Raw genomic sequence first — 226,319 nt, forward strand, 5'->3', positions numbered from 1 at the left:
GTGCAGAAATAGCGGCGCGGCGTCACGTCCGAGAGCACCTGGCCATCTCGGTCCTGGAAATGGGTGATGCTGATCATCGGTGCGCCCGAGCCCTCGGTAAACTCACGCCTGTGGCAATCCATGCAGCGGTTGGTGTTGAGCGTGAGTTGGTAGCCGTCGATCGAATGCGGGATCACAGGCGGCTGCTCGGGATAGTTGCGCATCCGCCTGACGTCATCGACGATCGGGCGGCCGAGCGCGGGCACCCGTTCGAGCTCCATGGGCTGCGCGTTGCCGGTCACGCGCGGTACGATCCTGATCGGCGCTCCGTCCTGCGAGAGCGCGCCGACGGTGAGGACGACGAAGGCTGCCAGGGCAGTTCCGAGAAGGGTCCAGGAGCGCATCAGGCTCAGACCGCCAGGATCTTGACCGCGCATTTCTTGAAATCCGTCTGCTTGGAGATGGGATCGGTGGCGTCGAGAGTGGTCTTGTTGATGAGCTGGCTGGCGTCGAACCACGGAACGAAGATCACGCCTGACGGCATGCGGTTGCGGCCTCGCGTTTCGACGCGGGTGCGCATCTCGCCGCGCCGCGAGATGATCCGGATTTCCGCGCCTTGGTTGAGCCCGCGGTTGCGCGCGTCCTCGGGGTGCATGAAGCAGCGCGCACCGGGGAAGGCTTTGTAGAGCTCCGGCACGCGCATGGTCATCGAACCGGAGTGCCAGTGTTCCAAGACGCGCCCGGTGACAAGCCACAGATCGTACTCGCCATCGGGCGATTCCGCCGGGGGCTCGTAGGGCACAGCTATGATGCGGGCCTTGCCGTCCTTGTTGCCGTAGAACTCGACGCCTTTGCCAGCCTTGACGTACGGATCCAGGCCCTCGCGGTAGCGCCAGAGCGTCTCCTTTCCGTCGACAACCGGCCAGCGCAGGCCGCGCACCTCGTGGTAGAGGTCGTAAGGTCCGAGATCGTGGCCATGGCCCCTGCCGAAAGTGGCATATTCCTCGAACAGCCCCTTATGGACATAGAAGCCGTATTGCTTTGATTCCTGGTTCTCGTAACCAGCTTCAATCTCGGAAAGCGGAAATTTGTCGACGTTGCCGTTGCGGTAAAGCACGTCAAACAAGGTCTTGCCGCGATAGTTCGGATTGGCCTCGAGAATCTCGGCCGGCCAGACCTCGTCGGTCGTGAAGCGCTTCGAGAATTCCATGAGCTGCCAGAGGTCGGAGCGGGCCTGGCCGGGCGCGTCGACGAGCTGGTGCCAGACATGGGTGCGCCGCTCGGCATTGCCATAGGCGCCCTCCTTCTCGACCCACATTGCGGCGGGCAGGATCAGGTCGGCGGCCATTGCCGTCACGGTCGGGTAGGCATCCGAGACGACGATGAAGTTCTCCGGGTTGCGATAGCCCGGATAGGTCTCGTTGCTGTTGTTGGGCGCGGCCTGGAGGTTGTTGTTGACCTGGATCCAGTAGAAATTCAGCTTGCCGTCCTTGAGCATGCGGTCCTGCTCGACGGCGTGGTAGCCCGGCTTCTCCGGGATGATGCCATGCGGAATTCGCCAGATTTCCTCGGCATGCTTGCGGTGTTCGGGGTTGGTCACCACCATGTCGGCCGGGAGGCGATGGGCGAAGGTGCCGACCTCGCGCGCCGTGCCGCAGGCTGAGGGCTGGCCGGTCAGCGAGAACGGGCTGTTGCCGGGCTCAGAGATCTTACCCGTCAGCAGGTGCAGGTTATAGACCATCTGGTTCGCCCAGACGCCACGCACATGCTGGTTGAAGCCCATCGTCCAGAGCGACATAACCTTGCGCTTGGGATCGGCATAGAGTTCGGCAAGCTGCTGCAGGAAGCCCGGCTCGACCCCGGTCAGGGCGGAGACCTTCTCCAGCGTGTAGTCTTTCACAAAGGCGGCGAAGGCTTCGAAGTCGATCGGAGTCGTGGCGGTGACGTCGGCGGCCTTGCGCGCTTTCATCTCGCGCGGATCGTCCGGACGGAGGCCATAGCCGATATCCGTGGCGCCCTTCAGGAAGGTGGTATGCTTGTCGACGAAATCCTTGTTCACCCGCCCGGTCGAGATGATGTGGTTGGCGATGTAGTTCAGGACCGCCAGGTCCGTGCCCGGCTTGAAGATGATCGGGATATCGGCGAGGTCCGAGCTGCGATGGGTGAAGGTCGAGAGCACCGCGACCTTCACATGCGGATGGCCGAGCCGACGGTCGGTCAACCGGGTCCACAGGATAGGGTGCATCTCCGCCATGTTCGAGCCCCAGAGCACGAAGGCGTCGGCATGCTCGAAATCGTCATAGCAGCCCATCGGCTCGTCCATGCCGAAGGTGCGCATGAAGGCGTAGGCGGCCGAGGCCATGCAATGGCGTGCGTTCGGGTCGAGATTGTTCGAGCGGAAGCCGGCGCGCATCAGCTTGGTGGCGGCGTAGCCCTCGAAGATGGTCCACTGCCCGGAGCCGAACATGCCGAGCGCGGTCGGCCCCTTCGCCTTCAGCGTCTCCTTGGCCTTTGCGGCCATGGTATCGAAAGCCTCCTCCCAGGAAACCGGGGTGAACTCGCCGTCCTTGGCGTAGGCACCGTTCTTCTTGCGCAGCAAGGGCTGCGTCAGGCGGTCGGCGCCGTACATGATCTTGGAGAGGAAATAGCCCTTAACGCAGTTGAGGCCGCGGTTGACGTCGGCCTTCATGTCGCCATGGGTGGCGATGACGCGGCCCTCCTTGACGCCGACCATGACGCCGCAGCCCGTGCCGCAGAAACGGCAGGGCGCCTTCGACCACTGGATCTGCAGCGCGTCGACGCCGCCGATGATCGGCTGGGCGCCGACGGGGAGGCTGACATTTGCTGCCAAAGCGGCGACCCCGGCCGCCTGCGCCTTGATCAGTTCGCGGCGGGAGAGTGCCATCATCCAACTCCTGGAGGGTCGAGGGGCTCGATCTGCTCGAAGACGAGGTTGGCCGAGAAGACACGGTCGAGCAGCGCCATCTCGGTCAGCCTGCTGCCGATCTCGCCGCTGTCCTCGCTTTCGATCACCACGATGATCTTGGTGCCGTTGATGGCGTGGACCTCTGTGCCCGGCATCGCCGCGATGTGGCGGGCGACCTCGGCGCAGTCCTCGGCGCGGGCCGTGACCACGGCGCTGGCGATGTAGAGGAGCCCGCCGGGGCGGTCCCGGTCAGGCGGCGCGCCGGGCGCGATGCGCCCTCTGATGAAGTCGCGCCTATCGATCTCGCCGTCTCGCGCCGTCATGCCGGCACCTCAATGGACAGGCGGGCCGGGCGGTCCGAAGACGACCTGCCACATCCAGACGAGGAAGCCATATCCGCCGACGACGCCAACCGCGATAATCGGCCAGATCAGGACCGCCAGGACGAGAAATGCGAAAATTTCGCCGCGTTTGGTCGCTGCGGCCACGCTCGAAGGCTGGTTCTCAGATTCATTTGCGATCATGGGGAAGATCCCGCTGATACGACAAGTTGTCTGGATTCGATCTAAGGAGGCTATCGCCCCACCGCTGCAACGTCCAGTCCAATCCGGCCCGCAACGGAGGATTGCATTGCATGCCCGCCGGCAGCGGCTAGAGAACCGCTCCGCCGAGCCAATGCGCGGCTTGATCTCCCACTGGCTTGGAGCGTCCTTTCGGAAACGCGCAATTGATGCTGGCGAAGGCTCAACAGGCATCGGAGCATTTTGCCCAGGCGGAGCTCGATCCCCCGTTCAAGCGATGACAGCCTTCAATGACGATCACCGTGGGGCCTATGGGTCGAACCACCTCCGGGTAGTTGAGTGTTGTCGGCTTTTAAGGCTGGCGGCGAGGCCCGCCCCGATTGAGCGTGCGGTTTTTGCTGTCTGACGGTCACCTCTCGTCGGTGGACTTGGTCTTGTTCTCGAATGGCGTCACATCCGCGCAGGCGGCAGCAGGCGACTGGTCCCGCATGTGACGGACCTCCGCGCACGCAGCGCTCTGTTCGAACTCGCCGGCATCACAGCGCGCCGCGGCCGCAAGCGCCACGGCCTGAACGATGGTTCGCATGTCGTATTCAGCGATCGCATCCGTGAGCGCGTCAAGCTCGCGCTCTTCCTCGCCGCCGGAGACACATCCCATCAAGACCGCTGCCCGCACAATTGCAGCCTTCCGCTCGCCATCGGTACTGATCGTGACGCTGTTCGCACTCGGCATTGCGGCCGCCTCCCCTAATCAAAGTTCATCCCGATTGAGAACATTAGCGTCTTTCGACATGAGCTTTGGAGCACGTTGAGTTACACCCCCTGCCGGTCCACGCGTTGTCACTTCAACAGGGGAAACGTCATCGCACCTTCCAGTGCAATGACGATCGCGGCGCAAAAGAACGCCACGCAAATTTTCGCCAATGACCACTCCCAATCCCTCCGCCATGTGAAACGGCGGGGGTCTGCGCGCCGATCGGCACCTCAAGCCATTGAAATCTCGGTGGCGGATGGGGCCATGCTTGGACACCGATACACACCCCTCTGCAACGTCCAGTCCAAGTGCCACGCGCATTTCACATCGCGCCAGGCAAATATTAGGATGCAGGCGGCCCTAACGCCCAAAGCGCGGCTGGGTCAGAAGGCGCCAGTACGCCAGGGCGAATCCAAGAAAGGCCGCCGCCCAGGCGAGGCCGGCAACATGCAGCAGACCTAGGCTCCAGGCCGGATGGAGCGAGGCGCAGATGCGAGCCAGTGCCGAGAGGACGATCAAGGCGTAGACCGCCTGTAGCGAGCGACTCGCTTTAAGGGGTCGCCCCGTGTGCCCGAGGCTCGACCGTGACATGACTGCGAGCGTCATCGTGCCGATGGCGCCGCCTGTCCAGGCGTGGATTCCCGCGGCTGCAGGCAAGAGACCAAGCGATGCCATGCCGACCAGCAGGAAGCCGAGCGGCACGAACGCGTAACCCACATGGAGGATCAGAACCAGCCGGTCCCGACAAGTCCGGTACCCGGCCCAGCGCGCCAGCCGCACGGCCTGAAGGGCGCCCGACGCGATCAGCGCCGCGCCCGTTACAGCCCCATGGGGAACGCTGATCCACGCGAGGAGAGCGGCCCCGGCGCAGACCATCGAGGCGATGTCGAATTGGCCGAAGGCCGCAGGCAGCCGTCCGGGGTTCTCCCGGACCAGCCAATTGCGCGTAAAGCTCGGCACGATGCGGCCGCCGATCAACATCACCAGCAAGATGGTCGCCGCGATGCCGAGCCGGATGCCATAGTCGGCGGCGCCGTGCATGTAGGCTTCGAGGTGGAACATCGCGTTGCCGCCGAAGAGCAGCGCCACCGCGATCAGCACCTTCAGGTTCCGCCAGTTCTTCCCGAAGACGATCTCACGTCCGGCCGCTCCGGCAACGAGGAGCAGGAAGGACAGGTCGATCACCGCCGCCGGAAGCCAGCCAATCCAGGCGGACCCGGTCACGGCAAGGCGGCCGAGGATCCAGGCGACGACCAGGACGAGCAGCGGCTTGCCCTGCAGGGGAAGCCGGCCGGTCCAGTTGGGGATCGCCGTCAGGAGGAAACCCGTCACCACGGCCGGGAGATAGCCATAGAGCATCTCATGTATGTGCCAATCGCGGGGTGAAAAGAGCGTTGAGACTTCGAGCTCCCCGTAAAACATCGGAAGCCATGCCAGCACCGCAAGGCCGGCATAGATCGAGCCCAGGAGGAAGAACGGCCGGAACCCGTACGAGAGGATCGCCGGTCCGACATAGTCACGCAGGCGGGGAATCGGAGCCATCATCGTCCTCTTTCAATGGAAAGAAGATGTCGGCGGCGCTCACTGAGCGACCGTCTCCGTCCTCTTGGCCGTGCCACAGGACAGCGTCACCGCGACCAGGTTGCGGATGGGGTTTATATCGCGCCCGGCACACAGACACGGTCCAAACAAGCGCGCCGCCGCAACAGGATCGTCGCGGCGGCGCAAGGCGAGCTGCGAGAGCTTACTTCGATGCAACGGTCGTGGTGGCCAGTTTGTCGAAGAGCGTCGCGAAGGCCTGCTTCGCCTTGCCGGGGTGGGTCGCCGCCTTGGCTTGATCGAGGTTCGCCGCGTCACCGACGACGACCATCCCGACCATGCCCATTCCATAGTGCGGCTTGCACTTGTAGCCGTAGACGCCGGGCTTATCGAAGGTGACGACGACTTCTTCGTTGATCTTGCCGACAAACGCCTTTGCGCCTTCCGGCAGCATCGCCTCAACGGTTTCGACGTTGTGCCCCTTGTCGGAAGCCACGAATTTCACGGTGTCGCCCGGAGCGATCTTCACGAGCGCGGGCTCGAACACCATGATGCCCGCCGTTCCCTTGTTGAGCATCTTGACCTCGACTTCGGCAGCCTGTGCCACGCCGGCCATTCCAAGGGCCGCCACGAAGCCTCCAAGCATCATCATCTTGCGCATTGTAGTCTCCTGTTGCGATGCAAAATTTGCGAGCCGCATCGAAGCTCTTGGGGAGGCTGATACTCCCGGGCCCCAAGCGGCTGTTTGATTTCGCGCAAAGAGAGCCAGTTTTTTCGCGGCAGACCCGATCCGAGGCCGTTCGCGTTGCAACAAACGAGGGCGGCGTGCGCAGGCTATATTCGCGTCATCCCATGACCGACCAGACTGGCACGACAAGCGATCTCGCGGTCGAGCCTGGAATGCGAACTCTGAAAGCCAACGGATACCAGCCATCGTTGGCAGCCGTGCTGTCCTCGCTGATGGTGCGGCGGCCCTGTTAGGCAGGCCACCCATTGGATGAGTGCACGCTCACGGATCGACGCCTGGCACGATACGAGTCCGGCAGGCGTTCCGGGTCCCATCTGAGGGGCCGCCGTGGCCAGCTAAGGCCGAACTGGAAGGAGGGAAGCGACCGGCCCTCTCACGTGCCCAGCATCGTTCTTGAATCACGCTCGTCATGAATTGCGAACGGCCGAGTCGCGAGATCGCGGCTCGTTCAGCGACAATCGAGCGTCCTCTTCTTTGTCGAAGCGCAAATAGCGCCCCGTCCCGGCACGATAGAGGAGCCGTGCACTCCGTGCCCGCTGGGGACGTCACCCTGGCGATACCGGGCACGATCACTCACGAAAATAGGAAGAGCGCATGGCCGAGCGTCTGACCAAGACCGGAGCGCGTAACGTCTTCTATGGCGGCTCGATCTTCTTCTTCGCGATCTTCGTGGGGCTGACCGCCCACAGCCATTGGTTCATGCGGACGCAGTCCACCGACGAATCGACGCTGACTCCCGCCGTTGCGCGCGGCAAGCACGTCTGGGAGCGCAATTCCTGCATCAACTGCCACACGCTGCTCGGCGAAGGCGCCTATTTCGCACCCGAGCTCGGCAATGTCTGGAAGCGCTATGGCGGCGACAAGGACGCTGCCGGGGCGCGCGAGAGCCTGAAGGCCTGGATGGCGGCCCAGCCGACCGGAATCGAGGGCCGGCGCCAGATGCCCCAGTTCAACCTGACCGATCAGGAGCTGAACGATCTCGCCGATTTCCTGGAATGGACGAGCCGCATCAAGACCCAGAACTGGCCGCCCAACGATGCCGGTTGAGACAGCGCGACAGGAGAGAGCCATGAGCGGCTACAACACGACAAGATACAAGACCCAGAATGTCGCGATGCTGTATTTCTACGGCGCGCTGGCACTGTTCGTAGCGCAGGTCACATTCGGGTTGCTGGCGGGATTGATCTACGTCCTGCCCAATACGCTGTCGGAGCTTCTGCCCTTCAACATCGTGCGCATGATCCACACCAACGCGCTGGTCGTGTGGCTGCTGCTCGGTTTCATGGGCGCAACCTATTACCTGCTGCCGGAAGAGGCGCAGACCGAGCTCTACAGCACGAAGCTCGCCGTCCTGCAGTTCTGGCTGTTCTTCGTCGCAGCGGCGATCGCGGTGGTTGGCTACCTGTTCCGCATCCATGAGGGGCGCGAATTCCTGGAACAGCCCTTCGTGATCAAGGTCGGCATCGTCGTGGTCGTGCTGATCTTCCTCTTCAACATCACCATGACCTCGCTGAAGGGCCGCAAGACCACCGTCACCAACATCCTGCTGTTTGGGCTGTGGGGCCTGGCGATCTTCTTCCTGTTCGCCTTCTACAACCCCGTCAATCTGGCGCTCGACAAGATGTACTGGTGGTACGTCATCCACCTCTGGGTCGAGGGCGTATGGGAACTGATCATGGCCTCGGTCCTGGCCTTCCTGATGATCAAGCTCAATGGCGTCGATCGCGAGGTCGTGGAAAAGTGGCTTTATGTGATCGTCGGGCTGGCGCTGTTCTCGGGCATCCTCGGTACCGGCCATCACTATTACTGGATAGGCGCTCCCGCCTACTGGCAGTGGATCGGCTCGCTGTTCTCGACGCTCGAGGTCGCGCCCTTCTTCACCATGATCCTCTTCACCGTCAACATGACCTGGAAGGCGGGGCGCAACCATCCCAACCGCGCCGCGCTGCTCTGGTCAGTCGGCTGCTCGGTGATGGCCTTCATCGGCGCCGGCGTCTGGGGCTTCCTCAACACGCTGTCCTTCGTCAACTACTACACCCACGGCACCCAGCTGACCGCGGCTCACGGTCACCTCGCGTTCTTCGGCGCCTATGTGATGCTGAACCTCGCGGTGATGGCCTACGCCTTTCCCGAGCTGAAGAACCGGGCGCCCTACAACCAGTGGCTCTCGATCGCGAGCTTCTGGCTGATGGTGCCGGCGATGATGGTGATGACGTTCGCGCTGACCTTCGCCGGCGTCATCCAGGCGCATCTCCAGCGCGTGCTTGGCCAGTCCTTCATGGAGGTACAGGATCAGCTCGCCCTTTTTTATTGGATCCGCCTCGGCTCCGGCATTGTGGTGGTGATCTCGGCGCTGATGTTCGCCTGGGCGGTCCTCGTGCCCGGCCGCGAGCGCCAGCCGCAGGCCCTCGGCTTCGCGCAGCCGGCGGAATGACCCCAAGACCCGCCGACGCCCGCCAGCGGGCCGCCACCCGCATGTTTCCAGGGATTCAGCCGATGAACATGATCTCGCCCCTCCCAGTCGCCGCGCCGCCCGCCGACAGCGTCGACATCCCTGCCTACAGCGCCTCCGGCAATGAGTGCGCTCTGTTCGAGAAGGCCTGGGAGAAGCGCCTGCCCCTGCTGCTCAAGGGGCCGACGGGCTCGGGCAAGACGCGCTTCGTCGCCCATATGGCGGCGAGGCTCGGCCTGCCGCTCTTCACCGTCGCCTGCCATGACGACCTTTCGGCCGCCGATCTGACCGGCCGCCACCTGCTCAAGGGTGGCGAAACGGTCTGGGTCGACGGGCCACTGACCCGCGCCGTGCGCGAGGGTGGCCTCTGCTATCTCGACGAGATCGTCGAGGCGCGCAAGGACGTCGCCGTCGTGCTGCATCCGCTCACCGACGACCGGCGCATCCTGCCGCTGGAGCGCACCGGGGAACTGCTTTCCGCTCCGCCCAGCTTCATGCTCGCTGTCTCCTACAACCCGGGCTACCAGAACCTGCTGAAGAACCTGAAGCCCTCGACCCGCCAGCGCTTCGTCTCGATCACCTTCGACTTCCTGCCGCGCGACCAGGAGATCGTGGTGGTCGCGCAGGAAAGCGGCCTTGACGAAGGCGCTGTGGCGCCGCTGGTCGACCTCGCGCGGCGGCTGCGCAGCCTGAAGGGGCAGGACATCGAGGAAGGCGTCTCGACCCGCCTGATCGTCTACGCCGCCAGCCTGGTCGCGGCCGGCCTGCCTCGGCCGGAAGCGGTGATGGCGGCGATCATCGAGCCCCTGACCGACGAGCCGGAGGTTCGCGCCGGCCTCATCGAGATCTCCCGCGCTGCCCTCGGCTAGGAGCGCGGTCATGCTGGACTTCCTCGAGCTGGAGGAGACCGTCGGGCGCTTCTGGCACAAGCTCGTCGGCGAGACTGCGAGCCTGCCACATCATCCGCAGGCGGCGGTGACGCTGGTGGCGATGGCCCCCGCGCTGGCCGTCTGTTTCCGCGGCTTCGGCGGCGAGCCCGGCGTCAGGATCGTCCCTGCCCGCGAGCGCGCGGCGAGACACCGGCTCAACCTGCGCCAGAGCGTCGGCCTCGGCGAGGAAAGGCTGGCGCAGGCCCTGCGCACGCAGGACAGCCTGCAGCTGCCGACCAAGATCGCGCTCTTCCCGGAAGCGGCCGTGAACCGCGACCTCTATGTCTGGCTCACCGCCTGCATGGCGACGAAGCCGCCGCGGCCGGTGACGGAAAGCGATCCGCTGCAACGCGACCTCGCTCTGCTCGGAGCGGCGCAGCGAATGGTCGCTGAGGTGCTGGCAGCGCTCCCAGGGCTCGCTCCAGTCTACCGCCGTCTGGCCGAGCAGACCGTCACGGGTCGCACCCGCAAGGGCCTGCCCGCGACGGAGGAGCGGGTCGAAGCCTTGATCCGGACCCTGCTGCGCGGAGAAGCCGTCTCGATCTCGGCCGGGGACTGGCCGGAAAAGGCGCCGGCCGGCTATCTGCCGGCCCTCAGCGTCCCGCTCTGGCCGCGGTCCGCCGCGGTCAAGCCATCCCGCACGACCCGCCGTGACGACGAGCAGCCGCCCTCAGCCGCGACGCCAGTGCAAGAGCACCTGAAGACCTACGCTGCCAGCCGCGACGAGGAGGCGGAGGCCTGGCGCGAGCGCAGCCCGTTCATTCTCAACCGTTTCGAGAAGATCTTGGCGATGTCGGAGATGGTCGCAGTCGATCGTCCCTCGGACGACAGCGACGAACACGATCCGGAGGCGGCGGACGAGCTCGACGAGATGGTGCTGAGCGCGCGCAAGGGCCGCCCGGCCTCGCGCTTCCGCTTCGATCTCGACTTGCCGCCGGAAGCGATGGACGACGCGGCGCTCACCGGCACGCTGACCTATCCGGAGTGGGATTTCCGCGACGGCTGCTATCGCGAGGATTATTGCCGGGTGCTGGCTGTCGCGGCCGGGCAGGCATGCGAACCGCCGCCGCAGGACGCCGCGACGCGGGCCCTGGTGCGTCAGGTGCGCCGCCAGTTCGAGGCACTGCGCCCCTTGCGTGAACCGCAGCGCGGCCAGATCGACGGTTCCGACCTCGATCTCGACGCGGTGGTGCGCCGGCAGGCCGATCTCGCCGCCGGAGGCCCGGGCAGCGAACGCATCCACCGGGCCAGCCGGCCGCAGGCGCACGACCTAGCGGTGACGACGTTGATGGATGTCTCGCTTTCGACCGATTCATGGTTCGACGACCTGCGGGTCCTCGATGTCGAGAAACAGGCGCTCACCGTCTTCGCCCATGGGCTCGCCGCCTGCGGCGACCGGCACGAAATCCTGACCTTTACCTCACGCCGGCGCGACTGGATCCGGATCGAGACGCTCAAGCGCTTCGACGAGGCGATGGGGCCGGCGGTGGAAGCGCGCATCGCCGCGCTGACGCCCGGCTGGTACACGCGCATCGGTACCGCGATCCGCCATGCCGCCGCCGGGCTCACGGCCCAGCCCGACCGCAGGAAGCTCCTGCTCGTGCTGACCGACGGCAAGCCCAACGACATCGACCATTACGAAGGTCGCTTCGCCATGGAGGACACGCGCATGGCGGTGATCGAGGCACGCCGCGCCGGCATCTGCGTCTTCGCCGTGACGGTCGACCGCGAGGCACGCGCCTACATTCCCTATCTTTTCGGCCGCAACAGCCATGCCGTGGTCTCGAAACTCGAACGCCTGCCGCAAGCGCTGCCGGCGATCTACCGCGCGCTCGCCGCCTGAGGGAAATCGCCATGACCGACGCCCAAATGGGACTTGCCGTCGCCATGCCCGCCATCGTCGTGATGGCCGTGCTGCTCTATCGCATGGGCGTGCTGCAGAGGGGTGGCGTCGCAGCGGCGGTGCTGATGTCGCTCGCCATCGCGACCGTGCTCTTCCTCGAGCAGTAAACAGGCAGGCCGTGCGCTCTTTGAGGTTCAACAAATTGCCGCAGCCGCAGCTCCGCTAGGTTGGACTGGGTCCCGCATTTTCGCGGGCCGCAGCCGGAGCCGGAACCATGACAAGCCTGCCTCTCGAACCCCTGGACGTCCGCGCGATCCCGCCGGCCGTACGCCACGCGACGATCTTCGGCATCCTGGAGCGTCTGCCGTCCGGCGCGGCATTCAGCATCGTCAACGATCACGATCCCGCACCGCTGTGGCGCCAGATCGAGGCTCGTTATCCCGGCGCTTATTCCTGGACCTACATCGTGCAGGGGCCGGAGATCTGGCAGGTCGAGATCGGCCGCGGCGATGCGGCCGTTTGCGGAGGGCACGACGAAGGCGCTGCCTGTACCTGCGGCCACTGAGGCCGCGTTTCACACAGGGAGGCCTGCGGCCATGCCGATGGCGTCGCTTTCGCGCTGGACGATGAGCTACTTCGCGGCAGCGCTCGCCAGCCTGCTCGCCGCCGAGCTCCTCATGCTCGCGGGCTTCGGCTATCCGGCCGCCGACCTCACCGAGCCCGCGACGCTGATCGTCGTCCATGTCACGGCGATCGGCTGGCTTAGCCTTGCCGTGGCGGGGGCGCTGCTGCAGTTCGTGCCCGTCCTCGTCGCGCGCCCCCTCGCCATGCCGTGGCTTGCCCTGCCGGCGCTGCTCGCGATCGTCGCCGGGCTCGTCCTGCTCTGCGCCGGCTTCGCCGCCCTGGCCGGCTGGGCCGACTGGCCGTTCGAGTTGATGCCACTGGCGGCTCTCGGCCTTTTCTGCGGTTTCCTCCTCCTCGGCGTCATGCTCGTCGCGACGCTTCTGAGCGCGCGGCCGGTGACGCTGTTCGCGGGCTTCGTCCTCGTCGGTCTCGCCTGCCTGGCGGTGACAGTCCTGAGCGGTGCGGCATTCGCCACCATCCTCTCCGGGCGCAGCGCGTGGCTGGCCTCCGTCGCGCCCCTGCCGGACGGGCTGCGCTTTCATGCTCTGCTGGGCTTCGGCGGCTGGCTCGGCCTGATCGCATTCGGCGTCAGCTACCGGCTGCTGGTGATGTTCATGATGGCACCGGAGCTGCCGGCCAGGCAGGTCCGCCTGGTCCTGGTCTTCGGCGGTTTCGGAATGGGCCTCGCAGTCGCCGGTCTCCTCGCCCCGGCCACCGGCATCGAGATCGGCGCCGGCTTCATCACCATGCCGCTCGGCGCTCTTGCCGTCGCGAGTGCCTTCTATGGCCGGGATATCCTCACCCTTTATCGTTCACGCCGGCGCAAGGCGCTCGAAATCAACATGCTGGCCAGCATCCCGGCCTTTGCCGCGCTCGGCCTCGGGTTGCCATTGCTGCCGATCGCGACCGCCATAGGGGGCTGGGAGCCGGGAATCGCGGCCCTGACCTTCCTGCTCGCCTTCGGCTGGCTCGGCGGCCTGACGCTGGCGCAGCTCGTGAAGATCGTCTCATTCATGACCTGGCTCGAAACCTATGCGTCGCGGCTCGGACGTGGGCCGGCGCCGCGGGTCGGCGACCTCGTCGCAATGCCACGCACGGGTTGGTGGTTCGCGCTCTATTACGCTGGCGTCGCGATCGCAGTCGCGGCGCTCGCCGGCGGCCTGGCCAGCGGGTTCAGACTGGCCATGCTGCCCTGCCTGATCGGCACCGCCGGGATCGCCTGCGAGCTCGTGCGCATACGCCATTTGTCCGAAATCAAGGCCGAGCAGCGGCCATCGTTGCATGAGCGGCCGCGGCTGCTTCTCGCGCGTGCCGACGAAAGGAGAATGCCCCATGCCGACAACCGAACCGCTGAAACCTCGCGAGCTTGACGTCAGGCCGGCGTTGCGGGGCGGCGAGGAGCCGTTCCAGGCGATCATGGACGCCGTCAGCGCGCTGGAGCCCGGCCAGTCGCTGCGCCTGATCGCGCCGTTCCGGCCGGTCCCGCTGTTTTCCGTCATGGCCAATCGCGGCTTCGCAGCGAGCGACCGGGCGATCGGCAACGGCGACTGGGAAGTCACCTTCTCGCCGGTCGCCGGAGAGGTCGACGGAACCGAAGGGCTCGCACTCGGCAGCAGCCCGTCCGCCGCGTTCTGGGGCCCTCCCTTGCAGGAGCTTGATCTCTGCGCGCTTGAGCCGCCGGAGCCGATGGTGCGCATCCTGGAAACGCTCGAAGCCCTGCAGCCAGGCGACGTGCTGTTCGCATTGCTGGCGCGCGAGCCGGTCTTCCTATTCCCGGAGCTGGCGAAGCGCGAGCATGAATGGGCGGGCAATTTTGACGAATCGGGCGCGACCTATCGCCTGCTGATCCGCCATGGCGGCGGGAGGGCGCACGGATGAGCGCCTCGCTGGAGCGGCTGGTTGAGATCGCCCTACGTGACGTGCTCGATCCGGAGATGGGCAAAAGCGTCGTCGATCTCGGCTTGATCTATGCCATCGCGGCAACACCCCACGGCGCGGTCGCGATCACCATGACGACGACCACGCCGGGCTGCCCGATGGCCGGCTTCCTGAAGGCAGCTGTCGCGGCAGTGGCGGGCTCGGTCAACGGGGTCACAGCGGTGACGGTGACGCTCAGCTATGAGCCAGCCTGGCAGCCGACGATGATTGCCGCAGAGTAAGGCCGACCATCACGTCGCGTCGCAAGATCGCTGGAAATGTTGTGCTGCAACAAAGATCGAATTCGCCTTGGCTCTAAAGTCTTCATGACCGGTCGACCTCCGGTCGCTGGCAAGGAGACAAGCCATGAGCGAAGAGCTCAAACTGACCCGCCGCAGCATTCTGGCGGGAGCAGCGGCCACCGGGGCTATCGTCCAGGCCGCGACCTCTGCACCTGCGCAGGCGCAGGGCGTGATGACCAAGGCCACGGCCACCGATGTCTCGAAGCTGCCGCGCGTCAAGCCGAAGCTGGTCGACCCGCCCTTCGTCCACGCTCACGAGCAGATCGCCATCAGCGGTCCCAGGCTCGTCGAGTTCGAGATGACGATCCGCGAGAAGAAGATCGTCATCGACGACGCCGGCACCGAGACCTTCGCCTTTACCTTCAACGGCACGGTGCCCGGCCCTCTGATGGTCGTGCACGAGGGCGACTATGTCGAGCTGACCCTGATCAACGCCGATACCAACGAGTTGATGCACAACATCGACTTCCATTCGGCGACGGGCGCGCTCGGTGGCGGCGCCCTGACCGAGGTCGGCCCGGGCGAGAAGGTCGTGCTGCGCTGGAAGGCGACGCGGCCGGGCGTGTTTGTCTACCACTGCGCGCCTCCGGGCATGGTGCCCTGGCACGTCACCGCGGGCATGAACGGCGCCATCATGGTGCTGCCCCGCGACGGGCTGAAGGACCATCAGGGTAAGGCGCTGAAATACGACCGCGTCTACTATGTCGGCGAACAGGACTTCTACGTGCCGCGCGACGCGGACGGAAAGTTCAAGCGCTACGCCAGCCCCGGCGAGGCGCATGAGGACGTGATCAAGACGATGCGCACGCTGACTCCGAGCCATGTCGTCTTCAACGGCAAGGTCGGCGGGCTGACCGGCAAGAATGCCATGACCTCGAAGGTCGGCGAGACGGTCCTGATCGTCCATTCGCAGGCGAATCGCGACACCCGCCCGCATCTGATCGGCGGCCATGGCGACTATGTCTGGGCCACGGGTAAGTTCCGCAACCCGCCGGAGCGCGACCTCGAGACCTGGTTCATCCCCGGCGGCTGCGCCGGCGCTGCGCTCTACACCTTCCTGCAGCCCGGCATCTACGCCTATGTCAACCACAACCTGATCGAGGCCTTCGAGCTCGGCGCCGCCGGACATTTCAAGGTCGAGGGTGAGTGGAACAACGACCTGATGAAGCAGATCTACGCTCCGGCCGGCATCTGACCGGCGCCGCCTCCCCGCCCCGCGCGGGGAGGCGAGGAGGCTCCTTTCCCACAACAGGAGGCCACGATGGGCACGACCCTGCGCATGGCGCTGCCCGCCCTCACGACCTCGGCCGGACTGATACTGATGGCCGGCGCCGCGGCGCTGCTGCTCGCTGCCCAGTCCCGGCCCGTCGCTCCTCATCTGCCGCTGCCGCAGACGGCGACCATCCCGTCCACGACGCTGACGCATCGGCTCGACGGCGAATACAACCGCGCCGGCCGACCTGTGGACGCGCCGCTCGTCGCGATCCGCATCGGCAAGCCTCTCGTCATCATGCGCTACCAGGTCACCGCCGCCGATTATGCCCTCTGCGTCGCGGCCGGCGCCTGCAAGCGCCTCGAGAGTCGCGCGGCGCGGGGCGACCTGCCGGTGACCGGCGTCAGTCATGGCGACGCCACCGATTATGCGATCTGGCTTTCGCACGCGACCGGCATGAACTGGCGCCTGCCGACCGACCAGGAATGGGCGCATGCAGCCGGCTCGCGCTTCATCGACGATGCCAAGGGTGACGATCCCGATGAAGCCAATCCGGCCCGGCGCTGGCTCGCCAACTACGAGCGCGAAGCCGCCCGCAAAGCGGCGAGCAGCTCGGCTCCGCGCCCGGTCGGCAGCTTCGGCGCCAATGAGCACGGCGTCCACGACATGGCCGGCAATGTCTGGGAGTGGACGCAGAGTTGCCTACGCCGCGTCACGCTCGACGCCGCGGGCGATACTGTCGGCGAGACCACGAATTGCGGTGTCTATGTGGTGGAAGGCCAGCATCGCGCGATGATGACCTCCTTCATCCGCAACCCGAAGAGCGGCGGCTGCTCGGCCGGCACCCCGCCCGACAATCTCGGCTTCCGCCTGGTGAAGGAGCAAGGCTGGCGGGCGCGGTTGCTGGCGGGCCTGCGCCGGCTGCTGCCGGCATGAACGCGCCGACGCCGACTGCCAGCCTCGCTGCAAGCCGGCCAGTGGCCGAAGGTGGCATGGAGCTGCTGCTCTGGATCCTGGTCTGGAGCGAGCTTGTCGTCTTTGGCGCCCTGCTCGGCGCCTTCCTCCTTCTCGGCCTGCTCGACCCGCCCGCGCTGGCGTTGCTGCACGCACAGCTCGACCTGCCGCTCGCCGGCGTCGCCACCGCGACACTACTCGGCAGTGGCTTCTTCGCCGCGCGCGCCGTATCGGGACGGAAGCCGCGCTGGAATCTCGTCGCCGCCGGATTTGGCGGCTTTGCCTTCGTCGCCCTGAAGCTCGCTGCATACAGCCACGAAGTCCCGGCCCTCACGACGGTGGAGAGCCGCCTGGTCGAGCTCTATTTCCTGATCACCGGCTTCCATCTGGCGCATGTGCTCTTCGTCGCCGTGATCATCCTTGCCGTCGCCTGGCGGCCGACGCCGCTGCGGGTCGCAATGGTCGCCACCATCTGGCACGTGGTCGACCTGGTCTGGCTCCTGATCCTGCCGGTCATCTATCTGGGTTGAGATGCAGCCATCTCGCGATATCCCGCTGCCGCTTGTCCTCGGTGCGCTCCTCCTCGCAACCGGGCTCGGGCTGCTCGCCGCCATGCTGCTTTCGCCGGTGCCGCGCGGCTTCGTCATCGCCGCATTGACTGGGATCAAGGCGGCGCTCCTCGTCGTCGGCTTTATGCGTCTGCAGCGGGAGAGTTCCATGCTCGCCGGCGCGCTCATTGCCTACGCCATTCTGCTGTCTGCCCTGGCCGGATTGCGGATCGCGCTCGCGGGCTAACAGGCTTGAACGCCGCTGGCGGTTGCGCTCATATCCGGCGCCGCTGGTCGGGTTTAGACGTCTCCTCGCGGGCGGTGCATCCGGCCCGCCAAAAGGAAAGACGACACGTTGGGAATGGACCGCAGCGTCCTGCGCAGCATCCCGCTGTTTGCGGCAATGAGCGACGCGCAGCTCGACCGCATGACGGCGCAGGGGAGCGCACGCCGGATTGCCCAGGGTGAATCGGTGTTCGAGCAGGGCGACCCGGCCAAGGCATTCTATCTGCTGCTGCACGGCCGTCTGAAGGTCACGCAGGTAACCCGCGACGGCCAGCAGATCATCGTGCGCGTCGTCCACCCGGGTGACCTGTTCGGCTTCACCCGCGCGCTCGGCCGCCCCGATTATCCGGGCACGGCGACAGCGGCGGTCGACAGCCTCGTCGCGAGTTGGCCGACCGAATCCTGGGACGGCTTTGTCGAGAACAACCCGCAACTGGCGATGAGCGCCATCCGCACCATCGGCCAGCGCCTGGACGAGGCCCATACCCGGATCCGCGAGATGTCGACTGAGGAAGTCGAGCGGCGGGTCGCCCATGCGGTGCTGCGGCTGATCGAGCAGGCGGGCAAGCGGGTCGAGGCCGGCATGCGCGTCGACTTCCCGATTTCGCGCCGCGACATCGCCGAGATGACCGGCACGACGCTGCATACGGTCTCGCGCATCCTCAGCGCCTGGGAGACACGGGGGCTGGTCGAGGGCGGGCGCCAGAAACTGGTGGTGTGCGATGCAGCCGCCCTGAGCCGCCTCGCCGAGAACGCCGGGTAGGAGCCCTGAGGCGCTTCAACTCGCGGGCTTGCCGACGAGCCGGGGCGACCGCCCGGGCTGGATGCGAGGCGGGAGCGGGCGCTTCGGTTGGCTAGACGCTCGCCTGAATCAGTTGCCGGAAATCCGCTTCGCTTCTGCCGGAATGACGGTCCCGGTTGATCGGAACGTGTCCTAGAGCTCACGCAGTGCTGCCGCTCCCGCCTGGGCGCTGCGCCCGATCTCGGCGAACAGCAGCGCCATCTCCTCGAAGACGCTGCGGTCGCTTTCAGCCTCGGTCAGCGAGTCGAGGTCCGAGAGAAAGCCGAGGAGAGCGGTGATCCGCTCCTTATGATCGCGCGCCGTGGCGAATTGCCGGCGCGCTTCGCGCCGGCGCTCGAGCTGGTCGAACCGGTCGAGCGCGCCGTCGAGCGTCTCGCGGCAGGCGCAGTCGAGATCTTCCGGCCGCAGCACCCGGCGCAGGCGGTCGATCAGCTCGCTCGCCGGCGTGGCCCGGCTCATCGGCTCAAGGCCTGCGCGCGATGCTTCACCCTGCTCGTTCCTCATCCCCGTCTCCGATCTCGTCCGCAATCGCGCGTCAGACGCCCGCTCTGACATGAAGGTGCCCAGGGACGGTGTGCAGGAAGCCGTTCGCAAGCGGCACATCAGGATAGAGCGCGCCAAGCCGCTGCTCACCCTCTTCCGGACCCAGCCGGCCATCGGCGACATCGCGGAACAGCCGCGCAACCGCGACCATGTCGCAGACCTGTGGCGAAAGCCGCAGCGAGGTGACGCCCGCCTCGCGCAAGGCCGGAATGTCGCGCAGCAGGCTGGCGCAGCCATGCGAGAGCGTCTGGACCCCGTTCACCGAGAGGAAGCCGGCACCGTCGAGCGTCTCGACCGGCATACCGTCGGGATCCTGCTCGCAGACGAACCGGCAATTATCCTTGGTCAGCTTGTGGGCGCGGGCATGATAGCAGCGCGCCGAAATCGCCAGCGGAACCCTGCCGAAAGCGAAGACCTCGATCGCGACGGCCGGTAGTGCGGCGGCAATCGTCGCAACGGCCGGCAATGGCAATTCGGGCGGCAGGCAGATCCGGCTCGCCCCGCGCTCGGCCAGAAAGGCAGCGGCCGCCTCATTGTAGACATTGACGAAGGGGCCGACCGCAAAGGGTCTGCCGGCGAGCGAAGCCAGGCAGGTCAGGTCGTTGACCTCGACCGTCATCTCCTCGGCCTGCATCAGCTCGCGGCTCTGGCGGCGCTCGCGCGGCAGCGAGACCAGGATCAGCGAGGCCGGCAGAACCCGCTTGCCCGCGGCCTCCAGCCGCTCGATCACGCCCGGCAGATGGTCCTGCTTGAACGGCGCTCGCTTGGAGCAGACGATCTCGCCGACGATGACCGTCTCGACCGGCGCCTCGTCCGCGATGCGATAATAGAAGTCGCGCCAGCGCTCCGCAGACCAGTGATAGAGCACGGGACCGAGAGTGAGTTGCATCGGCAGTTTCCTTGATCCGCTGACGGCGGCTAGCGCCAGGCCTTACGGTAGGCGCCGACCGTGTTGGCCTGGCCCTCCGACATGGCGGCGAGCCCTGTCATCGGTGCGCTGCGGCCGCTGTCGAGGGCGGTGAGAATGTCGCGGAACGAGCGGACAACCCCGGCGATATAGGCCCGCCCGCGCTGGCGGCCCTCGATCTTGAACGCGGTCACGCCGGCATCGCGCAGGGCTGGCAGCAGCACGCCAGCATCGAGGCTGACCGGCTCCTCGAAGGTGTAGCCTGTGCCATGTGGCGTGACGAAACGCCCCTTGCACAGGGTCGGGTAGCCGGCAGGCTCGCCTCGGTCGAAGCTGTTGATGGTGAAGCCGCCGAGCGTCGAGACGACGCGGCCGTCGCGCTCCGCATAGGCAACATTCCCCGCCGGTGAGCAGACGCCGTGCATGTTCGGGGATTTGCCGGTGGCATAGGAGGAGAGCGAGCAGCGCCCCTCTTCCATCACGCAAAGACCGCCGAAGACGAAGACCTCCGTCTCGCAAGAGGTTTCGCGCACGATTGAGGCGATCTCCGTCACCCCGAGCACGCGTGGCAGCACGATGCGCTGCGCCCCGAAGCTCTCGGCATAGAAGCGGATCGCATCGGGATTGGCAGCCCCCGCCTGCACCGAGACATGCAGGCGCTGGCCGGGATGACGGCGCGCGGCATAGGCGAGAGTGGCGAGATCCGCCAGGATCAGCGCATCGGCCCCGGCGGCGACGGCATCGTCGATCGCCGCCTGCCAGAGTGAGAAGGCGCCGGCCCGAGCGAAGGTGTTGATCGCCACCAGCGCCTTGACGCCATGGCGGTGCGCGAAGGCGATGCCGCGGCGCAGCTCCTCCCGCGAGAAGTTAAGGCCGGGGAAATTGCGGGCATTGGTCTCGTCGCGGAAGCCGCAATAGACTGCGTCGGCGCCGGCCTCCACTGCAGCCTCGAGGCTCGCCGGCGTGCCGGCAGGGCAGATCAGTTCCAAGACGGGCCTCCGGATGCAACGGGTCCGGGCGGAACCCCTCCGGCTTGCCGCCGCAGGATCTCTGCCAGGCGGGTGCCGAGCGGGCCGAGACAGCCGAGCAGGAGCGTGCCGAAATCGAGCCGGGCGTCGTCAAGAGCGTTACGCAAAGCGAGCGTCGCCTCCATGTCGCCCTCGATCGACAGCGTCCGCGAGAAGAACAGCGCATCGCCATCGATCCTGCCCTCGGCCATTCCGATCAGGCCGGAAAGGGAGCCGCGAATGCGCACGTCGAGCCCAGGCGGCAGCTCGCGGACTGCGCGCGCCTGCGGTCGTTCCGGCCGCGGTTCCAGCACGAAGGCGAAGGGAAGGTCGGTCGGCGCGATGCCGAAGCTCTTCTCGGCATGCTCGCCGAGGCGACCATAGAGTTCGGGATGGAGGCGACCGATGCGCGACAGGGTCAACGCCAGCAGCGGCTGCAGCGGCCCAAGCGGCAGCGGCGTCATGGCACGGGTCAGCCAGGGCGGCAGGACCAGGGGTCCAGACGGGGCTGCGTTCGGCGTCGCGCTGTTCAGCATCGATTTCCTCCGGCGCGCAATATCGCTCAGAGACGCATCCGGTCGTTGCGCTCGCGCAAAGACGGTTGCGAATGAGGCAGGGCATGGTCCGGCAACTGGAGCCCGCCCTTGCCGATCCGAAATCTGCCCCGCTTTCGCGACCTCAGCGCCTTCCTCGCTTACCTCGATGCCGCCGGGCAGTTGCGGCGGATCGCCGAGCCGGTCAGCGTGGTGCACGAAATCACCGAGATCCATCGCCGCATCATCGCGCAGGATGGGCCGGCGCTGCTGTTCGAACGCCCGCTGCGGCCGGACGGCACGGTGTCGCCGATTCCGCTGCTGACCAACCTGTTCGGCACCGTGGAACGCGTCGCCTGGGGGCTCGGCCGCACGCCGGATAACCTGTCCGCCCTGGGCCGCCTGCTCGCCGGGCTGCGCGAACCCCGGCCGCCGCGTGGCCTGGCCGAGGCCTGGAGAGCCCTGCCGCTGGCACGCGCTGCGCTGTCGATGCGCCCGCGCAGCGGCTGCAGGGCGGCGGTGCAGGAGCAGGTCTTTCAAGGCAATGCCATCGACCTCACGGCCCTGCCCGTGCAGCTGTGCTGGCCCGCGGAGCCTGCCCCCCTGATCACCTGGCCGCTTGTCATCACCACGCCGCCCGAGCCCTCGCCCGAGGACGAGTGCAATGTCGGGGTCTATCGCATGCAGGTCCTCGGGCGGGACCGCGCGATCCTGCGTTGGCTCGCCAATCGCGGCGGCGCTCGCCATCATGCGCAATGGCAGCGGCTCGGCCGGGAGATGCCGGTGGCAGTGGTTATCGGCGCCGATCCGGCGACGATTCTGTCCGCCGTGCTGCCATTGCCGGAAACGATATCCGAAATGCGCTTCTCCGGGCTGCTGCGCGGGGAAAGACCGGCGCTGACGAACTGCGTCAGTGTTCCGCTCGCCGTGCCGGCCGCGGCCGAGATCGTCATCGAAGGGCTGGTTTCGCCGGACGAAACCGCGCCAGAAGGGCCGTTCGGCGATCATACGGGCTACTACAACGCGGTCGAGCCTTTCCCGGTGATGCGCGTGACTGCGGTGACGATGCGCCGCGCGCCGCTCTATCTCTCAACCTTCACCGGTCGGGCGCCGGACGAACCCTCGCGCATCGGCGAGGCGCTCAACGTCCTGTTCCTGCCCTTGCTGCAGTGGCAATTCCCGGAAGTTGTCGATTTCTGGCTGCCGCCGGAGGCCTGCTCGTACCGGATCGCTGTGGTCGCCATCGCCAAGCGCTATCCCGGCCAGGCGCGCCGGCTGATGCTCGGCCTGTGGTCGATGCTGCCGCAGTTCAGCTACACCAAGCTCGTCATCATCGTCGACGCCGACATCGACCCGCGCGATTGGGCTCAGGTGATGTGGGCAGTCGCGACCCGCGCCGATGCCAGCCGCGATCTCGTCACGCTGAGCGACACGCCGATCGACTATCTCGACTTCGCCTCGCCCAAGCCCGGCCTGGGCGGCAAGCTCGGCATCGACGCGACCAACAAGCTGCCGCCCGAAACCGAGCGCGAATGGGGCCGGCCTATGGCGATGGACCCGAAGGTCAGCGCGCGCATCGACGCGCTCTGGCCGGCGCTCGGGCTGGGCGCCGCCCCCGGAGCGTCCCCGTGAGTCCGCCGCTCCGCGTCATCGTCGGAATCAGCGGTGCCTCCGGCGCGGCGATCGGGTTGCGCGTGCTGGAGAGGTTGGCCGAGACCGGCCGGGTCGAGACGCATCTCGTCATCTCGGCGGCAGCAGAGCGGACGCTCGCGACCGAGATCGGCCCCGGTGCGCCGGCACAGGCGCGCAGCCTCGCCAGTCACTGCCACGACCATCGCGACATCGGCGCCAGCATCGCCAGCGGGTCGTTCCGGACCGCCGGGATGATCATCGCGCCCTGTTCGATCCGCACCCTCTGCGCCATCGCCTATGGCCAGCTCGCCGACCTGCTCGTGCGCGCCGCGGACGTCCAGATCAAGGAACGCCGCCGGCTCGTGCTGCTGGCGCGCGAGAGCCCATTGCATCTCGGCCATCTGCGGGCGATGGCGCAGGTCACCGAATACGGCGCCATCGTCGCGCCGCCGGTCCCGGCCTTCTATCTGAAGCCGCGCGACATCGCCGCAATCGTGGATCAGATCGCCCTTCGCGCCATCGGGCTGCTCGACCTGCCGCTGGAAGGCCTGCCGGTCGCCGAATGGCGCGGTGGAGGCGTATGAGCGTATCAGAGTCGCTCGCCCGTTCGCGGCAGCCTTTCCGACCCTTCTTCGCCCTGGCCGCACTCGACGCCATCGCCGGCGTCCTGCCCTGGCTCCTGCCCGATAGCTCGCCGAGCGTGAACGGGCATCGCGAGGAACTCCTCTGGGGCATGGTGCCGGCCGTCATGGCCGGTTTCCTGCTGACGGCGCTGCCGCGCTGGACGCGCGCGCCGCCTGTACCGGCCGCGCTCGTCGATGCGCTCCTGCTGCTGTGGCTTGCAGGCCGCGTCGCCCATTGGTGGTGGCCGGACCATGGCAGCCTGCTCGCCGCAGCCTTCATCCTCGGACTTGCCGCGACGCTTGGCGCGAGGGTGATCGGGGCCGGCAAGACGCGCGAGTACAAGATCGTCGCACTCCTGGTCTTGCTCGCTCTTTCGGCCCTGCTGCCGGGGGTCGCGGCGGGTCGGATTCCCGCGGGTTTCCCGCATCGGCTCGCGCTGGCCTGCGTGCTTGCGCTGGTCGCCATCATATCCGGCCGGATCATCCCGGCGCTGACCGCGACCTGGTTGTGCCTGCACGGCAGGGGTCCTGGTCGGCGCCTGCCGCTGCTCTTCGAACGCGCCTCGGCTCTCGCCCTCGCGGTTGCGCTGAGTTGCTGGTGTCTCGACCTCGGCGGCGGCACCCCGGCCAGTGCCTGCGCAGCCATCCTGCATTCAGCACGACTGCTCGCCTGGCGACCCCGGGACGCGCTCGGCCATCCCGGCCTGCTTGCGCTATACCTCGCCTATGGCTGGTTGCCGGCAGGCTTCGCACTTCTTTTCCTCCATCAGGCCGGACTCGGCTCGTTCGGCGAAAGCGCCGTGATCCACGCCTGGTCGGTCGGAGCGGTCGGCCTGATGTGCCTTGCCGTCATGGCGAGCATGATCCGCCGGCAAACGCGCCGCCCCTTCTCGAACAGCTGGACGCTGACCGCGGCACTGGCCTGCGGCGCCACAGCGGTTCCGGCGAGGCTCATGGCAGAGGTCGCGGGCCGCATCTGGCTGCTGCCGGCCGCGGCATGCTGGCTCGGCGCCTTCCTGCTCTTTCTCCTGGCTTTCCGGGCGGAGCTGCTATGGCCCTCGATTCGGTCGCGAAGCCCGGTGGATCGCACCCGGGCGGACGCTAGACCGCCCGGGTGAATTGCCGGCCGGCTTGGTCGAGATGCGCATCGAAGGCGGAAGCGACCTTGCGGACGAACAGGCGCGCATTCTCCGGGAGCAGCACGCGGCTGCCATCGAAGCTGATCAGCCCGGCGCGCGAAAGATCCTCGAGCTTGCCTAGAGACGAAGCGAGGACCCGCCGGTCGACCGGATGCTGATCGCAGACGGCATCGATGTCGACCGCGAGATCGCACATCACCCGCTCGATCAGCTCTGCACGCAGGCGGTCCTCGGCCGTCAGGCGATAGCCTTTGCCGGTAGGGAGGCCACCATCGGCGACGCGCTCGGCATAGCGCCCGATCACCACCTCGTTCTGGACATAGCCCTGCGGCAGTCGCCCGATCGCCGAGGCGCCGAGGCCGATCAGCGCCTCGCAGCGATCGGTCGTGTAGCCCTGGAAATTGCGATGAAGCCGGCCCTGCGACAACGCCTTGGCCATCGCATCCGTGGGCCTGGCGAAATGGTCGAGCCCGACGCGGACATAACCGGCCGCGACGAGTTGCTGCGCCATCGCCTCGGCCTGCTCATGCCGCGCCTGGCCGCCCGGCAGGTCGGATGTCGCGATGCGGCGCTGATGCTTCTTGAACTCCGGCACATGGGCGTAGCCGAAGATCGAGAAGCGGTCCGGGCGCATGGCAAGGCATTGCTCGATCGTTTCGCGGCAGGATTCGAGCGTCTGCTTGGGCAGCCCGTAGATCAGGTCGAAGCTGACCTCCGCGATGCCGGCGGCGCGCAGCCCCGAGACGACCGTCGCGGTCTGCTCGACGCCCTGGATGCGGTTGATCGCCTTCTGCACGACAGGGTCGAAGCTCTGCACGCCGAGGCTGGCGCGATTGACCCCGGCCTCGGCCAGCGCGGCGGTCATGCCGGGTCCGAGCCGGCGCGGATCGATCTCGACCGCGATCTCCGCCTGCGGATGCACGGCAAGATGCTGCCGCAGCAATGCGACGAGCCCGACGAAATCCGCCGGTTCGAGGATGGTCGGGGTGCCGCCGCCGAAATGGATATGGCGCACGTCGAGCGGCGCGGAAAGCTGCCCGGCCACCAATGCGATCTCGCTGCGCAGCATCGCGAGATAATCGACGATCGGGCCGTCGCGCAGCGCGACCGTAGTGTGACAGCCGCAATACCAGCACATCGAGCGGCAGAAGGGCACGTGCAGATAGAGCGATGCCGTCGTGCCGGCTGCCAGCGACCTCAGCCAGCCTGCATAGATCCCTGCGTCTATGCCGGCGTTGAAGTGCGGTGCCGTCGGATAGCTGGTGTAGCGTGGAAGCCGCTCATCCGCGTAAGGCGCGCCCTGCATCGATAGCTCCGAAAGCCGATTTTCCGGCGCACTTCATACCCTGCATCGCAGCCCCGTTCTTTGATCGAGTGCAAACCGGAGGAATCGCTATGTGCCCGCCAGCGCGAACAGGGGAGCGGGGATCGGGGGGAGCAGCGGCCGGCACGATCATCCACTTGTTTGAGCAAGGACAAAGTATGAAGCCGCAGGCTGGCGGATGCTGTGCTCCAGGGGAGGACAGCATGCATTTTTTGGAACGTGCCCAGCACTGGTGGCAGCGCCAATCCGGCCTGCGGCAACTCGATGCGGTCGGTCGGGACGCATTGCGGGGGCTGGCGCGGGACGTCGGCGTGAATGAGGCCGACCTCTACAATCTCGTCTCGCGCAACGCTTCCGATGCTGGACTGCTGCCGCGGCTGCTGGCGAGCACCGAGCTCGATGCGGATCGCCTGTCGCGCCAGCAGCCGGTGGTCATGCGCGACATGGCGATCGTCTGCGCCGGATGCACGATGACGCAGCGCTGTCGCCGGGAGCTCGACCGCGGGCAGGCCTTTGCAAATTACCGCCAGTACTGCGGCAACGCCCACACTATCGGCGCGCTACGCGGGGAACGCCCGCGCTGGGAAGCACACCGAACAATCTGAGCAGGCTGATCGCCGCTATCCTCGATCGCTGCGGTGGTCCAGCCATGCGGGATTTCGGGCAGCCACTGCTGCGCGGCCACAGGTCGGCGTTCGGCCAGAAGCTTTGCCGCTACGCGGTGCTCCCGACATCGAACCGTGTGAAGCACGCATCGCGGCAGCCCGGCATAGTTCCTCGTCCTGTTTGCGCGACAGCAAACAGGGGAGGCGCGGATGGTGGCATGGTCCGAGCACTCCGCGTGACCAGGATCAGCCATGAGCCGAGCAGCGAACCAACCCCTCGATCCGGACCTGCTTGAATGCCTGCTCGACGTGATGGATCCGGAAATCGGCCTGAGCGTAGTCGATCTCGGGCTCATCTACCGCGCGACCCGGGACGAGAGCGGGATCGATGTAGCTCTCACATTGACCACCCGGGCCTGTCCCCTCGGTGAGATGATCATCGAGGACGCACGCGAGCGGCTGGCGGGCCGATTCCGAGATGCGCCACGCATCGGGCTCGATCTGGTCTGGCAGCCGCCCTGGAACCCGGACCGGATCACCGACCGCGGCCGCGAATTGCTGGGCCGCCAACCGAAGGAAGCCGCTTGATGAGCGCCTGCAATGCTTCCGAGACCTTTATTGACGTGCGTCGAATCCTGCCGCGCATGCATCGTCACCCGCTGATCTTCGCCGCCTTCGAGGCCCTAAAGCAATCGGAGGCCCTCGTGCTGGTCAACGACCACGAACCCTGGCCGCTGCTTTACCAGTTTAATGTCCGCCATCCTGGCGCGTTCGTATGGCACTATGAAGAGGAGGGGCCTGATGTCTGGCGCTTCCGCATCACTCGCGCGGCGTGAGCCGGCGGCAGGCGTCACGCAAGGGCGTCTCGTACTTCGCGTGCCGCTGCTCGCGCTAGCGGCTATCGCTCTGCTGACGGGCCTTTGCGGAGGCTTGGTGAGGCTTGGGTGGAGCATTCCCCACGGGAACTCGTTCGCGCAGCTGCATGGCCCGCTCCTGCTTTCTGGTCTGTTCGGGACATTGATCTGCCTCGAGCGTGCCGTCGCGCTCGGCCGCGGCTGGGCATATGCGGCGCCAGCGCTGTCGGGGCTGGGAACGCTCGCGCTGCTGGCAGGCGCACCGATTCCGGTCGGCGCCAGCGCCTACGCGCTAGCGGCGGCGGTGCTCGCGTTGGGATCGCTTGTGATCACCATCAGCCAGCCCGCGGTGTTCACGGGAACGCTGCTGTTCGGCGCCCTGGCCTGGCTCGCCGGCAACGTGCTCTGGGCGCTGGGCAGCCCGATCCCAGAGGTCATCGGGTGGTGGCTCGCCTTCCTTGTTCTGACCATCGCCGCCGAGCGCCTGGAGCTCAGCCGCCTTCGGGCGCCGAAACGGGGTAGCGAGGCCCTGTTCCTGTTCGCGTTCGGCATGCTCCTGGCGGGGGCGCAGAACGGCGTTATGACGACAAACGGCGCAACTCTTTTCGGCACGGCCCTGCTCATCATGAAGGCCTGGCTTCTACGCCACGACATCGCCTGCCTGAACGTTCAAAGACGCGGTCAGCCGCGGTTCATGGCGGCCTGCATGCTCGCCGGTTACGTCTGGCTTGCCGTGGCCGGCGTCGCCCTGATCGCCTATCCACCCGGCGCAAGCACATTTGGCTACGATATCGCCCTGCACGCGGTCTTGATCGGATTCGTGGTCTCGATGGTCTTCGGGCACGCCCTCGTCATCCTGCCCGGGCTCATCCGCCTGCGTGTGCGCTATGCCGCGACCTTGTACGTTCCGTTGTTCCTGCTGCATGGGGCCGTCGCCTTGCGTGTGGGCGCCGGGGTTGCGGAATGGGGTACCGGCCGAGCGTCCAGCGGCGCTCTCGTGTTGCTGGCGCTCGCCTGCTTCGCCATTGCACTCACGGTCTCGTCACGACGCTCCCGAACTTCAGCGGCCGAGACTGCGGAGATCGCCTGAGGACAGCGTTTTTCCTGGCATTGGGAGCACGCGGGCGACGGCCTCATGGCCGCACGATCTGAACGGCCCCGCGTCACGCCTTTGACTCGGAACCCCTTTGCACGGCTGGATGGCGAAGCCTATACGAGAGCCTTCGCGATTTGAGCCGGAGATATCTTTGAAGGTCCCATCCGGAAGCCTATCGCGGCGAGGCGCTTACAAGGTGCCCGCTGACCTTCTGCTCGACGCCGTCGCGGACATCGCGCTCCTCGTGCTGGATGGCGAGGGGCAGATCATCGGTTGGAACCTCGGCGCGGAGCATATCACAGGCTGGAGCCGGAGCGAGATCCTGGGCCGCCATGTCTCCATCCTCTACCCTGCGGAGGACGTCGCGGCCGGTGGGCCCGAGCGACACCTTGCCCAAGCCCTCGATGCTGGCCGCTACGAGGAGCAGGGTACCCGCGTCAGGAAGGACGGCTCGCGCTACACGGCGAATGTCGCCCTCACGCCTTTGCGCGACGAGGATGGCAGCCTTCAGGGCTTCGCCAAGGTCGTGCGGGACGTCACCGAGCGGCTTGCCGCGGAAGAGGCGCTCCGGGCCAGCGAGGCGCATCTGCGCTCGATCCTGGAGACCGTGCCGGAGGCGATGATCGTCATCGACGAAGAGGCCCGCATCCAGTCCTTCAGCACGGCCGCGGTTCGCCAGTTCGGCTATACGCCCGAGGCAGTGATCGGGGAGAACATCAATATCCTGATGCCGGAGCCTTACCGGACGCAGCACGACGGCTACATGCAGCGCTACCTCACGACCGGAGAGCGCCGCATCATCGGCATCGGGCGCGTCGTGGTGGGACAGCGCAAGGACGGCTCGACCTTTCCGATGGAGCTCTCCGTCGGAGAGATGCGTTCCGGCGGCCAGCGCTATTTCACCGGATTCATCCGCGACCTGACTGAGCGGCAGCAGACCGAGACCCGTCTGCAGGAACTCCAGTCCGAGCTCGTCCACATGTCCCGGTTCACCGCGCTCGGAGAGATGGCCTCGACCCTGGCCCATGAGATCAACCAGCCGCTCACGGCCATCGCCAACTACCTCAAGGGCTGCCGGCGCATCCTGCAGCGGATGGAGGGGGATGAGGTCGCAGTGCTGCGGGAGGGCGTCAGCCAGGCCGCGGATCAGGCGCTTCGGGCCGGTGACGTCATCCGGCACCTGCGGGATTTCGTCGCCCGCGGCGAGAGCGAGCGCCATATCGAGAACCTGCCGAAGCTCATCGAGGAGGCGAGCGCGCTTGCCCTTGTGGGCGCAAAGGAGAAGGGCGTCAGGGTCGCCTTCCGGATGGATCCAGATGCGCGGCTCGTCCTCGCCGACCGCATCCAGGTGCAGCAGGTCCTCCTCAACCTCATCCGCAACGCCATCGAGGCCATGCAGGACGGATCACGCCGGGAGTTGGAGGTGGCGACGCAAGCGCGGCCGGAGGAGGGTCTCGTCGCCATCAGCATAACCGATACCGGCACCGGCATCGCGCCGGAGATCGCCGAGCAGCTGTTCCAGCCATTCGTGACCACGAAGAAGCATGGAATGGGCGTCGGGCTGTCGATCTGCCGCACCATCGTCGAGTCGCATGGCGGAAAGATCTCGGTTCAATCGGAAACCGGCCGGGGAACCACATTCATGTTCACCTTGCGGGCGGTGAACCAGGAGGAGTTGTCGAATGCCGAGTGAAGCGGTTGTGCATGTCGTCGATGACGATGTCGCGGTCCGGCAGTCGCTGTCGTTCCTCCTGGCTTCCGATGGGCTCCCGGTGCGGCTGCACGAGTCCGCCTCCGCTTTTCTCGACAGCGTGCCGGCCCCCCCCGCCGGCTGCATCGTCACCGATGTCCGTATGCCGGGCATCGACGGCATCGAGTTCCTGAGGCGCCTGAAGGCGCGCGGCTTCGCCGTGCCTGTGATCGTGATGACTGGGCATGCCGACGTTCCGCTGGCGGTCGAGGCCATGAAGGAGGGAGCCGTCGACTTCGTCGAGAAGCCCTTCGACGACGACCTGTTCCTCGCCGCGATCAGGTCGGCGCTGGCGAAGCAGGTGCACAGCGCCGAGCAGAATGCCCAGAGGTCGGAGATCAAGGCGCGGATCGAGGCGCTCTCGGAGCGCGAGGCGCAGGTGCTGGAGGGTCTCGTTGCCGGCAAGGCCAACAAGGTGATCGCCGACGATCTCGGGATAAGCCCGCGCACGGTCGAGATCTACCGCGCCAACGTGATGACGAAGATGCAGGCCCGCAGCCTGTCTGCGCTCGTGCGCATGGCTCTGCTCGCCGGTGCACCCAACGGCTGACGCCGGTCCCTAAGGGGAATCCCTGAATAGGTCTGGACTTGGGTTTTGAGGCACATCAAGCAGCCGAACCTTGGGGTGGAGTAGCTCTCGGTAACCCGGCAGCAGGACTCCGACATGCCCTTGAACCCAGGACAGGTCATCATTGTCGATGATGACGCCGCCGTCCGGAACGCGCTCCAGTTCGCCCTCGAGGTCGAGGGACTGGCCGTTCGCGCCTATCAGGGCGGGGCAGAGCTGCTCGCCGCGACGGATCTGCCCGCCAAGGGCTGCCTGGTGGTCGACTACTACATGCCGGCCATGAACGGGATCGACCTGATCCGCCGCCTGCGCGCGCGCCGGGTCGACCTGCCCGCGATCCTGATCACGTCCAACGCCACCGATGACATGCGCAGGAGGGCAGCTCACGCGGGAATCCACCGGATCCTGGAGAAGCCTCTCGAGGATTCCTCGCTGGTCGACAGCATCCGCGGAGCGCTGGATGCGGGCGCTTGAGATCGCGAACGACCCCCGGGACATCCCTTAGGAAAGCATCTGAATTTCGCGGCCTCCTTCGAAAAGCTAGCCTCGAACTCACGTTGAACGCCCAACCCGACGAGAGTTCCGATGCAGATTGCACTTACCACCGCTGGGAACGAGATCGCCTCGGCTGCCGCCCGGTGCGCCTATGGCCAGCCGATCCGGCGCGCGCCGGAATCGCCGGCGCTCGGTTCGACCAGAACTTTCGCCAAGGGGGCCGAGATCTACGCCGAGGGAGACCGGGCTGCGTTCATCTACAAGGTCGCCTCCGGGGCCATCCGCACGTCGAAGCTCCTGAGCGACGGCCGTCGCCAGATCGACGCCTTCCACTTGCCGGGCGACATCTTCGGCATCGAGGCAGGTGACGAGCACCGCTTCAGCGCCGAGGCCATCGGGGAGGCGACGGTGATCGCCTACCGCCGCTGCAGTCTTGAAATCCTCGCCGCGAACGATAGCGTCGTCGCGCGCCAGGTCGTGACGGCCATGATGCGCGCTCTGGAGCGGGCCCAGAACCATATGCTCCTGCTTGGCCGCAAGAGCGCCATGGAGAAGATCGCCACCTTCCTGCTCGACCTCGCCGGGCGGATTTCGGAGAACGGCCAGGTCGACCTGCCGATGTCGCGCATCGACATCGCCGACCATCTCGGACTGACCATCGAGACGGTGTCCCGCTCGCTCACTCAGCTGGAGCGCCAAGGGGCCATCGAGGTTCCCGCCCATCGCCGCTCCATCGTGCTGCGCGACACGGCCGCCCTCCGGCGCCTGGACGACTGAGACCCGGCCAAACCGGGCGCCGCTCCCTGGCGGCAACCCCGACTGCGCGCGCCGGAAGGCGCGCTCCCTGTCGGCATCACCCCTGCACCGAACCCCGAAACCAACCTACCGGAGCCTTGTCATGACCGGAATCGCATTCAGCTCGGCGCTTGCGGCCGTGCTCCTCGCCCTTGCCAGCCCCGCCATGGCCCATGCGACCCTGGAAACCCAGCAGGCCCCCGTCGGGGCGACCTATAAGGGCGTGATGCGCGTCGGCCATGGCTGCGACGGCGCAGCGACCCTGAAACTTCGCATTCGGATTCCGGAGGCGGTGATCGCAGTCAAGCCGATGCCCAAGCCGGGATGGACGCTGGACGTCGTGAAGGGTGCCTATGACACGCCCTACGACTACTACGGCACTGCCATGTCGGAAGGGGTGCGGGAAATCGTCTGGACCGGCAAACTGCCTGACGAGCACTACGACGAATTCACCTTCCGGGCCTATCTGACCGGCGGCCTTCAGCCGGAGACGACGCTGTATTTCCCCACGGTCCAGGAATGCGAAGGGGGCAAGTTCCACCGCTGGATCGAGATTCCCGCGAGCGGCAAGAGCGCCGATAGCTACGAGCAGCCGGCGCCGGGCGTGAAGCTGCTCCCGGCGAAGCTGCGGACCCATTGAGGGCGGCGGAGCGACGCGGGTGAGCGCAGCATGGCGATGCGCGGCCTTCTGGCCCTGCTCTGGCTGACGCTGGCCTCCACCATCCTAGTGGGCGGGCAGGCGCTGGCGCACGCTGCCCTCGTCGAGGCCCATCCTCCCGATGGCGCGATCGTCGAGCAGGCGCCCAAGGTCGTGCGCCTGCGCTTCAACGAGCCCGTTTCGGCCATCGTTACACGGTTGACCGACGCGCAGGGCCGCTCTCATCCTGGCCTTGCCGTAACGGCACGAAACGAGACGCTGGACATCGCCGTGCCGGACGACCTCCCGCGCGGCAGTCACCTCTTGAGCTACCGCGTCATATCCGGGGACGGCCACCCCGTCGGCGGATCGATCGTCTTTTCGATCGGCGCCGCCACCGGTCCGGTATTCGCGCCTGCCCCGGAGAAAGGTGCGGGCGTTCACGCTGCCCTGTGGCTGGCCAGAATGGCCCTGTACCTGGGCCTGTTCATGGGAGCAGGCGGCGTATTTTTCACAATCTGGATCGCGCCGAGGCAGGTGCCGCTCAGAGCGATTCGCGTTCTTGAGGGCCTTCTTGGGCTGGGCGTCGCGGCGGCAGCGCTCTCGGTCGGCTTGCAGGGCCTCGATGTCCAAGGGGCGGCGTTGGTCCGGCTGATCGATCCCTGCGCCTGGATCGTTGGCTGGCGGACGTCTTTCGGGCTCACCGCAGCGACGGGCGCGCTCGCCCTGATTCTGGCCTGGCGTGGCCTGCGCGCCCGGCGGGAGCCCTTGCGGCGAGGATGTGGCCTCGCCGCCCTGGCCTGCAGCGGGGCGGCGCTGGCTCTGAGCGGGCACGCGGGCGGCGCAAATCCGCAATGGCTGACCCGCCCGGCCGTCTTTCTGCACGGCGTCGGGGTGGCTTACTGGATCGGCGCGCTCCTGCCTCTGGCAGCGCTCGTGCAGCGGTTCCGGGTCCGGGCCCTCCCGACGGTCCGACGCTTCTCGAACGGCGCCCTCGTCGCTGTCGCGGTCCTGACGCTTGCAGGCCTCGTGCTCGGGACCGTCCAGGTCGAGGATCCGGCCAACCTCGCCGGCACGGCCTATGGCCGGGTCCTCATCGTCAAGACCGCTCTGGTCAGCGGCCTGCTCGGCTTGGCGGCGCTGAACCGTCTCTGGCTCACGCCGGCCCTGGCGAACCGACGCCGGCGCGGCAGCCCTTGGCTGGCCCGCTCCATCTTTGCGGAGATCGCGCTGGCTGTGATCATCCTCGCAATCGCAGGCCTGTGGCGATTCACTCCGCCGCCGCGGGCGCTTGCGCCAGCTGCCGCGGCCGCCACATCGGTGAGCGTCCACCTGCACTCGGCAAAGGTCATGGCTCAGGTCACGCTGTCTCGCGGACATGCCGACGGCATGCAGGCCAGGCTCTCGATTGCCACCGGGCGAGGCGAAACCATCGAGCCGAAGGAGGTCAGGCTCAGCCTCGCCAGGCCGGATGCGGGGATCGAGCCGCTCCAGCGCGAGGCCCGCAGGGCCGGGTCCGCCTGGCTCATCGAAGGTCTGGCCCTTCCGGTGCCCGGGCACTGGCAGGTGAAGGTGGACATCCTCGTCGATGACTTCGAGACGGTGAGACTGGAGGGAAGCATCCTGCTCTCGACCAGCGCCCGTTGACCCGCAATCATCGCTGACGCGAAGGCTTGTCGAGCATCATTCTACGTCGATGCTCCCGGCCGCTCGTCAGGAAGCCCTTGAGCTCGAGCCGCTGTGCGATGTCACCTGGATTGCCAGGCGCCCTCCAACTCCGGCAGATCCGACCTCAACCAGGCGAGACGGGCGACGGCGCGGCCGGCGAGCGCCTGAACGCGCGCCAGCTCCCCTTCGTCGCGCAGGCTGTCGGCGGCGTCGAGGTACCGCTCGGCCAGAAGCTCGGCCAGGCTGACGGCGCTGGCCGGGAGTGCCGGCAGAAGCGAGCTGGCAGGCGTGCTGATCGGTGAACGATCAAGCTCCAGGGCGTGCCGTCTTGCCTCCTCGGCAAATGCCTTCAGGCGCGCGCGCCCGGCGTGTGGCGCTTCAACAGCGAGCGGATCGAGGAGATCGGCTAGCAGGCGCTCGAGAGAGGCGGCGTCCTGAACGGGCCCGGCATTGGCGGCGTCGCTGCCGGCCTCGGCCCGGGTGGCATGGAACGTGCGCCGACGCTCGCGTCGGAGGGTGGCGACATGGCCGAGTTCTTCATGCGCCATCGCTTCCGCTGCATGCTGAATCTCGGGCGAGCCCGCCTGCGCCGCGACGTAGCTCCAAAAGGCGAATGCACGTTCCTCGTTGCGTACTGCCATCGCCAGGGCGCGGTAGGCGGTCAGAAGCCAGGGATCCGTCGTCGAAGCACCCTCGTCATCGAAGGTGTCCGGCGCCCGCCACCGGATCAGCGCCGGATTGGGGGCCGCTCCCCGCAGCCGTTCCGACCAGTGCGCGACATTGGCAAGATGCCCCTGCTCGTCGGTTGAAAGGCGCGTGAACACGTCCGCCAAGGCAGGGTTGCCCTGGTGGGCCATCCGCTCTGCTATTTCAGCATAGCGCACCGCCGCCTCGTGCTCCATCGCATGGGCGATCGCGAACAGCTCCTCCAGTGTCCTCACCGGAGCCGGCGGCTCGGTCTTCAAACGCGACATCGCACTCTCCTGAAGCCAGCAGATCCGGCGTCGGGAGTTTGAGATCGAATCCGCAATCGCTGATTTGCGGTAGATCAACGTACGCCCGGATCGAAGCGCTTCTTATCCCATCTCGACCCGGTGGGCGCCGTCGTGCCGACTTGCAGGATTGACTTAGCTGCAGGGGAACCGGCCCGGCTTCACAGGGTTGGCACTGCTTTTTTCCGTTCAGGAACATGCGTTCAGATAGGACGATCCCTGTTGGTTTACTCGCCGTCGCCTCGCAAGCTGCACCTCATCGCGTCCTCGCGGCTCCTGCGAGCTGCGATCCTCCTGGCCGCCACGTTCATGCTCACCCTCGCCGGGCAGGCCATGGCCGCCGGCCGCGTGCAAGAGTTCCTCTCAAAAGCCCAACCCGCCGAGTTCTTCGCTGAGGCGGACCGCTTCGGTCTCGCGCAGGGCGACCCGCCGCTGGTTCCTGCCTACAAGGGCGATCAGCTCCTCGGCTTCGTCTATCTGAATTCCGATTTCGCGAATGCGACGGGCTATTCCGGGAAGCCGATCCACATGCTCATCGGCATCGACCCGCAGGGCGTCGTTCGCGGCCTGAAGCTGGTCGATCACAAGGAGCCGATCGTCCTGATCGGCATTCCCGAGCGGCGCATCATCGAGGCGATGAACCGGCTCATCGGGAAAGACCTCGGAGCCGTCGCCGTCGGGGCAGAGCGCCCTCCGCAGGTCGACATCGTCAGCGGCGCCACCGTGACGGTGCTGGTCATGGGCGACAGCGTCGTGCGCTCTGCCGTTCGCCTGATCAAGAGCGGTCGGCTCGGCTCCGGCCGACAGCCGGGATCCGCTGCGGCGGCTCCGGCCGTGAAGACGGTCGATCTCGAGAGAAGTGAGCTGCGCGACTGGGAAACGCTTCTGGGCGACGGCTCGGTGCGTCGCCTCTCCCTCACCATCGGCGAGGTCAGCGAGGCCTTCGCGAAGGCCGGAAACCAGGCCGCTGCCGACAACCCCGAGCCGGGTGATGCGAACGATCCGTTCATCGACCTCTACCTGGCGCCCGTGAGCGTACCGACGATCGGACGCAGCCTTCTGGGGGACGCGGCCTTTGAGCAGCTGCGCGCTCGGCTGAAGCCGGGCCAGCAGGCGATCGTTGTCGCCGGGGACGGCGCCTATTCCTTCAAGGGCTCGGGGTACGTCCGCGGCGGCATCTTCGACCGCGTCGAGCTCGTCCAAGACGGGCAAAGCACCCGTTTCCGCGACCGAAATCACTCCCGTTTGGGTGCCATCTCAGCGGACGGAGCGCCGGATCTGCGCGAGATCGCCCTGTTCGTCGTGCCCGAGGAGTTCAAGCTCGACCTGGCCGAGCCGTGGCAGCTGCAGGTACTGGTCCAGCGCAGTACGGGTGCCCGCGACAAGGCCTTTCTGAACTACGAGCTCGGCTACACGCTTCCCGATCGCTATTTGCGTATCGAGGCGCCCGCGGCTCGGCAGGCGCCCCTGGCCGCGGCACCTGGTGGCGAGCGCGTTCAGGATCGGAAACCAGCCGGAGAGGCTGACGCCGGCATCCTTGGCGGCGAACTGGACGAGCCGCTTTGGCAGAGGATCTGGAAGGGTGACACGGTCTCAATCGGGATTGCGGCCTTCGCGATCTTAGTGCTGACGGGCATCTTTTTTTTCCAGGACGCATTGGTGCGACGGCCGACAATCTTCGTCTGGGTGCGTCGCGGCTACCTGACCTTCACGCTGGTGTGGCTCGGCTGGTACGCTAACGCGCAGCTCTCGGTGGTCAATGTCTTGACCTTCACCAACGCCTTGATCTCGGGTTTCAACTGGGAGTTCTTCCTCGCCGCGCCCCTGATCTTCATCCTCTGGGCTGCCATTGCCGTGGCGCTGCTGTTCTGGGGGCGCGGTCCCTTTTGCGGCTGGCTCTGCCCGTTCGGGGCGCTGCAGGAACTGATCAACAACATCGCCCAGTGGCTCAAGGTCCCCCAGATCAAAGTGCCATGGGGCCTCCATGAACGGCTCTGGCCGATCAAGTATATCATCTTCCTCGGCCTGTTTGGCCTGTCCCTTTATTCGGTTGCGCTTGCAGAGGTGCTCGCCGAGGTTGAGCCGTTCAAGACGGCCATTATCCTAAAATTCGTCCGCGACTGGCCCTTCGTGATCTATGCGCTGACGCTGCTCGCGGCTGGTTTGTTCATCGAGCGCTTCTTCTGTCGCTATCTCTGCCCGCTCGGAGCCGCTCTGGCGATCCCCGGCCGTATCCGCATGTTTGAGTGGTTGAAGCGCTGGCCCGAATGCGGATCACCCTGCCAGCGTTGCGCCAACGAGTGCCCGGTGCAGGCGATCCACCCGGAGGGGCAGATCAACGTCAACGAGTGCATCTACTGCATGCATTGCCAGGAACTGTACCACGACGATCACCGCTGTCCGCACATGATCCAGGTTCGGCTGAAGCGCGAAAAGCGCGAGGCACTTTCGTCGCCTTCTATGCGCCAGATCAAGGAAGGCAGACCGGGCACCGCTACACCGATCTTCACCCACATGGGGCAGCCGATTCGGGAAGCCGGTACGGCAGCCAACGCCCCGGCCACAGACACATGAGCAACGAGGAGAGTTCGATGTCAGAGGAAAGCACAAGGAAGGGACTGAGTCGGCGCGATATGCTCGGAACAACCGCTGCAGTTGGTGCGGTTGGAGCCGCGGGCGTCGCCGGCGGGATCACGTTGTCGCAGACTGGCGCCATCACCTCCGCAGAGGCGCAGACTCGGCCCGCCGCTCAAGCGGCACGGCCTGCGGTTGCCAACAAATACGAAGTCAAACCCGGCGAACTCGACGAATACTACACGTTCTTCTCGAGCGGGCAGTGTGGCGAGATTCGCGTCGTCGGCTGCCCCTCCATGCGTGAGCTGATGCGGATCCCGGTCTTCAATCGCTGCAGCGCGACAGGCTGGGGCCAGACCAACGAAAGCCTCAAGATCCTCACCGAAGGCCTGACGCCCGAGAACCGCGAGTTCCTGAAGGACAAGGGCGGCACCTACCTGAACGGCGACCTCCATCACCCGCATCTCTCCTTCACCGACGGCACCTATGACGGTCGCTACCTCTTCGCCAACGACAAGTTGAACACGCGCGTCTGCCGCATCCGGCTCGACGTCATGAAATGCGACAAGATCCTCCAGCTTCCCAACCAGCACACGGTCCACGGCCTGCGGGTGCAGAAGTATCCGAGGACGGGATACGTCTTCGCCAATGGCGAGGACGGTGTTCCCATGCCCAATGACGGCCTGACCATGGCGGACCCGAAGTCATATCGCTCCATCTTCACCGCGGTCGACGGTGACAGCATGAAGGTGGCCTGGCAAATCATGGTCGACGGCAATCTCGACAACGTCGATGCGGACTACCAGGGCAAATACGCCTTCGCCACCTGCTACAATTCCGAGGGCGGCGTGACGTTGGCCGAGATGATGGCCAAGGAACAGGACTGGGTCGTCATCTTCAACCTCAAGCGCATCGAAGAGGCGGTGAAGAAGGGCGAGTTCAAGGAGATTGGCGGCGTGCCGGTGCTGGATGGTCGCGCCGGGTCGCCGCTCACGCGCTACGTACCGGTCGCCAACAGTCCGCATGGCATCAATACCGCGCCGGACGGGATCCACGTCGTCGCCAACGGCAAGCTCTCTCCCACCGCGACGGTGTTCGACGTCCGCAAGTTCGATGACTTGTTCGACGACAAGATCAAGCCGAGGGACGTCGTCGTGGCGGAGCCCGAACTGGGGCTGGGCCCTCTCCACACGGCCTATGATGGCAAAGGCAACGCCTACACCACGCTGTTCCTCGACAGCCAGGTCGCCAAGTGGAACATCGATCTCGCCAAGCGCGCCTACAAGGGCGAGAAGGTCAATCCCGTCCTCCAGAAACTCGACGTCCATTATCAGCCTGGGCACAATCACACCTCGATGGGCCAGACCAAAGAGGCGGACGGCAAGTGGCTGATCTCTCTTAACAAATTCTCGAAGGACCGGTTTCTCAACGTCGGCCCGCTCAAGCCCGAGAACGATCAGCTGATCGACATTTCGGGCGACCGGATGGTGATCGTGCACGACGGCCCGAGCTTCGCCGAGCCGCATGACGCCACGGTCGTCCACCGGTCCAAGATCAATCCCGTCAATAGCTGGAAGCGTGACGATGCCTTCTTCGCCGACGCCGTGCGCCAGGCCAAGGCCGACGGCGTCGACCTGATGGCGGATTCGAAGGTGGTCCGCGACGGCACCAAGGTGAGGGTCTACATGATTTCGTCGGCGCCAGCCTTCGGCCTCGACAGTTTCGAGGTCAAGCTGGGCGACGAGGTCACGGTCTACGTCACCAATATCGACGAGGTCGAAGACCTGACGCACGGCTTCGCCATCGTGAACTACGGCATCAGCATGGAAGTCGCCCCGCAAGCAACGGCGTCGGTGACGTTCAAAGCCGATAAGCCCGGCCTCTACTGGTACTATTGCACTTGGTTCTGCCATGCGATGCACATGGAAATGAAGGGCCGGATGTTCGTCGAGCCGCAAGCGAGCTGAGCATGCAGTTCGTCCGCACCATCGTGCGCCTGGGGCTGGCGGCATTATTTGCCGCCAGCCTCACCCTGCCTTGCCGCGCAGAACGGATTGTCGTTGCGCCGGGCAGCAAGGACCTTCAATCCGTCATCGACCGGGCGTCCGATGACGACGTCATCGTGCTGCAGAGCGGCGAACATCAGGCGCCCGTCCGGCTCGGCAGGACGCTCGTCCTGGAGGGCGAGCCGGGGGCACTCCTGAAGGGTGTCGGGCGGGGAAGCGTCGTCACGGTTTCGGCTCCGCGCGCCGTGGTGCGCGGCCTCACCATTCGCGGCTCTGGCACTGACGCGGAAAAACTGGACTCGGGCGTGTTCGTGGAGAAATCCGCAACCGGTGCGCTCGTCGAAGGGAACCGGATCGAGAGCAACCTCTACGGAATATACCTGCACGGAGCGGAGAGCTCGATCGCACGGGGCAACACGATCGTCGGCTTCAAGGAAGGTCGCGTCAACGAAGCCGGCAATGGTATCTCGGTTTGGAACGCGACGGGTGCCAAAGTGCTCGACAACGACGTCTCCTTCGGCCGCGACGGCATCTTCTCGATTGCCAGCAAGAACAACGTCTTCAGCGGCAACCGCTTCCGCGACCTGCGCTTCGCGGTCCACTACATGTACACAAATGACAGTGAGATCAGCGATAACGTATCGACCGGGAACACGGTTGGGTTCGCGATCATGTACTCGCATCGGCTGAAGGTCAGCGGCAACGTCTCCGACGGCGACCGCGACCATGGCTTCCTCTTCAACTACGCAAACGGCTCGCACATCAGCGGGAACGCCGTGCTCGGCCGGCTGCAGTCGGCTGAGCGCTGGGCGACATCGGGCATGCGCACGAATGAGGCGCGCGAACACGGCCTGCCGCTGGCCGGCGAGGTCGAACCGCTTGCCGCCGCCGGTGCCCGCAGCGGCCCGGGCAAATGCGTCTTCATCTACAACGCCAATCGGAACCGCTTCCGCGACAACTGGTTCGGGGGCTGCGAAATCGGGATTCATTTCACGGCAGGGTCGGAAGGCAACGAGATCGCCGGCAATGCCTTCGTGAAGAACCAAAACCAGGTGAAATATGTCGGGACACGCTATCTCGACTGGTCGAAGGGTGGTCGCGGCAATTTCTGGAGCGACAATCCCGCCTTCGACCTCAACGGTGACGGCCTTGGCGACAGCGCCTACCGGCCGAACGACCTGATGGACAAGGTGCTCTGGACCGCGCCCCAGGCGAAGGTGCTCGCCAATTCGCCCGCCGTGCAGGTGATCCGCTGGGCCCAGGCGCAGTTCCCGGCCCTGCTGCCCGGCGGGGTGGTCGATAGCCATCCGCTGATGGCGCAGCCGGCACGCCCGAAGCTCGCCCAGGGAGCTCGGCCATGACCGGCACCGTCGAGATCCGCAACGTCTCAAAGCGCTTTGGCAAGCTCGAGGCTGTCCGCGACGTCTGCTTCGAACTGCCGGAAGGCGAGACGATCGCTCTTGTCGGCCATAACGGCGCCGGCAAGACCACGCTGCTGAAGCTCATGCTCGGCCTGATCCGCCCATCGAGTGGGAGCATCAGGGTGCTGGGGGAAGATCCGGCGGCAGGCGAATTCGCTGCGCGCCGCCACCTCGGCTACCTGCCGGAGAACGTGTCGTTCAATTCGGCGCTGACCGGCAGCGAGACCCTCGCTTTCTACGCCCGCCTCAAGCGCGAAAGCAGCGCCGCCGTCGCGCCGCTGCTGGAGCGGGTCGGCCTCAGCCACGCCGCCGGTCGCCGGGTCGGCACCTATTCCAAGGGAATGCGACAGCGCCTGGGGCTGGCGCAGGCGCTGCTGGGCGAGCCGCGCATCTTGCTCCTCGACGAGCCGACCACAGGTCTCGATCCCGCGCTGCGCCAGAGCTTCTACGAGATTATCGAGGAGTTGCGGGGGCACGGCACAATGGTTTTGCTCTCCTCGCATGCCCTGACCGAACTGGAAGAGCGCGCCGGACGTGTGGTGATCATGAACCGGGGCGTCAAGGTCGCCGACGGCAGCCTTGATGAGCTACGCCACATCGCCCGCCTGCCGACGCGCATCCGCCTGAAGGTCGCGGATTCGGGGCTGGCGGACGTTCCATGCTGGCTCGGCCCCCTCGGCGAATGGCGTCGCGTCAATGGGCGCGTGCTCGAGATCGACGCAAGTCCCGATCAGAAGATCGAGTTGCTGCGGCGCGCCACTGCCGTCGGCGCACCGGTCGAGGATGTCGATATCTCGCCGCCGACCCTCGACGAGCTTTACGCTCATTTTCTCCGTTCGCAGGAGGCTCTGCGATGAGGAACATCCTGATCGTTGCCCGCAAGGAGATCCAGGAGGGGCTCCGGAACCGCTGGGTTCTCGCCACGACCCTGCTACTAGCGGCTCTCGCCCTCACGCTCACATTCCTGGGAAGCGCGCCGACCGGAAATGTCGGCGTGCGGGCCCTCGACGTAGTGATCGTGAGCCTGTCCAGCCTCACCATCTTCCTGCTGCCCCTGATCGCCCTGCTGATCTCCCACGATGCCATCGTGGGAGAGATGGAGCGCGGCACCATGCTGCTGCTGCTGAGCTATCCGGTGGCGCGCTGGCAGGTTCTGCTCGGCAAATTCGCTGGGCATCTTGCGATCTTGGCCTTCGCGACCTTGGTCGGATACGGGGCCGCCGCGGGCGCGCTGGTCGCGACCGGAGCTGCCATCGACGCTCAGAGCTGGGCCGCCTTCGCCTTCATGATCGGCTCCTCGATACTGCTCGGGGCCGCGTTCATCGCTGTCGGGTACCTGGTCAGCGCTCTCGTCCGGGAGCGCGGTACGGCGGCCGGCATCGCCATCGGCATCTGGCTCATGTTCGTGCTGATCTACGACATGGCCCTGCTCGGCGTCCTGGTTCTGGATCAGGGACAAACGGTCTCGGGCGTGGCCCTGAACGCGCTGCTGCTGCTCAATCCCACCGATGCCTATCGGCTCTTCAATCTCACCGGATCCGGCAATGTCAGCGCCTTTTCGGGGATGGCCGGTGTTGCGCAAACATCCACTCTGAGTCCGCCGGTTCTCCTGGCTGCGCTCGTAGCTTGGGCACTTGTCCCGCTCATGCTCGCGGCGATCGCTTTCTCAAGGAGAGAACTATGAGGATACTTGCCTTTGCCGCGATCTTATTCGCGGCCTTCGCTCTGACTGGCTGCAACGATCAGAAAGCCGCCGAAGCCCAGCCGCCGCCCCACGAGCTGACGCGGCAGGCAATGGGCCACTATTGCGGGATGAATGTGCTGGAACATCCCGGGCCGAAGGGCCAGATCATCCTCGCGAGCCGGCTCCAGCCGGTCTGGTTCTCGTCGGCCCGCGACACGCTCTCCTTCACCATGCTGCCGGAGGAGGCAAAGGACATCCGGGCCATCTACGTCTCCGACATGGGCAAGGCGCCGAGCTGGGAAGAGCCGGGATCGGCCAACTGGATCGATGCCCGAAAGGCCTCGTTCGTGATCGGGAGCCGGATGAAGGGCGGCATGGGGGCTGACGAAGCCGTGCCGTTCTCGGAGAGGGGCGCGGCGGAGAAATTTGCCTCGGAAAACGGCGGCCGCGTCGTGGCGTTTCCTGAGATGCCGAAGGATTATATCCTTGGCAGCGGTGCTGGGCCAGCAGAGCCGGACGATGGCGAAGGCGGCCGGGACAACGGACAGGCCGCGCCTGCTGTGTCGAAGGCCGGACATCTCGATTAGGGGGCCGCGATGTCTATTCCTCTCTCGCGCAGGCGCTTCATCGGGATCTCCGCCGCCGCGGCCGGGCTGGACCTCCTTCCGTTCGGCGGCAAGGCAGAGGCGCAGGCCCGGTTCGTGACCTGGCAGGGCCGGGTCATGGGCGCTGCCGCGACGCTGCAGATCCACCACCATGACGAGGCCGCTGCACGCCGGCTGATCGAGCGTTCCCTGGCGGAGGTGCGCCGGCTCGAACAGGTGTTCAGCCTCTACCGGGACGATTCGGCACTGTCGGTGCTCAATCGCCAGGGCATGCTCGTCGCGCCGCCGGCCGAGCTCGTGGCGCTTCTGGCGGATTGCCGCCGTTATTTCGAACTAACTGGTGGCGGCTTCGACCCAACGGTGCAGGCGCTGTGGACGCTCTTCCGGGATCACTTCTCCCGACCCGGCGCCGATCCACAGGGCCCGCCGGCACCGGCCCTGCGCGCCGCCCTTGCCCGTGTCGGCTTCGACCGGGTCGGCTTCAACGAGGACCGGATCGTTCTTCACCGGTCCGGAATGGCCCTCACCCTGAACGGTATCGCCCAAGGCTTTGCGACCGACCGGGTCGTCACCCTTCTGCGCCGGGAAGGTATCGAGAGCAGCCTGGTGGACATGGGCGAGAGCCGAGCGCTCGGCGCGCGCCGAGACGGTACGCCTTGGCGGATCGGGGTTGCGGATCCGGACCAGCCCGACCGCTTGGGCACGACGCTGGACGTGGTCGACCAGGCGGTCGCCACATCCGGGGCCTATGGCTTCCGCTTCGACCCTGCCGGACGCTTCAATCATTTGTTTGACCCGCGGACCGGCGCCTGCGCGCACCTGCACAGATCGGTGACCGTCACGACGCCGACCGCGACGACGGCCGACGCCTTGTCCACCGCCTTCAGCCTGATGGCGCCCGAGCGCATCGAACAGGCGCTTCGCCGGCTCGGAGAGGGGCGGGCCGTCATCGTTTCAGCGTCGGGAGAGCGCCTGGAACTCCAGGCTTGAGCTGACTGCTTTCCCGCCCGCCGCAGGGCCAGCCATCTCGCCGCGGAAATCCCGTGCGTCAACCAGGCCGGAACAACCGGCCTCCGACGGATTGAGCTTCCGAACCCACCGACGATCAACAAAAGCGCAGAGCCATCCTCGCAAGGTACGGCGTGCCGTCTTCGCCATCGCCGGAGCAATCGCGATGACATGTTCAATCATTGAAATTCGACAAGGATCCCAGCTTTTCCCTCCCGCAACCCTGCTCGGCGCTGGACGTCACGATCCAGCCGCAGATTCTCGAGTTCATCAAGGATCTTCAGAAGGAAGAGGGCATGGCGATCCTCTTCGTCGCCCGCGACATGGGCGTGGTCGCCGAGACCGCCGACCGGACCGTGGTGATGTACAATGGCGAGGTAGTAGAGGCCGGTACCACTGCCGATATCTTCCGACAGCCGCAACATCCCTACACCAAGGCGCTGCTCGCGGCGGTGCCGAAGCTCGGCTCTATGAACGGCCGTGCGCGGCCCATGCGCTTCCCGATCGTGGATCGCAGTACCGGCACGTCGGACATTCCCACGGAGGTGCCGGACACCGTGAAGGACCAGGAGCGCCCCCTCCTTCAGGTCAGCAATCTGACGACGCGCTTTCCAATCCATTCCGCCATCCGCGGCCGGATCACGGGCCGGGTCCATGCGGTCGAGAACGTCTCCTTCAGCGTCCAGGCCGGCGAGACGCTGGCGCTGGTCGGCGAATCCGGCTGCGGCAAGTCGACCACCGGGCGCTCCTTGCTGCGGCTGGTCGAACCGGAGGCCGGTTCGGTCCGCCTCGACGGCGTGGATGTGCTGAAGCTGGGCGCCGACAAGCTGCGCGAGCAGCCCAGGCGCATCCAGATGATCTTCCAGGACCCGTTCGGCAGCCTCAACCCCGCGACACGGTCGGCGCAGCGATCGCCGAACCGCTGGTCATCCACGGCCTCACCGCACCGGCAGGCGAGGGACAAGGTCGCGGACCTGCTGGAGCGGGTCGGGCTGCAAGCAGCCGTGAACGGCCATGCGTCCAGCATAACGAGAGCCGCAAAGCGCACTCTCTCACCGCCGTACCTGCTCCTTCGCTGTGCACCTATTCTGCACCTAGACCAACCAAGCCGCGGTGCACTCGTCGCATTACAATCGGTATAAGTAACTCAAATCTAAAGAGAAACGGGGCGTCGCGGCATTCTGTCTCTTGGTAGACAAACCACTTTTTGAGTCGAGCGCGTCTACCAATTCCGCCACAGGGGCCCCTTGCGGGCGGGGCGGACTATAGCGATCGATCGTTCGCGGTCAATCTGCCGTGATGCAGTGAAAAACAGCATTCGACAGATGGACGCGCCAATGCCCTGCCGCTAGAGCAGCGGCATGATCAAGCGCCTTTACGAATGGACCATGTCGCTGGCCGCAAGGCCGCGAGCCGCGCTCTGGCTGGCAATCGTCGCCTTTATCGAAAGCTCGTTCTTCCTGATCCCGGCCGATGTGCTGTTCGTGCCGATGGCGCTGGCGCGCCCGGCCCGGGCCTATCGCCTGGCCCTGATCGCGACAGTGTTCTCCACGCTTGGCGGCATCGCCGGCTATGCGCTCGGATATTATGCCTTCGAGGCGCTCGCCAAGCCGGTGCTGGCCTTCTACGGCAAGCTCGGAGCTTTTGAGGCGCTGCAGGCTTGCGTCCACGGCGACAAGCAGCTGCTTTTGATGCTGCTCACCACCTCTGGGCTGGCGCATCTGCCGCCGATCAAGGTCGTGACCATCCTGGCCGGCGCCGCCCATATCGGCCTCGCCTTCTTCGTGCTCTCCTGCATCCTGGCGCGCGGCGCCCGCTTCTTCGCGCTGGCCTTCCTGCTGCGGCGCTATGGCGAGACGATCCGCCATTTCATCGAACGTCGCCTGAAAGTGATCGCCGCCGCGGCCGCCGCAGCGCTGATCCTGCTTTATTTCGGCCTCAAGCTGGTTGCAGGGTCTGGGCAGTTTCTCTCCTGCTGAGCCCGAGCCCATGACGTCCTCATCCATCGACGTAGCGCGACGCGCAGAGCGCGTCGTTTCGCCCTCCCGGTTGATTTTGCTGATCGGGTTGGCCTGCCTCGCGCTGATCGCGGGGGCGTGGTTCTTCGAGCTGGTCTGGGGCCTCAGGCCCTGCAAGCTGTGCCTCGAACAGCGCCTGCCGCATTATGCCGCGATCGGACTCGCCTTTGCCGGGCTCGTGCTGGCCCGGTCGACCCGGCTGCAATGGTTCGTCTTGCTCGGACTGGCGGGGCTGATGGCGTGGAGCACCTGGCTTGGCTTTTATCATTCTGGCGTCGAATGGGGCTGGTTCATCGGTCCCAACGATTGCGGCGGAGCCGCAGGCCCTGCTGCGCCCGGCGTTCAGGACTTCATGAAGCAGTTGCAGACGACGCGTGTCGTCGCCTGCTCCGAGGCCGCCTGGCGCTTCCTCGGACTGTCGCTTGCAGGCTGGAACGCGCTCGCGTCGCTTGGCCTGCTGGTTGCGGCGCTGTACGGGCTGGCCCGCGGGCAGCGCGCTTAGAGCGTACCGCGTTTAGGTTGATCTCGGTGGTCATCCCGGGTCTCCGCGGCTAAAGCCGCTTGTCCGGGATGACCCGCCCTCTGATTCCACCTGAGCGTATCAAGCTCTAAAATCAGGCCGCGGCGGCCTGCCAGCCCTGCCCGAGCTCTTCCTTGACGATATTGACCCAGTAGCGGACGCCGTCGGGGATGATCTCGTCGTTGAAATCGTAAAGCGGGGTGTGCAGCCCCTTGAAGCTGCCATCCGCCTCGACGCCATTGCCTATCCGCATGAAGGCGCCGGGCCTGATCTGCATCATCTCGGCGAAGTCCTCGCCGCCGGTTCCGGGCCTCAGGCTGCCATTGACCTTGGCTGCGCCGACCGCGTTCGTGGCCGCCGCAAGGGCCACCAGGACCTGGTCCGCCTGATTGAGCAAGGCACTGGGCCCACGATGATAGGATGCCTCGGCGGTGCAGCCCCAGGCCTGCGCGGTGGCCGTGGCGAGCTCGGCGATGCGGCGCTCGATCAGGGCGCGGACGTCCGGCGAGTAGCTGCGGGCCGTGCCGCCGATCACGAGTTCGGACGGCACGACATTGGACGCTTCGGTCGAGCCGGCATGGACATAGCCGACGCTGATCACCGCCGTATCGAGCGGAGCGATATTGCGGCCGACGATGCCCTGCAGGCCGAGCACGAAATGGGCCTGGGCATAGGTGATGTCGGTCGAGAGATGCGGCTGGGAGCCGCCATGTCCGCCAACGCCGCGGAATGTCACCGCCCAACTGTCGGCGGCCGCCAGCATCGGCCCGTTGCAGGTTCCGAAGCTCGAGGCGGCCATGCCCGGTGAGTTGTGCAGGCCGTAGATGGCATCGCAGGGGAAGCGCTCGAACAGCCCGTCCTGCAGCATCGCGACCGCACCGCCGCGACCTTCCTCGGCCGGCTGGAAGATCAGGTTCAGCGTGCCGCCGAAATCGGGATTGGCGGCGAGATAGCCGGCCGCGCCGAGCAGCATCGTGGTGTGCCCGTCATGGCCGCAGGCATGCATCCGTCCGGGATGGCGTGAGGCGTAGGGCAGGCCGGTCTCCTCGTTCAAGGCGAGGCAGTCCATGTCGGCACGCAGGCCCACCGCGCCCTGGCCGGGCTTCCGGCCCCGGATCACGCCGACGACACCGGTGCCGCCCACGCCCTCGGTGACCTCGACGCCCCATTCGCGCAGCTTTGCCGCGACCAGGGCGGCGGTGCGATGTTCCTCGAGGCCGAGCTCCGGATGAGCGTGAATGTCGCGTCTGATCGCGGTCAGCTCCGCATGGTGCTGATCGAGCCACTGGTCCAAGCCGGTCATCATCGTCCTCTGAGGCAGGTGTCCGCGGTCATGCGCAGGACTCTGCCGTCATGGGCAAGAATCGGCCGTCACGCGCAAAACTCTGCCGCAGATACAAGACAGTGCCTGCCCGGTCGTCAAGCCGGCTCACGGCTCCAGCTCGGAATCCCAGTAGAGATAATCGAGCCAGCTTTCGTGCAGATAGTTTGGCGGGAAGAGCTTGCCGTTGCGGTGCAGGTCGTTGACCGTCGGCGCGAAGGGCTTCTGCATCGGCAGCATGTCGACGACCATCGGCATCTTGTCGCCCTTGCGCAGATTGCAGGGCGAGCAGGCCGCCACGACATTCTCCCAGGTCGTCAGCCCGCCCTTCGAGCGGGGAATGACATGATCGAAGGTGAGGTCGTCGCGGGAGTTGCAGTACTGGCAGGAGAAACGGTCGCGCAGGAAGACGTTGAAGCGCGTGAAGGCCGGAGTGCGCGAAGGCTTGATGTAAGTCTTCAGCGAGACGACCGAGGGCAGCCGCATGTTGAAGCTGGGACTGTGCACTATAGTGTCGTATTCAGAAACTATGTTCACGCGGTCCATGAAGACCGCCTTTATCGCGTCCTGCCAACTCCATAAGGAGAGAGGATAATAGCTCAGGGGCCGAAAATCGGCATTAAGGACCAGCGCCGGGCAACCGTCCGGCGAGGCCATCGGATGCATTACATGCGCCGTCAAACCCGCCGCACCTCCGCTTCGTCAAACGGGACGAATCCCGCTCGGACATCAATGTAAGCGCGAGACGACAGGAATGTGAAGAGCGTGCGGCGTTACTATGTGCGGTTATGGCGCAAGCGATTTCATGATGGGATCAACACCCCTGTCATCCCGGGCGACCGAAGGGAGACCCGGGATCCATTCCCGAGCACCATTCGTTCGCGATCCGGCATGGATCCCGGGTCTTCGCTCCGCTTCGCCCGGGATGACGGCGTAATTTCTTGCGTTAGCGAGGCTTTGCTATCAGCGCGTCGGAACCGGCTTTTCGCCGCGATAATCGTAGAAGCCGCGCTTGGCTTTGCGGCCGAGCCAGCCGGCCTCGACATATTTCACCAGGAGCGGGCAGGGGCGGTATTTCGAATCGGCCAGGCCGTCATGGAGCACCTGCATCACGGAGAGGCAGGTATCGAGGCCGATGAAGTCGGCGAGCTGCAGCGGACCCATCGGGTGGTTGGCGCCGAGCTTCATCGCCGTATCAATCGCCTCGACGGAGCCGACGCCCTCATAGAGCGTGTAGACCGCTTCGTTGATCATCGGCAGCAGGATGCGGTTGACGATGAACGCCGGGAAATCCTCGGATACCGAGACCGTCTTGTGCAGCTTGCCGACGAACTCCTTGGCGAGCTCGAAGGTCTGGTCGTCGGTGGCGATGCCGCGAATCAGCTCGACAAGCTGCATGATCGGCACGGGGTTCATGAAGTGAATGCCGATGAAGCGCTCGGGCCGGTCGGTCGCTGCGGCGAGCCGGGTGATCGAGATCGACGAGGTGTTGGAGGCCAGCATCGTCTCCGGCTTGATGTGCTGGCAGACGGCGGTGAAAATCTTGCGCTTGGTCTCTTCGCTTTCGGTCGCGGCCTCGATGACGAGATCGCAATCGCCGAGGCCTTCGAGCTTCGGTGCGGCGACGATCTTGGCCATGGCGTTGCGGCGGATCTCGTCGCCGATCGCGCCCTTGGCGACCTGCCGGGCCATATTGCCGTCGATGGTCGCCAGCGCTGCCTTGATGCGCTCCTCGGCGACGTCATGGAGCCTGACGTCGAACCCGGCGACGGCCGCGACATGAGCGATGCCATTGCCCATTTGGCCTGCGCCGATGATGCCGATCGTCCTGATCGTCTGGTCCGACATTGTCTGATCCATCTTTAGGTGGCGCCGCTCCGGATTCGGAAGGCGGCGCGGGCCGCCTTAGCGGCAGCCCGGTTGTCATGTGTAGCGGCGCACCTGCGCGCCCAGCTTGCGAGCCTATTTGCCGAGCTTGGCGAGTTCGGCGTCGAGCTCGGGGAGGATGGTGAAGAGGTCGCCGACGAGGCCGTAATCGGCGACCTGGAAGATCGGCGCCTCCTCGTCCTTGTTGATGGCGACGATGACCTTCGAGTCCTTCATCCCGGCGAGATGCTGGATCGCGCCGGAGATGCCGACCGCGATGTAGAGATCGGGCGCCACGACCTTGCCGGTCTGGCCGACCTGCCAGTCATTGGGCGCATAGCCGGCATCGACCGCGGCGCGCGAGGCGCCCATGGCCGCGCCCAGCCGGTCGGCGACAGGCTCGATCACCTTGGTGAAGTTCTCCGAGGAGGCCAAAGCGCGCCCGCCCGAGATGATGATCCTGGCCGAAGCGAGCTCCGGACGGTCGGATTTGGCGACCTCCTCGCCCTTGAAGGTCGAGAGGCCGGCATTGCCGGCGGCTGCGACCGTCTCGACCGGGGCTGCGGCGCTGCCGTCGCCGGCGGCCGCGAAGGAGGCGCCGCGGATGGTCAGGACCTTCTTGGCATCGCTCGACTGCACGGTCTGGATGGCGTTGCCGGCATAGATCGGCCGCTCGAACGTGTCGGGAGAGATGATTTTGGTCACTTCCGAGACCTGCATCACGTCGAGCAGGGCGGCGACGCGCGGCATCACGTTCTTGCCGGTCGTGGTGCCCGGCGCGACCAGCGCGTCATAGGGGCCGGCCAGCGAGACGATGAGGTCGGCCAGCGGCTCTGCGAGACGATGCTCATAGGCCGCGTCGTCGGCGAGCAGCACCTTCTCGACGCCATCGAGCCTGGCTGCCGCATCGGCCACAGCCTTGGCATTATGCCCGGCGACCAGCACATGCACGGGCGCGCCCAGCGCAATGGCTGCGGTCAGCGCCTTGCGGGTGGCTTCGTTGAGGGTGTTGTTGTCGTGTTTGGCGAGAAGCAGCGTCGTCATGATCTCAGAGAACTCCTGCTTCGTTCTTCAGCTTGGAAACCAGCTCGGCGACGGAGCCGACCTTGACGCCGGCCGAGCGTCCCGCCGGCTCGCGCGTGTTCAGCACCTTGAGACGCGGGGCGACATCGACGCCAAGCGCCTCGGCCGTGGTCTCGTCGAGCGGCTTCTTTTTCGCCTTCATGATGTTGGGCAGCGAGGCGTAGCGCGGCTCGTTCAGGCGCAGATCGGTGGTGACGATCGCCGGGAGCTTCAGGCTGACCGTCTGCAGGCCGCCATCGACTTCGCGGGTGACGTCGACGCTGTCAGCGCCCAGCGCGACCTTCGAGGCGAAGGTGCCCTGCGACCAGCCCAGCAGCGCCGCCAGCATCTGGCCGGTCTGGTTGGCATCGTCATCGATCGCCTGTTTGCCGAGGATCACGAGCTGCGGGCTTTCCTGCGCCACCAGCTTCTGCAGCAGCTTGGCCACCGCCAGCGGCTCGACCACGCCATCGACCTTCACGAGGATGCCGCGATCGGCGCCCATCGCCAACCCGGTGCGGATCGTCTCGGCGGCCTGCGCCGGGCCGATCGAGACCACGACGACCTCGGTCGCCTTGCCGGCTTCCTTCAGGCGCAGCGCCTCTTCGACCGCGATCTCGTCGAAGGGGTTCATCGACATCTTCACATTCGCAAGCTCGACGCCAGAGCCGTCCGCCTTCACGCGGATCTTAACGTTGTAGTCGACAACCCGCTTCACGGGCACAAGGATCTTCATCGTCAAATCACCGTTCAGAAGAGATCAAATACGGGGCCGCGCCGCGTCGATCGGCGGGTGGACGGCATCGCGGCTCTCGGCTGGAATGCGGAGGGACCGTAACGACGCCCGTTTGCGCTTGTCAACGCCGCCAGGGTTACGGCGGGGATGGCAAAACCGCGCTGCTCACCCACGGGCAACACGTCCGAACAGGGTGACGCCGCGATGGATGAAGAACGGCGTCAGGGCCGCTCCCGTGGCCAGCCCTCCCAGATGCGCCCACCAGCCGACATTGCCTTGCGGATCGAAGACCGCGGCGACGATCTGGAACAGGATCCAGCCCCCGAGCGCATACATGGCCGGGACATGCAGGGGGATCCATTTGAAGGCGAGGCCCCAGATCCGGACCTGCGGGTAAAGCATCAGATAGGAGGCGATCACGCCCGAGATCGCGCCCGACGCGCCGATCAGCGGCTGCTCGGAGGCCGGGTTCATCAGCGCGTGCAGGACCGAGCCGCCGAGGCCGCAAATGAAGAAAAACAGCACGAAGCGCAGATGGCCCATCGCATCCTCGACATTGTCGCCGAAGACCCAGAGGAAGAGCATGTTGCCGACCAGATGCGCGAAGCTCGCATGCAGCAAGATGTTGGTGAACAACGTCAACAGGACCGGAGCCTGCAGCAGGCTTTCAGGCAGTTGCGCGGTGCCGAACAGGACGGACGGGATCATGCCGAAGCCCGCCATGATCGCGATGTCGCGTTCGCCATGGGAGGACAGGGCCATCACGACCTGCAGGATGATGCAGACGCAGACCAGGGCGTAGGTGATATAGGGCGTGCGCATGAAGCGAAGCGGGACGCCATCATGCAGGGGCACGAACATCGCGGGGTCCTAAAATGAGCCTGGGCAGCATCGATGCGAAAAGCCGGTTCTCACTTTTTCGTATCCGATTCTAGCGGTTCTGTCCGGGAATCCAGAGCACGTCGCCACCGGCTTTGGCATTGAGGAAGCGCGAGGCGACGAACAGGAAATCGGACAGACGGTTGATGTATTTCAGGGCTGGCGGCGCCACGATCTCGTCAGGCGTCTGCGCGAGTTCCGTCATCAGCCGTTCGGCCCGCCTGCTCACCGTGCGTGCGAGATGGAGGTGTACGGCACCCGGCGTGCCGCCGGGCAGGACGAAGGAGCGCAGCGGCGCAAGCGAAGCATTCAGCGCGTCGATCTCCGCCTCGATTCGGTCGACCTGGGCCTGCGCGATGCGCAGGGGCTCGAAAGCCAGCGACTTGCCGGTGTCGGGGGTCGAGAGATCGGCGCCGAGATCGAAGAGGTCATTGCTGATGCGGCCGAGCATGGCGTCGACATCGGCGTCTTCGCTGGATGTGTGAAGCCTGGCCATCCCGATACAGGCATTGGTCTCGTCGACCGTACCGTAGGCTGCGACCCGCAGATCGAATTTCGGCCGGCGCGGGCCGGTCGTGAGCCCGGTCGTGCCATCGTCGCCGGTGCGGGTATAGATGCGGTTGAGCTTGACCATGACCGCGTTATAGCGCGGCGCTGCGGCAACGGAAGCGGTCTTATCGACTACCCTGCGGGGCGCCGCTGTCAGAACGTGTAGCCGAGGCGTGCGCCGACATTGGCGGGGCCGCGCGGCTTGTCGGTATCGGAGCAGCCGGCGGCGCTGAAGTGCTCAAGCGTGGCGACGAGGCTCCAGCGATCGCTGAGGCGCACGCCCAGAGCGGCGGCCTCGCGCGTGCCGGCATTGCAGCCGACATTGAGCCGGTTTTCCGGAATGATCGGCCCGGTCTTGCCGTCGTTCAGGGCGGCGCCGAGGCTCGCCTCGACGAAGACGGTCTTGGTCAGGTCGACCGTCCAGGTCGCCCCGGCATAGGCATAGCGCGTGCCGTTCAAATTGATGCTGGAGCCGAGATTGAAGCGCGGCACGAAAGTCGCGGCGATCCGGTCGTTCAGGGTGAAGACGCGGGGGGTCAGAACCTCGCCGCTGAAATTGAGCAGCCCGCTTTCCCGGCCGCCGGGATTGGCGACGGCGCCGCCGACACGAGCCTCCCAGGAGGGGGGACGTGGCTCGGTTGCCGGGGCGTAGCTGGAGACTCCGGCCGGAAGAGGCTGAGACTGCGCCCAGGACGAGGAGGCAGCCAGAAGGCCGGCAAGGAGCGGCAACGCAACGCGAACCATGGGCGATGTATTCTTTTTGTCGGCGAGGTGAGCGTTAACGAAGCACATAGACTCGTGTCTGGAATATGGCGACGACGTTATCATGACGTTGCGTCAACGATTCGATCGCGCAGTTATCCACGGCAAATCAAGAGCTTGCTCGCGCGGGCCGTACGCCTTTGATTTCGCATCGGCTTCTTCCGAAAACCGCATTCCACTTTTCGGGCCGATGCGCCAAGGCCGCAGTTCAGCCGCTGCGCCACCACATCACGAAGACGATGATCAGGATCGCGACGAATTGCAGCACGACCCGCAGCCGCATCAGCTTCTGCGAGGTGTTGGCGCTGCCGCCGCGCAGCATGTTGCCGAGCCCGAGCAGAAGCACCAGGGCGACGGCGCCGAGCGCGATGGGGACGAGGGAGTTTGAGAGCGTCATGGACGAAGGCTTAGAGCATCGGCCCGAAAAGTGGAATGCGGTTTTCGGGAAAAGCCGATGCAAAAACAAAGAGCTAGATCATCGGCACGGATACGATATCCGGGTCGATGGTCTTAGAGCCAGGCGTGGCGCTTGACCAGTATGCCGGATGTCGGAGCTATAGCGGCCAAGCGCCACAGCCCTTTTGCGTTCACCGATAGCGCCGCTGCACGATGAGATGCGCCGCGACGGTCAGCAGGATGGTGGCGGTCATCAGGATGAAGGAGATCGCGCCGCCGAAGGGCCAGTTGTTCTGCTGCGCGAACTGGCCGTAGACCAAGGGTCCCATCATCTGGAATTTCGGTCCCCCGAGCAGCACCGGCGTGGCGTAGGCGTTCATCGCCAGGATGAAGGTCAGGATCGTGCCCGCGAGGATGCCGGGCAGCGCGAGCGGCCAAAGCACGCGGCGGAACATGGCCGAGGGGCCGGCGCCCAGGCTGAAGGCAGCTTCCTCGACATTGCGCGGAATGCCCTCGATCACGCTTTGCAGGGTCAGCACCATGAAGGGCAGATTGACCGCGATGATGCCGATCAGAACAGCCGTTTCGGTGAACATGATTTCGATGGGCTGGTCGATCAGGCCAAGCCCCATCAGCGAGGCGTTGAAGGCGCCGCGATTGCCGAAAACGGTCATCCAGCCGGCGGCACGCACGGCGTTGCCGACGAATAGCGGCAGCACGATCAGCATGACCAGCAGGTTCTTGAAGCGGCTCTGGGTGCGCGCGATCACATAGGCCAGCGGGAAGCCCATGATCAGGCAGGCAAGCGTGCAGATCACCGCGACGCGCACCGTGCGGACGAGCACGTTGATGTAATAGGGGTCGGTGAAAAACTTGACGTAGTTCTCGATCGTCAGCCCGTCGACCATGAACTGGCCGGGGATGAACTGATTCAGCGAATAGCGGAACAGGATCGCAATCGGGCCCAGCAGCCCGATCGCGACGAAGATGGTCGCGGGGACGACGAGCGCGCCGGCAAGTCCGGTGCGCGCGCCTGCCACGGCTTCGGGAGCGGCGGTGCTCATGGGTTCCACCCGTCATGGTCGGGCTTGTCCCGACCATCCACGTCTTCGAGGCCAACCACCCCTTGCGACTGCTTGCTGATCGAGCAAGCGCGCAGCCACAAGACCGCGCAGCCACCATCCACGTCGCAAGACATGGATGGTCGGGACAAGCCCGACCATGACGGGAGTGGGGCAACGCTCATGTAGGCGCGTCTCGATCGTTGCACGATCAGCTCTTGAAGACCTTGTCCCACCACTCCTTCATGGCGGAATCGTTCTTGGCGAGGAAGCCGTAGTCGAGGTCCTTCAGGGTCCGCTCCTCGGCTTCGGTAAAGCCGATGCGCTTTTGCAGGTCGGGGGCGACGTTGAGGCCGGTGACGGTGCCGTTATAGCCCATATCGACGGCAAAAGCTTCCTGCGGAGCCTTTTCCAGCATCGCATTCATATAGGCGTAGGCGTTCTCCTTGTTGGGCGCGTTTTTCTGGATGACGAAGCCGGAGACATAGGCCGGGATGCCTTCGACGGGCGAGACGGCCTCGCAGGGGATGCCCGCATTCTGCCACTGCACGACGCGCGCCTTCCAGATCGCGCTGATGCCGACTTCCTCGTTCTTCATCGCCTGGGCGAAGGCCTCGTTGGTCGGGTAGACGCGGGCGCCGGCCTTCTTGACCGCCATCAGCATCTCCTTGGCCTTATCCATGTCGTTCATGTCCTTGCCGCCGGTCGCGGCCATCGAGGCAGCGACCATGATGGCCTGGTACTGGATGTCGATGAAGCCGATCTTGTTGCCGTGCTTGGGATCGAGCCAGTCCTTGAAGCCGGTCGGGGCCGGGGAGATGATCTTGGGATTGTAGATCACCACATTGCCGGAATAGATGTGCCCGATGCCGTAGGGGTATTTCATCGTCGGCAGCAGGTTCTTGGCATTGGGGATCTTGGAATAGTCGAGCGTCTCGACCACGCCAGCCTCGTTCATCTCGTACATATTGGCGGCCGAGAGGCCCTGGACGTCGACCGTGCCACGCGGCAGGCGGCGTTCGGCGACCATCTTGGCGCGGCGGGGCGCGTCGCCGGCCTGATCCTGCAGCACCTCCATGCCCTTGGGCTTGAGGATGGGTTCGTCGATATTCTTGGTCAGGAGCCGGGCATAATCGCCGCCCCAGGTGCCGATCACGACCTTGCCGGCAGCCTGCGCATGAACTGCGCCGCCCAACGCCGGAAGCAGGGCCGCCGCAACGGCGCCTTTCAGGATGTCCCGCCTGTCGAATGTCGTCATGATTTTATTCTCCCCTGTTGGACGCCGACGAGGCGTCATGTCGTCTTTGCAAAAATTCAGTCTTCGCGCGGATAGACCAGCCCGGCGTCCTGCCCCCAGCCGATCGTGATGGTCTCGCCCGGCTTGGGTTCGGCCGCGCCCTGGCGGTTGGGGATCTGCAGCAGCATGCGGTCGTGCTCGGAGAGGCTGACATGGATGTCGAGCAGGGCACCGAGATAGGAGGCATGCTCGACCTTGGCCTCGAATCTGTTGGCACAGCCGGCGGCCTCGTCGGCGACGGCGATCCGCTCCGGGCGCAAGGCGAGGGTGGCTGCGCCGGTTGCTGTGGCAGCGCCGCAGGCGATATCGAGCCCGCCCTTGGTACGGAAGCGGCCGGGCGCCGCGATCTCGCCATCGAGGAAGGCGCTGCGGCCGATGAAGCCGGCGACGAAGCGGTCGGCGGGTTTTTCGTAGAGCTCGCGCTGGGTGCCGATCTGCCGGACCTGGCCCTTTTCCATCACCACCAGACGGTCCGCCATGGTCAGGGCCTCTTCCTGGTCGTGCGTCACCATGATCGTGGTCAGGCCGAGCTTGCGCTGCAGGTCGCGGATCTCGACGCGGACCTCCTGCCGGAGCTTGGCGTCGAGGTTGGAGAGCGGCTCGTCGAGCAGCAGCACGTCCGGCTCCATGGCGAGCGCGCGGGCCAATGCGACGCGCTGTTGCTGGCCGCCCGACAGCTGGCGCGGATAACGTTCGTCGAAGCCGGCGAGCTGAACCAGCCGCAGCGCTTCTGCCACGCGGGGCCCTCGATCGGCCGGCGACACCTTCCGCATTTCCAGGCCGAAGGCGACGTTTTCCGCCACGGTCATGTGAGGGAACAGAGCGTAGCTCTGGAAGACGAGCCCGCAATTGCGCTTCCAGGGCGGCAGGGTGGTGACGTCGCGCGTGCCGATCGTCAGCTTGCCGGCGCTGGGCGGCACGAAGCCTGCGACCATGCGCAGGGTCGTGGTCTTGCCGCAGCCGGAAGGGCCGAGCAGCACGAGGAATTCGCCATCGGCGATATCGATGGTGACGTCGTCGACGACGGTGAGATCGCCGTATTTCTTGTTCAGATGCTCGATCGAAAGGCGTGCCATCGTTATTGTTCTACCATCGCTTCAGACCACCCGGCTTAGTTTGACGTAGCGGTCGGTGATGATCATGGCGGCTCCGATCAGCACGATCTGGATGACCGAGGCCGCGGCGACCGTCGGATCGATCTTCCATTCGAGATATTGCAGGATGGCGATCGGCAGCGTGATCCGGCCCGGTCCGACGAGGAACAGGCTCATTTCGAGATTGCCGAAGGATGTGACGAAGCCGAACAGGCCGGCCGCGACGATGCCCGGCCTGATGCTCGGCAGCGTGATGCGCCAGAAGGTGGTCAGCGGCCCGGCACCGAGATTTTGCGCGGCTTCCTCGATGCTGCGGTCGGAGCCCTGCAGGCTCGCCGTGACCAGTCTCACCACCCAGGGCACCACCACCAGCGTGTGCGCGGCGACGAGCCCGGCGAGCGAGCCGAGCAGCGGCAGGCCGGTGGCGATCTCGGTCTCGATCTGGAAGACGTAGAGCGAGGTGCCCAGCACGATGCCGGGCATCACCAGCGGCAGCAGCAGGAGCGTGTTGACCGCAGGGCCGAGCGCGATGCGATGGCGCACCAGCGCAAGGCTGGCGGGAACGCCGAGCAGAAGCCCGATCAGCGTCGCCAGCACCCCGACCTGAAGGCTGAGTACGAAGCCTTCGACGAAATTCTTGTTGCCGGGGACCGCCGAAAACCATTTCAGCGAATAGCCTTCCGGCGGGAAGGACGGGATTTCCTGCCGGAAGAAGGCGAGCCAGGTGACGAAGATCAGCGGTAGCAGGATGAAGCCGAGCGACAGGCCGGCCGCGCCGTTCAGGGCCATGCGGCCGAAACTGGTGCGGGGCGTGCTCAAACAGTAGCTCCCAGCGATCGCGTCTGGCGGGTCATCAGGGCGTCCTCTGCGTTGGCATCGAGTTCGGTTGCGAGGCTGCGTTTCGCCTTACCAACAGTCAAGATTGCTCCTGCCTATCCTAGGCATCGATTTTTTCGATTGTCCGTGACGAAGCGCTGCTTCGACGGGCCGCTTCAGTTCAGTGCAGCGTGTTCTTGTGGAAGACGCCGCCCTTCATGATCACCGGCAATTTGGCGCCCTGGCCCTGGAAGAGGGTCAGGTCCTTGAGCGGGTCGCCATCGACCAGGATCATGTCCGCATAGGCTCCAGCACGGAGCGTGCCAAGCTTGCCGTCCATGCGCAGGAGCTGCGCGCCGACCGTGGTAGCGGAGCGGATGATCTCGATGGAGGAGAGCACCTCGCGGCGCAGCAGGAATTCCCTGGACTGCTCGACCTGGAGCTGGCCGAGCAGATCGCTGCCATAGGCGACGGGAACGCCGGCACGCTTGCAGATTTCCAGCGAGCGCAGGCCGCCATCGATGACGAGGTCGTTCTTGGCCAGCATGTCGCCGGTCATGCCGAATTCGGCGGCGCGTTCCTTCATCGCGTAATAGGCGACGAGATTGGCGGTCAGGAACATGTTGTTCTCGGCCATCAGCTTGGCCGATGCGTCGTCGATCAGATTGCCGTGCTCGATGGCGCGCACTCCGCATTGCGCGGCCCGGGTGATGGCTTCCGGCGTATAGGCGTGGGCGCAGACATAGCGGCCGAAGGCCTTGGCTTCGTCAACGGCGGCGCGGACCTCGTCGAGGCTGAATTGCAGGGAGTCGAGCGGATCGTAAGGGCTGGCGACGCCGCCCGACATCATGATCTTGATGTGGTCGGCGCCGAGCCGCATCTGCTCGCGCACCGATTTGCGCACCGAGGAGACCCCGTCCGACACGTTCATCGTATAGGCCATGGCGTTGCAGCACTGGCAGCGCGTGCCGAAATCGGTGCGCCGGCGCGGGTCGCTATGGCCCCCTGTCGGGCCGATGGCCTGGCCGGCGATGAACAGGCGCGGCGCGGCGACATGGCCCGTTTCGACAGCCTCCTTGATGCCCCAATCGGCCCCGCCGGTGTCGCGCACCGAGGTGAAGCCACGGTCGATCATGCCCTTCATCAGGCCGATGGCCCGCGCGGTCATCAGGGTCAGCGGCATGCTTTCGAGGTTGCGGATCACGACCTCGGAGAGAAAGACGTGGACATGGCTGTCGATCAGGCCGGGCATCAGCGTGCGGCCGCCGCAATCGATCGTTTCGGCTTTCGCCGACTTGATCGGGGTCTCGGAGAGTTCGCGGATCGTCTCGCCTTCGACGAGGAGTTCGTAGCCCTGGCGCAATTCGCCATGGTCGGGTTCGAGCAGGGCGAAGTTCTTGAAATGCAGCGCAGCCATCGCGGAAACCTCCTCCGGACATGCGCGACGAACGCGCATGTCATCTCCGATGGCTGATATATTTAGAAGTTTATTTCGGCTTGTCCATCGGGTCGGAAGCGATCTGCCTGCCGCGCGAGCAGCGCTCAGCTGGTTATGGCGGCATTCTGCGCGAGAAGGCGGCCACGGACGGGCATCGAGAGATTATCGGCCAGTGCACGGCTGATCGCCGGCAGTCCTTCGAGCAGGTCGGGCACGAAGGCCTGGGAGGGCGGCAGGCGCTTGGGGAGCGCGTGCAGTGCCGCGGCCATGACGAGGGGATCGCGCTCGCCGTCGCCGTTCTGGGAGGGGTCGTTCAGTACGTCGATCAGCCGGAGTTCGTCGGCCCGCTCGGCCCGGATCGCCTGTTCGAGGCGGGGCTTTACGCGCGGCACGATGATGGCCGGTTTGTCGAAGGACAGGATCTCGCAGAACGTGTTGTAGCCGCCCATGGCGACGACGCAGTGGGCGCGGTTCATCAGCAGTTCGAGGCGCGGCTCGAAACCGAGGCTCTCCAGCTTCGGGATGCGGCTGATGCGCTCGGTGAACTCCTTGCGGCGCTCTCGCGACATGAACGGCCCAAACACGATCAGGGCCGGCAACGCGATGGTCGGGTCGGCCTCATAGGCCGAAATCACCCAGTCGATCACGCCCGCGCCGTCGCCACCCCCGCCCGGCGTCACCAGAATGAACGGGCCCTTGGTGATCCGCGGGTAGCGATTCGGCGGCATCGGGCTTGGCACCGCGCGCTTGAGATAGCCGGTATAACGGATCTTGTCGGCGAAGAGGTGCTGGTTCGGCAGGCCGGCAAGCGGCTGGTAGATGCTCTCCAGCCCATAGACGAAAATGTCGTCATAGGTCTGTTCGAGGGCGTCCAGCGCGCCGCTATGGCGCCATTCATCGAGGAGCTTGGTCGGTTCGTCCAGCACGTCGCGCAGGCCGAGCACGATGCGCGCGCCGCGTCGGCGCAGGATTTCGAGCGCGGGGATAAGCTCGCCGCGCAGGCCGACCGGCTCCTTGTCGACGATGACGACGTCGGGGTCGAAGGAAAGCACGACCTGCTTGATGATGTCGGTGCGCAGGCGGATCGTATCGGACAGGTCGAGATTGAGATGATGCGGGCCGTAGCGGCCGTCGCTCTGCTTCTCGACACCGGGAATCCGGACGTAATCGACGCCGTCGCCGAACTGGAAGCTCGAAATCACCGACGAACCGGAGATGATGATGACTGATATATGAGGAAAGCTGGCGACCAGCGAATTGGCGATCGCCCGGCAGCGGCGGATATGGCCGAGGCCGAAGGTATCGTGGCTGTAGATCAGGACGCGAGGCGCATGGGGGCTGCGCGGAGCGCGCTCGGCGCCGGCAAGGTCGACGACGTTGAAAGGCATCGGAGCCTCGCCCTCTACAGAAAGATCAGACGACCTCTTGGCGAGGACGAACGCACTTGGATAGACCGCCGTTATAGCGCGCCGCGCGACCCGATCCAAGTGCACTCACAGCAGACTGTGATTGCCCGCGATCAGGTGAAGGGCGGCTGCTAGCCAGCTGTGGGAAGCGAGAACAGCTTGCGCGGATCGACCGGCTTCACAGCACGATGCGAGACGGCGCGATCGAGAAAGGCGTCGAGAAAGGACCAGGCGGCGTCATCATGATCGCGATGATGGAGCAGCAGGCCGAGCGTTGCATCGACGGGCTGGGGCGCTGTTCGCATCTCGGCGAGCAGGCTGCAGATCTCCGGCACGAGCGAGCGTGGCGTCCGTCCGATCCGCCCGCCATGCCAGTCCATGATGTCGATCTGGGTGTTCGCGAGCCCAGGGCCTCGCCCATCCGGTATCGCGTAGTTCCTGAAGCAGGACAGGCCTACCAGACCGAGTTCAGGCAGCAATGCGGCGTGGCCGGGGGCGATGCGGTTCCAGGGCGGCACGAAGACCGGCAGCAGCTGCGGGCCGAACAGCTCGCCGAGGCGGTGCCTGGCCTCCGCGATTTCGCCCCGGATGTCGGTGGCAGAACGGTTTGCGCCGAATTCCGATTTCTTCTCGCCCTCGGGGGCATGGTTGTGATGCCAGCAACCGTGCTGGCAGGGCAGGAGCCATGACGTCAGCCGCAAGCGGCTGGCGAGGGCAGGCTCGGCCAGCATGGGGATCACGGCCAGCAGGGCCGGCGCGCCGAAGCGTTGCGCCACCTGCGCCAGCTGGTCGAGCGCCGGGCTTGGCGCGACGGCATCGTCGTCGCGCAGCCAGAACCGGACCTGCCGTCCGCTATCGCGCCAGAGGTCGAGCTCGCGTTCGAGAAGGAGCCAAGGATCTCCGGTCATATCGTCGCTCATGGTGCCGCGACGCTCGTTGCGAGGGCGAGCCTTGCCCGGCGGTTTTTGCAGGCGATGGCGAGGCCCCGATTGAGGATCGCCGCTGCGCGTTCCGGCGTGCGTTCGTTGAGTGCGAAGTCGCGCGCGGCGGCGCCCATCGTTTCGCGCCGGGCGGGATCGTCGAGCAATTGCGCCAGCGCTGCCGCCATCCCGGCCTCGTCGCCTTCCGGCGCCAGGAGGGCCGTCTCGCCGCGCTTGACCGTGGCGGAGACGCCGCCGCTGTCGAAGGCGACGACCGGCAGCCCGATCGCCTGGGCTTCGAGATAGACCAGCCCATAGGCCTCGCGCATGCCGGGCCAGACGAAGACGTCATGGGCTGCGAGCTTGGCCATCGCGCTGGCATGGTCCAGCGAACCGCACCAGTGGATGCGGCCCGGAGGAAATTCGGCGAAGGCGTTTTCGATCTCGCGACGCTGCCGGCCGTCCCCGACGATGCTGAGCGTCCAGGATCTGTCCGTGAGGTGGGCGAGAATGCGGGCGAGCGTCAGATAGCTGTTCTGCTTGGTGCCGGCGCGCATCATCGCGATGGTGACGAGGCGCGGCGTGGCTGCGCTGCCCTGGCGCTGGGTGGGGGTCTTGTCGAAGGCGATGAAGGGCGGCAGCTCCAGCAGGGCGGTGTGCTCGCTGCGCCATGCCTCGAGGCCCTCGCGATCACGGTCGGTGAAATAGAGATGCAGGTCGGTGGCGTCGATTCCGCGCCGCACGATGGCCGTATGGGGCGCCCATTCGCCCTCCGCTCGCCGCAGGGCATCGCTCGCCTCGGCGACGACATAGGGGATGCCGAGCTGCGCGACGATGTCGGGCCCGAGCAGGTCGGGCGCCCGGTAATAGTTGTGATAGGTGAACCAGAGATCGGGCGCGGCATGACCCTCGCGCCATCCGGTGAGCAGGTTGTCTCGGAGCGTTGCCGCCTCGCTCTGGTGCTGCGCCAGGGATTCGAGATCGGGCGTCCTCAGATAATCCCTGCGGCCCTTGACCGGTTCGACCGTATGGCCGAGCGACTCGAGCGCCGCGACCAGCTGGCGCGCCATCCGCCGGTCCCCGGATATGCCGCCATCGCTGAAGAGGTTGAGCGGCGTGTGAAAGGCGATACGCACCGGGTGGTGTTCTTTATTGGGGCGGCGTTGCGGTCAGCGATACGGATCGGCCGCGTCGCGCAGGCCATCGCCGAGGAAGTTGAAGGCCAGGATGATCAGGATGACGGGCACGACCGGATAGAGCAACCAGGGATAGAGCGCCACCACATTGATGTTCTGCGCCTCGTTCAGCATCACGCCCCAGCTCGTGATCGGCGGCCGCAACCCCAGGCCCAGGAAGCTCAGCGCGGTCTCGCCCAGAATCGTCTTGGGGATGGTGATCGTCGCCGAGGCGATCAGGTGGCTCATGAAGCCGGGAACGAGATGCAGGCCGATGATGCGGGCGGGCTTGGCGCCCATCAACTGGGCCGCGACGACATAGTCCTCCTCGCGCAGCGAGAGCAGTTTGGAGCGCACGGCCCGCGCCAGACCCGTCCAGTCCATCAGCCCGAGGATCACTGTGATGCCGAAATAGACGACGATCGGGCTCCAGGACGGCGGCATGATCGAGGCCAGCGCGAGCCAGAGCGGAATATGCGGCAGGGACTGGACGATCTCGATCAGGCGCTGGACGAACAGATCGACGCGGCCGCCATAATAGCCGGCGATGCCGCCGATGATGACGCCGAGCACGAAGGACACGCCGACGCCGAGCAGGCCGATCGATAGCGAGATGCGGCCGCCATAGAGAATGCGCGAGAGCATGTCGCGGCCGAGCCTGTCGGAGCCGAGCAGGAAGAGCGTGCCATCTTCGGGCGGGCAGAACAACCGGACATTGCCGGGGATCAGGCCCCAGAAGAGGTAGTCGTCGCCGCGGCAGAAGAAGCGGATCTGCTGCGGGCGCGTGCGGTCGACATCATATTCGCGCTTCAGATTCTCCATGTTGAGGCGCTGGGTATAGGGATAGACGAAGGGGCCGAGGAAACGCCCCTCATGGAAGAGATGCACCTCCTGGCGCGGGGCGCGGATGAAATCGGTATTGCGCGTCGTGTAATGATAGGGCGCCAGCAGTTCGCAGAAGGCTGCCATCCCGTAGATCGTCAGGATGACGACGGCAGAGATCACAGCGAGCCGATGCTTGCGGAACTTCCACCACATCAACTGCCATTGCGAGGCGAGGTAGATGCGCTCCTGCGCCGGCGTCATCGCCTCGACGGCATAGGGCTCGAACGGCGCGGTCGAGGCCGTATGCGGGAGCGGTGCGCCGTCCGCCGGCAACTGCTGGAGTGTCGATGTCGGAGCGCTGGTCACTTGGTCGCGGTCCCCTGAAGGCGGATGCGGGGATCGAGGATGGCAAGCGCAATGTCCGAGATCAGTACTCCGATCACGGTCAGGAAAGAGAGGAACATCAGGAAGGAGCCAGCGAGATACATGTCCTGCGCCTGCAGCGCCCGGATCAGCAGCGGGCCGGTGGTCTGGAGCGAGAGCACGATGGCGACGATCTCGGCGCCCGAGACGATCGAGGGCAGGATATCGCCGATATCAGAGACGAAGAAGTTCAGGGACATGCGCAGCGGATATTTGCGCAGCGCCTTGCCCGGCGGCAGCCCCTTGGCGCGGGCGGTCACGAAATACTGCTTCTGCAGTTCGTCCAGGAGGTTGGCCCTGACCGCGCGGATCATGCCGGCAGTGCCGCCGGCGCCGATGATGATCACCGGAATCCAAAGATGTTCGAGCACCGATCTGAACTTGGCCCAGCTCATCGGCTGGTTGAGATATTGCGGATCGACAAGCCCGCCGATCGAGGTGCCGAACCAGATATTGGCGGCATACATGAAGACCAGCGCCAGCAGGAAGTGCGGCACCGCCAACCCGATCAGGCCGAGAAAGGTCAGGCCGTAATCGCCCCAGCTATATTGGTGCGTGGCCGAGTAGATGCCGATCGGGAACGCGACCACCCAGGTGAAGATGATCGTGACGAAGGACACCATCATGGTGAGCAGCAACCGGTCTCCGACGATCTCCCGCACCGGCCGCTGATACTCGAAGGAATAGCCCATATCGCCCTGGAGTAGGCCGGTGACCCAGCGGAAATATCGCTCCACCGGCGGCTTGTCGAAGCCGTATTCCTGTTTCAGGAACTCGATGCGGCTGAGGTCGGCCTTTTCCCCCTGCGCCTGCATTTCGGCGGCAAGCGTCTCGAAATAGTCGCCCTCGGGCAGGTTGATCACGGTGAAGATCAACGCGCTGGTGACCAGCAGCGTCGGGATCATCAGCAGGATGCGCTTGAAGATGTATTGCAGCAGCACGGATCAGCTCTTGGCTTTCGGCTGGTCGAACCAGAAGGTGTCGGGCAGGTAACGCCCGATGAAGGCGCCCGGTTCGAAGCTGTAGAGTCCCTTTTCGGGGACGTTGCGCAGATTGCGCGAGACGACGATCGGCTGCAGCGTGCCGTTGACGATGCCGATCGTGAAGAGCTGCTCGGCGTTGATCGTCAGCATGCGCTGCCAGATTTCCTTGCGCTGCTCGCGGGTCACGCTGGAACGCCAGTCCTGGTAGAGCTGGACCAGTTCCTTGACCTCGGGAACCTCGGGCTTCTCGCCTTCGCGACCGCCGCTTTCGATGAACTGCCCCCAGCGCGGCCAGTTGAATTGGGCGGACGAGGTCGGCGCCAGCGCGTCGGGCTCCATTTCCGGCGAGACCAGCGCGTTGTCCATGCCGGCCCAGGCCGACATGATGGTCTGGCCCGCCACGATGCGCCGGCGAAACACGTCCCGCTGGGTCGAGCGCGGATAGATCTTGATGCCGACGGTGAAGAGATCCTGCTTGATCAGGTCAAGGATATCGGTCTCTTCCGTGTTCTCGCCGGCCGTCTCGATGGTGAATTCCAGTCGCCGCCCGTCGGAGAGCAGGCGGACACCGTCCGGGTCGCGCTTGGTCAGGCCGATCTCGTCGAGCAGGTGGTCGGCCAGCCCGGTGTCGTGCTGCGTCCACAGGTTGGCAAGCCGGGCATCGTAGAGCGGGCTTTCGGGCAAAGCGGTATTGCCGCTCTCTGTGGCCAACCCGAAGAAGATGACCTTGTTGATATCCTTGCGGTTGATCGCGACCGACAAGGCGCGGCGGTAGCGGACATCGCGGTTGAGGTCGCGCCAGATCGGGTCGATCGCGTTCATGTTCGGCATCAGCGCGAAATAGGCGCCTTCCGCCCGCTTCCACAGCTTGATCTCGAAATCCATCCGCTTCGAGGCTTCCTTGAGGAAGGTGTAGTTGTCGAAGCGGAGATAGCGCGCCTGCAGGTCGGCATCGCCGGCCGCTGTCTTGGCGGGCACAAGCGAGTTCGTTCCGACAGTCAGGGTGACCTTGTCGACATAAGGCAGCTGCAAGCCGTTCTGGTCGATCCGGTGGAAATAGGCGTTGCGCTCGAAGACGAACTGCTCGGCCGGAAGCGGCGTCGTGTTGCGCCAGGGGTCGAGCGTGGGGAGTTCGGGGTTTTCGGGCCGGTACATGCGCGAGACCCGCTCGTGCAGCGAGCCCCAATCCCTGACCCGGGCCAGCTTGACCCGCGAATGCAGCGTAACAGGGTCGGCATAGTTGATGTGAAACTGCTTCAGATAGCCCGAGGGCATGCAGATATAGGTCGGCTGGGCGCCCGCGAGCGCCGGCAGGAAGACGGGATTCGGTTTGGCCCAGCTATAGCGGACCTCGGTCGGGCTCAGGACCTCGAACACCGGCGGCTCGCCGTCCGCCAGCAGGGCCTGCGGCGGCCCGCCCGGCGAGAGCCGCTTGTTGTTGGCGACATCCTTCCACCAATAGCGGAAATCCTCGGTGGTGAAGGGCGATCCGTCCGACCAGCGATGCCCGGGCCGCAGTCGCAGCGTGAAGATGCGGCCTTCCTGGACCTCGAAACTCTCCAGCACATCGGGCGCGATCTCGAGGTTCTCGTCGTAGACGATGAGCCGGGTATAGCCGTAGAGCGTCATCATGCGGATGTCGCGCTGGTCGCCCATCAGCATGCGGATGTTGCCGCCATGGCGGCCCGGCTCGCGGCCCGGCCCGGAGACCTGGACGATCCGTGGCACGGTCGGCACCCGCAGCGAGATATGCGGCAGGGTGCCGTTCGCGACCTGCTCGGCGAAGAACGGGCTGTCGACCAGTTCGAGCGGCTTCATCGTGGCCGCGCGCGCCTGGCGGGGCAGGGCGCTGGCCATCATCGCAGCCGAGCCCAGCGTCAATGCCGAGCGGCGTGTCGGGCCATGGCGACGCTGCTTCATCATGCCATCTCCCGAATGTCGGCGCCGGGGCGGGCGAGCACGAAATGGCCTTCGCCGAGCGGCAGATGCGTCAGGGCGTCGCCATCGGGGTCCTGCCTGAAAGCCGCAGCCCAATGCGTGGAATCGGAGGCCCCGCCGGGTGCCGCGAGCTTGAAGTCCAGCTTGCGGTCGAGATCGGCGAAGGGCACCGAACGCAGGAGGGCCTTGGTATAGGGGTGCCTTGGCTGTGTGAAAAGGAGATGGCGCGGCGCGATTTCGACGATGCGGCCATTGGCCATCACCGCGATACGGTCGGCCATGTAGTTCACCACGGCGAGGTTGTGCGAGATGAACAGGAAGGTCAGCCCACGCTCGGCCTGCAGGTCCTTCAGCAGGTTCAGGATCTGCGCCTGAACGGAGACGTCGAGCGCGGAGACCGGCTCGTCGCAGATGATCAGGTCGGGGTCGAGCGCGAGCGCGCGGGCGATGCCGATGCGCTGGCGCTGTCCGCCCGAGAAGGAATGCGGATAGCGATTGAGGAAGCGCGGATCGAGCCCGACATCCTCCATCAGGCTGCGCACACGCGCGGTCTGTTCGGCACCCTCGCTACGCTCGTGGATGACCAGCGGCTCGCGCAGGATGCTCATCACCGTCATGCGCGGCGAGAGCGAGGAGACCGGATCCTGGAAGATCATCTGGACTCTCGGCCGGAAGGCGCGCAGATCCTCGCCTTCCAGAGCGAGCACATCGACCGGCGCCTGGCCGTCATCGAAGCGGATCGTGCCGGTATCGGGCTTGACCGCGCGCATGATGATCTTGCTGACGGTGGTCTTGCCGCAGCCGCTCTCGCCGACGAGGCCGAGACATTCGCCGCGCCGGATATCGAAGCTGACATCGTCGACGGCTTTCACGGTCGACAAGGTGCCCTTGCCGAAGAATTTCCGAGCGCCTGTGGTGTAGCTCTTGCGCAAGCCCCTCACGCTCAGCAGCGGCGGGGCGGCGTCACGTTGCGCCGCTGTCATGACCGGCCTGACCACCGGCGCGCGGGGGCGCGCCTCGCGCAACGCCACCAGCCGCTCGCCATCGGCCATGTCGAAATGCGGGGAAGCCTTGAGCAGCGCCTTCAGATAGGGGTGTCGCGGCTGGCGAAAGATGCTCTCGACGGGGCCGCTCTCGAGGATTTCGCCGTGGTAAATCACCACGACCTCGTCGGCCATATTGGCGACGACGCCGAGATCATGGGTGATCAGCAGGATCGCCATGCCCATTTCGGCTTGGAGATCACGCATCAGATCGAGCACCTGGGCCTGGATGGTGACGTCCAGCGCGGTCGTCGGCTCGTCGGCGATCAGCAGCGCCGGCTGGCAGATCAGCGCCATGGCGAGCATGGCGCGCTGGCGCAGGCCGCCTGAAAGCTCGAAGGAATAGAGGCCGTAGGCCCGGTGCGGGTCCTTGAAGCCGACGCGCTTGAGCATCGCCTCGATCAAGCCGCGCGCTTCGCGCTTGGGCATCGGCCGATGCAGCAGCAGAGCTTCCTCGATCTGGTTGCCGATGGTGTGGACCGGCGAAAGCGAGGACATCGGCTCCTGGAAGATCATGCCGATGCGGCCGCCGCGCAACTCCCTGATCTCGGTGCCCTCGGCGGGCAGGCCGGCGATATCGACCGAGGAGCCCGGCTGGTCAGGGTCGCGGAACAGGATTTCGCCGCCGGTCACAGCGCCGGCGCGGGGCAGGAGGCCCATGATCGCCTGAGAGATCACCGATTTTCCGGAGCCGGACTCGCCGACGAGCGCGACAGTCTTGCCGGCAGGGACGCGAAGGCTGACGCCCTTCACCACATCACGGGCGAGGCCGTGCACGGTGAAGCCGATACGCAAATCGCTGATACGCAGGATGTCCATGACTAGCTGACGCCGAAACCCCTGATGCCGTGCGGTATCCACCCAACGGCACTAGACGTCTAAAGTTGCGTCTTGCCAATGGCTTTTGACCCGGCGGTTCATTCGGGCGGACATTGCCCGGCGCCGATGACATCCGCGCAACGGGAGCCGCGCCGAAGCCGCCCTCTGCAAGAGGGCGCCATCGCAGGCGGGATCGGCCAAAGCGAGACGGGGAGAACCGAGCGGGCCCGCCACTATCAGGCTTGCAATCATCACGCTCGCGACCATGACGAGCCGGGCGGCCCGCGCGAGCCGGTGCGGCCAGTCCAGGACGTCGCGGATCATCGGGCTCCTCCAGCGATCGTGATCGAAACATGGGGGCCGTCGAGGCGCATGTCCGTCACGGATCGGCGTGCCTCATTGCGCTGGACCACAAGCTGGCACACATATGGCGCGGCAGGTCTCGCTGGAGACTTTCCAAGCAGGGATGCGCGAGGCTGCGGGGATGCGAGCGCGCCGGACAGGATTGCCATTTGGAGACCCATCTCTTCCGGTATGTCTGGCAGAAGAGCCGCGGCGAGCAGATCGTCGTCCTGCTGATCATCCTTGCCTCGATCCCGTTCTACTGGATCTCGTTCGACGTGCCCAAGCGGATCGTCAACGATGCCATTCAGGGCGGTGCGTTCAAGGGCGGCAAGACCACCGCCACGCTGCTGGATTTCACCCTCCATATGCCGGAGTTCTTGGGCGGGGCGAGCTACAAGCTGTTCGACGGCTTCCAGGTCGGCCAGCTCGGCCTGCTTCTGGGCCTGAGCGCCTATTTCCTGGTGCTCGTGCTGATCAACGGCGCGTTCAAATACGTCATCAACCTGCGCAAGGGCATTCTCGGCGAGCGCATGCTGCGGCGCATGCGCTACGATCTGTTCAGCCAACTCATGCGCTTCCCGCCCGAGGATATCCGGGCGGTCAAGCCGGCCGAAGTCGCCAGCATGATCAAGGACGAGGTCGAGCCGATCGGCGCCTTCGTCGGGGACGCTTTCATCCAGCCGGTCTTCCTGCTGAGCCAGGCCCTGACGGCGCTGGTCTTCATCATGGCGCAAAGCGTCTGGCTGGGGTCGATCGCACTGCTCATCGTGCTGGTTCAGGCGGTCATCATCCCGATCCTACGCAGGGAACAATTGCGGCTCGGGCGCGAGCGGCAGATCGTGTCGCGCCAGCTGGCGGGGCGTATCGGCGAGATCGTCGACGCAGGCCCCACCATCCAGGGACATGGCGCAACGGCCTATGTGCAATCCGACATCGCCGGACGCCTCGGACGGCTCTTCAACATCCGCTACGCGCTCTACAAGCGCAAATTCGCGGTCAAGTTCCTGAACAATCTCCTGGCCCAGATCACGCCGTTCTTCTTCTATGCCGTCGGCGGTTTCTTCGCGCTGCAGGGCCGGCTCGACATCGGCCAGCTGGTGGCCGTCATCGCCGCCTATCGCGACCTGCCGCCGCCGATCAAGGAGCTGATCGACTGGGACCAGCAGCGCAACGACGTGACGATCAAATACGAGCAGGTGATCGACCAGTTCCAGACCGACGACGCGATGGTGCTCGATGAGGAGGAGGGGGTGACCCGCCTGCCGGATAAGGGCGAGATCAGGCTCGACAGCCTGCAGATGCTGGACAATCGCGGTCAGCCGCTGCTGCTGCCGCTGACCCTGCGGGTACCGCGGCCCGGCACGGTGGCGGTCATTGGCCCCCAGGGCGGCGGCCGCGACGTGCTCGGCCGCATCCTCGGGCGGCAGGCGATGAGCTATTCCGGCCGTGTCGCCATCGACGGGATGACGCTGTCGCGCATGTCGGTCGAACGTGCGAGCCATCTCATCGGCTATGCGGGCAGCGAGGCCGAGATCATCGCCGGAACCATGCGGGACAATATCCTGCTGCCGTTGAAGCGGCGCCGGCCGAGCCTGAAATCGCAGGAGAAGGTCTCGCAGGAGGAGCATCAGCGCTTTCTCGAGGCGATCCGTTCCGGCAATACGCCCTTGCCGTTCGAGGCCGACTGGACCGACTATGAAGGTGCAGGCCTGACCGATGCCGCGGCCCTGGCCGTTCAGGTGAGGGCTGTCCTGGATGTGCTCGGCTGTGCCGAAGACGTTTACGAGTTGGGCCTCGACGGCAAGGTCGTCGCGCCGCTCAGCTCCGGCGCGATCGGCCGTATCGTTGCCGCGCGGCGCGCGGTTGCGGCGGAACTCAGCCGCATCAAGCTGGAAGGTCTGATCGAGACTTTCGATCTCGACCGCTACAACGCCAATGCGACGGTGGCGGAGAACCTGATCTTCGGCACCCGCACGAGCCCGCGCTTCGCCAACGAAACGCTGCTGTTCGAGCCCTATGCGCATGCCATTCTGAAGGCGGAGTCGCTGATCGAGCCGCTTGCCGAGGTCGGCGCGCGCATCGTCGCGACGGTCGTCGAAATCTTTGCCGGACTGCCGCAGGGTCACGCCTTGTTCGAGCGCTATTCCTTCGGCGCGAATTTCGAGTTCGACAGGCTCAATGACCTCGCCGCGCAGCTGGCCAAGCAGGACATGCGGGCGCCGCTCGACCAGGAGACCGAGCGCGATCTGGTGGCGCTGGCGCTGGGCTATATCGAGCCGAAGCACAGGCTCAATCTGCTCGATGGCCCGCTGCAGCGGCGCATCCTGCGGGCGCGGGCGAGCTTCAAGATGCATCTGCCCGCCGATGCGGCTGCCGACGTCGCCTTCTACGATCCCGACCAAGTGATGATGGGCGCCAGCGTGCGCGACAATCTGATGTTCGGCCGCATCGGCTACGGGGTCGCCGATGCTCGCCGCAAGGTCGCCGGGATCATGCGCAAGGCGCTTTCGCGCTCGGGCCTTGATGGCGCGCTTTACCGGCTCGGGCTCGATACTGATTGCGGAATTCGCGGGCGCTTCCTGCCTGCCCGGCTTAAACTTGCGGTGCCGCTCGCCCAGGCGCTGATCAAGTCGCCGCAGATCGCCGTTCTGGATCTCACCGCGCTGCTGGCGACATCGAGCGAACCCGATGCGATCGTCGAGCGTTTACGCAAACATTGCGCCGGCATGACGCTGTTTCTTCTCCTGGGGGATGCTAGTCTGGCGCGGGACATCTCGCCACGGATCGTGTTCAACGGACCGTCCGGCGCGATCGAGCTTAATGGTCGTTCCGGTGCTGACGAAGGCGCGAATGGGGATGTGCCGCCACGACGCAATGACGTCGCACAATTGGAGGCGCGATCATGACTCTGGAAACCGATATCGCCCATCTCAGGCGACTCCCGCTGTTTCAGAGCCTGCCTGCGCCGCGCCTCAAGCTTGTCGCCCTGATGGGCGAGAAGCTGCATTTCGCTGCGGGGACGCTGATCATCGCCGAGGGCGAGCAGGCGGATGGCGTCTATGTCGTGCTGGAGGGCGAGCTCGAACTCTCGCATGAGCGCACCGATGGTCGCAGCAGGCGCTTTCTGCTGGATACGGGCAGCATCATCGGGGATGTGCCGATCCTCTGCGGTCAGGCCTATGTCGGCGAAGTGACCGCCAAAAGCGATGTCAGCACGCTGCGGCTGCCGAAGGACCTGTTCTTCGAGTTGCTCGAGACGATCCCGGATTTCAGCCTTGCCTTGTCGCGCGATCTCGCCTCCCGCCTCTACAGGCTCGCCGATTTCGTGCTCCACGACGAGAAGGTTCATTGATGACGCAGGTACCCGCATGAGCTTGACGCAGACGGCGGGGGGAAAGCGATCCAGCCTGGGCAGCATGGATCAGGTGTCTTCGTGGAGCCGGGATATCCGCTTCGCGTCGGGCCTCGTGCTGCTGTTTTTCGCGACGACGCACTTCCTCAACCACGCTGTCGGCATTGCCGGCCTGGCGGCGATGGAGGAGGTGCAGGAGTGGCGCTACTGGCTCTGGCATTCCTGGGCGGGCACGATCGCGCTTTATGGAGCGCTGGTGGTTCACCCGTTCTTCGCGCTGCTGCGCGTGGCCCAGCGGCGCACGTTCCGCATGCCGGTGCGGGAAATGCTGCAGATCGCGCTCGGCCTGGCGATCCCGTTGCTGCTCGTCGATCATATCGTCGGTACGCGGGTCATGGGTGCCTATTTCAACCAGAACGAGACCTATCACGCGGTCCTGCGCCGGCTCTGGCCTGGTCTGGCGGTCTCGCAGACGCTCCTGCTGCTGCTTGTCTGGTTGCATGGAATCATCGGCCTGCATTTCACGTTGCGGACCCGCGACAGCTATCGGCACTGGCGCGACCCTTTCCTGCTGGCGGCAATCCTGATCCCCGTGCTGGCGCTGATCGGCTTCGCCGTCGCCGCGCGCGAGGCGCACCAGATGGTCCTGCCCGCAGAAAATTATTCCGACGCGCAGATCACCATGTTCAACCAGAATGTGACCTGGGCGAAGCGGACTTTCTACGGTCTCGTCGGCTGCTTCATCGGCTTCGTCGGCTTTCGCGAGATCAGGGTGCGGACCACGCGCCAGATCACGGTGCGTTTCGTCGGCCATGGCGTGCGCAAGCTCACGCCGGGACTGACGGTGCTGGAGATGTTCCGGCGCTTCGGCATCCCGCATGCGGCTTTGTGCGGCGGCAGGGCGCGCTGCGCGACCTGTCGCGTTCTCGTGCTCGACGGAGGCGACAAGTTGCCGCCGCCGGGAGCCAACGAAGCCAAGCTGCTGCGCCGGATTGCAGCGCCCGAACGCGTCCGGCTCGCCTGCCAGATCAGGCCGCGTGACGATGTGCAGGTCCAGATCCTGCTCGCCTCGCGGCTCGGCGCGACGACCGCGCGCAATCTCGAAGCCGACAGCCAGGTCGGCAAGCGCGGCCTCACCGTCATGGTGGCGGATCTGCGGGCGTTCTCTGCCCTGTCCGAGCGGCAGCTGCCGCAGGAGCTGATCGGCCTGCTGAACCGCTTCTTCGATGAGATGTCGCAGGCTATCGCCGCCCATGGCGGCCGTATCGACGCTTTTTATGGCGACGGCTTCATGGCCGTGTTCGGGCTGGAGGGGCCTCCGGCGCGGGCGGCGCAGGCGGCGATCAGCGCCTCGGCCGACATCGTGCGCGCTGTCGAGGCGCTGAACCGCGAATTCGGAGCGGCGCTGCCATTGCCGCTGCGCATCGGCATCGGCATCCATAGCGGACAGGCGATCACCGGCGCAGTCGAGAACGAAAGCCTCGGCCGGCGCGAGATCACTGTCGGTGAGACGGTGATGGTCGCCAGCCAGCTGGAATCGGCGACACGCCGCGTTCTGGCGGATGTCGTGGTGTCCGAGGATACGATTCGGGTTTCGGGCCGCAGCTATGGCGGAACCACGACGCTGAAGATCTCGATCAAGGGCCGCGAGAAGCCACTGACCGCCTATGGCTTCGCCAGCGCGCCGGAGCTGGCAAGGCCCGAGGAGGAGACATCGCAGGACACGCCGGAATCCCAGGACGGAAGGCAATCGCCAGAGCCAGCCGCCGCCACTGCGGCTGACGATCGCGCGATTGCCGCACAACAGGAGGCCGCCGCAGGCGACGTCGTCCAGATGGGCGACCTGCCCACGGAGGAGATCACCGTGCCCGACGAGTCTGCGCCGAAAAAGCGCGCGGCCAGCAAGCCAAGAGCCCGACGCGCCGCGAAAAAACCGGAGGCGTGAGCCGCTCGCCGGTGGCGCTGGCCTTTGCGTTGGGGCATGCCTATGGTCCCGCCGCTTTCTCCAGCCTTCGCCCGATCGAGCATGACACAAGATCCGCCCTCAGAGGCCTTTCACGACCTGTTGCGTGGCGTCGCGGCGCTGACTGATAACGCGATTGCGAACGATATCGCGCGGCTCTACGGCAAGGGTGCCCCGGCGGATCTGTCGATCGCCTGCAATCACAAGCAGGTCGCCTCGAAGCAATGGCTGGTCGCGGCGCTGGCTGAGACGCTGCCTCGGCCGAATGGACCGGTCTGGGTGCTGGGCGCCTGGTATGGCGTGCTCGGCGCGCTCCTGCTCGACGATCCCGGCTTGACGATCGGCGAGGTGGTCAGCCTCGATATCGAGCCGGCTTGCGCGGCTGTGGCGGAGACGCTGAACCATCGCCATGTCGCGGCAGGGCGCTTTCGTGCTGTCACTGCGGATATGATGTCGCTCGATTTCGGTGCGCAGCAGCCGGCTCCCGGGCTGGTGATCAATACGAGCTGTGAGCATCTTGCCGATGTGCCGGGTTGGCTTGCGACGCTGCCGGCCGGCCTGCCGCTCGTCCTGCAGTCCAACGACTATGTCCGCGAGCCCGACCATCGCAGCTGCGTGCCCTCGCTCGCTGCCTTTCGCGCGCAGGCGGCCCTGTCCGAGGTCCTGTTCGCCGGCGAGCGACCGACCAAGAACTACACCCGCTTCATGCTGATCGGCCGGCGATGACCCGGACGGCCGAGCCGCAGGTCGCCATCGCGATGAAGGGGTATCCGCGCCTGTCGGAGACCTTCATCGCCCAGGAACTGCTTGGGCTGCAACAGCGCGGCTTGCCTTTCGCGATCTGGTCCTTGCGTCGCCCGACGGATGCGGCGCGGCATCTGATGCATAATCAGATCATCGCGCCGGTGCGCTATCTGCCGGAATATCTGCATGATGAGCCCGGCCGCGTGCTGCGCGGGGTGCTGCGTGCCCTGGTCAGGCCGAGCTTCTCGCGTCTGCTGGTGCTTTTCCTCCGCGACCTCTGGCGCGACCGGACCCGCAACCGCTGGCGGCGCTTCGGGCAGGCCTGCGTGATGGCGCGCGAACTGCCGGCGAGCATCCGCCACCTGCATGTGCATTATCTGCACACGCCGGCCTCGGTGATCCGCTATGCGGCGCTGCTGCGGGGGCTGAGCTGGTCGTTCTCGGCTCATGCCAAGGATATCTGGACCACGCCCGACTGGGAAAAGCGCGAGAAGATCGCCGATGCGGCCTGGGGCGTGACCTGCACGCGCGACGGCCATTGCGAGCTGGCAAGGCTGTCGGACCGACCAGACAAGGTCGCATTGCTCTATCATGGGCTCGATCTCGCCCGCTTTCCGGCACCCGAAAACCACTCGCCGCGTGACGGCAGCGATGCGGCCGATCCGGTGCGCTTCGTGACCATCGGCCGCGCGGTCGAGAAGAAGGGTTTTGACGATCTCATCGAGGCGCTGGCCGGGCTTCCCTGCACGCTGCACTGGCGGCTCACCCATATCGGTGGTGGCGAGAAGCTTCGGGCGCTTCAGGCGCAAGCCGCGAAGCTCGGGCTTGCCGACCGGATCACATGGGCCGGCCCGAAGGCTCAAACCGAGGTGATCGCGGCGCTGCGCGAAGCCGATCTCTTCGTGCTGCCATCCCGGCAGGCGGGCGATGGCGATCGCGACGGGCTACCCAATGTGGTGATGGAGGCGGCGAGCCAGGGCTTGCCGATCGTCGCCACCGATTTCGCGGGGATTCCGGAATTCGTCCGCGATGGCACCGAAGGGCTGCTGGTTGGGCCGGGCGATGTCGAGGCGCTGGCGCTGGCGCTGGCCGATCTCGCCGCCTCGCCACAACGGCGGCTGCGCCTCGGCCAGGCCGCTTTCGCGCGCCTGACGCAGGATTTCTCGGCAGCAGCCGGGCTCGATCGTGTCGCCGGCTTGCTGAAAGCATCGGTCGCGGAGGCGCGATGATGGGCGGCGTCCTGATCGTCGTCACGCATCTGCTCGGCAGCGGCCATCTCGTGCGAGCGCGGCATCTGGCGCGTGCCTTGGCTGAGGCGGGTTTTGCGGTGACGCTTGCCAGCGGCGGGATGCCGCTCAACGTGAGAGCGGACGAACCTTTCACCTTTGTGCAGTTGCCCCCGGCCAAGGTCGAGGGAGTCGATTTTCGCAATCTGCTCGATGAAGCCGGCCAGCCGATCGATGCGCAAAGACGGGAGACGCGACGGGACCTGCTGTCCGAACTTGCGGCCTCGCTTCGTCCGGACATCGTGATCACCGAGCATTTTCCGTTCGGCCGCCGGCAATTGGCCGATGAGTTTCTTGGCGTGATCGCTGCGGCAAGGCTCGCCAATCCGAAAACGCTTGTGTTGGCCTCGATCCGCGACGTGCTGGTGGCGCCGCGTGCCGATCGGATCGTTGAAGCCGAAGCCCGAATCGCAGCGCATTTCGACGCCGTGCTGGTGCATGGCGACGCAGGCTTACTGCCGCTGGAAGCCTCCTGGCCGGTCTCGAAGGGGCTGGCCGGGAAGCTCGTCTATACCGGCTATCTTGCGGCCTCTCGCTCACGCAGCCCTCATCCTGAGGAGCCGCGAAGCGGCGTCTCGAAGGATGGCTCAGAGGACGCTGGAACATCCTTGGAGACGCGAACTGTGTTCGCTCCTCAGGACGAGGGTTGTGGAGTGGAGAGCGCCGAAATCCTCGTCTCCGGCGGCGGCTCGGGCGCGGCACTGCCGCTTTTCGAGATGGCGATCGCGGCGGCCCGGCTCGGAGATGCTCGGCGCTGGCGCATTCTCGTTGGGAAAGGCCTGGCCGAGGCGGATTTCGTGCGGCTTCAGGCATCGGCTCCGGCCAACGCCATCGTCGAGCGGGCGCGTCCCGATTTTCCAACATTGCTTGCCAATTGTGCGCTGTCGATCAGCCAGGCCGGCTACAACACCGTACTCGATCTCGTCGCGGCGGAGCGCCCCGCTATCGTCGTCCCCTTCGACGAGGGGGCGGAGACGGAGCAGGGGATCCGCGCCGAGGCGATGGCGCGCGCCGGGCTTGCACGCTGCCTGCGGATGACGGGGCCGGATGCGCTGACGCCGGAGACCCTGGCGAATGCGGTCGAAACGGCCCTTCGGGCGGGGATGCCCGCGCCATTATCTATTGATCGCGATGGCGCGAGCGCCGTTGCCGGGATCGTGACCGGGCTGATCGAGCGGAAGCGCTAGCCCGCGCCTCGGCGGCGGACGCCAGACTGGCATGTCCTTTGCGGGGCTGGCATGTCCTTTGTGACTGACGCTGTGACGCTTTGCGAATTGCCGCTGCCGGCCTTTCGCTCTAATTAGGGTCTGATATGCCTCCCTCCTCGGTCGGCTCTGGGACAACCGGTGACTTCCCGGCCTATGTTCCTGCGCCCGGAGACAAGACGATGACAACGACGACTGCGCCCGGCCTGCCCGACATGAAGCTCTCGGTGCGCCAGACTTTCGGAATCGATTCGGATCTCGAAGTACCCGCCTATTCGAAGGCGGAAGCGCATGTGCCCGATTTCGACCCGGATTACCGCTTCGACCGCGATACCACGATCGCGATCCTGGCCGGCTTCGCGCATAACCGACGCGTGATGATCTCGGGCTATCACGGCACCGGCAAGTCGACCCATATCGAGCAGGTCGCGGCCCGCCTGAACTGGCCTTGCGTGCGCGTCAACCTTGACAGCCACGTGTCCCGGCTCGATCTCGTCGGCAAGGACGCGATCGTGCTGAAGGAAGGCAAGCAGATCACCGAGTTCCAGGACGGCATCCTGCCCTGGGCCTTGCAGAACAACATCGCGCTCGTCTTCGACGAGTATGACGCCGGCCGTCCCGACGTGATGTTCGTGATCCAGCGCGTGCTCGAGCAGTCGGGCAAGCTGACGCTGCTCGACCAGAAGCGCGTCATCCGCCCCCACCCCGCCTTCCGCCTGTTCGCGACCGCCAACACGGTCGGCCTCGGCGACACCTCGGGCCTCTATCACGGCACGCAGCAGATCAATCAGGGCCAGATGGACCGCTGGTCGATCGTGACCACGCTGAACTATCTGCCGCATGACAACGAAGTCGCGATCGTGCTGGCGAAGTCCAAGCATTATCAGGCGACGCCGGAGGGCAAGGACATCGTCAACAAGATGGTCCGTGTCGCCGATCTCACCCGCAACGCCTTCATGAACGGCGATCTCTCGACCGTGATGAGCCCGCGTACGGTGATCACCTGGGCCGAGAACGCCGCGATCTTCGGAGATGTCGGCTTCGCCTTCCGGGTGACGTTCCTGAACAAGTGCGACGAGATGGAACGCACGCTGGTGGCCGAGTTCTTCCAGCGCTCCTTCGGCAAGGAACTGCCGGAGAGTGCGGTCAATGTCGTGCTGAGCTGACGGGGTAGACGGCCATGGCGCAATATGAGGGCAGCTGCCATTGCGGGCGCGTCGCCTATTCGGTCGAGGCCAGTCTCGACCAGACGATCACCTGCAATTGCTCGTACTGCCAGCGCCGTGGCTCGATCCTGACTTTCGCGCCGGCAACCGCGTTCACGCTGACGAAAGGCGAGGATGCGCTGACCGAGTACCGCTTCAACTCGCAGAAGATCCAGCATCTGTTCTGCGAGACCTGCGGCGTCGAATCCTTTGCGCGCGGGGCCATGCCCGATGGGACGCCGACGGTGGCGGTCAATGTGCGTTGCCTGGCGGGGGTCGAGCCGACGGAATTGCAGCCGACCCAATATGACGGGCGCTCGCGCTAGGAGTGAATATGGCCGCGATCGTCGTCGAACCGGATCAGGACGAGACGCGCGCCGCGGTTTTGCGCGGCCTGACGGCCCATAACCAGTCGCGGGTCGGCTCGCGCAATACGAAGCCGCTCGCGATCAGCCTGCGCGACGAGCACGGATCGATCGTCGGCGGCCTTGTCGGCGAGATGAAATGGGAATGGCTCTATGTCGATCTGCTCTGGATCGACGAGGCTCACCGCGGCGCGGGTTTTGGCGAGGCGCTGATGGCGCAGGCCGAGCGGGAAGCCCGGGAGCATGGCGTCAAAGGCGTCTTCCTGGGGACGATGAGCATTCAGGCGCCGGAATTCTATCCGCGCCTGGGCTATCGCGAATGCGGCCGGATGGAGAATTATCCGGTGGCGGGTCAAACGCTCCATCATTTCACGAAGGCGCTATGAGCATCTCCAATCGCAAGCCCGGCCAGACCAAGGAAGCGCCAGCGGAGCCGCTGAAGCGCGCCATCTCCGGCGCGATGAAGGCGATCGCCCGCCGGCCCGAGATGGAGATCGTCTTCGCCGCCGACAAACCCTCGCTGGTCGGCGAGCGGGCCCGTCTGCCCGAGCCGCCGCGCAAGCTGACGGCCCAGGACGTCGCGATCCTGCGTGGCCATTCCGATTCGATGGCGCTGCGGCTCGCCTGCCATGACGCGACCGTGCATCGCCGCGCCGCGCCCGAGGGCGATGCGGCGCGCGCCGTGTTCGACGCCGTCGAACAGGCTCGCGTCGAATGCGTCGGTTCGCGGCGGATGACCGGCATGGCCGACAACATCACCGCCATGCTTGATGACCGTTATCATCGCGGCGGACGCTATGAAGAGATCACCGACCGCGCCGATGCGCCGCTGGAGGATGCGCTGGCTTTGATGGTGCGCGAGCGCCTGACAGGATTGAGGCCGCCCAAGGCGGCCGAGAAGCTGGTCGATCTCTGGCGCGACGTAATCGAGACCAAGGCCGGCGGCGATCTCGACCGGCTTTCCAAGGCGGTCGAGGACCAGCGGGCCTTTGCCCGCACCGTGCGCGACATGCTGGCCTCGCTCGACATGGCCGAGCAGACCTCGCAGGGCCAGGACGACGAGCAGGACGAGGACAATCAGGATCAGTCCTCCGAAGACCAGCAGAATCAGGACGGCGAGGCCGAGCAGGAAAGCCAGGGCGAGCGTTCCGAGGTCGAGGTCAGCGACGACGCGACCGAGGAGCTGCAGGAAGGGGCGTCCGAAGCCTCCGATGCGCCCGCCGGCGACTGGGACGAAGAAGACGAGAACTCCGACGCCGAAGAGGCGGGCGAGGCTCCGCGTCCGCGCGACGGCAAGCAGAACGACCGGCCGCAGACCGACTACAAGGCCTATACCCAGAAATTCGACGAGATCGTCACGGCCGAGGAGCTCTGCGACGCCGAGGAGCTGACGCGTCTGCGCGCCTATCTCGACAAGCAGCTCGCCCATCTTCAGGGCGTGGTGGCGCGGCTGGCCAACCGGTTGCAGCGCCGGCTGATGGCGCAGCAGAATCGTTCGTGGCAGTTCGACCTGGAGGAAGGCGCGCTCGATCCCGCGCGCCTGCCGCGCATCATCATCGATCCCTATCAGCCGCTGTCGTTCCGGCAGGAATCGGACACGAATTTCCGCGATACGGTCGTCACCCTGCTGATCGACAATTCGGGCTCGATGCGCGGCCGGCCGATCACGGTCGCGGCGACCTGCGCCGATATCCTGGCGCGCACGCTGGAGCGCTGCGGCGTCAAGGTCGAGCTGCTCGGCTTCACCACGCGGGCCTGGAAGGGCGGGCTTTCGCGCGAGGCATGGCTGCAATCGGGCAAGCCGGCGGCGCCGGGCCGGCTCAATGATCTCAGGCACATCATCTACAAATCGGCCGATGCGCCCTGGCGCCGCGCGCGCAAGAATCTCGGGCTGATGATGCGCGAGGGGCTGCTCAAGGAGAATATCGACGGCGAGGCTCTGGACTGGGCGCATAAGCGCCTGCTCGGGCGCTCGGAGCAGCGCAAGATCCTGATGGTGATCTCCGACGGTGCGCCGGTCGATGATTCGACGCTTTCGGTCAATGCCGGCAATTATCTCGAACGGCATCTGCGCCACATCATCGCCGAGATCGAGACGCGCTCGCCGGTCGAGCTGATCGCCATCGGCATCGGCCATGACGTCACCCGCTATTATCGCCGCGCCGTCACCATCGTCGATGCCGAGGAACTCGGCGGTGTGATGACCGAGAAACTGGCGGAGCTGTTCGAGGAAGATGCCGGGTTCTCGACGAAATCGCGTGGGTCGCGCCGCCTGCAATGAGGCTGACACGACGGCGCCTGCTGGCCGGTCTTGGCGTGGCCACTGCCGGGTTGCCTGCTGGCTCGGCATCGGCCCTCGAACAGACCCGCGTTTCTGTCGCCATCTCGGCGCGTCCGATCAGCATGTTCGAGCCGCGAAGCCCGGAGAAGACCCGATTCGGGCAGCTGGTTTTTCGCAGCGGGCTCGCGCTGAGCGGGAATCACCCGCGCTTCGGCGGCTTTTCGGGCCTCTGGCGTTCGCCTGACGGGCGCGATCTCGTCGCGATCACCGATAATGGGTTCTGGCTGACGGCGAACGTTCAGTCGCGCAATAACCGCCTCACCGGGCTCGACCGGGCCGAACTGGCGCCGATTCTCGGAGCCTCGGGCCGGCCGCTGCATCGTTCGCGCTATTACGATACCGAGAGCCTGGCAATTGGCGATGGCGTCGCCTTCATCGGCGTCGAGCGGACGCATGACATCCTGCGCTTCGACTGGGGCAAGCAGGGTGTCGAGGCCCGCGCGCAGGTGCTCTCTGTGCCGCGCGAGATCAAGCGGCTGCCGAATAATCGCGGGTTGGAGGCGATCGGCGTGATGCCTGTGGGGCATCCGCTGGCCGGCGCGGTCGTCGCGATCGCGGAGCGTTCGAGCGGCGAAGACGAGCCGACGCTTGGCCTCATCCTCGGCGGGCGGCATCCCGGGCTGTTCCGGGTGATCAGGCATGACGGCTACGACATCACCGATCTCGCCTTCCTGCCCGGCGGCGACATGCTGCTGTTAGAGCGCTGGTATCGCCCCTTGCGCGGCGTCGGCATGCGTATCCGCCGCATTGCCGGGAGCAGCCTGAAGCCCGGCGCGTTGCTCGACGGCCCCTATCTGATCGAAGCCGATCTTGGACAGGAGATCGACAATATGGAGGGGATGAGCGTCCATATCGAGCAGGGCAAGACAGTCGTGACCCTGATCTCGGACGACAATTTCTCGTTCCTGCAGCGCACTCTGATGCTGGAATTCGAGTTGGCGTAGACTGGCTCTCCCTTCTCCCCTCGCGGGCGAAGGTGGCGCGCAGCGCCGGATGAGGTGGCGCCGTGAGGTTTCCGACGATGCCGGCGGGCAAAAGGGCAGTTCGGTGCGCCCCCTCATTCGTCAGCGCTTCGCGCTGCCACCTTCTCCCGCGAGGGGAGAAGGGAAAGGCAAACGAAAAAAGCGGCCTCGCGGCCGCTTCATTCAATCCGATGGAAGCAGACCGCTCAGACGGCGGCGAGCTTCTTCTCGATGTCGCGCTTCAGCGTCAGGGCGCCGGTCGACAGATCGGCGGCGGCAGCCTTGATCAGGAAGGCGTCGAGGCCGCCACGATGATCGACGGTCCGCAGCGCGTTGGCCGAGATGCGCAGGCGCACCGAGCGGCCGAGCGAGTCGGACTGCAGCGTGACGTTGACGAGGTTCGGCCGGAAGACGGTCTTCGTCTTGCGGTTCGAGTGGCTCACGAGGTGGCCGGTCTGGGTGGCTTTCCCGGTCAGTTCGCAGCGGCGGGCCATGGTATCGTTCCTTAATCCAACCGGCTTACTCAAACAAAAATGCCGACACGCGACGTGCCGGACACGAGCACCGGAAGTCAAATTGAAGTCGCGTTTCCATAGCCAAGGCCGGGGAGCCCGTCAAGGAAAAGTCATGGAGCGCGCATGAGGTCATCGTTAAATGTCTGCGCACGGCATCGTGCGGGGAGAAACGAGCATTCGTGCTCGCCAAATCGCGCGAAAGAGGCCACGATTCAGACCGATTCGCAGTGCATGTCGCCACTCAGTCGCGCAGCCCGGAGGAAGCGGATGAAGCCCGCCATCGCACTGTCCCTGGCAGGTCTGGTTCTTGCGGCCTCCGTTACGGCGGGGGCAAGCCTGCCAGTCGCTGCAGCCTCGCTCGACGCCCGCTATGAAATCTCGCTGCTTGGCCTGACTTTGGGCACCGCCAGCCTCAGCGGCGGCATCGATAGCGGCGCCTACAAGGTCGATATCGTCGCCAAGCTGACGGGGCTCGTCGGCGGCTTCACCGGCGGGCGCGGCTCCGGCGCCGCATCGGGGAGCTTCAATGGCGGGAAGCTCGCGCCGACAACTTTCGCAGTCAGCTCCGCCAGTTCCAGCGAAAGCCGCACCGTGCGCATGGCGCTCGACGAAGGCAATGTCGCAGCCGTCGAGATCGTGCCTCCGATCGATTTCAAGCCCGACCGGGTGGCGCTGACCGAGACCCACAGGCGCAATATCGTCGATCCGCTCAGTGCCTTTCTGATGCCGGTCGATGGCAAGGGTGGCAGCGCTGCCGCCTGCAACCGGACCCTCCCGATTTTCGACGGCGCCGCGCGCTACGACATCAAGCTGACCAGCGCCGGTACGCGCGAGGTCAAGCTCGATGGATATAGCGGCCCGGTCGCCGTGTGCCAGGTGCGCTATGTGCCGATCGCCGGCCACAGGGCCTTGCGGCCGAGCACCAAGTTCATGGCCGAGAATCGCGAGATCAGCACCTGGCTGGCGCCGGTGGCGGGCACCAATGTGATGGTGCCCGTGCGCATCTCGGTGAAGACCATGATCGGGACGGCCGTGATCGAGGCCTCGAGCTTCAAGGTCGACCCGGGCGTGACCGCGAGCGCGATCAAGCGGAACTGAAGCTAGAGTTTGATAATTTCACTCGGAAACACGCCGTCATCCCGGGCGACCGCAGGTCGACCCGGGATCCATCGTAGAGCTCTGCTCCCTATGATGGATTCCGGATCTGCGCAGCTAAAGCCGCTTGTCCGGGATGACGGCGCGGTTCCAGGTCAAATCATCACTACGACCTACGTCCGGTGCGCCCGTGAGATCCCGCCGGGCCTGATGACGACCGTCAGGGTGCGCGCTTTATTCCCTGATCATCGTCGAAGACGGGACGGAAGAAGGACCGTTCATAGCTGATGATGAAGCGGTCTTTCTCGTTCATGGCGATCGCGGCCTGGCATTCGGCATCGTCGAAGGATCGCTTGCGGTAGTCCTCATAGGCCGCAAGCGAGGGGAAGCTGAACATCGCCAGCGCCACGTTGGATGTGCCTTCCGACGGCATGAAATAGCCGTGATGCTTGCCGCCGAATTTCTCGACCAGCCGTATCCAGAGCCTGCCATAGGCCTCGAAGCCGGCGAGCTTGTGAGGGTCGATGATGTAGCGCAGATGGCAGGTGATCATCGTCAAGCCGCTTTCGTTTGCGTGAGGAAGGTGCCCATCCGCTCCAGCGCCCGCTCGATGTTCTCCAGGGAGTTGGCATAGGAGAGACGGATATAGCCCTCGCCGTTCACACCGAAATCCGGCCCGCCGATCGTCGCGACGCCGGCATCCTCGAGCAGCGCCGAAGCCAGCTTCTTCGCTTTCCAGCCGGTCTTGGACACGTTCGGGAAGGCGTAGAAGGCGCCCTTCGGCACGATGCATGAGATGCCGGGCAGATCGTTCAGGCCGGCGACGACCGCCTTGCGACGACGGTCGAACTCCGCGAGCATCATTGCCACCGCATCCTGCGGGCCGGTCAGCGCGGCCAGTCCCGCCCATTGCGCGGGCGCGTTGACGCAGGAATGCGAGTTGACCGCGAGCTTGCGGGCGTTGTCGTAGAGCGGCTTTGGCCAGACCGAGAAGCCCATGCGCCAGCCGGTCATGGCATAGGTCTTCGACCAGCCATTGAGCAGGATCAGCCGGTCGCGGATCTCGGGATAGCTGAGAAGGCAGACATGCTTCTCGCCATCATAGAGCATCTGATCGTAAATCTCGTCGGACATGATCGCGACATCGGGGAAGGCGGCGAGGCCTGCGACGAGCTTGTCGACCTCGGCCTTGGGCGTGACGCCGCCGGTCGGGTTCGCGGGCGAGTTGATGATCAGGAGCCGCGTCCTGGGCGTGATCAGGGCCAGGGTCTCTTCGGCCGAGAAGGCGAAGCCGTTCTCCTCGCGGATCGGCACCGGGATCGGCGTCGCGCCGGTATACTCGATCATCGAGCGATAAATCGGGAAACCGGGATCGGGATAGAGGATCTCGGCGCCGGGCTCGCCGAACATCAGGATCGCCATGAACATGGTGACCTTGCCGCCTGGCACGATCATCACGCTTTCGGGGGAGACCTCGACCTGGAAGCGCTTGTGCAGATCGGCCGCCACGGCCTCGCGCAAGGGGAGGATGCCATTGGCCGGCGTGTAGCCGTGATGGCCGTCGCGCAGCGCCTTGACCGCCGCCTCGACGATATGGTCCGGCGTCGGAAAATCCGGCTGGCCGATGCCGAGATTGATGATGTCCTTGCCCTGGCGCTGCAGTTCGGTGGCGCGTGCCAGCACGGCGAAGGCGTTTTCCTCGCCGATGCGGGCGAAGGAGGGGACGACATGGAGCGTCATCGCTGCGTTTCCCTGGGCGTGGTCGTTGCGGTCGAGGCCCGCTCGTGCCGGGCTCTTGCCCTGTCTTGGCTCGAAAACGCGCCGCCATGCAAGCCCGCGCGCGGCGTCGCGGGGCAATTGCGTGAAGGTCGCGCGCGTTCCCTCCCCACCGCAAGCGGGGGAGGGAGTGGCGAGGGTCACGCGTCAAGAACCCTCAAGCGATCGCTCTGCCGCGCCAGCCAAGGCGGGGCCGCGTAGCTGGCCTGCATAAATAGTATGACTATCTCGCGTTTGCGGGCTTGCCCCGGCAGGGGGGATCGGCATGATGGCGTGATTACAATCGTTTGAAGATACGACCGGCAAGCGGCCGAAAGCGCCGTGCCCTGCGAGAGGAAACACGAGGATGGCCAAAAAGCCGGTTCGCAAGATCAAGCCCGAGCAGCTTCGCTCCAAGGCCTGGTTCGACAATCCAGCCAATGCCGACATGACGGCGCTTTATATCGAGCGCACCATGAATTTCGGCCTGTCGCGTGACGAGTTGCAGTCGGGCCGGCCGATCATCGGCATCGCCCAGACCGGCTCCGACATCGCCCCCTGCAATCGCCACCATATCGAGCTTGCCCATCGCGTCCGCGACGGCATCCGCGAGCGCGGCGGCGTGCCCTTCGAGTTTCCGATCCACCCGATCCAGGAGACCTGCAAGCGCCCGACCGCGAGCCTCGACCGCAACCTGCAATATCTCTCGCTCGTCGAAATCCTCTACGGCTACCCGCTTGATGGCGTCGTGCTGACGACGGGTTGCGACAAGACTACGCCTGCCCAGCTGATGGCGGCGGCCACCGTCGACATTCCGGCGATTGCGCTGCCGGGCGGCCCGATGCTGAACGGCAATTTCCGTGGCGAGCGCACGGGCTCCGGCACGATCGTCTGGAAGGCGCGCCAGATGATGGCGGCCGGCGAGATCGATTATAAGGGCTTCGTCGATCTGGTCGCGTCCTCGGCTCCATCAGCCGGCCATTGCAATACGATGGGCACGGCGACGACGATGAACTCGATCGCCGAGGCGCTCGGCATGACGCTGCCGGGAGCGGCCGCGATCCCCGCGCCTTATCGCGACCGTTACGAGATGGCCTATCTCACTGGCCTTCGCATCGTCGACATGGTCTGGGAGAACCTGATTCCGTCGAAGATCATGACGCGCGAAGCTTTCGAGAACGCGATCGTCGTGAATTCCGCCATCGGCGGCTCGACCAATGCGCCGATCTCGGTCAACGCGATCGCCAAGCATATCGGCGTTCCCCTCGACAACGAGGACTGGACGGCTGTTGGTTACGATATCCCGCTGCTGGTGAACCTGCAGCCCGCCGGCGAATATCTCGGCGAGGATTACTATCGTGCCGGCGGCGTTCCCGCCGTGGTCGCCGAACTCGTCGCCAAGGGCAAGATCAAGCCTGCCATCACCGCCAACGGCAAGACGCTGGCCGAGAACTGCGAGGGCTTCTTCGCGGAGGACCGTCGCGTCATCAAGGCCTATGACGAGCCGATGAAGGCCCAGTCGGGCTTCCTCAACCTGCGCGGCAACCTGTTCGATTCCGCGATCATGAAGACCAGCGTGATCACGCCGGAATTCCGCAAGCGCTATCTGGAGAACCCGAAGGACCTGAACGCCTTCGAGGGCAAGGCGATCGTCTTCGACGGCCCGGAGGATTATCACCACCGCATCGACGATCCGTCGCTGGCGATCGACGAGCACTCGATCCTGTTCATCCGCGGCGTCGGCCCGGTCGGGTATCCCGGCGCGGCCGAGGTCGTGAACATGCGGCCGCCGGATTACCTGATCAAGAAGGGCGTCACCGCGCTTGCCTGCATCGGCGACGGCCGCCAGTCCGGCACTTCGGGCTCGCCCTCGATCCTGAACGCCTCGCCGGAAGCCGCGACCGGCGGCGGGCTCGCTTTGCTCGTGACCGGCGACAAGGTCCGCATCGACCTGAACAAGCGCTCGGCCGACATCCTGATCTCGGACAAGGAGCTTGAAGAGCGCCGCGCCGCGCTGAAGGCCGCCGGCGGCTACAAGTATCCGAAGAGCCAGACGCCATGGCAGGAGATCCAGCGCAAGATCGTTGGCGAACTCTCCGAGGGCATGGTGCTGAAGCCGGCGGTCAAGTACCAGAAAATCCACAAGAAGTTCGGCATTCCCCGCGACAACCACTGAGGCCATCCAAGGCCGCTTCTTCAGCCGTCATGGTCGCCCTTGTGGCGACCATCCACGTCTTCGGTGGTCGAGACCTGTGTTCAAGACGTGGATGCTCGGGACAAGCCCGAGCATGACGCCGGGCCCGTGCGGCTCGGTGCCATTCGCGCGGTGCATTGGGGGCGGCCACAGGATGTGCGCAAGCGGGGCTGACAAAAGCGGGCCGCGCAGACACTATGCCGCCTCGATGTCCCCCTGGATCTGAAACGATTTAAGATGAGCTACTCACCTCAGGTCGAGAGTTTTCGCAGGCTGCATGAGTCCGGCTGCTTCGTCATGCCGAACCCATGGGATTTCGGCTCGGCGCGCTGGCTGCGCGGGCAGGGCTTTCCGGCGCTGGCGAGCACGAGCGCGGGCTTCGCCTTCACGCAGGGGCGTGCCGATCAGGACGTGCCGCGCGACATGATGCTCGCGCATCTCGCCGATCTCGTGAAGGCGGTGCCGGACCTGCCGATCAACGCCGATTTCGAGAACGGCTATGCCGATACGGCTGACGGTGTCGCGGCCAATGTGAAGCTTTGCATCGCGACGGGCGTGGCTGGTCTCTCGATCGAGGATGCGACGGGGCGCGAAGACGAGCCGCTCTATCCCTTCGAGCTCGCGGTTGAGCGTATCCGTGCCGCGCGCCGCGCCGTTGACGAAACCGGTTCGGGCGTGCTGCTGACGGCCCGCGCAGAGTGCTTCCTGACCGGCCATCCCGATGCGCTGAACGAATCGGCCAAGCGGATCGCAGCCTATGCGGAAGCCGGAGCCGACGTGCTCTATGCCCCCGGCCCCAAGACGCCCGAGCAGATCGCGACGATCATGGCGGCCGCGGGCGGCAAACCCGTCAACCAGCTGATCTATGGCGATTTCGGGTTGAGCGTGTCCGATATCGCCGGACTCGGCGCCCGTCGCATCTCGATTGGCGGGGCATTGGCGCGTGCAGCCTGGGCCGCCTTCATCGAAGCGACGCGGCTGATCAAGGAGGAGGGCAGCTTCAAGGGCTTTGCCGGAAACGGTCCGTCTTCTCCGCTCAATCCCTTCTTCCGCGACGATCTCAAGGCCCGTTCGTGAGCGGCTCGCTCCTCATCGCGCCAGCATGGCTCGGCAGGAGCGGGCTCTGGCTGCTCGACGCCAAAGGCAGGCGCAAGGCGGTCGATGCCGAGGATATCGGCCTCTCGGACGACCTCGCCGACAGGCTCGAGGCCTGGATGGATGCGTTCGACGCCATCTATGAGGAAGACAACGAAGCCCGCTCGCGTTTTCCCGATGCGGTGGAACAGCTCGCCTGGGAGGCGGAGGGGGCTGCGATCGCCGAGGCGGTTGCAGGCGAACTCGGCGCGGACTGGACAGTGTCGACCGATCTCGCCGGCTGGCGTGAGATGAGCAAGCCATGACGCTCGGTCCGCACTGGAAGGCGCCGCCCTTTCCTCCGGCCAAGGTGCTCGATGGCCGCTATTGCCGGGTCGAGCCGATCGACCCGGCCCGGCATCTCGATGACATCTGGGCGGCCAACCAGGGCCACGACCAGATCTGGGAGTGGATGCCGGCCCAGCCGCCCAAGGATCGCGCAGGCTATCGCGATCTGCTCGCGATGATGGCTGGCAAGCCGGGCATCGTGCCTTTCGCGGTGATCGACAAGGCCGACGGCAAGGCGAAGGGCCATCTCTGGCTGATGGAGATCAGGCCGGAGCATGGCGTCTTCGAGGTCGGCTACATCACCTATTCGCCGAGCCTGCAGAAGACGAGGGTTGCGACCGAGGCGATCTATCTTTGCGGGGACTATGGCTTCTCGCTCGGCTATCGCCGTTTCGAGTGGAAATGCAACAATCTGAACGGGCCGTCCAAGCGCGCGGCGTTGCGCTTCGGCTTCCAGTATGAGGGGCTTTTCCGCCAGCATATGGTGGTCAAGGGAAAGAACCGCGACACGGCCTGGTTCTCGATCCTCGACAGCGAATGGCCGGTGCGCGCTCAAGGCTTCAAGCGCTGGCTTGCGCCGGAGAACTTCGACGCGGCAGGCCAGCAGAAGCTTTCGCTGACGGCCTTCAACCAGCCTGCCGGGCAAGCCGGCGGCAATGCGCTGCGCCGCGCCTCGCTGGCGGATATTCCGGCCATCCTGGCGCTGAAGAACGCCGCTTACACGCCCAATGAGAGCATTATCGGCGTGCCCTCATTGCCGCGCATTGCCGATTACACCCAGGTGGTCGCCGAGCATGAAGCCTGGCTGGTCGAGGGCGATGCGGGGCTGGAAGCCGCGCTCGTGCTCGATATCGAGCCGGAGGATTTCACGATCTGGAGCGTGGCCGTAGCGCCCGAGGCAGCCGGGCGGAAGCTCGGCTCGACACTGATCACCTTCGCGGAAGAACGGGCCCGCGCGCTCGGCTACAAGTCCGTGCATCTCTACACCCATGCCAAGCTGACCCAGCGCATCGGCTGGTATGAGCGGTTGGGCTTTGTGGTGACGCATCACGAAGATCTGGCCGACCGGCGGCTGACGCATATGCGCAAGATCTTTTGAAATCGAGACCTTGTGACATCGAGACCTTGCGACACCAAGACAATCTGACAAGCAGACTGAAGAAGCAAGCAGACTGAAGAAGAAGGACGAGAGCGATCATGGCGGGACGTTTGAAGGGCAAGGTGGCGGTCGTGACCGCGGCGGGGCAGGGCATCGGCCGTGCGATCGCGGAAGCGTTCGTCGCCGAAGGCGCGACCGTCTATGCGACCGACAAGGATGTCGCTCTGCTCGAGGGCATTCCCAAGGCGAAGAAGCGCAAGCTCGACGTGCTCTCGACCAAGGCGGTCGAAGCCTTCGCCGAGAAGGTCGGCACGATCGACATTCTCGTCAACGCGGCCGGCTTCGTGCATCACGGCACGATTCTCGAATGCGACGACAAGGACTGGGAGTTCTCCTTCGACCTCAACGTCAAGTCGATGCACCGCACGATCAAGGCCTTCGTTCCCGGCATGCTCGCGGCCGGCAAGGGTTCGATCGTCAACATCGCCTCCGGCGCGGGCTCGGTGCGCGGCATCCCAAACCGCTATGTCTACGGCGCGACCAAGGCGGCGGTGATCGGCCTGACCAAGGCGGTCGCGGCCGACTACATCAAGAAGGGCATCCGCTCGAACGCGATCTGCCCCGGCACGATCCAGTCGCCCTCGCTCGATCATCGCATCAAGGATCTGGCCGCGCTGACCAAGACGAGCGAAGCTGCCGCCCGCCAGGCCTTCATCGATCGCCAGCCGATGGGCCGGCTCGGCACGGCCGAGGAGATCGCCTGGCTCGCGGTCTATCTCGGCTCCGACGAGGCGAGCTATACGACGGGCCAGATTCATCTTGCCGATGGCGGCTTCGCGCTCTGACGCGAGGTTTCAGTTGAAGGACAAGACGATGCACATTCTCGTTCTCGGCGGCGCCGGCATGGTCGGCCGCAAATTCATCGAAAGACTAGCCAGGGATGGCGAGTTGGGCGGCAAGACCGTCAGCAAGGTCACAGCGCAGGACGTCGTTGCCGCGCATGCACCGGCCGCGACGCCCTTCATCTTCGACGCCGTGGTGTCGGACATGTCGATCGAGGGCGAGGCCGAGGTCCTGATCGCCTCGCGCCCGGATCTCATCGTGCATCTCGCCGCGATCGTCTCCGGCGAGGCGGAGGCCGATTTCGACAAGGGCTACCGGATCAATCTCGACGGCACGCGTCATCTCTTCGAAGCGATCCGCAAGGTCGGTGGCGGGTACAAGCCACGCGTCGTCTTCACGTCCTCTATCGCGGTCTTCGGCGCGCCCTTCCACGACAAGATCGAGGATGAGTTCTTCACCACGCCGCTGACGAGCTATGGCACGCAGAAGGCGATCGGCGAATTGCTGCTGGCCGATTACAGCCGTCGTGGCTTCTTCGATGGGGTCGGCATCCGTCTGCCAACCGTCTGCGTGCGTCCGGGCACGCCGAACAAGGCGGCGTCGGGCTTCTTCTCCAACATCATCCGCGAGCCGCTGAACGGCATCGATGCGGTGCTGCCCGTCTCCGACCAGGTGCGCCATTGGCACGCCTCGCCGCGCTCGGCCGTGGGCTTTCTCGTCCATGCGGCGACGATGGACACGGGCGCGATCGGCCCGCGCCGCACGCTCACCATGCCCGGCTATTCCTGCACTGTCGCCGAGCAGATCGAAGCCCTGCGCAAGGTTGCCGGCGAGGGCGTCGTCGCCCGCATCAAGCGCGTGCCCGATCCGGTGATCGACGGAATCGTCGCAGGCTGGCCGCGCAATTTCAATCCGCAGCGCGCGCTTCAGCTTGGCTTCAAGGCAGAATCGAGCTTCGAGGAGATCATCCGCGTCCATATCGAGGACGAGCTTCACGGCACCTTCGTGAAGTAGGTTGATGCCTCTGCCGTCATGGTCGGGCTTGTCCCGGCCATCCACGTCTTCCCCGGCCGAGGGCTCTGTTCAAGACGTGGATGCTCGCCACAAGGGCGAGCATGACGATTCGGACAGCAGCCTTCAGGCCGGGCAGGGCTCGCCTGACGTGTCTTCGGCAACCGTGGCGCCCGCCAGCTCCGGCGCATGCGCCCAGCCGCTGGTGCCCCAGCTCTTCAGGGCCGACCAGGTCGAACGATCGAGCCGGAACTGCTCGCAGGGGAAGAGCCCGCCGCGCGCCGGCAGCGACTTGAGGAACGAGCCCTCAGGCCGGAAGCCCGACTTCTCCAGCACCCGGCGCGAGGCCGGGTTGATGACCCGCGTATCGGCATCGACAGCGGGCACATCGACGAGGGAGAACAGCGTGTCGATCAGAGCCTGTACGGCTTCGGTCGCATAGCCCTTGCCCCAATGCGGGGTGCCGAGCCAGTAGCCGATGAAGGGCACGCCGGTCGCCTGCTTGTGCGCCCCGATCATGCCGATCAGTTCATTGGGCCTGGAGCGCGGGGTGATCGCCAGCACGAGATGCTCGCCCAGCGCATTGCCCTTGCGCATGGCGAAGACGAAGGGCTCGACCGCATCGGTTGGATAAGGATGCGGAATCGAGGCCGTCATCTCGGCCACGGCTTTTTCGCCGGCGAGGCGCAGAATGGCGGACGTGTCCGCCATGCGGGGCCAACGCAGCCAGAGACGGCGGGTCTCGAGCCGGAAGACGTCGTCGCGGGTCAATTCGGGGAACATTGAGTCTCTCCGTCGGCGCAAACGAAAAAGGGAGCTGGGACTTGGTCCCATCTCCCCTTTTCCTTGACCTTCGGGAAACCCTTGGAGGGTCTTTACCCCTTGATCCGATCCGGTTCGATGGAACCGGCGGATCGAGGAAATTCCCTATCCGCCGCTTATTCTGCGGCCTGTTGGGCCGGGACTACCGTTACGAAAGCTCGGCCGAGTTTCGTAATGAATCGGACGCGGCCGTCAGTGAGCGCAAACAAGGTATGATCCTTGCCCATGCCGACGTTCACGCCCGCGTGCCATTTCGTTCCGCGCTGGCGGATGATGATGTTGCCGGTGATGACGGCCTGGTCGCCGAAGCGCTTGACGCCGAGGCGCCTGCCTGCGGAGTCACGACCGTTGCGGGATGAACCGCCTGCCTTTTTGTGAGCCATAACGCCCTACCTCAAAAACTCTGTGGTCTCTGTAACCCGAATCGGCGGCAAAAGCCACCGGCCTCGGAGATGAAACTCAAGCGATGCCTGACAGGAGGTGTCAGTAATCCTCGCCCGAAGCCAGTTCAGCCTGATCCGCCTTCGCCCGCGGGGGCTTGCCGGCCAGAAGTTCCTTGGCCTGCTCGACCCACTCTTCGCGGGTGGCGCGGCCACGGAGCTTCAGCTCTTCATCCCATTTGGCGACGTCGGCTTCGGACCAGGCGGCGATATCGTTCCACGAGGTGATGCCGGCGGCACGGAGCTTCTTCTCGATGGTCGGGCCGACGCCCGAGATCAGCGAGAGGTTCGAGGCGTCGAGAGCCTCGGCCTTGGCTTCGCTCTTGGCCTCGCTCTTGGCAGCCTTGCCCTTCACGGTGCCCGAAGCAGCCTTCACGGCCACAGCGGAAGCATCGCCCTTCTTCATCTCCGGCTTCTTGCCGCCGGTGAGAATGTCGGTGATGCGCACGATCGTGAGCTCGGCACGGAAGCCGCGCTTGCGCTTCGAGTTCTGGCGGCGACGCTTCTTGAAGGCAATGACCTTCTCGCCGCGGGCCTGCTTGACGATCTCACCGGCGACGGTGATTTCGGCGAGCTCCTTGGCGCCGAGGGTCGACTTGTCGCCATCGGTCAGCATCAGGACGGTGCCAAAGGCAACGGTATCGCCAGGCTCGCCTTCGAGCTTGGCAATGGTGATTTCATCGTTCGCGGCGACGCGGAATTGCTTGCCGCCGGTCTTGATGACTGCGAACATCGTTGTTCTCCATGTTCAGCCCCGTCCTGTCGCGAGCCCCATCAAGTGGAGGCGCACGCGGGACGGCTTTTTGGCAGTCGGTTGCGTGGTCGGGTTCACTCTTGGAGGCGCCTGCCGCGTATACCGCGAGAGCTTGGCGCCAAAAGAGATCAGGCGCGGGTTGCCCCACGCCGATGAGGCTCGATAGTCGCAAGGGGCGGCAAGGTCAAGCAGATAGCATGACGCTGTCCCGAAATATGACGATTGCGACACTTGTTTCTGCCCGGCGCGGCGTGTAGTAACCAGCCCGCTTCGACCGATACAGCGACCGCGGACAGGTGGCAGAGTGGTTGAATGCACCGCACTCGAAATGCGGCATACCCGCAAGGGTATCGGGGGTTCAAATCCCTCCCTGTCCGCCATCACCTTCTGCCAAGTGGTCGAAATCGCTCGCGTGATCGCAGCGTTTTTGTCCGTTTCCCAACTTCTTTCCCAACTTGTGTCGAGCAAGGTGATGGAATCCGCGGGAGCAGGCGTGATCGGGACGAAGGCGCTCGCTCTATGTTGAGCGGCCATGCAGGCCCGCTGGCTTCACGCTGCCAATGAAGGCGATCGCGTAGCGGCGCTCTGCGAACAGCTTGCCAGGCAGATCGGTCTGCCGTGCGAAGCCGAGCGGAACGATCATGCCACGTTCCTCACGGCCAATCGCAGGCCGGACACGCACGAGCTTACGGCCGCCTGAGTCCGGGCCATGTGGAGCGGGTGGAACGGTGCTGCCCCGCCGCCAGACCGAGGGGCACTCGGTCGTCGCCTGCTTCACCCGCGTTGTGCTGCATGCTGGCCTCAAGCCGCGCGTCGGGCCAACGCTCTTCCGAGGTAGCCCCGCTGACGTCGGCAAGGCAAACGGTTCGCGCATGCTTCTACCGCGTGCATCTGCAGGTCGAGCCCGGACGGGCGTCCGGCCGTTGAGCTGGCGTCATCTTCAGGCCGAACTCCGTTCGGTGACGAGCTCGATCGCCTTGCCTGCGTGGCGCGTGCCGCGTCCCAGGGGAATGCCGAATCGTGGAGGGGGACCAGCGCGGCAGATATCGGGAATCGGCGTTTCGCGCGGCATTTCGTCGATCGGCACCACCGCCTGATGATGGCATGTCGTGCACCATATCTCGGCAAGGCGCCGGCCCGAATGCGGCCAGGCGATCCATTTATCGAACCGGGCGCCGGCGCATCTCCAAGCCGGATTCCCCTTTTCAGCCGGATGTTCTAATCACGTCCGATGGAGAACGCCTCGCCGCATGAACTCTTCCCCCATGTCCGCATCGTCATGGGCATGATCATCGGTCTCGGCATCGCCCGGATGCTCACCGGCATCGCCGGCTTCATCCAGCATCCCGGCCGTCATCGCGTCTCGCTGCTCCACATGCTCTGGGTCGGCTCGATCCTGCTCGAACTCGTCCTCTTCTGGTGGTGGGAATTCGGGCTGTCCCGGCTCCCCAGCTGGAGCTTTGCTGTCTATCTCTTCCTGATCAGCTATTCGATCGTGCTCTATCTGCTGTCGGCGCTGCTGTTTCCAGACAACATCTCGGAATATGAAGGCTACGAGGATTTCTTCATCAACCGGCGGCGCTGGTTCTTCGGCCTGATGGCAGCGTCCTTCGTGCTCGACGTATTCGATACGCTGATCAAGGGCATGGAACGCTGGAGCCAGCTCAGCGGCGACTATGTGGTCCAGGTGCCGATTGGTTTGCTTTTGTGCCTCGTCGCCTGTGTTTTCGCGCAACGCTCGGTCCAGCTCTCCGTGGCTGCCCTGCATATCGCCTATCAGGCCTATTGGGTCGGGCGCATCGTCTACACCATGCAGTGATGGCTCGGTTGGGGCGGGAGTTCTCAGCCCTGGCCGCGACGCCCGCTCAGCGAAGCCGCGCTGTTGTCCAGTCTATTTCCAAACGTGCCGCTTCCAAACTTGCCGAGCCGATGGCGCAGCTTCCGCCCGGCTGGCCTGAAGAGTGGAACCGGCCGTGCGTTACGCGGGTTGAGTTGATTTAGCGGTTCTTCGGGAGCGGCATCATGCATCTGACGGCGAAGGACAGGTTGATTGCAGCTCTGGTTGCGCAGCTTCGCGCTGAACGCGACACGCGGGAGGCGCTCGCCTCCGTCATCGCGAACGGACAGCTGGATCCTGCCGTCCTGGTGGCCATTCTGACCGATCCGGTTCCGGCTGTCACACAGGCTGACCTCAATCGAGCGGACGATCTCTCGAGGCAATACCCGAGCTCGGTACACCGGAAGGCGGCGTGACGGCGCACGTCCAACGCCGGTGAAAAACGAGCCCGGCTGAAACGTCGTCGATGCTAATCGCTTTCGATCATATGCGATGCCGAGCCGAGAGCACCAAGATGGTGGTGAGCGTGCGCCGAGTACGCCGGGCCAGTGGCGCAGGGAGCCTCCAGCAAGAGTGCGAGCGCATCGATCGTAGCCAATGCGACCCGTCGCGCTTGTTCGATCGCAACAATGTCGGCGTGGCCATAGAGCAACCGCGCAAAGCCGTCGATTCTCTCGACAGAATCGAATGTTGCCTCGTCCAGCTCTCGCGACGGGACGACGAAGCCGAGGATATTTTCCAGGTGCTTTTCAGCGCTCTCGTGAAGCGCCTTGGCGTTTAACACGCCAGCCCGAAAGACGGCGCTTCGTAGCGTCTCGATCTCCGAGACGATGAACTGATGCACTTCGTCGACCACTCACGCCTCCATGAAGGAACGCAGGACAATCGTCCGACATTACCATGCGGCAGACCGGCCGGGTCGAGCGCGCGATTTTTGGGTTACCCGCGATCTAAGAATTCCCGCACAATTCTCCGGTGGCCGACGAGCGGTCTCCTCCGACAGGCCTGCGCGCAGCTGGATACGAGATCGGGACGTTTCCGTTGGAAGCGTGGTCTGTCGTATAGCTCTCCTCGTTGAACCGAGTCGGGAGATGTCCATGCCGAAGCTCTGTAAGTTTACATCGCCCGCCGATGGCAAGCCCGTTTACGTCAACGCCGCCCAGGTCAATGTCGTCTACACCTACAAAGGCGAGCCGCCCGATACGATCATCGGCTTCGGCAAGGACTTCATGCTCGGCGTGAAGGAGAGCCTGGAGGAAACCGTCAGCATCCTCGACAAGGCGATGGCCAAGGAGACCACTGGCGGCTAGAGCGGGCGCACGAGATCACGGAAGTGGCGCTTGCCGGCGGATGCGTCCCGAGGTTCCGGTTTCCCTGGTTTCCCCGGTTCGCCGGCCGCATGTTCCCTGCGCGGTGCCCGTTTCCGATCGGCCTAGGATCATGGAACGGAACGGCTGGCTGTTCGTTGAGTGCTGACGCGGCGAGTTTGGATCGGGCGGAAAGACGTTGATGGACAGCGGGCGGCCCGAGTTCGAGTTCCTGGCTGGTGGTGGCGAGATGGGCGCGCGGACGCGCGCATTCGACTGGTCGGGAACCTCCATCGGGGCGCCGGAGACCTGGCCTCAAAGCCTGCGCGTCACGGTTCGCGTGATCCTGAATACGCGCCACCCGATGTTCATCTGGTGGGGGCCGGATTTGATCCAGTTCTACAATGACAGCTACGCCGAGACGATGGGGCCGGAGCGGCATCCCAGCGCGCTGGGAGCTCATGGCCGCGATTGCTGGGAGGAGATCTGGCCCGTTATCGGTCCGCAGATCGACTATGTCATGGCCGGGAAGGGCTCGACATGGGACGAAGAGCGCCGGATCGAGATGACCCGCAACGGGCGCAAGCAGGATGTCTGGTGGACCTACAGCTACGGTCCGATCGATGTCGAGGGCGGGGTCGGCGGCGTTCTCGTCGTCTGCAATGACGTGACGGCCCAGGTCCAGGCCAAGGATGCGCTGGCTCATCAGACGCGGTTCCTGGAGCAGCTCTTCGAACAGGCGCCCAGTTTCATGGCTGTGCTGGAAGGGCCCGATCATGTCTTCCGCCTGAGCAACGCCGCCTATCAGCGCCTTGTCGGCACGCGAGAGCTGACCGGCAAGCCGGTCCGCGACGCGCTGCCTGAGATCGAGGGACAAGGCTTTCTCGACCTGCTGGACGAAGTCTATCGGTCGGGCGAACCGCATATCGGCAAGGCGGTTCCGTTGACGCTGCGGATCGATTCCGCGCCGCCTAGAGACGTCTTCGTCGATTTCATCTACCAGCCGATCAGGGATCAAAGCGGGGCGATCGTCGGCATCTTCGTCGAGGGCGTCGATGTCAGCGATCATGTCCAGGCCGAGCGGCACCTGCGGATGATCAATCTCGAGCTGACGCATCGGGTGAAAAACACTCTGGCGATCGTCAGTGCGATTGCGTCGCAGACGCTGCGAGGGCTGGCGAATGAGGGCGGTCTGAAGTCGTTTCAGGAGCGCTTGCGCGTCTTCGGGACGGCCCATGACATCCTCGCAGCCGCCAACAAGGCGACGGTGTCGATCAAGGCCGTGGTCGAGGGAGCCCTGGCCGCTTTCGACATTGGCAAAGGGCGGCTGCGCATCTCCGGTCCCGATCTGATGCTCGGGTCGAAGCAGTCGCTCTCGCTCGCGCTCGCTTTGAACGAGCTGGCGACCAACGCGATCAAATATGGCGCGCTCTCCAACAAGGTCGGTGAGGTCAGGATCGAATGGCGCGAGGAGGATGGCGGCAGCGAGCCGCAGTTCCAGCTGTCCTGGCGCGAGATCAATGGTCCGCCAGTATCAGTGCCGCTCAAGACCGGCTTCGGCTCGCAGCTCGTGCAACGCGGTCTGGCGGCCGATTTCGGCGGCACGGTCGAGCTCAGCTATGATCGCGACGGGGTCGTCTGCCGATTGACCGCGCCGATGGCGCATTTGCGCTTCGCGCAACCCTTCTACGACAAGCTGAACTGAAGCCGCCTGCCGGCGATCATCCGCAGGCGATGCCTTGCTGCTGTCGGAACTGTCCGCAAGCCGCCATTGGCGACCTGCGGATGGCTACTTGTACCAGCGGCCTTTGGTGTGGATCTGTACGTCGCTATTGCGTCATTGCGAGCGCAGCGAAGCAATCCAGAGCGGCAGCGCTCGACGACCCCTGGATTGCTTCGCTGCGCTCGCAATGACGACAGGGAGCCTCAAAGGCCGTTGGTGTTACGGGTTCGCGTGCGCCTCAGCGGCCACGCCGCGAAAGAGAAGCGTATTGGGACCTTACTCGCCTGTGGCCGTACCAGGAGGCTTCACGCTGGCCGACATCGGCATGAACGACCCCGTTGGGATAGGAGCCGACGCCGCCGGTGCTCTCCAGCGCCTTGGCCGCAGCCACAGCCTTACGCGGCGAGGTGGCAAGCGGCCTGAAGTCCACGGCGTTGCCGCCATAGTGCTGGGAGTGGCGGGCATGGCGGCCGCCACAGGTCGATGTGATCTGGATCGGACCGATTTTCGCGACCAGTTCCTTGATCATCGCGAGGGTCGCGGGCTTCAGGCAGCCCAGCCCTTTGACCTGCGGTTGGAAGGAGATTTTTTCCAGGGGAACGTTGGCCCGTGCAACAGCCGGGACACAGGCCGCAACAAGCGCGGCCAAGACAAGATGACGCATTAATTACTCAACAAGACAGGAGAGAATGGGAGGCTCTAGCCACCATCTCTTTGGTCTGGCCGAGCAGTTCAGCGTCCACCTATGTCAGGTAGAAGGCCAAAAGATGGCTGCCGCCTCTGGGCGATACCGAGGCGCATCCAATATCCGCTTTCGCGGCTACGTAGAATGTCTGTTTCAGTATCCCGCGATAGGCTGCGGGACGTGTCTGATCTCACCCGGCGATGTCTGCGTTGGCGACGTTTCGATCCTGATCGGAACGTCCGAACGCGTTGCGACTGTCGCGTTGCTTCAGAACCAGCCGGACCAATCGTCGCGATGGGCGTCCCAGCGCTCGAGCGCGTCGAGCAGGGCCATCAGTTCGGCCTCCTCGCGTGATCCCGGCGCGGCATTGGCGAGTTCGTCGACGCGATGCGTCACGCGCTCATGGTCATCGTCCGTATGGATTCGCACTCTGTGGTCGGCACGCATGGGACACTCCAGGAATGGTGGCCTGATAGCCTGCGTTCGATGTCAGTTTCGCGAAGGCGGGGCGCCTGCCTGCGCGTCGAGGTGCGAAGCAACTCCCAAGCCAACATCCTGCGGGGGCTTCGGCGACGAAAGTCCTGGGCTGCGGGCGGCAGAGGCGAATCGCTTGCGCCGAGGCAGCGCAATCGGGCGCGCGTCCATATTGCTCGGGGTGGTTGGGGTCGGCGTTCCGCAAAGCAAAAAGGCCGCCCTTTCGAGGCGGCCTTTTGTCCCTGTATTTCAAGGGCTTCATATGGTGGGCGCGACAGGGATCGAACCTGTGACCCCTACGATGTCAACGTAGTGCTCTCCCGCTGAGCTACGCGCCCGTCTGCCGTGTATCCGTCGCGGCAACCGGAACAGGTGGCTGCCCTGAGGCGGCTACCGTGTTGCGAGGAGGCGGCTATAGCGGCTCGTGCAGAGCCTTGCAAGACGCTTTCGGAAGAAAGCGTCAGGCGGCCAGCAGCTTCTCCACTTCGCTGACCAATTCGCGCAGATGGAAGGGCTTCGAGAGCACCTTGGCGTCCTTCGGGGTCTGCGAATCCGGATTGAGCGCGACCGCGGCGAAGCCGGTGATGAACATCACCTTGATGTCGGGGTCGAGTTCGGTTGCGCGGCGCGCCAGCTCGATGCCGTCCATCTCCGGCATGACGATGTCGGTCAGCAGGAGCTCGAAGGGCTCTTCGCGCAAACGGTTATAGGCCGAGAGCCCGTTGTCGAAGGAGGCCACGTCGTAGCCCGCGTTCTGCAAGGCCTTGACCAGGAAACGGCGCATGTCGTTGTCGTCTTCGGCGAGAAGTATCTTAGTCATGGGCCTGCTTTTTTCTGTCCCGTAAGGCCTGTCTCAAGGATGAGCCCCGCCGGCAGGCGAAGCTTCGTCCTTCCTAATCCGTCTGGTGCCCGCGCCGTTTCCGGGCCCCGCGTGAGGCAGGGTTATCGGCCCATCCGCGCAGTTGGAACCATGTCCTTCTATAAGGCATCACTATGGTAAACAACGTGTGAATCCCCGGCCGATCGTCTGCATGCGCCGACAACGCTTCAACCGGCCGGCTTTGTGTGCTTCAGTCCTCGCGCATGACTTTCTCATCCACCCCGTTTCCGCCCGGCCTCGAAGATGTGGTCGCCGAGATCGAGCGGCCCTTCAGCCTGTATCAGCCGGCGCTGCAGGTCGTGCCTGTTGTCGTCGACGTGCCCCATGCCGGCCGGCGTTATCCGCGTGCTTTCGTCGAGCGTTCGCGCCTGCCGCTGCGCTCGCTGCGCCGCTCGGAGGATGCTTATGTCGATCGGCTGTTTGCCCGCAGCGTCGCGCTGGGCGCGCCGCTGCTGGTGGCCGAGTTTCCGCGCGCCTTTCTCGATGTGAACCGCGAGCCTTACGAGCTCGATCCGCGCATGTTCGAGGGCAGGCTGCCGCCCTTCGCCAATACGCGCTCGATGCGGGTGGCCGGCGGTCTCGGCACCATTCCGCGAATCGTCGGCGATGCGCATGAGATCTATTTCGGCCGCATCCCGGTCGAGGAGGGGCTGGCCCGGATCGACACGCTCTACCGGCCCTATCATAGCGGGCTGCGCGGGCTGGTTCAGCGCACGCAGGGCGCTTTCGGCACCTGTATTCTGGTCGATGCCCATTCGATGCCATCGGCGGGGCTCGACAGGGATGGCCTCGCCAAGTCCGATATCATCCTGGGGGATCGATTCGGCACCAGTGCCGGCGCCCATGTCATCGATATTGCCGAGCAGGCCTTCACCCGCCTTGGCCTCAGCGTGACCCGCAACCGGCCCTATGCGGGCGGCTTCATCACCGAGCATTACGGCGCGCCGGGGTCAGGCGTGCATGCCCTGCAGATCGAGATTAATCGCGCGCTCTATATGAACGAGACGACGCTCGAGCCGCATCCCGGTTTCGAGGGGCTGGAGCAGGCGATCGCATCGGCGATGGCCGACTGCTTCGCGCGCTGGAGCGGCTGGCTCGACGAATGGCGGGAGGCGGCGGAGTAGGCTGCGCCCGCTGCAAACATTGCAGGAAAACGTCGACAAGTTGCCGTGGCAACGAAAAAAAGGGCCGCGCACTTGCGTGGCGGCCCAAGTCTAGGGAGGAAACGCCCAAGGAGGGCAAACGAAGGCTTGAGGTGATCGCCCCTTCGCAGTGCACAATATGACGGTGCGACGCAAAAAAGCAAGCCGATTCCGCGTTAATCTTATGGGGCATGCGCTGTGTGCAGAGCGGGCGCCGTATTTCGCGTCGTTTTCCTTGTTTTCTCGCAAGACCGGGCTCATCAGGGATCATCCGACGGGCGGGATTCGCAGTGGAATGCTGCGTAGCAACATTTTGGGGGCACTTTATGAGCGCAGTGGATTTTGGCGCCTTCGTCGCGGAACTGGCGACGCAGTCCGGCCAGGCAATCCTGCCTTTCTTCCGTGCGCATCATGCCACCGAGGATAAATCGCAGGGCGGCGTGTTCGACCCGGTGACGGAGGGCGACCGTGCGGGCGAAAACGTGATGCGCCATCTGATCAAGCGCAGCTTTCCGGCCCATGGGGTACTCGGCGAGGAGTTCGGCAGCGAGAACACCAATGCCGAATATGTCTGGGTGCTCGATCCTATCGACGGCACCCGCGCCTTCATCTCGGGCATCCCGGTCTGGGGCACGCTGATCGGGCTGATGCGCGACGGCGTGCCGGTCTACGGCATGATGCACCAGCCCTTCACCCAGGAGCGCTATTCCGGCGACGGGCGCGAGGCGCGGTATGAAGGGCCGGGCGGTGCGAAAAAGCTCCGCACGCGCCAGGTCGGCGACCTCGGCGGCGCCACGCTGATGACGACGTCGCCAACCCTGTTCAAGGGCGAGGAGGCGCAAGCCTATGGCCGGGTCGAGAGCAAGGTCCGGCTGTCTCGCTATGGCTGCGACTGCTACGCCTACTGCATGCTGGCGGCAGGCCATGTCGATCTGGTGATCGAGAGCGGGTTGAAGCCCTACGACATCGTCGCCCTGATCCCGATCGTCGAGGGCGCCGGGGGCGTCATCACCTCATGGGATGGCGGCAGCGCCGCCGGCGGAGGCCGGATCATCGCGGCCGCCAGCAAGACGCTGCATCAGGCCGCCCTCGAGCTGCTCGCGGGCTGAATTGCCAGCGCCCTGATCCTCGCCGGGAATGAAGGCGTCGAAAGCCGCCCAGAACTGGGCCCGGATATCGTCGGTCTCCATCAGGATCTCGTGACGGGCGGTGGGCAGCACCAGCGCGGAGCCGGTCTTGAGACGCGCCGCGAAACGCTCGATCGCCGGGGTCGAGACCACCGGGTCGCGGCCGGCGGCGATCACAAGCGTCGGCACATGCACGTCCAGCGCGGCCGAGGGGGCGTTCAGCCGCGCCATCAGCCTGAAGGCCGTGCGAACCCAGGCGATCGTGGGGTCGCCGATGCTGAGATGGCGGGCCTGCGCGGAGAGCGCGCTGTTGCGGGCATAGCGGACCGGGTCTGCGGTCAGGCGATTGCCCTCGAAGGGCTTCGTCGCGATCGCGGTGTCGCCGCCGCCGGGAACGAAGGCCTTGCCCAGGCCGAGCCAGAACATCAGGCTCGCCAACCGGTTGGCGAGGCCGGGCCGCTCGATCATGGTGAGTCCCAGCATCGGCGCCAGCGCCACCAGCCGCGAGACCGGAAGCTCGCCGCGCCGTGCGGCATCGAGGCAGAGCGCCGCCCCCATCGAATGCGCGAGCACGAAATAAGGTTCGGGCAGCGCGCGCATCTGCGCCATTACCAGAGCGAGATCATGCTCGTAATGCCGCAGGCGGCCGACATGGCCCTTGCGCCCCCGTTGGGTGAAGCGCTGCGAGCCGCCCTGGCCGCGCCAATCGAAGGTCAGGACATGGAAGCCCCGGCGGCGCAATTCGGCAATCGTTTCGCTGAACCGCTCGATGAACTCGGCGCGGCCCTGCACGAGGACGATGGTGCCGCGCGCCGGCTTGACCGTCGGTCGCCAGCTCGCAAAGCGCAGGCGCGCGCCGTCCTGGGTCGTCGCGAACCAGACCTTGCCATGTCCCGGAACAGGATATTCGGGGAGGGCAAAGAGTTCGGCCTCTACCATTTCGGGCTCGGCGACATCAGGCTCTGAGTTTTTAGGCTTGGCCATTGTGCGCTTTCGAATCAGCGCGCCCGTTTCCGGCCGCGCCCAGCTGCAAGCGAATGTGCTGCAGGATGTTTATGCCTGCCGTTGCCTCCTCTTGAAAAGCCGAAAACATCTTCCCAACTCAGTGTTGCGCAGGCCGGAACCGGCTGCGCGAAGCTGAAAAAGGCCCGCGCTCATGGTGAGGCGGGCTGACCACATGTCGCTTCCTTTGGAGGACAACCATGCGTCATTTCGATCTTTCACCGCTCTATCGCTCGACCGTCGGCTTCGACCGCCTGTTCTCGCTGCTCGACCAGGCCGGCAGCAACGAAGCCACCCCGACCTATCCGCCCTATAATATCGAGCGCACCGCCGAGAACGCCTACCGCATCACCATTGCGGTCGCCGGTTTCGGTGAGAACGACCTTGCCATCGAGAGCAAGGAGAACGCGCTGACCGTTAGGGGCGACAAGCAGGCCGCCGATGGCGTCGAGAAGCGCGAAGTCCTGCATCAGGGCATCGCCGCGCGCGCTTTCGAGCGTCGCTTCCAGCTTGCCGATTACGTGCAGGTGACCGGCGCGAGCCTTGAGAACGGCTTGCTCCATATCGATCTCGTCCGCGAGATTCCCGAGGCCAAGAAGCCCCGCCAGATCGCGATCGGCGGCAGCAAGGCCAAGGTGCTCGAGGCCAAGGTCGAGACCGCCAAGGCCGCGTAATCCAGCCGGCAGCATGGCCTGACGTAAATGATGGCCTGAAGTCAATGATGGCCTGACATGAATGGGGCGTCCCCGGTTGCCGGGGACGCCCTTTTTCATTGCGAGATATCTGGCCGTCGCCGCCTCAGTTCAGCGGGACGGCCGGTGCCATCGGCGTTTCCGACCGGGGCTGCGAGGGCGTTGCATCCGGCGTCTGGACCGGAGGATGGGCTTGCGGCGTCTCGACGGAAGGCGCGGCTGCCAATGGCGGCTTGCGTTCGGCCTCGTCGCTGCCGCGCACATCGGCGGGGTTCACGAGCCTGGGCTTGTCTGCGCCGGTGTCGGGAACGACGGCGCCCGGTGTTGGCGCGGGCGGCGTGGCAGGTGCAGGCGGCACGACCGTGGCCGGAGCGCTGGCGGATGCCGGGGGCTGGTCCGCGGGTTTCGGCTTGTCCGGCTCGGCTATGTGGGGCGGCGCTGCCGGTGAGGGCGGCACAACGGTAGCCGGCGCGCTCGCAGAGGCTGGTGCCTGCTCGGCGGGCTCGGGCTTTTCCGGCTCGGCTGCTTGCGGCGGCGCGGCGGGGGAAGGCGGCACAACGGTAGCCGGCGCGCTCGCGGATGCTGGCGCCTGCTCGCTGGGCTTCGGCTTCTCCGGTTCGGCGGCGCGTGGCGGGGCGGCGGGCGAGGGCGGCACGACCGTCGCGGGCGCGCTCGCCCGGCCCGGAGGCTTCAGCGCGGCCGGGCGTTCCGGGGGCTGCGGAATCAGGCGGGGGCGGGCCGGGCGCTCGCTTTCACGCGGATCGGCGCGGGCGACATCGGGAGCCGCGCGACGGGAGGGCTGCAGCGGGATGGTATCCATCAGGTCGCCGCTATAGGCGTCGAAGATCAGCCGGGTGCGCCGGCCATTGGCGGTTTGACCGTCGACGACATAGGATGAGCCGGCGCGGACCATCCGGTCGACCTGGGCCAGTCCGAATTCGCGGGCCGCGATCCGGCCGATCGAACGCGGCGGGATCGGGGCGGGTGGCCGCGGCGCCATATAGCGGTAGCCGTAACCGTAGCCGCCGCCATACTCCTCGCCTTCGTAGAGATAATATTGAGCGGACGCTGCCCCAGCCGTTCCCGCCAGTGCGCCGGCCACCGCCAGACCCATCAGTGCGATGCGTGTCGGCGCGGTCGAACGAATTGCCATGTCATGATCCTCTCGGAGCTGATTCAGGCGTTCAGTCTTCCTTAGGGAATACGGCATGCGTGCGGCTGAAATCGGGGTGGAATCCAGCGGCTCAGTCGCCGAGGGCCGCAATCAGTCGCTCGACCTGCTCGGCCCGCGTGGCAAAGGACATGACGAAGCGGCCGACGATTTCGCCATCCGCAAGCCGGTTTTCCGCCGCCAGGGCGCGGTCGGACCAGGTGATGTAGCTCACGCCCGCCGCCTTGAGCGTCTGCTGCATGGCGGGCGTCAGGATCAGAAAGACCTCATTGGCCTGGCTTGGCCAGGCGAGCCGGACGGCGTTGCTTCCAGCGACGGCTTCGGCCAGCCTCCTGGCCATCCCGTTGGCGTGGCGGGCAAGGTCGAGCCAGTGCCCATCCGCCAGCAGGCCCTCGAACTGGGCGCCGATCAGGCGGCCCTTCGAGAGCGTCTGGCCGGCGCGCTTGCGACGCCACTTCATCTCGGCGGCGGCGTCCGGATCGAAGAAAATCACGGCCTCGGCCGCCCAGGCGCCGTTCTTGGTGCCACCGAATGACAGCACGTCGACGCCCGCCTTCCAGGTGATCTCGGCCGGCGAGCAGCCGAGCGTCACCAACGCGTTGGCGAAGCGCGCGCCGTCCATATGGAGCTTCAGGCCGCGGGGCGCGGCAGCCTGCTTCAGGGCGCTGATCTCGGCTGGCGTATAGATCAGCCCGCATTCGGTCGCCTGCGTGATCGAGAGCGCCTGCGGCTGGACCTGATGCAGCGCGCCTTCGCGCAAGCGGGCGAGAGCCTGCGTCACGGTTTCGGGCTGGAGCTTGTTGCCCGTGCCGGGCAGGCCGATCAGCTTGGCGCCGTCGCTGAAGAATTCGGGCGCGCCGCACTCGTCGTCGGCGACATGGCTTTCCTCATGGGTCAGCACGGCGCCCCATGGTCGCGTGATGCTGGCCAGAGCCAGCGCATTTGCCGCGGTGCCGCTGGCGACAAGGAAGACCGCGACCTCGTGCTCGAAGATCTCCGCGAAGCGACGCTCGACGCCTTGCGTCCAGCTGTCGGTCCCATAGGCGGAAGCCGCACCGTCATTTGCCGCGGCGATCGCAGCCATCACCTGGGGGCTCGCGCCGGCGGTATTGTCGCTGATGAAGTTCATGCCCTAGCGATAGTTGCGGGCGTGTACGATGCCAAGCGCAGGGCGCGAACGGGGGCTCTGCAGACCACGCTTAACAAGGTTTGCCCCCTATGCCGAAAAACAAGAAGCGTGCTGCCTGAGTCCGGCTTTCGTTTCGGATGTGTCCGATTTAGATGCGATATAGCAATAAGATTTCACGGAGGCATGAAATCGGCGCTTGTGCGGACATTAGAATTCTGGCAAATTCGTCTCAATAGGACAGTGTTGCTGTCCCATTTTTCACCGCGCCGACCAAATGCCTGCATAGGCTGAGGTCGCGCCATCGCAACGGAGCGGAGCTATGACGAGAGGCAGGGCAGATCACGCCAAAGCCACGCGTAAACGCGCCGCTCGCAAAGCGACGGCATAAGACAGGCGCGACCGGGCGACGAGCCCCAGCGCCTGCGGAGGACGCGGGCGCGACGAAAACAGCGCAAGCAAGCCTCTGAGAGACAAGAGCGGCCCGTGTTGGCCCCTTCCTTGCTGCCGCCGGATGGTCGGTAGCGGGACCGGCGCGGCGAAGGATGGTGTGGGCTGAAGGTCTGCCCGACGGCGCAAGCTGGCGGGCATTGGCAAGCGGGGTTTGACGATGAGCGGAACCAGCAAGTCGAGCGGTGTCAACGCGAAGAGCGTGGAAAGCTTCGAGCGTTTCCCTGCCGTGCGCGACCCGGCCATGCCGGAACGCCAGGGATTGTATGATCCCTCGATGGAGAAGGATTCCTGCGGCGTCGGCTTCATCGCCGACATGAAGAACCGCAAGAGCCACGCCATTGTCGAGCAGGGCCTGCAGATCCTGCGCAATATCGACCATCGCGGCGCGGTCGGGGCCAATCCCAAGCTCGGCGACGGCTGCGGCATCCTCACCCAGATCCCGCATCGCTTCTTCCAGGAGGAATGCGCGGCGCTCGGCATCGATCTGCCCGAGCTTGGCCACTACGCCATCGGCCAGTTCTTCATGCCGCAGCAAGCGGAGGACCGCGCCGTCTGCGAGGACATCGTTTCGCAGGCTGTGACGGAGGAGGGGCTGATCTTCCTCGGCTGGCGCGATGTGCCGGTCGATGGCTCCGACCTCGGCGAGGCCGTGAAGGAGAGCGAGCCGGTGCACCGGCAGCTTTTCGTCGGGCGTCCGGCGGAGATCACTGAGGAGGAGGATTTCGAGCGCAAGGTCTATGTCCTGCGCAAGGCCGTCTCCAACAAGGTCTACAAGCGCCAGGACCGGGCAACCGCGACCTATTACCCGGTGTCGATGTCGGCCCGCACCATCGTCTACAAGGGCATGGTTCTGGTCACGCAGCTCGGCTCCTATTTCAAGGATCTGACCGATCCGCGCTTCGAGAGTGCGCTTGCCCTCGTGCACCAGCGCTTCGCCACCAACACCTTCCCGTCCTGGCGCCTCGCCCATCCCTACCGGATGGTCGCCCATAACGGTGAGATCAACACGCTGCGCGGCAACGTCAACTGGATGGCGGCCCGCCAGGCCAGCGTCGATTCCGAGCTCTTCGGCGCCGACATCTCGAAGCTCTGGCCGATCTCCTATGAGGGCCAGTCCGACACGGCCTGTTTCGACAACGCGCTCGAATTCCTGGTGCAGGGCGGATATTCGCTGGCCCATGCCATGATGATGCTGGTGCCCGAGGCCTGGGCCGGTAATCCGCTGATGGATGAGGAGCGGCGCGCCTTCTACGAATATCACGCGGCGCTGATGGAGCCCTGGGACGGGCCGGCCGCGATCGCCTTCACAGACGGCAAGCAGATCGGCGCGACGCTCGACCGCAACGGCCTGCGCCCTGCGCGCTATCTCGTCACCGATGACGGACTCGTCGTGCTGGCTTCCGAATTCGGCGTGCTGCCGATCCCGGAGGAGAGCATCGTCGAGAAGTGGCGGCTGCAGCCGGGCAAGATGCTGCTGATCGACCTCGAACAGGGCCGCATCATCGGCGATGACGAGATCAAGACCTCGCTGTGCCTGGCCAACCCCTACAAGGACTGGCTGAAGCGCACCCAGATCGTGCTGGAAGACCTGCCGCCGGTCGAGGCGCGGGCGCAGCGCATGGACGTCGCCCTGCTCGATCGCCAGCAGGCCTTCGGCTACACGCAGGAGGACACGCGCATCCTGATGTCGCCGATGGCGGTGACCGGGCAGGAAGCCGTAGGCTCGATGGGGACGGACACGCCGATCTCGGCGCTCTCGTCGAAGTCGAAGCTGCTCTACACCTATTTCAAGCAGAACTTCGCGCAGGTGACGAACCCGCCGATCGACCCGATCCGCGAGGAGCTGGTGATGAGCCTGCTCTCCTTCATCGGCCCGCGTCCCAATATCCTCGATCTCGAGGGCACCTCGCGCCGCAAGCGGCTCGAAGTGCGCCAGCCGATCCTGACCAATGACGATCTCGAAAAGATCCGCTGCATCGGCCATTACGAGGATCGCTTCGACACCAAGACGATCGACTTCACCTATCCGGCGCGCGATGGCGCGGCCGGGATGACGGAAGCGCTGGAGCGGCTCTGCGAACGTGCGGAGGCTGCGGTCCATGGCGGCTACAACATCATCATCCTGTCCGACCGCCTGGTCGGGCCCGACCGCATCCCGATCCCGGCGCTGCTCGCGACCGCTGCCGTGCACCACCATCTGATCCGCAAGGGCCAGCGCACCTCGGTCGGACTCGTCGTCGAGAGCGGCGAGCCGCGCGAGATCCATCATTTCTGCTGCCTCGCCGGCTATGGCGCGGAGGCGATCAACCCCTATCTCGCCTTCGACACCCTGCTGGGCATGCATGCGGACGGTGCCTTCCCCGAGGAGGTCGACGCTCGCGAGGTGGTCACGCGCTACATCAAGTCGGTCGGCAAGGGCGTGCTCAAGGTCATGTCCAAGATGGGCATCTCGACCTACCAGTCCTATTGCGGCGCGCAGATCTTCGATGCGGTCGGCCTGAAGAGCGATTTCGTCGAGCGCTATTTCTTCGGAACCGGCACCGCCATCGAGGGCGTCGGTCTGGGCGAGATCGCCGAGGAGACGGTCCGCCGTCATCGCGACGCCTTCGGCGATGCGCCGGTCTACCGCAACTCGCTCGATATCGGTGGCGAATATGCCTATCGCATCCGGGGCGAGGACCATGTCTGGTCGCCCGATGTCGTCGCCTCGCTGCAGCATGCGGTGCGGCTGAACGCGCGCGACCGCTACGAGGACTTCGCCAGGCTCGTCAACGACGAGGCACAGCGCCTGACCACCATTCGCGGGATGTTCAAGCTCACGCTCGCCAGCGAGGCAGGCCGCCAGCCGGTGCCGCTGGAAAGCGTCGAGCCTGCCGCCGATATCGTCAAGCGCTTCGCCACCGGCGCCATGTCCTTCGGCTCCATCTCGCGCGAGGCGCATGAGACGATGGCGATCGCGATGAACGCGATCGGCGGCAAGTCCAACACCGGCGAGGGCGGCGAGGAGGCGATCCGCTTCAAGCCGATGGCGGATGGCCGTTCGAAGCGTTCGGCGATCAAGCAGGTCGCGTCCGGCCGCTTCGGCGTCACCGCCGAATATCTCGCCAATGCCGATGTGATGCAGATCAAGGTCGCGCAGGGCGCCAAGCCCGGAGAAGGCGGCCAGCTGCCCGGCCACAAGGTCGATGCCAAGATCGCCAAGGTCCGGCATTCGACGCCGGGTGTCGGCCTGATCTCGCCGCCGCCGCATCACGACATCTACTCGATCGAGGATCTGGCCCAGTTGATCTTCGACCTGAAGAACGTCAACCCGGCGGCCGATGTCTCGGTCAAGCTCGTCTCCGAGATCGGGGTCGGGACGGTTGCGGCCGGCGTCGCCAAGTCGCGCGCCGACCACATCACCATCTCCGGCTTCGAGGGTGGAACGGGCGCGAGCCCGCTGACCTCGCTGAAACATGCCGGCTCGCCCTGGGAGATCGGCCTTGCCGAGACCCAGCAGACGCTAGTCCTCAACAAGCTGCGCGGCCGCGTCGCGCTGCAGGTCGATGGCGGGTTGCGCACCGGGCGCGACGTCATCATCGGAGCGCTTCTGGGCGCCGACGAGTTCGGCTTCTCGACCGCGCCGCTGATCGCGGCCGGCTGCATCATGATGCGCAAGTGCCATCTCAATACCTGCCCGGTCGGCGTCGCGACGCAGGATCCGGTGCTGCGCAAGCGCTTCAAGGGCCTGCCCGAGCACGTCATCAACTACTTCTTCTTCGTCGCGGAGGATGTGCGCCAGATCCTGGCCGAGATGGGCTTCACCCATCTCGACGAGGTCGTTGGTCGCTCCGACCTGCTCGACAAGCGCGATGCGATCGAACACTGGAAGGCCAAGGGGCTCGATTTCACCCGGCTCTTCCACAAGGTCGACATGCCCAATGTGGCGATCCGCCATGTCGAGCTGCAGAAGCATCCGATCGACGACGTGCTCGATCGGGGGCTGATCGCGGAGGCGCAGACTGCGGTCGACACCGGCGCGCCGGTCGTGATCGAGCGCAAGATCTGCAATGTCGACCGCAGCGTCGGCGCGATGCTGTCTGGCGTCGTCGCCAAGGCTCACGGCCATGCCGGTTTGCCTGAGGACACCATCACGGTGAAGCTCAAGGGCACGTCGGGCCAGAGCTTCGCGGCCTTCCTCGCGGCGGGCATCACCGTCGAGCTGACCGGCCAGGCCAATGACTATGTCGGCAAGGGCCTCTCGGGCGGCAAACTGATCGTCAAGCCCGACCCCGCCTCCAAGGCCGTTCCCGAGCGTTCGATCATCGTCGGCAACACCGTGCTTTACGGTGCGATCGCGGGCGAGGCCTATTTCCGCGGCGTTGCCGGCGAGCGGTTCGCGGTGCGCAATTCCGGCGCGATCGCGGTGGTCGAGGGCACGGGCGACCATGGCTGCGAATACATGACCGGCGGCCTCGTCGCGGTCATCGGCCCCACGGGCCGCAACTTCGCGGCGGGCATGTCGGGCGGCATCGCCTATGTCCTCGACGAGGACGGCACGTTCAAGGCGCGCTGCAACCTCTCCATGGTCGATCTCGAACCGGTCGAGGAGGAAGAGGACCTGATGGAGCGGCTGCACCATCATGGCGGCGATCTCGAACATAAGGGCCGCATCGACATGGCCAACATGTCCGGCCATGACGAGGAGCGCCTGATCCAGATGCTGACGAACCACGCCAATTACACCGGTTCGGCACGGGCGCGCACGATCCTCGACAATTGGGCGGATTACCGGACCAAATTCGTCAAGGTGATGCCGGTGGAATACCGCCGGGCGCTGCGCGAGATGGAACAGGCCCGCACCTTGCAGGCCGCAGAATAGTCACGCGTCAGTCCCGGATCTGAGCCTAGCGCAGACCCGGGAACCTCCATCAAGACAGGCGCCCCATCGGTTGGGGATGCCCGGGTCTAGCCCGGGCATGACGACGAGAGAAATGACATGGGCAAGGTCACGGGCTTCCTCGAATACGACCGGCAAGAGCAGAAGTATCAGCTCGCCGGCGATCGCATTCGCCATTTCCGGGAGTTCACGCTCCCGCTGGAGGAGCGCGATATCAAGAAGCAGGCGGCGCGCTGCATGGATTGCGGCATCCCGTTCTGCCATGGCCCGACCGGCTGCCCGGTGCACAACCAGATTCCGGACTGGAACGAGCTGGTCTATTCCGGCGGCTGGGAGGATGCGCTGCGCAACCTCCATTCCACCAACAACTTCCCCGAGTTCACCGGCCGCATCTGCCCCGCGCCTTGCGAGGAGGCCTGCACGCTGAACCTCGAGAACATGCCGGTCACGATCAAGACGATCGAGCAGGCGATCGCCGACAAGGGCTGGCAGCAGGGCTGGATCGTGCCCGAGCCGTCGAAGGCGCGCACCGGCAAGCGCATTGCCATCATCGGCTCCGGCCCTGCGGGGCTGGCTGCGGCGCAGCAACTCGCCCGCGTCGGCCATGACGTGCATCTCTATGAGCGCGAGGCGCGGGCCGGCGGCCTGCTGCGCTACGGCATCCCCGACTTCAAGATGGAGAAGCGCCATATCGACCGGCGCGTGACCCAGATGGAGGCCGAGGGCGTCACCTTTCACTACAACGTCAATGTCGGCGTCACCGTGCCGTTTGCTAAGCTGGCGGCCGAGCATGATGCCGTGCTGATGACGGGCGGGGCCGAGGCGCCGCGCGATCCCGGCCTGCCCGACACCAATCTCGGCGGCGTGCATTATGCGATGCCGTATCTGACCCAGCAGAACAAGCGCAGCGGCGGCGAGGACCTCGCCAAGGTCACGCCGATCCTGGCCGGCGGCAAGCATGTCGTGGTCATCGGCGGCGGCGATACGGCGTCCGACTGCGTCGGCACCGCCTTCCGGCAGGGCGCGCTGTCGGTGACGCAGCTCGACATCCGCCCGATGGCGCCGCAGCTCGAGGACAAGCTCACGGTCTGGCCGTACTGGCCGACGAAGTTCCGGACGTCCTCGTCGCAGGCCGAGGGGGCGGAGCGCGAGTTCCAGGCGGCGACATTGGGCCTGGAGGGCCGCAACGGCCGCCTCACCGGAGTGAAATGCGCGCGCGTCGACGAGAAGCGCAAGCCGATCCCGGGCACCGAGTTCACGCTGCCGGCCGATCTCTGCTTCCTCGCCATCGGCTTCGCCGGTTCTCTGATCGAGGGTATGATCGAACAATCGGGGGCGGCGGTCGACAAGCGCGCCAATGTCGTCGCCAACGAGACCGACTATCGCACCAGCGTCGACAAGGTCTTCGTTGCCGGCGACATGCGCCGGGGCCAGTCGCTGGTCGTCTGGGCGATCCGCGAGGGCCGCCAGGCGGCCCACGCCATCGACAAGCAGCTGATGGGTGAAACGATCCTGCCGATGTGAACGGGCGCCGTTCCGGGCTCAGGCCCGCGACCAGCTCGGATATCGCCGTTTCCGTGTGAGCTTGATCTGCTCTAGCGGAATCGGCTGCCGGCAATCCAGATTGGCTTCCATGTCAGCATCCCAAGCAGCCCGCCTATAGCGAACCCCAGCGCGCTGAAGGCAAGCCCGTCCCGTCCGTGGGTCCAAGGCAGAATAAGATATCCGCTTGTGCTGATCAGGGCGCCGCGTTTGACGAAGAGGACATAGGCGCTGCCAACCAGAAAGCTTCCGGCAAAGGCAAGCAGGATTGCAAGCGCGATCCCGAGGGCCATGACTGCAGCGAATTTGAGAAGTGTCGTCATGGCGATGCCAAATCACCGCGGCCAGCGATAGTCGTCGAGACGGCCGGGCCTGGGCTCGGGCACGATACCCTCGGCGAAGATGCGGTCGAGCTGGGCGGCCGCTTCGCCGCGACCGCGAGCGTCCGCGATCGAGGCCAGAAGGGCCTGCTCGCCTGCGCTCGCTTGCCCGGTCAGCGGCAGGATCGGCCCTGCCAGGGGCTTGGCCTGCAAGGCGGCCGGCAGGCTGATCGTCGGCAGGCCGGCGACCATGCGGTCGATCAGGGCCTCGACGCCACCCGCCTGCAATTCGGGACTGACCGGCGCGCCGGTATCGGGGGAGACCGGCAGCGCGATGACGTTGCCCTGGGGCTGGGCCTCGATCAGCCGGCGGATCAGGATGTCGACGAAATGCGCCGCCTTGCGCGCGCCCGCTGCGGTGAAATGGATGCCGTCGCCCAGGCGCAGCCGCATCGTCTGGCCGGAGACATCGGGCCCCATCGCGGCGTAGCGGTTCTCGGTATCGACGAAGGCGCCCCAGAGATCGACATATTGGCCGCCCGCGCGCTCGACCTGCTGGCGGTACAGCTCATTGAAGGTCACGAAATCGGCCGACAGACGCTGGTTCTGGACCGGCGGCGCGCCGACCCAGATCAGCGGAATGCGCCTGGCCGCGAAGGCATTGGCGATCGTGTCGATCCGGCCGCGGTAGAGTTCGAGCCAGCGCGGGCTCAACGGGTCGTGGACGGTCTCGCCCTCGCGGATCGCCTGCCGGTCGTTCAGCCCCAGCAGCATTACGCCCGCGCGGATCTTCTGGTCGCCGGCCAGCAGCTCGGCGACAGCCTTGGGCCAATCGTAGAAATCGGTCCGGACGAGGCCGGAATCGGGCTTCGCCTTATGGATCACGGCGATGTCGGGCCGATTGTTGAGGGCGTCGTCGAGCCCGCCCGCGAGAAGGTTGCCGAGAGAATCGCCCATCACCACGATATGGTGGGCGACATCGACCTTGGGGATCACGGGGTCGTCGCGGACGATGACGGGCGCCGAGGCGCGCGGGCGTACGACGACCGGGGCGACGCGCTGGCGCGGTCGTTGCGGCACGACGACAGGTTGCTGCGGTTGCTGCCAGAACAGCGAGAAAAAACTGCGCCCACCCTGCGGCGGCCCGCTCTGGGCGATGGATGTCGGCCCGCCCGTCAACAGGAGCAGGCAGGCGGCACCTAGAAGCGTGACCATGGAGCGCAAACGCATCGGATTTTCGATCCAGCGCTGGACAATATCGAGGCGAATATAGTGCGAGCGTGCCGGGAAGTCAGCGCCTGCAAGTCAGCGCCTTCAAGTCAGCGCCTGGAACTCAGCGCCCGCCGCGCATCTTCGCCAGCAGGGCCGGCGTCGGATAGCCATCGGCGATTTCGCCATTGCGCAGCTGGTATTGCCTGACCGCCTCGCGCGTGCCGGTGCCGATGCGTCCGTCGGCGTCGTGATTGTAGAGGCCGAGCAGCTTCAGGCGGCGCTGCACATCCTGCGTGCCGGCCTTGTCGAGGCGCGGGGCCTTGGTCGGCCAGTCGGCCTGGATGGCGGGGCGGCCGGCGATGCGATCGCCGAGATGTCCGACGGCCAGCGCATAGGCGTCCGAGGAATTGTATTTCTTGATGACGTCGAAATTCTCGGTCAGCAGCATGACCGGGCCGCGATGGCCGGCCGGATAGAATAGCCGAGCCTCGCCCGACGAGGGCAGCCCGCGCCCATCGGCCCGGCGCACGCCGGCGGCGTTGAACGAGGAGAAGCTCGCTTTGTTCAGGCGGTGGTCGAAGCCATCCGGCAGTGTGACCTCGAGGCCCCAGGGCAGGCCGGGAACCCAGCCATAGCCCTTGAGGTAATTGGCGGTGGAGGCGAGCGCGTCGCTGGTCGAAGACCAGATGTCGGCATGGCCGTCGCCGGTCCAGTCGACGGCATATTTCATATAGCTCGACGGCATGAACTGGGTGTGGCCCATCGCGCCGGCCCAGGAGCCCCGCAATTCGCTGCGCTCGACATGGCCCTTCTGAATCAATTCCAGCGCAATCAGCAGTTCGTCGCGGAAGAAATCGCCGCGATAGCGAATATGGGCCAGCGTCGCGAGCGAGCGGATTGTATCCTTGTTGCCGGTGAACGAGCCGTAATTGGTCTCCATCCCCCAGACGCCGAGCACGACCTCCTTGGGCACGCCATAGCGGGCCTCGATCTGCGACAAGACGCCGGCATGCTCGGCGGCGGCATCGCGTCCGCGCGGGATACGCGTGCCGCCGACCGCGCTGTTGAGATAGCCCCAGATCGGCGCGGTGAACTCGGACTGCTTCTTCGTCAGTGCGATGATGGAAGCGTCCGGCGTGACGTCGCGAAAGGCGAGGTCGAAGGTCGCGCGCGAGATGCCGCGCGCCTGCGCCTGCGGCCAGAGCCGCTGCAGGAAGGCATCGAAGGACGCATTGGCGGGGGCGGTCGAGGTGTTGGCGCGTGCGGCCGACACGTTGATCGAGCCGGTTGTCTGCGCCAGGGCCGGGGCGAGGTTGAAGATGGCCGCGGCGGCAATGACGGACAGGCGCATGAGGGTCCCCGGATGACGGCTGAAGGCAAGCATGCCCCAAGAGCGCCTGAACAAGATTAACCAAGGGTTAAGCGAGCGCAATCCTATGGGCGAACCTGCGGGACAGGGGCGGTGTCGGAGCCTGTCGGCGCCTTCGCACGCGTACGGTTCACCAGGAACGCCACCGCTCCCAATGCCAGAGCAATCAGGCTGCCGAGCGAGAAGACGGCGGAATACGCAAGGCCGGCCCGCTCGACCAGGGGGCCGCCGCCGAAGGCCGCGATGCCGTAGCCGATCTGATAGAATGCGATCAGCGCGCCCAGCATGGCGGCCGATTGCGCCGGGAACTCCTTGCCAGCGAAACTCAGGCTCAGCGGCAGGATGGCCGAGCAGGCGAGGCCGACCAGAGCGAAGGCGGCGATGCCGGCACTTGCGTCCTGTGCCCGCGCAACGAGCTGGAAGGCCAGCGCCAGCAGGAGCGGAAGTCCCACAAAAACGAGCGTGACCGGCAGCTTTCGCGCGAGAACGGCGAAGATGACCCGCCCGAGCGTCAGCATGATCCAGAAGGCCGTGAGGGCATATGACGCGTTTTCAGCGGAGACATTGCGCTGGGTGGAGAGATAGAGCGCCGCCCAATTGCCGCTGAGGGTTTCGGCAATGCCGTAAAGCAGCACCGCGGCCGCATAGATCCAGAAACGGCCGGGCAAGCTGGCGCCGTGGCTGGCCTCACCAACCGGCAGATCCAGCGGCGCGCGCAGCGTCGCCAGCAGCATCGCGCCAAGCGACAGGCTCATCAGGACCGGCAGGGCCCACCATGTGCCGAGCCAGCTGAACAGCGTGATCAGCAGGGGCGCGAGCGCTGTGCCAAGGCCGATCAGTGCGTTCAGGGTCAACACCGCGAAATCCTGGCGGGCCGGCGTGGAAAGGCCCTGGATCAGCGTGTTCAGCGTCATGGTCGTCGCGCCGAAGCCCAGGCCGAGCGCGCCGGTGGCGAGGCAGAGCGTGACGAAGGCTGCCGGCGAGCCGATCAGGAAGGGGCTCACGGCAAGCAGCGCCATGGAGGCGAGGTTGCCGCACAGCCCGAACTGCAAAACGCCGCGCAGGCCGAGTCGCCGTGCGAGCGACGAGCCGAAGGCCGACGCCAGGATGGCGAGCACGACCTGCGGAATGAACATCGCGCCATATTGCGTACTGCTCAGCGCAAAGCCGGTGGGGCTGACGAGGATCGCGCTGGCGGCTGGAAATGTGACGAGCGCCAGGCCCTGCACGACGCCAATCACATAAAGCAGCCCGATTTCGAACGGGCTGGCGGCTCCCGGCGTGGTTCTTGGCATGATTGAGTTGACCCAGCGGCGCTGCGACAAGTGGTCGCCCACCTGATGGCGCTTGGCAAGAACCCGGGAGGGGCCGCATTCCGGCAGCAGCGCAACCTCTCCCGGATTTGACAAAGCGGCGGCGCTGGCCGAGTCTGGCGGGATGTCTAGCGCATTCCAATTTCGTCGCGACCTGCATCGGTCGGGCAACCTCATCGCGGGCCACTAGCCCCGGGTCTGTCGCGCTACGCGCCCAGATTCGGGGCGCGCGTGCTTACGACGCGTAGGACATTCCACCCACCTTATCGCGGACCGCGCCGGCGCCAGCTCGGGGGACATTTCCCCGGCTCCCGGCATTGCCGCATCCACCACACGAGACATCACCATGAGCACGCGCACCAAGGGGCCGTCGCGCCCCGCTATCGTCGTTACCTCCGAGGATCATGAGAAGTTGAGCCGCATGGTCGCGGGCGCATCGACAACGATGCCGGAGCTGGCCGTCGAGCTCGCTCGCGAACTCGACCGCGCCCGTATCCTGCCCGAAGGCCGCAGCTCGCCGGACCATGTCCGCATCGGCAGCCAGGTCGAATACCGCGACGAGGTAACGGGCAAGGTCGCCACGGTCACGCTCGTCTGGCCGCAGGAAGCCGATATTTCGCAAGGAAAGATCGCGGTCATGACGCCGATCGGCATCGCCCTGATCGGAATGGCGGCGGGCAAGTCGATCGACTGGACGACACGCTCGGGAGACGTCAAGCGCATGACGGTCCTGCAGGTCAACGAGCCGGCCGAACCGGCTTCGCCGTGAGGAGCACATTGGGCGCTCCTCGGCGACGGGAAATGGCTCCCCCGCCAGAGCATGATGCGTTTCCGTGAAAACGCGGGTCATCCCGGGCGCAGCGTAGCGGAGACCCGGGATCCATGCCCGAACATTGATCGCGAGCGCTCCGGAATGGATCCCGGGTCAAGCCCGGGATGACGGCCTGTTTCCGAGTAAAGTGAGTGCGCGCTAAGTGGCGTTGCGAGTCTTCAGCTTCTCTTCCCAGGCGAGCGCCTGCATGACGATCTCTTCGAGGTCGTCATGCTCCGGCCGCCAGCCGAGTTCGTCCCGGATGCGGTCGGCGCGGGCGATCAGCGAGGCGGGGTCGCCGGCGCGCCTGCCGGCATAGGTCACCGGGAAATCGACGCCGGAGACCTGCTTCACCACCGCGACGACCTCGTTGACGGAATAGCCCCGGCCATAGCCGCAGTTCAGCGTCAGGCTCTCTCCGCCACTGCGCAGATGGTCGAGCGCGGCCAGATGGGCGCGGGCGAGGTCGGTGACATGGATGTAGTCGCGCACGCAGGTGCCGTCGGGCGTCGCATAATCGGTGCCGAACACGGTCAGCCCGTCGCGCTGGCCGAGCGCCGCCTGGCCGGCAACCTTGATCAGATGGGTGGCGTTGGGCGAGGATTGGCCGGAACGGCCCTTCGGGTCGGCGCCGGCGACGTTGAAATAGCGCAGCGCCACATAGGTGAAGCCATGGGCGCGCGCGACATCGCCCAGCATCCACTCGCTCATCAGCTTGGAGCGGCCATAGGGGTTGATCGGGTTGAGCGCGATCTCCTCGGGAACGGGTGAGACCGGCGGCTCGCCATAGACCGCCGCCGTCGAGGAAAAGATCACATGCTTGACGCCGCCGCGCACCGCGCTCTCCAGGAGGTTGCGCGTCTTCACGGTATTGTTGTGATAATAGCCGAGGGGATCTGTCACGGATTCCGGCACCACGATCTTGGCGGCGAAATGTGCGATCTCGACGATGCCATGTTCTGCGATGACACTTTCCAGCAGGGCCTGGTCGCCGATATCGCCCTGCACGAAAATTGCTTCGGGAGGCACGGCCCACCAGAAACCTGTCGAGAGGTTGTCGAGAACGACGACTTTCTCGCCACGATCGAGCAGTTCCAGCACCATATGGCTACCTATGTAGCCGGCTCCGCCCGAGACAAGTATCGCCATGGTCTATCTCCTGAAGTCCAACAGATCGGAACCAGCTCTACGTAAAATGCGTTGACGAGTTCTCAAGCTCGTTCTGCTATCGGCGCGCGGCGGCCGTCCTCCATGGGGTCGGGCACCGGTTGCTTCTTTCACTCATACCGCCACAGGCCAGCCGGGCCGAGGCGCGAATTGGACCTTTCATGACGAAACGCATCCGCAAGGCCGTCCTTCCCGTTGCCGGTCTCGGCACCCGCTTCCTGCCCGCGACCAAGGCTATCCCGAAGGAGATGTTGACCATCGTCGACCGGCCGGTCGTCCAGCATGTGGTCGACGAGGCGCGCGCTGCCGGCATCGAGCATTTCGTCTTCATCACCGGCCGCAACAAGGCGGTGATCGAGGACCATTTCGACCTCGCCTACGAACTCGACGACACCCTGCGCAAGCGCGGCAAGACCAAGGAGCTGGAAGCGCTGCTGGCCGATCTGCCATCCGCCGGCGGCACGAGCTTCACCCGCCAGCAGGCGCCGCTCGGCCTCGGCCACGCCGTCTGGTGCGCCCGCGACATCATCGGCGACGACGAGCCTTTCGCGCTGCTGCTGCCGGACATGTTGCATCATACGCATGGCAAGGGCTGTCTCGCGGAGATGATGGATGCCTATAACAGGCATGGCGGCAATCATGTCGCTGTCGCGCCCGTTCCCGATGACCAGACGCATCAATACGGTATCGTCGGTGTCGAGGATGTGAAGGCCAAGGTCTCCCGGATCACCAAGATGGTCGAGAAGCCGCCGAAGGGCACCGCGCCGTCGAACCTGCACATCACCGGCCGCTATATCCTGCAGCCGACGATCTTCAACCTGCTCGCCAATCAGGAGCCGGGCGCCGGCGGCGAGATCCAGCTGACCGATTCGATGATCGCGCTGTCGCGGCTGGAGCCTTTCCATGCCGTGCGCTTCGACGGCGACATCTACGATACCGGCTCGAAGATCGGCTTCCTCGCCGCGAACATCGCCTATGCGCTCGATCGCGGCGATCTCGGCCCGCAATTGCGCCAGGAGATCGAGCGGCTGCTCGAGCGTTGATGCCCGGCTCGGATCGACCGGCCGGGGTGAGGGAGTTGCGCGGTTGAGCGAGGACGGGATCGTGTTCGACCGCGCGCTTGGGCGTCTGCGCCTGGCGCGCGCGCTTGCCGCGGGATATCCCGACTTCCTGCTGGTGCGCGCCACCGAGGATCTGGACGAGCGGCTCGGCGCGGTGCTGCGGCAATTCGGCGCGGCCGCGGATCTCGGCACGCCGCTGCCGCTGGCAGGCCCGGTCCTGCGCGCAAAGGCCGACACGCTGCTGCGGATGGCGGAGGTGGAAGGCGGTCCAGCCGATCTGGTCGGCGACCTCGAACGCCTGCCGCTGGCGCCAAATTCGCTCGATCTCGCGGTGTCGCTGCTGGCGCTGCATGGCGTCAACGACGTGCCGGGAGCCCTGATCCAGATCAGGCGCGCGCTTCGGCCCGATGGCCTGTTCATCGGCTGCCTGCTCGGCGGGCGCAGCCTGCAGGAATTGCGGCAGGCGCTTCTCGAAGCCGAGGCGGAGACGGCCGGCGGCGTCAGTCCGCGCGTTGCGCCCTTCGTCGATCTGCGCGATCTCGGCAGCCTGCTGCAGCGCGCCGGCTTTGCACTGCCGGTCGTCGACAGCGAGGTCGTGACCGTGCGCTATCGCGACATGTTCGGCCTGCTGCGCGATCTGCGCGCCATGGGCTGGGGCAACGCGCTGGCGGCCCGGCGCAAGACTGGCCTGCGCCGCGACACGCTGCTGCGGGCTGCGGCGATCTATGCCGAGCGCTTTGCCGACGCGGACGGGCGGCTGCGCGCGACCTTCGAGATCGTCTGGCTCTCGGGCTGGGTTCCGCATGAAAGCCAGCAGAAGCCGCTGCGGCCGGGCTCGGCCAAGGCGCGGCTGGCCGATGCGCTCGGCGTGCCCGAGATCAAGACGGGCGAGAAGGCGGGAGACGCTTGATGATGAGCGAGCTCTTGACGAGGCGTCGATGTAACTCAGCCCTCATCCTGAGGAGCCGCGCAGCGGCGTCTCGAAGGATGTTCAGAGCGCGCTGGAACACCCTTCGAGACGCAAGGCTTCCGCCTTGCTCCTCAGGGTGAGGGCTTGATGTATGACAGGTACTCGAGGATGAACCAGCGCCAACCCCGTCTCGCCCGCGCCGATTTCAGTCTGTTCCGCCCGGTCCCGACGCGCTGGCATGACAATGACGTCTTCGGCCACGTCAACAATGTCGTCTATTACGCCTGGTTCGACACCGCGGTGAACGCCTGGCTGATCGAGCGCGGTTTCCTCGACCCCGCGAGCAGTGCCGTCATCGGGCTCGTCGTCGAAACGACCTGCACTTATTTCGAGAGCGTCGCCTTTCCCGAGACGGTCGAGATCGGCCTCGGCGTCGACAGGCTCGGCACCAGCTCGGTGACCTACCGGCTCGGCATCTTCCGCGAAGGCGCGGGGCAGGCGGCGGCACAGGGCCGCTTCACCCATGTCTATGTCGAGCGCACGACACAGAAACCGGTCGCGATCCCGGCGCCGCTGAGAGCGGCGCTGGAAGGGCTCACATCGTCAGGCGAACGGCGCTGATTTCCCGGGCGATGGCTTCGATCACCGGGCCGATGCCGGCTGCGTCCTTGACGTTGTAATACATGTCCGGCTTGGAGGCGCAGCCCTGGAGAAGCCCGGCGTTCCCGTCGATGACGCGGATCGTATAGACTTTGATGCCGGCGGCTTTGGCGGAGTCGCAGGCCGCCTTGGTCTTTGGATCGATCAGCGCAGCCTTGTTGGTGCCCCGCGGCATGTCCTTGGTGAAGCGGTTGTCGGTGTTGTCGCCGTCGGTCAGCACGATCATGTATTTGGTCAGGCGCGGCGTGCCGGTGTCGGCGGCCTCGGGCAGCGGGGCATCCCGGCTGAGCGCCGCCAGCCCCCAGGCGATGCCGACCGTGACGTTGGTGTTGCCGACGGGGCGCATCGCCGTGACGGTGTCGCGCAGGTTCTGCCAGTTGTCGGTGAGGGGACGCAGTTCGGCCAGGCCCGTGTTCCTGGTGACGCTCGTCGCGCATGTCGTGGCGGGATATTTGGCGTCGAGTGCGGCGGCGCTGGCGTCGCTGGTGTCATATGGCGAGTCCCGATCGGCGACGCAGCCCTGCCAGTCCTGCTTCTGGACGAGATAGGCGGGATCCGTGGCCCGGGTCTTGAACCGCATCCAGTCCTCGTCCTTATAGCTCAGCGGCAGGCGCACCTGCGTCTCGAAGGGGACGATGGAAACCCTGATATTGCTGGGCGTCGCATTCGATGCCTGCATCGTGTCGATGAACTTGTTCGTCGCCTTCTTGAGCTCGTCCATCTTGCTGGAGCGGTCCATGGAGCCGGTATTGTCGAGCACCAGCGCAACCTCGATCGTGTTGGTGCCCCAGCCGGCCTGCGCAGTCGAAGCCACGGGAATCGTGTCGATGCCGATGATCTTGGTCAGGCTCGTCGCGACCGTAGTGTCCGCCTTGACGCTGACGGTCCGGGCGGTGCGATTGACCAAGACAGAATAGCTTCCGAGCTTCGCGTCGGAATTGCCCTGAAGATTGGCCCGGATCAGCGCTTCGGCGCGGGTCTTCAATTGCGCATCGGTCAGGCGCGTGGCGTCGCGGGCGACCATCAGAGCCGCCGAATCGACCGCTGCGTTCAATGTCGCGCGGGCAGAGCTGGCCCGGGCATAGTCGACGGCTGCGCCGGCGGCCCCGAGAAGCGGGATGATCGCCAGGCCAAACAGCATCGCGACGTTGCCGGAACTGTCTTTCCCGAAACGAGACAAAAGCGACATGACCTGCTCCTCCATGGCACGGTCCGCTCCATGCCGGGGAAAACAGCGCAGATTGCGTGCCAGCAGGGTGATGCAGGGCGGGAATGCGTTGTCTCAGGCCGGCAGGCGCGCTATGCCCCGCGCATCGAGGGCTGGCACCCGGGCCCGAACGTCAGGAACCGTCGCCTGTGATTCCCAATGACATCAAGATCACCCCGCAGCTTGTGGCCGAGCATGGCCTGAAGCCTGACGAGTATCAGCGCTTCCTTCATCTGATCGGCCGCGAGCCGTCGATCACCGAACTCGGCATCGTCTCGGCGATGTGGAACGAGCACTGCTCGTACAAGTCCTCGAAGCTGCATCTGAAGACGCTGCCGACCAAGGCGCCCTGGGTCATCCAGGGACCGGGCGAGAATGCCGGCGTCATCGATATCGGCGACGGCCTGGCCATCGTCTTCAAGATGGAGAGCCACAACCACCCGTCTTTCATCGAGCCCTATCAGGGTGCCACGACCGGCGTCGGCGGCATCCTGCGCGACGTCTTCACCATGGGCGCCCGCCCCATCGCGGTGCTCGACGCGCTTCGTTTCGGGGATCCGAGCCATCCGCGCACGCGCCATCTGGTCTCGGGCGTGGTTGCGGGCATCGGCGGCTACGGCAACTCCTTCGGCGTGCCCAATGTCGGCGGCGCGACGGGCTTCCACAGCCGCTATGACGGCAACATCCTGGTCAACGCCATGGCGGTCGGCATCGCCCGGGCCGACGAGATCTTCTACGCCAAGGCCTCGGGCGTCGGTAAGGCGATCGTCTATCTGGGCTCCAAGACCGGCCGCGACGGCATCCATGGCGCGACCATGGCCTCCGCGGCCTTCGGCGAAGGCGGCGAGGAGCGCCGTCCGACCGTGCAGGTCGGCGATCCCTTCGCCGAGAAGCTCCTGCTCGAAGCCTGCCTCGAGATCATGGCGGCCGGCCATGTCGACGCGATCCAGGACATGGGCGCGGCCGGCCTGACCTGCTCGGCCGTCGAGATGGGCGCCAAGGGCGATCTCGGCGTGGAGCTGAACCTCGACGCCGTGCCCTGCCGCGAGGACGGCATGAGCGCCTATGAGATGATGCTGTCGGAGAGCCAGGAGCGCATGCTCATGGTGATCAAGCCCGGCCATGAAGAGCCGGCCGAGGCGATCTTCAAGAAGTGGGGCCTCGACTTCGCCGTCGTCGGCTACACGACCGACAACCTGCGCTTCGTCGTGAAGCATCAGGGCGACGTCATGGCCGACCTGCCGATCAAGGAACTCGGCGACGAGGCTCCCGAATATGACCGGCCCTGGATCGAGACGCCCAAGCTTCCGGTCGTCGCGGCCGATGCGGTGAAGCCGCCGCTGTCCAATACGGAGGCGCTGCTGAAGCTGGTCGGCTCGCCCGACCTCAGCTCGAAGCGCTGGATCACCGAGCAGTACGACACGCTGATCCTCGGCAATTCGGTGATCACGCCGGGCGGCGATTCCGGCCTGATCCGGATCGAGGACGGGCCGAAGGGCCTTGCCATGACCGCCGACGTGACGCCGCGCTATTGCGAGGCCGACCCGTTCGAGGGCGGCAAGCAGGCGGTGGCCGAGGCCTGGCGCAACCTGACTGCGGTTGGCGCGACGCCGCTTGCCGTCACCGACAATCTCAACTTCGGCAATCCAGAACGGCCCGAGGTGATGGGCCAGCTCGTCGGCTGCATCAAAGGTATCGGCGAAGCCTGCCGCGCGCTCGACTTCCCCGTCGTCTCCGGCAACGTCTCGCTCTACAACGAGACCAATGGCGTCTCGATCCTGCCTACACCGACCATCGGCGCCGTCGGCGTGCTCGCGGATGTGACCAGGCATGCAACGATCGCCTTCAAGGCGGCCGGCGAAGCGATCATCCTGATCGGCGAGACCAAGGGCTGGCTCGGCCAGTCGGCCTATCTTGCGACCGTTTGCGGCCGCGAAGAGGGCGCGCCGCCGCCGGTCGATCTCGCCGTCGAGCGCCGCAATGGCGATCTCGTGCGCGGCCTGATCAGCGCCGGACGTGTCGGCACCTGCCACGATCTGTCTGATGGCGGGCTGGCGGTCGCGCTCGCCGAAATGGTGATGGCAGGCGGTGTCGGCGCCACGATCGACGCGCTGCCTTCGGGCGCAGCCCATGCCGTGCTCTTCGGCGAGGATCAGGCGCGCTATCTTGTCGCGGTGCCCCAGGCATCGGCCGAGGCGCTGCTGGCCGAGGCCAAGGCGGCCGGTGTGCCGGCTGTCATGCTGGGTACGACGGGCGGGGACATGCTGAGCCTTCCCGGCGAGGCGGCGATTGCCGTGTCGGCGCTGAAGAGCGCCCATGAAAACTGGCTGCCGGACTACATGTCCGGCAAAGCCGCCTGACCACTGATCCCAGCGCCGCTTGCGTCATTGCGAGCGCAGCGAAGCAATCCAGACGTCTCGCTCGACGACCTCCTGGATTGCTTCGTCGCTTCGCTCCTCGCAATGACGAGAAGGCGGCAACCCTGAATGTAGGAGACACCGCCATGGCGATGGATGCACATGACATCGAGGCGATGATCAAGGCGGCGCTGCCGGATGCGATCGTCGAGATCAAGGATCTGGCGGGAGACGGCGACCATTACGCCGCGACCGTCACCTCATCGGCCTTTGCCGGCAAGAGCCGGGTGCAGCAGCACCAGATGGTCTATGCCGCGCTCAAGGGAAACATGGGCGGCGTGCTGCATGCCCTTGCGCTGACGACGGCGGTTCCCCAGAATTAGAACGACAATATTCTAGACGACCATTCCAGCGGGCCTTGACCCCGCCGCAGGAGACCAGACCATGAGCGACGTCAACGCCCGTATCGATGCCGAAGTGAAGTCCGCCGATGTCGTGCTCTTCATGAAGGGCACGCCGCAATTCCCGATGTGCGGCTTCTCCGGCCAGGTCGTGCAGATCCTCTCTTACGTTGGGGTGCCCTTCAAGGGCGTCAACGTGCTGGAGGACCAGGAGATCCGCGAGGGCATCAAGGCCTATTCGAACTGGCCGACGATTCCGCAGCTCTACGTCAAGGGCGAGTTCGTCGGCGGCTGCGACATCACCCGCGAGATGTTCCAGGCCGGCGAATTGCAGACCCTGCTCGAAGAGAAGGGCATCACGGTCAAGCAGGCGAGCTGAGGCTTTCCCTTAAGCTTCGGGACAGGGCGGCAGCGTTTCGAGCGCCGCCCATAGCGCGTCTGGCAGCGTCGGCGACCTCTCGATCAGCGCAATGCAGCCGCGGCGGCCTTCCGCGACCGCCTTTGGCCGCAAGGTGGCGTTGTCGAAGACGCGCCACTGATCCACTGCGCCGATGTAGAGCGGCAGATTGTCGATCGCCCGGGCAAAGCGGCGGCGTACATCGACCTCGGCTACGTCATGGCCGCCTTCGCTGACGCGACGGGCGATGCGCGAAAGGGAAACCTCGGGCGAAGCGGTCAGGAAGAACAGCAGGTTGATTCCAAAGCCGGCTTCGCGCGCAGCGGCGATCGTACGCAGATGGGTTTTCCCCGACATCGTTGTTTCAATCGAAAACGAACGACGCTCGGCGATCAGCGAGCGCGTCATTTCGAGTGCGACGCGTGCAGCGCGCTGCTGTTCGGCAGACGGATCGAGCGGCGATAGACCGCGGGCGATCTCGTCGAGATTGACGAAACTCGTGCTGCCTGACACGGCTCGGATATGGCGGAATGCATAGGTCGTCTTGCCGACGCCGTCGGGTCCAGCGACGATGCAGAATTGCGGTTGCGAGTTGCTCATCCGGCTTCGCGAGCACGCAGACGGCTCTGGTGCCATGTCACGCTATGTACCAGACCACGCCATTCACCAGATCACGCCGGCGCGCATTCCGGATTCGGTTTGCGGACGCGCTCCTGTGACGGCGGGTATTTTTCCAGCTTGCTCGCCGGCCTGATCGGCCGGCGCACCAGTTCGCCGCCGCAATTGGGGCAGGCACCCTGGAAGCGCGCCTGCGCGCAATCGGCGCAGAAGGTGCATTCGAAGGTGCAGATCATCGCGTCGCGAGCGTCCGGCGGGAGATCGCGGTCGCAGCATTCGCAGTTCGGGCGCAGTTGCAGCATCGTGTCACCCTCATTCCGCGACCGAGGATGAGGCCTGAGCGCGCGTTTGGAAAGGGCGAGCCCTCATCCTTTGGAAAGACGAGCCCTCATCCTCAGGAGCCGCGAAGCGGCGTCTCGAAGGATGGCCCAGCTAGATCGGGAGCCTCATCCGCCATCCTTCGAGACGCCATTCCTGCCGGAACGGCTCCTCAGGATGAGGGCTGAGGGAGACGCACTCCAACCTCGGAAACGCTGAGAGCCTCACAGCTTGGCTGCGTAACCCCGATCACTTCACCAGCAGCCAGTCCTCCACGACCAGCGCATCGAGCCCGCTGGTATAGAACATCAGGATCGCATCCTCCGCCGTGTGCAGGATCGGCTTGCCCATGATGTTGAAGGAGGTGTTCAGCACCACCGGCACGCCGGTCAGCGCATGGAAGGCGGAAATCAGCGCGTGGTAGCGCGGATTGCGCTCTGCCGTGACGCTCTGGAGCCGCCCGGTGCCGTCCTCATGCACGACAGCCGGCACATGCGCGCGCACGGCATCCTTCCAGACCAGGGTGCGCTCCATATAGGGCGCGTCCTGATAGTGTTCGAACCAGGCCGCGCCGTGCTCTGCGAGAATCGAGGGCGCGAAGGGGCGGAAGGCCTCGCGGTATTTCACCTTGGCGTTGAGCAGGTCCTTGGCGTTGGCGGGGCGCGGATCGGCCAGGATCGAGCGATTGCCCAGCGCGCGGGGGCCGAATTCGGCCCGGCCCTGCACCCAGCCGATGAGCTTGCCCTCCGTCAGCAGGCGGGCGGTGGTGGGTGCAACCTCGTCGGGCGCAAGTTTGCGCAGGCGCGGCTCCCAGGCCTGCATGCGCTCCAGCGGTTCGGTCGACACCGTCGAGCCGAGATAGGGCGTCTGCGGTCCGCGAGGTGCGCGCCAGCCGGGGTTCGCCTGCGCATGGCTGAGCCAGGCGGCGCCGATGGCGTTGCCGTCATCGGCCGGCGCCGAGGGCACGAAGACCCGCGCAAAACCGTGGCGGCCGACGATCTTGCCGTTGAAGGAGGAGTTCAGCGCGCAGCCGCCGGCGAGCACGAGATTGTCTGACGGCACGAGCGCGGCAGTCTCCGACAGGAGCGCCTCCATCATCTCGGCGAAGACATCCTGACCGCAGCGGGCGAGGTCGGCCCAACCCTGCTCGAGCGCCTCTGGCGGGCGCCGCGCGAGGATGTCCTGGCTGACGCTGCGAACGGTTGCGGCATCGGCGAAGGAGAGCTTGTGGCCCTCGATCCGGTAGAGCTTGCGCAGCAGCGCCATCAGCTCCGCGTCGGTCTTGCCATAGGGCGCGAGCCCCATGATCTTCCATTCCTCGCCCTTGGCCTGGTCGAAGCCGGCGAGATCGGTGACGAGACCGAAATAGAAGCCGATCGATTCCCGGCCGCGATGGCGCTTAACCTCGGTGATCGCGCCGTCCTTGAGCGCAAAGATCGCCGAGGCTCCGGTTTCGCCCATGCCGTCGACGATCAGGCAGGCGGCATCGCTGAAGGGCGAGGACCAGCAGGCATAGGCCGCATGGCTGAGATGGTGGCCATGGCGGGTCAGGCCGGTGATGTCGGCCTTGCCGAAGGCGCGATCGAGGCCGAGCAGCGTGCCCAGACCGGCGCGCTGCTGGCCGGTATGCAGCGAGGCGATCAATGCCCGTTCGGTGCGCTCGGGCACCAGCGAGCGGTTGAGTTCGGGCGAGAGCTTGAGCAGGGCGTCGAGTGAAAACGAGCCGGCCCGGCTCATCTGGTCGAGAAAGCCGGTGAACGCCTCGCCCCAGCTCGTGGCGATCCGGATCTGCGCACCCTCGGGAATGTAGCGCTTGAGCAGGCCCTCCATGCGCGGCGCCGGGTCGGGCTCGCAATTGGGCGCGCGCTTGTATTGCAGGTAGCGCTCCGTCGCCTCGGCGAAGAGCACCTCGCCGGCGGGATCGAGAATTGCAACGGCGGGGTCGTGGAAGGTGGTGGCCAGGCCGATCGTGTAGGTCATGCCTGAGACTATATGGAGAATGGGCTCGGGAGAGGCAATCGGCGGATGCGATCCTCTCGGCGAACGGTCCTACAGCCTTTGATTCTGCACCGACTTTTCCCGAAAACCGCGTTCCGCTTTTCGGGCCGATGCTCTAGCGCTTCAGCGCGGCGCCGATCAGGGCCTTGGCATCGGGGCTCGCCCAATTGGCCGGGCCTTGCAGCATCGCCAGTTCGCAGCCTTCGGGATCGACCAGCAGGCTCACCGGCATGCCCTCGATCTTGCGGGCGGCGCGCAGGTCCTGGAACACTTTCGCCTGGGCGTCGGCGTAATAGGGCAGGCCGGTGATCTTGTTGTCGGCCAGCCAGGTCCGGGGCTTGTCGAGATTACGCGTGTCGATGTTGATCGCGACCACCGCGAAGTCCTGGCCGCCGAGCGCGCCCTGAAGCGCGTCGAGCGCCGGCATCTCATGCAGGCAGGGCGCGCACCAGGTGGCCCAGAGATTGACCAGCACGGTGCGTCCCCTGAAGCTCGACAGGGTCAGCGGGGCGCCGTCGGGACCGGCGAAACCGAGATCGGGAACCGGCGCCGGGCGGCTGGAGACCTCCATGGCCGCGACCTCGCCCTGCGCCAGCGGCTGCAGGCGCGCAGCTGTCGCCTTGGCGGCCCGGCAAGAACCGGAATTGCCGGCATCGCCCGTGACGGAGTAGAAGGCCGCTACGCCGCCGAGGCCGAGCAACGCCACGACCCCGAAGGCCGCCGATTTTTTCCAACGCGACGTCATGGGCGTCCTAGAAGCAGGAAAGTCAGTCGTGAGCAATCGTATGTGGGGTGGACGTTTCGCCACGGGTCCCGACGCCATCATGGAAGAGATCAACGCCTCCATCGATTTCGACAAGCGCCTGTGGCGCCAGGACATCCGGGGTTCGCTCGCCCATGCGGCGATGCTGGGCGAGACCGGTATCCTGACGAAGGACGATGTCGCCACGATCAGCGCGGGACTCAAGGGCGTCGAGAGCGAGATCGAGGCCGGCAGCTTCACGTTCTCGCGTGCGCTCGAGGATGTTCACATGAACATCGAGAGCAACCTCAAGGACAAGATCGGGCTCGCGGCCGGCCGCCTGCACACCGCGCGCTCGCGCAACGACCAGGTCGCGACCGACATGCGGCTCTGGGTCCGCGACACGCTCGACGATATCGACCTGCAGATGGCCGACCTCCAGCTCGCGCTGGCCGAAAAGGCCGATCTCCATGCCGGGGCCGTGATGCCGGGCTTCACCCATCTGCAATCGGCGCAGCCGGTCACCTTCGGGCACCATCTCTTGGCCTATGTCGAGATGCTCGGCCGTGATCGGGGCCGCGTCCGCGATGCGCGCGAGCGGCTGAACGAATGCCCGCTGGGCGCAGCCGCGCTTGCCGGCACCTCGTTCCCGATCGACCGCGAGATGACGGCGCATGCGCTGGGCTTCGACCGGCCGACCGCCAATTCGCTCGATTCGGTCTCGGATCGCGATTTCGTGCTGGAGACGCTGGCGGCGGCTTCGATCTGCGCGATGCATCTGTCGCGTCTGGCCGAGGAGATCGTGCTCTGGGCGACGCCGCAATTCGGCTTCGTGCGCCTGTCGGACAAGTTCTCGACGGGGTCCTCGATCATGCCGCAGAAGCGCAATCCCGATGCCGCCGAGCTGGTGCGCGGCAAGGCGGGGCGCGTTTTCGGGGCGCTGCAGGCCATGCTGACGATGATGAAAGGCCTGCCGCTGACCTATTCCAAGGACATGCAGGAGGACAAGGAAGGCACGTTCGACGCGCTCCAGACCCTCTCGCTCTGCCTGGCTGCGATGGCGGGCATGGTGCGCGACATGGAGCCCGACCTGAAGGTGATGAAGAAGGCGGCGGGTATGGGCTATGCCACCGCCACGGACCTCGCCGACTGGCTGGTGCGCGTGCTGAAGATGCCGTTCCGGGACGCTCACCATGTCACCGGCCGCCTCGTCGGCATTGCCTCGGAGAAGAAGATCGGGCTGGAGAAGCTGACACTGGCCGAAATGCAGGCCGTCGAGCCCGCCATCACCGAGGCCGTCTTTGCCGTGCTCGGTGTCGAGCAGTCGGTGAAGAGCCGCGTCAGCTACGGTGGCACCGCGCCCGCCAATGTGCGACGGCAGGCCCGGCGCTGGCTGAAGCAACTCGCCAAGGAGCAGCGCTGACGCTTCCGGCATGCCCGGGCTTGACCCGGGCTGCTCCCGCAGGAGATTCTTCGGGCTGCGCGATGTGCTGCCCTGAGAATGACGCGCTTTCACTCGCAAGCTGTCGCGCCTTTCGCTACAGTCTCCGCCACGCTTCGCCCGAGGGTTCCTGTTCGTGCTGCATTCCCGTCTGAAACTTGGCCGCGCCGTGCTGGTCGCTGGCCTGCTGGCACTCGCGCTCGGCGCCTGCGGCCGCAAGGGGCCGCTCGAAGCGCCGCCGAACGCCACTAACGCCATCGATCTGCCCGACAGCCAGATCGGCGCGGTCGAAACCGATTCCGCCTCGCTGGGAACGTCGGTGCTGGCGAAACCGCCGAAGGCGAACCGCGCCATCACGATTCCGGAAAAGCCCTTCGTGCTCGACCCTCTTCTCTGACCGCCGGTTAATTCTGAGCCCTCATCCTGAGGAGCCGCAAAGCGGCGTCTCGAAGGATGGTCCAGAGCGCACTGGAGCATCCTTCGAGACGCTATTCCTGCCGGAATAGCTCCTCAGGACGAGGGCTGGCGATAATCTCCACGGCTTCTTGTCAGCCGTTTCTTGCAAACAGATTTTTAGGTGCAGCATGCATCATTTCGCCTATCGCAACGGCTCGCTCTTTGCCGAGGAGGTCGCGCTGAGCCGGATCGCGGCCGAAGTCGGCACGCCGGTTTACGTCTATTCCTCCGCCACGATCGAGCGGCATTACCGGCTCTACGAGGCGGCGATGAAATCGGCTGCGCCGGCCGGGAAGGCGCATGTCTTCTACGCCATGAAGGCCAACGGCAATCTCGGCGTGCTGAAGACGCTGGCGGCGTTGGGCGCCGGGGCCGATACGGTCTCCGAGGGCGAGATCCGCAAGGCGCTGGCTGCAGGTTTTCCGCCGGAGAAAATCGTCTTCTCAGGTGTCGGCAAGAGCGAGAGCGAACTGCGTTTCGCGATCCAAGCCGGCATCTACCAGGTCAATATCGAGACCGAACGGGAACTCGACCTGCTCTCGCGCATCGGCGCCGAGCTCGGCAAGCGCCAGGAAGCCGTGTTCCGGGTCAATCCTGATATCGGCGCCGGCGGCCATGCCAAGATCACGACGGGTTCGTCGGAGAACAAGTTCGGCGTGTCCTTCGAGGAGGTCGGGCGGCTTTATGCCCGCGCCGCCAACATGTCGGGCGTAAGGATCATGGGGCTTGCGCTCCATATCGGCAGCCAGATCCGCGAGACGGCGTCCTTCGAGGCGGCCTATACCAAGATGGTCGCGCTGGTCGGTTCGCTGCGGGGCGAAGGCCATCGCGTCGACCGGCTCGATCTCGGCGGCGGTCTGGGCATTCCCTACGAAATGCCCAAGGATTTCGACCATGGGCCCGAACTGATCGACGCCTATGCCGCGATGGTCGGCCGTGTCACCAGGGGGCTCGATGTCGAGCTCGGCTTCGAGCCGGGCCGGATGATCGTCGGCAATGCCGGCGTCCTGCTGACGCGGGTGCTGCATCTCAATCCGCGCCCGACCAAGCAGTTCCTCGTCGTCGATGCCGCGATGAACGATCTGGTGCGGCCGGCCATGTACGAGGCCTATCACGAGATCTGGCCGGTGACCGAGGCCGACGCGGATGCCGCGACCGTCGCTTATGACGTGGTCGGGCCGATCTGCGAATCGGGCGACACCTTCACCAGCGGGCGCGTGCTGCCCACGTTGAAGCCAGATGACCTGATCGCCTTCATGACGGCGGGCGCCTATGGCGCCAGCATGTCCTCGACCTATAATCAGCGCCTGCTCGTGGCAGAGGTGCTGGTGAAGGGGGCGGAATATGCCGTGACGCGGCCGCGCCAGAGCTATGAAGAGCTTCTCGGCACGGATCGTGCACCGCCCTGGCTGGCCTGAGCACGCTTCACGATAAGCGGAGCGGGCTGTGGGAGGCCCGCCTTCGCTCTGGCCTTGCCACATTCCCGTGCTAGCCTCTGTCGGACGGGCGATGCACAGGTGGCACTTGTCCAAGCGGCGTGGGGGCGGCTCGGAGCGACGGCATGAATGAGGCGCAGCGCCGCAAGGCGCCAGATCCGATCGACGGCATCCGGCAACGGCTTGCTCGCCTTGCATTGGCTTCACGCGTCTCGCTGGGCTGGGAGCGCCTCTGGCCGCGGCTGTGGCTGCCGCTCGGCATTGTCCTGAGCTTTCTCGCGATTTCATGGTTCGGCCTGTGGACGCATCTGCCCTGGCAAGGGCGGGCGCTGGGCGTCGTGCTGTTCCTCGGCGCGCTCGCCGCCAGCGTCTGGCATATCGCCCGGATGCAGCTGCCGACGCATCGCGATGCGCTGACGCGGCTCGACCAGTCGTTGCAGGGCGGCCACCGGCCGGCCTCGGCGCTGGAGGACAGTCTCGCCGTCGGTTCGGGCGATCCGGTGTCGCAGGCTTTGTGGAAACTCCATGTCGAGCGCCAGAGCCGGCAGGTCGCCGGGCTCTCGGTCGCCGCGCCGCAACCGCGCATGGCCGGGCGGGACCGCCGCGCCTTGCGCGCCGTGCCGCTGCTGGCGGCTGTCACGGCCCTTTTCGTCGCAGGTCACGAGGCGATGCCGCGCCTGCGCGCCGCCTTCGACTGGCGCGGTCCGTCCCTGCCGGCGCCGGCCGTCCGGGTCGATGCCTGGATCGACCCGCCCGGCTATACGCGCCTGCCGCCGATATTGGTCGATTTCGGCAGGCTGGCGAGCCCGCATATCAGCGTGCCCGAGAAATCGACCGTCGTCGTTCGCATCGCCGGCAAGACCAATATGGATGTCGCGACAACCGGGCGGCTCGATGTGCTGCCGCCGGCCGAGGCCAAGGACGGCAAGTTAGACGGCAAGACGGAGGCCAAACCGGCCTCGGCAGGCGATGTGCCGGCCGTGCTGGAGAAGCGCTTCACGCTTGCCGGAAACGGCACGCTCAGGCTCACCGGCAGCGGCGCGCCGCATGCGACGCTGAGCATCACCGCCATTGCCGACCAGCCGCCGCAGGTCAGCTTCAGCGAGCCGCCCAAGCCGATCACGGGCGCCCAGTCGGGCGGGCTCGGGCTCGCCTATACCGCCAAGGATGATTACGGAATCGCCTCCGTCGAGGTGAATGTCGCGCGCTCCGGCCCGCCATCTACCGGCCGCTCGCTGGTCGAACCGCCCAAGCAGAGCCTCAGCGTACCGTCTTCACCTTCGGGCGATGAGGAGATCAGGAGCACCGTCGATTTCTCGGCGCATCCCTGGGCCGGCGCCAAGGTCAGGATGACGCTGGTCGCGCGTGACGAGGCCGGCCAGGAGGGCCGCAGCGAGCCGGTCGAGGTCACGCTGCCGCAGCGCACTTTCGTCAAGCCGCTGGCCAAGGCCCTGGTCGAGCAGCGTCGCAAGCTGGTCATGGATGTCGACGACCGCCGCAAGGTCCAGCTCGCGATGGATGCGCTGCTGATCGAGCCCGACATGTTCATGAAGGAGACCGGCGTCTATCTGGGCATGCGCATGCTCTCGGAGCGTTTGCGCCGTTCGACCAGCGACGACCAGCTGCGTGAGGTGTCCGAGCTGATGTGGGCGATGGCGCTCCAGCTCGAGGATGGCGACCTGTCCGATGCGGAACGTGCGCTCAGGGCAGCGCAGGAGAACCTCCAGCAGGCGCTCGAGCGCGGGGCCTCGGAGGAGGAGATCAAGAAGCTCACCGAGGATATGCGCCGCGCGCTCGACCAGTTCATGCGCCAGCTTGCCGAGCAGATGCAGCGCCAGCAGCAGAATGGCGACCAGAATCAGGCGCAGCTGCCGGAGAATTTCCGCACCGTGACGCCGCGCGACCTGCAGAACATGCTCAACCGCATCGAGGAGCTCTCGAAGCGCGGCGACATGGCCGAGGCGCAGCGGCTGATGGAACAGCTCAACCAGATGCTCAACAATCTCCAGATGGCGCGTCCGGGCCAGCAGGACCCGCGCCAGCGCGAGATGAACCAGGCGCTGGGCGATCTCGACAGGATGACGCGCGATCAGCAGCAACTGCGCGACGAGACCTTCCAGCAGGAGCAGCAGCGCCAGAACCGGACGCAGCAGGGCCGCAGGCCCGGCCAGCAGCAGGCACGTCCCGGCCAGCGGCAGCAGGGCCAGCAAGGGCAGCGCGGCCAGCAGCCGGGGCAGCAGCCCGGCGAGCAGGGCGAGGGTGAGGATGGCGAGCAGGGCGAAGGCCAGCAGGGGCAAGGACAGCAGGGGCAAGGACAGCAGGGCCTGTCGGAGCGCCAGCAGGCCTTGCGCGAGCGGTTGCAGGAGCTGCAGCGGCGCATGCGCGGCATGGGCGCACCGCAGCAGGGCGAACTCGGCGAGGCCGAGGATGCGATGAAGGATGCCGAAGGCCAGCTCGGACAGGGGCAGGGCGAAGGCGCGCTCGATGCGCAGGGCCGGGCGCTCGATGCGCTGCGGCGCGGGGGCCAGAGCATGGCCCAGCAGATGCAGGGTCAGCCCGGCGAGGGCGACGGCACGGAGGGCGCCTTCGGCGAGCCCGATGGCCAGCCATCGGGCCGTCCTTCGGCGCAACAGCGTGGCCGCGAGGATCCGCTCGGGCGGCCGCAGCGTCAGCGCGACTGGGCTGATGGCCGCGTGCGCGTTCCCGGCGCCGATGAAAGCGCGACGCAGCGGGCGCGGCGCATTCTCGAAGAGCTGCGCCGCAGGCTGGGCGATCCGACCCGGCCGACGGAGGAACTCGACTATCTCGAGCGGCTGCTCAGGCGGAACTGAGCAGCGGCGTCATTGGTCTGACGGTGACTGGCAGCAACCGCGCCGTCATCCCGGACAAGCGGCGATAGCCGCGCCGATCCGGGATCCATCGGAGGGCGTTGCACTCTACGATGGATCCCGGCTCTCCGCTGCGCTGCGGCCGGGATGACGGCGCGTTTATCGAAATTCGGCTCAGGAGGATTTGCCCAGCTTCGGCATGCTCGCGACCAGCGCGCCAACTACGATCAGCAGGCAGGAGGCGGCGAGCAGCCAGCTTGCCGGGGCGTAGCCGGCGATGACCAGCACCAGCGTCGACAGGACCGGCGCGGCGTAGGAGGCGACGCCGAGCAACGCGACATCGCCGCGCTTCATGCCGATGTCCCAGACGACGAAGGCCAGCCCGATCGAGCCGAGACCCAGGCCCAGCACCCCGCCCCATTCGATCGGGGTCAGCGACCAGAGCGTCGTCTCGAAGGCGACATGACAGGCGAAGGCCAGCACGGCGCAGCCGAGCATGGTGACGCTGAGGCTTTCCGAGGGCACATGGGAAAAGCGGCGCGAGGCCACCGAGTAACTCGCCCAGACGAAGGCGCCCAGCGCCGCCAGCACATGGCCGAGCGCGAGGCCGCCACCGGAACCGATGCCTCCCGAGATCAGCATAGCGGTGGCGGCAAGGCCGATCAGGGCGCCGATCAGATGGCGCGGCTTCAGCCCGCCGCCCGGCAGTAGCGCCGCGAACAGCACGATCAGCAGCGGCCAGAGATAGTGGATCAGGTTGGCCTCGGCCGGCGGGGCGGTCTTCACGGCGGCATAATAGAGAGCGGTGTCGCCGAACGGGCCGTAGAGGCCGAGCGCGAAAGAGGCGGGCGTCGGCATCACCCGGCGCAATTCGCCGCGCGCGGCAGTGATCGCGAGGATCAGCAGGCCGCCGATGACGAAGGTCATGCCGACGAGCTGGAAAGGCGGCACGCGGCCCGACATGGCGGTGAACAGCGCCAGCGTCGACCAGAGCAGGATCGCGCAGAAGCCGATGAGCGTAGCGGTGCGAGAGGTCATGGCAGGCCGGCAATCGCAAGGAGGGCGTCGCTCAAGCCGATATCAGAGCGCCGGCCTTCTGCCCATGCTTGCCCGCGCGGATGCAGCGCGTCTCTTCAGCGCCGGTTGGCCAGGGCGTCGGGATTGACGACGTTGGTCGGGTGGCCTTCGGCATAAGCGACGATCTGGTCGAAGATGTCCCTGAACTGGAGCTCGTATTCGTCCCTCGTGACGTAGCCGATATGGGGCGTGCACAGCACATTGGGCAGGTTGAGCAGGGGATGAGCCGGGTCGCGCAGCGGCTCCTCCTCGTAGACATCGATCGCGGCCCGGCCGGGTCGACCCGCCCGAAGGGCCGTCACGAGCGCTCCGGGCTCGATCAGGCCGGCGCGGCTCGTATTGACCAGCAGCGCGGTCGGTTTCATCGCAGCGAGATCGGCGGCCGTGACGATACCGCGCGTCGCCTCCACCAGCCGCATATGCAGCGAGAGAACGTCGCAGCGTGCGAAGAACGCGGACTTGCTGTCTGCGATCGCGTAGCCGTCCTGCTTCGCCTTTTCCAGCGAGGCGGGGCGAGCCCAGACCACGATCTCCATGCCGAAGGCGCGGGCATAGTCGGCGACGGCCTTGCCGATCCGGCCATAGCCGAAAATGCCGAGCGTCTTGCCCCGCACCGTTTCGCCAATTCCGAACTGCCATTGCCCGGCCTTCAGCGAGGCGACCTGCTGCGGAATCTGCCGGAATGCGGCGAGGATGAGGCCGAAGGTCAATTCGGAGGTCGCATAGGAGGGCGTGTCCGCATGCAGGCTCGACGAGACGAGGACGCCGCGCTGCGTGCAGGCGTCGATGTCGATATGCGGGTAGACGCTGCGCTGGCTGATCAGGCGGAGCTTCGGCAGGCGCTCGATCAGGGAGCGGCGGATCTTAGTGCGCTCCCGGATCAGCACGAGCACTTCGGTCTCGGCAAGCCGCTCCATGAGCGCGTCATCGTCCTGGACGTGGTCGGTCCAGATGGAGGGGGCGTAGCGTGCGATCGTCTCGAAACAGGGCAGCGTGCGCAGCGTGTCGAAATAGTCGTCGAGGATCGTGATCTTCATTGCAGCGCCGTGGCTCCGTTCGCTGGTTCAGGCTGTGGGGCACCGGGCAACCGCTTGCCGTATTCGGCGAGAAACGCATGGCCCCGCTCGGTCAGGGCGATGAGGACATCCCCCTCCTTCGATTGCCGCGCGATCAGGCCGAGATCGATGGCGTCTTCCCATACCGTGAGGCGCGGGCAGGATGTCCGCCAGGCGTCCATCACCTCGCCATAGCTGCGGGGCTCGCGCTCGAGCCATGCCAGAAACTCTGCGATCAACGGGGCAAGGCTATCGGCCATCTCCGCCTCCCTGGAGAGGGCGAGATTGCGACGTGTCTGCCCTCCTGTCGAGGGCCGAGAGACGCGTCTCAGCCCCGAGCGGAGGTCATTGCGCCGCAGGCGGGAGCCGAATCATTCGCGGTCGCACCCTTTCGTGGACGCCGCCCATGGCTTATTGCCGCGGGACATCCTTCAAAGGTCTCGCATACGCATGATACGGCTCGAAAACATCAGCAAGCAGAACGGCCAGCAGATCGTCTTCATCGAAGCGTCCGCCGCACTGCAGAAGGGCGAGAAGGTCGGTCTCGTCGGTCCCAATGGTGCCGGCAAGACGACGCTCTTCCGGATGATCACCGGGCAGGAGCAGCCCGATGAGGGGCAGGTCGGCGTCGATCGCGGCGTCACCATCGGCTATTTCAGCCAGGATGTCGGCGACATGGCGGGCGTCAGCGCGGTTTCGGCGGTCATGGATGGCGCCGGGCCGGTCAGCACCGTCGCGGCCGAACTGCGCGAGCTGGAGGCGGCGATGGCCGATCCCGACCGCGCCGATGACATGGACGAGATCATCACCCGCTATGGCGAGGTGCAGGGCCGGTTCGAGGAGCTCGACGGCTATGCGCTCGATGGCCGGGCGCGTGAGGTTCTGGCGGGACTCGGTTTCAGCCAGGAGATGATGGACGGCGATGTCGGCGCCCTGTCGGGCGGCTGGAAGATGCGCGTCGCGCTTGCCCGCATCCTGCTGATGCGTCCCGATGCGATGCTGCTGGACGAACCGAGCAACCATCTCGACCTGGAAAGCCTGATCTGGCTGGAAGAGTTCCTCAAGGGCTATGACGGCGCATTGCTGATGACCTCGCATGATCGCGAGTTCATGAACCGCATCGTCAACAAGGTCGTCGAGATCGATGGCGGTTCGCTGACTGCCTATTCCGGCAATTACGAGTTCTATCAGGAGCAGCGCGCGCTTGCCGAGAAGCAGCAGCAGGCCCAGTTCGAGCGCCAGCAGGCGATGCTCGCCAAGGAGATCAACTTCATCGAGCGCTTCAAGGCGCGGGCGTCGCATGCGGCGCAGGTGCAGAGTCGGGTGAAGAAGCTCGACAAGATCGACCGGGTCGAGCCGCCCAAGCGCCGCCAGACCGTGTCGTTCGAATTCCAGCCGGCGCCGCGCTCGGGCGAGGATGTGGTCACGCTCAAGAACGTCCACAAAGCCTATGGCAGCCGCAGCATCTATGAGGGGCTCGATTTCCAGGTGCGCCGCAAGGAGCGCTGGTGCGTGATGGGCATCAATGGCGCCGGCAAATCGACGCTGCTGAAGCTGGTGACGGGCGCGACGGTGCCCGATACCGGGACGGTCGCGCTCGGCGGCACCATCAAGATGGGCTATTTCGCCCAGCACGCCATGGAGGTGCTGGATGGCGACCGCACCGTATTCCAGTCGCTGGAGGATTCGTTCCCGCAGGCCGGGCAGGGTTCGCTGCGCTCGCTCGCCGGCTGCTTCGGCTTTTCAGGCGACGATGTCGAGAAGCGTTGCCGCGTTCTGTCGGGCGGCGAGAAGGCGCGGCTGGTGATGGCGAAGATGCTCTACGACCCGCCGAATTTTCTGGTGCTCGACGAGCCGACCAACCATCTGGACATCGCCACTAAGGAAATGCTGATCACCGCGCTCTCGCAATATGAGGGCACCATGCTGTTCGTCAGCCATGACCGCCACTTCCTCGCCGCCCTGTCCAACCGGCTGCTGGAGCTGACGCCCGAGGGCATTCACGCCTATGGCGGCGGCTATACCGAATATGTCGCGCGCACCGGCCAGGAGGCGCCGGGCCTGCGCAGCTGATGACAGGACGACTGCCGGCGGGGTTTCCGCCGGCAGACCGTTCGGTTCAGGCCATGTACTGCCCGCCATTGACGGCGAAGGTCGCGCCGGTGGCGAAGGCGCCGTGGTCGGAGGCGAGGAACACCACCATCTGGGCGATTTCCTCGGGCTTGCCGAGACGGCCGACGGGAATGCCGGCGACGACGCGCTTCAGCGCCTCCTCCGGCATGGCGGCGACCATGTCGGTCCCGATATAGCCCGGCGTGATCGCGTTGACCGTGATGCCCTTGTTGGCGTTCTCCTGGGCCAGCGCCTTGACGAAACCGATATCGCCGGCCTTGGCGGCGGAGTAGTTCACCTGCCCCATCTGGCCTTTCTGGCCGTTGATCGAGGAGATCACGATGATGCGGCCGAAATTGCGGGCGCGCATGCCCTCGATCACCGGCCGGGTCATGTTGAACAGCGAATCGAGATTGGTGCGGATGACCGCGGACCACTGGTCCTTGCTCATCTTGTGGAAGAACCCGTCTTTGGTGATACCGGCATTGTTGACCAGAATATCGACCGGGCCGTTCTCCGCCTCGACCGCGGCGATGCCGGCGGCGCAGGCGTCATAATCGCCGACATCCCATTTATAGACGGGTATGCCGGTCTCGGCCTTGAATTTCGCGGCCGCCTCGTCGTTGCCGGCATAGCTGGCGACGACCGTATGGCCGGCCTCCTTCAGAGCCCGGCTGATTGCGGCACCGATGCCGCGTGTTCCCCCAGTTACCAACGCGACCTTAGCCATAGCCCTTTTCTCCCTCTAGGCGGCGTGATCGCCGCGCTATTCTTCTGACAGTTTCATGTCCGGCCGATATGGGCCGTCCACGTCCTTGATGATGGCTTGCCCGCAGACCACGCGCTGCGACTTCGCGTCGAAGGTCAGGGTGGGGTGTCCAAGAGCACGATGCCGAAAAGTGCGAAGCGGTTTTCGGACGACATCATGCTCTCGATGTTTAATTTGAGAGGCGGATTCACGTTTCAGGCCGTCCGGCCTGAAACGATCCGGCTCTCGAGCACCCAGCCCTGGCTCAAGGCTTCCGAGACCCGATGACAGAATGCGGCGTCATCGGGTCCGGTCAGATAGCGGTAGAGCGTCGTCTGCCGCGCCATTTCAGCTCAGGCCCGCTCGACCGCGAGCGCCACGCCCATGCCGCCGCCGATGCACAGGGTCGCGAGACCCTTCTTGGCGTCGCGCTTCTCCATCTCGTGCAGCAGCGTCACCAGCACGCGGGCGCCCGAAGCGCCGATCGGGTGGCCGATCGCGATCGCGCCGCCATTGACGTTGACGATATCGGTGTTCCAGCCGAGATCCTTGTTGACCGCGATGGCCTGCGCCGCGAAGGCCTCGTTCGCTTCTACCAGATCGAGATCCGAGACTTTCCAGCCGGCCTTGTCCAGCGCCTTGCGGGTCGCGGGGATGGGGCCCGTACCCATGATCGCGGGATCGACGCCGGCCGTTGCCCAGCCGGCGATGCGCGCGAGCGGCTTCAGGCCGCGCTTGGCGGCTTCCTTGGCGCTCATGATGACGAGAGCGGCAGCGCCGTCATTGATGCCCGAGGCGTTGCCGGCGGTTACGGTGCCCTCTTTCGAGAAGGCGGGGCGGAGCTTGGCCATCGCCTCGACGGTGGCGCCATGGCGCGGATATTCGTCGTCGGAGACGATGACGTCCCCCTTGCGGCCGGAGACGGTGAAGGGAACGATCTCGTCCTTGAACCTGCCGGACTTCTGGGCGGCCTCGGCCTTGTTCTGGGATTTCGTGGCGAAGGCGTCCTGCTCCTCGCGGCTGATCTGCCATTTGGTCGCGACGTTCTCGGCGGTCGTGCCCATGTGATAGCCGTGGAAGGCGTCCCAGAGGCCGTCCTTGATCATCGTGTCGATGAACTTGGTGTCGCCCATCTTGGTGCCGTTGCGCAGATGCGCCGCGTGCTGCGACATCGACATCGATTCCTGGCCGCCGGCGACGACGATATCGGCGTCGCCATTGGCGATCTGCTGCAGGCCGAGCGCGACCGCGCGCAGGCCGGAGCCGCAGAGCTGGTTCAGGCCCCAGGCGGTGGCCTCCTGCGGAATGCCTGCGGCCATGGCGGCCTGGCGGGCGGGGTTCTGGCCCTGACCGGCGGTCAGGACCTGGCCCATGATGAGCTCGTCGACATCGGCAGGATCGACCTTGGCGCGGGCGAGCGCTTCCTTGATCGCGGCGGCGCCGAGCTCGTGAGCGGGGGTGTTGGCGAAGGCGCCGTTGAAGGCGCCGACCGCGGTCCGCGCCGCGCCGACGATGACGATATCGGTATCAGCCATTGGAGAGTTCCTCGCTGTTGTCGTGGCGGTCCGCTCTCGCGCCGGACCGACTGTTTCGATCGCCACCTTCGAAGGCCCAAGCCCTTGCGTCAAGTGAGGCGAAAGGCGCGGCGCTGCCTGAGATCGCGGCGGATTGGCTGTGGGTTGCCGTGAAGCCGGGCAGCTTCCGCCTCAATTCGGGCGGGTTTTTGCACCGCACGCTCAAAAAACTTGCGGCGCAGCACCGACAGGCTATCGTCCTGCCCAGGGAGACCGTTCCGTTAAGCTCTGTCGCGATTTTCGCAGGCAGGGCGCGGGCAAACGTCATGCAGGATCTGATGGCCAACGATAAAGAACCGACCGTCATCAAAAAATACGCCAACCGGCGTCTCTACCACACGGGCACCAGCTCCTATGTCACGCTCGAAGACCTTGCAGGTCTTGTACGCGGCGGTGAGGATTTCGTGGTCTACGACGCCAAATCGGGCGACGACATCACCCGCTCGGTGCTGGCCCAGATCATCTTCGACGAAGAGGCCAAGGACGGGCAGAACCTCCTGCCGATCGCCTTCCTGCGCCAACTGATCCGCTTCTACGGCGACAGCATGCAGGCGCTGGTGCCGCGCTATCTCGAATTCTCGATGGACCATCTGACCAAGGACCAGAATCAGTTCCGCGAGCAGATGGGCAAGGCCTTCGGGGGCGCGGCCTTCGGCGGCGGCGGGGCGCTCGATGCGATCCAGGCGCAGACGCGCGCCAATATGGCGATGTTCACGGAGGCTTTCCGCGTGTTCAATCCCTTCGCAGCGGCTGCTGCCGCCAAGGCGAAGGAAGAGGGTGCAGCGGGTGCCGCCAAGGGCGACGATCTCGGCGACCTCAAGCGCGAGCTCAACGAGATGCGCGACCGGCTGGACAAGCTCGCCAAGACGAAGTGAGGGCAGGTGGCCATGCTCGGGCTCGTCCCGAGCATCTCCTGAAAAGAGATTCTCGGGTCTACGCTTTATTAGGCCCGAGAAAATGACGCCCGTTCATATGGCCTGCTTCAGCAGGCGGCGCGCTGGCGCGGTTGCGCGACCGGCCATAGCTGCGCCTTGCCGACTAGATGGCCCTGCAGATAGCTGATGCCCCAATCATTTAGCATGCGCGCCTGGAGGTCGTCGTCGACCCATTCCGCGACCGTCTCGACCCCGAGATGGCGGGCGAGATCGACCAGCGTGCGCACATAGAATCGGTCATCGGTCGAGCGGCGCAGATTCTGCGTGAAGGCCCCGTCGATCTTCAGGATGTCGATGGGGAAGGCACGCAGATGACGTAGCGAGGTGTGGCCGGCGCCGAAATCGTCGATCGCGATGCGCGCACCCTGATCCTTGATGCGGCCAAGCAGCTTTGCCACCCGGGTCGGGTCCTCGATGGTGGCGGTTTCCGTCACTTCCACGATCAGCCGCGTCGCGACGCCGCGGGCGGCGCCGGTGCAGCCCATGAAGGCGTCGAGCCATTCGGGATCGGCGAGCGATCGCGGCGAGACGTTGATCGAGAGAGACAGATCCGGATCCTGAGAGAGCAGGTCGATTGCCAGTTCGAGCACGCGATGGTCGAACAGGCGCACGAGGCCGCGGCGCTCAAGCAGCGGAATCAGCTCCGCAGGCGCGAAGAACAGCCCCTCATTTCCCTGCCCGACGCGCAGCAGCGCTTCATGGAAGGCCACTTCGCGCGTTTTCGCGTGCACGATCGGCTGCAGGGCAAGCTGGACGCGGCGCTCGTTCAAGGCGGCGACGGCCTGGATGTCGAGGCCTGTCCGGCCGGCGGCAGGTTCGCGATTCGGGCGGGTCCTGGCGAGCACGGCGGTGTCGACCGCTCCTGCCTTGGCGCTGGCGAGCGCATTCTCGGCCGCTGCGAGCAATGTGCCGGCATGGCTCGTCAATGCCGGAGCCATCGCGGCCCCGACACGCAGGCGCACGAGGGCGATGCCGCGCGCGGTCTCGATGGCCGATTGAGCCACGGCCTTGATGAAGCGCTGGGCGGCGGGCTCGACCTGATCCTGCGGGCAGCCGGTGAGCAGGATGGCGAAGCGATTGCCGGAATAGCGGACGAGGTGGTCGCGCCGGCGCGTCACCGAGCGCAGCCGGTCCTGCACCACGCCGATGATCTCGTCGGTCGCCTCATGGCCGAAATCGTCGTTCAGCCGCGCCAGCTCGTCGATCGCCGCGATCAGGACGACGATCGGGCGTTCGGCCGGCAGATGTTCGGTGAGTGCCGCTCCGATCTTGTCGACCAGCGCCGAGCGATCGCAGAGTTCGCCGCTTGGCATCGCCAGTTCGTCGGCGCGGGCGGCGCGTTCGAGCCGCAGCACGCCGCGCGCATGGGCGGGGCGGCCGTCGCTGCCGGCGAACCAGCGGCCGGAATCCTCTGCCCACATCTTTCGTCCGGCGAGGTCGACGGCATAGCGCGTGCGATAGACCACGCCGTCGCCGGCATCGAGCTCGCTGGAGCAGAAGACCGCGTCATAGCGGCTGGGGCCGCTGCCGGGCTCGACAAGGCCGGCAAAGGCGAGGCCGCGTGTCATCGCAGTCTCTGGAAGCGGGCCGAGGACGTCGGTGGCGTTCGGGCCCCATTTCAGCCCGTCATTCTGGATGTCCCAGGTGTAGACGACTTCGCCGATCGATGAGAGCAGGCTTCGCGGGTCGACATGGCCGTCGCCGCGAGAGCTGAAGATCGATGGCGTGGGCATCGCGGTGCGGCCTCGGTACGACGGGGCGTACGACGCCCGGCCGGCGCCGTGCCGCCCTGTCCTGACGGATCTGGGGAATGCTTCAAAACGATGCAGCATTTTGGCTTAACGTAGGGTTAAGCGTGGCCGCCCGTTTGCAACTTTGGCTCCGACGCAATCCATGCGTTCCGGAGTGGCACATGGCGGAGATCGGAGATCGGGAGGGTGGTGAGGCCCGGGCCGCTGCGGGCTCGGCGATGCTGCTCCTGCAGCTCGCGGCTGCACAGGCCGAGATCGGGCCTTTCGCGCGGCGCGGGCGGGAAACGCCGGGGGTTGCGGCGCAGCACTATCGCACGGCTTCATGCGCGGCGGTTGCCTGGCGCTGGCCGAATCGGCGGCTCACCTGAATCCAAAAGCCGGTCTGGACAGGTTCCGAGCCCTCGCCCTCCGAGATACGGCTTGCGGCGCCTCAGAGCCTTTCTCGAAAAGAACTCGACGACTTCAATAGCTGTCTCATGACATGTCCCGCGCCGTCATTCTGGCGCAGGGAAGCGGAGACCCGGAATACATCGGAGGCCGCTGAACTCTACGATGGATTCCGGATCGGCGCCGCTGACGCGGCTTGTCCGGAATGACGCGCGGAAGATCATAGGCGCGTTCCAGGCAAACGGAAAAAGCCGGCCTTGCGGCCGGCTTGAACGCTTTTGAAGGCAGGCTGGCGAGGTTCAGGCGTTCGCCTGTCCCTCTCGAAGCCTCACGCTTCGGTCTTGGCCTTCAGCACCTGGCGACCGCGATACATGCCCGACTTCAGGTCGACATGGTGCGGGCGGCGCAGTTCGCCGGAGTTCTTGTCTTCGATATAGGTGGGCTGCTTCAGCGCGTCGGCCGAGCGGCGCATGCCACGCTTCGACGGCGACGTCTTTCTCTTCGGAACGGCCATAGTAACTCTCCATCGTGCCGCCGTCCGGAAGCGCAGGCTACCAAGCCGCACCACCGCCACGACGACGGATCAATCTCGTGATGGCGTTGCCCATACACGCTCGGTTGCAGGATGGCTAGAGCGAGATGCGAAAAAGTGGGTGCGCGCCATCGATCAGCTCCGCTTTCTTGAACGGGCTCCCATGACTTTTCTTAGTCCGGCAGGGCGCAATCGCCAAGCGGGCCGAGCTGGGCAACACGCCGCTGCACCCTCCCGGCGGCAGCCTGCAGAGCCCGACTCGGCCGCGCCGGATTGCGCAGAATTGGGTTGGGCAGGGCGCCGGCGAGGCGCGCTGCCTCCGCGCCGCTCAGGCGGGCAGCCGGCTTCTTGAAATAATATTGCGCCGCGGCTTCCGCCCCAAAGATTCCGTCGCCCCATTCGGCGACATTGAGATAGACCTCGATGATCCGGGGCTTGGGCCAGGCGAAATCGATCGCCAGCGCCAGCGGGATTTCCAGCCCCTTGCGGAGGTAGGAGCGGCCCGGCCAGAGGAAGACGTTCTTGGCGGTCTGCATGGTCAGCGTCGAAGCGCCGCGACTCGGCCCATCCTCGTCGTCGAGCACCGCGTTGAGCTCGATCCAGTCGACGCCCGCATGGCTGCAGAAGCGCTGGTCCTCCGAGGCGATGACGGCCCGCACCAGCGCGGGCGATATCTGCGTGAGCGGAACCCATTGGCGCTCGACGGGCTGCAAGGTCAGCCAGCGGCCCAGCATCAGCGTCGAGGGCACGGGCAGGACGCGGTACGCCAGCAATCCGAGAATCAGTCCGGCGATCAGGATGACGACGGCCAGCACGAGCCAGCGCAGGGCGCGGGCGATAATGCCCCGCCGCGAGGGTCGTCGCGCATCCGTCATTCCTGTCCCCCCGACTCACCCAGAACTGGAGCGGGACGCCCGCGAAAGGCTGGCGTCTGCTGTGTGGCATCCCGTTCGTCGCCACCTGACTTGACGGTTCGGTCCCGCTCCGGCAAGCCCGCCCGGTTGGCGAACGCGAGGCCCCCGCATGAGTTCCTCCCACCCCCGCCATGCCGATGATGGCCTTGCCGTCCGGCTTGCGCAAACCGCCGAAGCGATCGAGTCCCTTCTCGACGGCCTGCTCTCGCCCGATCTGCTGGAAGGCGAGATCGCGCGGCCGCCGCGCCTGGTCGCGGCCATGAGGCATGGCGCTCTCGGCGGCGGCAAGCGGCTGCGGCCCTTCCTGACGGTCGAAAGCGCCCGGCTGTTCGGCGTGGGCATGCCGCAGGCGCTGCGGGCCGGCGCGGCTGTCGAACTCCTGCACTGCTATTCCCTGGTGCATGATGATCTGCCGGCGATGGACGACGACGATACGCGCCGGGGCCGGCCGACCGTGCACAAGGCCTATGATGAGGGCACCGCGATTCTCGCTGGAGACAGCCTGCTGACGCTGGCCTTCGACGTCATGGCGGATGCGGTGACTCACCCTTCCGGCGAGGTGCGCGCGGCGCTTGTGCTGGCGCTGGCGCGGGCTGCCGGGCTGGGCGGCATGGCGGGCGGCCAGATGCTCGATCTCGCGGCGGAGGGCCGTTTTGGCTCAGGACAGGCGAGCGTGCTCGGCGAGGCCGAGATCCGCCAGCTGCAGGCGATGAAGACCGGGGCCCTGCTGATGGCCAGCGTCGAGATCGGCGCATTGCTGGGCGGCGCTCCCGAATCGCAACTCACTGCCCTGAAGCGTTATGGCCGGGCGCTTGGTGCGGCCTTTCAGGTCGCCGACGACATTCTCGATGTCGAGGCCAGCCCCGAGCAGCTCGGCAAGGCGACGGCGAAGGATCAGGACAAGGGTAAGGCGACACTGGTTGCGGCACTGGGTCTCGACGGCGCCAAGCGCGAGCGCGACCGGCTGAGCGAGGAGGCGGTCGCGGCGCTGGCAGGGTTCGGGGCGGAAGCCGACACGCTGCGCGCGGCGGCACGGTTCGCGGCCGAGCGGAAGAGCTAGAGAGGGTGGTCTCAGGTCGAAACACGCCGTCATCCTGGGCGACTGGAGGTCGACCCGGGCTCCATCGTAGAGCTCGGTTCCCCATGATGGATCCCGGATCTGCGCGGCTTCGCCGCTTGTCCAGGATGACGGCGTGGTTCCAGATCACATCATCGCGCTCCAGCGCGTCGTTTCCGTCGATACGGCCGCAGCGGGTGGACAGCGGACGCGCCCGACTTCATTGAAAGAGCATGCTCAAGCTCGATCACCTCACGGTCATCGCTCCGACCTTGGCGGAAGGTCGCGATCACGTTCGTGCATGCCTCGACATCGATGTGCCCTTCGGTCAGCGCCATGCCTATATGGGCACCTACAACCACCTGCTTCAGCTGGGAGGTTCGGTTTATCTTGAGATCGTTGCGCTTGATCCCGATGCCGGCCATCCCGGGCGGGCTCGCTGGTTTGGTCTCGACGATCAGAAACGCGTCAGGCGGGAGTGGGACGCCGGCTGCCGGCTGCGAGGCTGGGTCGCTGGAACCGACGACATGGACGGGCTTCTGAAGGATCGTGAGAACGTCTTCGGCCGCAAGGTCTCGCTCCCGATCAACGATCCCTCGTTCCACTTCGCAATTCCCGATGACGGTTCCCTTCCTTTCGGTGGGGCTGCCCCATCGATCATCGACCGGCGAGGTACGCCACGATCGATGGCCGCCATTGCCGACCGCGGCGCCCGTCTGCGGGAATTTTCGCTCGAGCACCCCGACGCAGCTTTGATCGTGGCGCTGTTGCAGGACCTGGTCATCGACCGCCCACCCATTGTCATCTGGGGGGCGGAGCTACGCTATCGGGCGCAGATCGAGACGCCCGGCGGCCTCAGGGAGCTTTTCTGAAGCGTCCGTGTGGGTGGGAAGCCGCCATTGCCCACAAGGCTCCGGCCTGAGCTCCCATTGGCAGCAGCGGGTATGCCGTGTTGCGCGGCGAGACGGCTTCCTGCGGCGCGCGAGCCGAGTGCGCAGAGGCTGCTCTGGATCAGCGGGCGCGCCGGTAATGCATGGCGACGGCGCCGCTGCGGAGCGGGGTGGCCGAGATCAGCTCGAGCCGTCGCGTACTGGGCAGCCCGCTCTGGTAGAGGGTTGGCCCGTGGCCGGCGATCCTGGGGTGGACGAGGAGATTGTACTCGTCGATCAGATCCAGCCGGTCCAGCTCGGTCGCGAGCTTACCGCTACCCAGGAGCACGCCGGCCGGGGTCGCGTCCTTGAGCCTCTGCACGCCGGTGTGCAGATCGCCGGCGATGTGGTGGCTGTTGGTCCAAGGGAAGGCCTTTCGCGTCGACGACACCACGTATTTCGGCTTGGCCTCCAGCTTGACCGCCCACTCGCGTATCGCCGGCGGCGCCTCCTCGTCGCCGCGGGCGACTGCCGGCCAGTAGCTCTCCATCATTTCGTAGGTGACGCGACCCCACAGCATCGCCCCGCCCTCGTCCATAAGGCGGGTGAAGAAGGCGTGCGTCTCGTCGTCGGCGATTCCCTCCTGGTGGTCGACGCAGCCGTCCAGGGTGACGTTGATGCTGAAGGTCAATAGTCCCATGCGGCGAGTCTAAGCCATACAATGGAGAACAGGTAGGCCAATTGCTCGTGGTTGATGTTGAGCTTCCGCAATGGCTCGGAGGCAGACGTTCATCAGGCGCTCCCCGTATACCAAGAACTTGCAGGGCGCCGGAGTATTCGAGCACGGTCTCTGGAACCGCCCCGGACCTGGCGTCGTTGGTCCATCGTCCATGACGGCGAAACGCCCAGAACGCGTGAGGTTACGATGAAGCTTTCGGGGGGCTGCAACTGCGGACAGGTCCGCTACGAACTCGATGGCGAGCCCATCCGCGTCGGCATCTGCCATTGCGAGACCTGCCGCAAGGAGTCGGGCTCGGCTTTCTCCTTCTTCGGGATCTGGCCCAGGGCCAGCGCAACCCTGTCGGGCGAACTCGGATGCTGGCAGAGCCGGGCGGGAGGCGATCGCTTCTGCCCGAAATGCGGTTCATCGCTGTTTTGCTGGAGCGACGATTCCGACGAGATCGAAATCAAGCTTGGCACATTGGACGGCCCGCCCAGCGCGCTCATGCCAGGCTATGAGCTCTGGACCATTCGCCGGGAGCCGTGGCTGGCCCATCAGACGGGTGCGGAGCAGCACATGCGTGATCGCCAGGATTCTGACGGCTGACGCCGGAACTGGACGGCCAGAGCTTGATGATTCTCCGGGGAAACACGCCGTCATCCTGGGCGCAGCGAAGCGGAGGCCCGGGATCCATCGTAGGGCCAAGTCATTGCCAGAATCGGCGCTCTACGATGGATCCCGGAGCTGCGCGGCGGAGCCTGTCCTCGGGCCTGCCGAAGGCAGGACCCGGGGGCCGCCTGGCCAGGATGACGGCATGTTTCCGAGCCAACACAGCATGCGTCAGCGCCAGCGGTTGAAGGCGTCGGTGAGCGTCTGGCTTCCCGAAAAACCCTTCTCGAAGGTGATTATGCCGCGCCGGCCCGACGCGAAGCGCACGGGCACGTCGATCCAGCTGCGGTTCAGGATCAGGTCCAGATTGCGCTCGACCTCGACGGGCACGTTCGAGAGCGCCGCGACGAAGAGGTTGTCGCCCAGCGCGGAATTGATCGCCGAGAGCGGCGCGCCGCGCTCGCCCTCATCGGTCTTGAACTGGGGCACGCCGACCTCGCGCACCGCCTGCGTCGCCGGATCGCCCGTGCTGGTGAAGCGCAGGCCGATGATATGCGAGGCGGGGAAGGCCGTGTCGGTGTTGCGGCGAATGGTGAAGTCGAGGCCGAGACCCTCTTCCGGGATGTCGATCGTGGCGCGCACGATCGTTTCCACAGGGCGGCCCTGGCCGGCGCTCTCGCTGTCCAGCCGCCAGAAGACGCGGCCGGTGATGGCGCGCGGCTGCTGCGGGTTCTCGGGCACCTCGATGTAGAGGATGGCACGCTGGGCCACGGCGATGTCGCTGCCCTGAGCGGGTGCGGTCGCCGTTCCGCCGGGGCGTGTCGGAGATGTCGCGCCGGGTTCGCCGACGCGCTCGTTGATCTTGCCGCCGCTATCGGGCTGCGCCGGCTGGGCCGGGCTTTCGACATGGCGCGCGGCCATCTCCGGCGCCTTGACCTTGTTGACGTAATAGGCGGCGGCAGCGATGGCGGCCACGGCGATGGCCACGCCGGTGCCGACGATCGCGGTGCGGACATGGCCGGGATTGACCCGGGCCTCGCGCGGCGGCGCGACGCGCGGTCGCATCGGCTGCGGCTCGGGGTTGTCCTGCGGCAGCTCGTCGAAATCCCGGTCCCCCGGCGAGGGCAGCGGCGCGAACTCGGCCTGCTTCTCGACCGGCGAGGGTCCGGGCGCTTCGGTCTGCGGGGCCGGCTCCGGCGCCCATAGCGGGGGCTCCTCCGCGGCTGGCGCAGGCGCGGGTTCGTAATCGGCCTCGATCTTCGCCACGGCTTCGTCGAGCGAGAGACGCTCGCGCATGATCTCGGCCTCGCCGAGCGGCGGGTCGAGACTGCGCAGCTGCGTCACGAGCGCGGTCCTGGCCCGATCGTAGATGGCGCGACGCGCCTCCGGCGATGGATCGGGCAGACCGGCGACCGCCCGTGCCAGGATGGGATAGAAATCGGCCATTGGCCTCACTTGTCGCTGTTGGGCGGTTCCGTCAACCCTCGAAGGGGTTGTGCACCAGGATCGTATCGTCGCGCTCGGGGCTGGTGGACAGCACCGCGACGGTGGCGCCGATCAATTCCTCGATGCGGCGGACATATTTGATCGCCTGTGCCGGCAGGTCGGCCCAGGAGCGGGCGCCGGCGGTGGAGCCTTCCCAGCCCTCAATCGTCTCATAGACCGGCTCGACGCGGGCCTGATCGCTCTGGCCGGCGGGCAGATGCTCGAGGATGTCGCCGTCGAGCCTGTAGCCGGTGCAGACCTTGATTTCCTTGAAGCCGTCGAGGATGTCGAGCTTGGTCAGCGCGATGCCGTCGATGCCCGAGGTCTTCACCGTCTGGCGCACGAGGCAGGCGTCGAACCAGCCGCAGCGGCGCTTGCGCCCGGTGACGACGCCGAATTCCTTGCCCTTCTGGCCGATGAGCTCGCCGGTCTCGTCGAACAGCTCGGTGGGGAAGGGGCCTTCGCCGACGCGGGTCGTATAGGCCTTGGCGATGCCCAGCACATAGCCGACGGCAGACGGTCCCAGCCCCGAACCGGTCGCGGCCTGGCCGGCGACGATGTTGGAGGAGGTCACGAAGGGGTAGGTGCCGTGGTCGACATCGAGCAGCGCGCCCTGCGCGCCCTCGAACAGGATGCGCTTGCCGGCGCGACGCTCGGCGTCGAGCAGCGCCCAGACCGTGTCGGCATAGGGCAGCACCTCAGGCGCGATCGCCTTCAGCTGCGCCAGCAGCTCGACGGCGTCGACCTCGGCGATGCCGAGACCGCGACGCAGCGCGTTGTGATGGGCCAGCATGCGCTCGATCTTGGCCTCAAGGATCGCGGGGTCCTTGAGGTCGATGACGCGGATGGCGCGGCGGCCGACCTTGTCCTCATAGGCCGGGCCGATGCCGCGCTTGGTCGTGCCGATCTTCAGGCCGGCATTCGAGGTCTCGCGGAAATGGTCGAGCTCGCGGTGCAGCGGCAGGATCAGCGTGGCGTTGTCGGCGACGCGCAGGTTGACCGGGCTGATCGCGACGCCCTGCTTGCGCAGCCGCTCGATCTCCTCGACGAGGTGCCAGGGGTCGACCACGACGCCGTTGCCGATGACCGAAAGCTTGCCGGGGCGCACGATGCCCGACGGCAGCAGCGAGAGCTTGTAGACGACGCCGTCGATGACTAGCGTGTGGCCGGCATTATGGCCGCCTTGAAAGCGCACGACCACATCGGCCTGGCTCGACAGCCAGTCGACGATCTTGCCCTTGCCCTCGTCGCCCCACTGGGCTCCGACCACCACCACATTCGCCATGGTTCAAGGTTTCCTGCTTGTCTTGCCAGCGTGATCAGTAGCAAGCGCCGCACACATGAAAAACCCCGACGCAAGGCCGGGGTTTCGGGGCAGTTCCTTGCAAGCCCTCATGGGCCAACAATGCGGCGAGGTCAAGATCGCGGCTGCATCGCACTGTCGCCCGGTCTCCTGTCGGCGGGCGAATGGGACAGGAAACGCGTTTGTTTCTGGGTCTGTGGCAGCCTTTCCATGCGAACGTCGGGTGCTGTGATGCTGTCACGACATGACCATCGTCTCGTGGATGAGGTGGCGCTCGCCTGTCGTTTTCAGGCCGAGCGCCATCGCGCAAAGAGAGAACGAGGTTAGGACGGCTTCATGCTGAAGGTGATCGCCGAGGATTTTATCAAGCCTGAATTCGTCGAGGTCGTCACGCCGCTTTACCGCGAACTCGTCGACAGGACGCGAGAAGAGCAGCGCTGCATCTCCTATGATCTTTTCATCGACCAGAAGGATGCGGGGCATTTCGTCTTCATCGAGGAATGGCCTGATCATCAGGCGCTTGAGACGCATTGCCAGACCGAGCATTTCAGACGGCTAGTTCCGTTGATCGACGAATATCGCAGGGCTGAGGGCAGCTACATCCTGATGGAGCCATTCCCGGCGGCAGGGTCGCAGGTGGGATAAGCCGGCGCAGGATTTGCGAGGCTCCCTCGTTGCATGGGAGCGTGTTGTTCCTGTCGGTTGATCCAACCGGATGTCGCCGGTAGACGACACTGGACACGGCCGCCTCAATGGTCGGTCCAGCTTCCAAGCCAGCCGGTGTTTTCGATGAAATCCCTCGCCATCTCCACGCTGACGATCTGCGGCATCGACGAACTCGTGCTGCAGAGCACGCGCAAGGTCACGCATGTCCTGTCCGTGCTCGATCCTGACCTGCCGGAGATCGAGGCTTTCGGGACATATGGCGAGCACAGCCGCGTGACGCTGCGCTTCCACGACATCATCGATCCCGCGACGGGCAAGATCGTGCCGCAGGCCGCGCATGTCGCCGACATCCTGCGTTTCGGCGAGAGCCTGAAGCAGTCCGCCTCCGGCCGCGTCGAGGGGCATCTGCTGGTGCATTGCCATATGGGCATCTCGCGCTCGACGGCGGCGATGCTGTCCTTGCTGGCGCAGGTCAATCCCGACGAATCGGAGGATGGGCTGTTCGAGCGCCTGCGCGCAGTGCGCCCGCAGGCCTGGCCGAACTCGCTGATGATCGGCTTCGCCGACGAGCAGCTCGGCCGGCAGGGCCGGCTGGTTGCAGCCCTGCGCCGGCATTACGGCCATCAGATCAAGGCCGATCCGAAATTCGTCGACTGGATGGAGCATCTCGGCCGCCGGCGCGAGCTGGAGATGGCGGCCTGAGTGCCCGTTTGGAAATTCCTACAGCCCTCATCCTGAGGACCATTTCGTCAGGAATGGCGTCTCGAAGGATGCTCCAGATGGTTCGGGAGCCTCCTGAACCATCCTTCGAGACGCCGCTTCGCGGCTCCTCAGGATGAGGTCTGAATCAAACAGTCTCTGAGCTGCCATTCAGCCTGTCAGTTGACCGGACGTGCCTCGGGCAGCGGCTGCGGCGCGTAGCTGACCTCGCGATCACCAGGCCATTTGATGCGGTAGGCGAGCTTGATCTCCTTCTCGGCGCCGGGCGCGAGATCGAAGGTCCAGGCCGAAACGCCGCGCCTCGTGCCGACCTGCTTTTCGGTTGGCGGCGTGGTCTGTGCGGCAATCGTCTCGATGGTGATCGCCGAGCTTTCCGAGAAGGGCACGCGCTCGGTCACGGTCACCTTGACGGCTTGCGCGTGCAGGCTCTTCACCACCGTCCTGAATTCGCGCAGGTCGGTGCGGCTCTGTCCGAGCCAGGTCGGCTCGTTCTCGCGGCGGCGCACCGGCGCGCGGCTGACCTTCAGCTTGTCGTCGGCGCCGAAGCCGAGCTCGACCTTGTCGCCGGGTGCGACGAGCCCGATCTGGCCGCGCCCGATATAAGTGCCGTCGCGGTGCAGGAAGACGGCGCCCGGCAGCAGGGGCGCCTCCTGTTCATGGATGAAGGCGGCTTCGAGATAGGCGGTCTCCTCCAGCTCCGGCGTGATGCGGGCCGACAGGGCAGGCTCTATGCGGCTCTGGCTGAGGATGACGGTTTTCGAGGAACCATCCTGGGGGATCGCGACCCGGCCCGGCACCTGGAAGCTCGCCTGATAGGTTCCGGCATCGAGCTGCGCCGTCTCGACCTCGGCCGGGCGCATCTCGGCGGCGCGGGCGGTCTTGTCGGCTTCGGCCTCGGCCGCCGCCTGAGCCGCCGCCTTGGCCCTGGCGGCGGCCATGGGGGCTGGCGCCATGCGCTGCCGGGTCTCGTAAAGGACCGGGGGCTCGAAGAACATCACCTGCATCGCCGGCAGGTCGGGCGCGCGGGTTCCGCCGGCCGAGCGGGTCGTCGACAGGGTCAGCCCGACATCGCTCCAGTCCTCGCCGGTGCGCTGGCGCAGTTCGGCGCGGCGCACCAGGTTGATCTCGGGCCTGGCGGTGGTGGTCGCGAGCCTCGCCTCATAGACCGGCGTCCAGCTCGCGCCGCTGACGCGGTAGCTCACGGCGAATTCGGCCGCGACCGGCGCGTTCGCCTCGACGGCGATGGCGACGTCGCGCTTCGGTGCGCCGGGACGGCCGGGGCGCGGCTTCGCGCGCTCCAGCGCTTCGATCTCGGAGGCGACATCGCCGGCGCGGGTGCGGGCGGTGCGCAGTTCGTCATTGACCTTGACCAGCGCGGTGCCGATCGCATCGAACACCGCCGGCCAGTCGGCCACAGGCAGGGCCTTGCCGTCGGGGCCGAGCTTGTCGGGGCCGGTCTGGCCGAAGCGCTCGATGGTGGCGCGCTTGGTCTCGATGGCGCTGATCGTGCCCTCCAGCGTCGCCTTCTCCTGCTGCAACGCCTTGAGCTTGCCTTCGATCACAGTGTCCAGCACGGGCCTGGCCTCGCCCGGGGTGATGCGGACATCGACCGCGCCGACCGAGAAGGCGCCGTTTCCGGGTCCTTCCGAATAGCTTTTGCCCTCGACGCGGATCGAGGCCGGGTCGATCGTCGCCGGCAGGCCGCGCAGCACGATCTGCGAGGCCCCCTGAAGCAGCTCGGCCTTGCCCAGCCGCGTGACCACCGCGCCATCGGGATAGACGGTCACGCGGTCGATCCGCGAGGACAGCTCGATTTCGGCTGCGCCCGCAAAGCTCGGCGCGACGATCAGGGCGGCGGCAAGGCTGGTTTTCATGTGGTGTTCCCCTCCAAATCACGTGGCCGTGATAGGCGGGTCGGAATTCGACGCGGCCAAGGCGGAATTGGGCCGGAATGCGTTTAGCGGCGCCTTATCGGTTAAGAGGCGGCGTGCGCTTGGGGGGATGTGAGCCGAAAAGGATTACGTTTTCAGCAGGCGCGCCTTCATCGAAGAAAAGGCCGTCATCCCGGGCGCAGCGCAGCGAAGACCCGGGATCCATTCCGGAGCGCAGGTCGGCCATGCTCAGGAATGGATCCCGGGTCTCCCTGCGGTCGCCCGGGATGACGGCGCTTTGCTGGAGAAGTTGTTGATTCGACCGGACGCTTTTCCGGCTGGCCTCTGAGAAGCCATTCCCTCAGGAATGGCGGCTTAAAGGATGCTCGGATGAGGCTCCCGAACCATCTGGAGCATCCTTCGAGACGCCGCCTCGCGGCTCCTCAGGATGAGGGCTGAGAACCCCTCAGGCCCGGCCGCGGGCGCTCGTCTGCGGGAGGACGCGGTGGTTCAGGAAATTGCGCAGCTCGGTGACGCGGCGCCCGGCGTCGAGAACCTCTGCGTCGAGCCCATGGGCCCAGGCGAGATCATGGCGCGTGGGCTCGGCGTCGAGCGTGTGCAGATCCGTCAGCCAGTCGGTGGCCGAGGCTTCGTCGCGGCGGAAGCCTTCCTCGATCAGGATCGGCACCATCCGGCCCAGGATGGAGGCGACCTGTCGCAGCGGGAATTCGGGGTGGTACTGCACGCCCCAGAACACGCCGCCATCATGGCTGATCTCGGCCGCCTGCACGCTGCTATAGGCGTTCGAGGCCAGCACCGTCGTTCCGCCCGGCGGCAGCGTGATCGTGTCGAGATGGATTGCGGGCGCATCGAATGAGAGCGGGCGGCCGGCGAGCAGCGGGTGGCTGCGCCCGGCCTCGCTCGGCGTGATCTTGCGCGCAAAGCCGACCTCGCGGCCATTGGGGTTGGCGGTGACGGTACCGCCGGCCGCGACTGCGCCCATCTGGATGCCCCAGCAGGAGCCGAAGCAGGGCGTGCCGCTGGCATAGATCGCGCGCATCAGCTCGATCTGGCGCGTCACGGCCGGCTCGATCTGGTAGATGTGCAGATGGGAGCCGGTCAGGAAGATGCCGTCATAGGATTGCAGGCCGGCGCCATCGGGCAGGTTCGCGCCGGCATCCGCTGGCAGGCAGATGTCGGTGATGGCTCCGGGCACGATCGCCGTCACTTCGGCTGCATAGGCCTCGCCGGGCTGCGTGCCATAGCCGGCGGCATGGTTCTCGCGCTGCTCGCGGGTGTTGCCATCGACGACGAGCAGCCGAAGCGGGCGGGAAGATGGGCTGATCATGGCGGATTGCGTCCGGCGACGGGGAGCGTTGCGCCTCCTCTCATAGGAGGCGGGGCGTGCGCAAGGGTATAAGCACGCCCCCTAACACAGGCGCCCATTTTGCAACCAGCCATGACATTGCCGCAGCGAGCCTGGGCGAACGCCTATCTGCTGCTCACGCTGACCACGCTGATGTGGGCCGGCAACGCCGTCGCCAGCAGGCTCGCGGTGGGCAATATTTCGCCGATGGCGCTGACCTCGCTGCGCTGGATCGCGGTCTGCGCGATCCTGCCGTTCATGCTGCGGCACGAGCTGAAGCATTATGCGCCGGTGCTTCTGGCGCATCGCTGGCTGATCATCGGGCTGGGCTCGCTCGGCTTCACCGTCTTCAACGCCCTGATGTATCTCGCGGCCTATTCGACGACGGCGATCAATATCGGCATTCTGCAGGGGTCGATCCCGGTATTCGTTCTCATCGGGGCGTTCCTTGCTTATCGCACGCCGATCGGCTTGCTGCAGGCGCTGGGCGTCACGGTGACGATCCTGGGCGTGCTGGTGACGGCGAGCCGCGGCGATGTCTCGGTGCTGGCGACCTTCGCCTTCGTTCCCGGCGATCTCTGGATGATCATCGCCTGCGTGCTTTATGCGGGCTACACGGTGGGCATCCGCACGCGGCCGGCGGTGCCTGGACTGGTCTTCTTCACGGCGATGGCGATCGTTGCCTGCGTGATGTCGCTGCCCTTGCTGTTTGCCGAAATCTGGAGCGGCCATTTCTTCTGGCCGACGATGAAGGGCTGGCTCATCCTCGCCTTCGTCGCGATCGGCCCCTCGATCATGTCGCAGCTCTTCTTCCTGCGTGCGGTGGAATTGATCGGCCCTGGCCGGGCCGGCGTCTTCGTCAATCTGGTGCCGGTTTTCGCGCCGATCCTGGCCGTCTTCATCCTCGGCGAGCAGCTTGCGCTCTATCACGCGTTGGCCCTGGCGCTGGTGCTCGGCGGTATCTTCATCGCCGAGAGGCTGGGCAAATCGGGCCGCTGAGGCCTGGCGCAGGGCCTGATTACCTCGGAAACGCGCCGTCATTCCGGGGCTTCGCGTCAGCGAAGAGCCCGGAACCCATAACCGCTGTGGATTCCGGATAGAGCGGGAAGAGTGCGGCCGGTCGTCAGAAACTGCGGTTCTGGGTTCCTGGCTCAGGCCTTCGGCCTGCCCCGGAATGACGGCGCGTTTCCGAGCGTGAACCGCGCAGCTCAGCGCAACGCCGCGACCGCCGCCTTGGCCACGGCGGCATGGGCTGCCTCGCGGGTTTTCGAATCCGCCTGCGGCCCGGCGAGATAGATCGCGACGGCGAAGACGCGAAGGCGGCGTCGATCGGCGGCGCAGAAGGGCGCGTGTCATCATAATGCAACCTATAGTAGCAATTCTGCGATTGAGTTACCCAAGGTAATTCAAATGTCAGCGGCAGGCGGAGGCGGCTCGTGGACGCACTGAAGTTCATCACGGATGCCATCAAGGAAGATCCCCGGCTGCGCCTGGCGTCGGGAGTCGCCCTGCTGGGGGCTGTCATCGCCATCGTGCTCAGCTTTACCGGCGGAGACCGCGATCTCGCTCTGTTCGGCGGGGTCTTTGTCGTCGGCTTCATGATCTTGCTGGCGATCTTTATCGCCGTAACGAAAAGCGAAACGCCGCCGCCCTATGTCGCGGGGTTCCTGATCTGGTCGATCTCGATCGCCTTCATCGCGTCGATCTGTTTCATCATGACCTCCTATTTCTTCTGCTGGCCGCAGCCGCTGGGGAAAGGCTGTGCGCAGCGAAGCTATGCGCGTGGCGAGATCACCGATATCCCGCCTTTGACCAAGAAGCGGATCGGCGTCGTGATCGAGGACGATGCCATGGGCGCGTTCAACCGCTCCACCAAGGCGTTCCACTTCGTCGTCCTCGCCAATCGGATAGGCCGGCAGTCGATGACGGTGACTGTTCGCAATCCCGACGAGGGCGTCGAACAGGACGAGGACATCAAGGTCCATCTCTCCTGCGTCCTTCCCTTCGTACATTCAGACCGGCTGATGGAGTGGCGCTATCGCGAGATCGACCGCGTGCAGCCGGACGGCAAGGCCATCAGGACTCCGGCGCTCTATCGTGACGATCGCAAGATCGGCGAATTCGGCCTGATCGCGGCGAGCCCCTGCAACGACGCTCCCGCGGTTGCACAGCCACGAACGGCGTGGAGCAGCCTGTTGCCGACAATGTCTGCCTTCGCCCAGACGCCGGAGGTCTTGCCAAAGGGCGACATCACCTCGGCGATCACCGACCTGACCGCCATCGACACGCCGACCCGCCGAGCCGCCCGCGCCACATTGGCGAAAGGTTCGGTCGAGGCGGTGCCTGCCATCCTCGACGCGATGCGGAAGCAACCCGACAATTACCAGATCCAGCTCGGCGGCAGTGTCGCGATGACCGAGATGCTGCGCCAGAACAAGGCCGATGCCGGGCGGATCGCGGCGGTCTTCCACGGCATGGACGACCGTGAACTGCTCTTGAAGTCGGCCGGGCATTCGGACCGCACGTTGCGCATCTATGCCGGCGAGTTTCTCTACGACCTCGGCGACGCCGATGTTTCGCGCAAGGCCCTCGAACTGGCCGCGAAAACCCGGGACGAGAACGCCCGCTACAATCTGCTGCTGGTCGCGCAGGGCGGCTGGGACAAGCTCGCACCCGCTCAGAAGACTGCTGCCGCCGGCGATCTCGCCAAGGCGCGCGCTACTGCGGGCCCGCTCACGCTCAAGCTCTTCGAAAAACTTCAATAGCCGCGCGAGCGTCGTCGCGGCAGGGGGACGGGACCATGTTCAAAATCAGGAATCACAAGCTTGCCGGCCCGTCCGGTAATGTCGAATTCGTGAAATCGCCGAATACCGGCGGCAGGCTCACACCGCGTTTTCTGGTGATCCATTACACGGCCGGCGGCCCCTCCTTCGACACGGCAAAATACTTCGCCAAGCCTGCTGCCGAGGTCTCGGCCCATCTGGTTGTCCGGCGCGATGGCACCGTCATCCAATGCGTGCCGTTCGATGTCGTCGGCTGGCATGCCGGTAAAAGCCGGTGGGTCGACAGAGCGGGCAACCAGATCATCGGGCTGAACTCCGAGGCGATCGGCATCGAGATCGAGAACTGGGGGCCGTTGCGGCGCGCCGGCCCGGGCTGGATCTCATGGGCCGACGAGGCCGTCGAAGCCGGAAAGGTGATCGAGGCGCGGCACAAATTCGGCACGCCCGACGGTGGCTGGGAGGTCTTCACGTCCGCTCAGGTCCAGGCGACGATCGAGGCCGCCCGCGCCATCTGCGACGCATATAATATCGAAGAGATCGTCGGCCATGACGACATCTCGCCGGGGCGCAAGTCGGATCCCGGACCGGCCTGGAACATGACCTCGTTCAAGGCCAAGGTGCTGGGCCGCGCGGATGACGGGTCGCCGAGCATGGTGGTGCGCTCGCCGACCGGGCTCAACATCCGCTCTGGCCCCGGCATCGAACATGCGCTGCGCCAGCCGACTCCGCTGCCCGACGGGACATTGGTCGAGATGCTCGAGGCGTCCGGCCAATGGCGCCTCGTCTCAGTGCTGACCAAGAAGGGCGAGCCGGATTTCAGCGGCTGGGTGCACGGCGCTTTCCTGCACGAAAGCTGAGCCAGCTTCTACCGAGAGCATCGACCCGAAAAGTGGAATGCGGTTTTCGGGAAAGTCGATGCAAAAACAAAGGCCTGGATCATCGGGTCGGATACGGTATCCGGTGCGATGATCCAGGTTCCTCCGGGCGTGGCAGCTCAGAACTTGAGCCGCCGCGCCCGCTTCACCATCGGGATCTCGTGGATCTTGGCGAGCAGCTCGTCGGAGACCGCGTCGTCGATCGCCACGAAGCAGATCGCGTCGCCGCCGGGCGTGTCGCGGCCGAGATTGAAGGTCGCGACGTTGACGCCGGCCTCGCCGAGCAGGGAGCCGAACTTGCCGATGAAGCCCGGCTTGTCGGCATTGCGCACATAGAGCATGTGCGGCGCGAACTCGGCATCGACCTGGATGTCGCGGATCTCGACGATGCGCGGTTTGCCGTCCTGGAACACGGTGCCGGACGCGTGGCGCGGCATGTCCTCGGCCTCGACCACGATGCGGATGACGCTTTCGAGATTGCCGGCGACCTCGCGGGTCATTTCCTCGACGACGATGCCCTTTTCCTTGGCGATCATCGCGGCGTTGACCATGTTGATCTCGGGCAGGAAGGGCCGGAGCACGCCGGTAATGGCGGCAGCCGAGATCGCCTTCAGGTTGAGATGAGCGACCGCGCCCTCATACTCGATCCGGATGCCCTTGACCGGCGCCTCGGTGAGCTGGCCCAGGAAGGAGCCGAGCTTTTCGGCCAGCGCCACGAAGGGCTTGATGCGCGGCGCTTCCTCAGCCGAGATCGAGGGGAAGTTCACCGCATTGGTGATCGCGCCCTTCAGCAGGTAGTCCGACATCTGCTCGGCGACCTGCAGGGCGACATTTTCCTGGGCCTCATTGGTGGCAGCGCCCAGATGCGGCGTGCAGACGACGTTCTCCAGCCCGAACAGCGGGTTCGTCTCGGCCGGCTCCTGGGAGAACACGTCGAAGGCGGCGCCGGCGACATGGCCGGACTTGATCAGCGCGGCGAGCGCGGCTTCGTCGACCAGGCCGCCTCGGGCGCAGTTGATGATGCGCACGCCCTTCTTGGTCTTGGCCAGGGCTTCGGCGGAGAGGATGTTCTTGGTCTTCTCGGTCATCGGCACGTGCAGCGTGATGAAGTCGGCGCGCTTCAGCAGGTCTTCGAGCTCGACCTTCTCGACGCCCAGCGCAACCGCGCGCTCAGGCGAGAGATAGGGGTCATAGGCGATGACGCGCATCTTCAGGCCGATGCCGCGCTCGGCGACGATCGCGCCGATATTGCCGCAGCCGATCAGGCCGAGCGTCTTGGCGGTGATCTCGACACCCATGAAGCGGTTTTTCTCCCATTTTCCCGCTTGAGTGGACAGGTCTGCAGAAGGGATCTGCCGGGCCAGCGCGAACATCATGGCGATGGCGTGCTCGGCGGTGGTGATCGAATTGCCGAAGGGCGTGTTCATCACGATGATGCCGCGCGCGGTTGCGGCGGGGATCTCGACATTGTCGACGCCGATGCCGGCGCGGCCGATCACTTTTAGGTTCTTGGCGGCTTCCAGCAGTTTCGCGGTTGCCTTGGTGGCCGAGCGGATGGCGAGGCCGTCATACTCGCCGATGATCGCGGCGAGCTTGTCCTTGTCCTTGCCGAGATTGGGATCGAAGGTCACCTCGATGCCGCGATCCCTGAAGATCTGGACTGCGGCGGGGGAGAGGGCGTCGGAAATCAGGACTTTGGGGGCTGTCATGAGATGGGCTCCGGCTGCGCGGCGCTGAGGCGCTCTGCGCTTGCGTGAATGGGAAAGCGCGTCATGGCCGGGCTTGACCCGGCCATCTCGTGACGCGAAGGCGCAGGCAGGCGCCTCATCCGGTTGGAGATGGTCGGGTCAAGCCCGACCATGACGCAGGGTGTCAGGCCGCCTTCTTGCCCAAACCGGCCTTCGCCTCGGCGAAGGCGTATTCGATCCAGGGCAGCAGCGCCTTGAGATCGCGCGACTGCACGGTCGCGCCGCACCAGATGCGCAGGCCGGGAGGGGCGTCGCGGTAATGGCCGAGATCGAAGCCGGCGCCGGCCTTCTCGATGATCGAGACGACCTGCTTGGCGAAGGCCGCCTGAGCCTCGGCGCCGAGCGCGGTGACGGCCGGGTCGGTGAATTTCAGGCACACGCTCGTGTTCGAGCGCGTCTTGGGCTTCACCGCCAGGAAGTCGATCCAGTCGTTTTCGCGCACGAATTTCGCGAGCACGCGGAAATTGCCGTCGGCGCGCTTCACGAGGCCGTCGAGCCCGCCGACCTTCCTGGCCCAGTTCAGCGCGTCCAGATAATCCTCGACCGCGAGCATGGAGGGCGTGTTGATCGTCTCGCCCGAGAAGATGCCCTCGATCAGCTTGCCGCCGGAGGTCATGCGGAAGATCTTCGGCAGCGGCCAGGACGGCTTGTAGGTCAGCAGCCGCTCGACCGCGCGGGGCGAGAGGATGATCATGCCATGTGCGGCTTCGCCGCCGAGCACCTTCTGCCAGGAGAAGGTGGTGACATCGAGCTTTGCCCAGTCGAGACGCTGGGCGAAAGCCGCCGAGGTCGCGTCGCAGATCGTCAGGCCCTCGCGGTCGTCTGCGATCCAGCTCGCATCCTGAACGCGCACGCCCGATGTCGTGCCGTTCCAGGTGAAGACGACGTCGCGGTTCTTCGTGTCGACCTTCTTCAGGTTCGGCAATTCGCCATAGGGTGCGGTGATGGTGCGGACATCGGTGAGCCGCAGCTGCTTGGCGACATCGGTCACCCAGCCCTCGCCGAAGCTCTCCCAGGCGACCATGTCGACGCCGCGGGCGCCGAGCAGCGACCACATCGCCATCTCGACGGCGCCGGTGTCGGAGGCCGGGACGATGCCGATGCGGTAATCGGCCGGCACCTGCAGCACTTCGCGGGTCAGGTCGATGGCAAGCTTCAGCTTGTCCTTGCCGACCTTGGCGCGGTGCGAGCGGCCGAGCGCTGCATCAGAGAGATGTTTGAGGGCCCAGCCGGGGCGCTTTGCGCAGGGGCCGGACGAGAAATGCGGCACGCGCGGACGCGTGGCCGGAACGGTATTCGCCATCGATGTCTCCATCCTTACAGATGGGCGCGCCACGGTGGGGTGGCGTGTCCCGTCGACGGGGGTAAGGCGGGAGGGGTGGGGGAGTCAAGGTATAATCTACGAAAGGTAGCGCGACAGTCGCTGCATTAACGGTCGCTGTTACGAATCTTGAAAATGCCTGACTGCGCGACTCGTCTGACCGCTTCTCTTCTTAACATTATGGTGCTTGAATCCAGAAAGCTTACTATGTTGGAAGCGCTTCTGCAGCCGCTTTGCGAATCGCGAATTTCAACTTCATCTGCCTCACCAAGATTGAAAGAAAGTTGAATGTTTTCTTTCCTTCTTTGCTCTGACATTTGAAGCTCGCAATCTTAATTTGCACTGATAGGAGTATGCTCCTTGTCGCTCAAATCCGCAATGACTTTTGATTCATAATCCGCTTGCGCGTCTAGCTGAATGCGGAAAATAGGAAGGGCGGCAGCCGGATCCTTTAACGCCCTTTTGCCGCTCAGTTTCCGCTCTGCCTCTGGCCTAAAGAGGCGGAGATAGGTGTGAGGCGCCACTCCATCATACTGTCGGAAAACAACCTTCGTTTCATCGTTCGGCTCTTCTGTGATTGCATCGTAGTGAAGTTTCGTCGCTAAGCTCTTAAGGTAGGGTTCGATGTAAACAACCGATGATATTCCGGCTGCAACAATATGTCTAGCGCAGTTGTGACAAGGGTAAGTGTTCGTATATAATGTAGCGCCAACTAGCGAATTTTTTCCTTCTCTGGCAACAGATAGTATTGCTTCCATCTCAGCGTGGATTGATCTTGAGAATTCGATGAGAGAGTCTATATCAGTTCCTCTCAAGGCTTTTATTACATCGCTTTCTTTCACTCCTTTTTTTAATATTCCCGCTTCCGAAACCCGTTTCACGACATCGCTAACCATAGACTGTCGACGTGTCTCATTGTGGCAAATGCACCCTCCCCATTTAAAGCATCGGTTATCTCGGTCGCTTAACTTGCCTGTGCTCTTATTGAGGAATGATCGATCGTCTTCCGTGTATAGCCCGCCCCCAAAACGAGGGACATCGTTCCATCCAACCGCAATTAGTTCGCCGTCTTTGGAAACGATCGATGCGCCGACCTGGCGTGACATGCACGCTGAATTTGCAGCTGCAGCGCTTGCTTTATACATTGCCGATTCGGCTCGGGTAGGTGTATGAATATCCGTATCGAATATAAGGCTCAAATTCCTGTCAACTCTATTTCGCAATTCCTCTTTTCTTTGATCGTTGCACACGAAAAAATCGGAATGTACGAATATCTTTCTTGTTTTCTGACCGAATGTCGCCAATTCCCCTTGGTCTCTGTCGATGATTTTGTCGATCTGAGCATGAGGAATGCCATTATCGGTCAATCTTGATTTTCTAATTGAGTCTGGGGCGAATACACCAAGTATACATAGTGTTTCTCCGTATATTTTACGCAGAAGTTGAAGTTCATCGGTGTTTTTCAGAGAGTCTATTATATAGGCTCTTCGCCCGGGGATTGATATTTTACCATCAAATCCGCCATTTTTTTCTCTAAATTTAAATATCTGTTCTATTATTTTTCCAGCTAAGTAATCTCCTCCAAATTTTTCTCTCAACGCATTTCCGGCTGTTTGCATGATTTCTATATATTGATCGAATGGATCGATGCGTGGCACGCTTAACCCAACCCGATGCATCTCAGATTTAATAATAGAACTTGGCTTAATAATAGAGCAAACTTTATAGCGGAATTTTTGTGTAAGTATTTATTCTAAAAATGACGCTACTAAACTTACGCCAGACCCAATCGGTCCTACGAGCGCGATTACAAGTTCTTGCGACAGACGATCAGATATCGTTTCAGCTACTGATGACACTCTTGTTGTTCCCGACAAGAGGTCGCGCCGTTCCGCAATGCTCAATTTCTAACCCCCGAAAAACGAATCAATCCAGTTCAATATGCCGAATTTATATGCAGATGAAATCATACCTAGTAAGTATCTAAACTAAATGAAGCCCGCTTACTCACTTGTGCACGCGACATAAAATGGAGGCGGCACTGCGATCTTAATTCGCTCGCACACTCTTGTCCGGCGCTCCTCGCCAGCTTCCCAAAAGTTAGAAGCGAAGAGGCGTCGCGGTTCCGCTGCGAACCGCCCCCTCAATCCCCCGTAACCGTCAGCTCCGCATCGATCGCCTTCATCTTCGGGTTGGCGGCGCAGAAGGCTCAGGCCTTGTCCTTGACGGAAAGGGCGAAGGCAGCGCGGCGCGTCCCTTCTCCCCTCGCGGGAGAAGGTGGCAGCGCGCAGCGCTGACGGATGAGGGGGCGCCGTGAACCTTCCGCCGAACGCGACGCCAACCGGACGGGGCACGGCGCCCCCTCATCCGCCCCTGCCGGGGCACCTTCTCCCGCGAGGGGAGAAGGGAGGAGGCGTGGCGGTTCAATCCCCCGTAACCGTCAGCTCCGCATCGATCGCCTTCATCTTCGGGTTGGCGGCGCAGAAGGCTCGGGCCTTGTCCTTGACGGAAAGGGCGAAGGCAGCGCGGCGCGTCCCTTCTCCCCTCGCGGGAGAAGGTGGCAGCGCGCAGCGCTGACGGATGAGGGGGCGCCGTGAACCTTCCGCCGAACGCGACGCCAACCGGACGGGGCACGGCGCCCCCTCATCCGCCCCTGCCGGGGCACCTTCTCCCGCGAGGGGAGAAGGGAGGAGGCGTCGCGGTTCAATCCCCGGTAACCGTCAGTTCCGCGTCGATCGCCTTCATCTTCGGGTTGGCGGCGCAGAAGGCTCTCACCCGGGCCTCGACCTCGCCGCTCGCCCCGCCGGCTTTCGCATGATTGGCCTTGTGGGCGCGGCTCGGGGCGGTCTTGAGATATTGGGCGCAGCTCATCTCCGGGTCGGTGATCTCGGCTGCGGCCGGGGCGGCGAGCAGGAGGAGGCTCAAGGCGAGCGCGCGGGCGAGGATGGACATGCTGGATTCCTGAACGACCGGGCAGCGCGACGCAAACCCATGCGGCGGCGCTCGTGCCCTGCGCGGCGCGCGCGCGCAACGGCTTTTCGCGATGGTCCGGGGTGCAGGCAGGGCATTGCGCGGGCATGACGGCAAGATGCGGGAACCGCGGGAAACCCGTCTCCCGGATGGGAGAAGGGCAGGGACGAGGGGGCGCCGCCGCTCGTTGGGCTGCAACGGCGCCGCCGCGCCATCTGGTTCAGCCGCAGGCCCTGATCCGGCGCTCCGCGCCCCCTGCTCCCATCCGGGAGAAGGGAAGAGGCGTCGCGCCATGCCTCGCCGTCATGCTCGGGCCTGTCCCGAGCATCCACGTCTTGAACACGGCCTTCGACCAGCGAAGACGTGGATGGTCGCCACAGGGGCTACCATGACGCGTGGCGGTTCCCATCAAACTAATCCCCGTCCACCCAACCAGCCTTATCCTGCCTCCACCTCATCCCCGAGGGGCAGCCATCCGGAGGTGTGCCGTTGGTGGGGATGGGGGCGGCGCCTGCGGGTGGAGTCACGATCCACACTCGGGAGGCTTCGGGAACCGCCCTGGGGGTAATACGGCCCCTGCGCGAGGAGCTCGCTGGAACGGTCGATGGCATCAGGCTTGTCGCCCCGTACCGGAGTAGACGCGACGACCCGATGAGGGGAGCTGGCGTCGAAACGGCTCGCGGTGACGAAAATGACCCTCGACCCGCTAAGCGCGGCCCGGAGTCACAAATCGCCGACGAGCGGAGCGCCACGGGGCGTGCGGATGGTGGCTCAATCCATCCGCGCCGCGACCTGGCTCAATGGTTGCGGCAAGATACCCCCGCGCCTCGCGGCGCTCCGCTGCCCCTCATCATCAACCGACGCGGCGACGCGGGCGGGGATTTTGCACGCGTCCCTTCTCCCCTCGCGGGAGAAGGTGGCAGCGCGAAGCGCTGACGGATGAGGGGGGCGCCGTGAGCTTTCCGACTGATCCGGCCACGACGCCGGCCCGGTCAGGGCGCGGCGCCCAGCCCGGACAGGGCACGGCGCCCCCTCATCCGTCTGCTTCGCAGACACCTTCTCCCGCGAGGGGAGAAGGGAAGCGGCCCGCAAGGGCGACCAAGCGGCAGATGGCGTCGTCGCGCCGTCTGGTTCAGGCGCAGGCCCTCATCCGGCGCTCCGCGCCACGCCATTCATGAAGAAATGGCTCCTCAGGATGAGGGCTGTGGGAATCTCCAGAAATGCGATGAGGGAGCGTGGCGGCGCAAAAAATGGTATCGCCCCGGCAACGCCCTTCAACGAGGGACATGCAAGACAGGCAAGCGGAGACCGGCATGGCCAGGAAGACCCCCGAACAGCTCGCCCAGGAATTCGAGGGCCGCAAGGCCAAGGGGCTGGCCAAGGGCGGCGCGGCCTATTGGCCCAATGTGCTGGCGAATGCGGTGCTGAAGCTCACCACTGGCGGCAGCGAGATCAGCGTCGCCACGCTGCTGGAGCTGATCGGGAAGGACGCCGAATCGAACGACGTCAAGCTGAAGGCCGGCGCCATCGAGGCGATCGCGCGCTTGCGCCAGGCGGTGGCGAAGGGCGCGGACGCTTAGAGCGTGCCGATTTCGCTCGGAACCTCCCCCGTCATCCTGGACAAGCGGCGAAGCCGCGCAGATCCGGGAGCCATCATAGGGCTCCGGAGCCCTGCGATGGATCCCGGGTCTCCGCTTCGCTGCGCCCAGGATGACGGCGTGTTTCCGCGCATAATCAGCACGGTCCAAGCCGCCAAAGCCTTCTCCCGCGAGGGGAGAAGGGCAGCAGGCCGGGCGGTTGCGCCGTCTCAGGCGCCCTTCAGGCGGGTGTTGCACTGGCTGTAATAGCCGCCGCCCTTCTGGATCCATTTCAGGTCGCCATTGCCGCCATTGGCCTTGTTGACGTTGTACTGGTCGTTGCAGGTCTTGAAGCGCTGCTTGCCGGCGGTCTCGCTGGCATATTTCGGGTCGACCTTGGTCGGGAAGACGGCGTTGCCGGCTGAGACCGGGGCGGCTGCGGCGGGCTTTGCCGGGGCGGCGGGCGCTGCCGCTGCGGGCTTCATTGGATTGGCCGGCGCAGCGGCCGGGGTTGCGGCGGCAGCAGGCGCGGGGGTTGCGCTGTCGGAGCACTGCGCCTTGCGGAAATCGTTCCAGGACTGGCCGCCGAGCGTGTTGCCGGTCTTGGCAGCGTTATACTTGGTGCTGCATTCCTTCATCGTCAGCGCCTGGGCCGGCGTGGCGAGGGGAAGAACGAACCCGCCCGCGAGCGCGAACAGGCTGACAGCGAATGCGGTTTTGATGTGCGTCATGATCGTCGATCCTCACAGGCGTCGCCCGCTGGGTGCAGCGGCCAGACGGCTCATTCCGCCTGGCCGCGCATTCCTGAATCAGGTCCTAAGCTGTGGCGAATGAATGGCAGATGACAGGGGGTGCCGAGGAGGTTGAAGTTTTCGCGGCTGTTGTACTGTCGCGCGGCTGTCCCCTTGCTTGCTGCCGGCCCATCAGCGTCTATGCGACGACCTCGCCGGCGATGACGCCCTTGCGGAAGAGGAAGCAGCCATAAGGTCTGGGGTCGCCAACCTGGATCACGGCGAAGCCCGCCTTGGCGGCGTCGTAGAAGGCGAAGCGCTCGATGCCGACGAGCGGCAGCGGGTGGCCAAGGGCGTGGTCGAGCTCGCGCTGCACCTCCTGCTGGACGGCGGGAATCGCCTGGGGATCACCGACGACCTGCATCCGGCGCGCCGGCTCGGGCTCGAAATCGTCGATCGGCAGCAGCGAAAGGATGGCGCGCGCCGCGCGGCCCATGCTCAAGCCGGGCAGCCGGATCAGCCGGCCGCTGGTGGTGGCGCGCGCGACGGTCTCGGCCGGGTGATTGGCGTCGACCAGAGCGAGATCGTCGCCATGGCCCATCGCGGCGAGCAGCCAGAGCAGATCGGCGGAGAGGACGGGATCGATGCCCTTCAGCATGATGTCGAGCTCATGTCAGTCGCGTCCCCTGTGCGAGAGATAGATCCGGCGCGCCGTGCCGCCGAAGATGGCGAGCCGCTGCGGCTCGGTGAGCCCGGCCAGCAAGGCGCTCGCCGCGTCGAACCAGCGGTCGTAATCGGCGCGCAGCGTCACCACCGGCCAGTCGCTGCCCCAGATCAGGCGCTCGGGACCGAAGCTTGCGAGCAGATGCTCGACAATCGGGCGCAAGATGTCGAGCGTCCAGTCGGGGGCGGCTTCGGTGACGAGGCCCGAGAGCTTGCATACCGTGTTGGAGTGAGCTGCCAGCGCCGTGATGCCCTCGCGCCAGCCGGTGATGTCGCCGCTGACGAGGTCGGGTTTGGCGGCGTGGTCGATGACGACGCTCAGGGCCGGGTGGCGGTCGAGGACGCGCAGCATCGGGTCGATATGTTGCGGCCGCAGCAGGGCGTCGAAGACGAGATCATGCGCGATCATGGCGTCGAAGACAGGAGCGAGTGTCGGCTTGGCGAGCCAGTTCACGTCCGAGATGTCATGCACCATCGGGCGCAGGCCGACGAGGAGGGGATTGCCGCTCAAGCGGGCGATGCGCGAATCCGCATCGGGCGCATCGAAATCGCACCAACCGACGACGCCGGCGATGAAGGGTGTGCGCGCGGCGATATCGAGCAGGAAGGCGGTCTCGGCCTGCGTGGGCGCGGCCTGGACGAGGATGGTTCTGATAATGCCGTGACGGGCGAGCAGGGGGCTGAGATCTTCGGGGCCGAAATCGCGATGGATCGGGCCGAGCTCCGGTGTCAGCCAGCCATAATCGCCGCGTGCCAGGGTCCAGAAGTGCTGGTGAGCGTCGATGCGCATGGCGTTCATTGTCCCTCGGTCGGTACGGGGACATCGGCGCCAAGCAGGCTCTGCGCCTTCAGTTCGCCCCAGAGCGCGGCGGGGACGGGGGCTGAGAGCTCCGCAATCTGGTCGGCGACTTCGGCGGGCGAGACTGCGCCCATCACGAGGCTGGCGACAGCGGGATGTCCCAGCGGGAAATGCAGCGCGGCACGGCGCAAGGGCACGCCATGGCGGATGCAGACGGCTTCGATCGCGGCGACGCGCGCGAGAATCTCGGGCGGGGCGGGCTTGTAGTTGTATTTCGCGCCTGCGACCGGGCCTGTCGCGAGGATGCCGGAGTTGAAGACGCCGCCGAGCATCAGGCCGATGCGCTTCTCCAGGGCGAGCGGCATGAAGGAGGCGAGCGCCGGCTGTTCCAGCAGCGAATAGCGCCCGGCGAGCAGCATGGTGTCGAAATCGCCGGCGCGGGCGAAGCGCTCGCACATCTGCGCTTCGTTGACGCCGACGCCGATCGCCTTGACGGCGCCGGACGCGCGCAGGCTTTCCAGCGCGCGATAGGCGCCGTTCATGGCTTGCGAGAAGCGATCCTCGATCGCGTCTGCGCCATGGGTCCAGACATCGACATCGTGGATCAGGACGATGTCGAAATGGTCGACGCCGAGCCGCAGCGCCGATTGCTCGAGCGAGCGCATGGCGCCGTCATAGGAATAGTCGAAGCGCAGCGCATGCGGCAGGCCGCCAAGATAGCCGGAACCTTCGCCGCGCGGGCCGAAGGGCTCGGCGACGCGGCCGACCTTGGTCGAGAGCATGACGTCGCCCCGTGCCCGCCGAAGTGCCGCGCCGATGCGGTGCTCCGACAGGCCATGTCCATAGAGCGGGGAGGTGTCGAGCAGCGTGATGCCGCCGGTGATGGCGGCTTCCACGGTGGCGACGGCCTGCGCCTCGTCGAGGCGGGCATAGAGATCGCCGAGCGGCGCGCCGCCGAATCCCAGCGTGGAGACGGCGATGTCGGTGCCCCCGAGCTTGCGGGTCGGCAGGGCGGGCGAAGCGGCAGGCATGGCCGAGACCGAAGAGGTGGGCAAGACGGAAGAGGTGGGCAAGACTGAAGAGATGGGCCTGGCGGACGGCATGGGCGCGGTTTCCGGTGTCGGTCAGGTACTATGTGCACGCCAACATGTTAGCTTGCAACCGCCCAGAAACCGGACTAGCTTGCCCGCCAAGATCGAGCCTCGGCCCAGCCGGAGCGCTCGTCAATAGGCAGGCCGTAGAAACGGCCGCGTTCACGTCCCAAGGGAGGGAAACGATGACCAAGGACATCCTCAAGCCGACCCGGCGCACGCTGTTGCGTGGCGCGACCGCCCTGGGGGCGGCCGGCGCGATCGGTTCGCCGCTGGTGCTGCGCGAGGCGCGCGCCCAGGCCGCTTTCAACTGGAAGCGCTTTTCCGGCACGACGATCGACGTGCTGCTGGTGAAGAACCCGCGTTCCGACCTGATGCAGGCGGCGGAGAAGGAGTTCACCGAGCTCACCGGCATCAAGGTTTCGGCCGAGCAGGTGCCCGAGCAGCAGCAGCGCCAGAAGGCGGTCATCGAATTCGCTTCGGGCAAGCCGAGCTTCGACGTCAGCGGCATCTCGCTGCATGTGCAGAAGCGCATGGCCGCCAAGGGCAAGTGGTTCGAGGATCTGACGCCCTATATCAAGGACGCCTCGCTGACCTCGCCCGACTTCAATTTCGACGATTTCGGCGCAGGCCCGGTCGCCTATGCAAGGCAGGCCGACGGCTCGCTCGATACCATCCCGTTCTTCGTCGACTACTGGATGGTCTATTACAACAAGGAGCTCTTCGCAGCGAAGGGCGTCGAATACCCGAAGAACATGGACGAAATGGCCACGGTCGCGGCCAAGCTGCACGATCCGGCCAAGGGCATCGCAGGTTTCGTCTCGCGCGGCCTGAAGAACGCCAACGTTCCGGTCTGGGCGAGCCTCCTCCTCGGCCAGGGCATCGAGACGACCTCGCCCGAAGGCAAGCTCCTCACCGACACGCCCGAGGCGGCCTGGGCCGGCGAGCTCTACAAGAAGCTCAACAGGGATACCGGTCCCGCCGGCCAGGTCGGCTTCAACTGGAACGAATGCCAGACCACCTTCATGCAGGGCCGCGCCGCGATGTGGCTCGACGGCATCGGCTTTGCCACCCCGCTTGAGGATCCGACCAAGTCGCGCATCGTCGGCAAGGTCGGCTACGGCATCACGCCGCCCGGCCCGAAGGCGCATCACGCCGGCATGTTCGCCGACGGCATGGGCATTTCGCGCGGATCGCAAAAGAAGCAGGCCGCCTGGCTCTACCTCCAGTTCATGACCAGCAAGGCGCAGCAGATCGCTATGCTCAAGGCAGGCGCGGGCGCGCCCGGCCGCGCATCGGCCTATCTCGACACCGACACCATCTCGCAGTCGAAATTCGGCAAGCAGTATTTCGAGTGCCTGCTCGGCTCGGCCAAGGTGGCGCGGGCTGCCTTGCCGCAGATCGTCCCGGTGACCGAATTCCGCGACGTCTTCGGCGTGGCACTGACCAATGCGCTCGGCGGGGCCGATGTCGCAGCCGAGCTGAAGAAGGCGACCGAGACCTTCGCGCCGGTGCTCGTCAAGAGCGAGCAGGGCTGAGGCTACGACGCCGCGCTTTCGCCAGGGAGCCGTCATGGTCGGGCTTGTCCCGACCATCCACGGCTTCGCTGGGCGAAAGCAGTGTTCAAAACGTGGATGCTCGCCACAAGGGCGAGCATGACGGCGTGAGTTCGATGACCGCATGACAGCCACAACGACAATCTCCCAGCCGCTCGCTCCCTTGCAGCAGCCCGCGACGTTCACGCATTCGGCCGATTTCACGCCGCGCTACTGGCTGTTCTCGGTGCCCGCTGTGGTGATCGTGATCGGCGTGATCGTGTTTCCGTGGCTGTTCACGCTCTACATGTCGGGCCATGACTGGAAGATCGGCGGCGGGCCGGAATTCGTCGGCCTGCAGAATTTCGCTGAGCTGTTCCGCGATGCGCGCTTCATCGAGTCGATGGGGCATACCGCCTATTTCACCATTCTGGCCGTGGTGCTGCCGGTTTTCTTCGGAACGGCCGCCGCACTGGTCTTCCACCGCGAATTTCCCTTCCGCGGCGTGCTGCGCACGATCTTCGTGATGCCGATGATGGCGACGCCGGTCGCGGTCGCGCTGGTCTGGACGATGATGTTCCACCCGCAGCTGGGTGTGCTGAACTACCTGCTCTCGCTGGTCGGAATCGGTCCGCAGAACTGGGTCTACGATCCCAATACGGTGATCCCGACGCTGATCCTGGTCGAGGTCTGGCACTGGACGCCGCTGGTCATGCTGATCGTGCTCGGCGGCCTCGCCGGTCTGCCGCGCGAGCCCTATGAATCCGCGCTGATCGACGGCGCCAATTCCTGGCACATGTTCCGCCACATCACGCTGCCGCTGGTCTGGCCCTTCATCATGGTCGCCATTGTGATCCGCAGCATCGACGCGCTGAAGGCTTTCGACACGATCTTCGTGATCACGCAGGGCGGGCCGGGCACGGCCTCGGAGACGCTCAACATCTTCCTCTATCTGCAGGCCTTCCAGTTCTACAAGATCGGTTACGCCTCGGCCGTGGTGGTGATCTTCTTCGTCATCATCATCATGCTCTCGCTGCTGCTGCTCTATGCGCGCCAGAAGTCGAAGTGGAACGCGTGATGGCAGCCATCCCTTTCCCGGCTTGTCCGTCATTGCGAGCGCAGCGAAGCAATCCAGGGGGACGTCGAGCTCTGGATTGCTTCGTCGCTACGCTCCTCGCAATGACGGGACGCGATGCATCCCCTTCCCCCCGCTTGCGGCGGGGAAGGGCTAGGGATGGGGGGCCGGAAAGCCGGAACGCCATCCGTCATCGTCACGCCGAGCGGCACTGCCCCCCACCCCAGCCCTCCCCACCGCAAGCGGGGGGAGGGAGCAGGTTGCGGCTCGCCGCCTTTCCCGGAAAGGCGCGCTCATGAAACGCCTCGTCACAAAGATCGGCTTCTACCTCTCCGTCTTCGTGCTGGTGTCGCCGGCGATCCTGGTCTTCCTCTGGATGATCTCGCTGTCGTTCAAGAACGAGCTCGACAACACCGCCTTCCCGCCGGTCTTCATTCCCGATCCGCCGACGTTCAAGAACTATGTCGACGTCTTCGCGCAGAACAACTTTGCCCTGTACCTCTGGAATTCGATCCTCGTCACCGGCGGGGCGGTGCTGGTCGGGCTGCTTGTCGGCGTGCCCGCCGGCTATGGCATCGCGCGCGGCAAGGCGACCAAGTTCGCCATCCTGATCCTGGTCGCGCGGATGACGCCAGCGCTCTCATATCTCATCCCGCTGTTCCTGCTGTTCCAGATGACCGGGCTGGTCGGCACCATCACGGCGCTGGTGATAACCCATCTCGTCATCACTATCCCGATCATCGTCTGGATCATGATCGGCTATTTCGAGAACGTGCCAATGGAGCTGGAGGACGCCGCCCGCATCGACGGCGCCACCAGCTGGCAGGCCTTCCGACATGTCGCACTGCCGCTGGCCAAGCCCGGCATTGTCGTCGGCGGCATCCTCGCCTTCATCTTCTCCTGGAACAACTTCATCTTCTCGGTGGTGCTCGGCGGCAAGAACAGCCGCACGCTGCCCTCGGCCGTCTACAACTCGCTGACCTTCGAGCAGATCTCCTGGGGACCGCTTGCCGCTGCCGCCCTGCTGGTGACGCTGCCGGTGCTGCTGGTGACTGTGCTCGCCCAACGCCAGATCGTCGCGGGTCTCTCGGCCGGGGGGCTCAAGGACGGGTAGCGCTCCGCGGCGCCGCGCTTGCGGCAGCCATGACCTCAATCTAACATGTCAGTTATCAACCTATCCGGAAAGACAACCTCCATGAGCCTCGACCCCAACCGTTTCGGCCTCTCCTGCGCGATCACCACCCCGATGCGCGAAGGTGGCGCGATCGACCTGCCGCGGCTGGTCCGGCACGCGAAGCATGTGCTGGCGGAAGGTTGCGACAGCGTCACGCTCTACGGGACGACGGGCGAGGGCGCGGCGCTCGGCCTGCCGGCGCGCACGGCCATGATGGGCGCGCTGATCGGCGCGGGTATCGATCCGACGACCAAGATCTATGCCGGCATCGCGGCGGCTTCGCTGCATGAATCGATCGAGCAGGCGCGCGTCGCGCTCGATGCCGGCGCGAAGGGCCTGCTGGTCGCGCCGCCCTTCTACTTCAAGGGCGTCAGCGACGAGGGGCTCTATGCCTGGTTCTCGCAGTTCTTCGAGAAGCTCGGCCCGTCCGTGCGCAATGCCATCCTCTACCACATTCCCTCGGTGACGGCGGTGAACATCAGCGTCGGGCTGGTCCAGAAGCTGAAGACCGCGTTTCCGGGTGTGGTGACGGGGATCAAGGATTCCTCGGGCGATTATGGCAGCACGGAAGCCTTCCTGAAGGCGCATGGCGAACTCGCCATCCTCGTCGGCGACGAGCGGCAGCTCGCCCGGGCGGTGCGCGCGGGGGCACAGGGCTCGATCTGCGGCGTCGCGAATCTCGTGCCGCATCTGCTAAGGCCGCTGGTCTATGAGGGCGCCGACAGCCCCGTCGTGAACGCGCTGGTCGACGAGATCTGCAGCTATCCCGTCATGGCCGCCGTCAAGGCGCTGGTCGGGCATGTGCATGGCGATGCCGGCTATGGCGCGATGCGCGCGCCGCTCGAGGCGCTCGACGAGAGCCAGCGCAAGCGGTTGTTTGCGGCATTCGACACGATCACGCGCGCCAAGGCGGCGTAAGGGGAGGGTGGATTGAGCGAGCCGGAGCCAGAGCGCGAGGGAGAGCCGCTGAAACTGCGGGAGCGGGCCTATGCCAGCTTCACGGAGCGACTGCTGGCGCGCGACATCAAGCCCGGCCAGTTCGTGACCCAGCGCGAGCTCGTGGCGATGACGGGCTTTCCGCTCGGCGCCATCCGCGAGCTGATCCCGCGACTGGAGGCCGAGGGGCTGATCAAGACCGTGCCGCAACGCGGCATGCAGGTCGCCCATGTCGACCTCAACCTGATCCGCAACGCCTTCCAGTTCCGGCTTTTCCTGGAGAAGGAGGCGACGGCGCTATACGCGGCCAATGCCACCGATGACGAGATTGCCGAGCAACGCGCGCGGCACGAGGCGATCATCGCCCGCGCCGAAGCGGGCGGTGACGAGACGCTGATCGAGGATGCCGAGGATGTCGACCGGCTGATGCATGAGGCGATCATCGACCATCTCGACAACGACATCGTCTCGAAAGCCTTCCGCGTGACCTGGCTGAAGATCAGGCTGATCCGCCAATATGAGACGCGGATCCAGAACCACATCCTCGTGCCGGTTATGCAGGACCACCTCAAGATCATCGCGGCCATCGAGACGCGCGACCCTGTCCGGGCCGCCGACGAGATGGGCATCCATATCGGCAACGCCCGCAACCGGGCCATGAGCTACTGAGCGAGCGAAGACTGGAAGCCGGCTCATGAGGGGCGGTTTCAACCCAATAGCGACCCGGACAACCGGGCATTTTCGGGAGGAATTGAGACCATGACCAGACTGACAAAACGCGATCTTCTCGCCGGCTCCGTCGCGCTCGCCGGGGCTGGCGTCGCCATGCCCGCCATCCTGCGCGCGCAGGCCGTCGTGCTGCGCTGGGCCGACGGGCAGGCGATGACCCATCCGTCCCCGCAAAGCGCGGTGAAGGCCGCCGCCGAGGTCAAGGAGAAGACCGGCGGGCGCATCGATATCCAGACCTTCCCGGCAGGCCAGCTCGGCTCGTCGCGCGACATGGTCGAATCCGTCGCCAGCGGCGCACTCACCATGGTGACCGAGGGCGCTGCGCTGCTGGGCCAGTTCGTGCCGCAGATCTCGATCATCGAGGCGCCCTATATCTGGCGCGACCCGGCCCATATGTCGCGGGCGCTGAAATCGCCGCTGATGGACGAGCTCAACAAGGTGCTGGTCGAGAAGCGCGGCCTGCGCGTCATCGGCGTGACCTATTACGGCATCCGCCACCTCACCAGTGGATCGAAGCCGATCAATTCGGTCGAGGACATGAAGGGCTTCAAGCTGCGCGTGCCGGAGGTCGACACCTTCCGCGCCATGGCCGAAGCCTGGGGCGCGCGCCCGACGCCGCTGAACTTCAGCGAGCTCTATCTTGCCTTGTCGCAGGGCGCCGTCGACGGGCAGGAAAACCCGCTGCCGACGATCCAGTCGGCCAAGCTCGCCGAGGTCCAGAAATATCTGGTGCTGACCGGGCACATCATCACGCCGCGTCTGGTGATCGTGAACGATGCCGCCTGGTCGAAGCTGAGCGAGGCCGACCGCGCCACGGTCAAGGCCGCCGTCGACACCGCCTCCGCCTGGCAGGACAAGGAGATCGTCGTGCAGGAGAACGGGCTGGCCGAAAGCCTCGGCAAGAGCGGCATGACCGTGATCAAGCCCGACCTCGAGAGCTTCCGCAAACCGGTGCTGGCGTCGCTGCCGGCCAAGTTCGAAAGCAAATGGGGCAAGGGCCTCTGGGCGCGCATCGAGGCGATGTAAGGCGGCCCTTCTTCAGAAGTGCGCCGTCATCCCGGGCGAAGCGAAGCGCAGACCCGGGATCCATTCCTGAACCGTTCCGGCATGGATCCCGGGTCTGCGCTTCGCTTCGCCCGGGACGACGGCGCGCTTGCATGGCGAGGTCTGAGACTAGGCTACCAGGCTCCATCGGAGGCAAGACATGATCGCGTTGTGGCGCACGGTGTTCGACCGGGCGATGGAGATTTTCGCCGGCATCCTGATCGTCGCGCTGCTGGTCTGCGTGACGCTCGGCATCGTCACGCGGGCGCTGGGCGATCCGCTGATCTGGACGGATGAGGTCTCGCGCTTCCTGATGCTCTGGGTCGCCGTCTGCGGCTGGATCATCGCCAGCCGGAGGAAGGCGCATATCCGCATCCGTTTCTTTCACGATCTGCTGCCGCCACGCGCCTGGCGGGCGGCCGAGATGGTGATGCAGGCCGGCATGATCGTCTTCGGGCTGCTGGCCGGCTGGTACAGCATCCATCTCGTCGCGGTGAACCATGATCTGGAGGCGACGACGGTGCCGATCTCGATGTCGTGGCTCTATGCGCCCATGGTCTTTGCCGGTTTCGTCACCGCCGCGCAGGGTCTGTTCGAGCTGGTCGACAATCTCAGGAACTGGGCGGCGTCGCCCTATGAGCCGGCCCAGCCCCCGATCACCGGAGAGGTTCTGTGAGCACGCTGATCTTCCAGATATCGGGCGTTTGGTTCCTGTCGATCCTCGCGGGTTTCCCGCTATTCGCCTCGATGGGGCTGGCGGCCTTCGCCTTCGTGGCGCTGGCGGACCTGTCGGCCTCGATCGTGCCGCAGAAGATGGCGCAGGCGATGAACGCCTTCCCCATCGTCGCCGCTCCTCTGTTCATCCTGATGGGCAGCATCCTCGGCGCGGCCAAGATCACCGACCGGATCGTCGCCTTCGCGACTTCGGTGATCGGCTGGCTGCGCGGCGGCTATGCCCATGCCAGCATCCTCACCAGCATGATCTTTGCGGGCATGGTCGGCTCGGCAGTCGCGGATGCGGCGGGTTCAGGCGCCATCGAGATCCGGGCGATGAAGAAGGCCGGCTACCGGCCCGAGACCGCAGCCGCGATCACGGCTGCCGCCGCCACCATCGGTCCGATCATCCCGCCCTCCCTGCCGATGGTGATCTATGGCGTCACGGCCGACGTCTCGATCGGCCGGCTGTTTATCGGCGGCGTCATCCCGGGCATCCTGATGGGGCTGTCGCTGATGGTGATGGTGATGCTCATCGCCAAGCGCCAGGGCTTTCGCAAGGAGAAGTTCGCAGGCTTTCGCGAGATCGGACGGACCTTCATCAGCGGCTTCTTTGCGCTGATGACGCCGCCCTTGATCCTCGGCGGCATGTTCACCGGCATCTTCACACCGACGGAGGCTGCCGCCGTCGCCTGCCTCTATGCGCTGTTCCTCGGCTTCTTCGTCTACCGCACGCTGGAGGTGAAGCAGCTCGGCCCCATCCTGGTCGAGACGGTCGAGACGACCGGGCTCGTCATGGTGCTGGTGATGGCGGCGGGTGCGCTGGGCTGGTGCATGTCGATCTCGCGGGTGCCGCAGACGCTGACGCCGCTGATCGTCGCGACGATCAAGGACCCGCTGGTCTTCCTCTTGGTCTGCAACCTGATCCTGCTGCTGGTCGGCTGCTTCATGGAAGCGCTGGCGGCGATGCTGATCCTGATCCCGATCCTGGTGCCGGCAGCGCATAGTTTTGGCATCGACCCTGTCCAGTTCGGCATCATCATGATCCTGAACCTGATCCTGGGTACGATCCACCCGCCGATCGGTGTGGTGCTCTTCGTGGTGACGCGGATCGCCAACGTCTCCTTCGAGACCATGTCGAAGGCGATCCTGCCCTGGATCGTGCCGCTGCTCGTCGTGCTCGCGGCGATCACGCTCTGGCCGCCGCTGACGACCTGGCTGCCGAACCTCGTGATGGGGAAATAGGCCGGCTGGGACAAGCCCATTCCGGTCATCCCGGGCGACCGAAGGGAGACCCGGGATCCATTCCGGAGCCTCTCCAAACATCGCTCCGGAATGGATCCCGGGTCTGCGCTTCGCTTCGCCCGGGATGACGGCGCGAAGTGCTGAACGAACTCGCTTTCTCGAAGCTCCCTTCAGGCGGCCTTGTCCCAGGCCGGAGCAAGGCCGTCGGGGCTGACGATGCGGCCGTCGGGCTGGGCCAAGGTATGGATCGCGGACATCTCACCGGGGCTGAGTTCGAAATCGAAAATGGCGAGGTTCTCGGCGGCGCGGGCCTCGCTCACCGTCTTCGAGAGGGCGACGACACCGTCCTGCTGAACCAGCCAGCGCAGCACGATCTGGGCGATCGACCGGCCATGACGTCCTGCGATCTCGCCCAGCGCCGGGTCGGTGAAGACCTTGCCATCGGCCATGCCGTAATAACCGGTGATTGCCATCCCTGCGGCCTTGGCCGCGCCGATCACGACGCTCTGGTCGATATAGGGATGGTACTCGATCTGGTTGGTGACGATGGGCGCGGCGCTGAGCGCGACGGCCTGCGCCATCAGCGCAGTGTTGAAATTGCTGACGCCGACATGGCGCGTCTTGCCGGCCTTCGCGACCTCGTTAAGCGCGCCGATCTGTTCGCCAAGCGGCACGGCGTCGTTGGGCCAGTGCAGCAGGAGAAGGTCGACATGGTCGGTCTTCAGCTTGCGCAGGCTCTCATCGACCGAGTCGATGAAGGCCTTGCGCGCATAATTCTCGACCCAGACCTTCGTGGTCAGGAAGATGTCGGACCGGGCGACGCCGGAGCTTGCGATGCCTTCGCCGACTTCCGCCTCATTGCGGTAGATCTGGGCGGTGTCGATATGGCGGAAGCCGAGCTTCAGCGCATGGGGCACCATCCTGAGCGTGTCAGGGCCGGGCATGCGGAAGGTGCCGAAGCCGAGTGCGGGGATCGTGGCGCCATTGGCGGTAACGTTTTTCATTGGCAGCGTCCTTTGTCGGTCTGAAATGGGGTGAGGGTCAGCAGTTCACGCAGTCTGGCAGGCGGCGACCGGCTTCCTGTCGAGCGCGCTGCTCCACAGCGTCAGCAGCAGCGCGCCGCCGACCATGATGCCGCCGACCCAGGGCGTGGCGCCGAGCCCGAGCTTCGAGGCGACGACCAGCCCGCCGATCCAGGCGCCCAGCGCGATGCCGAGATTGAAGGCGGCGATGTTCAGCGCCGAGGCGACGTCGACTGCGGCCGGGCGATGCTCCTTGGCGAGCCTCACCACGTAAAGCTGAAGGCCCGGCACATTGGCGAAGGAGAGGAAGCCGAGCCCGGCCAGCGTGAGAAGCGTCCAGAGCGGCGAGATGGCGGTGACCGAGAACAGCAGCAGCACGAGCGCCTGGGCCGCAAACAGCCAGATCAAAGCACGGACGGGATTGCGATCGGCGATCCGGCCGCCGACGATGTTGCCGACCGCGATCGCCGCGCCATAGAGCACGAGGATCAGGCTGACGCTGGAGGCGGCAAATCCGGTGATCTGTTCGAGGATCGAGGCGAGATAGGTGAAGGCGACGAAGGTGCCGCCATAGCCGAGCGCCGTCATGCCGAAGACCAGCAGCAGGCGACCGGAGCCGAGCACCTTGACCTGGTCGAGCAGGCTCGCAGGCGCAGCCCGCGAGAGGGTCGAGGGCAGCAGCGCCGCGATGCCGATGAAGGCGATGACGCCCAGCCCCGCAACGGCCCAGAAGGTCGCGCGCCAGCCCAAGGTCTGGCCGATGAAGGTGCCCAGCGGCACGCCGGTGACGATGGCCACCGTCAGGCCCATGAACATCATGGCGATGGCGGAGGCGCGCCTGTCCTCCGGCACGAGGTCGGCGGCGATGGTGGCGCCAACCGAGAAGAAGACGCCATGGGCGAAGGCCGAGACCACGCGGGCGACCAGCAGCGTTTCATAGCTTGGCGAGAGGGCGGCGGCGGTGTTGCCGATGACGAAGAGCGCCATCAGGCCCAGCAGCAGCGGCTTGCGCTCGATGCGGCCGGCGAGCGCCGTCAGGATCGGCGCGCCGAAGGTGACGCCGAGCGCGTAGACGCTGACGATGAGGCCCGCCAATGGCAGGGTGATGCCGAGGTCGGCCGCGACGGTGGGCAGCAGGCCGACGATGACGAATTCGGTGGTGCCGATCGCATAGGCCGCGATCGTGAGCGCGAAGAGGGCGGGGGGCATCGGATTGTCCTTTTCCGGCCCGTTGCGGGCGGGGCGGCGTGCTTTTGCCGGTTGGTGCGGGTGATGGGGGCTATATGAGCCGCGGGGACTTGCGCGATAAGCCGTCAGGATCGATCAATGCCTTTGAATTGAATTCAAAGGTCGAGGCGGGGGAGGTCGGACGATGGATAATCGCGCGGGCGAGATGGATGTCTTCGTGGCGGCGGTCGATGCCGGCAGCTTCTCGGCGGCGGGCCGCAAGCTCGGCCTGTCGCCCTCGGCGGTCAGCAAGCTCGTCACGCGGATCGAGGACAGGCTCGGCACGCGGCTGCTGGTGCGCACCACGCGCGCGCTCCAGCTGACGCCCGAGGGCGAGGCCTATCTCGCCCGGGCGCGGCGTATCCTGTCGGAGATCGACGAGACCGAGCGCGCGCTGTCGAGCGGCGTCCGGGCGGTACCGCGCGGCCGGCTGCGGGTCAGCGTCTCCGTCGGCTTCGGCGTGCTGCACATCCTGCCGCTGGTGCCGGAATTCCTGGCGCTCTATCCCGAGATCGAGCTCGACCTGTCGCTCGCCGACGAGGTCATCGACCTGATCGAGGAGCGCGCCGACATCGCCATCCGCGCCGGGGCGCTGCGCGATTCGCGGCTCAAGGCCCGCAAACTCCTTGAAAGCCGCCGCATCATCATTGCGGCGCCGGCCTATCTCGAACGACACGGGGCGCCGCGCACGCCCGACGATCTCGACGCGCATAACTGCCTGCGCTTCAATTTCCGCAGCAGCTTCGACGAATGGCCGTTCCGCGATCCGGTCACGCAGGCGCGCTTCAGCCGCAGCGTTTCCGGCAATTTCCTGGCCAATAGCGGGGCTACCCTGCGGCGGCTCTGCCTGCAGGGGCTGGGGCTGGCGCGCATCGGCCAGTTCCATATCGAGCAGGATCTGGCGTCAGGACGCCTGGTACAGGTGCTGGAGGACCACAATCCCGAGGATCGCGAGCTGATCCATGCCGTCTTCGCCGGCCATGAGCATCTCGCCGCCCGCATCCGCGCCTTCGTCGACTTCCTGGCGGAGCGGCTGCAGCGTTAGAGCGCTGTTTGGGGTATCTGCCTCGCAGTCATCCCGGGCGGAGGGCAGCGCAGACCCGGGATCCATTCCGGAACGCGGGTCGGCCATGCTCAGGAATGGATCCCGGGCCTCCCTTCGGTCGCCCGGGATGACAGCGCTTCGCCGCGTGCTCTCGGCCTGCCTCTCAGGATAAGGGCCGAGAGGGTCCTCCCGCCCGTGCGGCGATGGAGCGCCCTCAGCGTTCGCCGCCCCTGTCGAGATAGTCCTTCACGGTGACGACGACCTTGTGGTCGAGCTCGCCGATCGCCTGCTTGTCCTTGCCCTTGTAGGGGATGGTGTGCAGCACGTGCCGGATCGCGTTGAGGCGGGCGCGGAGCTTGTCATTGGCCCGAACCACCGTCCAGGGCGCCGCAGGCGTCGAGCCTTTCGCCAGCATGTCGTCAAAGGCGTCCGAATAGGCGTCGAAACGCGGCAGCGCCTCGAAATCGATCGGCGAGAGCTTCCAGCGCTTGAGCGGATCGTGCCAGCGCGCGTGCAGCCGCATCATCTGCATCTCGCGGCCGATGGTGAGGAAGATTTTGATCATGCGAATGCCGTCTCGCACCAGCATGCCCTCGAAAGCCGGCACCTCGCGCAGGAAGGCGTCCGCCTGCTCCTCGGTCGCAAAGCCCATCACGCGCTCGACGCCGGCGCGGTTGTACCAGGAGCGGTCGAAGAACACGATCTCGCCGGTGGTCGGCATCTCCGCGGCATAGCGCTGGAAGTACCATTGCCCCTTCTCGGTATCCGAGGGTTTGGGCAGCGCCACGACACGCGCCTGGCGAGGGTTGAGATGCTGGGTGAAGCGGGCGATCGTGCCGCCCTTGCCGGCCCCGTCGCGCCCCTCGAACAGGATGACGATGCGTTCCCCTTCCTCGCGGGCCCAGCTCAGCAGCTTCTGCAGCTCAATCTGCAGCGGCTCGAGCTCGCGGTTGTAGCGCTTGCGCTTCATCCGCTTGCCATAGGGATAGTCGCCGCTGCGGAAGGAAGCGTCGACGATAGATTGGGGCAGGGTGTCGGCTTCGAGATCGAAAGCGGGCTCGTGCGCTTCCTTCGCCTTGCTGGACGTCTTGTCGGGGGATGCCTTTTCGGAGGGTTTCTTGGCGCGGCCTGTCTTGGATGCGTTGCCTGCCTTGGGAGCGTCATCAGCCTCGGTGACGAGCCTGATGGCTCCCTTCAACCTGGTTCCGGAAAAGCTCTTCGCCATCGTCTTGCTCCTCGTGCCGGCTCACAGCCTAGACGCCTGCGCGGGGGAAGGGAATTGACGCCCGGCGACGTTCCGATCAGGAAGAGCGCCACGACGTCCCGGCCGGCCATCGGCAGCGGAGACGACCAGCGCCGGGATCTATGTGCCGCATGCCCGACATCGTCTCTCCCAACGCTCCGGCGACGCTCGCATTGATCGAGGCGCTCGGCTCCGCCGTTGTCCTGCTCGACACGCAAGGCGTGGCGCAGGCGCTGAGTCCTGCCATGCGCGGGCTCGTCCCGGGGCTGGAGGTCGGCAAGCCGCTGACGCTCGTCCTGCGCGATCCGGATCTGATCGAGGCGATCGAGGAGGTCGCACGCGGCGGAGACCGGCAGGTCATCGAGCTGATCGAGCGCGTTCCCGTCGAGCGCACCTTCCGCATCCATATCGCCTCCCTCGGCGGCAGTGGCTGGCGGCGAGCCGTGCTGCTGACCTTCGAGGATCTGAGCGAGCAGCGCGTGACCGAGCGCATGCGCGTCGATTTCGTCGCCAATGCCAGCCATGAGCTGCGCACGCCGCTGGCCTCGCTGCTCGGCTTCGTCGAAACGCTGCAGGGGCCGGCGCGTAACGATGCCAGCGCGCGCGAACGCTTCCTGGCGATCATGCGCGAGCAGGGCCTGCGCATGGCGCGCCTCGTCGACGACCTGCTGTCGTTGTCGCGCATCGAATTGCGCGCGCATCTCGCGCCCGACACGCCGGTCGATCTTGCCGGCATCTCGCGCGAGATCGTCGATTCGCTGACCCTGATGGCGCGCGAGCGCAAGGTCACGCTCAAGCTGACGATCCCGCCCGAGCCGGTGCAGGTTCCCGGTGATCGTGACGAACTGATGCGGCTGATGGAGAACCTGGTCGAGAACGCGATCAAATACGGCAAGGAGGGCGGCGAGGTCGCGATCGACGTCGTGAGCGGCGCGTCCGAGGTCAGCGTCTGCATCCGCGACGATGGGCCGGGCATCGCGCCGGAACACCTGCCGCGTCTGACCGAGCGCTTCTACCGCGTCGACACCGCCGCCAGCCGCGAGGCGGGCGGAACGGGGCTCGGTCTCGCCATTGTGAAGCATATCGTCCTGCGCCATCGCGGCCGCCTGACGATCGAAAGCACGCGCGGGGAGGGCGCCACTTTCCGCGCCACGATGCCGCGTTTCGGTGTCCCGGCGCGGGGCGCTTCATGACGTTTATGACAGCTGAAGATGACGAACTGTCATTTGGCTGTCATATAGAAAGTGTTCTGACGGGGCGCTGAACATGCGATCCAGAGAGGACATCTCCATGCGCAAAATTCTTATCATCGCTGCCGCGTCGATCGGTCTGTCCGGTGCCGTCCAGGCTGCCGACATCACCGGCGCTGGTGCGACATTCCCGTTCCCGATCTATTCCAAATGGGCCGAGGCCTACAAGAAGGAGACCAATATCGGTCTCAACTACCAGTCGATCGGCTCGGGTGGCGGCATTCGCCAGATCAAGGCCAAGACGGTGGCCTTCGGCGCGACCGACGCCCCGCTCAAGGGTGAAGACCTGACCAAGGACGGGCTGATCCAGTTCCCGACCGTGATGGGCGGCGTCGTTCCCGCGATCAACATCGCCGGCGTCGAAGCCGGCAAGCTCAAGCTGACCGGCGAGCTGATCGCCCAGATCTACCTCGGCGATATCAAGAAGTGGAACGATCCCAAGATCGTCGCGATCAATGCCGGCCTGACCCTGCCCGACGCCAACATCAACCCCGTCTATCGTTCGGACGGCTCGGGCACGACCTTCGTGTTCACCGACTATCTCTCGCGCGTCTCGCCCGACTGGAAGACCAAGATCGGCACCAACACCTCGGTCCAGTGGCCGGTCGGCATCGGCGGCAAGGGCAATGAGGGCGTTTCGGCTTCGGTGAAGCAGGTCGCCAACTCGATCGGTTATGTCGAATACGCCTACGCCAAGCAGAACAAGCTGGCCCACGCCCTGGTCCAGAATGCCGACGGCCAGTTCCCGGCTCCCGACGACAAGGCCTTCCAGGCCGCTGCCGCCAATGCCAACTGGAACGAAGCTCCCGGCTTCGGCATCTCGCTGAACAACCAGAAGGGCGCCAACGCCTGGCCGATCACCTCGGCCACCTTCCTGCTCGTGCACGCCAAGCCCGAGAAGCCGGAAGAGGTGCAGTCCGCCCTGAAGTTCGTCGACTGGGCCTATAAGAACGGCGACAAGCTCGCTCTCGACCTCGACTATGTGCCGCTCCCGGCCAACGTCAAGGATCAGGTCCGCAACGCCTGGAAGGGCGTCACGGATCCGGCGGGCAAGCCGATCTTCTGAGAATTGCCGTCATGGTCGGCCTTGAGCCGACCATCTCGGAAACAAGGATGCGCAGGTCCGGGATTCTCGGGTCTGCGCTTCGCTCCGCCCGAGAATGACGGGCAAGCCTTCCGCACCGGAGCTTTTGCATGACCGCCGCGACAGATATGATGACCGGACCAGCCGCCCCGGCCATACGCAAGACTCCCAAGGGCACCTTCGATATTGTCTTCCGCAACGCCAGCTTCATCGCGGCGCTGATGGTTCTCGTCCTGCTCGCCGGCATCATGCTCTCGATGATCATCGGCGGCTGGCCGGCCTTCCGCGAATTCGGCCTCGGCTTCGTCACCTCCAGCGTCTGGGATACCCAGAACGACCAGTACGGCGCCTGGCCCGCCATCGTCGGCACCCTTTCGACCGCGCTGATCGCGCTGGTCATCGGCGTACCGCTCTCGCTCGGCATCGCCGTCTACCTGACGCAGCTTGCGCCGGCCTGGTTCAAGCAGCCGGTCTCGACCGCGATCGAACTGCTCGCCGCCGTGCCCTCGATCATCTACGGCATGTGGGGCCTCTTCGTCTTCGTGCCGCTCTTTGCGGCCTATGTGCAGATCCCGCTGTCCAACATCGTCGAGGGTCTCCCGATCGTCGGCACCGTGCTCTATTCGCGCTCGCCCTCGGGCCTGGGCATCCTGACCGCCGGCTTCATCCTGGCCTTCATGATCGTGCCCTTCATCGCCTCGATCACGCGCGACATGCTGGAGCAGATTCCCTCGGTGCTGCGCGAGAGCGCCTATGGCATCGGCGCCACGACCTGGGAGGTCGTGCGCCATGTGCTGGTGCCTCAGGCCGGCGTCTCGATCATCGGCGCGATCATGCTGGGGCTGGGCCGCGCGCTCGGCGAGACCATGGCGGTGACCTTCGTGGTCGGCAATGCCAACCGGCTCTCAGCCTCGATCATGGATCCGGGCTCGACCATCGCCTCGCGCATCGCCAACGAGTTCAACGAGGCGATGGGGCTGCAGATGAACGCGCTGATCGCGCTCGGCTGCATCCTGTTCTTCGTCACCTTCGTCGTCCTCGTCATCGCGCGCATCCTCGTCTCGCGCGTCAAGAGCTACTGAGCGGAAGCCGATCATGAGCATGACGACACCCTCCACCGTCCGCGCGCTTCCCCATGCCGAATGGGGCCGCGTCCGCCAGTCGCGCCGCACGGCCGACCGCATGATGAGGTTGACCGCCGCCGGCTTCACCTTCATCGCCATCTTCGTGCTGTTCTGGATTCTCGGCATGCTCATCGTGAAGGGCATCGGCGGGCTGTCTGTCGCGACCTTCACGCAGATCACGCCCGGGCCGGGCTCGGAGGGCGGCGGCCTTGCCAACGCCATCGTCGGCTCGATCGTGCTGACCTTCCTCGGCATCGTCGTGGCGACGCCGGTCGGCGTGCTCGCGGGCACCTATCTCGCCGAATACGGCAAGACGTCGAAGCTCGCCAACCTGATCCGCTTCATCAACGACATCCTGCTCTCGGCACCCTCGATCCTGATCGGCCTGTTCGTCTACGTCATCCTGGTCGAGCCGTTCCGTGGCTATTCCGGTTGGGCGGGCGGCGTCGCGCTCGGCATCATCGCGATCCCGGTGATCGTGCGCACCACCGAGGACATGCTGCGGCTGGTTCCGGGTCCGCTGCGCGAGGCGGGTGCTGCGCTTGGCGCGCCGCCCTCCGTCGTGATCACCTCGATCACCTGGCGGGCCGCCAAGTCGGGCATGGTCACCGGCATCCTGCTGGCGCTGGCCCGCATTGCCGGCGAGACCGCGCCGCTGATCTTCACCGCGCTGAACAATAATTTCTGGTTCTCGCCCACGCTCGCGGGCGGTGTTTCCAACCTGCCGGTGACGATCTACCAGTTCGCCTCGGCCCCTTACGAAAACTGGCAACAGCTCGCCTGGGCCGGTTCGCTCATCATCACCATGTCGATCCTGCTGCTCTCGCTGATCGCGCGCCGTATCGTGCGCGGCAGCAAGTAAAGCCTGAACCCAACCTGGTCGCGTTCGATCTGAAGGAACATGTCGATGCTTTCGACCCTGGAACTGAGCCCGCAAACGCTCGATGCAGACGCCCCTGTGCGGATCGCGGTGAAGAACCTCGATTTCTACTATGGCGAGCACAAGGCGCTGAAGAGCATCAATCTCGATTTCCGTGACCGCCATGTCACGGCGCTGATCGGCCCGTCGGGCTGCGGCAAGTCGACCCTGCTGCGCATCTTCAACCGCATCTATTCGCTTTATCCCGAGCAGCGCGCCACCGGCGAGGTCATGCTCGACGGCCGCAACGTCATCTCCAACGAGGTCGACGTGAACGAGCTGCGCTCGCGCATCGGCATGGTCTTCCAGAAGCCGACGCCGTTCCCGATGTCGATCTACGACAACGTCGCCTTCGGCATCCGCCTTTACGAGAAGCCGCCGAAATCCGAGCTCGACGACCGCGTCGAAGGCGCGCTACGCCGCTCGGCCCTGTGGGACGAGGTCAAGGACAAGCTGAAGAGCTCGGGCATGGGCCTGTCGGGCGGCCAGCAGCAGCGCCTGTGCATCGCGCGCACCATCGCTCAGAAGCCGGAAGTGATCCTGTTCGACGAGCCGACCTCGGCGCTTGACCCAATCTCGACCGGCAAGGTCGAGGATCTGCTGGAGCAGCTGAAGAGCGATTTCACCATCGTGATCGTTACGCACAACATGCAGCAGGCGGCGCGCATCTCGCAGTACACCGCCTTCATGTATCTGGGCGAGGTGATCGAGTTTGCTCCGACGAACACCATCTTCATGAACCCGCACAAGAAGCAGACGCAGGATTACGTCACCGGCCGCTTCGGCTGAGTCTTACAAGGACGCGCCCGCTCTCTCCTGCACAGGACACCGCCGCCATGACCGAACACATCGTCCGCTCCTACGACGCCGATCTCGAGGCGCTGCGCCGCAGCCTCGCCGAGATGGGCGGCATGTCCGAGCGCATGCTCGGCGATTCCACCGTGGCGCTCGTGCGCCGCGACACGGCGCTGGCCCAGAAGGTCATCTCCGCCGACCAGCGCCTGGACAACCTCCAGCGCGATGTCGAGGAGCGCGCCGTCCTGACCATCGCGCGCCGCCAGCCGCTGGCCAACGATCTGCGCGAGCTGATCTCGGCCATCCGCATCGCCGCCGACATCGAGCGCGTCGGCGATCTCGCCAAGAACATCGCCAAGCGCGCGGTCGCCATCTCCGGCCAGTTCCAGCCGCCGCACCGCGCCGTGGTCGGGCTGGAGCATATCAGCCGGCTGGTCCAGGCCCAGCTCAAGGACGTGCTCGACGCCTATGCCGCCAGCAACGAGCAGAAGGCGATGGAGGTCTGGCGCCGCGACGACGAGATCGACGCGCTCTACACCTCGCTGTTCCGCGAGCTCCTGACCTATATGATGGAAGATCCGCGCAACATCACCTTCTGCACGCATCTGCTGTTCTGCGCCAAGAACGTCGAGCGCATCGGGGATCACACCACCAACATCGCCGAGACGATCCATTACCTGGTGACCGGCGAGTCGCTCGACATGAACCGGCCCAAGCTCGACACCACCGATATCAATGTCGAGGCGGTGACCGGGCGCTGAGGTCTCGCGTAACACCAGCGCGTCATTCTCGGGCGAAGCGAAGCGCAGACCCGAGAAGATCATGACGAGAAGGCGCTGGTCCTGAGATGGTCGGGTCAAGCCCGACCATGACGTCAAGTCCGACCATGACGTCAATTCACCAACGGAAAACCACCGCATGCCCGCACGCATCCTGATCGTCGAGGACGAGGAGCCGCTCACCCTGCTGCTGCGCTATAATCTCGAGGCCGAGGGCTTCGAGGTCGACAGCGTCGCGCGGGGTGACGACGCCGAGTTGCACTTACGCGACAACACGCCTGATCTCGTCCTGCTCGACTGGATGCTGCCCGGCCTGTCGGGCATCGAACTCTGCCGCCGCCTGCGCTCGCGCCGCGACACCGAGCGCGTGCCGATCATCATGCTGACGGCGCGCGGCGAGGAGACCGAACGGGTTCGCGGACTGGCGACCGGCGCCGACGATTATGTGGTGAAGCCGTTCTCGCTGCCGGAGCTGATCGCCCGCATCCAGGCGCTCTTGCGCCGGGCGAAGCCCGGTCATGTCGCGGGGCTGCTGGCCGCCGGCGATCTGGAACTCGACCGCACGACGCGTCGGGTTCGCCGCTCGGGCGCCGAATTGCATCTGGGGCCGACCGAATTCCGTCTGCTCGAATTCCTGATGCAGGCGCCGGGCCGGGTCTATTCTCGCGCCCAGCTTCTCGATGCTGTCTGGGGCCGCGACGTCTATATCGACGAGCGCACGGTCGACGTGCATGTCGGGCGCCTGCGCAAGGCGATCACGCCGGGCGATGCCAAGGACCCGTTGCGCACGGTGCGTGGCGCGGGCTACGCCTTCGACGAGACCTTCGCGCGGGGGTGAGGCGTTCGCGCCGTCATGCTCGGGCTTGACCCGAGCATCTCTCCCCGGAGATTCTCGGGCTTAACGCTTCGCTTCGCCCGAGAATGACGCTCGTTCACCGCGGCGCGGCGATGATGATCGCGGCTCCCAGGAGGCAGATCATGCCGCCGGTGATGTCCCAGCGATCGGGCCGAAGGCCCTCGACCGCCCAGAGCCAGAGCAGCGAGGCGGCGATATAGATCCCGCCATAGGCCGCGAAGGCGCGCCCTGCCGCTTCGCTCTCGACCAGCGTCAGCAGCCAGGCGAAAAGCGCCAGCGAGACCAGTCCCGGCGCCAGCCACCAGAGCGGCTTGCCGAGCCTGAACCAACCCCAGAAGGCAAAGCAGCCGGCAATCTCGAAAAGGGCTGCACCCAGATAGGCGGCTATAGTCGGCATCTCATGTCCTGTCCTATGGCTGTGGCCTTGCGGCTGCGGGTTTCGCTCGGCCGCGTGAAAGCCTAGACCGTCATTGCGAGCGAAGCGAAGCAATCCAGACGGCGTAGAGCGTGTCGCTCGGGATGGCTTCGCTTCGCTCGCTATAACGGGTGAGCGCCCCGGCCGTTTCGGCATGGCGCGGGAGACAACACATGCCAGCGCGCGACATCGCCATCATCGGGGCTGGACCATCGGGCCTGATCGCGGCCGAACGGCTGGCCGGCGCGGGCCACAAGGTCACGCTTTATGACCGCATGCCTTCGCCGGCCCGGAAGTTCCTGCTGGCGGGGCGGGGTGGGCTGAACCTCACCCATTCCGAGCCCCTGGAGATGCTGCTGACGCGCTATGGTGCGGCGCAATCCTGGCTGGAGCCGGCGATCCGGGCCTTTCCGCCGCAGGCGCTGCGCGACTGGGCCGACGCACTCGGCGCGCAGAGCTTCATCGGCACGAGCGGGCGTGTGTTTCCCGAGGCGATGAAGGCCTCGCCCCTGCTGCGGGCCTGGCTGCGTCGATTGGAAGGGTTGGGGGTTACTTTGGCCGCCGGCCGGCACTGGACCGGCTGGAGCGAGGATGGTGCACTGGCTTTCGAGAACCGTGATGGCGGGCATGAGCTGGTCCGCCCGGATGCGACGCTGCTGGCGCTCGGCGGCGCGAGCTGGCCGCGCCTGGGTTCGGATGGCGGCTGGGCAGCGCTGCTGGCCGCGCGCGGTCTCGCCATCGCGCCGTTCCAGCCCGCCAATGGCGGCTTCACGGTCGCGTGGTCCGATATGATGCGCGAGCGCTTTGCCGGCGCGCCGTTGAAGCGCGTCGTCATCCGCTCCGGTGGGCGCCAGGTGACGGGCGAAGCGATGATCGATGCACAGGGCATCGAGGGCGGCGCGATCTATGCGCTGTCGGGCACGCTGCGCGCAGCGATCCAGAGCGATGGTGTGGCAGAGGTCACGCTCGACCTGCGGCCGGACATGGAAAGCGTGCGGCTCGTCGAGCGCCTTGGCCGACGTCGCAAGGGCGAAACGCTTAGCAACCATCTGCGCAAGGCCGCCGGGCTGGCACCGGCTGCTGTCGCGCTGCTACGCGAGAGCACCGGGGGCAAGCTGCCAGAGGCCGCCGAGGCATTGGCGGCGCTGATCAAGGCGGCACCGCTGCGGCTGACCGGGATGATGCCGATCGAGCGCGCCATCTCGACGGCTGGCGGCATCGAGGCTTCCGAGGTCGATGCGCAGTTCATGCTGAAGCGCCTGCCGGGCGTTTTTGCGGCCGGCGAGATGCTGGACTGGGAGGCGCCGACCGGCGGCTATCTCTTGCAGGGCTGCTTTGCCACGGGCGTCGCGGCGGCCGCCGGCATGGAAGCGTGGCTGGATTCGTGATGCGGTCGGATGCGACTGCGAGGCGAATTCTTGCCTTGCCCGCCGTTTGAGAAAGGATGGAGCCCCCATCCTGATGAGGAACCTGGCCGAGATTGTCGTGAACGATTTCAGTCGTTTGGCATTTCGCATCGAAACGCGCCGTCATCCCGGGCGACCGCAGGGAGACCCGGGATCCATCCCGGGGCACTTACCGGTCAGCGCTGCGGAATGGATCCCGGATCTCCGCTTCGCTGCGTCCGGGATGACGGCGCGTTTTCCGCTTATGTTCAAGTCCTTGAAAACTGGGATATCATTCTCGGCCAGGTTCCTCAGGATGAGGGCTCCAGCCATTCTCGAAGCATTCAACGCTGCTGCGTGCGCTCAGGCAATCGCGACGATCTCGGCCTCGCCGGTTCCCGTCCTCACGACATCTCCGACACGCTTGCCCATCAGCGCCCGCGCCAGTGGCGCGACATAGGGCAGCGTGCCCTTCGTTGGTTCGGCCTCGTCCTCACCGACGATGCGCCAGTTCTGGCGACGCCCATCATCGCGCTGGATCGTTACGGTTGCGCCGAAACGGACTTCGTCATGGCTCTCCGGGGCGGGAACCAGTTCGGCGTTGGAGCGACGGGCGTTCCAGTAGCGCAATTCGCGCCCGCTAAGGGCGAGGTCGGCGCGGTCCTGCAAGATCTTCGCCCGCGCGTAATCTTCAGCCCAATGCGCGAATTCGGCCTCGATCTGTGCCAGCCCTTCCTGCGTGACCAGATTTGGCTCCTGCGAAACCGGACGGTCGGGCAGGTCCTCGAAAGCCTCGTCGCCTGCAGCTTCCCTAACGAATGCACGGCTCATCCCCGTCTCCTTTTCTTATGGATCGCCCCGTGCGTCACGAACCCGGCCACCCGTCCTGCCGCGGCAGGGCGCGTTTGGGTTGAATGTCCCTGAAGGACGGGGAGAACGTCATCCGGAGATGGTGACGGGACAGGGGGGAGCGCAAGGCCGGGGCCATCTTTGGGTGTGAAACCGGTCCGCGGCCGAATTCTGCTCCGGGCGATAGGGTGAGACGATTTTGCGTGGAAGCACACTGCCATCCCGGGTCTTCGCTTCGCTACGCCCAGGATGACGGCGTGCTTCCAGGCAACATCGTCAAACTCTAGCCGCTCGCGACGCGCCGCCGCGCGAAGTTGTGGCCGCCATCATCCGTCGAGATCTCGCCGACGCGCGCGAGCGAAATCAGGATGTCGCGGACGGCACGCTCGACCTTGCGGCCCTGCCTGAAACCAAGCGCGATGGCGGTCGCATCTAGAGCCCCCGGCGCCAGCGCGAGCGCGATGAGGACGGCGGCGACACGCTCGACCGGGTCGGTCGGGAATGCAGCCCTGACCGGTGCCGTAATGGAGAGCGCGACGAGTTCGCCGGCCTCGATCTGCTCGCCGACGCGGCCGTCGCGGGCAAAGCGCGGGCGCTGGTAGTCGGGTCTGACCCAGTGCACCTCGCCGCGGGCTTCCTCTGCCGCCCGTTCCTGGTTGAGCGCGACGAGCCGGGCGAGGATGTCGTCCTCGGCAAGCGTTGCCGGCCAGCCATAGGCCTCCGCAACCGCCGCATCGAGCGCGGCGTGATGCTCGTTGATGATGAGAACGAGCCCGCGATCCCGGATGCTCTCTTCCATTGGGGTCAGCGCCCGCCCGGCGAGGATGGCTTCGCGGAGATTGTAGAGCTTCGTCAGGGTCAGCTCGGGATGATTCTGCAGAACCTGCTTGCGCAGCCGGTCGAGCGCCTCGGCCGGGCGGCGGATCGCTTCCTTCTGCTGCTCGGTGGCATCGGGAAAGGGGAAGGGGTCGAAGCAGCGGGATTTCGAATAGCGTGGATCATTGCCGATGCCGAGCCAGCCTCCGGAACGCAGGGCCCAGATGGCATGCAAGCGCGACGAGAGCACGCCGAGATGGAAAGCGTCGGAGAGACCGACAGCGACCAGCATGTTGTCGGGCAGGATCGACGCATCGAGGAACTGGAAGACCCGGTGCTTGGCCGTTTCCACGGTTACGATGTAACGTTGGAGGTTGGCGGTGAAGCTCCGCATGTCGGTATTGCGGCGCCCGAACAGCCACCAGTTTTCGCGCCGATAGAGCTCATTATTGCGATCGCGCTCCGGTTTTACGCGTAGAATAAGATGTTGATAAATTTCTGGAAATTCTTCCCGGACGGTTTCGGATTTCAGCCCGTCAAGATCAATCGCCAGGAGGTCGCGCGGCCTTGCCATCAAGTCGCGCCCGTTTCGATAGTGCCGGAGATGCGCTTCTAGCCCCGGCCGTCGGCCCAATCCCAGTAGAGCTGTATCTTGCTGCCGCACCAGAAAGCCGGCGCCGTGCAGGGGGACGCCTCTGGAGCTTAGACCCTGATTGGACTTGAGGCCGTGGGTCTGCGTGGCATCCGGTCCTATCGTCAGGTCCGCATTGATCCGCCCGCGCCTTTCCGACAATTCGATCTGCGGCTGGTCGCTGTCGAGCCCGGCCTCCGCGACGACCTCGCAGAGCTTGCCCTCGTGCGTGCCGGCCGCCACGACCGTCATGGCGATGCGAATGGCTGCCGAATCCCTGCCGGCCTTGGTCCAGGGATGGTCGGGGATTGCCATCAGCAGCGAGACCGGCTTGCGGGCGGTAAGATGCCGCTGCACCGTTCGGCGCTGGAAGAGCTGGGTGATCGAGTTGGTGGTGACGAAGCCGAAGCGGCGCAGCTTCGTGCCGGGCCGCGTCAGCAGTTCCGCCGCCCGGTCCCACCAGTACATCACCAGATCGGCGCTTTCGTTCATCTGCGGATGCGCGGCCCACAGGGACTGCGCATAGACATCCGTCAGCCGCGCGCGCAGGTCCTTGCCGCCGATGAAGGGCGGATTGCCGACGATGAATTCGGCTTCGGGCCATTCCGGCCGGCGCGGATTCGGCAGCGCCATCCCGCCATCCCGCCATTGCGGGATCGGCCAGCCGTCCCAGCACAGAACCGCGTCGCGCTTGTAGATATGGTCGAGCTTTTCGAGGATCGGTTCGCGCGGCGCGAAGCCACGGGTGCGGAAATGCCATTGCAGATGGCCGATCCAGAGGACGAGATCGGCGATGGCGACAGCCCTTCGGTTGGTCTCCATGCCCAGGAACTGGTGCGGGCCGACGGAATGCTCGGCGAAACCGCCCAGACGCTCGGCGCTGCCGAGTTCGCCGGCGGCATCGAGTACTTCGCCTTCCAGCTTCTTCATCAATTCCTGTGCCACATGCAGGAAGTTCCCGGTTCCGCAGGCGGGATCGAGCACACGCGTTCGGCACAGGCCGGCATGGAAGCCCTCGACCAGCGCCAGCGCCTTCTTCGCCTCGCCATTATCGCGCAGCTGCTGCGCCGCGCCGAGCACCGCGCGCCAATCCTGCCGCAACGGGCCGATCACGGTCTCCACCACCAGCCGTTCGACATAGGCGCGCGGCGTGTAATGCGCGCCGAGCCGGGCACGCTCCGCAGGGTCGAGCGCCTGTTCCAGCAAGGCTCCGAAGATCGCCGGCTCGACCTCCTTCCAGTCATGCTCGGCGGCGGCGAGCAGTTCGCCGATTTCCTCGCGGCCGAGCGGATAGACCTTCGCATCCTCATAGAGCTTGCCGTTGAAGCGCTTCATGCGCTCGCGCACGGAGGTCGAGTATTCGCCCTTGTCCATCGCCTGCCAGAGCTCGGAGACCAGCGGCAGGAAGCTCGCCGGGTCGTCGCGGCATTCGCGCAGCAGCGCCTTGAACGCGTCCTTGCGGATCAGCCCGACATCCTCGGCGAACATCGTGAACAGGCAGCGCATCAGGAAGAGCGCGACCTCCTCGGGATCATATGCCCGCTCCAGCGCCTTCGAGACCGCCGCCAGGCGTTCGGCGATCGCCCGCGTGACGCGGGCGGCATGGCGCGAGGGGTCGAGCGCATGCGGCTCGTTCCAGATCGCGGCGAGGCGTGCCCGGATCGCCGGATCTCTGAGATCGTCGAGATAGACCCGGTAGCCCAATCGATCCGGGAACTGGACGTAGTTCTTACCCTGGCCGGTAAAGTCGGCATAGAACTCGAAGCAGTGGCCGACATCGCAGAGGATCAGGAAGGGCGGCCAGCCATGCGAGGCTGGCAGCGCCTTGGCATAGTCCTCCGCCTGCCGCCGCGCATTCAGCATCAGCACGTCCCAGGCCCGGTCGGCGCCACGCCGCCCGCGCGGGCCCGCCGGTTCGGCGAAGGGCAGGGCGCCCTGCGCGGGGAGCACCTCCTTGGCCTGCCCCTTCCAGCGGCTCTGCTTGGCTTCCAGCACGAAGGCGTTCTTCCGGTAGAGGTCGATCCGGCCGGTGCTGGAGCCACCCGCCGCATCGCGGAAGCGCACGGGATATTCGAAGCGATAGGTCACCGCGTCGGAATCGCTCGTCGGCGGCTGCGGCGGCTCGACGCCGATCAGCAGGCACAGCTCGCTGAGAAAAAGCGCATAGGCGGCGCGCTCGGCACCTTCCGACATGCGCCAGCGCGCGATGAAGGACTCGACCTGTCCCTCATCCGGCCCGGACCCGCCCCCCGACATGGCCCATCTCCGCTGTGGTTGTGTAATTCTCTATAATACAATCTAAAGTTGCATAACATGCTCCTGTCAACTCCTGTCAGCTATGCGCGTTCCGGGCGCCTTGCCCCCTCGCGCCCGGGCGGCTTCGGTCCCATATTGCGGCCATGGCCAAAACCTCCGCTCCCGACGCCAAATCCAAGTCTGCCAAGCCCGCCAAGAAGCCCGCCAGCGCGCGGACGCCCAATTCCAAGGCCTCGCGCCAGGAGTTGAAGCCGCTGGAAGGCTATCTCGCGGATCTGCTCAACCCGGCGATCAACCGCGGCAATGCCGTGCCCGGCGGCGCCGCCGGCTTTTCCGATGCGCCGCAGGCGGGCTACGAGGTCCGTCCCCGCCAGGACGAAAGACCCGGCGATGGCGCGCCGAAGAAGAAAATCGGCAAGAAGGCGGATTCCGCCTTCGATGGCGAGGAGGGCGCGACCGCCGCCAGCCTGACCGCGCAATCGCTGCAGAGCCTGCTCGAAACCGGCAGCCCGTTCATCGACCCCGGCAAGGCCTGGACGCCGCATCGGCCGCCGCGTCCCGACAAGTCGGAAGGCGGCATCCGCTTCCGCATGCAGTCGGATTTCGAACCCGCCGGCGACCAGCCGACCGCGATCGCCGATCTCGTCGACGGCATCAGCCGGCAGGAGCGCGATCAGGTCCTGCTCGGCGTCACCGGCTCCGGCAAGACCTTCACCATGGCGCAGGTGATCGAGAAGACGCAGCGCCCGGCGCTGATCCTGGCGCCGAACAAGACGCTTGCCGCGCAGCTCTATGGCGAGTTCAAGAGCTTCTTCCCCGACAATGCGGTCGAGTACTTCGTTTCCTATTACGATTACTACCAGCCCGAGGCCTATGTGCCGCGCTCGGACACCTTCATCGAGAAGGAATCGAGCATCAACGAGCAGATCGACCGCATGCGCCATTCGGCGACGCGCTCGCTGCTGGAGCGCGACGACGTCATCATCGTCGCCTCGGTGTCCTGCATCTACGGTATCGGCTCGGTCGAGACCTATACGGCGATGACCTTCGGCATCAAGCTGGGCGAGAAGATCGAGCAGCGCCAGCTCATCGCCGATCTCGTCGCTCTGCAATACAAGCGCACGCTCGGCGATTTCGCGCGCGGCTCCTTCCGGGTGCGCGGCGACGTCATCGAACTCTTCCCGGCCCACTATGAGGACCGCGCCTGGCGCATCGGCCTGTTCGGCGACGAGGTCGAGCAGATCTCGGAATTCGACCCGCTCACCGGCCAGAAGACCGCCGACCTCGAATTCGTGAAGGTCTACGGCAATTCGCACTACACCACGCCGCGCCCAACGCTGACGCAGGCGGTAAAGTCGATCAAGGAGGAATTGCGGGGCAGGTTGGACGAGCTGAACAGGTCAGGCCGCTATCTCGAGGCGCAGCGGCTCGACCAGCGCTGCACCTTCGACATCGAAATGATCGAGGCCACCGGCTCCTGCAACGGCATCGAGAACTATTCGCGCTATCTCACCGGCCGCAAGCCGGGCGAGCCGCCGCCGACGCTGTTCGAATACCTGCCCGACAATGCGCTGGTCTTCACCGACGAGAGTCATGTCACCGTGCCGCAGATCGGCGGCATGTATCGCGGCGACTTCAGGCGCAAGGCGACGCTGGCGGAATATGGCTTCCGCCTGCCCTCCTGCATGGACAACCGGCCGCTGCGCTTCGAGGAATGGGACGCGATGCGCCCGCAATCGGTGCATGTCTCGGCCACGCCCGGCGGCTGGGAAATGGACCGCACCGGCGGCGTCTTCACCGAACAGGTCATCCGGCCCACCGGGCTGATCGACCCGCCGGTCGAGATCCGGCCGGCAAAGCATCAGGTCGCCGACCTGCTCGACGAGATCAAGGAGGTTTCGGCCAAGGGCTACCGCACGCTGGTCACGGTGCTGACCAAGCGCATGGCCGAGGACCTGACCGAATATCTCCACGAGAACGGCGTGCGCGTGCGCTACATGCACTCCGACATCGACACGATCGAGCGCATCGAGATCCTGCGCGATCTCCGGCTGGGCGCCTTCGACGTCCTTGTCGGCATCAACCTGCTGCGCGAAGGGCTCGACATTCCCGAATGCGGCTTCGTCGCCATTCTCGACGCCGACAAGGAGGGTTTCCTGCGCTCCGAGACGTCGCTGATCCAGACCATCGGCCGCGCCGCCCGCAATGTCGACGGCCGCGTCATCCTCTATGCCGACCACATCACCGGCTCGATGGAGCGGGCGATGGCCGAGACCTCGCGCCGCCGCGAGAAGCAGGAGGCCTACAACCTCGAACACGGCATCACGCCGCAATCGATCAAGCGCGCCATCGGCGACATCCTCGGCTCGGTCTATGAGCGCGACCATGTCACTGTCGATGCCGGCATGGGCACGCCGCTCGCCGGGCACAATTTCAAGGCCGCTCTGGCCGACCTCGAAAAGCGCATGCGCGAAGCCGCCGCCGATCTCGAATTCGAAACCGCCGCGCGCCTGCGCGACGAGATCAAGCGCCTCCAGGCAACGGAACTCGCCATCTCCGACGACCCGCTGGCCCGCCAGAGCGACGTCGAGGCCAGCGCCGGCAAATACAAGGGCGAGCGCTCCTATGGGGCGAGCGCCAACCTGCCGACGCGGGCGAGGAAGCCCACGGACGCCGATATGGGCCCGCATAACTGGGGCGGCGGCGAGGCGAAGCCGGTCGCGCGGGTGGCACGGCCGCGTAAGCCGAGCCTCGACGAGATGGGCCCGGTGCCGGAATCGCGGCCGCTTGGGGCGGGGGAGGAGCGTGGGAAGAGAAGGGGGCGGAGGTAGACCCGGCGGTCGCTTCTTTTCTAGGCGCGCCCTCTCCGTCATGGTCGGCCTTGTGCCGACCATCCACGTCTTCGCTGGTCGAGACCTGAGTTCCAGCCGTGGATGCTCGGCACAAGGCCGAGCATGACGGGGGCGGCGTTCCGGAGCGCTGGCGCGGCGTGGCGCGCTCCGCCGATCGCGCAAAGACGTGGATGCTCGGCACAAGGCCGAGCATGACGGTAGAGCCTCGGTGAAGCCGGCGTGCGCTCACGCCAATTCTTCGTACAAATCCCGCCAGTCCGGGTTACGCGCCATGATCGCGCGGGTCTTGTAGGCGCGATACCAGCGCTTCATCGAGGTTTCGCGGTGGATCGCGGCGGCGATCTCGTCGTGCCATTCGTACCAGACGAGCTGTTTGAGACCGTATTTGCGCGTAAATCCTGCGCAGAGCCCTTCGCGATGCTCATAGGCGCGGCGCGCGAGATCACTGGTCACGCCGATATAAAGCGTGCCGTTGGGCCGGTTCGTCATGATGTAAACCCAGCCGCCCTTCTGCTTCATCGCATCAGGATGAAAGAGCGGTGGCGCGACGGCAAGGCCGTTGATGCAGCCCTCTCCCGTCATGGTCGCCCTTGTGGCGACCATCCACGTCTTGCAGCGCCGATGGCAGGTGCGAAGGAGCAGTGGAGGGCAGTTGAAGTCTTTGCTGGCCGAGGCCTGAGTTCAAGACGTGGATGCTCGGCACAAGGCCGAGCATGACGGGAAGGGCACGGCGCCCCCTCATCCGCCCCTGCCGGGGCACCTTCTCCCGCCAGGGGAGAAGGGCAGTGGGCGTCTGCGCCTCACGCCTCCGGGCCGCCCTCGATTTCGGTGGCCCAGGCCAGCGCCGCGTCGAACTCCGCCGGCTTGAAGGATTTGACCTCCACATGGGGGATGATCGGGTTGGCGATGCCGATGAGGCTTTCGATCCAGCCCTTGTCGGTGACCACCGCCTCGCGCGGGAAGCGTTTCAGCTGGCGGATCATGCTGAGTCCGTAGCGGGCGTCGCGGAGCCCGGCCCGGAAGGTCATGTCCTCGAAGCCGGTGAGGTCGGCGAGGATGCCGAGCTTTTCGTGGCGCGTGAGCCGGTCTTCGATATCGGCGATGACGCCGTCGAGATCGGCCTCCGTCAGGATGCCCGAAAGGCGATAGGCGGCGACGTGGTCGGGCGCGGGCAGGATTTCGAACATGATGGCCTCCTTGAGCGAGGGAAACGCGCGGGCCTGCCGGAGGTTTCGTGGCGGGATCGTCGAGGAGGCCCCGCCCCGGGAGCGAGGCGCGCGTCCCTTCTCCCCCTCGCGGGAGAAGGTGGCTCGGCGCAGCCGAGACGGATGAGGGGGCGCGCGACGGTGCCCGCGTCATGCTCGGGCTTGACCCGAGCATCTCTGAAACCAGAGTCTTCTTGTCATGAGCTTCCCGGATCTTCGCTGCGCTGCGTCCTGGGAATGACGGGAAGGGCACGGCGCCCCCTCATCCGCCCCTGCCGGGGCACCTTCTCCCGCGAGGGGAGAAGGGAAGAGGAAGCCGGAGATCGTCGCGGGGAACCGCGACGATCGCGCAGCCATGTCCGGGCCGCTCTGCGGCGATGCGGGGTTGCGATGGCGGCGGGGCTAACGTAACCGGGAAGCGTCCCTCCGGTTTCCCGCTCCCCACGCCGATCTCCCGCTCCCCACGCTCATGACAGCCTCGATCACAGACCGTTACGCCGCCCTGGTCGAGTCCGGCGCCATCGAGCGCGACCCGGCCCAGATCGCCGTGGTCAAGCGGCTGGCGGCGCTGACCGAGAGGCTGGCCGCGCGCCGGCTCGCCCGCAAGAGCAGCGCGCTCGGCTGGCTGTTCGGCGGCAAGCCGAACACGACGGATGTGCCCAAGGGGCTCTACATCTGGGGCTCGGTCGGGCGCGGCAAGACCATGCTGATGGACATGTTCTACGATGCCGTGCCGGTGAAGCGGCGCCGCCGCGTGCATTTCCACGAATTCCTGGCCGATGTGCATGCGCGCATCTTCGCCTACCGGCAGAAGCTCAGGGCCGGCGAGGTGAAGGAGCCCGATCCGATCGCGCCCATCGCGGCCGAGCTGGCGGAAGAGGCGAACCTGCTCTGTTTCGACGAGTTCACCGTGACCGATATCGCCGATGCGATGATCCTGGGCCGGCTCTTCACCGCGCTGTTCGCTGCCGGCGTCGTCGTGGTCGCGACATCCAATGTCGAGCCGTCGCGGCTCTATGAGGGCGGGCTCAACCGCTCGCTGTTCCTGCCCTTCATCGCGCTGCTGACCGAGAAGGTCGAGGTTGTCAGGCTCGATGCCCGCACCGATTTCCGGCTGGAAAAGCTCGGCGGTGCGCCGACCTATCATGTTCCCGCCGATGACAAGGCCAGGGCCGCGCTGGATGCAGCCTTCCGCAGCCTGTCGGGCTCGGCGCAGGGGCCGGCCCTGACGCTCACCGTCAACGGGCATGATCTCAGGATTCCGCAGGCTGCGGGTGGGGTGGCGCGTGCGAGCTTCGCCGATCTCTGCAGCCAGGCCTATGGCGCCTCGGATTACATCGCCCTGGCGCAGCGCTTCCATACGCTGGTGCTCGACGACATCCCGGCGATGACGCAGGACCGCCGCAACGAGGCCAAGCGCTTCATCATCCTGATCGACACGCTCTACGAGCACCACGTCAAGCTGGTCGCCTCGGCGGCGGCCGAGCCGCACGAGCTCTATGTGGCGAGCCAGGGGCGCGAGGCTTTCGAGTTCGACCGCACGGTGTCGCGGCTGATCGAGATGCGCTCCGACGACTATCTCGCTCTGCCGCATGGCCGCGCGGATTCGGCTGCGTCAGGCGATTCAGGCGGGCTGGTGGAGACGTGAGGATGCTGGACTGTCCCGCGGAGCCGATGCCGTTCCAGAGCCGTCATTCTCGCCCTTGTGGCGAGCATCCACGTCTTGACCACGACCTTCGACCAGCGAGGGCGATGGTCGGGACAAGCCCGACCATGACAGATATGGCATCGGTTCTGGGTTCCGGGCTCATCGCTGCGCGCTGCCCCGGAATGACGGCGCGGCCGTCGCCGCGCTGGATCGGCTGGTAGCGCATGCCCCAGCGCGAACCGAGCGAGACCCGCATCCTCACGGTCGCCAGCGAGCATCTGCGCCAGTTCGGGCTGAAGCGCTTCACCGTCGTGGCCGTGGCGGAAGAGGCGGGCATGACGCATGCCAATGTCTACCGCTACTTCCCCTCGCGCGCGGCGCTGGTCGATGCGGTCGTCGATGTCTGGCTGAAGGCGACGGAGCGGCGGCTGGCGGATATCGCCGACGGGCCCGACCCGGCCGACGACAAGCTGGAGCGGCTGATTCTGGCGCTGGCCAAGGCCAATCGCGACCTGCTGGCCGAGGAGCCGCATCTGTTTGCGGCGCTCTCGCAGGCGGTGGCGAAGCGCCACGCCATCAGCCGGCGCAACCGCACGCGCGTCCGCGCCCTGTTCGAGCGCGTGATCGACGAAGGCATCGCGTCGGGCGCCTTCGAGCCGCGCGACCGCGACCGCGCCATCGCCTTCGTCATCGACACCACGCACCGTTTCATCCACCCGGCCGCGCTGGCGCTGGAAGCGGACGTGCCGCAGGCTTCGGTCGATATCCGCCTGTCGACGCTGATCAGGGTGGCGCTGCGGGTGCTTGCGAGCGGCATCGTCTGAAGATTTTTGTGACAAATTACTTTTTTTGTAACTTGTAATCGCTCTATTTTTCGCCAATCGCGGGACCGGCTGCCCGGCCTGCTAGCCCAAGCTGTTGAAAAGGCTTAAAGAGGCCGGCGGCGCGCGGCGGATGCCGGCGCTGCCGGCGCGATTTGGCCGTCTCATCACAAGGGTTGCGGCAAAAGGGCCCTTTGGGCCAAAGGAACGCACGGTTTCGCCGGCTTGCCGGCATCTTGCAGCGCTAGGACAAGGACTAGGCAATGGCCCGTAAGAAGATCGCCCTCATCGGGGCCGGCCAGATCGGCGGCACGCTCGCCCACCTCGCTGGTTTGAAAGAGCTCGGCGACGTCGTCATGTTCGACATCTCCGAAGGCATCCCGCAGGGCAAGGGTCTCGACATCGCCGAGTCCGCTCCGGTCGACGGCTTCGACGCCAACTATCTCGGCACGCAGTCCTATGAGGACATCAAGGGCGCCGATGTGATCATCGTCACCGCCGGCGTGCCGCGCAAGCCCGGCATGAGCCGCGACGACCTGATCGGCATCAACCTCAAGGTGATGAAGGCCGTCGGCGAGGGCATCAAGACCTACGCTCCCAAGGCCTTCGTGATCTGCATCACCAACCCGCTCGACGCGATGGTCTGGGCGCTGCAGAAGTTCTCCGGCCTGAAGCCCAACATGATCTGCGGCATGGCGGGCGTGCTCGATAGCGCCCGTTTCCGCCACTTCCTGGCCGACGAGTTCAAGGTCTCGGTCAAGGACGTCTCGGCCTTCGTGCTCGGCGGCCATGGCGACGACATGGTGCCGCTGGTCCGCTATTCCGGCGTTGCCGGCATCCCGCTGCCCGATCTGGTCAAGATGAAGTGGACCACGCAGGAGCGTCTGGACGCCATCGTCGAGCGCACCCGCAAGGGCGGCGGCGAGATCGTCAACCTGCTCAAGACCGGCTCGGCCTTCTACGCCCCCGCAGCCTCGGCCATCGCGATGGCGGAGAGCTATCTCAAGGACCAGAAGCGCGTGCTGCCGGCGGCTGCCGCGCTCAAGGGCCAGTACGGCGTCAAGGACATGTTCGTCGGCGTTCCCGTCGTGATCGGCGCCAAGGGCATCGAGCGCGTCGTCAAGATCCGCCTCAACGGCGCCGAGAAGGAGATGCTGGCGAAGTCGGTGGCTTCGGTTCAGGGCCTCATCGACGCCTGCAAGGCCATCGATTCGTCACTGGCGTGAGATAGGCGGATGGCGAGGTGGCGAGCGGCGCATAGAGCCCCGCCTTCCACCCTTCGCCGTTCGTCGTTCGCCATTCGCGCTCTTCCAACAGGACATCACGCATGAACATCCACGAATATCAGGGCAAGGCGGTACTCAAGGAGTTCGGCGCGCCGGTCTCTGCCGGCTTTCCGGCACTGACGGTCGCAGAGGCCGTCGAGGGCGCCAAGAAGCTGCCGGGCCCGCTTTATGTGGTGAAGAGCCAGATCCATGCGGGTGGCCGCGGCAAGGGCAAGTTCAAGGAACTCGGCCCCGACGCCAAGGGCGGCGTGCGCCTGGCGAAGTCGATCGAAGAGGTCGAGAGCCACGCCAAGGAAATGCTCGGCAATACGCTGGTGACGGCGCAGACCGGCCCGGCCGGCAAGCAGGTCAACCGCCTCTATATCGAGGACGGCTCCGACATCGAGAAGGAGTTCTACCTCTCGGCGCTGGTCGATCGCGAGACCTCGCGGGTCGCCTTCGTGATCTCGACCGAAGGCGGCATGGACATCGAGGCGGTCGCCCATGACACGCCCGAGAAGATCGAGACCTTCTCGGTCGACCCCGCCACCGGCATCATGCCCCATCACGGCCGCTCCATGGCGCGCATCCTGGGCCTCAGCGGCGACCTCGCCAAGCAGGCCGGCACCGTGCTCGGCCAGATCTACACAGCGTTCGTGGCCAAGGACATGGACATGCTGGAGATCAACCCGCTGATCGTGACGACGCAGGGCCAGATCAAGTGCCTGGACGCCAAGATCTCGTTCGACTCCAACTCGCTCTACCGTCACCCCGAGATCGTCGCGCTGCGCGATACCTCGGAAGAGGACGACAAGGAGATCGAGGCGTCCAAGTATGACCTCGCCTATATCGCGCTCGACGGCACGATCGGCTGCATGGTCAACGGCGCAGGGCTCGCCATGGCGACGCTCGACATCATCAAGCTCTATGGCGAGGAGCCGGCGAACTTCCTCGATGTCGGCGGCGGCGCGACCGAAGAGAAGGTCACGGCGGCGTTCAAGATCATCACTGCCGATCCGCAGGTGAAGGGCATCCTGGTCAACATCTTCGGCGGCATCATGAAGTGCGACGTCATCGCGCGCGGCGTCATCGCCGCCGTGAAGGCGGTCGGCCTTCAGGTTCCGCTGGTGGTTCGCCTCGAGGGCACCAATGTCGAGGAGGGCAAGCAGATCATCTCCTCGTCGGGCCTCAACGTCATCCCCGCCGACGATCTCGACGATGCCGCGCAGAAGATCGTCGCCGCGATCAAGAAGGCCTGAGGAGCAACCATGTCCATCCTGATCGACAAGAATACCAAGGTCATCTGCCAGGGGTTCACCGGCAAGAACGGCACCTTCCACTCCGAGCAGGCGATCGCCTATGGCACGCAGATGGTCGGCGGCACCTCGCCGGGCAAGGGCGGCTCGCTTCATCTCGGCCTGCCGGTCTTCGACACCGTCGTCGAGGCCCGCGAGAAGACCGGCGCCACCGCGTCCGTCGTCTATGTGCCGCCTCCGGGCGCCGCGGATGCGATCTGCGAGGCGATCGACGCCGAGATCCCGCTGATCATCTGCATCACCGAGGGCATCCCGGTGCTCGACATGGTCAGAGTCAAGCGCTCGCTGTCGGGCTCCAAGTCGCGCCTGATCGGCCCGAACTGCCCCGGCGTCGTCACGGCGGGCGAGAGCAAGATCGGCATCATGCCGGCCAACATCTTCAAGCCGGGCTCCGTCGGCATTGTTTCGCGCTCGGGCACGCTTACCTATGAAGCCGTGTTCCAGACCACGCGCGAAGGCCTCGGCCAGACCACTGCCGTCGGTATCGGCGGCGACCCGGTCAAGGGCACCGAGTTCATCGACATGCTCGAGATGTTCCTGGCCGACGAGCACACCAAGTCGATCGTGATGATCGGCGAGATCGGCGGCTCGGCGGAAGAGGACGCGGCGCAGTTCATCAAGGACGAAGCCAAGCGTGGCCGCAAGAAGCCGATGGTTGGCTTCATCGCCGGCCGCACGGCGCCTCCGGGTCGTCGCATGGGCCATGCCGGTGCGATCATCTCGGGCGGCAAGGGCGGCGCGGAAGACAAGATCGCGGCCATGGAAGCGGCCGGCATCCGGGTCTCGCCTTCGCCGGCGCGCCTTGGAAAGACCTTGGTCGACGTGTTGAAGGGCTGACGCGCGCAGGCGCGCCGGAGCGGGTCGTGGTCGGGCTTGACCCGACCATCCCGTCCCGGTGCTGCGACGACGCAAAACGGCATGAGATGCCCGGGTCAAGCCCGGGCATGACGACAAGACGAAGCGGTAGGCAGGAAGAAGGCAGGATAAGACCATGGCTCGCCAGGACATCAACGAGGCTCTCGCGCAGACGGGTTTCCTCTATGGCGGCAACGCAGCCTATATCGAGGACCTCTACGCCCGCTATCAGGCCGATCCGAAATCGGTCGACGAGCAGTGGCAGGGGTTCTTCGCGGGCCTGAAGGATGAGGGCTCAGCCATCATCCAGAATGCCAAGGGCGCGTCCTGGAAGAAGCCGAACTGGCCGGTTCCCGCCAATGGCGAACTGATCTCGGCGCTGGACGGCAACTGGGCCGTCGTCGAGAAGGCCGTCTCGGACAAGCTCGGCGCCAAGGCAAAGGCTGCCGGCGCGACGCTCAGCGCCTCCGACGTGCAGCAGGCGACGCGCGATTCCGTGCGCGCGATCATGCTGATCCGCGCCTACCGCATGCGCGGCCATCTTCATGCCAAGCTCGATCCGCTCGACATCGAGCAGGCGAGGGATCCCGAGGAGCTGTCACCGGCAGCCTTCGGCTTCGCCGAGGCCGATCTCGACCGCAAGATCTTCATCGACAACGTGCTGGGAATGGAATTCGCCACCATCCGCGAGATGGTTGCCGTGTTGCAGCGGACCTATTGCAGCACCGTCGGCATCGAGTTCATGCACATCTCCGATCCCGAGCAGAAGGCCTGGCTGCAGGAGCGGATCGAGGGACCCGACAAGGAAATCGCCTTCACCCGCGAAGGCAAGAAGGCGATCCTGAACAAGCTCGTCGAGGCCGAGGGCTTCGAGAAGTTCATCGACCTGAAATATACCGGCACCAAGCGCTTCGGCCTTGACGGCGGCGAGTCCCTGATCCCGGCGCTGGAGCAGATCATCAAGCGCGGCGGTGCGCTCGGCGTGCGCGACATCGTGTTCGGCATGCCCCATCGCGGCCGCCTCAACGTGCTCACCCAGGTTCTGGGCAAGCCGCATCGCGCGCTGTTCCACGAGTTCAAGGGCGGCTCTTTCGCGCCCGATGATGTCGAGGGCTCGGGCGACGTGAAGTACCATCTCGGTGCCTCCAGCGATCGCGAATTCGACGGCAACAATGTCCACGTCTCGCTGACCGCCAACCCGTCGCATCTCGAGATCGTCGATCCCGTCGTGCTCGGCAAGGTGCGCGCCAAGCAGGACCAGTTCGGCGACATCGTCGAGCGTTCCAAGGTGCTGCCGCTGCTGCTGCATGGCGACGCTGCCTTCGCCGGCCAGGGCGTGGTCGCGGAATGCCTCGGCCTGTCCGGGCTGAAGGGCCACCGGACCGGCGGTTCGATCCATTTCATCGTGAACAACCAGATCGGCTTCACGACCTATCCGCGCTATTCGCGTTCCTCGCCCTATCCGTCCGACGTGGCGAAGATGGTCGAGGCTCCGGTCTTCCATGTGAATGGCGACGATCCGGAAGCGGTCGTCTTCGCGGCCAAGATCGCGATCGAGTTCCGGCAGAAGTTCCACAAGCCGGTCGTGGTCGACATGTTCTGCTATCGCCGCTTCGGCCATAACGAGGGCGACGAGCCGGGCTTCACCCAGCCACTGATGTACCGCAAGATCCGCGCCCACAAGACGACTTTGGAGCTCTACAGCGCCAAGCTCGAGGCCGAGGGCGTCCTGCTGCCGGGCGAGCTCGACGAGGCTCGCGCTGCCTGGAAGGCCAAGCTGGAAGTCGAGTTCGAGGCCGGACAGGCGTTCAAGCCGAACAAGGCCGACTGGCTCGACGGCCGCTGGGCCGGCATGAAGGCGATCCGCGCCGACGAGGACGATCCGCGTCGCGGCGCCACCGGCGTTCCCGCCGAGGTGCTCAAGGAGATCACCGAGAAGATCACGGCGGTGCCGCCAGGCTTCAACGTCCACAAGACCATCCAGCGCTTCCTGGACAACCGCCGCAAGGCGATCGAGACCGGGCAGGGCATCGACTGGGCGACCGCCGAGGCCCTGGCCTTCGGCTCGCTGCTGCTCGACGGCAACCCGGTCAGGCTCTCGGGCCAGGACAGCGAGCGCGGCACCTTCTCGCAGCGCCATTCGGTGCTGATCGACCAGGAAACCGAAGCCCGCCACACCTCGCTCAACACCATCCGCGAGGGCCAGTCGCGCTACGAGGTCATCAACTCGATGCTCTCGGAAGAAGCGGTGCTCGGCTTCGAATACGGCTACACCCTGTCGGAGCCCAACGCCCTGACCTGCTGGGAAGCGCAGTTCGGCGACTTCGCCAATGGCGCGCAGGTGCTGTTCGACCAGTTCATCTCGTCGGGCGAGCGCAAATGGCTGCGCATGTCGGGCCTCGTCTGCCTGCTGCCGCATGGCTATGAGGGCCAGGGGCCGGAGCATTCCTCGGCTCGCCTGGAGCGCTTCCTGCAGATGTGCGCGGAAGACAACATGCAGGTGGCGAACTGCTCGACGCCGGCGAGCTACTTCCACATCCTGCGCCGCCAGCTGAAGCGCGATTTCCGCAAGCCGCTGATTCTGATGACGCCGAAGTCGCTGCTGCGCCACAAGCGCTGCGTCTCCGACCTCAGCGAATTGGCCGAGGGCTCGACCTTCCACCGCGTGCTGCATGACGACGCCGAGCGCGGCCGTTCGACGACGAAGCTGGTCAAGGATTCCAAGATCCGCCGCGTCGTGCTGTGCTCGGGCAAGGTCTATTTCGACCTGCTCGAAGAGCGCGAGAAGCGCGGCATCGACGATGTCTACCTGATGCGCGTCGAGCAGCTCTATCCGTTCCCGCTGAAGACGCTGGCGCAGGAGCTGGCGCGCTTCAAGGGCGCGGACGTGATCTGGTGCCAGGAAGAGCCGAAGAACATGGGCTCCTGGACCTTCGTCGAGCCCTATCTCGAATGGGTGCTGGGTCATGCCGGGGTCAAGTCGAAGCGGCCGCGCTATGTCGGGCGCCCGGCTTCGGCTGCGACGGCCACAGGCCTGATGTCGAAGCACCTCGCTCAGCTCGCCGCCTTCCTGGACGAAGCTTTTGCCGCTTGAATACCGCTGTCATCCCGGGCGATCGTAGATCGACCCGGGATCCATTCCTGACCCGTTCCGGAATGGATCCCGGCTCTGCGCTTCGCTCCGGCCCGGATGACGCCCACGAGACTTGAGGAAGAAGAGGCCTGACATGGCGACCGAAATCCGCGTACCCACCCTCGGCGAATCCGTCTCCGAGGCCACCATCGGCAAGTGGTTCAAGAAGCCGGGCGATGCGGTGAAGGCCGACGAGCCTTTGGTCGAGCTCGAGACCGACAAGGTCACGCTCGAGGTCAACGCACCGTCGGCCGGCGTGCTCGGCGAGATCGTCGCCAAGGAGGGCGATACGGTCGGCGTCAGCGCGCTGCTGGGCATGATCACGGCGGGCGACGGCAAGGCAGCCGCTCCCAAGGCCGAAGAGAAGAAGGCCGATACCGCGGTGGCGCAGGCTGCCGGCAAGGCTGGCGAGGCCACCTCGGCGGCTGCCGAGAAGAAGGCTGGCGAAGTCGCTGGCGACACGACGATCAAGCCTGCGACCAAGGCCGCCGATTCCGGTCCCGCCGTCAGCCGCCTTGCGGCCGAGAGCGGTGTCGATCCGGCATCGGTGAATGCCTCGGGCAAGGACGGCCGCGTCACCAAGGGCGACATGCTGGCCGCGATCGCGACCGGGCCGGCCGTTGCGGCCTCCGCGCCTGCCGCTCCGGTTCAGGTGCGTGCGCCGTCGGCTCCCGACGACGCCTCGCGCGAAGAGCGCGTGAAGATGACCAAGCTGCGCCAGACCATCGCGCGCCGCCTCAAGGAGGCCCAGTCCACGGCGGCGATGCTGACCACCTTCAACGAGGTGGATATGTCGGCGGTGATGGCGCTGCGCAACCAGTACAAGGACGTGTTCGAGAAGAAGCACGGCGTGAAGCTCGGCTTCATGGGCTTCTTCGTGAAGGCCTGCGTGCAGGCGCTGAAGGAGATCCCCTCCGTCAACGCCGAGATCGACGGCACCGACATCGTCTACAAGAACTACTACCATGTCGCGGTCGCCGTCGGCACCGACAAGGGCCTCGTCGTGCCCGTCGTGCGCGATGCCGACCAGCTCTCCATCGCCGGCGTCGAGAAGGCGATCGGCGTGCTCGGCAAGAAGGCCCGCGACGGCGCCCTCAAGATCGAGGACATGCAGGGCGGCACCTTCACCATCTCGAATGGCGGCGTCTACGGCTCGCTGATGTCGACGCCGATCCTGAACGCGCCGCAATCGGCGATCCTGGGCATGCACAAGATCCAGGAGCGCCCGATGGTCGTCGGCGGCCAGATCGTGGTGCGCCCGATGATGTACCTGGCGGTCAGCTACGACCACCGCATCATCGACGGCAAGGAAGCGGTGACCTTCCTCGTCCGCATCAAGGAGGCGCTGGAGGACCCGGCGCGTCTCGTTCTCGATCTCTGAGACATAGATAATATCGTCATGCCCGGGCCCGTCCCGGGCATCCGCGACTTTCCTTCCGGCCTTCCGAAGACGTGGATGGTCGGGACAAGCCCGACCATGACGGGCCGCTGAGAGGCTTTTAGTGATGTCCTACGATCTCGTCGTCATCGGAACCGGCCCCGGCGGCTATGTCTGCGCCATTCGCGCCGCCCAGCTCGGCCTCAAGGTCGCCGTGGTGGAGAAGCGCCGGACTCATGGCGGTACCTGCCTGAATGTCGGCTGCATTCCCTCCAAGGCGCTGCTGCATGCCTCCGAGATGTTCGAGGAAGCGAGCCACACCTTCCCGAGCCTCGGCGTCATCGTCGGCAAGCCCAAGCTCGATCTCAAGCAGATGATGGTCCACAAGCAGGAGACGGTGGACGCCAACGTCAACGGCGTCGGCTTCCTGCTGAAGAAGAACAAGATCGAGCCCTTCCACGGCACGGCCTCGATCCCGGCCGCCGGCAAGGTCGTGGTGACCGCCGAGGACGGCAAGACGCAGGAGCTGGAGACCAAGGCGATCGTGATCGCCACCGGCTCCGAGGCGATGGGGCTGCCGGGCGTCGAGATCGACGAGAAGACCGTCGTGACCTCGACCGGCGCGCTCGAGCTGACCGCCGTTCCCAAGGAGCTGCTGGTCGTCGGCGCGGGTGTGATCGGGCTCGAAATCGGCTCGGTCTGGAGCCGTCTCGGCGCCAAGGTCACGGTCGTCGAATATCTCGACCGCATCCTGCCCGGCATGGATGACGAGATCGCCAAGCAGTTCCAGCGCATCCTGAGCAAGCAGGGTTTCGAGTTCAACCTCGGCTCCAAGGTCACCAAGGTCGAGAACGGCAAGAAGGGCGCGACCGTCACCGTCGAGCCGGCAGCCGGGGGCGAGGCGAAGACGCTCTCGGCCGATATCGTGCTGGTCGCGATCGGCCGCCGCCCGAATACGGACGGGCTTGGGCTTGAAGCTGCAGGCGTCGCCACCGAGCGCGGCCGCGTCGTCATCGACGATCACTTCAAGACCAATGTCGCCGGCATCTATGCCATCGGAGACGTGGTGCGCGGCCCGATGCTCGCCCACAAGGCCGAGGACGAGGGCATGGCTGTCGCCGAGATCATCGCCGGCAAGGCCGGTCATGTGAATTACGACGCGATCCCGAGCATCATCTACACCGCGCCGGAAGTCGCCGCGATCGGCAAGACCGAGGAAGAGCTCAAGGCCGCGGGCGTCGCCTACAAGACCGGCAAGTTCCCCTTCACGGCCAATGCCCGCGCGCGCGCCATCAAGCACACCGAGGGCTTCGTGAAGTTCCTGGCAGATGCGACGACCGACCGCGTGCTGGGCTGCCACATCATCGGCCCTCATGCCGGCGACCTGATCGCCGAGGTTACGGTGCTGATGGAGTTCGGCGGTTCGGCGGAAGATCTCGCCCGCACCTGCCACGCGCATCCGACGCTGGCCGAGGCGGTCAAGGAAGCCGCGCTCGCCGTGGACAAGCGCCCGATCCATATGTGAGGCGGCGCCTGTCAGCGATCGAAACCGATCGTTCAGCCCGCAGGCGGCATTATGCGCCGCATGAAGCCATCGAAGAGCGGTACCGTAAAGGCGGTATCGCCATGCGATGGAGCGAAGATCATGCCTTTCGAGATCAGGCTGTTTCTCAACGGGGCGACCGCCGTAACCTTGCGGCCGAGCTGCTCCGCGATATCGCCTGATCGATGTGGGCCTGGGCCGAGCTCAGCCATTGCTCTGACATACAGCTTTTCCGACGGTGTCAGCCGATCGAACCGTACGCGGAAGAAGCTTGCATCCAGTTCTGCAAGCGCATTGATCGTGGCTTGCTCTGCATCCGCGGAACTGATCGGAGAGGCATCGGCTACATCCCAGCTATGCTTTCCCCATTCCTGCAAGAAATACGGATAGCCACGTGTCTGATCAATGATCGTGCTGATTGCGACGGCGTCGAACGCAATGCCCTCTTTTTCTGCTGGAACACAAAGCGCTTTTGTTGCTGCGGCCGTGTCCAGTCGATCGACAAGAACGAAAGCGAAAAGCCGTTCCGCATAGGATTTCGCTCGACCCGTGTGGCCGACAAGTTGCGGTAGCCCGGCAGCCATCATGGTCACCGGTAACTGCATTTGGCTTGCCGCGTGCAAAGCTGTGATCAGCGCCGCCAGTTGCTCTTCCGGGACATACTGCAGTTCGTCGATATAGAGAACGACGGCCGTGCCCGCAGCGCGCGCAGCCTCTCCAACCGTACGAAGCAGGGCCGTGAGATCACTGTCGAGATCGCCGCTATCCGCCAGCCCTTTCTCGGGTTCGACATCGATGCCGATCTCGATGTCTCCGTACTTCAACTTCATTGCGCCGACAAAACCGGCGAGCCCGGATAGGGCGCGTCCGATCATCGCCTTGGTGGCCTCGATATGGCTCAGCCGCAGAAGCGTCGCCCGCATCGCTGGGGCGAGTGCGGCGGGCAGCGAGCGGCCCTCCGGAGCTTCGATCTGAATGCCTTCGATGCCGCGTGCTTCGGCGTCAATACGGATCCGGTTGAGAAGAACAGTCTTACCGACGCCGCGTAGTCCGTAGAGGATAAGGCTGCGGCTAGCCCGTCCGGCTCTGATACGGTCCAGCGCCACAGCGGCGTCTTCGATTATCTTGTCGCGCCCGGCAAGTTCGGGTGGCGGCGTCCCAGCGCCCGGTGCGTAGGGGTTGGTTCGCGGGTCCATCTATCGCTATCTTATGTAGGTTTATGCAATTTCGATAAACTGACATAAGAGAGCTATGTTTGCAATCGTCTTCGGTCACCCCCGCCTTGCGCGGAAAGCCGTCAGCGTGTTGCGCAGCAGGCAGGCGATCGTCATGGGGCCGACGCCGCCCGGCACCGGGGTTATCGCGCCCGCGACATTCAGGGCCTGCGCGAAATCGACGTCGCCGGTGAGCTTGCCGTCGGGCAGGCGGTTGATGCCGACATCGATCACCGTGGCGCCGGGCTTGATCCAGTCGGCCCGCACGAAATGCGGGCGCCCGACCGCGGCGACCACGATATCAGCGCGGCGCACGACGCTGGCGAGGTCGCGCGTGCGCGAATGGGCGATCGTCACCGTGCAATCGGCCTGCAGCAGCAATTGCGCGACCGGGCGGCCGACCAGCTCGGAGCGGCCGATCACGACGGCCTCAAGCCCGGCCAGCGTCGGCAGCACCTGCCGCAGCAGCAGCATGCAGCCCAGCGGCGTGCAGGGCACGAGGCCCTCCTTGCCCCCGGCGAGGCGGCCGGCATTGATCGGGTGGAGCCCGTCGACATCCTTGGCGGGATCGATGGCGTCGATGATCGCGCCGGAATTGATGTGCTTCGGCAGCGGCAGCTGCACCAGGATGCCATCGACCGAATCATCGGCATTCAGCGCTTCGATCTTGGCGAGGAGCTCGGCTTCGCTGGTCTCGGCGGGCAGGCGGTGGGCGACCGAATTCATGCCGATCTCGGCCGCGAGCCTCTCCTTGGAGGCGACATAAACGCGGCTTGCCGGGTCGTCGCCGACGAGCACGACATGGAGGCCCGGCACGGAACCGCCAGCGGACTTGATTGCCGCGATCTCCAGACCGATTTCGGCCCGCAGCGCGGCTGCCGCCGCCTTGCCATCGATGATACGCGCCTGATCCTGCATGTCAGAAATCCTCATCCTGTCCGCGAGCCGTCCTCATGCGGCATCGTCAGCAACGGGGCAAGCGTGTTGGCGACGCATCGCGGCGGCCAAGCGGCAACAGATGCCTGCGACCATGCCGGCTTGAGCATGCCGTCTTGATCTTGCCGGCTTGAACATGGTCTTGCCGCTGCCCATGCTGCCCGGTATCGACCAGACGAGGCGAAACCGCCGGCAGGAGAGTTGACGACGTGACCAGCGGTTTCGCTACGATACCAGCCTCTGCGAGCTACATGCTGCGGCAGACCCGCATTCCGCTCTGCCTGACCGACGGCAGTTCGCTTGCCGCCGACCGCGACGGGCTGGCGCTGGTCGATGTCGCGGTCGAGGATGGCCGTATCGCCTCGATCCTGCCTGCGGGCATGCAGGCACCCGCTGACGGGCCGCAATTCGACCTCGATGGCGGCATCGTGCTGCCGCGTCTCGTCGATGCCCATGTCCATCTCGACAAGGGCCATATCTGGCCGCGCCAGCGCAATCCCGACGGGTCCTTCATGGGCGCGCTGAACAGCGTCATGGCCGATCGCGAGGCCAACTGGTCGGCGGAGGACGTGCGTGCGCGCATGGAGTTCGGCCTGCGCTGCGCCTTCGCACATGGCACGGCGGCGATACGCACGCATATCGATTCACTGGGAAAGCAGATCGACATCTCCTGGCCTGTCCTGGCGGAACTGCGGGCTGAGTGGGCGGGACGCATCGCCCTGCAGGCCTCGCCGCTGTTCGGGATCCAGTTCGCGCTCGATGCCGGGCATATGAAGGCCGTGACCGCAGCTGTGAAGGCGCATGGCGACGGCATCTTCGGCTGCGTCAGCTACATGATCCCCGAACTCGACCAGGCGCTGGACATCATCTTCCGCATCGCCATCGAGAACGGCTTCGACCTCGATTTCCATGTCGACGAGACCAATGATCCCGCAGCGCGCTCGCTGGAGAACATCGCCGATGCCGCGCTGCGCCACCGCTTCACCGGCAGGATCCTGTGCGGGCATTGCTGTTCACTGGCCGTGCAGGGCCCCGACGACGAAGCGCGCATCATCGACAAGGTGAAGCAGGTTGGCATTGCGGTCGTCTCGCTGCCGATGTGCAACATGTACCTTCAGGACCGCGCGCCCGGCCGCACGCCGCGCTGGCGCGGCGTCACCGCCCTGCACGAGCTGAAGGCTGCGGGCGTGCCTGTCATGATCGCGTCGGACAACACGCGCGATCCGTTCTACGCCTATGGCGATCTCGACCTGATCGAAGTCCTGCGGGAGGGTACGCGCATCCTCCAGCTCGACCATTCCGGCGCGGACTGGGCCAATGCGGTCGCGCGGACACCGGCTGTTGCGATGGGGCATGCCGACCGGGGCGTGCTGGCTGCGGGCGGCGCCGCCGACCTGATCCTGACGCGCGCGCGTGACTGGACGGAGTTCTTCGCCCGTCCGCAATCCGACCGGACGGTGCTGGTCAACGGCAAGGCGATCGACACGACGCTGCCCGATCATCGCGAGCTGGATCATCTGATGGGTGCGCGGTCGTGATTCTCTGTCCGCTTCTCCAACCGCGCCGTCATCCTGGGCGACCGCAGGTCGTCCCGGGATCCATCGGAGGCCTCAGTGCCCTACGATGGATCCCGGCGCTTCGCTTCGCTAAGGCCAGGATGACGACGGAGGTTCGAGAGGACCCGTCCGTTGCAAGAGGGATTTGGTTCGTATGACCACCTACGACATCGCAGCCCTCAAGGCCCGGCTCTCCGGCATCCGCACCGAGGACAACCCGGCGCTGGTGAAGCAGAAGAGCCGCGACTTCTTCTGGTATTCGCCCGTTCTGAAACGCCAGCTCGACCAGGTCAGCGCCGATATCGTGGTCTCGCCGACAAGCGAGGAGCAGGTGCTGCAGACGCTCGCGGCGGCGCATGGCCTCGGCATCCCCGTGACGCCGCGCGGGACCGGGACCGGCAATTACGGCCAGGCGATGCCGCTATCGGGCGGCGTGCTGCTCGATCTGGCGGGCTTCAACAAGGTCAAGCGCATCGAGCACGGCCGCTATGTCGCCGAGCCCGGTGCGATCATGGCCCGGATCGACGACGAGACGCGGGCGCATTCGCGGCAGGAATTGCGGCTGCATCCCTCGACCTACCAGACCGCCTCGATCGGCGGTTTCATCGCCGGTGGCTCCGGTGGTGTCGGCTCGATCAAATGGGGCGGCTTGCGCGACTGGGGCAACATCATCCGGCTCAAGGTCGCGACGATGGAGGCAAGCCCGCGCATTCTCGAACTGGCGGGGGACGACCTGCACAAGGTCGCCCATGCCTATGGCACCAACGGCATCATCACCGAGGTCGAGATGCCGCTCGGGCCCGCCTATGACTGGGTCGACGTCATCCTCGGCTTCGACACGTTGCGCGCGGCGACGGAGTTCGCCAACCAGCTCGGTGAGCAGGATGGGCTGGCGCTGAAGAACCTTGCGGTCATCGCCGCGCCGATCGGCCAGGACTACTTTCTGCGCCACAAGAAGTTCCTGCCGCAGGGCAAGCATCTCGTCGTCGTCATGGCCGCAGATTTCGCGGTCGAGGCGCTGCTTGCCTATGCGCGTCGCTTCAGGGGCGCGGAGCTGTTGCTGCGCTCAGACAGGCTCTCGGCGGAGGAGGCCAAGGGCCTGCCGCCGGCTTACGAGCTGGGCTGGAACCATACGACGCTGCGTGCGCTGCGGGTCGATCCCGCGATCACCTATCTGCAGGTGCTCTATCCCTTTCCCAATCAGGTCGAGCTGGTGGAAAGGATCCATGCGCGGTTTGGCGACGAGGTGCTTTGCCACCTCGAATTCGTTCGCTTCGACGGCAAGATCACCTGCTTCGGCCTGCCGCTGGTGCGCTTCACCACGGAAGAGCGGCTCGACGAGATCATCGCTGTTCATGAGGAGATGGGTGCGCCGATCTTCAATCCGCACCGCTACACGCTGGAGGAGGGCGGCATGAAGCAGACCGACGATGCGCAGCTTGCCTTCAAGCGCGAAGCCGATCCTCAAGGGCTGCTCAATCCCGGCAAGATGATTGCCTGGGAGGATCCGGACTACGATTACCGTTCGGGCAAGACCTTCCTGTTCCGCAGTTTGTCCGAAGCCGGGGTCGGCTAAAAAAATTGTTGCGAAAGCAAGCCCTCATCCTGAGGAGCCGCGTCAGCGGCGTCTCGAAGGATGGTTCCAGAGCCGGCTGGAAGCTCCTTCGAGACGCCATTCCTGACGGAATGGCTCCTCAGGATGAGGGCTCGACGTGGTTTCAAGGATTTTCGACCATGCGCGTGCTCGTTCTCTACGCCCATCCCGACCCGGCCAGCTTTGGCGCCGGCCTGCACGCGGCGGTTGTCAGCAGCTTGCGGGAGGCCGGGCACGAGGTCGATGATTGCGACCTTTATGCCGAGGGTTTCGATGCGGTGTTGAGCCGGAGCGAGCGTGTCGGCTACCACGACATTGCGGGCAATACGGCGCCTGTGGCCGGCTATGTCGAGCGGGTCCGGGCGGCGGAAGCGCTGGTGCTGTGTTTTCCGGTCTGGAATTTTGGCTATCCGGCTATCCTCAAGGGTTTCTTCGACAGGGTGTTTCTGCCCGGCGTCTCGTTCAAGCTGGTTGCGGGCAAGGCCCGGCCCAATCTCTGGAACATCCGCAAGCTTGTGGCGGTCACCACCTATGGCGGCTCGCGCTGGCGCGCGCTGCTGATGGGAGATCCGCCCCGGAAACTGGTGTGCCGCGTGTTGCGCGCCGTCTGCCACCCGACAGTGCGGCCGCGTTACCTGGCGCATTACGACATGAACCGCTCTACAACCGAGAGTAGGTCCACTTTTGTCAAGAATGTCGCCAAAAACATAGGCTCTCTTTAAACCCGACATCGCATTGTCATCAGGCTGTCATCTTCGCAGCGGACTACGCAGCCGGCGAAGCGTCTTCCTTATCCGTCCAAGGATCGACCCCAAGGATTGACCGAGATGACCAAGGCTCTCGAGAAAAGCGTGGGGCGTGCGTTGCTCGTCACCGCAAGGCTACACCGGGCCCGCATGGGCGAGCGATTAAATGCGCTCGGACTGTTTCCGGGGCAGGAGCAGGCCCTCAAGGCATTGCAGGCGGCTCCCATGACCATGGGCGAACTCGCCACTCTGCTGCGGGTCAAGCCGCCGACCGTGTCCAAGACGATCGGGCGGCTTTCGCTGCAGGGTCTGGTGACGCGCGAAGGCGGCAACAAGGACGGCCGGCTGGTGCAGGTCGCGCTGACGGAGACCGGCCACAAGACGGCGCTCGAGCTCGACGCGGTCTGGAATCTGGTCGAGGACGAGTTGCTCGACAAGCTCGATGCCAAGGAGCGCAAGCAATTGCGCAAACTGCTGCGCAAGGCCGCCAAGGGTCTGTCCAAGGCCGGCGCCGACCATGACGATCCCGATGCCGATGGCGACGAGGCCGATAGCGACGCCTGATCGAAGCGGCGCCTGATTTACGCATGGAGCGCATGCGTTCAGGCGCTGGTCACGGCCTCTAAATCGGTTAAATCTCGGTTCGTCATTCTCCTTGCGCATGACGGGAACGGTATTGCCCGCCCAATCTCCCCACGCCCCCGATGAGGGCAGGTCGCGGCTCGTCGCCATCGGCCTGATGTGCGTCGCGGTCATCTGTTTTTCGCTACTCGATACCAGCGCGAAATGGCTGGGCGGTTCGATGGACCCGCTGCAGGTGGTGCTGGCGCGCTATGCGGGCAGCATGGCCATGGTCCTGGCGCTGTTCAACCCGTGGAGCCGGCCCGGCGTGCTCCGGACGAAACGGCCGTGGTTGCAGGCGGGGCGGTCGCTGCTTCTGCTCGGCTCGACCGCGCTCAACTTCATCGCGCTCCAATATCTGCAGCTTGCCGAGACGGTCTCGATCATGTTCGCGACGCCGCTGCTGGTGGCGCTCGTCTCCGGCCCGATGCTCGGCGAATGGCCGGGGCCGCGCCGGCTGGCCGCGATCGCGGTCGGCTTCATCGGCGTGCTCGTGATCACGCGGCCGGGGTTCGGCGGGATGCATCCGGCGGCGCTTCTTAGCGTGATCGGTTGCTTCTGCTACGCCTTCTATTCGCTGTCGACGCGGGTGCTCTCGGCCTATGACTCCTCCGAGACGACTATGATCTATTCCGGAGTCGCGGGCACGCTCGTCATGCTGCCGCTGCTGCCCTGGATCTGGACGACGCCACAGACCCCGCTGCCCTGGCTGCTGATGCTGGCGACCGGCGCGCTCGGCGGCTTCGGCCACTGGCTGCTGATCCTGGCGCATCGCCTGGCGCCTGCGACCGTGCTGGCGCCGTTCATCTATTCGCAGATCATCTGGATGATCGCGCTGGGATATCTCGTTTTCGGGCAGCTTCCCGACCGCTGGACCTTCATCGGGACGGCGATCGTGATCGCGTCGGGGCTGTACCTGCTCTATCGCGAGCGGGTGCGCCATGTGCCTGAGGATGCGGCGTCCGCCCGGCTGGATTGACGCTCACCGCGTCATTCTCGGGCTTGACCCGAGAATCTCTTGCAGGAGATGCTCGGGTCAAGCCCGAGCAAGACGGCTGGAGCGTCCGGCGCAGCCCGTCAGACCGTGACCTGCGTGCCGACCTCGACGACGCGGCCGGTCGGGATCTGGAAGAAGCTCGTGGCGTCCGTCGCGCTCTTGGTCAGGCCGATATAGAGATTGTCCTGCCACATCGGCATGCCCGATTGCGGCGAGGCCTTGATCGACCGGCGCGACAGGAAGAACGAGGTCGACATGATGTCGAACTTGAAGCCCTGCTTGCGCAGCACGGCCAGCCCCTTGGGGACGTTGGGGCTCTCCATATAGCCATACACCATGTCGACCCGCCAGAAATCGTCGGCGATGCGGGAGAGGCGCACGCGCTCCTCCTCGGCGATGCGCGGCGTGTCGGCCGAGCGCACGGTCAGGATGACGTTGCGCTCATGCAGGACCTTGTTGTGCTTCAGATTATGCAGCAGCGAGGCCGGCGCGGTCTCGGGGTCGCTGGTCAGGAACACCGCCATGCCCTTCACCCGCACCGGGGGGCTCTTCGAGAGCATGCCGACGAGTTCGAGCAGCGGCACATCCGTCTTGCGGGTCTTGTCGAACAGGATCTTGGTGCCGCGCACCCAGGTCCACATCAGGACGACGAGGCCGATCGCGAGCAGCACCGGCACATAGCCGCCATGCAGCAGCTTCAGCATATTGGCCGAGAAGAACGCCATGTCGACGACGAGGAAGGGCAGGATCACCGCCACGGCGGCCGGCAGGCTCCAGCCCCAGCTGCGGCGGATCACGATATAGGCCAGCAGTGAGCTTACCACCATCGTGCCGAAGACCGAGATGCCATAGGCGTGGGACAGGTTGGACGAGGTCTTGAAGGCCCAGACCAGGATCAGCACCACCACCAGCAGGAGCCAGTTGAGACGCGGGATGTAGATCTGCCCCGAGGTGTGCTCGGAGGTGTGGCGGATCTCCATGCGCGGGAGAAGGCCGAGCTGGATAGCCTGCCGCGTCAGCGAGAATGCGCCGGTGATCACGGCCTGGCTGGCGATGATCGTCGCGACCGTCGCCATGATCACGAAGGGCAGCAGCAGGCCCTGCGGCGCCAGCCTGTAGAACGGGTTGTCGATGGCGCTGGGGTCGGACAGGATCAGCGCGCCCTGGCCGAGATAGTTCAGCCACAGCGCCG

General features: G+C 65.5%; 208 protein-coding genes, 2 tRNA genes and 2 pseudogenes (1 of these 212 running past the window's edge). 120 read left to right on the plus strand and 92 right to left on the minus strand.

Annotation, left to right across the window (positions count from 1 at the left end; all coding sequences use genetic code 11):
• From C4S73_RS14845 to C4S73_RS14880, 7 genes are all read right to left on the minus strand, one after another.
• Positions 1-416 (minus strand): nitrate reductase cytochrome c-type subunit (locus C4S73_RS14845; protein ID WP_103873596.1); only part of this gene is annotated, 416 nt, incomplete at its 3' end.
• Positions 389-2,884, minus strand: coding sequence for a periplasmic nitrate reductase subunit alpha (napA, locus tag C4S73_RS14850; protein ID WP_103873311.1), 2,496 nt, complete (start codon positions 2,882-2,884; stop codon positions 389-391). The genes C4S73_RS14845 and napA, both read right to left, overlap by 28 nt.
• A complete protein-coding gene (locus C4S73_RS14855) occupies positions 2,884-3,228 on the minus strand; it encodes a chaperone NapD (protein WP_103873312.1) in 345 nt (114 codons plus the stop codon). The genes napA and C4S73_RS14855 overlap by 1 nt, the downstream gene beginning before the upstream one ends.
• 9 nt (positions 3,229-3,237) lie before the next feature.
• The gene (napE, locus tag C4S73_RS14860; protein ID WP_103873313.1) at positions 3,238-3,429 is read right to left on the minus strand and encodes a periplasmic nitrate reductase, NapE protein; all 192 of its coding nucleotides are present in this window, start codon (positions 3,427-3,429) and stop codon (positions 3,238-3,240) included.
• 406 nt (positions 3,430-3,835) lie between these two features.
• The gene (locus tag C4S73_RS14870; protein WP_146071363.1) at positions 3,836-4,102 is read right to left on the minus strand and encodes a hypothetical protein; all 267 of its coding nucleotides are present in this window, start codon (positions 4,100-4,102) and stop codon (positions 3,836-3,838) included.
• Between the two features lie 438 nt (positions 4,103-4,540).
• Positions 4,541-5,722 carry an NnrS family protein gene (locus tag C4S73_RS14875; protein WP_103873597.1) on the minus strand — a complete coding sequence of 394 codons (1,182 nt, stop codon included), beginning with the start codon at positions 5,720-5,722 and terminating at the stop codon, positions 4,541-4,543.
• 202 nt (positions 5,723-5,924) lie between these two features.
• Entirely contained in the window at positions 5,925-6,380 is a 456-nt protein-coding gene (locus tag C4S73_RS14880; RefSeq protein ID WP_103873316.1) for a pseudoazurin, read from the minus strand.
• A gap of 681 nt (positions 6,381-7,061) precedes the next feature.
• On the opposite strand from C4S73_RS14880, the gene C4S73_RS14885 reads away from it, so the two are divergent.
• From C4S73_RS14885 to C4S73_RS14945, 14 genes are all read left to right on the plus strand, one after another.
• Positions 7,062-7,514 carry a c-type cytochrome gene (locus C4S73_RS14885; protein ID WP_103873317.1) on the plus strand — a complete coding sequence of 151 codons (453 nt, stop codon included), beginning with the start codon at positions 7,062-7,064 and terminating at the stop codon, positions 7,512-7,514.
• 22 nt (positions 7,515-7,536) lie between these two features.
• Positions 7,537-8,901, plus strand: coding sequence for a cbb3-type cytochrome c oxidase subunit I (locus C4S73_RS14890; protein ID WP_103873318.1), 1,365 nt, complete (start codon positions 7,537-7,539; stop codon positions 8,899-8,901).
• A 68-nt stretch (positions 8,902-8,969) separates the two neighbouring features.
• Positions 8,970-9,788 carry a CbbQ/NirQ/NorQ/GpvN family protein gene (locus tag C4S73_RS14895; protein WP_425290351.1) on the plus strand — a complete coding sequence of 273 codons (819 nt, stop codon included), beginning with the start codon at positions 8,970-8,972 and terminating at the stop codon, positions 9,786-9,788.
• Between the two features lie 10 nt (positions 9,789-9,798).
• The gene (locus C4S73_RS14900; protein WP_103873320.1) at positions 9,799-11,691 is read left to right on the plus strand and encodes a nitric oxide reductase activation protein NorD; all 1,893 of its coding nucleotides are present in this window, start codon (positions 9,799-9,801) and stop codon (positions 11,689-11,691) included.
• 11 nt (positions 11,692-11,702) lie between these two features.
• Positions 11,703-11,858: a hypothetical protein gene (locus C4S73_RS28465; protein ID WP_200828023.1), complete on the plus strand. Its 156-nt coding sequence runs from the start codon at positions 11,703-11,705 to the stop codon at positions 11,856-11,858.
• Positions 11,859-11,965: 107 nt separating this feature from the next.
• Positions 11,966-12,256, plus strand: a complete 291-nt coding sequence (locus C4S73_RS14905; protein ID WP_103873321.1) for a DUF2249 domain-containing protein — start codon at positions 11,966-11,968, stop codon at positions 12,254-12,256.
• A 31-nt stretch (positions 12,257-12,287) separates the two neighbouring features.
• A complete protein-coding gene (locus tag C4S73_RS14910) occupies positions 12,288-13,685 on the plus strand; it encodes a hypothetical protein (protein ID WP_103873322.1) in 1,398 nt (465 codons plus the stop codon).
• Entirely contained in the window at positions 13,648-14,193 is a 546-nt protein-coding gene (locus C4S73_RS14915; protein ID WP_103873323.1) for a DUF2249 domain-containing protein, read from the plus strand. Before C4S73_RS14910 ends, C4S73_RS14915 begins: the two co-directional genes overlap by 38 nt.
• Positions 14,190-14,474 (plus strand): metal-sulfur cluster assembly factor, encoded by a 285-nt coding sequence (locus C4S73_RS14920; RefSeq protein WP_103873324.1) that lies wholly within the window; start codon positions 14,190-14,192, stop codon positions 14,472-14,474. The genes C4S73_RS14915 and C4S73_RS14920 overlap by 4 nt, the downstream gene beginning before the upstream one ends.
• Positions 14,475-14,598: 124 nt before the next feature.
• The gene (gene nirK / locus C4S73_RS14925) at positions 14,599-15,729 is read left to right on the plus strand and encodes a copper-containing nitrite reductase (RefSeq protein WP_103873325.1); all 1,131 of its coding nucleotides are present in this window, start codon (positions 14,599-14,601) and stop codon (positions 15,727-15,729) included.
• Positions 15,730-15,795: 66 nt separating this feature from the next.
• Positions 15,796-16,683, plus strand: coding sequence for an SUMF1/EgtB/PvdO family nonheme iron enzyme (locus tag C4S73_RS14930; protein WP_103873326.1), 888 nt, complete (start codon positions 15,796-15,798; stop codon positions 16,681-16,683).
• Entirely contained in the window at positions 16,680-17,231 is a 552-nt protein-coding gene (locus C4S73_RS14935) for a cytochrome c oxidase subunit 3 family protein (RefSeq protein WP_244595610.1), read from the plus strand. The genes C4S73_RS14930 and C4S73_RS14935 overlap by 4 nt, the downstream gene beginning before the upstream one ends.
• 82 nt (positions 17,232-17,313) lie before the next feature.
• Positions 17,314-17,496 (plus strand): hypothetical protein, encoded by a 183-nt coding sequence (locus tag C4S73_RS14940; RefSeq protein ID WP_146071364.1) that lies wholly within the window; start codon positions 17,314-17,316, stop codon positions 17,494-17,496.
• Positions 17,497-17,604: 108 nt separating this feature from the next.
• On the plus strand, positions 17,605-18,297 hold the full coding sequence (locus tag C4S73_RS14945; RefSeq protein WP_103873328.1) for a cyclic nucleotide-binding domain-containing protein: 693 nt from the start codon (positions 17,605-17,607) through the stop codon (positions 18,295-18,297).
• 171 nt (positions 18,298-18,468) lie between these two features.
• On the opposite strand, the gene C4S73_RS14950 is transcribed toward C4S73_RS14945, so the two are convergent.
• The 4 genes from C4S73_RS14950 to ubiT all read right to left on the minus strand — a co-directional run bounded on the left by C4S73_RS14950 (position 18,469) and on the right by ubiT (position 21,329).
• Complete coding sequence (locus C4S73_RS14950) at positions 18,469-18,795, minus strand: hypothetical protein (protein WP_103873599.1); 327 nt, start codon at positions 18,793-18,795, stop codon at positions 18,469-18,471.
• Positions 18,796-18,871: 76 nt separating this feature from the next.
• Complete coding sequence (ubiV, locus tag C4S73_RS14955) at positions 18,872-19,768, minus strand: ubiquinone anaerobic biosynthesis protein UbiV (RefSeq protein ID WP_103873329.1); 897 nt, start codon at positions 19,766-19,768, stop codon at positions 18,872-18,874.
• A gap of 29 nt (positions 19,769-19,797) precedes the next feature.
• Positions 19,798-20,775, minus strand: coding sequence for a ubiquinone anaerobic biosynthesis protein UbiU (gene ubiU / locus C4S73_RS14960; RefSeq protein ID WP_103873330.1), 978 nt, complete (start codon positions 20,773-20,775; stop codon positions 19,798-19,800).
• A complete protein-coding gene (ubiT, locus tag C4S73_RS14965) occupies positions 20,766-21,329 on the minus strand; it encodes a ubiquinone anaerobic biosynthesis accessory factor UbiT (RefSeq protein WP_103873331.1) in 564 nt (187 codons plus the stop codon). Before ubiT ends, ubiU begins: the two co-directional genes overlap by 10 nt.
• A gap of 108 nt (positions 21,330-21,437) precedes the next feature.
• Between ubiT and C4S73_RS14970 the strand changes: the two genes are divergently transcribed.
• From C4S73_RS14970 to C4S73_RS14980, 3 genes are read left to right on the plus strand one after another with little or no spacing between them, the layout of a single operon-like run.
• Positions 21,438-22,958 carry a UbiD family decarboxylase gene (locus C4S73_RS14970; RefSeq protein WP_103873332.1) on the plus strand — a complete coding sequence of 507 codons (1,521 nt, stop codon included), beginning with the start codon at positions 21,438-21,440 and terminating at the stop codon, positions 22,956-22,958.
• Positions 22,955-23,542: a UbiX family flavin prenyltransferase gene (locus C4S73_RS14975; protein ID WP_200828024.1), complete on the plus strand. Its 588-nt coding sequence runs from the start codon at positions 22,955-22,957 to the stop codon at positions 23,540-23,542. Before C4S73_RS14970 ends, C4S73_RS14975 begins: the two co-directional genes overlap by 4 nt.
• Positions 23,539-24,699, plus strand: a complete 1,161-nt coding sequence (locus C4S73_RS14980) for an NnrS family protein (RefSeq protein WP_160115784.1) — start codon at positions 23,539-23,541, stop codon at positions 24,697-24,699. Before C4S73_RS14975 ends, C4S73_RS14980 begins: the two co-directional genes overlap by 4 nt.
• On the opposite strand, the gene hemN is transcribed toward C4S73_RS14980, so the two are convergent.
• On the minus strand, positions 24,683-26,026 hold the full coding sequence (gene hemN / locus C4S73_RS14985) for an oxygen-independent coproporphyrinogen III oxidase (protein ID WP_103873335.1): 1,344 nt from the start codon (positions 26,024-26,026) through the stop codon (positions 24,683-24,685). The two genes, C4S73_RS14980 and hemN, sit on opposite strands and share 17 nt — an antisense overlap.
• A gap of 176 nt (positions 26,027-26,202) precedes the next feature.
• Between hemN and C4S73_RS14990 the strand changes: the two genes are divergently transcribed.
• The 10 genes from C4S73_RS14990 (at position 26,203) to C4S73_RS15035 (ending at position 34,491) form a co-directional block, all read left to right on the plus strand.
• Entirely contained in the window at positions 26,203-26,649 is a 447-nt protein-coding gene (locus tag C4S73_RS14990; RefSeq protein ID WP_146071365.1) for a hypothetical protein, read from the plus strand.
• Between the two features lie 252 nt (positions 26,650-26,901).
• Positions 26,902-27,237: a metal-sulfur cluster assembly factor gene (locus C4S73_RS14995; protein ID WP_103873337.1), complete on the plus strand. Its 336-nt coding sequence runs from the start codon at positions 26,902-26,904 to the stop codon at positions 27,235-27,237.
• Positions 27,237-27,485 (plus strand): DUF2249 domain-containing protein, encoded by a 249-nt coding sequence (locus C4S73_RS15000; protein WP_103873338.1) that lies wholly within the window; start codon positions 27,237-27,239, stop codon positions 27,483-27,485. Before C4S73_RS14995 ends, C4S73_RS15000 begins: the two co-directional genes overlap by 1 nt.
• Positions 27,486-27,525: 40 nt before the next feature.
• Positions 27,526-28,593 (plus strand): hypothetical protein, encoded by a 1,068-nt coding sequence (locus C4S73_RS15005; RefSeq protein WP_200828025.1) that lies wholly within the window; start codon positions 27,526-27,528, stop codon positions 28,591-28,593.
• Between the two features lie 109 nt (positions 28,594-28,702).
• On the plus strand, positions 28,703-30,292 hold the full coding sequence (locus C4S73_RS15010) for a PAS domain-containing sensor histidine kinase (RefSeq protein WP_103873340.1): 1,590 nt from the start codon (positions 28,703-28,705) through the stop codon (positions 30,290-30,292).
• Positions 30,282-30,899, plus strand: a complete 618-nt coding sequence (fixJ, locus tag C4S73_RS15015) for a response regulator FixJ (RefSeq protein WP_103873341.1) — start codon at positions 30,282-30,284, stop codon at positions 30,897-30,899. The genes C4S73_RS15010 and fixJ overlap by 11 nt, the downstream gene beginning before the upstream one ends.
• Positions 30,900-31,013: 114 nt before the next feature.
• Positions 31,014-31,391 (plus strand): response regulator transcription factor, encoded by a 378-nt coding sequence (locus tag C4S73_RS15020; protein WP_103873342.1) that lies wholly within the window; start codon positions 31,014-31,016, stop codon positions 31,389-31,391.
• A gap of 111 nt (positions 31,392-31,502) precedes the next feature.
• The gene (locus C4S73_RS15025; protein WP_103873343.1) at positions 31,503-32,189 is read left to right on the plus strand and encodes a helix-turn-helix domain-containing protein; all 687 of its coding nucleotides are present in this window, start codon (positions 31,503-31,505) and stop codon (positions 32,187-32,189) included.
• A 121-nt stretch (positions 32,190-32,310) separates the two neighbouring features.
• The gene (locus C4S73_RS15030; protein ID WP_103873344.1) at positions 32,311-32,847 is read left to right on the plus strand and encodes a YcnI family copper-binding membrane protein; all 537 of its coding nucleotides are present in this window, start codon (positions 32,311-32,313) and stop codon (positions 32,845-32,847) included.
• 30 nt (positions 32,848-32,877) lie between these two features.
• Entirely contained in the window at positions 32,878-34,491 is a 1,614-nt protein-coding gene (locus C4S73_RS15035; RefSeq protein ID WP_103873345.1) for a copper resistance CopC/CopD family protein, read from the plus strand.
• Positions 34,492-34,592: 101 nt separating this feature from the next.
• Here C4S73_RS15035 and C4S73_RS15040 read toward each other — a convergent pair whose 3' ends face one another.
• Positions 34,593-35,486 carry a ferritin-like domain-containing protein gene (locus C4S73_RS15040; RefSeq protein WP_103873600.1) on the minus strand — a complete coding sequence of 298 codons (894 nt, stop codon included), beginning with the start codon at positions 35,484-35,486 and terminating at the stop codon, positions 34,593-34,595.
• 327 nt (positions 35,487-35,813) lie between these two features.
• Between C4S73_RS15040 and C4S73_RS15045 the strand changes: the two genes are divergently transcribed.
• The 10 genes from C4S73_RS15045 to C4S73_RS15090 all read left to right on the plus strand — a co-directional run bounded on the left by C4S73_RS15045 (position 35,814) and on the right by C4S73_RS15090 (position 47,322).
• Entirely contained in the window at positions 35,814-38,078 is a 2,265-nt protein-coding gene (locus C4S73_RS15045; RefSeq protein ID WP_244595628.1) for a NosR/NirI family protein, read from the plus strand.
• Between the two features lie 17 nt (positions 38,079-38,095).
• Positions 38,096-40,045, plus strand: coding sequence for a TAT-dependent nitrous-oxide reductase (gene nosZ, locus C4S73_RS15050; protein ID WP_103873346.1), 1,950 nt, complete (start codon positions 38,096-38,098; stop codon positions 40,043-40,045).
• A gap of 2 nt (positions 40,046-40,047) precedes the next feature.
• Complete coding sequence (locus C4S73_RS15055) at positions 40,048-41,445, plus strand: nitrous oxide reductase family maturation protein NosD (RefSeq protein ID WP_103873347.1); 1,398 nt, start codon at positions 40,048-40,050, stop codon at positions 41,443-41,445.
• A complete protein-coding gene (locus C4S73_RS15060; RefSeq protein WP_103873348.1) occupies positions 41,442-42,362 on the plus strand; it encodes an ABC transporter ATP-binding protein in 921 nt (306 codons plus the stop codon). The genes C4S73_RS15055 and C4S73_RS15060 overlap by 4 nt, the downstream gene beginning before the upstream one ends.
• A complete protein-coding gene (locus C4S73_RS15065) occupies positions 42,359-43,189 on the plus strand; it encodes an ABC transporter permease (RefSeq protein WP_103873349.1) in 831 nt (276 codons plus the stop codon). The genes C4S73_RS15060 and C4S73_RS15065 overlap by 4 nt, the downstream gene beginning before the upstream one ends.
• Entirely contained in the window at positions 43,186-43,776 is a 591-nt protein-coding gene (locus C4S73_RS15070; RefSeq protein ID WP_103873350.1) for a nitrous oxide reductase accessory protein NosL, read from the plus strand. Before C4S73_RS15065 ends, C4S73_RS15070 begins: the two co-directional genes overlap by 4 nt.
• Positions 43,777-43,785: 9 nt before the next feature.
• The gene (locus C4S73_RS15075; RefSeq protein WP_103873351.1) at positions 43,786-44,784 is read left to right on the plus strand and encodes an FAD:protein FMN transferase; all 999 of its coding nucleotides are present in this window, start codon (positions 43,786-43,788) and stop codon (positions 44,782-44,784) included.
• Positions 44,785-44,984: 200 nt separating this feature from the next.
• Entirely contained in the window at positions 44,985-45,944 is a 960-nt protein-coding gene (locus C4S73_RS28920; protein WP_280177602.1) for an ATP-binding cassette domain-containing protein, read from the plus strand.
• A 219-nt stretch (positions 45,945-46,163) separates the two neighbouring features.
• Positions 46,164-46,781: a YqaA family protein gene (locus C4S73_RS15085; RefSeq protein ID WP_103873352.1), complete on the plus strand. Its 618-nt coding sequence runs from the start codon at positions 46,164-46,166 to the stop codon at positions 46,779-46,781.
• Positions 46,782-46,791: 10 nt separating this feature from the next.
• Entirely contained in the window at positions 46,792-47,322 is a 531-nt protein-coding gene (locus tag C4S73_RS15090) for a disulfide bond formation protein B (protein ID WP_103873353.1), read from the plus strand.
• 112 nt (positions 47,323-47,434) lie between these two features.
• Here the strand turns inward: C4S73_RS15090 and C4S73_RS15095 are convergent, their stop codons facing one another.
• From C4S73_RS15095 to C4S73_RS15195, 21 genes are all read right to left on the minus strand, one after another.
• The gene (locus C4S73_RS15095; protein WP_200828026.1) at positions 47,435-48,643 is read right to left on the minus strand and encodes an amidohydrolase; all 1,209 of its coding nucleotides are present in this window, start codon (positions 48,641-48,643) and stop codon (positions 47,435-47,437) included.
• Positions 48,644-48,769: 126 nt separating this feature from the next.
• Positions 48,770-49,327, minus strand: a complete 558-nt coding sequence (locus C4S73_RS15100; protein ID WP_103873355.1) for an HNH endonuclease — start codon at positions 49,325-49,327, stop codon at positions 48,770-48,772.
• Between the two features lie 297 nt (positions 49,328-49,624).
• Positions 49,625-50,509, minus strand: coding sequence for a 3-hydroxybutyryl-CoA dehydrogenase (locus C4S73_RS15105; RefSeq protein ID WP_103873602.1), 885 nt, complete (start codon positions 50,507-50,509; stop codon positions 49,625-49,627).
• A 114-nt stretch (positions 50,510-50,623) separates the two neighbouring features.
• On the minus strand, positions 50,624-51,571 hold the full coding sequence (locus C4S73_RS15110; RefSeq protein WP_103873356.1) for an electron transfer flavoprotein subunit alpha/FixB family protein: 948 nt from the start codon (positions 51,569-51,571) through the stop codon (positions 50,624-50,626).
• Positions 51,572-51,575: 4 nt separating this feature from the next.
• Positions 51,576-52,325: an electron transfer flavoprotein subunit beta/FixA family protein gene (locus C4S73_RS15115; protein ID WP_103873357.1), complete on the minus strand. Its 750-nt coding sequence runs from the start codon at positions 52,323-52,325 to the stop codon at positions 51,576-51,578.
• A gap of 165 nt (positions 52,326-52,490) precedes the next feature.
• Positions 52,491-53,186 (minus strand): rhomboid family intramembrane serine protease, encoded by a 696-nt coding sequence (locus C4S73_RS15120; RefSeq protein WP_103873358.1) that lies wholly within the window; start codon positions 53,184-53,186, stop codon positions 52,491-52,493.
• 70 nt (positions 53,187-53,256) lie between these two features.
• Positions 53,257-53,838 (minus strand): cob(I)yrinic acid a,c-diamide adenosyltransferase, encoded by a 582-nt coding sequence (locus tag C4S73_RS15125; RefSeq protein WP_103873359.1) that lies wholly within the window; start codon positions 53,836-53,838, stop codon positions 53,257-53,259.
• 68 nt (positions 53,839-53,906) lie between these two features.
• The gene (locus C4S73_RS15130; protein WP_160115785.1) at positions 53,907-54,497 is read right to left on the minus strand and encodes an acyloxyacyl hydrolase; all 591 of its coding nucleotides are present in this window, start codon (positions 54,495-54,497) and stop codon (positions 53,907-53,909) included.
• Between the two features lie 226 nt (positions 54,498-54,723).
• Positions 54,724-54,912 (minus strand): twin transmembrane helix small protein, encoded by a 189-nt coding sequence (locus C4S73_RS15135; RefSeq protein WP_103873361.1) that lies wholly within the window; start codon positions 54,910-54,912, stop codon positions 54,724-54,726.
• A 190-nt stretch (positions 54,913-55,102) separates the two neighbouring features.
• On the minus strand, positions 55,103-55,975 hold the full coding sequence (locus tag C4S73_RS15140) for an ABC transporter permease (RefSeq protein ID WP_103873362.1): 873 nt from the start codon (positions 55,973-55,975) through the stop codon (positions 55,103-55,105).
• A 208-nt stretch (positions 55,976-56,183) separates the two neighbouring features.
• The gene (locus tag C4S73_RS15145) at positions 56,184-57,230 is read right to left on the minus strand and encodes an extracellular solute-binding protein (protein WP_160115786.1); all 1,047 of its coding nucleotides are present in this window, start codon (positions 57,228-57,230) and stop codon (positions 56,184-56,186) included.
• Between the two features lie 56 nt (positions 57,231-57,286).
• Positions 57,287-58,345: an ABC transporter ATP-binding protein gene (locus C4S73_RS15150; protein ID WP_103873364.1), complete on the minus strand. Its 1,059-nt coding sequence runs from the start codon at positions 58,343-58,345 to the stop codon at positions 57,287-57,289.
• A 21-nt stretch (positions 58,346-58,366) separates the two neighbouring features.
• The gene (locus C4S73_RS15155) at positions 58,367-59,182 is read right to left on the minus strand and encodes an ABC transporter permease (RefSeq protein WP_244595613.1); all 816 of its coding nucleotides are present in this window, start codon (positions 59,180-59,182) and stop codon (positions 58,367-58,369) included.
• A 178-nt stretch (positions 59,183-59,360) separates the two neighbouring features.
• Complete coding sequence (locus C4S73_RS15160) at positions 59,361-60,596, minus strand: metal-dependent hydrolase family protein (RefSeq protein WP_103873365.1); 1,236 nt, start codon at positions 60,594-60,596, stop codon at positions 59,361-59,363.
• A gap of 125 nt (positions 60,597-60,721) precedes the next feature.
• Entirely contained in the window at positions 60,722-62,005 is a 1,284-nt protein-coding gene (locus C4S73_RS15165) for a glycosyltransferase family protein (protein WP_103873366.1), read from the minus strand.
• Between the two features lie 149 nt (positions 62,006-62,154).
• Entirely contained in the window at positions 62,155-62,931 is a 777-nt protein-coding gene (locus C4S73_RS15170) for a polysaccharide deacetylase family protein (protein WP_146071366.1), read from the minus strand.
• Between the two features lie 8 nt (positions 62,932-62,939).
• A complete protein-coding gene (locus C4S73_RS15175; RefSeq protein WP_146071367.1) occupies positions 62,940-64,079 on the minus strand; it encodes a glycosyltransferase family 4 protein in 1,140 nt (379 codons plus the stop codon).
• A gap of 33 nt (positions 64,080-64,112) precedes the next feature.
• Positions 64,113-65,309, minus strand: coding sequence for an ABC transporter permease (locus C4S73_RS15180; protein ID WP_244595614.1), 1,197 nt, complete (start codon positions 65,307-65,309; stop codon positions 64,113-64,115).
• Positions 65,306-66,304, minus strand: coding sequence for an ABC transporter permease (locus tag C4S73_RS15185; protein WP_103873605.1), 999 nt, complete (start codon positions 66,302-66,304; stop codon positions 65,306-65,308). The genes C4S73_RS15180 and C4S73_RS15185 overlap by 4 nt, the downstream gene beginning before the upstream one ends.
• A 6-nt stretch (positions 66,305-66,310) precedes the next feature.
• Complete coding sequence (locus tag C4S73_RS15190) at positions 66,311-68,269, minus strand: ABC transporter substrate-binding protein (RefSeq protein ID WP_103873369.1); 1,959 nt, start codon at positions 68,267-68,269, stop codon at positions 66,311-66,313.
• A complete protein-coding gene (locus C4S73_RS15195) occupies positions 68,269-70,149 on the minus strand; it encodes an ABC transporter ATP-binding protein (RefSeq protein ID WP_103873370.1) in 1,881 nt (626 codons plus the stop codon). Before C4S73_RS15195 ends, C4S73_RS15190 begins: the two co-directional genes overlap by 1 nt.
• 512 nt (positions 70,150-70,661) lie before the next feature.
• On the opposite strand from C4S73_RS15195, the gene C4S73_RS15205 reads away from it, so the two are divergent.
• From C4S73_RS15205 to C4S73_RS15255, 11 genes are all read left to right on the plus strand, one after another.
• Complete coding sequence (locus C4S73_RS15205) at positions 70,662-73,400, plus strand: ABC transporter transmembrane domain-containing protein (RefSeq protein ID WP_160115787.1); 2,739 nt, start codon at positions 70,662-70,664, stop codon at positions 73,398-73,400.
• The gene (locus C4S73_RS15210; RefSeq protein WP_103873373.1) at positions 73,397-73,846 is read left to right on the plus strand and encodes a cyclic nucleotide-binding domain-containing protein; all 450 of its coding nucleotides are present in this window, start codon (positions 73,397-73,399) and stop codon (positions 73,844-73,846) included. The genes C4S73_RS15205 and C4S73_RS15210 overlap by 4 nt, the downstream gene beginning before the upstream one ends.
• A 73-nt stretch (positions 73,847-73,919) precedes the next feature.
• Positions 73,920-75,791 carry an adenylate/guanylate cyclase domain-containing protein gene (locus tag C4S73_RS15215; protein ID WP_160115788.1) on the plus strand — a complete coding sequence of 624 codons (1,872 nt, stop codon included), beginning with the start codon at positions 73,920-73,922 and terminating at the stop codon, positions 75,789-75,791.
• 81 nt (positions 75,792-75,872) lie between these two features.
• Positions 75,873-76,535, plus strand: coding sequence for an SAM-dependent methyltransferase (locus C4S73_RS15220; RefSeq protein WP_103873375.1), 663 nt, complete (start codon positions 75,873-75,875; stop codon positions 76,533-76,535).
• Entirely contained in the window at positions 76,532-77,782 is a 1,251-nt protein-coding gene (locus C4S73_RS15225; protein ID WP_103873376.1) for a glycosyltransferase family 4 protein, read from the plus strand. The genes C4S73_RS15220 and C4S73_RS15225 overlap by 4 nt, the downstream gene beginning before the upstream one ends.
• Positions 77,782-79,026, plus strand: coding sequence for a glycosyltransferase family protein (locus C4S73_RS15230; RefSeq protein WP_160115789.1), 1,245 nt, complete (start codon positions 77,782-77,784; stop codon positions 79,024-79,026). The genes C4S73_RS15225 and C4S73_RS15230 overlap by 1 nt, the downstream gene beginning before the upstream one ends.
• A 200-nt stretch (positions 79,027-79,226) precedes the next feature.
• Positions 79,227-80,210: a cobaltochelatase subunit CobS gene (cobS, locus tag C4S73_RS15235; RefSeq protein ID WP_103873606.1), complete on the plus strand. Its 984-nt coding sequence runs from the start codon at positions 79,227-79,229 to the stop codon at positions 80,208-80,210.
• 14 nt (positions 80,211-80,224) lie between these two features.
• Positions 80,225-80,575, plus strand: coding sequence for a GFA family protein (locus C4S73_RS15240; RefSeq protein ID WP_103873378.1), 351 nt, complete (start codon positions 80,225-80,227; stop codon positions 80,573-80,575).
• Between the two features lie 8 nt (positions 80,576-80,583).
• Entirely contained in the window at positions 80,584-81,000 is a 417-nt protein-coding gene (locus tag C4S73_RS15245) for a GNAT family N-acetyltransferase (protein ID WP_103873379.1), read from the plus strand.
• Positions 80,997-82,895 carry a cobaltochelatase subunit CobT gene (cobT, locus tag C4S73_RS15250; protein WP_103873380.1) on the plus strand — a complete coding sequence of 633 codons (1,899 nt, stop codon included), beginning with the start codon at positions 80,997-80,999 and terminating at the stop codon, positions 82,893-82,895. The genes C4S73_RS15245 and cobT overlap by 4 nt, the downstream gene beginning before the upstream one ends.
• Entirely contained in the window at positions 82,892-83,899 is a 1,008-nt protein-coding gene (locus C4S73_RS15255) for an esterase-like activity of phytase family protein (RefSeq protein ID WP_103873381.1), read from the plus strand. Before cobT ends, C4S73_RS15255 begins: the two co-directional genes overlap by 4 nt.
• A gap of 224 nt (positions 83,900-84,123) precedes the next feature.
• On the opposite strand, the gene rpmB is transcribed toward C4S73_RS15255, so the two are convergent.
• Positions 84,124-84,411 (minus strand): 50S ribosomal protein L28, encoded by a 288-nt coding sequence (gene rpmB, locus C4S73_RS15260; RefSeq protein WP_103873382.1) that lies wholly within the window; start codon positions 84,409-84,411, stop codon positions 84,124-84,126.
• 288 nt (positions 84,412-84,699) lie between these two features.
• On the opposite strand from rpmB, the gene C4S73_RS15265 reads away from it, so the two are divergent.
• On the plus strand, positions 84,700-85,530 hold the full coding sequence (locus C4S73_RS15265; RefSeq protein WP_244595616.1) for a DUF3108 domain-containing protein: 831 nt from the start codon (positions 84,700-84,702) through the stop codon (positions 85,528-85,530).
• A gap of 217 nt (positions 85,531-85,747) precedes the next feature.
• Here C4S73_RS15265 and C4S73_RS15270 read toward each other — a convergent pair whose 3' ends face one another.
• The gene (locus C4S73_RS15270; protein ID WP_103873384.1) at positions 85,748-86,080 is read right to left on the minus strand and encodes an NIPSNAP family protein; all 333 of its coding nucleotides are present in this window, start codon (positions 86,078-86,080) and stop codon (positions 85,748-85,750) included.
• A 2-nt stretch (positions 86,081-86,082) separates the two neighbouring features.
• A complete protein-coding gene (locus C4S73_RS15275) occupies positions 86,083-87,267 on the minus strand; it encodes a pyridoxal phosphate-dependent aminotransferase (RefSeq protein ID WP_103873607.1) in 1,185 nt (394 codons plus the stop codon).
• A 382-nt stretch (positions 87,268-87,649) separates the two neighbouring features.
• Between C4S73_RS15275 and C4S73_RS15280 the strand changes: the two genes are divergently transcribed.
• From C4S73_RS15280 to denD, 7 genes and pseudogenes are all read left to right on the plus strand, one after another.
• A complete protein-coding gene (locus tag C4S73_RS15280; protein WP_103873385.1) occupies positions 87,650-89,458 on the plus strand; it encodes an IlvD/Edd family dehydratase in 1,809 nt (602 codons plus the stop codon).
• Between the two features lie 255 nt (positions 89,459-89,713).
• A complete protein-coding gene (locus tag C4S73_RS15285; protein ID WP_103873386.1) occupies positions 89,714-90,553 on the plus strand; it encodes an isocitrate lyase/PEP mutase family protein in 840 nt (279 codons plus the stop codon).
• A complete protein-coding gene (locus C4S73_RS15290; RefSeq protein WP_103873387.1) occupies positions 90,550-90,876 on the plus strand; it encodes a hypothetical protein in 327 nt (108 codons plus the stop codon). The genes C4S73_RS15285 and C4S73_RS15290 overlap by 4 nt, the downstream gene beginning before the upstream one ends.
• Positions 90,873-91,526, plus strand: a pseudogene (locus tag C4S73_RS29055) (GNAT family N-acetyltransferase); the annotation flags it as partial. The gene C4S73_RS15290 and the pseudogene C4S73_RS29055, both read left to right, overlap by 4 nt.
• A gap of 153 nt (positions 91,527-91,679) precedes the next feature.
• The gene (locus C4S73_RS29060; RefSeq protein ID WP_425290352.1) at positions 91,680-91,997 is read left to right on the plus strand and encodes a GNAT family N-acetyltransferase; all 318 of its coding nucleotides are present in this window, start codon (positions 91,680-91,682) and stop codon (positions 91,995-91,997) included.
• A gap of 98 nt (positions 91,998-92,095) precedes the next feature.
• Positions 92,096-92,842, plus strand: coding sequence for an SDR family oxidoreductase (locus C4S73_RS15300; protein WP_103873388.1), 747 nt, complete (start codon positions 92,096-92,098; stop codon positions 92,840-92,842).
• 28 nt (positions 92,843-92,870) lie between these two features.
• Positions 92,871-93,854 (plus strand): D-erythronate dehydrogenase, encoded by a 984-nt coding sequence (denD, locus tag C4S73_RS15305; protein ID WP_103873608.1) that lies wholly within the window; start codon positions 92,871-92,873, stop codon positions 93,852-93,854.
• A 123-nt stretch (positions 93,855-93,977) separates the two neighbouring features.
• Here the strand turns inward: denD and C4S73_RS15310 are convergent, their stop codons facing one another.
• The 3 genes from C4S73_RS15310 to C4S73_RS15320 form a co-directional block, all read right to left on the minus strand.
• Positions 93,978-94,634, minus strand: coding sequence for a GNAT family N-acetyltransferase (locus C4S73_RS15310; protein ID WP_103873389.1), 657 nt, complete (start codon positions 94,632-94,634; stop codon positions 93,978-93,980).
• 155 nt (positions 94,635-94,789) lie between these two features.
• Positions 94,790-95,056: a 50S ribosomal protein L27 gene (gene rpmA / locus C4S73_RS15315; RefSeq protein WP_103873390.1), complete on the minus strand. Its 267-nt coding sequence runs from the start codon at positions 95,054-95,056 to the stop codon at positions 94,790-94,792.
• A 100-nt stretch (positions 95,057-95,156) separates the two neighbouring features.
• Positions 95,157-95,846, minus strand: a complete 690-nt coding sequence (locus tag C4S73_RS15320; protein ID WP_103873391.1) for a 50S ribosomal protein L21 — start codon at positions 95,844-95,846, stop codon at positions 95,157-95,159.
• 311 nt (positions 95,847-96,157) lie between these two features.
• Between C4S73_RS15320 and C4S73_RS15325 the strand changes: the two genes are divergently transcribed.
• A tRNA-Ser gene (locus C4S73_RS15325) sits at positions 96,158-96,247 on the plus strand.
• Positions 96,248-96,384: 137 nt separating this feature from the next.
• Here C4S73_RS15325 and C4S73_RS28925 read toward each other — a convergent pair.
• Positions 96,385-96,510 (minus strand): hypothetical protein, encoded by a 126-nt coding sequence (locus C4S73_RS28925; protein ID WP_280177603.1) that lies wholly within the window; start codon positions 96,508-96,510, stop codon positions 96,385-96,387.
• Positions 96,511-97,098: 588 nt separating this feature from the next.
• Here C4S73_RS28925 and C4S73_RS15330 point away from each other — a divergent pair.
• Entirely contained in the window at positions 97,099-97,686 is a 588-nt protein-coding gene (locus C4S73_RS15330; protein ID WP_103873392.1) for a hypothetical protein, read from the plus strand.
• Positions 97,687-97,889: 203 nt separating this feature from the next.
• On the plus strand, positions 97,890-98,120 hold the full coding sequence (locus C4S73_RS15335) for a hypothetical protein (RefSeq protein WP_103873393.1): 231 nt from the start codon (positions 97,890-97,892) through the stop codon (positions 98,118-98,120).
• Between the two features lie 53 nt (positions 98,121-98,173).
• Here C4S73_RS15335 and C4S73_RS15340 read toward each other — a convergent pair whose 3' ends face one another.
• Complete coding sequence (locus C4S73_RS15340; protein WP_103873394.1) at positions 98,174-98,560, minus strand: hypothetical protein; 387 nt, start codon at positions 98,558-98,560, stop codon at positions 98,174-98,176.
• Positions 98,561-98,801: 241 nt separating this feature from the next.
• Between C4S73_RS15340 and C4S73_RS15345 the strand changes: the two genes are divergently transcribed.
• A complete protein-coding gene (locus C4S73_RS15345; protein WP_103873395.1) occupies positions 98,802-99,014 on the plus strand; it encodes a hypothetical protein in 213 nt (70 codons plus the stop codon).
• Positions 99,015-99,213: 199 nt separating this feature from the next.
• Positions 99,214-100,716: a sensor histidine kinase gene (locus C4S73_RS15350; protein WP_103873396.1), complete on the plus strand. Its 1,503-nt coding sequence runs from the start codon at positions 99,214-99,216 to the stop codon at positions 100,714-100,716.
• Positions 100,717-100,972: 256 nt separating this feature from the next.
• On the opposite strand, the gene C4S73_RS15355 is transcribed toward C4S73_RS15350, so the two are convergent.
• The 4 genes from C4S73_RS15355 to cpdR all read right to left on the minus strand — a co-directional run bounded on the left by C4S73_RS15355 (position 100,973) and on the right by cpdR (position 102,713).
• A complete protein-coding gene (locus C4S73_RS15355; protein ID WP_160115791.1) occupies positions 100,973-101,383 on the minus strand; it encodes a DUF882 domain-containing protein in 411 nt (136 codons plus the stop codon).
• Positions 101,384-101,686: 303 nt separating this feature from the next.
• Positions 101,687-101,866 (minus strand): hypothetical protein, encoded by a 180-nt coding sequence (locus C4S73_RS15360; RefSeq protein ID WP_103873398.1) that lies wholly within the window; start codon positions 101,864-101,866, stop codon positions 101,687-101,689.
• Positions 101,867-102,156: 290 nt separating this feature from the next.
• Positions 102,157-102,231, minus strand: a tRNA-Val gene (locus C4S73_RS15365).
• Positions 102,232-102,353: 122 nt separating this feature from the next.
• Positions 102,354-102,713, minus strand: a complete 360-nt coding sequence (cpdR, locus tag C4S73_RS15370; protein ID WP_054143348.1) for a cell cycle two-component system response regulator CpdR — start codon at positions 102,711-102,713, stop codon at positions 102,354-102,356.
• Between the two features lie 263 nt (positions 102,714-102,976).
• On the opposite strand from cpdR, the gene C4S73_RS15375 reads away from it, so the two are divergent.
• Entirely contained in the window at positions 102,977-103,897 is a 921-nt protein-coding gene (locus tag C4S73_RS15375) for an N-formylglutamate amidohydrolase (RefSeq protein WP_103873399.1), read from the plus strand.
• Between the two features lie 344 nt (positions 103,898-104,241).
• Positions 104,242-105,024 carry a histidinol-phosphatase gene (gene hisN / locus C4S73_RS15380; protein WP_103873400.1) on the plus strand — a complete coding sequence of 261 codons (783 nt, stop codon included), beginning with the start codon at positions 104,242-104,244 and terminating at the stop codon, positions 105,022-105,024.
• Here hisN and C4S73_RS15385 read toward each other — a convergent pair.
• Positions 104,929-106,026 carry an alpha/beta hydrolase gene (locus C4S73_RS15385; protein WP_103873401.1) on the minus strand — a complete coding sequence of 366 codons (1,098 nt, stop codon included), beginning with the start codon at positions 106,024-106,026 and terminating at the stop codon, positions 104,929-104,931. The genes hisN and C4S73_RS15385 overlap by 96 nt on opposite strands.
• A gap of 218 nt (positions 106,027-106,244) precedes the next feature.
• Between C4S73_RS15385 and C4S73_RS15390 the strand changes: the two genes are divergently transcribed.
• Positions 106,245-106,718, plus strand: a complete 474-nt coding sequence (locus C4S73_RS15390) for an Hsp20 family protein (protein ID WP_103873402.1) — start codon at positions 106,245-106,247, stop codon at positions 106,716-106,718.
• Between the two features lie 124 nt (positions 106,719-106,842).
• On the opposite strand, the gene C4S73_RS28255 is transcribed toward C4S73_RS15390, so the two are convergent.
• Together C4S73_RS28255 and C4S73_RS15405 are read right to left on the minus strand one after the other, a co-directional pair.
• Entirely contained in the window at positions 106,843-107,889 is a 1,047-nt protein-coding gene (locus tag C4S73_RS28255; protein WP_160115792.1) for a hypothetical protein, read from the minus strand.
• A gap of 91 nt (positions 107,890-107,980) precedes the next feature.
• Complete coding sequence (locus C4S73_RS15405) at positions 107,981-109,036, minus strand: threonine aldolase family protein (protein ID WP_103873404.1); 1,056 nt, start codon at positions 109,034-109,036, stop codon at positions 107,981-107,983.
• A gap of 607 nt (positions 109,037-109,643) precedes the next feature.
• On the opposite strand from C4S73_RS15405, the gene gltB reads away from it, so the two are divergent.
• Entirely contained in the window at positions 109,644-114,347 is a 4,704-nt protein-coding gene (gltB, locus tag C4S73_RS15410) for a glutamate synthase large subunit (protein WP_103873405.1), read from the plus strand.
• Positions 114,348-114,464: 117 nt separating this feature from the next.
• Positions 114,465-115,889, plus strand: coding sequence for a glutamate synthase subunit beta (locus tag C4S73_RS15415; protein WP_103873406.1), 1,425 nt, complete (start codon positions 114,465-114,467; stop codon positions 115,887-115,889).
• 71 nt (positions 115,890-115,960) lie between these two features.
• Here the strand turns inward: C4S73_RS15415 and C4S73_RS15420 are convergent, their stop codons facing one another.
• From C4S73_RS15420 to C4S73_RS15435, 4 genes are all read right to left on the minus strand, one after another.
• Positions 115,961-116,230, minus strand: a complete 270-nt coding sequence (locus C4S73_RS15420) for a hypothetical protein (RefSeq protein ID WP_103873407.1) — start codon at positions 116,228-116,230, stop codon at positions 115,961-115,963.
• Positions 116,231-116,242: 12 nt separating this feature from the next.
• The gene (locus C4S73_RS15425) at positions 116,243-117,457 is read right to left on the minus strand and encodes an SGNH/GDSL hydrolase family protein (RefSeq protein ID WP_103873408.1); all 1,215 of its coding nucleotides are present in this window, start codon (positions 117,455-117,457) and stop codon (positions 116,243-116,245) included.
• A gap of 103 nt (positions 117,458-117,560) precedes the next feature.
• Positions 117,561-118,790 (minus strand): lytic murein transglycosylase, encoded by a 1,230-nt coding sequence (locus tag C4S73_RS15430; protein ID WP_103873609.1) that lies wholly within the window; start codon positions 118,788-118,790, stop codon positions 117,561-117,563.
• Between the two features lie 83 nt (positions 118,791-118,873).
• On the minus strand, positions 118,874-120,103 hold the full coding sequence (locus C4S73_RS15435; protein ID WP_103873610.1) for an MFS transporter: 1,230 nt from the start codon (positions 120,101-120,103) through the stop codon (positions 118,874-118,876).
• Positions 120,104-120,467: 364 nt separating this feature from the next.
• On the opposite strand from C4S73_RS15435, the gene rnk reads away from it, so the two are divergent.
• Positions 120,468-120,890 carry a nucleoside diphosphate kinase regulator gene (rnk, locus tag C4S73_RS15440; protein WP_103873409.1) on the plus strand — a complete coding sequence of 141 codons (423 nt, stop codon included), beginning with the start codon at positions 120,468-120,470 and terminating at the stop codon, positions 120,888-120,890.
• A gap of 201 nt (positions 120,891-121,091) precedes the next feature.
• Here the strand turns inward: rnk and galE are convergent, their stop codons facing one another.
• On the minus strand, positions 121,092-122,081 hold the full coding sequence (galE, locus tag C4S73_RS15445; RefSeq protein WP_103873410.1) for a UDP-glucose 4-epimerase GalE: 990 nt from the start codon (positions 122,079-122,081) through the stop codon (positions 121,092-121,094).
• 179 nt (positions 122,082-122,260) lie between these two features.
• Here galE and C4S73_RS15450 point away from each other — a divergent pair, with 179 nt between their 5' ends.
• The 3 genes from C4S73_RS15450 to C4S73_RS15460 all read left to right on the plus strand — a co-directional run bounded on the left by C4S73_RS15450 (position 122,261) and on the right by C4S73_RS15460 (position 124,691).
• Positions 122,261-123,142, plus strand: a complete 882-nt coding sequence (locus C4S73_RS15450; RefSeq protein ID WP_103873411.1) for a UTP--glucose-1-phosphate uridylyltransferase — start codon at positions 122,261-122,263, stop codon at positions 123,140-123,142.
• A gap of 43 nt (positions 123,143-123,185) precedes the next feature.
• Positions 123,186-124,070: a class I SAM-dependent methyltransferase gene (locus C4S73_RS15455; RefSeq protein ID WP_244595617.1), complete on the plus strand. Its 885-nt coding sequence runs from the start codon at positions 123,186-123,188 to the stop codon at positions 124,068-124,070.
• 168 nt (positions 124,071-124,238) lie between these two features.
• Positions 124,239-124,691 (plus strand): acyl-CoA thioesterase, encoded by a 453-nt coding sequence (locus tag C4S73_RS15460; protein WP_103873413.1) that lies wholly within the window; start codon positions 124,239-124,241, stop codon positions 124,689-124,691.
• Here C4S73_RS15460 and C4S73_RS15465 read toward each other — a convergent pair.
• Positions 124,666-125,919 carry a TadE/TadG family type IV pilus assembly protein gene (locus tag C4S73_RS15465; RefSeq protein WP_160115793.1) on the minus strand — a complete coding sequence of 418 codons (1,254 nt, stop codon included), beginning with the start codon at positions 125,917-125,919 and terminating at the stop codon, positions 124,666-124,668. The two genes, C4S73_RS15460 and C4S73_RS15465, sit on opposite strands and share 26 nt — an antisense overlap.
• Before the next feature lie 167 nt (positions 125,920-126,086).
• Between C4S73_RS15465 and purL the strand changes: the two genes are divergently transcribed.
• The 3 genes from purL (at position 126,087) to grxD (ending at position 129,074) form a co-directional block, all read left to right on the plus strand.
• Positions 126,087-128,297, plus strand: coding sequence for a phosphoribosylformylglycinamidine synthase subunit PurL (purL, locus tag C4S73_RS15470; protein WP_103873415.1), 2,211 nt, complete (start codon positions 126,087-126,089; stop codon positions 128,295-128,297).
• A 143-nt stretch (positions 128,298-128,440) separates the two neighbouring features.
• Positions 128,441-128,677 carry a BolA family protein gene (locus tag C4S73_RS15475; RefSeq protein ID WP_103873611.1) on the plus strand — a complete coding sequence of 79 codons (237 nt, stop codon included), beginning with the start codon at positions 128,441-128,443 and terminating at the stop codon, positions 128,675-128,677.
• 61 nt (positions 128,678-128,738) lie between these two features.
• Positions 128,739-129,074 (plus strand): Grx4 family monothiol glutaredoxin, encoded by a 336-nt coding sequence (gene grxD / locus C4S73_RS15480; protein ID WP_103873416.1) that lies wholly within the window; start codon positions 128,739-128,741, stop codon positions 129,072-129,074.
• Between the two features lie 9 nt (positions 129,075-129,083).
• Here grxD and C4S73_RS15485 read toward each other — a convergent pair whose 3' ends face one another.
• From C4S73_RS15485 to tlpA, 4 genes are all read right to left on the minus strand, one after another.
• Positions 129,084-129,692 (minus strand): ATPase, encoded by a 609-nt coding sequence (locus C4S73_RS15485; RefSeq protein WP_160115794.1) that lies wholly within the window; start codon positions 129,690-129,692, stop codon positions 129,084-129,086.
• Between the two features lie 71 nt (positions 129,693-129,763).
• Positions 129,764-130,012, minus strand: coding sequence for a DUF1272 domain-containing protein (locus C4S73_RS15490; protein ID WP_103873418.1), 249 nt, complete (start codon positions 130,010-130,012; stop codon positions 129,764-129,766).
• A 265-nt stretch (positions 130,013-130,277) separates the two neighbouring features.
• On the minus strand, positions 130,278-132,008 hold the full coding sequence (locus C4S73_RS15495) for a carbamoyltransferase family protein (RefSeq protein WP_103873419.1): 1,731 nt from the start codon (positions 132,006-132,008) through the stop codon (positions 130,278-130,280).
• A 133-nt stretch (positions 132,009-132,141) separates the two neighbouring features.
• Entirely contained in the window at positions 132,142-132,771 is a 630-nt protein-coding gene (tlpA, locus tag C4S73_RS15500) for a thiol:disulfide interchange protein TlpA (protein WP_244595618.1), read from the minus strand.
• Between the two features lie 28 nt (positions 132,772-132,799).
• Here tlpA and argH point away from each other — a divergent pair, with 28 nt between their 5' ends.
• From argH to C4S73_RS15520, 4 genes are all read left to right on the plus strand, one after another.
• Positions 132,800-134,191 (plus strand): argininosuccinate lyase, encoded by a 1,392-nt coding sequence (gene argH / locus C4S73_RS15505; RefSeq protein WP_103873421.1) that lies wholly within the window; start codon positions 132,800-132,802, stop codon positions 134,189-134,191.
• Positions 134,192-134,345: 154 nt separating this feature from the next.
• On the plus strand, positions 134,346-134,606 hold the full coding sequence (gene lptM, locus C4S73_RS15510) for an LPS translocon maturation chaperone LptM (RefSeq protein ID WP_103873422.1): 261 nt from the start codon (positions 134,346-134,348) through the stop codon (positions 134,604-134,606).
• Positions 134,607-134,793: 187 nt separating this feature from the next.
• Positions 134,794-136,083, plus strand: a complete 1,290-nt coding sequence (gene lysA, locus C4S73_RS15515) for a diaminopimelate decarboxylase (protein WP_103873423.1) — start codon at positions 134,794-134,796, stop codon at positions 136,081-136,083.
• A 143-nt stretch (positions 136,084-136,226) separates the two neighbouring features.
• A complete protein-coding gene (locus tag C4S73_RS15520; protein ID WP_103873424.1) occupies positions 136,227-138,932 on the plus strand; it encodes a TIGR02302 family protein in 2,706 nt (901 codons plus the stop codon).
• A gap of 171 nt (positions 138,933-139,103) precedes the next feature.
• On the opposite strand, the gene yddG is transcribed toward C4S73_RS15520, so the two are convergent.
• The 3 genes from yddG to C4S73_RS15535 form a co-directional block, all read right to left on the minus strand.
• On the minus strand, positions 139,104-139,967 hold the full coding sequence (gene yddG, locus C4S73_RS15525) for an aromatic amino acid exporter YddG (RefSeq protein WP_103873425.1): 864 nt from the start codon (positions 139,965-139,967) through the stop codon (positions 139,104-139,106).
• A gap of 95 nt (positions 139,968-140,062) precedes the next feature.
• The gene (locus C4S73_RS15530) at positions 140,063-141,043 is read right to left on the minus strand and encodes a D-2-hydroxyacid dehydrogenase family protein (protein ID WP_103873426.1); all 981 of its coding nucleotides are present in this window, start codon (positions 141,041-141,043) and stop codon (positions 140,063-140,065) included.
• On the minus strand, positions 141,040-141,321 hold the full coding sequence (locus C4S73_RS15535; RefSeq protein ID WP_200828027.1) for a hypothetical protein: 282 nt from the start codon (positions 141,319-141,321) through the stop codon (positions 141,040-141,042). Before C4S73_RS15535 ends, C4S73_RS15530 begins: the two co-directional genes overlap by 4 nt.
• A 190-nt stretch (positions 141,322-141,511) precedes the next feature.
• On the opposite strand from C4S73_RS15535, the gene C4S73_RS15540 reads away from it, so the two are divergent.
• Positions 141,512-143,134 carry an ABC-F family ATP-binding cassette domain-containing protein gene (locus C4S73_RS15540; protein WP_103873427.1) on the plus strand — a complete coding sequence of 541 codons (1,623 nt, stop codon included), beginning with the start codon at positions 141,512-141,514 and terminating at the stop codon, positions 143,132-143,134.
• A gap of 46 nt (positions 143,135-143,180) precedes the next feature.
• On the opposite strand, the gene phbB is transcribed toward C4S73_RS15540, so the two are convergent.
• The 3 genes and pseudogenes from phbB to C4S73_RS15560 all read right to left on the minus strand — a co-directional run bounded on the left by phbB (position 143,181) and on the right by C4S73_RS15560 (position 145,456).
• Positions 143,181-143,903: an acetoacetyl-CoA reductase gene (gene phbB / locus C4S73_RS15545; protein WP_103873428.1), complete on the minus strand. Its 723-nt coding sequence runs from the start codon at positions 143,901-143,903 to the stop codon at positions 143,181-143,183.
• A gap of 258 nt (positions 143,904-144,161) precedes the next feature.
• Positions 144,162-144,268: pseudogene (locus tag C4S73_RS15555) on the minus strand (DUF1737 domain-containing protein); the annotation flags it as partial.
• A 6-nt stretch (positions 144,269-144,274) separates the two neighbouring features.
• Positions 144,275-145,456, minus strand: coding sequence for an acetyl-CoA C-acetyltransferase (locus C4S73_RS15560; protein ID WP_103873430.1), 1,182 nt, complete (start codon positions 145,454-145,456; stop codon positions 144,275-144,277).
• A 317-nt stretch (positions 145,457-145,773) separates the two neighbouring features.
• Between C4S73_RS15560 and phaR the strand changes: the two genes are divergently transcribed.
• A complete protein-coding gene (gene phaR / locus C4S73_RS15565; RefSeq protein ID WP_103873613.1) occupies positions 145,774-146,370 on the plus strand; it encodes a polyhydroxyalkanoate synthesis repressor PhaR in 597 nt (198 codons plus the stop codon).
• Positions 146,371-146,477: 107 nt separating this feature from the next.
• On the opposite strand, the gene C4S73_RS15570 is transcribed toward phaR, so the two are convergent.
• On the minus strand, positions 146,478-148,163 hold the full coding sequence (locus C4S73_RS15570; protein WP_160115795.1) for an EAL domain-containing protein: 1,686 nt from the start codon (positions 148,161-148,163) through the stop codon (positions 146,478-146,480).
• Between the two features lie 179 nt (positions 148,164-148,342).
• Here C4S73_RS15570 and C4S73_RS15575 point away from each other — a divergent pair, with 179 nt between their 5' ends.
• The gene (locus C4S73_RS15575; RefSeq protein ID WP_103873432.1) at positions 148,343-148,549 is read left to right on the plus strand and encodes a hypothetical protein; all 207 of its coding nucleotides are present in this window, start codon (positions 148,343-148,345) and stop codon (positions 148,547-148,549) included.
• Positions 148,550-148,896: 347 nt separating this feature from the next.
• Here the strand turns inward: C4S73_RS15575 and rpmF are convergent, their stop codons facing one another.
• Both rpmF and mtgA read right to left on the minus strand, forming a co-directional pair.
• Entirely contained in the window at positions 148,897-149,082 is a 186-nt protein-coding gene (rpmF, locus tag C4S73_RS15580) for a 50S ribosomal protein L32 (protein ID WP_043233137.1), read from the minus strand.
• A gap of 191 nt (positions 149,083-149,273) precedes the next feature.
• On the minus strand, positions 149,274-149,975 hold the full coding sequence (gene mtgA, locus C4S73_RS15585; protein ID WP_103873433.1) for a monofunctional biosynthetic peptidoglycan transglycosylase: 702 nt from the start codon (positions 149,973-149,975) through the stop codon (positions 149,274-149,276).
• A 148-nt stretch (positions 149,976-150,123) separates the two neighbouring features.
• Here mtgA and C4S73_RS15590 point away from each other — a divergent pair, with 148 nt between their 5' ends.
• Entirely contained in the window at positions 150,124-151,074 is a 951-nt protein-coding gene (locus C4S73_RS15590) for a polyprenyl synthetase family protein (RefSeq protein ID WP_103873434.1), read from the plus strand.
• 230 nt (positions 151,075-151,304) lie between these two features.
• On the plus strand, positions 151,305-151,943 hold the full coding sequence (locus C4S73_RS15595; protein WP_103873435.1) for a VOC family protein: 639 nt from the start codon (positions 151,305-151,307) through the stop codon (positions 151,941-151,943).
• Positions 151,944-152,082: 139 nt separating this feature from the next.
• Here C4S73_RS15595 and C4S73_RS15600 read toward each other — a convergent pair whose 3' ends face one another.
• A complete protein-coding gene (locus C4S73_RS15600) occupies positions 152,083-152,640 on the minus strand; it encodes a dihydrofolate reductase family protein (RefSeq protein WP_103873436.1) in 558 nt (185 codons plus the stop codon).
• 225 nt (positions 152,641-152,865) lie between these two features.
• On the opposite strand from C4S73_RS15600, the gene C4S73_RS15605 reads away from it, so the two are divergent.
• Positions 152,866-153,267, plus strand: a complete 402-nt coding sequence (locus tag C4S73_RS15605) for a GFA family protein (protein WP_103873437.1) — start codon at positions 152,866-152,868, stop codon at positions 153,265-153,267.
• Between the two features lie 234 nt (positions 153,268-153,501).
• Here the strand turns inward: C4S73_RS15605 and C4S73_RS15610 are convergent, their stop codons facing one another.
• Together C4S73_RS15610 and C4S73_RS15615 are read right to left on the minus strand one after the other, a co-directional pair.
• Positions 153,502-154,716, minus strand: a complete 1,215-nt coding sequence (locus C4S73_RS15610; RefSeq protein ID WP_103873438.1) for a histidine kinase — start codon at positions 154,714-154,716, stop codon at positions 153,502-153,504.
• A 31-nt stretch (positions 154,717-154,747) separates the two neighbouring features.
• Positions 154,748-156,040, minus strand: coding sequence for an adenylosuccinate synthase (locus tag C4S73_RS15615; protein ID WP_103873439.1), 1,293 nt, complete (start codon positions 156,038-156,040; stop codon positions 154,748-154,750).
• Positions 156,041-156,394: 354 nt separating this feature from the next.
• Here C4S73_RS15615 and C4S73_RS15620 point away from each other — a divergent pair, with 354 nt between their 5' ends.
• The gene (locus C4S73_RS15620) at positions 156,395-156,703 is read left to right on the plus strand and encodes a putative quinol monooxygenase (RefSeq protein ID WP_103873440.1); all 309 of its coding nucleotides are present in this window, start codon (positions 156,395-156,397) and stop codon (positions 156,701-156,703) included.
• Positions 156,704-156,847: 144 nt separating this feature from the next.
• Complete coding sequence (locus tag C4S73_RS15625; RefSeq protein ID WP_103873441.1) at positions 156,848-157,426, plus strand: tyrosine phosphatase family protein; 579 nt, start codon at positions 156,848-156,850, stop codon at positions 157,424-157,426.
• Between the two features lie 176 nt (positions 157,427-157,602).
• On the opposite strand, the gene C4S73_RS15630 is transcribed toward C4S73_RS15625, so the two are convergent.
• On the minus strand, positions 157,603-159,318 hold the full coding sequence (locus C4S73_RS15630) for a mucoidy inhibitor MuiA family protein (RefSeq protein WP_103873442.1): 1,716 nt from the start codon (positions 159,316-159,318) through the stop codon (positions 157,603-157,605).
• Between the two features lie 463 nt (positions 159,319-159,781).
• Positions 159,782-160,663: a type 1 glutamine amidotransferase gene (locus tag C4S73_RS15635; protein ID WP_103873443.1), complete on the minus strand. Its 882-nt coding sequence runs from the start codon at positions 160,661-160,663 to the stop codon at positions 159,782-159,784.
• A gap of 111 nt (positions 160,664-160,774) precedes the next feature.
• Here C4S73_RS15635 and C4S73_RS15640 point away from each other — a divergent pair, with 111 nt between their 5' ends.
• From C4S73_RS15640 to C4S73_RS15650, 3 genes are all read left to right on the plus strand, one after another.
• Positions 160,775-161,680 (plus strand): DMT family transporter, encoded by a 906-nt coding sequence (locus tag C4S73_RS15640; protein WP_103873444.1) that lies wholly within the window; start codon positions 160,775-160,777, stop codon positions 161,678-161,680.
• A gap of 437 nt (positions 161,681-162,117) precedes the next feature.
• Positions 162,118-163,446 (plus strand): hypothetical protein, encoded by a 1,329-nt coding sequence (locus tag C4S73_RS15645; RefSeq protein ID WP_103873445.1) that lies wholly within the window; start codon positions 162,118-162,120, stop codon positions 163,444-163,446.
• 35 nt (positions 163,447-163,481) lie between these two features.
• The gene (locus C4S73_RS15650; RefSeq protein ID WP_103873446.1) at positions 163,482-164,321 is read left to right on the plus strand and encodes an N-acetylmuramoyl-L-alanine amidase; all 840 of its coding nucleotides are present in this window, start codon (positions 163,482-163,484) and stop codon (positions 164,319-164,321) included.
• Between the two features lie 137 nt (positions 164,322-164,458).
• Here the strand turns inward: C4S73_RS15650 and serA are convergent, their stop codons facing one another.
• The 4 genes from serA to C4S73_RS15670 form a co-directional block, all read right to left on the minus strand.
• Positions 164,459-166,048 (minus strand): phosphoglycerate dehydrogenase, encoded by a 1,590-nt coding sequence (gene serA / locus C4S73_RS15655; protein ID WP_103873447.1) that lies wholly within the window; start codon positions 166,046-166,048, stop codon positions 164,459-164,461.
• A gap of 163 nt (positions 166,049-166,211) precedes the next feature.
• The gene (locus C4S73_RS15660; RefSeq protein WP_103873614.1) at positions 166,212-167,390 is read right to left on the minus strand and encodes a phosphoserine transaminase; all 1,179 of its coding nucleotides are present in this window, start codon (positions 167,388-167,390) and stop codon (positions 166,212-166,214) included.
• 350 nt (positions 167,391-167,740) lie between these two features.
• Entirely contained in the window at positions 167,741-169,156 is a 1,416-nt protein-coding gene (locus C4S73_RS15665) for an anti-phage dCTP deaminase (protein ID WP_280177606.1), read from the minus strand.
• Between the two features lie 955 nt (positions 169,157-170,111).
• Positions 170,112-170,360 carry a hypothetical protein gene (locus tag C4S73_RS15670; protein ID WP_103873449.1) on the minus strand — a complete coding sequence of 83 codons (249 nt, stop codon included), beginning with the start codon at positions 170,358-170,360 and terminating at the stop codon, positions 170,112-170,114.
• Between the two features lie 1,331 nt (positions 170,361-171,691).
• Here C4S73_RS15670 and C4S73_RS15675 point away from each other — a divergent pair.
• Complete coding sequence (locus C4S73_RS15675) at positions 171,692-171,958, plus strand: hypothetical protein (RefSeq protein WP_103873450.1); 267 nt, start codon at positions 171,692-171,694, stop codon at positions 171,956-171,958.
• A gap of 227 nt (positions 171,959-172,185) precedes the next feature.
• Here the strand turns inward: C4S73_RS15675 and C4S73_RS15680 are convergent, their stop codons facing one another.
• From C4S73_RS15680 to C4S73_RS15695, 4 genes are all read right to left on the minus strand, one after another.
• Positions 172,186-172,686, minus strand: a complete 501-nt coding sequence (locus tag C4S73_RS15680; protein WP_425290349.1) for a hypothetical protein — start codon at positions 172,684-172,686, stop codon at positions 172,186-172,188.
• Between the two features lie 199 nt (positions 172,687-172,885).
• Positions 172,886-173,344 (minus strand): RbsD/FucU family protein, encoded by a 459-nt coding sequence (locus tag C4S73_RS15685; RefSeq protein WP_103873451.1) that lies wholly within the window; start codon positions 173,342-173,344, stop codon positions 172,886-172,888.
• A 15-nt stretch (positions 173,345-173,359) separates the two neighbouring features.
• Entirely contained in the window at positions 173,360-174,199 is an 840-nt protein-coding gene (locus C4S73_RS15690; protein ID WP_103873616.1) for an amidohydrolase family protein, read from the minus strand.
• Between the two features lie 5 nt (positions 174,200-174,204).
• Positions 174,205-175,239, minus strand: coding sequence for an aldo/keto reductase (locus C4S73_RS15695; protein ID WP_103873452.1), 1,035 nt, complete (start codon positions 175,237-175,239; stop codon positions 174,205-174,207).
• A gap of 245 nt (positions 175,240-175,484) precedes the next feature.
• On the opposite strand from C4S73_RS15695, the gene C4S73_RS15705 reads away from it, so the two are divergent.
• The 8 genes from C4S73_RS15705 (at position 175,485) to C4S73_RS15740 (ending at position 183,751) form a co-directional block, all read left to right on the plus strand.
• The gene (locus tag C4S73_RS15705; protein WP_103873453.1) at positions 175,485-176,837 is read left to right on the plus strand and encodes an ABC transporter substrate-binding protein; all 1,353 of its coding nucleotides are present in this window, start codon (positions 175,485-175,487) and stop codon (positions 176,835-176,837) included.
• Between the two features lie 142 nt (positions 176,838-176,979).
• Positions 176,980-177,912: a carbohydrate ABC transporter permease gene (locus C4S73_RS15710; RefSeq protein WP_103873454.1), complete on the plus strand. Its 933-nt coding sequence runs from the start codon at positions 176,980-176,982 to the stop codon at positions 177,910-177,912.
• Positions 177,913-178,204: 292 nt separating this feature from the next.
• Positions 178,205-179,023 carry a carbohydrate ABC transporter permease gene (locus C4S73_RS15715; protein ID WP_103873455.1) on the plus strand — a complete coding sequence of 273 codons (819 nt, stop codon included), beginning with the start codon at positions 178,205-178,207 and terminating at the stop codon, positions 179,021-179,023.
• An 81-nt stretch (positions 179,024-179,104) separates the two neighbouring features.
• Positions 179,105-180,001, plus strand: coding sequence for a dihydrodipicolinate synthase family protein (locus C4S73_RS15720; protein WP_103873456.1), 897 nt, complete (start codon positions 179,105-179,107; stop codon positions 179,999-180,001).
• A gap of 12 nt (positions 180,002-180,013) precedes the next feature.
• Positions 180,014-180,688: a GntR family transcriptional regulator gene (locus tag C4S73_RS15725; protein ID WP_103873457.1), complete on the plus strand. Its 675-nt coding sequence runs from the start codon at positions 180,014-180,016 to the stop codon at positions 180,686-180,688.
• Between the two features lie 90 nt (positions 180,689-180,778).
• Positions 180,779-181,774 carry a sialic acid TRAP transporter substrate-binding protein SiaP gene (locus C4S73_RS15730; protein ID WP_103873458.1) on the plus strand — a complete coding sequence of 332 codons (996 nt, stop codon included), beginning with the start codon at positions 180,779-180,781 and terminating at the stop codon, positions 181,772-181,774.
• Between the two features lie 178 nt (positions 181,775-181,952).
• The gene (locus C4S73_RS15735; RefSeq protein WP_103873459.1) at positions 181,953-182,468 is read left to right on the plus strand and encodes a TRAP transporter small permease; all 516 of its coding nucleotides are present in this window, start codon (positions 181,953-181,955) and stop codon (positions 182,466-182,468) included.
• Positions 182,465-183,751, plus strand: a complete 1,287-nt coding sequence (locus C4S73_RS15740) for a TRAP transporter large permease (RefSeq protein ID WP_103873460.1) — start codon at positions 182,465-182,467, stop codon at positions 183,749-183,751. Before C4S73_RS15735 ends, C4S73_RS15740 begins: the two co-directional genes overlap by 4 nt.
• A 170-nt stretch (positions 183,752-183,921) precedes the next feature.
• Here C4S73_RS15740 and C4S73_RS15745 read toward each other — a convergent pair whose 3' ends face one another.
• Together C4S73_RS15745 and C4S73_RS15750 are read right to left on the minus strand one after the other, a co-directional pair.
• Positions 183,922-184,755, minus strand: a complete 834-nt coding sequence (locus tag C4S73_RS15745) for an aldo/keto reductase (protein WP_103873461.1) — start codon at positions 184,753-184,755, stop codon at positions 183,922-183,924.
• A gap of 45 nt (positions 184,756-184,800) precedes the next feature.
• Positions 184,801-185,982 (minus strand): MFS transporter, encoded by a 1,182-nt coding sequence (locus C4S73_RS15750; protein ID WP_103873462.1) that lies wholly within the window; start codon positions 185,980-185,982, stop codon positions 184,801-184,803.
• A 163-nt stretch (positions 185,983-186,145) separates the two neighbouring features.
• Here C4S73_RS15750 and C4S73_RS15755 point away from each other — a divergent pair, with 163 nt between their 5' ends.
• Positions 186,146-187,045, plus strand: coding sequence for a LysR family transcriptional regulator (locus C4S73_RS15755; RefSeq protein WP_103873463.1), 900 nt, complete (start codon positions 186,146-186,148; stop codon positions 187,043-187,045).
• Positions 187,046-187,259: 214 nt separating this feature from the next.
• Here the strand turns inward: C4S73_RS15755 and ppk2 are convergent, their stop codons facing one another.
• Positions 187,260-188,270, minus strand: a complete 1,011-nt coding sequence (gene ppk2 / locus C4S73_RS15760) for a polyphosphate kinase 2 (RefSeq protein ID WP_103873464.1) — start codon at positions 188,268-188,270, stop codon at positions 187,260-187,262.
• Positions 188,271-188,419: 149 nt separating this feature from the next.
• Between ppk2 and C4S73_RS15765 the strand changes: the two genes are divergently transcribed.
• The 7 genes from C4S73_RS15765 to phoB all read left to right on the plus strand — a co-directional run bounded on the left by C4S73_RS15765 (position 188,420) and on the right by phoB (position 195,077).
• The gene (locus tag C4S73_RS15765) at positions 188,420-189,481 is read left to right on the plus strand and encodes an ATP-binding protein (protein WP_244595619.1); all 1,062 of its coding nucleotides are present in this window, start codon (positions 188,420-188,422) and stop codon (positions 189,479-189,481) included.
• 97 nt (positions 189,482-189,578) lie between these two features.
• Positions 189,579-190,604 carry a phosphate ABC transporter substrate-binding protein PstS gene (gene pstS / locus C4S73_RS15770; protein WP_103873466.1) on the plus strand — a complete coding sequence of 342 codons (1,026 nt, stop codon included), beginning with the start codon at positions 189,579-189,581 and terminating at the stop codon, positions 190,602-190,604.
• A 128-nt stretch (positions 190,605-190,732) separates the two neighbouring features.
• On the plus strand, positions 190,733-191,704 hold the full coding sequence (pstC, locus tag C4S73_RS15775; protein ID WP_103873467.1) for a phosphate ABC transporter permease subunit PstC: 972 nt from the start codon (positions 190,733-190,735) through the stop codon (positions 191,702-191,704).
• A gap of 13 nt (positions 191,705-191,717) precedes the next feature.
• Positions 191,718-192,608: a phosphate ABC transporter permease PstA gene (pstA, locus tag C4S73_RS15780; protein WP_425290350.1), complete on the plus strand. Its 891-nt coding sequence runs from the start codon at positions 191,718-191,720 to the stop codon at positions 192,606-192,608.
• A 39-nt stretch (positions 192,609-192,647) separates the two neighbouring features.
• Positions 192,648-193,454, plus strand: coding sequence for a phosphate ABC transporter ATP-binding protein PstB (gene pstB / locus C4S73_RS15785; protein ID WP_103873468.1), 807 nt, complete (start codon positions 192,648-192,650; stop codon positions 193,452-193,454).
• A 47-nt stretch (positions 193,455-193,501) separates the two neighbouring features.
• On the plus strand, positions 193,502-194,221 hold the full coding sequence (gene phoU, locus C4S73_RS15790) for a phosphate signaling complex protein PhoU (RefSeq protein WP_103873469.1): 720 nt from the start codon (positions 193,502-193,504) through the stop codon (positions 194,219-194,221).
• A gap of 157 nt (positions 194,222-194,378) precedes the next feature.
• Positions 194,379-195,077, plus strand: coding sequence for a phosphate regulon transcriptional regulator PhoB (gene phoB, locus C4S73_RS15795; RefSeq protein ID WP_103873470.1), 699 nt, complete (start codon positions 194,379-194,381; stop codon positions 195,075-195,077).
• Positions 195,078-195,171: 94 nt separating this feature from the next.
• Here the strand turns inward: phoB and C4S73_RS15800 are convergent, their stop codons facing one another.
• On the minus strand, positions 195,172-195,492 hold the full coding sequence (locus tag C4S73_RS15800; protein ID WP_103873471.1) for a YnfA family protein: 321 nt from the start codon (positions 195,490-195,492) through the stop codon (positions 195,172-195,174).
• A 191-nt stretch (positions 195,493-195,683) separates the two neighbouring features.
• On the opposite strand from C4S73_RS15800, the gene C4S73_RS15805 reads away from it, so the two are divergent.
• Complete coding sequence (locus C4S73_RS15805) at positions 195,684-196,898, plus strand: TIGR03862 family flavoprotein (protein WP_103873472.1); 1,215 nt, start codon at positions 195,684-195,686, stop codon at positions 196,896-196,898.
• Positions 196,899-197,258: 360 nt separating this feature from the next.
• On the opposite strand, the gene greA is transcribed toward C4S73_RS15805, so the two are convergent.
• A complete protein-coding gene (greA, locus tag C4S73_RS15810) occupies positions 197,259-197,726 on the minus strand; it encodes a transcription elongation factor GreA (protein WP_103873473.1) in 468 nt (155 codons plus the stop codon).
• A 301-nt stretch (positions 197,727-198,027) separates the two neighbouring features.
• On the minus strand, positions 198,028-201,447 hold the full coding sequence (locus C4S73_RS15815) for a class I SAM-dependent DNA methyltransferase (RefSeq protein WP_103873474.1): 3,420 nt from the start codon (positions 201,445-201,447) through the stop codon (positions 198,028-198,030).
• A gap of 143 nt (positions 201,448-201,590) precedes the next feature.
• Here C4S73_RS15815 and uvrB point away from each other — a divergent pair, with 143 nt between their 5' ends.
• Entirely contained in the window at positions 201,591-204,278 is a 2,688-nt protein-coding gene (gene uvrB, locus C4S73_RS15820; protein WP_103873475.1) for an excinuclease ABC subunit UvrB, read from the plus strand.
• A 246-nt stretch (positions 204,279-204,524) separates the two neighbouring features.
• On the opposite strand, the gene C4S73_RS15825 is transcribed toward uvrB, so the two are convergent.
• Together C4S73_RS15825 and C4S73_RS15830 are read right to left on the minus strand one after the other, a co-directional pair.
• On the minus strand, positions 204,525-204,902 hold the full coding sequence (locus C4S73_RS15825; RefSeq protein ID WP_342210575.1) for a GIY-YIG nuclease family protein: 378 nt from the start codon (positions 204,900-204,902) through the stop codon (positions 204,525-204,527).
• A 197-nt stretch (positions 204,903-205,099) separates the two neighbouring features.
• On the minus strand, positions 205,100-205,486 hold the full coding sequence (locus C4S73_RS15830) for a SpoIIAA family protein (protein WP_103873476.1): 387 nt from the start codon (positions 205,484-205,486) through the stop codon (positions 205,100-205,102).
• Positions 205,487-205,973: 487 nt separating this feature from the next.
• Here C4S73_RS15830 and zapE point away from each other — a divergent pair, with 487 nt between their 5' ends.
• From zapE to lpdA, 8 genes are all read left to right on the plus strand, one after another.
• The gene (zapE, locus tag C4S73_RS15835; protein ID WP_103873477.1) at positions 205,974-207,152 is read left to right on the plus strand and encodes a cell division protein ZapE; all 1,179 of its coding nucleotides are present in this window, start codon (positions 205,974-205,976) and stop codon (positions 207,150-207,152) included.
• A gap of 224 nt (positions 207,153-207,376) precedes the next feature.
• Positions 207,377-207,976, plus strand: coding sequence for a TetR/AcrR family transcriptional regulator (locus C4S73_RS15840; RefSeq protein WP_103873478.1), 600 nt, complete (start codon positions 207,377-207,379; stop codon positions 207,974-207,976).
• Positions 207,977-208,236: 260 nt separating this feature from the next.
• Positions 208,237-209,199 carry a malate dehydrogenase gene (gene mdh / locus C4S73_RS15845; protein WP_103873479.1) on the plus strand — a complete coding sequence of 321 codons (963 nt, stop codon included), beginning with the start codon at positions 208,237-208,239 and terminating at the stop codon, positions 209,197-209,199.
• 101 nt (positions 209,200-209,300) lie between these two features.
• Positions 209,301-210,497 carry an ADP-forming succinate--CoA ligase subunit beta gene (gene sucC / locus C4S73_RS15850; protein ID WP_103873480.1) on the plus strand — a complete coding sequence of 399 codons (1,197 nt, stop codon included), beginning with the start codon at positions 209,301-209,303 and terminating at the stop codon, positions 210,495-210,497.
• 9 nt (positions 210,498-210,506) lie between these two features.
• A complete protein-coding gene (gene sucD, locus C4S73_RS15855; protein ID WP_103873481.1) occupies positions 210,507-211,391 on the plus strand; it encodes a succinate--CoA ligase subunit alpha in 885 nt (294 codons plus the stop codon).
• Between the two features lie 154 nt (positions 211,392-211,545).
• A complete protein-coding gene (locus tag C4S73_RS15860) occupies positions 211,546-214,503 on the plus strand; it encodes a 2-oxoglutarate dehydrogenase E1 component (RefSeq protein WP_103873482.1) in 2,958 nt (985 codons plus the stop codon).
• Between the two features lie 133 nt (positions 214,504-214,636).
• A complete protein-coding gene (odhB, locus tag C4S73_RS15865; RefSeq protein ID WP_103873483.1) occupies positions 214,637-215,923 on the plus strand; it encodes a 2-oxoglutarate dehydrogenase complex dihydrolipoyllysine-residue succinyltransferase in 1,287 nt (428 codons plus the stop codon).
• A gap of 124 nt (positions 215,924-216,047) precedes the next feature.
• Positions 216,048-217,445: a dihydrolipoyl dehydrogenase gene (gene lpdA, locus C4S73_RS15870; RefSeq protein ID WP_103873484.1), complete on the plus strand. Its 1,398-nt coding sequence runs from the start codon at positions 216,048-216,050 to the stop codon at positions 217,443-217,445.
• 32 nt (positions 217,446-217,477) lie between these two features.
• On the opposite strand, the gene C4S73_RS15875 is transcribed toward lpdA, so the two are convergent.
• Both C4S73_RS15875 and folD read right to left on the minus strand, forming a co-directional pair.
• The gene (locus C4S73_RS15875; protein ID WP_103873485.1) at positions 217,478-218,659 is read right to left on the minus strand and encodes an ATP-binding protein; all 1,182 of its coding nucleotides are present in this window, start codon (positions 218,657-218,659) and stop codon (positions 217,478-217,480) included.
• A gap of 75 nt (positions 218,660-218,734) precedes the next feature.
• Positions 218,735-219,595 carry a bifunctional methylenetetrahydrofolate dehydrogenase/methenyltetrahydrofolate cyclohydrolase FolD gene (gene folD / locus C4S73_RS15880; RefSeq protein ID WP_103873486.1) on the minus strand — a complete coding sequence of 287 codons (861 nt, stop codon included), beginning with the start codon at positions 219,593-219,595 and terminating at the stop codon, positions 218,735-218,737.
• Positions 219,596-219,822: 227 nt separating this feature from the next.
• Here folD and C4S73_RS15885 point away from each other — a divergent pair, with 227 nt between their 5' ends.
• The 5 genes from C4S73_RS15885 to C4S73_RS15905 all read left to right on the plus strand — a co-directional run bounded on the left by C4S73_RS15885 (position 219,823) and on the right by C4S73_RS15905 (position 225,109).
• Positions 219,823-221,151 (plus strand): cytosine deaminase, encoded by a 1,329-nt coding sequence (locus C4S73_RS15885; RefSeq protein ID WP_103873487.1) that lies wholly within the window; start codon positions 219,823-219,825, stop codon positions 221,149-221,151.
• Positions 221,152-221,323: 172 nt separating this feature from the next.
• Positions 221,324-222,745, plus strand: a complete 1,422-nt coding sequence (locus C4S73_RS15890; RefSeq protein WP_103873488.1) for an FAD-binding oxidoreductase — start codon at positions 221,324-221,326, stop codon at positions 222,743-222,745.
• Between the two features lie 158 nt (positions 222,746-222,903).
• Entirely contained in the window at positions 222,904-223,485 is a 582-nt protein-coding gene (locus C4S73_RS15895; RefSeq protein WP_103873489.1) for an NAD(P)H-dependent oxidoreductase, read from the plus strand.
• 105 nt (positions 223,486-223,590) lie between these two features.
• Positions 223,591-224,073 carry a MarR family winged helix-turn-helix transcriptional regulator gene (locus C4S73_RS15900; RefSeq protein ID WP_103873619.1) on the plus strand — a complete coding sequence of 161 codons (483 nt, stop codon included), beginning with the start codon at positions 223,591-223,593 and terminating at the stop codon, positions 224,071-224,073.
• 112 nt (positions 224,074-224,185) lie between these two features.
• Entirely contained in the window at positions 224,186-225,109 is a 924-nt protein-coding gene (locus C4S73_RS15905) for a DMT family transporter (RefSeq protein WP_244595620.1), read from the plus strand.
• A 98-nt stretch (positions 225,110-225,207) separates the two neighbouring features.
• On the opposite strand, the gene C4S73_RS15910 is transcribed toward C4S73_RS15905, so the two are convergent.
• Positions 225,208-226,319 carry the 3' portion of a potassium transporter Kup gene (locus C4S73_RS15910; protein WP_103873491.1) on the minus strand. It continues 853 nt past the right edge of the window, so only the last 1,112 of its 1,965 coding nucleotides appear in the window; its start codon lies beyond the right edge, outside the window; the stop codon is at positions 225,208-225,210.

Origin of the sequence: Allobosea lathyri (genome assembly GCF_900108245.1) — a bacterium.
In the GTDB taxonomy this organism is placed as follows: domain Bacteria; phylum Pseudomonadota; class Alphaproteobacteria; order Rhizobiales; family Beijerinckiaceae; genus Allobosea; species Allobosea lathyri.

Bases quoted from the DNA above. Each gene is read 5' to 3' on its own strand.
- C4S73_RS14950 (WP_103873599.1), bottom strand. From the start codon at position 18,795: ATGAGCCGGGCCACGCCGGCGAGCGAGCTGATCGACCGCCTGCGCCGG.
- cobS (WP_103873606.1), top strand. From the start codon at position 79,227: ATGACAACGACGACTGCGCCCGGCCTGCCCGACATGAAGCTCTCGGTG.
- C4S73_RS15075 (WP_103873351.1), top strand. From the start codon at position 43,786: ATGTCTATTCCTCTCTCGCGCAGGCGCTTCATCGGGATCTCCGCCGCC.
- C4S73_RS15755 (WP_103873463.1), top strand. From the start codon at position 186,146: ATGGATAATCGCGCGGGCGAGATGGATGTCTTCGTGGCGGCGGTCGAT.
- yddG (WP_103873425.1), bottom strand. From the start codon at position 139,967: ATGACCTCTCGCACCGCTACGCTCATCGGCTTCTGCGCGATCCTGCTC.
- C4S73_RS15360 (WP_103873398.1), bottom strand. From the start codon at position 101,866: ATGCGTGCCGACCACAGAGTGCGAATCCATACGGACGATGACCATGAG.
- C4S73_RS15575 (WP_103873432.1), top strand. From the start codon at position 148,343: ATGGCGGAGATCGGAGATCGGGAGGGTGGTGAGGCCCGGGCCGCTGCG.
- C4S73_RS15600 (WP_103873436.1), bottom strand. From the start codon at position 152,640: ATGGGACTATTGACCTTCAGCATCAACGTCACCCTGGACGGCTGCGTC.
- sucD (WP_103873481.1), top strand. From the start codon at position 210,507: ATGTCCATCCTGATCGACAAGAATACCAAGGTCATCTGCCAGGGGTTC.
- C4S73_RS15685 (WP_103873451.1), bottom strand. From the start codon at position 173,344: ATGCTGAAGGGCATCGATCCCGTCCTCTCCGCCGATCTGCTCTGGCTG.
- C4S73_RS15620 (WP_103873440.1), top strand. From the start codon at position 156,395: ATGCTGAAGGTGATCGCCGAGGATTTTATCAAGCCTGAATTCGTCGAG.
- C4S73_RS15765 (WP_244595619.1), top strand. From the start codon at position 188,420: ATGCCCGACATCGTCTCTCCCAACGCTCCGGCGACGCTCGCATTGATC.
- pstC (WP_103873467.1), top strand. From the start codon at position 190,733: ATGACCGCCGCGACAGATATGATGACCGGACCAGCCGCCCCGGCCATA.
- C4S73_RS15900 (WP_103873619.1), top strand. From the start codon at position 223,591: ATGACCAAGGCTCTCGAGAAAAGCGTGGGGCGTGCGTTGCTCGTCACC.
- C4S73_RS15020 (WP_103873342.1), top strand. From the start codon at position 31,014: ATGCCCTTGAACCCAGGACAGGTCATCATTGTCGATGATGACGCCGCC.
- C4S73_RS15065 (WP_103873349.1), top strand. From the start codon at position 42,359: ATGAGGAACATCCTGATCGTTGCCCGCAAGGAGATCCAGGAGGGGCTC.
- hisN (WP_103873400.1), top strand. From the start codon at position 104,242: ATGAGCGCAGTGGATTTTGGCGCCTTCGTCGCGGAACTGGCGACGCAG.
- C4S73_RS15465 (WP_160115793.1), bottom strand. From the start codon at position 125,919: ATGTCGCTTTTGTCTCGTTTCGGGAAAGACAGTTCCGGCAACGTCGCG.
- C4S73_RS15495 (WP_103873419.1), bottom strand. From the start codon at position 132,008: ATGACCTACACGATCGGCCTGGCCACCACCTTCCACGACCCCGCCGTT.
- cobT (WP_103873380.1), top strand. From the start codon at position 80,997: ATGAGCATCTCCAATCGCAAGCCCGGCCAGACCAAGGAAGCGCCAGCG.
- C4S73_RS15670 (WP_103873449.1), bottom strand. From the start codon at position 170,360: ATGTCCATCCTCGCCCGCGCGCTCGCCTTGAGCCTCCTCCTGCTCGCC.
- C4S73_RS15045 (WP_244595628.1), top strand. From the start codon at position 35,814: ATGCTCACCCTCGCCGGGCAGGCCATGGCCGCCGGCCGCGTGCAAGAG.
- C4S73_RS14855 (WP_103873312.1), bottom strand. From the start codon at position 3,228: ATGACGGCGCGAGACGGCGAGATCGATAGGCGCGACTTCATCAGAGGG.
- hemN (WP_103873335.1), bottom strand. From the start codon at position 26,026: ATGCAGGGCGCGCCTTACGCGGATGAGCGGCTTCCACGCTACACCAGC.
- pstA (WP_425290350.1), top strand. From the start codon at position 191,718: ATGAGCATGACGACACCCTCCACCGTCCGCGCGCTTCCCCATGCCGAA.
- C4S73_RS15300 (WP_103873388.1), top strand. From the start codon at position 92,096: ATGGCGGGACGTTTGAAGGGCAAGGTGGCGGTCGTGACCGCGGCGGGG.
- C4S73_RS15055 (WP_103873347.1), top strand. From the start codon at position 40,048: ATGCAGTTCGTCCGCACCATCGTGCGCCTGGGGCTGGCGGCATTATTT.
- C4S73_RS15010 (WP_103873340.1), top strand. From the start codon at position 28,703: ATGGCGAAGCCTATACGAGAGCCTTCGCGATTTGAGCCGGAGATATCT.
- C4S73_RS15000 (WP_103873338.1), top strand. From the start codon at position 27,237: ATGAGCGCCTGCAATGCTTCCGAGACCTTTATTGACGTGCGTCGAATC.
- C4S73_RS14990 (WP_146071365.1), top strand. From the start codon at position 26,203: ATGAAGCCGCAGGCTGGCGGATGCTGTGCTCCAGGGGAGGACAGCATG.
- C4S73_RS15560 (WP_103873430.1), bottom strand. From the start codon at position 145,456: ATGGCTGATACCGATATCGTCATCGTCGGCGCGGCGCGGACCGCGGTC.
- C4S73_RS15285 (WP_103873386.1), top strand. From the start codon at position 89,714: ATGAGCTACTCACCTCAGGTCGAGAGTTTTCGCAGGCTGCATGAGTCC.
- ubiT (WP_103873331.1), bottom strand. From the start codon at position 21,329: ATGCTGAACAGCGCGACGCCGAACGCAGCCCCGTCTGGACCCCTGGTC.
- phbB (WP_103873428.1), bottom strand. From the start codon at position 143,903: ATGGCTAAGGTCGCGTTGGTAACTGGGGGAACACGCGGCATCGGTGCC.
- mdh (WP_103873479.1), top strand. From the start codon at position 208,237: ATGGCCCGTAAGAAGATCGCCCTCATCGGGGCCGGCCAGATCGGCGGC.
- C4S73_RS14875 (WP_103873597.1), bottom strand. From the start codon at position 5,722: ATGGCTCCGATTCCCCGCCTGCGTGACTATGTCGGACCGGCGATCCTC.
- greA (WP_103873473.1), bottom strand. From the start codon at position 197,726: ATGAGCCGTGCATTCGTTAGGGAAGCTGCAGGCGACGAGGCTTTCGAG.
- cpdR (WP_054143348.1), bottom strand. From the start codon at position 102,713: ATGACTAAGATACTTCTCGCCGAAGACGACAACGACATGCGCCGTTTC.
- C4S73_RS15570 (WP_160115795.1), bottom strand. From the start codon at position 148,163: ATGCCCACGCCATCGATCTTCAGCTCTCGCGGCGACGGCCATGTCGAC.
- C4S73_RS15390 (WP_103873402.1), top strand. From the start codon at position 106,245: ATGCGTCATTTCGATCTTTCACCGCTCTATCGCTCGACCGTCGGCTTC.
- C4S73_RS15715 (WP_103873455.1), top strand. From the start codon at position 178,205: ATGAAACGCCTCGTCACAAAGATCGGCTTCTACCTCTCCGTCTTCGTG.
- nosZ (WP_103873346.1), top strand. From the start codon at position 38,096: ATGTCAGAGGAAAGCACAAGGAAGGGACTGAGTCGGCGCGATATGCTC.
- C4S73_RS14935 (WP_244595610.1), top strand. From the start codon at position 16,680: ATGAACGCGCCGACGCCGACTGCCAGCCTCGCTGCAAGCCGGCCAGTG.
- odhB (WP_103873483.1), top strand. From the start codon at position 214,637: ATGGCGACCGAAATCCGCGTACCCACCCTCGGCGAATCCGTCTCCGAG.
- grxD (WP_103873416.1), top strand. From the start codon at position 128,739: ATGAGCGACGTCAACGCCCGTATCGATGCCGAAGTGAAGTCCGCCGAT.
- C4S73_RS15875 (WP_103873485.1), bottom strand. From the start codon at position 218,659: ATGGACCCGCGAACCAACCCCTACGCACCGGGCGCTGGGACGCCGCCA.
- C4S73_RS15840 (WP_103873478.1), top strand. From the start codon at position 207,377: ATGCCCCAGCGCGAACCGAGCGAGACCCGCATCCTCACGGTCGCCAGC.
- C4S73_RS15220 (WP_103873375.1), top strand. From the start codon at position 75,873: ATGACACAAGATCCGCCCTCAGAGGCCTTTCACGACCTGTTGCGTGGC.
- lpdA (WP_103873484.1), top strand. From the start codon at position 216,048: ATGTCCTACGATCTCGTCGTCATCGGAACCGGCCCCGGCGGCTATGTC.
- C4S73_RS15335 (WP_103873393.1), top strand. From the start codon at position 97,890: ATGCATCTGACGGCGAAGGACAGGTTGATTGCAGCTCTGGTTGCGCAG.
- tlpA (WP_244595618.1), bottom strand. From the start codon at position 132,771: ATGACGTCGCGTTGGAAAAAATCGGCGGCCTTCGGGGTCGTGGCGTTG.
- C4S73_RS15720 (WP_103873456.1), top strand. From the start codon at position 179,105: ATGAGCCTCGACCCCAACCGTTTCGGCCTCTCCTGCGCGATCACCACC.
- C4S73_RS14995 (WP_103873337.1), top strand. From the start codon at position 26,902: ATGAGCCGAGCAGCGAACCAACCCCTCGATCCGGACCTGCTTGAATGC.
- uvrB (WP_103873475.1), top strand. From the start codon at position 201,591: ATGGCCAAAACCTCCGCTCCCGACGCCAAATCCAAGTCTGCCAAGCCC.
- C4S73_RS14915 (WP_103873323.1), top strand. From the start codon at position 13,648: ATGCCGACAACCGAACCGCTGAAACCTCGCGAGCTTGACGTCAGGCCG.
- ppk2 (WP_103873464.1), bottom strand. From the start codon at position 188,270: ATGGCGAAGAGCTTTTCCGGAACCAGGTTGAAGGGAGCCATCAGGCTC.
- C4S73_RS15140 (WP_103873362.1), bottom strand. From the start codon at position 55,975: ATGAGCACCGCCGCTCCCGAAGCCGTGGCAGGCGCGCGCACCGGACTT.
- ubiV (WP_103873329.1), bottom strand. From the start codon at position 19,768: ATGCAACTCACTCTCGGTCCCGTGCTCTATCACTGGTCTGCGGAGCGC.
- C4S73_RS15635 (WP_103873443.1), bottom strand. From the start codon at position 160,663: ATGATCAGCCCATCTTCCCGCCCGCTTCGGCTGCTCGTCGTCGATGGC.
- C4S73_RS14905 (WP_103873321.1), top strand. From the start codon at position 11,966: ATGACAAGCCTGCCTCTCGAACCCCTGGACGTCCGCGCGATCCCGCCG.
- C4S73_RS15230 (WP_160115789.1), top strand. From the start codon at position 77,782: ATGGGCGGCGTCCTGATCGTCGTCACGCATCTGCTCGGCAGCGGCCAT.
- C4S73_RS15710 (WP_103873454.1), top strand. From the start codon at position 176,980: ATGACAGCCACAACGACAATCTCCCAGCCGCTCGCTCCCTTGCAGCAG.
- C4S73_RS15540 (WP_103873427.1), top strand. From the start codon at position 141,512: ATGATACGGCTCGAAAACATCAGCAAGCAGAACGGCCAGCAGATCGTC.
- C4S73_RS15805 (WP_103873472.1), top strand. From the start codon at position 195,684: ATGCCAGCGCGCGACATCGCCATCATCGGGGCTGGACCATCGGGCCTG.
- C4S73_RS15425 (WP_103873408.1), bottom strand. From the start codon at position 117,457: ATGCGTTTGCGCTCCATGGTCACGCTTCTAGGTGCCGCCTGCCTGCTC.
- pstB (WP_103873468.1), top strand. From the start codon at position 192,648: ATGTCGATGCTTTCGACCCTGGAACTGAGCCCGCAAACGCTCGATGCA.
- C4S73_RS14880 (WP_103873316.1), bottom strand. From the start codon at position 6,380: ATGCGCAAGATGATGATGCTTGGAGGCTTCGTGGCGGCCCTTGGAATG.
- C4S73_RS15240 (WP_103873378.1), top strand. From the start codon at position 80,225: ATGGCGCAATATGAGGGCAGCTGCCATTGCGGGCGCGTCGCCTATTCG.
- C4S73_RS15705 (WP_103873453.1), top strand. From the start codon at position 175,485: ATGACCAAGGACATCCTCAAGCCGACCCGGCGCACGCTGTTGCGTGGC.
- zapE (WP_103873477.1), top strand. From the start codon at position 205,974: ATGACAGCCTCGATCACAGACCGTTACGCCGCCCTGGTCGAGTCCGGC.
- C4S73_RS15595 (WP_103873435.1), top strand. From the start codon at position 151,305: ATGCTCAAGCTCGATCACCTCACGGTCATCGCTCCGACCTTGGCGGAA.
- C4S73_RS28465 (WP_200828023.1), top strand. From the start codon at position 11,703: ATGACCGACGCCCAAATGGGACTTGCCGTCGCCATGCCCGCCATCGTC.
- C4S73_RS14910 (WP_103873322.1), top strand. From the start codon at position 12,288: ATGCCGATGGCGTCGCTTTCGCGCTGGACGATGAGCTACTTCGCGGCA.
- gltB (WP_103873405.1), top strand. From the start codon at position 109,644: ATGAGCGGAACCAGCAAGTCGAGCGGTGTCAACGCGAAGAGCGTGGAA.
- C4S73_RS15165 (WP_103873366.1), bottom strand. From the start codon at position 62,005: ATGCCTTTCAACGTCGTCGACCTTGCCGGCGCCGAGCGCGCTCCGCGC.
- sucC (WP_103873480.1), top strand. From the start codon at position 209,301: ATGAACATCCACGAATATCAGGGCAAGGCGGTACTCAAGGAGTTCGGC.
- C4S73_RS15680 (WP_425290349.1), bottom strand. From the start codon at position 172,686: ATGACGCACATCAAAACCGCATTCGCTGTCAGCCTGTTCGCGCTCGCG.
- C4S73_RS15650 (WP_103873446.1), top strand. From the start codon at position 163,482: ATGTTCAAAATCAGGAATCACAAGCTTGCCGGCCCGTCCGGTAATGTC.
- C4S73_RS15430 (WP_103873609.1), bottom strand. From the start codon at position 118,790: ATGCGCCTGTCCGTCATTGCCGCCGCGGCCATCTTCAACCTCGCCCCG.
- C4S73_RS15350 (WP_103873396.1), top strand. From the start codon at position 99,214: ATGGACAGCGGGCGGCCCGAGTTCGAGTTCCTGGCTGGTGGTGGCGAG.
- phoU (WP_103873469.1), top strand. From the start codon at position 193,502: ATGACCGAACACATCGTCCGCTCCTACGACGCCGATCTCGAGGCGCTG.
- C4S73_RS15690 (WP_103873616.1), bottom strand. From the start codon at position 174,199: ATGCGCATCGACGCTCACCAGCACTTCTGGACCCTGGCACGCGGCGAT.
- C4S73_RS15895 (WP_103873489.1), top strand. From the start codon at position 222,904: ATGCGCGTGCTCGTTCTCTACGCCCATCCCGACCCGGCCAGCTTTGGC.
- C4S73_RS14895 (WP_425290351.1), top strand. From the start codon at position 8,970: ATGATCTCGCCCCTCCCAGTCGCCGCGCCGCCCGCCGACAGCGTCGAC.
- C4S73_RS28925 (WP_280177603.1), bottom strand. From the start codon at position 96,510: ATGATCGTTCCGCTCGGCTTCGCACGGCAGACCGATCTGCCTGGCAAG.
- C4S73_RS15195 (WP_103873370.1), bottom strand. From the start codon at position 70,149: ATGGACATCCTGCGTATCAGCGATTTGCGTATCGGCTTCACCGTGCAC.
- C4S73_RS15490 (WP_103873418.1), bottom strand. From the start codon at position 130,012: ATGCTGCAACTGCGCCCGAACTGCGAATGCTGCGACCGCGATCTCCCG.
- C4S73_RS15420 (WP_103873407.1), bottom strand. From the start codon at position 116,230: ATGACGACACTTCTCAAATTCGCTGCAGTCATGGCCCTCGGGATCGCG.
- C4S73_RS15890 (WP_103873488.1), top strand. From the start codon at position 221,324: ATGACCACCTACGACATCGCAGCCCTCAAGGCCCGGCTCTCCGGCATC.
- napE (WP_103873313.1), bottom strand. From the start codon at position 3,429: ATGATCGCAAATGAATCTGAGAACCAGCCTTCGAGCGTGGCCGCAGCG.
- C4S73_RS15190 (WP_103873369.1), bottom strand. From the start codon at position 68,269: ATGAAGCAGCGTCGCCATGGCCCGACACGCCGCTCGGCATTGACGCTG.
- C4S73_RS15535 (WP_200828027.1), bottom strand. From the start codon at position 141,321: ATGGCCGATAGCCTTGCCCCGTTGATCGCAGAGTTTCTGGCATGGCTC.
- C4S73_RS15040 (WP_103873600.1), bottom strand. From the start codon at position 35,486: ATGTCGCGTTTGAAGACCGAGCCGCCGGCTCCGGTGAGGACACTGGAG.
- C4S73_RS15520 (WP_103873424.1), top strand. From the start codon at position 136,227: ATGAATGAGGCGCAGCGCCGCAAGGCGCCAGATCCGATCGACGGCATC.
- C4S73_RS15745 (WP_103873461.1), bottom strand. From the start codon at position 184,755: ATGAAAAACGTTACCGCCAATGGCGCCACGATCCCCGCACTCGGCTTC.
- C4S73_RS28255 (WP_160115792.1), bottom strand. From the start codon at position 107,889: ATGGCAATTCGTTCGACCGCGCCGACACGCATCGCACTGATGGGTCTG.
- C4S73_RS15170 (WP_146071366.1), bottom strand. From the start codon at position 62,931: ATGACCGGAGATCCTTGGCTCCTTCTCGAACGCGAGCTCGACCTCTGG.
- C4S73_RS15255 (WP_103873381.1), top strand. From the start codon at position 82,892: ATGAGGCTGACACGACGGCGCCTGCTGGCCGGTCTTGGCGTGGCCACT.
- serA (WP_103873447.1), bottom strand. From the start codon at position 166,048: ATGACAGCCCCCAAAGTCCTGATTTCCGACGCCCTCTCCCCCGCCGCA.
- C4S73_RS15145 (WP_160115786.1), bottom strand. From the start codon at position 57,230: ATGACGACATTCGACAGGCGGGACATCCTGAAAGGCGCCGTTGCGGCG.
- C4S73_RS15160 (WP_103873365.1), bottom strand. From the start codon at position 60,596: ATGGCTGCGCTGCATTTCAAGAACTTCGCCCTGCTCGAACCCGACCAT.
- C4S73_RS15330 (WP_103873392.1), top strand. From the start codon at position 97,099: ATGGAGAACGCCTCGCCGCATGAACTCTTCCCCCATGTCCGCATCGTC.
- C4S73_RS15110 (WP_103873356.1), bottom strand. From the start codon at position 51,571: ATGACGACGCTGCTTCTCGCCAAACACGACAACAACACCCTCAACGAA.
- C4S73_RS15310 (WP_103873389.1), bottom strand. From the start codon at position 94,634: ATGTTCCCCGAATTGACCCGCGACGACGTCTTCCGGCTCGAGACCCGC.
- galE (WP_103873410.1), bottom strand. From the start codon at position 122,081: ATGGCGATACTTGTCTCGGGCGGAGCCGGCTACATAGGTAGCCATATG.
- C4S73_RS15105 (WP_103873602.1), bottom strand. From the start codon at position 50,509: ATGTCGGACCAGACGATCAGGACGATCGGCATCATCGGCGCAGGCCAA.
- C4S73_RS15660 (WP_103873614.1), bottom strand. From the start codon at position 167,390: ATGGCGAATACCGTTCCGGCCACGCGTCCGCGCGTGCCGCATTTCTCG.
- C4S73_RS15035 (WP_103873345.1), top strand. From the start codon at position 32,878: ATGGCGATGCGCGGCCTTCTGGCCCTGCTCTGGCTGACGCTGGCCTCC.
- folD (WP_103873486.1), bottom strand. From the start codon at position 219,595: ATGCAGGATCAGGCGCGTATCATCGATGGCAAGGCGGCGGCAGCCGCG.
- pstS (WP_103873466.1), top strand. From the start codon at position 189,579: ATGCGCAAAATTCTTATCATCGCTGCCGCGTCGATCGGTCTGTCCGGT.
- C4S73_RS15485 (WP_160115794.1), bottom strand. From the start codon at position 129,692: ATGAGCAACTCGCAACCGCAATTCTGCATCGTCGCTGGACCCGACGGC.
- C4S73_RS15640 (WP_103873444.1), top strand. From the start codon at position 160,775: ATGACATTGCCGCAGCGAGCCTGGGCGAACGCCTATCTGCTGCTCACG.
- C4S73_RS15210 (WP_103873373.1), top strand. From the start codon at position 73,397: ATGACTCTGGAAACCGATATCGCCCATCTCAGGCGACTCCCGCTGTTT.
- phoB (WP_103873470.1), top strand. From the start codon at position 194,379: ATGCCCGCACGCATCCTGATCGTCGAGGACGAGGAGCCGCTCACCCTG.
- C4S73_RS15115 (WP_103873357.1), bottom strand. From the start codon at position 52,325: ATGAAGATCCTTGTGCCCGTGAAGCGGGTTGTCGACTACAACGTTAAG.
- C4S73_RS15135 (WP_103873361.1), bottom strand. From the start codon at position 54,912: ATGACGCTCTCAAACTCCCTCGTCCCCATCGCGCTCGGCGCCGTCGCC.
- C4S73_RS15630 (WP_103873442.1), bottom strand. From the start codon at position 159,318: ATGAAAACCAGCCTTGCCGCCGCCCTGATCGTCGCGCCGAGCTTTGCG.
- C4S73_RS15615 (WP_103873439.1), bottom strand. From the start codon at position 156,040: ATGGCGAATGTGGTGGTGGTCGGAGCCCAGTGGGGCGACGAGGGCAAG.
- C4S73_RS15695 (WP_103873452.1), bottom strand. From the start codon at position 175,239: ATGCCTGCCGCTTCGCCCGCCCTGCCGACCCGCAAGCTCGGGGGCACC.
- C4S73_RS15060 (WP_103873348.1), top strand. From the start codon at position 41,442: ATGACCGGCACCGTCGAGATCCGCAACGTCTCAAAGCGCTTTGGCAAG.
- C4S73_RS14940 (WP_146071364.1), top strand. From the start codon at position 17,314: ATGCTGCTTTCGCCGGTGCCGCGCGGCTTCGTCATCGCCGCATTGACT.
- phaR (WP_103873613.1), top strand. From the start codon at position 145,774: ATGGCCAACGATAAAGAACCGACCGTCATCAAAAAATACGCCAACCGG.
- C4S73_RS15245 (WP_103873379.1), top strand. From the start codon at position 80,584: ATGGCCGCGATCGTCGTCGAACCGGATCAGGACGAGACGCGCGCCGCG.
- C4S73_RS15530 (WP_103873426.1), bottom strand. From the start codon at position 141,043: ATGAAGATCACGATCCTCGACGACTATTTCGACACGCTGCGCACGCTG.
- rpmA (WP_103873390.1), bottom strand. From the start codon at position 95,056: ATGGCTCACAAAAAGGCAGGCGGTTCATCCCGCAACGGTCGTGACTCC.
- C4S73_RS15610 (WP_103873438.1), bottom strand. From the start codon at position 154,716: ATGGCCGATTTCTATCCCATCCTGGCACGGGCGGTCGCCGGTCTGCCC.
- C4S73_RS14890 (WP_103873318.1), top strand. From the start codon at position 7,537: ATGAGCGGCTACAACACGACAAGATACAAGACCCAGAATGTCGCGATG.
- C4S73_RS15085 (WP_103873352.1), top strand. From the start codon at position 46,164: ATGATCAAGCGCCTTTACGAATGGACCATGTCGCTGGCCGCAAGGCCG.
- C4S73_RS15730 (WP_103873458.1), top strand. From the start codon at position 180,779: ATGACCAGACTGACAAAACGCGATCTTCTCGCCGGCTCCGTCGCGCTC.
- C4S73_RS15435 (WP_103873610.1), bottom strand. From the start codon at position 120,103: ATGCCAAGAACCACGCCGGGAGCCGCCAGCCCGTTCGAAATCGGGCTG.
- C4S73_RS15625 (WP_103873441.1), top strand. From the start codon at position 156,848: ATGAAATCCCTCGCCATCTCCACGCTGACGATCTGCGGCATCGACGAA.
- C4S73_RS15225 (WP_103873376.1), top strand. From the start codon at position 76,532: ATGACCCGGACGGCCGAGCCGCAGGTCGCCATCGCGATGAAGGGGTAT.
- C4S73_RS15125 (WP_103873359.1), bottom strand. From the start codon at position 53,838: ATGGTCAAGCTCAACCGCATCTATACCCGCACCGGCGACGATGGCACG.
- C4S73_RS15860 (WP_103873482.1), top strand. From the start codon at position 211,546: ATGGCTCGCCAGGACATCAACGAGGCTCTCGCGCAGACGGGTTTCCTC.
- lysA (WP_103873423.1), top strand. From the start codon at position 134,794: ATGCATCATTTCGCCTATCGCAACGGCTCGCTCTTTGCCGAGGAGGTC.
- C4S73_RS15320 (WP_103873391.1), bottom strand. From the start codon at position 95,846: ATGTTCGCAGTCATCAAGACCGGCGGCAAGCAATTCCGCGTCGCCGCG.
- C4S73_RS15405 (WP_103873404.1), bottom strand. From the start codon at position 109,036: ATGAACTTCATCAGCGACAATACCGCCGGCGCGAGCCCCCAGGTGATG.
- C4S73_RS15475 (WP_103873611.1), top strand. From the start codon at position 128,441: ATGGCGATGGATGCACATGACATCGAGGCGATGATCAAGGCGGCGCTG.
- C4S73_RS14900 (WP_103873320.1), top strand. From the start codon at position 9,799: ATGCTGGACTTCCTCGAGCTGGAGGAGACCGTCGGGCGCTTCTGGCAC.
- C4S73_RS14980 (WP_160115784.1), top strand. From the start codon at position 23,539: ATGAGCGTATCAGAGTCGCTCGCCCGTTCGCGGCAGCCTTTCCGACCC.
- C4S73_RS15675 (WP_103873450.1), top strand. From the start codon at position 171,692: ATGGCCAGGAAGACCCCCGAACAGCTCGCCCAGGAATTCGAGGGCCGC.
- nirK (WP_103873325.1), top strand. From the start codon at position 14,599: ATGAGCGAAGAGCTCAAACTGACCCGCCGCAGCATTCTGGCGGGAGCA.
- C4S73_RS15070 (WP_103873350.1), top strand. From the start codon at position 43,186: ATGAGGATACTTGCCTTTGCCGCGATCTTATTCGCGGCCTTCGCTCTG.
- C4S73_RS15825 (WP_342210575.1), bottom strand. From the start codon at position 204,902: ATGGTCGCCACAAGGGCGACCATGACGGGAGAGGGCTGCATCAACGGC.
- C4S73_RS15450 (WP_103873411.1), top strand. From the start codon at position 122,261: ATGACGAAACGCATCCGCAAGGCCGTCCTTCCCGTTGCCGGTCTCGGC.
- C4S73_RS15120 (WP_103873358.1), bottom strand. From the start codon at position 53,186: ATGTTCGTGCCCCTGCATGATGGCGTCCCGCTTCGCTTCATGCGCACG.
- C4S73_RS15750 (WP_103873462.1), bottom strand. From the start codon at position 185,982: ATGCCCCCCGCCCTCTTCGCGCTCACGATCGCGGCCTATGCGATCGGC.
- C4S73_RS15830 (WP_103873476.1), bottom strand. From the start codon at position 205,486: ATGTTCGAAATCCTGCCCGCGCCCGACCACGTCGCCGCCTATCGCCTT.
- C4S73_RS15265 (WP_244595616.1), top strand. From the start codon at position 84,700: ATGAAGCCCGCCATCGCACTGTCCCTGGCAGGTCTGGTTCTTGCGGCC.
- C4S73_RS15280 (WP_103873385.1), top strand. From the start codon at position 87,650: ATGGCCAAAAAGCCGGTTCGCAAGATCAAGCCCGAGCAGCTTCGCTCC.
- C4S73_RS15030 (WP_103873344.1), top strand. From the start codon at position 32,311: ATGACCGGAATCGCATTCAGCTCGGCGCTTGCGGCCGTGCTCCTCGCC.
- fixJ (WP_103873341.1), top strand. From the start codon at position 30,282: ATGCCGAGTGAAGCGGTTGTGCATGTCGTCGATGACGATGTCGCGGTC.
- C4S73_RS14930 (WP_103873326.1), top strand. From the start codon at position 15,796: ATGGGCACGACCCTGCGCATGGCGCTGCCCGCCCTCACGACCTCGGCC.
- C4S73_RS15590 (WP_103873434.1), top strand. From the start codon at position 150,124: ATGAGTTCCTCCCACCCCCGCCATGCCGATGATGGCCTTGCCGTCCGG.
- C4S73_RS15130 (WP_160115785.1), bottom strand. From the start codon at position 54,497: ATGGTTCGCGTTGCGTTGCCGCTCCTTGCCGGCCTTCTGGCTGCCTCC.
- C4S73_RS15375 (WP_103873399.1), top strand. From the start codon at position 102,977: ATGACTTTCTCATCCACCCCGTTTCCGCCCGGCCTCGAAGATGTGGTC.
- rnk (WP_103873409.1), top strand. From the start codon at position 120,468: ATGAGCACGCGCACCAAGGGGCCGTCGCGCCCCGCTATCGTCGTTACC.
- napA (WP_103873311.1), bottom strand. From the start codon at position 2,884: ATGGCACTCTCCCGCCGCGAACTGATCAAGGCGCAGGCGGCCGGGGTC.
- C4S73_RS15800 (WP_103873471.1), bottom strand. From the start codon at position 195,492: ATGCCGACTATAGCCGCCTATCTGGGTGCAGCCCTTTTCGAGATTGCC.
- C4S73_RS15100 (WP_103873355.1), bottom strand. From the start codon at position 49,327: ATGCATCCGATGGCCTCGCCGGACGGTTGCCCGGCGCTGGTCCTTAAT.
- mtgA (WP_103873433.1), bottom strand. From the start codon at position 149,975: ATGACGGATGCGCGACGACCCTCGCGGCGGGGCATTATCGCCCGCGCC.
- rpmF (WP_043233137.1), bottom strand. From the start codon at position 149,082: ATGGCCGTTCCGAAGAGAAAGACGTCGCCGTCGAAGCGTGGCATGCGC.
- C4S73_RS15815 (WP_103873474.1), bottom strand. From the start codon at position 201,447: ATGTCGGGGGGCGGGTCCGGGCCGGATGAGGGACAGGTCGAGTCCTTC.
- C4S73_RS15150 (WP_103873364.1), bottom strand. From the start codon at position 58,345: ATGGCACGCCTTTCGATCGAGCATCTGAACAAGAAATACGGCGATCTC.
- C4S73_RS15415 (WP_103873406.1), top strand. From the start codon at position 114,465: ATGGGCAAGGTCACGGGCTTCCTCGAATACGACCGGCAAGAGCAGAAG.
- C4S73_RS15270 (WP_103873384.1), bottom strand. From the start codon at position 86,080: ATGATCACCTGCCATCTGCGCTACATCATCGACCCTCACAAGCTCGCC.
- C4S73_RS15605 (WP_103873437.1), top strand. From the start codon at position 152,866: ATGAAGCTTTCGGGGGGCTGCAACTGCGGACAGGTCCGCTACGAACTC.
- C4S73_RS15460 (WP_103873413.1), top strand. From the start codon at position 124,239: ATGAACCAGCGCCAACCCCGTCTCGCCCGCGCCGATTTCAGTCTGTTC.
- C4S73_RS14885 (WP_103873317.1), top strand. From the start codon at position 7,062: ATGGCCGAGCGTCTGACCAAGACCGGAGCGCGTAACGTCTTCTATGGC.
- C4S73_RS15090 (WP_103873353.1), top strand. From the start codon at position 46,792: ATGACGTCCTCATCCATCGACGTAGCGCGACGCGCAGAGCGCGTCGTT.
- C4S73_RS15275 (WP_103873607.1), bottom strand. From the start codon at position 87,267: ATGACGCTCCATGTCGTCCCCTCCTTCGCCCGCATCGGCGAGGAAAAC.
- C4S73_RS15025 (WP_103873343.1), top strand. From the start codon at position 31,503: ATGCAGATTGCACTTACCACCGCTGGGAACGAGATCGCCTCGGCTGCC.
- C4S73_RS15735 (WP_103873459.1), top strand. From the start codon at position 181,953: ATGATCGCGTTGTGGCGCACGGTGTTCGACCGGGCGATGGAGATTTTC.
- C4S73_RS14920 (WP_103873324.1), top strand. From the start codon at position 14,190: ATGAGCGCCTCGCTGGAGCGGCTGGTTGAGATCGCCCTACGTGACGTG.
- denD (WP_103873608.1), top strand. From the start codon at position 92,871: ATGCACATTCTCGTTCTCGGCGGCGCCGGCATGGTCGGCCGCAAATTC.
- C4S73_RS15385 (WP_103873401.1), bottom strand. From the start codon at position 106,026: ATGGCCAAGCCTAAAAACTCAGAGCCTGATGTCGCCGAGCCCGAAATG.
- C4S73_RS15095 (WP_200828026.1), bottom strand. From the start codon at position 48,643: ATGACCGGCTTGGACCAGTGGCTCGATCAGCACCATGCGGAGCTGACC.
- rpmB (WP_103873382.1), bottom strand. From the start codon at position 84,411: ATGGCCCGCCGCTGCGAACTGACCGGGAAAGCCACCCAGACCGGCCAC.
- C4S73_RS15345 (WP_103873395.1), top strand. From the start codon at position 98,802: ATGCCGAAGCTCTGTAAGTTTACATCGCCCGCCGATGGCAAGCCCGTT.